The following is a 226,461-nucleotide window of genomic DNA, read 5'->3' on the forward strand; positions in this document are numbered from 1 at the left end:
TGAGCGCGCACCACATCGCCTTCGTGGTGGTGAATATCAACATCAACTACCGCCGTCCGGCGGTATTGGGCGATGTGCTCACGGTGACCAGTAAAGTAGAGCAGCTAAACGGCAAAAGCGGCGTGCTCAGCCAGGTGGTTACGCTGGATCCGGAAGGGCAGGTTGTCGCCGATGCGCTGATTACCTTTGTGTGTATTGACCTGAAAACGCAGAAGGCGCTGGCGCTGGAAGGTGAGCTGCGCCAACACCTGGAAGCAATGGTGGAGTGATACACCGATGCTCGGGGCGGCATAACATGTAGGCCTGATAAGCGAAGCGCCATCAGGCGACACGGTGCAGTTGCCGGATGGCGGCGTTGCCTTATCCGGCCTACAACACAGCCGTTGCTGGAAGTGAAGGGCAATAACATGTAGGCCTGATAAGCGAAGCGCCATCAGGCGGTATGGCGCAGTTGCCGGATGGCGGCGCGGTCTTATCCGGTCGTCGCGTCAGGCTTATTTAAGCCCCGTCTTTTGCTTCATCGTTGCCATAATGCCCGGTTTATCCGCCAGATAATGGTTCAACCCGTTAGCGCGCAGGCTACAGGCCGCGCAGTGGCCACAGCCATCGCCCTTAATGCCGTTGTAGCAGGTCAGCGTTTCGCTGCGAACCAGATCCAGCTTGCCCCAATAGTCCGCCAGCGCCCAGGTCTGCGCTTTATCCAGCCACATCAGCGGCGTTTCAAAACGCATATCTTTCGCCATTCCCAGGCTTACCGCGTGGTTCAGCGCCTTCACAAACTCGTCGCGGCAGTCCGGGTAGCCGGAGAAGTCGGTCTCGCACACGCCGGTGATAACCGCTTCTGCCTTCACCTGGTAGGCGTAAATAGCGGCGAGCGTCAGGAACAGAATATTACGTCCAGGGACGAAGGTGTTTGGGATGCCGTCGGCGTTAGGCTCGTAGTCCGGCACCGGGATGCTGTCGCGGGTCAGGCTGCTGACCGCCAGCTCATTCAAGAGCGTAACGTCGAGCACCTTGTGTGCGCGGGCACCCAATGTTAGCGCCAGTTCGCGAGCCACATCAATCTCGGCGCGGTGGCGCTGGCCATAATCAAACGTGACGCAGTGAACTTCATCATATTGATGCAACGCCTGCACCAGGCATGTGGTGGAGTCTTGTCCACCGCTAAAGACGACAACGGCACGTTTCATGGCTTTTCCTGTCTGTGACTCTAAAAGCCGCTATGGTAACGCCTGTGCGCCGCGGCGACCAGCTTCTTCACCGCGTGGCAGGCGGTAGCCACGCTTCGTTGAAATCAAACCAGCCGCGGGCGTTCAGGCGAATGCCGTTTACCCCCGGCGGCGCGCTGACCTGATACTGATAGTTAAACAATGGCGTCAGTATGGCATCTCCCATCAGCCGAGTGAAAATACGCTTTAGCGCGGCGATGCGTTCGTCATCCTCTGGCTGAGCTTGGGCATCGTCCAGCGCCGACTGAAGATGTGCGGCCTGTGCATCGGTAAACAACGCCGGCCAGAGCGCGTCGCAGCGCAGCCATTGCTCCAGCGCGTACTCCGGCATTTCACCGATCAGCCGGTCGCCCATAAAGAGATCGGCCTGCGGCAAATCAGGGCAGCCGGTCCAGCTTTTGGCATCGTAAAATAGCAACGTCAGCTCACAGCCCAGCCGTCCCAGCGCTATTTTCAGCTCTTCCGCCATGGTATGCAGCTCCACGGGGAGGTGGTAAAGCAGCGTAAGCTGAGCTGGCAGCGGCACGTTGGGATCCTCCTGAGCCAGTGGAATATCCCAACCTGGCAACATCTCCTCGCTCGGCGTGATCAGATTTTCCCCAAGCGGCAGGCTTTGCAACAGGCCGGAGCGGTGAATCAGCGCAATCACCCGCTGCGCCTGTGCCCGGCTGAGCCGAGGGCTTTGCCGCAGCGCCAGGTAGCAAAACCCAAGACTGATGCTGTGGCTCACCAGACGCAGTTCGCCCAGCTCCTCTGGCTTACCGATGGCTATCTGTACCGGGTGTTGACAGCTGGTGCCAAGCCCCTGCTCAAAAAGCTGCGGAGTGATCCAGTATTCGATCGCCTGCAGCAGCGGATGGCCAAGATGATAACGATGATGGCTTTCAATACGCACCAGCTCCGGCTCAAAGATCTTCAGCATAAATGGGCCTGTACCTTGCTCCGGATCTTCCGGATGCGCCAGAACGCTACAGTAGCTCGCCAGCCGATGCGCCAGCAAGTAGTCCGGACGGTGGAGCGTAAAACTCAGACACTGCGGATGGGTCTGCGTAATGGCTTTCACGCTGGCAAACAGTTTTGCCAGCTCAGGCAGCGCAAAGAGCATCAACAGACGACGGCGAAGCTGCTCGGTTTCTACCACATCGCCATTGTGCCAGTGCAGCGTCGAGCGAATGTAGAACTGCCAGCACAGCCCGTCGTCCGACACCGACCAGTGGTGTGCCAGATCTCCCCGTGGCTGCGACGCATCGTGATTGAAGCGGGTCAGGCCGGAGTATATTTGCCCGGCCAGATGCTGTTCGGCGCGCCCGGCGAGAAAACCCGGATGCAACGGCTCCAGCGGGCGATAATAGGGAATACGCAGCGTCGGCGTATTGTTCTGCCACTGGCCGCCGAGAAACGGATGCAGCAACGCCCGCAGCTCGATGGGGGCGATCTGAGCCAGCTCCAGCGCGTTGTGCTGCTGGCCGCGGTTAAGTGCGGTTTCCATCATCTCGTTACGCAGCTGCTCCGGCGTGGTGTGAAAACGCAGTAGCCCGCGCTTGCCGCGCCCGGATTGTGCCTGCCAGCTAAGCCAGCCGGCCTCCTGCGACTGACGCAGCAGCGTGCGCACGTGGCGCTCGCTGCAAAAACAGCGGGCAGCCAGTTCGGCAATCGTGACCTGCTGAACCTCACCCTGCGAAGGCTGCCATAGGCGCTGGAATTGATTTAAACGGTTTAACAGTCGCATAGAAACCCGGAACAATAAAAATGAAGTATTCAGTATTACTTCCGTATATCCCAGCGGATACTGCTTAACAAGAGAGAGCGATCACAAGCGAGAGAAATCATGGCAAGACTGGCGGCGTTTGATATGGATGGCACACTGTTGATGCCGGATCACCGTATGGGGGAAAGAACCGTTGCGGTACTCAAGCGGCTGCGTGAGCGCCAGATAACCCTGACTTTTGCCACCGGCCGTCACGTACTGGAAATGCGCCCGCTGGTGGAAACGCTGTCGTTAAACGCCTTTTTGATCACCGGCAACGGCACGCGTATTCATAACCAGCAGGGCGAGGTGCTGTATCGCAGCGATCTTTCGCCGGACGTCGCTGAGCAGGTGCTGCATTCACACTGGGACACGAAAGCCAGTATGCATGTGTTTAACGACGGCGGCTGGTTTACCGGACAGGAGATTCCTGAGCTTCTTGTGGCGCACGTTTATAGCGGTTTTCGCTACCAGCTGCGCGATCTACGACGGATCCCGGCACATCAGGTCACCAAAATTTGTTTCTGTGGCGATCACGACGATCTTTGTCGTCTGCGAATTCAGTTAACCGACGCGCTGGATAAGCGCGCCGATATCTGTTTCTCGGCGGTGGATTGCCTGGAAGTGCTGCCGCGCGGTAGCAATAAAGGGGCGGCGTTGACGGTGCTGAGCGACCATCTTGGCGTCAGTATGGCAGAGTGCATGGCCTTCGGCGATGCGATGAACGACCGTGAGATGCTGGGGCTGGTGGGCCGTGGCGTCATTATGGGGAACGCGATGGGACAGCTTAAAGCCGCACTGCCTCACCTGCCGGTTATCGGAAACTGCAACAACCAAGCGGTTTCTCACTATTTAACTCATTGGCTGGATACACCAAATCTACCTTATTCCCCCGAATAGAGAGACCTTTCCAGCAAGCCAGGCATCTGATGATGCCTGGCTTTTTTTATTGGCCAAGCAGTTGCTCAATCTCACGGCGCCACGGCGTTGTATCACCAATATTCTTCGCTACCCATTGCGCGTTGTAATAGGTGTCGAGATAGCGCTCGCCGCTGTCGCACAGCAGCGTGACGATTGAACCGCTTTTCCCTTCGGTGCGCATCTGCGCGGCCAGCTGTAATGCGCCCCACATATTGGTGCCGGTTGAAGCTCCGACCTTGCGGCCTAGCTGGGTTTCCAGCCAGTGTGCGGTGGCAACGCTGGCGGCATCCGGCACTCGCAGCATGTTATCGACCACGTCGGGAATAAAGGACGGTTCCACGCGCGGGCGGCCGATCCCCTCAATTTTACTGCCGATGCTGCCGCGCAGGCTGGCGTCCCGGTTTTGCCAGTAGTCGAGGAACACCGAATTTTCCGGATCGACCACCATCAGCTGCGTTTCATAGCCCTGGCAGCGAATATAGCGACCGATGGTGGCGGAAGTCCCGCCGGTACCGGCGCTCATCACCACCCAGGACGGCACCGGGTGAGGTTCATGGGACATCTGGCGGAAGATGCTGTCGGCGATGTTGTTGTTACCGCGCCAGTCGGTTGCGCGTTCGGCGTAGGTAAACTGATCCATATAATGGCCGTTCAGCTCGCGCGCCAGCGTTTCCGACGCGGCGTAGATTTCGCAGGCGCTGTTCACGAAGTGGCAGCGGCCGCCGTAAAACTCAATCTGTTCGATTTTACGTTTCGCGGTGCAGGCGGGCATAACCGCAATAAACGGCAGGCCCAGCAGGCGGGCGAAATAGGCTTCAGAAACCGCCGTTGACCCCGAAGAGGATTCAATGATAGTCGTCCCTTCCTGAATCCAACCGTTGCACAGCCCGTAGAGGAACAGCGAGCGCGCCAGCCGGTGCTTCAGGCTACCCGTTGGGTGGGTGCTTTCGTCTTTCAGGTACAGCTGAATGCCGGGGAACGCGGGCAGCGACAAACGAATCAGGTGCGTATCGGCGCTGCGTTGATAGTCGGCGTTAATTTCGCTTATCGCATTTTTGACCCAGGTGCTGTTCATCATCATTTTTCCGTTTGTCATTTTGTGCCCAGCTTAGCGAAAACGGCAGAAAAAATTGTTGCCATCTGGCCTTTAAAATAGAATGAAGAGAGAAAAACTTTCTCCTGGTGGGCTAAATGTTAGATAAAATTGACCGCAAGCTGCTGTCCCTGCTGCAAAATGACTGCACGCTCTCTTTGCAGGCGTTAGCGGATGCCGTTAATCTGACCACCACGCCGTGCTGGAAACGGCTAAAACGGCTGGAAGATGACGGCGTGCTGCTCGGGCGCGTGGCGCTCCTCGACGCGGAAAAGCTCGGATTAGGGCTGACGGCGTTTGTGCTGATTAAAACCCAGCACCACAGCAGTGACTGGTACAGCCTGTTTGTCAGCGAAGTGACGCAAATGCCTGAAGTGCTTGGCTTCTGGCGCATGGCCGGGGAATATGATTACCTGATGCGCGTGCAGGTTGCGGACATGAAACGCTACGATGATTTTTATAAAAGCCTGGTGAATCGCGTCCCCGGACTGTCGGACGTCACCTCAAGCTTTGCGATGGAACAGATTAAATACACCACAGCGCTTCCCATCGAATAACTCTATCTCTGGAATTTTACTGCGTGCGATTATTTGTTCAACTTAGCTGGTACTTCCGTCGGGAATGGCGTCGCTATCTCGGCGCCGTGGCCCTGCTAATCATTATTGCCATTCTGCAGCTGATCCCGCCGAAAGTGGTGGGCATCGTGGTGGACGGCGTGACGCAACGCCACTTCAGCGCCGGGACGGTGATGATGTGGATAGGCACTATGGTCCTGATTGCCGTGGTGGTTTACCTGCTGCGTTACGTCTGGCGAGTGCTGCTGTTTGGCGCCTCTTACCAGCTGGCCGTTGAGCTGCGTGAAGATTTTTACCGTCAGCTGAGCCGCCAGCATCCGGAGTTTTATCTGCGCCACCGTACCGGCGACCTGATGGCCCGCGCGACGAACGACGTTGACCGCGTGGTCTTCGCCGCCGGGGAAGGGGTGCTGACGCTGGTGGACTCGCTGGTAATGGGCTGCGCGGTGCTGATTGTCATGTCGACCCAATTGAGCTGGCAGCTGACGCTACTGGCGCTGGTGCCGATGCCTATTATGGCGCTGGTTATCCACCGCTATGGCAATCTGCTCCATGAACGCTTCAAAGTGGCGCAGGCAGCGTTTTCCAGCCTGAATGACCGTACCCAGGAGAGCCTGACGAGTATCCGCATGATTAAGGCCTTTGGTCTTGAGGATCGCCAGTCCGCGCAGTTTGCGGCCGACGCGGCAGATACCGGGGTGAAGAATATGCGCGTGGCGCGCATCGACGCCCGCTTTGATCCGACGATTTATATCGCCATCGGCATGGCGAACCTGCTGGCGATTGCCGGCGGTAGCTGGATGGTGATGCAGGGTCAGCTGACCCTTGGTCAGTTGACCAGCTTTATGATGTACCTTGGCCTGATGATTTGGCCAATGCTGGCGCTGGCGTGGATGTTTAACATCGTTGAGCGCGGTAGCGCCGCCTATAGCCGCATCCGTACTCTGCTGGCGGAGGCGCCGGTAGTGAACGATGGGTTTCAGCCGGTGCCTGCGGGGCGCGGGGTGCTTGAGCTGGTAATTCATCGTTTTTACTACCCGCAAACCGACAAACCGGCGCTGGAAGAGGTTAACGTCACGCTGCGGCCGGGCAATATGCTGGGAATATGCGGGCCGACGGGGGCGGGGAAATCGACCCTATTGTCGCTTATTCAGCGCCATTTCGACGTCAGCGAAGGCGACATCTGCTTCCATGATATCCCGCTGCGTCAGCTCCAGCTGGATGCCTGGCGCGGACGGCTGGCGGTCGTTAGCCAGACGCCGTTCCTGTTTTCTGACACGGTTGCCAACAACATTGCGCTAGGGTGCCCCAGCGCAACGCAGGAAGAGATTGAACGTGCGGCGAAGCTTGCCTGCGTGCATGAGGATATCCTGCGTCTGCCGCAGGGCTATGACACGGAAGTGGGTGAGCGCGGCGTGATGCTCTCCGGCGGGCAGAAACAGCGTATTTCCATCGCACGTGCGCTGCTGCTGGATGCGGAAATCCTGATCCTCGACGATTCGCTGTCGGCGGTTGACGGCCGTACCGAGCATCAAATTTTGCATAATCTGCGCCAGTGGGGCGAAGGGCGGACGGTCATTATCAGCGCCCACCGCCTCTCGGCATTGACCGACGCCAGTGAAATTATCGTGATGCAGCACGGGCATATCGCGCAGCGCGGGCAGCATGAGCAACTGGCGGCGCAGGCAGGCTGGTATCGCGACATGTACCGCTATCAACAGCTGGAAGCCGCGCTGAATGACGCGCCGGAAGAAGAAAAGCCGGAGGTGGCAGATGCGTAGTTTCGGACAACTGTGGCCTACGTTAAAGCGGCTGCTGGCCTACGGTTCGCCGTGGCGCAGGCCGCTGTCGATTGCGGTCGTCATGTTATGGATCGCCGCCGCCGCGGAGGTGAGCGGACCGTTGTTGATAAGCTACTTTATCGACAACATGGTGGCGAAGGATATTCTGCCCTTGGGCAAGGTGGCCGGGCTGGCGGCGGCCTACGTCGGCCTTCAGCTGCTGGCGGCCACGCTGCACTATAGCCAGTCGCTGCTGTTCAACCGCGCGGCGGTCGGCGTGGTGCAACAGCTGCGCAGCGACGTCATGGATGCGGCGCTGCGACAGCCCCTGAGCGAGTTTGACACTCAGCCGGTCGGCCAGCTGATTTCGCGGGTCACCAACGACACTGAAGTGATCCGTGACCTGTACGTGACCGTCGTCGCTACGGTGCTGCGCAGCGCGGCGCTGATTGGTGCCATGCTGGTGGCGATGTTTAGCCTTGACTGGCGCATGGCGCTGGTGGCGATCGCTATCTTCCCGGCAGTATTGACGGTGATGGTGATTTACCAGCGTTACAGCACGCCGATCGTGCGCCGCGTGCGCGCCTATCTGGCCGATATTAACGATGGCTTTAATGAAGTGATCAACGGCATGAGCGTGATCCAGCAGTTCCGTCAGCAGGTGCGCTTTGGCGAACGTATCGGCGAGGTTAGCCGCTCGCACTATCTGGCGCGGATGCAAACCCTGCGGCTGGACGGTTTCTTGCTGCGGCCACTGCTCAGTCTGTTTTCCTCCCTGATTCTGTGCGGGCTGCTGATGCTGTTTGGCTTTAGCGCGCAGGGCTCCATCGAGGTGGGCGTTCTGTACGCGTTTATCAGCTACCTTGGGCGGCTCAATGAGCCGTTGATCGAGCTGACGACCCAGCAGTCGATGCTGCAACAGGCGGTGGTTGCCGGCGAGCGCGTCTTTGAATTAATGGATCGCCCGCGCCAGCAGTACGGCGACGATATTGCTCCACTCACCAGCGGCGATATTGATATTGATAACGTGTCGTTCGCCTATCGCGATGACAAAATGGTGCTGCAAAATATCTCTCTGTCGATTCCGGCGCGCAGCTTCGTTGCGCTGGTCGGGCATACCGGCAGCGGGAAGAGCACGCTGGCCAGCCTGCTGATGGGCTACTACCCGCCAAATAGCGGCGAAATTCGCCTTGGCGGTCGTCCGCTGCCCAGCCTCAGTCACCAGGTGCTGCGTCAGGGCATCGCCGTGGTGCAGCAGGATCCTGTCGTGCTGGCGGACTCCTTTTTTGCCAACGTTACGCTGGGGCGCGACATCAGCGAAGCGCAGGTCTGGCAGGTGCTGGAAACGGTGCAGCTGGCCTCGTTGGCGCGTGAAATGAGCGACGGCATCTATACCCATCTGGGCGAGCAGGGCAATAACCTGTCGGTTGGTCAGAAGCAGCTGTTGGCGCTGGCCCGCGTGTTGGTTGATACCCCGCAGGTGCTGATTCTTGATGAGGCCACCGCCAATATTGATTCCGGCACCGAGCGCGCGATTCAGCAGGCGCTGGCCGCAGTGCGCCAGCACACGACGCTGGTGGTGATTGCCCACCGGCTGTCGACCATCGTTGAGGCAGACACCATTATGGTGCTGCACCGTGGTCAGGCGGTAGAACAGGGGACCCATCAGCAACTGCTTGAAGCCAAAGGGCGTTACTGGCAGATGTATCAACTCCAGTTGGCAGGTGAAGAGTTGGCGGCGTCGGGTCAGGATGACGCGCTGACCGCGTGATGCACCAGCGTTAAGCATTTTTCTAACAGAATGCATTTGTGACACGCATCATGCACCCGCATGGTGCGTTTTTCTTTTCAACGCCACCTTATTGCGCCCGTCTCCCCCGATTTTTCCCGCCTGCGCATCATTTTTCATTTCTGGCACGCCCCTTGCTTTATCTCTTCTGTGTTCGCAGCCACTACCGAATTCTGACTGGAGGGGATCTATGAAGCTGGTTACCGTGGTAATCAAACCATTCAAACTCGAAGACGTTCGCGAAGCGCTGTCTTCAATTGGTATTCAGGGCTTAACGGTGACGGAAGTGAAAGGCTTCGGTCGTCAGAAGGGTCATGCAGAGCTTTACCGCGGTGCGGAGTACAGCGTCAACTTCCTGCCCAAAGTAAAGATTGATGTGGCGATCGCCGACGATCAACTTGATGAAGTTGTTGATGTGATCAGCAAAGCCGCTTACACCGGAAAAATTGGCGACGGTAAGATTTTTGTCGCCGAACTGCAGCGCGTGATCCGTATTCGTACCGGCGAAGCCGACGAAGCGGCGCTGTAATTCCCAGCCAGCACAGTGATAGGGATCGAGATGATGAAAAAAACAATGGTAAAAACGGGGTTGAGCGCGCTGGCGCTGTTGCCGGGTCTGGCAATGGCGGCACCGGCGGCGGTAGATAAAGCCGATAACGCCTTTATGATGATTTGTACCGCGCTGGTGCTGTTTATGACCATTCCGGGGATTGCGCTGTTCTACGGCGGCCTGATTCGCGGTAAAAACGTGCTCTCCATGCTGACGCAGGTGGCGGTGACGTTTGCGCTGGTGTGCGTTCTGTGGGTGGTCTATGGCTATTCGCTGGCCTTTGGCACCGGCGGCAGCTTCTTTGGCAGCTTCGACTGGCTGATGCTGAAGAATATCAAAATTACCGATCTGATGGGCTCGTTCTATCAGTACATCCACGTGGCCTTCCAGGGCTCCTTTGCCTGCATTACCGTTGGCCTTATCGTCGGCGCGCTGGCCGAGCGTATTCGCTTCTCAGCGGTGCTGATTTTCGTGGTGATTTGGTTGACGCTTTCTTACATCCCGATTGCCCATATGGTCTGGGGCGGCGGCCTGCTGGCGAGCCACGGCGCGCTCGACTTTGCGGGCGGCACGGTGGTGCACATTAACGCCGCGGTGGCGGGCCTGGTTGGGGCATACCTGATTGGTAAACGCGTGGGCTTCGGCAAAGAAGCGTTTAAACCGCACAACCTGCCGATGGTGTTTATTGGTACGGCGATCCTCTATTTTGGCTGGTTTGGCTTCAACGCGGGCTCCGCGAGCGCAGCCAATGAGATCGCTGGTCTGGCCTTCGTTAACACGGTGGTTGCTACGGCGGCCGCTATCCTCGGCTGGGTCTTCGGCGAATGGGCGCTGCGCGGTAAACCGTCACTGCTGGGTGCCTGCTCCGGTGCCATTGCGGGGCTGGTGGGGATTACCCCAGCTTGCGGCTACATTGGCGTAGGCGGTGCGTTGATTCTGGGTATCATTGCCGGTCTGGCAGGTCTGTGGGGCGTGACCTCGCTGAAACGCTGGCTGCGTGTTGATGACCCGTGTGACGTCTTCGGCGTACATGGTGTGTGCGGCATCGTTGGCTGTATTCTGACCGGTATCTTTGCTTCTACCGCACTGGGCGGTGTGGGCTACGCAGAAGGTGTCACCATGGGCCATCAGGTGCTGGTACAGCTGGAAAGTATCGCCATCACTATCGTCTGGTCGGGTATTGTGGCTTATGTCGGCTATAAAGTGGCGGATCTGACGGTTGGCCTGCGCGTGCCGGAAGATCAGGAACGTGAAGGTCTGGACGTCAACAGCCACGGCGAAAACGCCTACAACGCCTGATCGTGATGACCGCCCGGCCGCGCATGGCAACGCCGGGCGTTGCCGAAACGAAGTTTGCGCCTCGTTCTGGCAGAAAGCGGGTTATCTCCAAAGCCAAAAAAGCCTCCCAATGGGAGGCTTTTTTGTGCCTTGGAATGAGGTCTAGCCGCGGTTACGCATCACGCCTTCCTGCACCGTAGAGGCGACCAGCACGCCGTCCTGGGTGTAGAATTCGCCGCGCACAAAACCACGCGCGCTGGAGGCCGATGTGCTTTCCACGCTGTACAGCAGCCATTCGTTCATATTGAACGGGCGGTGGAACCACATGGAATGATCGATGGTCGCTACCTGCATGCCCGGCTCCAGGAAGCCGACGCCGTGCGGCTGTAGCGCCACCGGCAGGAAATTAAAGTCGGAAGCATAGCCCAACAGGTACTGGTGAATATGCAGCGAGTCTGGCACGGCGCCGTTGGCGCGGATCCAGACCTGGCGGCGCGGTTCGGCGACATGGCCTTTCAGCGGGTTATGGAATTCGACCGGGCGAATTTCTAACGGTTTATCACAGAGAAACTTTTCTTTCGCCTGCGGCGGCAGCAGATGCGCCAGCGAACGGGCGATGTCGGTTTCCGACGGCAGACCTTCCGGCGACGGTGCGGCCGGCATGGTCTTCTGGTGTTCATAGCCCGGCTCAGGTGCCTGGAATGATGCGGTCATGTAGAAGATCGGTTTGCCGTTCTGAATAGCCGCTACGCGGCGCGCGCTAAAGCTGTTGCCGTCGCGCAGCACTTCAACGTCGTAAACAATCGGCTTCTGACTGTCTCCGGGACGCAGGAAGTAGCTGTGGAATGAATGCACCAGACGGTCGCTGGGGACAGTCTCTTTTGCCGCATACAGCGCCTGGCCGACAACCTGTCCGCCAAAGACCTGACGCAGGCCAAGATCTTCGCTCTGTCCGCGGAACAGCCCTTCTTCAATTTTTTCCAGATTTAATAACGTCAGCAGATTCGATAGCGCCTGGCTCATTGATACCCTCTATATTTTACTGTCACAGCGTCAGGTGAATGTTTCCATTATAACGCAGTTTCGCCAGTGGTCCGATGGGTTCAATTGTCTGAATAATGGTTCGTTTGCAGGTATTAATGTGAATTATGTGCCACACTTAAGCGGTAAAATTTGTTAAGGCGTTGTCACTCAAATGAGAAAACAGCCTTAATTTGAGTGAGCGAAAAGGAGAATGCTAATGAAACTCGTGCCGATCTTAAGTGGTTTGGCGGTTGCACTGACCCTCGCGGGCTGTGCCCAGACTCACCAGCAAAGTCAGAATCAGTCACCTGCGCCAGAAGCAGCAGCCCAGGCCGCAGCAATCACGGGGCCGAACGTCTCCGGTACCGTATGGATTCGCCAGAAAGTGGCGCTGCCGCCGGATGCGGTTCTGACGGTCACCTTGTCCGATGCTTCACTGGCTGATGCGCCGTCTCGCGTACTGTCGCAGAAAGTCACGCGTACGGAAGGTAAGCAGGCGCCGTTTAGCTTCGTTCTGCCGTACAACCCGGCCGACATTCAGCCGAACGCGCGCATTCTGTTAAGCGCCGCGGTGACGCAAAACGGCAAGCTGCTGTTTATCACCGATACCATCCAGGAAGTTATCAACCACGGCGGCACTAAAGCCGATGTGACGCTGGTTCCGGTACAGCAAACCGCGGTGCCGGTGCAGGACACCGCCCCGGTTCAGGTCCCGTAACCCTCAATGCCCTCCACGTGAGGGCATTTTTTTGCCCGATGGCTGGCGATTGCCAGCTAGTACCGCCAGCGATATTTCTGCATATCAATCTGCCCACTTCCTGAAACCTGTACGCCTTCAGCCAGTAGCGCCTGACGCTGGCGCTGGAGATCGGGGCCGGTCAGTGAGATTGCACCGTGGCGGTTCACCACCCGATGCCAGGGCAGGGTTGAGCCTTCCGGCAGTCGTCTGAGCACGCCGCCCACCTGACGTGCCGCGCGCGGCGAGCCCGCAAGCCTGGCAACGTCACCGTAGGTGGTCACAGAGCCTTGCGGAATAGAGGCGACGATTTGCCAAACGCGGTGGGGAAAAGTATCAAAAGCGTCCATAGTCGGTTCCTGAGGGCAGAACTTTCAGCATAATCAGCTCGATGGCCGCTGTGAAGGGGCAATTGCGCAAGAATCCAGCAGGCAGAAGCAGATAGCTTGCAATTGCCTGCTTCAGCAGGGATAATGCGCCAGCGCGTTGGGTAACAACGCTCTCAATGGGGGCCCTGTTGGTTCTCCCGCAACGCTACTCTGTTTACCAGGTCAGGTCCGGAAGGAAGCAGCCAAGGCAGATGACGCGTGTGCCGGGATGTAGCTGGCAGGGCCCCCACCCATTTCAGGGTTAGTACTTGATAGTTAACGCTAAAAGTACTGGCACCTTCCCGCCAAAGCTCCAGTGGTACAAAAATTGTGTATCACCTTAGGGCTGCACAATGTCTCTCATGCTCTCCAGACACGGCATTTGGTACTACCGCAAAGTCAATCTCATGCCATGCGGTAAACGCCGTGAGTATCGTCGTTCGTTAGGCACACGGTCTAAAACTGAAGCTTTGAAACGTGTTGAACGTTTTGTAGATCGTCCGTGGACCGTGGTTGAAACTCCCTTGGTTACTTCAGTACCACCAGAAAATGTACAAATCCTTGCTGGACTTGATGAATTAAAATATCAGTCTGAACAGTACGTTACTTTCAAAAGTAAAGAGGTAGGGGAGCGGGAAACGGCATCTATACGGCGTTGCTTAAATAGTTACTTCAAATTTACTAACCAACCTACCAGTAAAACCCAGGCGGCAGCGTTTATTGCTGGGCTTGATCTATCTATTCCGACAAAGAATAAGTACGTTAAGAAAATTGGTGGCTTTTTCAGGTGGTTAAGTAATCGAGTGGATTTCGAGGTAAAGAACCCATTCGATGGTTTAATGCAGAAGGATAAGGAGTCTGCTGCCAGCAAACGCGAAAGTTACAGTGCTAGCCAGATAAAGCGACTAATTTCTTCCCTGGATTCATTGCCTGAGTGGAAACGATGGATCATTCTGCTAGGTCGTTTTACTGGGATGAGAGCTAATGAAATTTGTCAGCTATATCGTTGTGACATAAAGAAAATCGATGAAATCTGGTGTGCCGTGGTTGATGATAGTCAGGAAGGGCAAACAGTCAAAACAGATAGCAGTAAACGAAGTATTCCATTGCACAAAGAACTGATTTATAACGGTTTCCTTGAGTATGTAGAGAAGGCAAAGGCTCGTCTGTTCCCGCAACTGACATTTTATAAAGGTTCATTCAGCCATTACTTCACTCGCTGGTTTAGCAGTTTCCGTAAGAGGATTTCTGTGCCTGAATTTCACTCACTCAGGCATTATGTTGCAACAGCGTTCAAAACGGCTGGCGTTGCAGAACAGTTTGCGGGGGCATTTTTAGGGCATGCAAACAGTTCAATTACGTATAATCGCTATGGGAAATCTGTTGGTTTGTCAGGGCTTTATGCGTTATTGGTGCATCTTTAATTTTTCTTCCGTGGTCGGTACTAGGACTCCTAGTTGACAAAGTGAAGCTCAGGTGTCTTAAGGTTCGATGTAAGGTAGTGTTCAGGGGCTGATGGGGAGTCTGATATGGGGCTCGAGATACTCAGGATGCTGGTCTGGAGCCATTACTGCATTGTGTTCTCGGTTAGCATGAGCCTACTACAGCCATGTTTAAAATTCGTTTACGATGTAGTACTTTTTGTTTCGTGTTCACTGAAAAACTGCCCATGACTAGCCCATTGAGAGTAGATGTTGATGCATGATATCCAAGCCAAGTTATCGTCAAATTTAATAGGTAGGCTGTTGGGTAGAGACTGCATTTTTGTCCAGAATGACGTCCTGATCGCATCAAAGAATGATATTTCGATCGCATCAGATTCCTTTCGTGAATGCAAAGGTTTTGCAACTTTGCAAAATGGTATCTTTGGCCAGGTCTTGGTCCTCAATATTGGCAATAAGTCCGTAAAATATCGATTTCTCCAAAAGAGCGGCTCAGCAGAATTTTTGAAAGTCCTCAATGCATCCATTGCCGAATTCATCAACGACTATCTTTCTAAAACCTTCAATGAATTCGAAGCTTATGTGATTCATGAGTACCCAAGAGACACCCGCATGGGTTGCATTTCTCTGCTTTGCAAGAGTTTGAGTGAGTATTACTACGCACAAGCTGATGTATGGGATATGTGTCTAAAATCAGAGTCCATACAAAAAGTTAAGAAAATTGTCGGCTACCACCCAGTACAGGCGGAGGTTCTACGTGAATATCACGAGAATTACCAGCTTGAAAAACGAAAGTCATTCTTCGACCGGGTTGAGTCAAACCCGTTGACTCACGAACAACGTTTGGGTGTCTTGCGGTCTAATGATATGAACATGGTTTTGGCAGCAGCAGGTACGGGTAAAACATCTGTTATGGTTGCTAAGGCTCTTGATCTCATTGACCGTGGCCTAGCTAACCCTTCAGAAATACTCGTGCTGGCCTATAACCGTGCGGCAGCTGAAGAACTCAGGGGACGCCTTGTTGACAAAGCAGAATCAGGTCAGATCAAGTTAGAATCATTCCCACAAATATCGACTTTTCATGCATTAGGCAGGTGGCTTCTACATAACACTGGTGTACCAACCTACTTGAGTGAATTTACTGAAGACGAAATGAAATTCAAGCAGTGGGTTACTTCGTGGTTAGAAAAATACCTCGAATCAAATAGTGCTAACTTACTGAACTTCATAAGCCTTTTTCCTCAACCTGTAAATCCTTTTGGCTTCAATACTCAAGCTGAATATGAAAGATATGTTCGAGATAATGAGTTCAGAACCTTAAACGGAGACAAAGTTAAAAGTTATCAGGAGCTTCTGATAGCTAATTTTTTGTACATGAATGGGGTTGCTTATACCTACGAAGCTCCTTATGTGAGTAAAAGACGTATCGATATTGGCTTCGACTATCGCCCTGATTTTTATATTCAAGACACAAATATTTACATTGAGCACTTCGGTATAGATCGTCAGGGGAACACTCGGGCAGACATTGATGCAGCAAAATACAATGAAGCTATTCGTAACAAGCGTGTACTTCATGCTGAGTGTGGGACATCGTTGATTGAAACGTTCCATTATGAATGGATTGAAGAGAATCTGACTTCCAGCCTGAAAATTAAACTGGAGAAGCAAGGTATCAAATGTAAGCCCATAAAATCAGAAGATGTGTTGAAAAAACTTCGTGAAGAAGGGCGTATAGCCGATTGGAGTGACCTATTGAAAAAGGCACTTCAAGCAATTCGAGTTGAGCGGCTGACGGAAGAGTTAATAGCGAACAGGCTTGAGAGGGCTGGTATAAGCCAACCTAAAAATGCCGCAACATTATTGGATGCATTACATCAAGGGTACATTCAAGAGCTCAAAAATCAAAATGCCATTGATTTTGACGACATGATTATTCGAGCCATTCAGGTAATTGAAAATGAAGACTACATCCCTAAGTGGCGGTACATCTTGGTCGATGAGTTCCAAGATATATCAGCGGCACGTATGGAGTTCATTAAAGCCATTATAGCGAAAGGACCTGAACCATCCCTGACTGTAGTAGGGGATGACTGGCAGTCAATTTATCGCTTCTCTGGGGGTAAGTTGGAGTTGACAACTAGATTTGGTGAAATGATCGGTAACTACACCGCTACCAAATTACAAAAAACCTTTCGCTACAACAACAGTATCGCAAACACTGCCGGGCAATTCATAATGGAAAACCCTGAGCAGTATAAGAAGCACATAGAAACGCACGCAAAGGTAAATCTGTCACAGATATATTTGCTGGATAGTAAACCTGAGAAACAGCAAGGAGTATATGAGCGAGTTAAGGAAATCGTTCTGAAGATTAGAGAGAATGACGCCAATGGTAGTATCGCAATCATTGCACGATATAACTACCTGATAAATGAAGCTAAAGAATTGTTGAATCATTCTCGGCTACAAAAAAACACTAGCTTTTGGACCTTTCATAAATCAAAGGGGCTAGAGGCGGATTATTGTATTCTTATTGGATTCTTCCAGGGAAGGAAGGGTTTCCCTAATGAAAATAAGGATGAAGCTATTATTGAAGCCTTGCTACCATCTCTGGATTCGTATCCTCATTCTGAAGAAAGACGTCTATTGTACGTTGGTATTACACGTGCAAAGAAAAAATTGTACATAATTGCTGATCCCACAGCTCCGTCTAGTTTCATTACCGAGTTGCTTGCTCCTAAGTACGATCTGAATATTGTGTCGGCAACATTTAAAGAGCAGTTCAGGAAAATTTTCAAGTGCCCTAACTGTGAGGATGGGTACTTAAGGTTGATTAAAGGTGTCTACGGTGAATTCTACACATGTAGTACAGGACTCGGGTGTAGCGTTGGTAAGGCCAGGGTTTGTTCAATGTGCCGGGCACCTTCTGTTGATTCTAGATACACAAGTACCTGTAATAACGTTGCATGTGGTAACTCGATTAAAATATGTGACATATGTGGACGCCCAATGAAACTTCGTCATGGTAAATATGGCGAGTTTTGGGGATGCACAGGTTATGGAATCAAAGACGATCAATGCAAAAATACCATTAAAAAGTAAAAGTCATCTAATTCAATGGGTTATGTTAGAGTGCCGTGTCTGGAGAGCATGAGAGACATTGTGCAGCCCTAAGGTGATACACAATTTTTGTACCACTGGAGCTTTGGCGGGAAGGTGCCAGTACTTTTAGCGTTAACTATCAAGTACTAACCCTGAAATGGGTGGGGGCCCTGCCAACTCATACCAGTACTGAATTGTGTAGAGTTATCATGAGATTACGTTTTGGTGCGACAAAGGTAATGTAGCACTCTGAAGAACGTTGTCCAGTACTGAACCAGTGCTTGAGCAGTACTGGCAGCGTGAGATACATCGTCTTGTTGACGAGGTTGCTAAGGCATCGCGGGGATGGTCTCACAGCATCTGTTTAGCGTCTTAGATTGGAGGCTCGATGTAGGACTGCTGGACGGAAAGAATCATTATCCCAGTTTAATCTAAAAAATCAGTTTAAAACAAAAGGCGAACACTAAGTTCGCCTAATAAAAGTCAAAAACGGAAAGGAACGACGACATCATCATGGTTCGAATCGTCAACATCAAAAGGTGCAAACATTGAAAAGGTATCTGATGTCAACCCTAATCTATCCGCGATCATACGTGATGATATACCGAGGTCATTTTTTAACACATCGATCGCATCTTTAAGTACTTCAGGCTCTGTATCTGAAATTACTTCACCATATGGTTCTTTCTTAGTATATCCTTTATTGTTAAGGTATATATTTAAAGAACGATAGTCGATAGCACTAATTAGTTCGAAAAATCTTGCTCGATAAATAATCATTTTCGCACTAACCTTCCAGTGAAGAGTCAACTCGATTATTTTACGGATATTTGGTTTTGAACCCACCATACACTTTTTAAACTCACGAACAAAAATTGTTCGTGGAAAAAGGAATGCACTAGCAAACATATCTGCTTCTTTTTCCGTCTTTGAATCTCCAGTCTCAATACCTTGATGCAATATCAAATGCCCGCATTCATGGGCCAAGTCAAATCGTAACCGGCAAGCATTATCCTTTGAAGTATTACGTACAACTATAGGGTACTTTCTATTCATTGATAACGCATCAACCTTATCTGAAGGATCATCAATGAAAACAACAATTGCTCCTGCATTTTCAAGAACTCTTGTCATACTATCTATTGGTGCATCGATCCCAAGCCCCCAGTAAAGCCTTGTTTTTTCAGCTATTACCTCTATAGCTCTTGCATCTAACTCGTCAAAATTAATATCATAGTGTTCTAACACATCGAAATTTGGTGAAGGTAAATCAAGCTGTTGATGCAACACTTCGACCAGCTGCTCAAATATAGTACCAAATGCTAATACACGATTTGCAACATTTACAGGTGTTGTTTTTCTTTTGCGAAAATGACATTGCTCCGATTTAACTTCCGTTTCTAAAGGCAAAAAGAAAAACGAAAATTGCACACCAAGAAACTCCGATAATGCTTGAACTACTTCATCACTGGGTTTCCGTGCACCACTTTCAAACTGATGTATATTTTGACGACTAACATAAACAGCATCGCCGACTTCTTGCAGGGTAAATCCTTTAAGAAGCCGGGCCAAACGAAGTCGATCACCTATAAATTGTGAAAACATACTCTACTCGTCATTTACTACGGAGTCGGGTGAATCCGAATCCGGTTTTGCTTTCTTTGCAGAAACTTTAGGTTTCGGCAATGTAACAGCTTCTGGTGTGCCATTATTTTCTGTTGACGGAACCGAAGACAGTAATGGAACAAGGCCATCTAATGGGATTTCATACGAAGACACTTGTAGACCATTCAAATAACCGACAAATGTAACCGATTCAGTATATTTGAATTGATCAACTTCAACGACAAAAAACCAGATAATATCCTTGTGTTGGGGTTCTTCTAGCTCAATAAAACTCATTTGCTTTACAGCTTCAGCACAAGGGATCAGACGTCTTTCCTCTGGGGTTGAAGGTGTCCCTTTGTAGAATCTGACAGGAGTACCGTTGATAGCAAAGGTATAACGTCTGCTTTTACTAATGATGGAAAGGAAAGGCCACTTCTTCTCTACTAGTGCAGCCCTGTTTAGGCGACTACGGCAACATTCATAAGCTCTGAAGCCTAAGGACTGGTTCGTATCACCGATATCTTCATCATGGAGGTCCACTATAGAGTTGCGAACTTCAGAGATAAATTTAGCAGTAGTGATTAAATGCTCTTTTTTTAATGATGGGTTGAGATCCCATGGCTGTAGATTCTTCACTAAAACGCTCCTGTGTAACGATGCCTAACCTTGTCGGGGTTACATACATTATGTTTTTTTATTGTAATTTGTCAACATGAGGGAGGAAAGTAAACATCCCTAAGATATGTCAACGAGGATTCAAAAACCTTCGGTTTTGATACCGTTACTGTCAGTATCAGAATCTGGTATCAAAAAATAGTACTGGACAGTTTTGACACCATTGATATTATGAGCACACATTTTTGATACTTACGGGTAATGAACATGAGCCGGATATTTCTGTACTGCCGAGTTAGTACTTCAGAGCAAACTGTAGACAACCAGCTTTTGGCACTCGCTCAACGTGGTTATACCGTGCCGCCTGCTCGGGCAATCATCGAAACGATTAGTGGTGGTGTATGTGCGATGGAAAGGCCAGGATTCAAAAACCTCGTACAGAATAAGCTGGAAGCAGGCGATTCGTTGGTAGTACTGAAACTTGATCGGCTCGGTCGCGATATGATCGACGTACTTAGTACTGTCGACATGCTTCGAGCTAAAGATATAGTCGTTAAGTCCCTGGACCTAGACGGTGTAGATCTCACCAGTTCTGCTGGTCGTTTTCAGATGAGCGTACTTGCGGCCGTCGCGAACTTTGAAAAGGACCGCATCCGTGAACGGACCCAGGAAGGACTTGCAAAAGCAAAGGCTCAAGGGAAGAAGCTAGGCCGTCCTAACGCTACCAGTACTGATCGTATCCTGGCATGTAAAGAAAATGGGCTGTCCCAGTCCATGACGGCAAAAGAACTTGGTGTCTCCATCGCTACCGTAAAGAGGTACTGGAACTTTGCCCAATAACGAATTTTCTGTACTTCATGAAGGACGAAGCGACTTCTGGCATTTTGTCGAAAAGTACAATCAAGATGAAGACAGCATATTACTGTACGGTGTACTCGTTTGTGAGTTCGATACCGCAGTACTTATGAAAATATCTAGAAGTTTTTTCCCACCAGTTTTTTCATTGAGCCAACACTGATGTCCTGTCAGTTATTGTCGTACATGTTATTTGCAGATATAGGAGGATAACTCTGCATTTTTATTCATATCAAATTATCCCACTAGGATCAGTACTCTCACTAAGTGTAATGGCGTATCAGCACCTTTATAGTGAAATGACTTCAACACTAATGCCTCCACGCTCATATCGTAGTAGAAACTGGTAAACATTATCGCATGTGACTTTTGAGGTAGTTGTGGAGAACCAGTCGGTTTTTGTTTCTATTCTGTCAACCCTCGCACATTCATAGCCCGCACGATGTATTGCTATCTGTAGCAAATCCACGTCTGCTGTTGAGGCATCATCAGCGGCCGAAACAGAGCATGTAGTCAAAGCCACACATAACACTACGATTTTATTCATGAAAAACCACCTTTTTCCTGTATGCCAGCTATCCATGACCGATTAGTTCACCCCTCAATCGATAGATAAAAACGATCAATTACTTATAAATCGATCGATTAAAACGATCAAGTTGATTACTAGTAGTTTCCGATGAAATTCCATCAAATCGACGAGGGAGGGGGCGAATGGTGGTGCTGGCAAGGTTTAGAAGGAAAAAGACTTCAGGCAGGCTTTAGGAAGATGCAGTACTGACATGGGGATATCAGGTGTGATAGTACTGTTATAGCTTTAGTCATTCAGTGAGTAGATGGCAATTGAAGCTACTGCCATCTTCGGGTTTGTAGAGTGGTTGAACGTATAAGTACTGCCAATTTCACCTAGCCATCTAGACACCTGCGGAATTCACTAACATGAAAACACAAGATGTGGAAAAAAACTACCTTAATAGTGTATAGGTAATTATTTCCTCAAAAATCATTAAAAAGAACGAAGTCATGAAAAGAACGACAAAAACGAACGAGCACAGCGAGCGGAGTTTTGTCGTTCGATCATGACTGAAGACCGAACGAGTGAGCAAGGCGAGCGAGTTTGTGTCTCAAATCTATAATAGCGAACTATTATGAATAAAAAAGGAATAGGTGTACCTCGCTTCGCTTGATACACCTAAAACCTATGCGAGGTACTTCTCCGTTAGTTCACTGCGTTCACTACGGAAGAAGTACTGCTGCATCGCTTTGCTAATTGGAAGTGGGCGAGTACTTGCCTAGATATAAGGACATGGGAAGTACTGATGGATAACTGTTGAAGTTAATTACAACTCCGCTCCGCTCCGTCATTCGGGAGTACTGACGCCCTTCCACTCCACTCGCTTCGCTCACTACGTCCGGTTGCCCGCTCGTATTTAACTCGCAAACAGGTACTAGCAGTACTGAAACCACGATCACACCATTCCTGTACTACCCATGTTAGTGAATTCCACATTTACTGAACTCGTAACGATAGTGAATCACCATAACGCAAAAGACCGCAATTAAGCGGCCTTTTCGTTTACTTTATCATCCCTCTCAACATCTCTACCTGCTGTTCTGACAGCTTTCTCTTCGTACACCATTTATCGAACTGTTCAGTACTGACATCGCCGTTATGTCTCGACTTAAACGTACTGAATGCTTTTCTCAGCTTCTTATCATCTGCATTGAATACTTCCGGGCGACCTGGTTTCAACGTTTCAGTACTGTTATCTTCCAGACCCAGATCGATGTGATGGATGTTGGTAGTACCCAGTGACTCAGCCTGTTCTCTGTCGACTACGTAAACCACGATTTCAGACTGAGAACTGTAATCACGCAGATTCGAACGGTTGATGAACTGGTACAGGTTTTCAAACTCCCTGGCCTGCACCAGATCCTGGCCCGTAATGCCGAACTGCTCACGACACATCACCACTTCAACTGGGCTAGGTTTCATACTGGCTAGCCACACCGCTGTTGTGTAGTTCTGGTACGCGTTCATACCACGGCTGTTTGGTGATATGTACTGGCCTGACGTGAGAATCCTGCTCATGTCGCCTTTAGTTGAACTGTTCGACGTGTAGTAGTACTGACCCGTTACGTTCTGCTCTATGCAATGTGCAATGGTAGGCAATGCATTAGGGTTGTCAGTCCTGAAAGTACTGGTAAAGCGTTTCTTATCGAGAAAATAGAACACTTTCAGGCGGTCTTTGACGGGTAATGTACGCTGACGTAATGACACAGTGACTTCTGTAAACAGACCTGGGTTCGAACGGTACAGTAGTGATTCTGTGAATTGGTTCGCCATGAATGTCATATCCAGGCCACCATCCACATACTTCTGTACATCTACCCATGCCATAATTGATAGCTGGTTACAGTCATCGCGGTACACTTCATGTCCGTCCTGAATTTTAGTACTGAAAAAATTGCTGTTCATTCTGAACTCATCATAAAGTTCTATGAACTCGAAACGTTTATGAATATCGGATAGCAGATCATCATTGAAACGGGTGATAGGCACAGCGGTACAGTACTCTTTATCTAGATCGGTAAATCTGGTAAACAGTTGTTTATGTACCTCATGTTTTTTCTCAGTATTGATCACCTTAAAGCAATGAAGACTAACAACATCATCTAGCATGATTTTACGGTTTTTGACCAACGAGAGATCTGAAATACGCAAAAATGCACGTTCACTGATGATTAGTACTCTGTGTGAAGGTTGCTTGAGAAAAATGTTTACTGCCTCTTCAACATTGCTATGGGTTTCTGATGATATTACCGTACAGATATCACCTAACGCTGCGACTGACTGCTTCATCAACTGAAGTTCTGAGTGAACTACTAAATACGGTATATTAGTACGTTTTATCATTTCAATCATTACATATGTTTTGGCCGACCCACAATCGCCTGAAATGTATTTTAGCATTTTTACTTTCCATGTTAGTTGATACCGGACTACCTGACCGGTAGTTGTGTATTACTGCCAGAGGATATGACAGTACTGATATATGCAGAGCCTGAGTACTCCATGTACTTCAGGCTGTTTTTATTTTCAGTACTTAGTTTAAAATCATGCTCTGATTTATTAAGTACTGTATTGCCGCACTAGGACCAGGTTTCAATTCTTTAGTACTGATAAGTCGTGCAAGTTCTTCAACCTGTGAAGTACTCAGCCTGACAGTTACGACAATAGTTTTCTTTTGTTTATTTTCTTTCATATTGGATTACTTTTTTGGGTAAATTCGGCATAAAAAAAGATCACATTGCTGTGATGCTTTTATTGTACCCTTGGATTCATTTTAGCTTCATTTTTTTCACCTTGAACATTATGACAATTGTCTCTTTGCTTTTTTATGAAAATGAAGGGTTGGTGTAAGGCATTGTAATTAAGTTGATTTCTTATGCCAAAGGGAGGGTAATGTACAAAAATATTTGTGCTATAGAGAGAAAAAAATACTGAAATGATTTTTAGTTTCTATGTTGATTTGATTTTGTTTTGTGTATGTTTGCCATTGCATGATCATAGGTTGCCTGATCTGCGAATAGTACAGTCCCAAAAACAGGATGGTTTTTTATGTAAATTGCTCCAGCAGCAATTTCTTGTTCGATGATGCGACTTATTAGTTCAGCGATTGACATCATTAAGTTCCTTTTGGTGTTAATATTATGGATTAGGCATAAGAGAATCATTCGTGATAGTTACAGTTAGAAAAAACTTTCACCTTTCTTCCTACCTAATATTTATTGAAAATTACTTATATAAGGATGTTTAAATTGTACCACTCTTTTTAAAAAATTTTCACGAAAGTGCCATTTTTCTTGCTTTTTGCTCTGATACAAGATTACAAGCAAAACTATGCCAATGGTATAAGGATAAATTTTGAGCTTTGTTTGGCATAGACTGCTGAGAGGATTATCATTTGGAGCATTTCTACAAGGCCCCTAACCGCAGTCACAGTACTTCATCCCTTGCCCCGCGTTGTTCCATTCTGCGTCATGTCCAGTGCCCTTCATGATGCATACTGAACCCTGTTTCATGGCCCTGTAAAGACACCTGAAGTCTACTGTCCCGATTGAACACAGCAATGCCCTCCAGAAGAGACACGATGCCCTTTACGCTGTCAGTACAGATCCAGTACTGGACAACGTTCTTCAGAGTGCTACATTACCTTTGTCGCACCAAAACGTAATCTCATGATAACTCTACACAATTCAGTACTGGTATGAGTTGGCAGGGCCCCCACCCATTTGTGCCTCTCTTCTTTTCGCGATCCCCGCTTTTGTACCCCTTAAATAGTCAGGCCTTTTGTGCTTAACGTTCTGATGTTTAAAATAAACTTCATCTAATTGTAATAAACTTGTCATATATGTGTCATAAATTGCATTTAAATTAATATTGGGTGTTTATATTGCCTTGTGTGTTAAAAATATATTTGTGGAATGTGTTGTTAACTTGATGTATTAGTTATTACAGAAATAATACAAACAAGCCGCTGTGAAGCGCTAACACACATCCGCGTCCTGGATGACGCGTGGCGAGGATAAACATGACCATTGCAGTGCTGAACGTAAAAATTGATGAAAGCGTAAAAGAGAAACTTCGCCACTACGCGGAGGCTAATGGCCTGACGTTAGGCGCGGCGGCGGAAAAGCTGCTGCTGCTGGGTTTTGCGGCGGAAGAAGAGGCGGGCGTATGTGAAGATGACATCGACAGCCAGCATACGGAAGAAGATGTTGCACCATTTACACCTAAAGAAATCAAAGCATTACGTAAAATCCTGAAGAAGAGAAAATGAAACAGCCACCGACCATAGCCTGTAATTACAGTGAAGCCTGCGATTTGTTACGCTCGGGCTACGTAAAGCATGTTCTTCTCAACTGGAACGTGGGTAGCGATGAATTCTTTCGTATTGCCTCCGACTGGTGCGATACCGGGGCGAAGATTAAAAAAGAGGGAGAATCTTTCGTTATTTCGCTAAAAGGTTTTCCGATCCCTCCGCAGCACTAATATATTCTTTGGTTTCATTTTATTTTTATAAAGAATATATCAGCGCCAGGCCCATTCTGTTATTGCGCGCGGCAATGCATCGCGCGCGATTAAATAATTTTCCGCACTTTATTCCCGCTGTGCTGGCCCGCTAATGCGGTCCATACGGGCTGCAAAGTCATAAACGCTTGCCGCAGGGTGTTATCATCCAGCGTGAAGGGAATACGCAGGTTCCGCTCACCGCCACCGGCCAGGCCAAAGCGCGTTCCGACGCCAATATGAATTCCAACCGCCTCCGCGCGGGCGGCAAAACGCGTTGCCATCATGTCTGGTAGCGTTACCCAGAACGATAGCCCTCCCTCCGGCAGCACAAATTTCCACTGCGGAAAGTACTCTTGCATCAGCGTCGCACACATATCACGACGGGCTTTCAGCAGGCGGCGCCTTTCGGGCAGCAGGGTGCGTTCATTTTCCAGCAGCCAGCAGGTGGCCAGCTGTTCCAGCAGCGGAGAACCTAAATCCAGCGTATCGCGAGTCTGAATGAGCGCGGCGATGGTTGTGGTCGACGCGCGAATCCACCCCAGCCGCAGGCCGCCCCAGAAGCTTTTGCCGGTCGAGCCGACGGTAATAATCGGCGCCTCGTGATTGAAGGCCGCCAGCGGTGGCGGTGGCGGGGCGTTGTACCACAAATCGACCATCGTTTCGTCAACCACCAGCGTCGTGCAGGTTCGCGCCGCCAGATCTGCAATGGTTTGACGCGTCGCGCTGTCCATACATTGGCCGGTCGGATTTTGAAAATCGGGCATCAGATAGGCCAGACGCGGCGCGGTTTGGGCGATGATAGCGGCCAGACCATCAGTGTCCCAGCCTTTTTCCGGCAGCGGCAGGGCCACCGGACGGCAGGAGGCGCCTTCGATGGCGGAAATGGCGAGAGGATAGGTCGGGGTCTCTACAACCACGCGATCGCCCGGTCCTGTCAGGTAGCGCAGGATCAGCGCCAGCCCGCTGACCGCGCCGTTAACCAGCATAATTTCGTCGGCGTGTGTTGGCAGGCCGCGCGCGCAGTAGCGCCGGGCGATGGCATCCCGCAGCGTGGGAAGACCGTGCTGATCGTAGCCGGTATTTGCCAGATGTTCCGGTAGTGCCGCCAACGCATGGCTGTACGCATGATGAATTTCAGCGCCCGCTGCCAGCGCAGCGGTAGAAAGATCCAGCGTGGGGGCGGCATTGGTACGCGGTGCCCGCGGATGACTATTTCCCGCCAGGGTTACCGTGGAGCCGCTTCCCTGACGGCTTTGCACATAGCCTTCATCGCGTAGCTGCGCTAGCGCGCTGGCGATAGTGGTACGGCTGACACCCAGCGCGCTGGCAAATTCACGTTCGCCAGGCAGACGGGTCCCCAGCGGCAGCCGGCCATCGAGGATCAACAGCCGCAGTGCATCGGTGAGCTGTCGCCACAGCGGTGTGGATGAGGGGCTCTCCTGCCATTGGCCGAGCAGGCGAACTAACGATTGGGTCGCAGAGCGTCGAATCATAGAGCAGTCCACTTCTTTAAAACTGGTCATTAATCATAATGCCATTTTTATCGATGATGAAAGCCTCACATAACAGGCAGAGGTAGTGATGTTACGCCGACTGATTCAACTTTATATTGGGTTAATACTCTACGGCGTTTCAACTGCCGTATACGTCCGCGCCAACCTGGGTGCCGATCCTTGGAACGTATTTCACCTTGGGGTGGCCGGGCTTGCGTCGCTGGATATTGGCCTGGTGATGATCCTCACCGGCGCGGCGGTGCTGCTGCTGTGGATCCCGCTGCGTCAGCGGCCGGGGTTGGGCACCATCAGCAACGTTATCGTGCTGGGGCTGGCGGCTGATGCGACGCTGTCGATCCTGCCACCGCTGGAATCGCTGTGGCTGCGCAGCGCGCTTTTGCTGCTGGCGGTGGTGCTGAACGCGCTGGCGACCGGGATGTACATCGGCGCAGGGTTCGGCGCTGGCCCCCGCGATGGGCTGATGACCGGCATTCATGCCCGAACCGGCTGGCCGATTCGACGCATTCGTACCACGATTGAAATCTCAGTGCTGCTGATTGGCGTACTGCTGGGCGGCGCGTTTGGTATTGGTACGGTGCTGTACGCGCTGGCAATTGGCCCACTGATTCAAATTTGCCTGCCGTGGTTCCAGCTGCCGCGCGTCGCTCAGCGCAAACCGCTAAAAGCCGAACTGCCGTCCTGATCCCGATGGCATCAGGATAATCCGCTGATGCCGTGCCCCATCATGTAAAGCCCTACCAGAATGATCAGCGCGCCGGAAAACCACGGAGCCCGGCGTGACAGTTCGCCAAAGCCGCGCCAGCGTGTGCTGACGTGTTTAAGGCCAATGGCGGCGATGGCACCGGAAGCGACTAACGTCAGCGCGAGCCCGACGCTAAAGCTCAGCACCAGCGTTGCGCCCAGCGCGACGTGCTTTAGCTGAAGACAGATCAGCAAAATAGTGATGGATGCCGGGCAGGGGATCAGCCCACCGGTCAGGCCAAACATGACGATCTGCCCGGTCGTGACCTTCTGCCCGGTGAAGCGTCGGTTGATCTCTTCGGCATGCGCGCGCTGGTGGGCATCTTGCTCGTCAACGTCCACCAGATGGTCGTGGTGATGGTGATCGTGAGACGGGTGGTCATGTCCATGTGCGTGGCCATGATCATGGTCATGAGAGTGGTGATGATGATGGTGATGCGCACCGTGCGACTCGCGCCAGGTTCGCCACAGCATCCATAGGGCGATAGCAATAATGATGATACCGGACAGCAGTTGAAACCACGGCTCGGCCGTCTGCGCGTTCCAGCCGCGGCCAAACCACATTCCCGCCATGGCGATAATCCAGACTACCGCCGTGTGCGATAGCGTGGCAGCGAGTCCCAGAAACACGGCCTGCTTGAGGGTACCGCGAATGGCGACGATAAACGCGGCCATCATGGTTTTGGAGTGTCCTGGTTCCAGGCCGTGCAGGGCGCCAAGCGCAATCGCACCGGGGATAAAGAACCAGGCATTGCCCTGTTGTAAGAGCGTGGTGAAGTCGGTCATTGCCGTGAAGATCCTTGTCAGAAAGTGCGCACACTATACTCCTACCCAGTATTTATATACTACCCCCTAGTACAAAAATACGCAGAAAAGGCGGTGCATGGTATGCTTGCGCAGGTGTAGAGAAAGGAACCCGCTATGTCACATACCGTTCGTCACAAGAAGATGTTATTGACCCGCCTGAAGAAAATTCAGGGGCAGAGCGCTGCGCTGGAAAAAATGCTGAACCGCGAGCACGAGTGCGCCGAGGTGCTACAGCAGTTGGCGGCTATTCGCGGTGCGGTTAACGGTATGATGATGCAGGTGATTCAGGGCCATCTCACCGATCACGTGGTGAAAGAGCCCGATGAAACGCAGCGTGAAGCCGACCTGGAGGTGGTCATGCAGGTGATGAAGTCTTACCTGAAGTAGCGTGCGTGCGCAGATTGTTTTCCGACCAGATAATAAAGGCCTCTTTGGGTAAGGCTTTGCTGTAGAGCCAGCCTTGCCCGAACTGCACACCATGTTCGTGTAACCACTTGGCCTGACATGGGGTTTCAATCCCTTCCGCCACCACGTTGAGCTGAAGGGTTTTCGCCATCTCAATGATGTACGGCGTGACCTGCGCATATTCCAGTGCGTCAACGAAAGATTTATCCAGCTTTAAGGTATCAACCTCTAAATCCTGTAGGTAGCTCAGGCTCGAGTAGCCGGTGCCGAAATCGTCGATATAGATGGCGTGCCCGGCCTTACGGTAGGCTTTAATTGCCGGTAGCGTGGTTTTTGGGTCGGCGAAGCCGCGTTCGGTTAGCTCAAGCGCCACCTGCTGCGGCCGCACATTCCAGATACGCAGCTGCTGGTGCAGCAGGGTTTGCAGCACGACCGACTGAAAATCAGCCACCGACAGGTTAATTGAGACGTGCACATCCGGATGCAGGCTTAACCATTTGCCAAGATCGTGGAAGACCGTCTTCACCACGCTTTCCGTCAGGTGCGTAATCAGGCCGGTTTGCTCAGCAAGCGGGATAAAAATTTCCGGCGAGAGGTAGCTCCCGTCGGCTTGCTTCCAGCGGGCCAGCGCTTCGCAGCCCATCACTTTCCCGTCGCTGATTGAGACAATGGGTTGATAGTAAACGGAAATATCGGCGTTGTTCAACGCGTCCAGCATCCGCTGGCGCGGGGACTGCAGGTGTTTCAGAACCCGGATAATCAGCCAGCATGCCAGCAGGCTGAGCAGCACGCCCGCAGGGACCCAGATCATGAGCTGGTGGCGCAAACGCGCCGTCAGGGGCAGCGTGGAGGACCAGGTCATGATCGCCACCTGCAGGTCGGGGAACTGGCGGACGGTATAGACAACGTTGTCGCGGGTCAGGGTCTCGAGATGCTCTTGTTGAATACGCTGCCAGGCTTGCTGATCCAGCGAAGCGCTACTGGCCAGGACGCGGTTGTTATGCGTACTGATTAACGCCACCTGAGTGGTGGAATTGGTAAACGGAATCACGTCGATAAACGAGATAGGGTCGATAATCACCATGTGGTGATCGGAAGCGAAGGCCGCCATATAGCGACGAATACCAAGATCGTTTTGATCGGTGTACCAGGCCCGGTAGCCAGCGGGGATAATGCGGTCGGGTTTCGGGAAGGTAAAATGGGTGCTGTTGCTTTCCAGCGATGAACATTTAACGGTTAAACCGTCGAGGAACAGTACTTCCTAGATATAGCGCCAGGAGTAGGAAAGGCGGCGCATGGCCTGCAGATGCTCCGGGCCGCATCCCGATACCTGCATGGCGTCCATTTCACGCAGCGCGCCTTTCGCCTGGTTCATTACCTGCTCGGTGCGAACAAGCACTCGGGAGGCGTAAGTCTCCTGCTCATCAATAAACTGCTTATGCGCTTCACGCTGGGCGAGCCAGATACTGAGCAGTATGGGTAAAAAAATCGCCATGATAAGCACGCCGGTTATCAGGCCGACCAGATGTCGAGTTGTCACTGCCAGTCCTTATCCAGGGCAAACTACGACAAGTATACCTGACAATCCAGGCGCTTATTATGCGAAATCGCTTTGGCCTACCCGAATTGTCAGGAAACTAGCGCCGGTGTGCCAGCGAACGCACCAGCCGGTCACCTCCCATTTGTACACCTTGTACCATCAGCACCAGAATCAACACCGTTCCTACCATAATTTGATCGTTAAATCGCTGATAGCCATAGCGAATCGCTAAATCCCCCAGTCCGCCGCCGCCGATGACGCCGGCCATTGACGAGAAACCGATCAGCATGACGATGGTCAGCGTGGTGGCGGCCAGCAGCGCGGGCAGGGCCTCCGGTAGCAGCGCTTTGCCGATGACGTGCCAGGCGTTACCGCCCATTGACAGCACGGCCTCGATGCGTCCGTACTCCACTTCATCGAGCGCGCTTTCGGTCAGGCGCGCGAAGAAGGGGATGGCGCCGAGCGTAATCGGTACAATCGCCGCGGTGCTGCCGAGCGTGGTCCCCACCAGTAGCCGGGTAAAGGGGATAAGCGCAATCAGTAGTACGATAAACGGTAGCGAACGGCCGGTGTTAATGACCGCCCCCAGCACGGCGTTAAGATGCGGCATCGGCACCAGCCCCTGACGGCGCGAAATAAACAGCAGTACGCCCAGCGGCAGACCAATGAGCACGGTAAACAGGGCCGCCAGTCCGACCATATACACGGTTTCCAGCGTGCCATCGACCAGCAGCGGCCATAATTCTTCCCAGCTCATGCGACTATGCATAGCGGCCTCCCGTCCAGACCATGACGAGCCAGGAAGCGGCGTTCTTCATCGCCGTCACCCAGCAAGATATCCCGCAGACGCGACCAGGGCGAGACCAGCAGATCGGCAATTTTACCGCTCTCCTGCAGTTCTCCGCCTTCCAGCAGCGCCACGTGGTCACACAGATTTTTAACGACCTCCAACTGATGGGTGATCAGCACAATCGTCAGCCCCAGTTGGCGGTTAATGCTTTCCAGCAGCGCCAGTACGCTGGCGGTCGTTTCGGCGTCCAGCGCGCTGGTGGCCTCGTCACACAGCAGCACATCCGGCTCGGCGGCCAGCGCGCGGGCAATGCCCACGCGCTGCTTCTGCCCACCGGACAGCTGAGAAGGAAAGGCGTCCGCTTTGTTGCTCAGCCCCACCAGCGCCAGCAGTTCGGCGACGCGTTTTTGCCGCTGCGCCTTGGGTACGCCGGCAATCTCCAGCGGCACCGCCACGTTGTCGGCGACGCTGCGGGCGTGCAGCAGGTTGAAGTGCTGGAAGATCATGCCGGTGCGCAGGCGATGGGCGCGCAGCTGCGCTTTGTCATAGTGCGCAATATCCTCGCCGTTGAACAAGATGCGGCCCGCGCTGGGCCGCTCCAGTAAGTTCAGGCAGCGAATCAGCGTGCTTTTGCCCGCGCCGCTGCGCCCCAGGATGCCGTAAATCGCCCCCTGCGGAACGCTAAACGACACGTTATTCAGCGCCGGTTGGCCTCCTCCGGCATAGTGCTTACTCAGCCCTTCAATGACGATCATGACTGCGGCGCGCTGACCGGGATGACCGAACCGTTGTAATGCTGGCGAATAAATTCCGCCACCTGAGGTGACGTTAAATCTTTTGCCAGCGCTTTAATCCGTGGGTCATTCGCCAGCTGCGGATTGGTGACCAGGATATTGGCGTACGGGTTATGCTCGGCACTCTCCAGCCCCAGCGCATCTTTGGCTGGCGTAAGTCCGGCTTCCAGGGCGTAGTTGCCGTTGATCACCGCCAGGTCGACGTCATCCAGCGAGCGGGGGATTTGCGGTGATTCCACTTCAAGGATCTTCAGCTTGTGCGGGTTCTCGACAATATCTTTTGGCGTCGCCAGCGTGGTTGCCGGGTCGGTAAACTTGGCCGCCAGCTTGATCAGGCCTTTGCTTTGCAGCAGGAACAGGGCGCGGCTCAGGTTGGTGGTGTTATTCGGCACCGCGACGGTCGCCCCTTCCGGCAGCGATTGCAGATCCTTGTGTTTGTGCGAGTAGATGCCCAGCGGCTCAATATGTACTGTGGCGGCCACGGCGAAGGTTTTACCCAGCGCTTTTTCCTGATCTTTCAGGTACGGCACGTGCTGGAAATAGTTGGCGTCGACATCGCCATTCGCCAGCAGCTCATTGGCATTTACGCCGCTGGTCAACTCGACGATTTTCAGATCGAGCTTTGGATCTTGCTTCTGAATGAACTTCAGAATTTCGGCGTGCGGAACCGGGTCGGCAGCGACGCGCAGCGGCTCGGCGGAAGCGTTCCAGGCCAGAGCGAGAGACAGTGCAACCCCTGCCAGTTTAAAAGCAGCATATTTCATGGTGTGTTTCCTTATTGTTTTAGGTCAGGCAATGAGTTGTTCGCTGCGCGCACGCAGCACGTCACGGTAATAGCGTTCCGCCACGTCTGGATGGGAGCGCAGGCGGCCTTTGAGATAATTCCAACCCACATCCCGCAGCAGCGGATTTTGCGGATCGCTTTGCGGCCCGTTGGCTTCCCGCGCCAGCGCCTCCGGCAGCGAGTACACCGGGACGACGGCATCCAACTGGGCGCCGAGGAAAAAGGCAATCGACAATCGCTGGCTGTTAGCCGGCGGGGTGATCACCCGGTGCACGGTCGCGCGCAGGTAACCGTTGGTCGCCAGCTCAAGCAGTTCGCCGATGTTCACAACAAAGCTGCCTGGCAGCGGCGCGGCGTCGATCCACTGGCCGTCGCTGACCTCGACCTGCAGGCCCTTTTGTTCGTCCTGCAGCAGAAAGCTTAGAAAACCGGAGTCTTTGTGGGCACCGACGCCCTGAGTGCTGTTTTGCGTATCCTGCTGACCCGGATATCGGATCAGCTTGATGTGTTCGTTGGGCTTTTCGCCATACAGGGTGTCAAATGCTTCACGCGGCAGGTGCAGGGCCTCAGCAAAGGCGCGCAGCAGCGTCATGGCCATATCGGTCATCACATGCTGCCATTGCAGCAACACCGGGCGCAGGGTGGGCAGCGCTTCCGGCCACAGATTGGGCCCTTGTAGCTGCAGCCAGCGCGGATCGTGCTCGCGTAAAGTGATGGCCTGGCGCTCAGCGCCGACATCAAACTGTTCCCGCCAGTCAGGCTGCCCGCGCGTCAGCTCGGCGGCGCTGCGGTTATAGCCGCGAAAGTGCGGGGAGTGGATCATCGCAACCTGCTGTTTTTGTTCGTCGGACAGGGCGAAAAAACGGCGGGACTCTGACTGTAGCGCACGCTGTAGGGCATCGTCGATGCCGTGATCGGTCAGATAGAAAAAGCCGACGTCGCGGGCGGCGTGGCGAAGCTGTTGCAGAAATTCAGCGCGCTCAGACGGCCGGTGGTAGTGCGCCAGGCTGAGGACGGGCAGGGTGGTCAGACTCATTGTGTTCTCCGTATTGCCAATTAATGCCGTGATGTTCAGGTGGTGCGAATGCGGGATGACAACAACAGCGCTGCATGGGATATCTCCTTCGGGTTGATGGAGACAGCCTGCCAGAGGGCAATTCATGCGACCAATAACGTTATTGTCTAATTTATATTCGCGGACGGGTCTGAGCTTTTGCGAAAAATCGCTAAGGTGTGCAGCATCGGGCTCGAGCGCCAGGAGAGAGGTGCTCGGCGGGGAAAACGGTTATACCTGCAAACGGTGGGGTTGCATTACGCTTTCTGACGGCGTATTTTAATTGTTATGTTATAACATATCTATTGAGGTCGAGATGAAAGCGAATATCCATCCCCATTACCGTACCGTGGTATTCCACGACACCAGTGCCAATGAGTACTTTAAAGTGGGTTCTACCATTAAAACGGAGCGCGAGATTACGCTGGAAGGCGTGACATATCCGTATGTCACCATTGATGTGTCGTCCAAATCGCATCCGTACTACACCGGCAAGCAGAGAAGCGTGTCGGCGGAAGGCAGCGTTGCCCGCTTTACCCAGCGCTTTGGCCGCTTTGTTGATATAAAAAGAGGTGAATGATGCAGGTACTGAACTCGCTGCGCAGCGCAAAACAGCGCCACCCTGACTGCCAGATTGTTAAACGCAAGGGGCGTCTGTACGTCATCTGCAAGTCAAACCCCCGCTTTAAAGCCGTGCAGGGGCGTAAGAAACGCCGCTAACGTAAAGACGCCAGGGACCGGCGTTGCTTGCCGTCGGTGGTAAAGTTATCGGCGGCAAGCCAGGCGCGGAAGGCGCTATCCAGCGCTGGCCACTCGCCGTCAATGATGGAAAACCAGTCGGTATCACGGTTGTGCCCTTTAATCACCAGCGCTTGACGAAAGCGCCCTTCAAACTGGAAGCCTAAGCGCAGCGCCGCCTGGCGCGACGGTTCATTCAGGCTGTTGCACTTCCACTCATAGCGACGATAGCCGAGCGTATCAAAGGCGTAGCGCATCAGCAGCCACTGCGCTTCGGTGGCCGCCGGTGTGCGGCTAAGCCGTGGCGAAAAGTGCACATGGCCGACTTCCACCACGCCATTTTTGGGGTCTATGCGCATCAATGCCAGCGAGCCAACGGGCTGCTGGCTGTGCGCATCTATTACCGCAAAATGCATCGGATCCTGCAGCGTTTCAACGCTGGCGATCCACTGACGATAAGCTTCCGGCGAATCATCCGGCTCGCGCAGTAGCCACGTCCAACTGCGGGTATCCGCGGCCTGCTGATGCGCGGCGAAGAGCGCCTCAGCGTGCTGTTGTTGCAACGGCTCCAGACGACAAAAACGCCCCTCAAGTACCGTACGCTGTGGGTGTGCGCGCGGCTGCCAGTCCGGCAGCGCATCGCCAATTAATTGACCAAATTGATTGAGCTGACTCATAACCTCTCCTTCGGGAAAAAAGCAATGCCCCGAGCGTAGGCGTTTACTGGTTCCATAAAAAGTGCCACCAGGCTATCTTTTGATGGTGCCACAAGGAGCCGCAATGAATATTCCCGACGATCCCTTTTTTGCCCTGCTGTCTACCGCGCTGAGCGCACGCGGCGAGGAAACGCTGCAACGAAGCCTGTACGCTACGCTCAGAGATGCCATCCTGCAGGGGCAGCTGCGCGCAGAGAGCTGGCTGCCCGGATCGCGTACTGTGGCCCTGCGGCTGGGGATTTCACGCAATACCGTCAATGCCGCGCTAGAGCAGCTGGCGATGGAAGGCTACCTGCGCCGCGATCGCCGCGGCTCGCGCGTGGCGCGATTGCCGCAGACGGCGGCCGATGAAGGGCCGGTTGAGGTACCGATCGCGCTCTCGGCACGTCTTTCCGCCCTGCCACAGGTGCTGCCGCGTGATCATCCGCCGCTGTTATTTACGCCCGGTACTCCGGCGATCAACTATTTTCCTTTGCCGCTCTGGCGGCGTCTGCTCGATCGCGTGCTGCGCGAAGAGGGCAGTAGCCTGCTGGGCTATGGTGACTCGGCAGGCGAGTGGCCGCTGCGAACGGCAATTGCCCGCCATCTGGCGCTGTCGCGCGGGATTGACTGCGACGCGCGACAGATAGTCATCACCGAAGGGGCGCTGGAAGGCGTGAATTTGTGCACCCATCTGCTGAGCGAGCCTGGGCAGTCGGCATGGGTTGAAGAGCCTGGCTATTTCGGTGCCAAAAGCGCATTTCTGACCGCCGGGCTAAAGCTGGAGGGGGTGGCGGTGGATCGAGAGGGCATGAAGATTGACGCCGGGTTAGCGCCACCGAGGCTGATTTTTACGTCACCTTCTCACCAGTATCCCACCGGCAGCGTGCTCAGCGCGGCGCGACGTCTGGCGCTGCTGGAATATGCTCGTCAGCACGGTTGCTGGATCGTGGAGGATGATTACGACAGCGAGTTTCGCTTTAGCGGTGAGCCGATTCCCGCGATGCGCGGTATGGCCCCTAACGCGCCGGTGGTCTATCTTGGCACCTTTAGCAAAACCTTATTTCCGTCGCTGCGCCTCGGATTTATGGTGCTACCCTCGATGCTGGTGGAAAGCGCCCAGCCGGCTATCCGTGCGCTGCTGCGCGGCGGTCATCGTGCAGAGCAGCGCGCGCTGGCCTGTTTTATTGAGGAGGGACATTACGCTCGCCATCTGGCGGCGATGCGGCGTTTGTACCGTAAACGGCAGATACAGCTGTGTGAGGTACTGGAACAAGAACTGATCGTGCCGCACGAGTTGATGGCGGGCGAAGGCGGGCTGCATATGACGGTGGCGATTGACGGCATTGATGATGTGACGCTGGTTCGCCAACTGCGCGCACACCAGATGGCGCCCGGTGCGCTGAGTAGCTTTTACCTTAACCGTCAGCACGCGCGTTCAGGGCTGGTACTGGGCTATGGCAATACGTCCGCATCGCAGTTTGCACCGGCGATACGGACGCTACAGCGGCTTATTGCGCCGCTTCGGCGCGGGCGAGAGTGAAAACGTCGTAGAACGACAGTTCGCCTTTGGTGGTGACCATTTTTTGCAGCTGAGTTTTGTACTGACCGTCGACGCGGCTGGAGTGCAGAATTTTTTCAATCAGCTGCGGTGGGACGAAGCGGGTGTTGTACCACTCGCCGTTGTAGCACACGCGGAAATCCAGGACGTCGATATCTTCGTAGCGGTAGCGCGGGTAGACGTCGAAAAAGAAAAAGCCGTTCAACAGCGCGAACAGCAGCCACAGTAGCCAGACGGAGTCGGCCAGCGTCTCTGAGCGCATCATCACCACCAGGGTGGCGAAGAAGGCAAGGTACATGGCGACAAACAGTCCGGGATGGTTGCGGATAAAGCTGATGCTAAAGCGCGGCCGGTTGTCGCGCTTTTCACGGGCGTTCAGTTCATCAATGGTTTGCGTGAGTAATCGCTGGATCTCTGACATCTTTTGCTCGGCAACGTAGGGCGGAATAGCCTATTGTATGTTGCGTTAATCCATGCAAAAAGTAACAGATCGGTTGCAAAAAACCATAACAGTCTGCCGCTGTTATTTTGATAACATTTTAATGATGCGCGCCGGGTTGCCGCCGACAACGGCGTTAGCCGGGACATCTTTGACGACTACCGCGCCTGAAGCGATGACGGCATTATCACCGATGGTCACACCGGGGTTGACGATCGCTCGTCCGCCGATCCATACGTTGTGGCCGATGGTGACCGGTTTGCCGAACTCCACGCCGCTGTTACGTTCGTCGGCATCCAGCGGATGCGTGGCAGTGTAGATATGCACACCCGGCGCCAGCATACAGTTGTCGCCGATGTGAATCGGGCAGACATCCAACATCACACAGTCAAAGTTGGCGTAGAAGTTAGCGCCAAGGTGAATATTGTAGCCATAATCGCAGCGGAAGGTGGGTTCAATATAGGCGCCATCCCCTTTGCCGAGCAGCGTTTTCAGTAACGCTGTGCGTTCGGCTTTTTCATCCGGTGCCGTATGGTTATAACGGTGGATAAGCTGCCTGGCGCGAATCCGGTCCGTTCTTAGCGTTTCATCTCCCGGACGATAGGGTTCGCCGGCAATCATTTTGCGTTTTTCATCACTCATCGGTGCCTCCTGTTAGCGGAGCCACCACCTTAAAAGGTGATACATGATTTGGGAACGTTCCCAGATCATCGCTGTGACGTTATTCACAGAATCTAATCGTATCCAGAGGAGAGTCGCGCACGAAAAAAGAAATTAGCGAATGTACTTCCACACGGTTGAAGGGATCTTATCGTAGAGTTTATTCATGGTCAGTTCAGCCAGACGATGATCGGCCGCTGAGTAAAATACCGCCAGTTCATTGTCGGACAGCTCATATTTATTTTTTTCAATTACGCGTTCGAGCGTGTCAATAGACTGGCAGCGTCGCAGGCGCATCAAATAATCAGTTTTAGTTAGTGGTTTATCAGACATAATTCACCCATTGATTGTAATAATTTTAACAAGAAAGACTGACGGGGTTGGCGCGGCTCGCATTGACAAAACAACGGAAGAGTTTGTTCCCTGACTTCCGCCATTTTTGCAGGTCGACGCTATTAATGCCGTAGTTACTGAATAACATAAAAGTATCATCCAGATATTCGTCAATCTGTGCAATCAGTTTATTATCTTCGTCGTACTTAATTTTATAATTAAGTGCGAACGTTGCTATATGTTCTATCAGCTCATTAAGCTGCAGGTTAACCGCCGAGGTGGGATCGTTCACCCAGCCATGGTTACTCTCTTCGAGCGTGGCAAGACAATCATGATACAGGGTTTCGCAGAGAAACTTAAGCTGTGCGATATCATGTCTTTTTGGTGAGTATTCGTCCATAACGCATCCCCCTGTTCGTAGTACAGACAACGAGTAACAAATACCGGTGCGGGATGGTACTGCTGGCAAACCTGAAACATGCACGTGTTCCCGATCTGTTGTAACTATAATCCACTGCGCAAAAGATTTCATCGCGCTATTACGAAAAATTACAATTAAATCTCAGAGGGTTAAATTTTTTCTGCTCTCACCCATAAGACTGAACATAAAAGCTAACATCTTGTTTCTGCATAGAAACGGCGGGTGAAAAATGCAGGTTTCATAGCTTTGACCGCGGTGATGTGTGGAAAGTTCTTAGGCTTGACTAGGAATAATCCTAAAATCATTGAGTAAATACTCATTAAGAAAATGATGCAAAATAAATTAAAGAAAAATCTTAATTCTAGTATTGGCGTGGTTAAGGCTATTTTTATTATCAAAGGGGAGTAATGATTTCATTTATTAATAAATGATTAAATAGTAATCAATCGATGGCGGCGGGTGATGGCGATATAAAAAAAAGGGCCGCATGTGCGGCCCTTGAGGTAAGACGTTTTTAGTGATGCTCAACCTTGTGGCTGTGCTCAATGTCTTCGTTCTTACGGCTGAAACGACGACGAACCACGACGAAGAACACCGGGACAAAGAAGATAGCCAGCACGGTCGCTGTTACCATCCCGCCCATTACGCCGGTACCTACGGCGTTCTGCGCACCGGAGCCCGCGCCAGAGCTGATAACCAGCGGCATAACGCCGAGGATAAAGGCCAGCGAGGTCATCAGGATAGGACGCAGACGCATACGTACGGCTTCCAGCGTTGCTTCGATAAGCCCTTTACCTTCTTTATCCATCAGGTCTTTGGCGAACTCGACGATCAAGATGGCGTTTTTCGCCGAGAGACCGATGGTGGTCAACAGGCCTACCTGGAAGTACACGTCGTTGGTCAGACCGCGCAGCGTTGCGGCCAGCAGCGCACCGACAACCCCCAGCGGAACCACCAGCATGACCGAGAACGGAATAGACCAGCTCTCATACAGTGCGGCCAGACACAGGAAGACGACGATCAGCGAAATCGCGTACAGGGCAGGGGCCTGGTTGCCGGAGAGGCGTTCCTGATAGGACATGCCCGTCCAGTCGTAGCCGATACCCGCGGGCAGTTTACCCGCCAGCTCTTCCATCAGGCTCATTGCCTCACCGGTACTCTTACCTTCGGCTGCCTGGCCCAGGATTTCCATGGACGGCAGACCGTTGTAACGTTCCAGACGCGGCGAACCGTATTCCCAGCGCGAGCTGGAGAAGGCCGAGAACGGCACCATCTGACCATCGCTGCCGCGAACGTACCACTTACCAATATCTTCTGGCAGCATACGGTATTTCGCTTCGGACATCAGATACACCTTCTTCACACGACCGCGGTCGATGAAGTCGTTGACGTAGCTACCGCCCCAGGCCGTGCCCAGCGTGGTATTGATGTCACTGATAGAAACACCCAGCGCCTGGGCTTTTTCCTGATCGATGTCGATTTTGAACTGCGGCGTATCTTCCAGACCGTTAGGACGCACGCCGGTCAGCACGTCAGGGTGCTGGGCAATCATGCCGAACAGTTGGTTACGCGCCTGCGTCAGTTTTTCGTGACCCAGACCCGCCTGATCAATCAGCTGGAAGTCAAAGCCGGTTGCCGTACCCAGTTCTACAATCGCCGGCAGGTTAAAGGCGAACACCATCGCATCTTTAATCTGCGAGAAGTAGCCCATTGCACGGCCGGTGATCGCTTCCACTTTGTTCTCGGCGCCCGGACGTTGACTCCAGTCCTTCAGCGAGACGAACGCGATACCGGTGTTCTGGCCGCGACCCGCGAAACCGAAGCCGTTTACGGCGAAGACGGACTCAACGTTGTCTTTCTCTTTGGTGAGATAGTAGTTGGTCATCTCATCCAGCACTTTCTGCGTACGTTCCTGGGTCGCACCGGCAGGCAGCTGCGCCATGCTCAGGAATACGCCCTGGTCTTCGTCCGGCAGGAAGGAGCTTGGCAGACGTACAAACAGAAACGCCATGCCGACGACGATGATCAGATACAGCAGCAAATAACGACCGGTGCTGCGCAGAATATTGCCTACGCTATCGGTGTAGTGGTGCGTGCTCTTCTCAAACATCCGGTTGAACCAGCCGAAGAACCCGGTGGTTGCGCCGTGGCTGCCTTTTTCGATTGGCTTCAGCATGGTGGCGCAGAGCGCCGGCGTCAGGATCAACGCAACCAGTACCGACAGCGCCATCGCGGACACGATAGTGATGGAGAACTGGCGATAGATTGCCCCGGTAGAACCGCCGAAGAAGGCCATCGGGATGAACACCGCGGACAGGACCATCGCGATACCAACCAGCGCCCCCTGAATCTGGCCCATTGATTTACGCGTCGCTTCTTTTGGCGGCAGACCTTCTTCCGCCATGACGCGCTCGACGTTCTCTACGACGACGATGGCGTCATCCACCAACAGGCCGATGGCAAGCACCATCCCGAACATGGTCAGCGTGTTTATCGAGAAGCCGAATGCCGCCAGCACCGCAAAGGTCCCGAGCAGTACCACCGGCACCGCGATCGTTGGGATAAGCGTCGCGCGGAAGTTCTGCAGGAACAGATACATCACCAGGAACACCAGAATGATCGCTTCGACCAGCGTTTTCACCACTTCGTGAATTGAGATCTTAACGAACGGGGTGGTGTCATACGGGTAAACGATTTTCATCCCTGACGGGAAGAACGGCTCCATTTTTGCCAGTTCAGCGCGAATGGCGCTCGCGGTGTCCAGGGCGTTGGCGCCGGTCGCCAGTTTAATCCCCAGGCCGGAAGCCGGCTGGCCGTTAAACTTCGCGATAACGTCGTAGCTCTCGCCGCCGAGCTCAATCTTGGCGACGTCGCGCAGGCGAACCTGCGAGCCGTCCTGGTTCACCTTCAGCAGGATGTTGCCAAACTGCTCGGTGTTGGTCAGACGGGTTTGCGCCACGATAGAGGCGTTCAGCTGCTGGCCTTTCACCGGCGGCGTACCGCCTAACTGACCGGCCGCCACCTGGGCGTTCTGTGCTTTCAGCGCGGCGATCACGTCAACCGGCGTCAGCTGGAAGTTGTTCAGTTTGTTCGGGTCCATCCAGATACGCATCGCGTACTGGGAACCAAACAGCTGAACGTCGCCCACGCCGCTGGTACGGCTAATGGCGTCCTTCATGTTCGCTGCCACGTAGTCCGAGATATCGTCCTGGTTCATGGTGCCGTTGGTGTTGATAACACCGACAACCATCAGGAAGCTGCTGGACGCTTTCTCAACGCTAATACCCTGCTGCTGAACTTCTTGCGGCAGCAGTGGAGTGGCCAGCGCGAGTTTGTTCTGCACCTGAACCTGCGCGATATCCGGATCGGTACCGGATTCGAAGGTCAGGGTAATGGTTGCGGTACCGGTGGAGTCGCCGTTGGAGGACATGTACATCAGGTGATCGATACCGTTCATGTTCTGTTCGATAACCTGAGTTACTGTGTTCTGCACCGTTTCGGCGTCAGCACCGGGGTACATGGCCGTGATCGAAATTGCTGGCGGCGCAATCGTCGGATATTGCGCTACCGGCAACTTGAGGATCGATAGCCCCCCTGCCAGCATGATAATGATGGCGATCACCCACGCAAATATGGGGCGATCGATAAAGAAATTAGGCATGTCTTAACGGCTCCTGTTTAAGTTAAGACTTGGTTTGTTCTGACTGAGCAGCGCCCGCTGCGGCTTGCTGTTTGTCGTCAGAAGTGACTTCCTGCGCTTTGACCTGCACGCCCGGTTTCACTTTTTGCAGACCGGTAATAATGACGCGATCGCCATCCTTCAGGCCTTCGGTGACCAGCCATTTGTCGCCAATGGCCTGTGCGGCAACAATCTGGCGGGTTTCGACTTTATCGTCAGCGCCAACAACCAGCGCGCTCGCATCGCCGCGCGGCGTACGGGTCACGCCCTGTTGCGGAACCAGCAGCGCGTTCGGGTTGGTCCCTTCTTCCAGACGTGCGCGAACGAACATGCCCGGCAGCAGCGTATGGTCTGGGTTCGGGAAAATAGCGCGCAGCGTGATAGAACCGGTGGTCTGATCAACGGTCACATCAGAGAACTCTAAGGTGCCGCTCTGCGGATATTTGATGCCGTCATTGGTCACCAGATCCACTTTCGCTTTGCCGTTTTCCTGTTTCAGCTTGCCGTCCGCCAGCTCCTGCTTAAGGCGCAGGAAGTCGTTGCTGGACTGGGTAACGTCAACATAGATAGGGTCCAACTGCTGAACGGTTGCCAGCGCGGTAGCTTGCCCGTTCTGCACCAGCGCGCCCTCGGTAACCGAAGATTTGCCAATGCGCCCGCTGATCGGGGAGGTCACTTTGGTATAAGCCAGGTTGATACGTGCGGTTTCTACCGCCGCTTTGGCAGCGACTACCGCAGCGTTAGCCTGCTGCGCATCGGCAACAGCCGTATCGTAATCCTGTTTGCTGATGTACTGCGTACCCAACAGTTTGGAGTAACGATTCACGGTCAGCTTTGCGATGTTGGCCGCGGCCTGCGCTTTGGCTAAATCACCTTTGGCGCTTTCGTAAGATGCCTGATACGTTGCTGGATCAATCTGATAAAGCGACTCACCGGCGGTGATTTCACCCCCTTCCGTAAAGTTGCGCTTCAGAATAATACCGCTGACCTGCGGGCGTACTTCTGCAATGCGGAAGGCGCTGGTGCGGCCCGGCAGTTCCGTCGTGATTACAAGAGGTTCAGATTTGAGCGTCACGACGCCAACTTCTGGTGCGTGTTGTGCTCCTTGCTGAGCTGGTTTGTCGTCACATCCTGTTAGCGCTAAGCTGCCTGAGAGCATCAGAACGACCGCCAGAGGCGTTAACCCTCTGTTTTTGTTCATATGTAAACCTCGAGTGTCCGATTTCAAATTGATCAATGAAGCAAGCGTCACAAACCCATTGCTGCGCTTGTATTATCGTCATACTATGGTACATACATTCATAAATGTATGTAAATCTAACCCCTGCAATTTCACCGACCTATGGCACGAAAAACCAAAGAACAAGCGCAAGCTACGCGTCAGCACATACTGGATGTCGCCCTACGGTTGTTTTCGCAGCAGGGGGTATCATCTACCTCACTTGCCGAGATTGCAAAAGCGGCCGGGGTGACGCGTGGCGCAATCTACTGGCATTTCAAGGATAAGTCGGATCTCTTTAACGAAATCTGGGTGTTATCAGAGTCCAGTATTAGCGATCTTGAGATTGAGTATCGGGCAAAATTCCCAGGTGATCCACTCTCAGTTTTGAGGGAAATACTGGTTTACATTCTGGAAGCGACCGTTATCGAAGAACGCCGACGCCTGATGACGGAAATTATTTATCACAAATGTGAGTTTGTCGGCGAAATGGCCGTTGTGCAACAGGCACAGCGGAGTTTATGTTTGGAAAGTTACGATCGCATTGAACAGACGTTAAATGACTGTGTCATCGCCGGGGTATTACCGAGCAATCTGCTCAGCCGTCGGGCGGCCATTTTGACCCGCAGCTATATTTCCGGGCTGATGGAAAACTGGCTATTTGCGCCCGACTCCTTTGACCTGCGCGGCGAAGCGCAGGCTTATGTCGCTATCCTGCTCGAAATGTATCAATTTTGCCCAACGCTGCGCGCCGAAACACAGCCTTAATCACGGGCTTATTACCAGGAATAATCCTGGCGTCTCTGACTGTTCGCCTGTACCCAGAAGTGCTATTCTGCGCGGGCGTTTATCCCCGGTTCTTCACCGGCTTTAACAACCACTCACGTTAACATTATGCTGCATAATATCCGCCCACGGGGCACGATTTCCGCATTTATCATTATTGCTGTCTGCTTTCTGTTTACGATGGCCGCGGCGCAGGCGCGCGCGATTAACGGCAATGATATTCCTGACCGCGCCGATGTCCAGGATCAGCTGACCGCCCTCAATAATAAGAAAGACCTGACGCCGCAAGATAAGCTGGTACAACAGGATCTCACGGAAACCCTGCAACTTCTCGATAAAATCGACGCGGTGAAGGCGGAATCGACAGCACTGCAAAAGCAGATCGATCAGGCGCCGATGAAGCTGCGCCAGGCGACCGATAATCTCAACGCCCTGAGCGACGTCGACAATGACGATGAAACGCGCAAGACGCTGAGCACGCTCTCGCTGCGCCAGCTGGAAGCTCGAGTTTCCCAGTCGGTTGACGATCTGCAAAATGCGCAAAACGATCTCGCGACTTACAACAGCCAACTGGTCTCACTACAAACCCAGCCCGAGCGCGTCCAGAACTCGATGAACGCGGCCTCGCAGCAGCTGCTGCAGGTGCGCAACAGCCTCAACGGCAGCACCGTCGGCGATGCGCTGCGCCCCACGGAGCAGGCCAAACTGCTGGTGCAAAAATCGCTGCTGGATGCCGAAATTGAACTGCAGCGTAAGAGCCTTGCGGGGAACACCGTGCTGCAGGATACGCTGCAAAAGCAGCGCGACTATGTGACCGCCTACAGCAACCGTCTTGAACATCAGCTTCAGCTGTTGCAGGAGGCCGTGAGCAGCAAGCGTCTCACGCTATCGGAAAAAACGGCCGCCGAAACCGCCTCGCCGGAAGAGACCGCCCGTATTCAGGGCAATCCGCTGGTGAAGCAGGAGCTGGAAATTAACCACCAGCTAAGTCAGAAACTGATTACCGCCACTGAAAGCGGCAACCAGCTGGTGCAGCAAAATATTAAGGTGAAAACCTGGCTTGACCGCGCCCTGCAGTCTGAACGTAACGTGAAAGAGCAAATTGCCGTACTGAAGGGGAGCCTGCTGCTGTCGCGTATTCTCTACCAGCAGCAGCAGACGCTACCGTCGGCCGACGAGCTGGAGGATATGACCACCCGCATCGCCGACCTGCGTCTTGAGCAGTTTGAGATCAACCAGCAGCGTGATGCCCTGTTCCAGAGCGACGATTTCGTTGCGAAGCTGGAAGAGGGGCACAGCAGCGAAGTCGACAGCGAAGTGCACGACGCGCTGCTGCAAATTGTTGATGCGCGCCGCGAGATGCTCGACCTGATCAACAAGCAGTTGGGTAGCCAACTGATGATGGCCATCAACCTGCAAATTAACCAACAGCAGTTGATGAGCGTATCGAAAAGCCTGAAATCAATCCTTACCCAGCAAATCTTCTGGGTAAACAGCAACAAACCGATGGACTGGGACTGGATTAAATCGTTCCCGGAAGCGCTGAAAGATCAGTTTAAGTCGATGAAAATCACCGTCAACTGGGAGAAAGCGTGGCCTGCGGTGTTTATCGCCTTCCTCGCGGGGCTGCCGCTGTTGCTGATTGCCGGGCTGATACGCTGGCGGCTACAGTGGCTGCGCAATTACCAGGATAAGCTGGGCGACCAGGTGGGTAATCTGCGTAACGATAGCCAGATGCACACGCCAAAGGCCATCTTCATCGATCTTATTCGCGCGCTGCCTGTGGTGCTGCTGATTCTGGCGGTCGGCCTGATCCTGCTGACCATGCAGCTCAATATCAGCGCACTGCTGTGGGCGTTTTCGAAAAAACTGGCCATGTACTGGCTGGTGTTCGGTCTGTGCTGGAAAGTGCTGGAGAAAAACGGCGTGGCCGTGCGGCACTTTAATATGCCAGAGCAGCTCACCAGCCACTGGCGTCGTCAAATTGTGCGTATCAGCCTGGCGCTGCTGCCGCTGCATTTCTGGTCAGTGGTGTCTGAACTTTCGCCGCTGAACCTGATGGACGATGTGCTGGGGCAGTTTGTTATTCTGCTTAACCTGCTGGTGATTACGGCACTGATGTGGCCAATGTGCCGCGAAAGCTGGCGTGACAAAGAGTCGCATAGCCTGCGTCTGATCACCATGACCGTGCTGGCGCTGGTGCCAGTGGGGCTGATGGTGCTGACCGCCACCGGCTACTTCTATACCACCCTGCGTCTGTCCGGTCGTTGGATTGAAACCGTCTACCTGGTTATTTTCTGGAACCTGCTGTACCAGACGGTCCTGCGCGGATTAAGCGTGGCGGCGCGTCGTATCGCCTATCGCCGCGCGGTCGCCCGTCGTCAGAATCTGGTGAAGGAGGGGGCCGAAGGGGCCGAACCGCAGGAAGAACCCGCGATTGCCCTGGAGCAGATCAACCAGCAGACGCTGCGTATCACCATGCTGGTGATGGTGGCGCTGTTTGGCGTGATGTTCTGGGCCATCTGGTCTGACTTAATCACCGTCTTTAGCTACCTCGACAGCATCACCCTGTGGCACTACAACGGCACCGAGGCCGGGGCCAGCGTGGTGAAAAATGTCACCATGGGCAGTTTGCTGTTTGCCATTATCGCTTCAATGGTCGCCTGGGCGTTGATTCGTAACTTACCGGGTCTGCTGGAAGTGCTGGTGCTCTCACGGCTGAATATGCGTCAGGGGGCGTCGTATGCCATCACCACGATCCTGAACTACGTGATTATCGCCGTGGGCGCAATGACCGTATTCGGCTCGTTGGGGGTATCGTGGGATAAACTGCAATGGCTGGCCGCCGCGCTGTCGGTTGGTTTAGGTTTCGGCCTGCAGGAGATTTTCGGTAACTTTGTGTCCGGCCTGATTATTCTGTTCGAACGCCCGGTACGTATTGGCGATACCGTGACCATTGGCACCTTCTCCGGGACGGTTAGCAAGATCCGTATTCGCGCGACCACCATCACCGACTTTGACCGTAAAGAAGTGATCATCCCGAACAAGGCCTTCGTCACCGAACGGCTGATCAACTGGTCTCTGAGCGATACCATCACCCGCGTGGTGATCCGTCTTGGCGTGGCCTACGGATCGGATCTGACCAAGGTGAAAGAGGTGCTGCTCAAAGCGGCGATGGAACATCCGAAAGTGATGCACGATCCGGAGCCTTCGGTGTTCTTTACCGCCTTCGGCGCCAGCACCCTCGATCACGAACTGCGTCTGTACGTACGTGAACTGCGCGATCGCAGCTACACCGTTGACGAACTGAACCGCACAATCGACCGTCTGTGCCGCGAAAACGACATCAACATTGCCTTTAACCAGCTGGAAGTGCACCTGCACAACGAGAAGGGCGATGAAGTGACGGAAGTGAAGCGCGACAGTAAAAATGACGGCAAAGACTTGATTGCTGATTAATCGGTAGGCCGGATAAGCGCTGCGCCATCAGGCGCGCCGCCGTATATTGCCGCATGGCGGCATCGTCTTATCCGGCCTGCGGATCGGGCTAGCTGTTGTTCCCTTGCTGCCTGGCGTTGGCGCTATGGCGCTTCCTCCGGGCGGCTTTTCAGCTTGTTGATGTAATCTTTGCGCACCATCTCCAGCGCGCTGAGCACAATTTCCGGGGCGATATGGTTGCTCTCCAGCAGTTCGATCAAATCGACCGCTAGCTTGACGTCATCGGGCGCATTTTCCAGCGACATAGCTTCTCCTCTAGCGCGCGATACGCGCCAGTATTCGTTCAATTTCCTCGAGCGCCTGGCGGCAGCGGGTAAGGCGACCGTCAAAGGCAGTGATTTCGCGCGCCAGACGCTGCTGATCCTCAAGCGTTGTAGCCTGCTGATATTGCTGCTGGCGCTGCTGCTTCATCTCCAGCAGGCGACGTTCAAACTCCTGCGTTTCCAGCCTTTTACGCTGCCAGCGGCGCAGGCCGGGTGAGGGGCTATCCCACATGCGCAGTGACCAGGCTTCGCTCTCGCGGCTGATGGCCTCAATTTGCGCCGCCAGGCGTTCGGCGAGCCAGGCGACCTGCGGCAGCTGCTGCCGATCAACGGCGTGCTTAAGCTCCTCAAAATGCGCTTGGGCTTCATCGAGGTAGGCCTGCATTCTGGTGCTGCGCGTCTGGAAAAGCTGGCGGTCAAAGCGCGCGCTCAGCGTGGCGTGCGCAGCAAGGGGCGCAATGCGCGTCTGAAGCCGCGCAAGCTGTTGTTCCAGCGTTTGTAAAAGCAGGGCCGTTTTCACCGGATTCTCCGTTTTCTTGTTATCGGCTATGCTACAGTAGCAGACTCATTTGATAACGATTCGCATTATGCAGCGTACTATTTTAATCATTATTGGCTGGCTGGCGGTAGCCCTCGGCACCATCGGGGTGGTTCTGCCGCTGCTGCCGACGACGCCATTTATTCTGCTGGCTGCCTGGTGCTTTGCGCGCTCGTCGCCGCGCTTCCATCACTGGCTGCTTTATCGCTCCTGGTTTGGCGGCTACCTGCGCCACTGGCAGCGCTATAAGGCGATGCCGCCGGGGGCCAAACCGCGCGCCATCGCGGTGATTTTGCTGACGTTTGGCGTTTCTCTGTGGCTGGTGGAGATGACGTGGGTGCGCGTGCTGCTGCTGATGATCCTCGCCGGGTTGCTGGTTTTTCTTTGGCGAATCCCGGTGGTTGATGCAGAACAACAAAAGTCATGAAGCGCATTAATGGTGTTGCATTTCTGCGAGCTAGCCAGTAAATTCTGGCGTTTTCGAGCACAGGCGCGCCTGGTTAAAAGTTATCCAATTGTTGCTTTTAACCCATTTTGCTCGCCTTGAGTAACACTGTTTCAATCAGGCACAAACCTATGACCGCAACTGCACAGCAGCTTGAATATCTGAAAAACAGCATCCAGAGCATCCAGGATTATCCGAAACCTGGCATTCTTTTCCGCGATGTCACCAGCTTACTGGAAGACCCGAAAGCCTACGCGCTCAGCATTGAATTGCTGGTTGAGAAATACAAAGACGCCGGTATTACCAAAGTGGTAGGTACCGAAGCGCGTGGTTTCCTGTTTGGTGCACCTGTTGCGCTGGCAATGGGCGTAGGTTTTGTCCCGGTGCGCAAACCGCGCAAGCTGCCGCGCGAAACGATCGCCGAAAGCTATGAACTGGAGTACGGCACCGATCAGCTGGAAATCCACGTTGATGCAATCAAACCGGGCGACAAAGTTCTGGTGGTTGACGATCTGCTGGCTACCGGCGGGACTATCGAAGCGACGGTTAAATTGATCCGCCGTCTGGGTGGCGAAGTGCACGATGCGGCCTTCATCATCAACCTGTTCGATCTGGGCGGCGAACAGCGCCTGGAAAAACAGGGTATCACCAGCTACAGTCTGGTGAATTTCCCGGGTCACTAAGCATTTCCCGATACATGGCCTCGCCGATCCGGCGGGGCTGTGGTAGCATTACCCCCTCGTGAATCCACCTTCCAGCGTTTCAGAGCCTGCCAATGAGTTATCAGGTCTTAGCCCGAAAATGGCGCCCACAAACCTTTGCTGACGTCGTCGGCCAGGAACATGTGCTGACCGCACTGGCGAACGGCTTATCGTTAGGGCGCATTCATCACGCATATCTCTTTTCCGGCACCCGTGGCGTCGGGAAAACCTCTATCGCCCGTTTGCTGGCGAAGGGGCTGAACTGCGAAACCGGCATTACCGCCACGCCGTGCGGCGTGTGTGATAACTGCCGCGAAATTGAACAGGGGCGTTTCGTCGACTTAATTGAGATCGATGCCGCCTCGCGAACCAAAGTTGAAGATACCCGCGACCTGCTGGATAACGTCCAGTACGCGCCCGCGCGCGGCCGCTTTAAGGTGTATCTCATCGATGAAGTGCACATGCTCTCCCGCCACAGCTTCAACGCGCTGTTGAAGACGCTGGAGGAGCCGCCTGCGCACGTCAAATTCCTGCTGGCGACGACCGATCCGCAAAAGCTGCCGGTGACTATTCTGTCGCGCTGCCTGCAGTTCCACCTGAAGGCGCTGGACGTTGAGCAGATTCGTCATCAGCTTGAACATATCCTCGATGAAGAGCATATCGCCCACGAGCCTCGCGCCCTGCAGCTGCTGGCGCGTGCGGCGGATGGCAGCCTGCGTGACGCCTTAAGCCTCACCGATCAGGCGATTGCCAGCGGCGAAGGCCAGCTAACGACCGTCTCCGTCAGTGAGATGCTCGGTACCCTGGACGACGACCAGGCGCTGTCACTCATTGAAGCGCTGGTGGCCGCCGACGGCGAGCGGACGATGGCGCTGGTCAACGAGGCCGCGCTGCGAGGCGTTGACTGGGAGGCGCTGCTGGTTGAAATGCAGAGCCTGCTGCACCGTATCGCGATGGTTCAGCTGTCGCCTGCGGCACTGGGTAGCGATATGGCGGCCATTGAACAGCGGATGCGCAACCTGGCGCGCACCGTGCCGCCGACCGACGTGCAGCTGTACTACCAGACGCTACTGATTGGTCGCAAAGAGCTGCCGTACGCGCCGGACAGGCGTATGGGCATTGAAATGACTCTGCTTCGCGCGCTGGCGTTCCATCCGAACGCGCCGCTGCCGGAGCCGGAAAGGCCGCAGCAGTCCTTTGCGCCTGCCGCTACGCCGGTTACGCAACCGTCAGCGCCGATGCCTGCTTCTGCGCCAATGACGCCGCCGCCTGCTGCTCCGCTTCCTGATTCAACGAATCAGGTGCTGGCTGCGCGCCGTCAGCTGCAACAGCAGCAGGGCAATCCGGGAGCAACCACCCCAAAAAAGAGTGAACCGGCAGCCGCTTCCCGCGCGCGGCCGGTGAATAACGCCGCGCTGGAAAGACTGGCTTCGGTGACCGATCGCGTTCAGGCGCGCCCGGCACCGTCCGCGTTGACCCAACCGGCGGCGAAGAAAGAGGCTTACCGCTGGAAAGCCACCACGCCGGTTGCAGAGGTGAAAAAAGAGGAAGTCGCCACGCCGAAGGCGCTGAAGAAAGCGCTGGAGCATGAGAAGACGCCTGAGCTGGCGGCTAAGCTTGCGGCGGAGTCTTTAGAACGCGACCCGTGGGCAGCGGAGGTGAGCCAGATGGCGCTGCCGAAGCTCGTCGAACAGGTGGCGCTCAACGCGTGGAAGGAACACAACGGCAACGCGGTATGCCTGCACCTGCGCCCGACTCAGCGACACCTTAATTCGCCCGGCGCCAGGCAGAAGCTTGCCGAAGCGATGAGCACTTTATACGGTGTGCCTGTTGAATTGACCATCGTGGAAGATGATAATCCGGCGGTGCGTACGCCGCTGGAGTGGCGGCAGGCTATTTATGAAGAGAAACTCGCGCAGGCGCGCGAGTCGATCATCGCGGATAATAATATTCAGACCCTGCGTCGATTCTTCGATGCCGATCTGGATGAAGAGAGTATTCGCCCCATTTGACCGCAAGCGATGCTGACGGTCGTTATTTTTTAACGTGACCTACTGAGAGAGAAGCCTATGTTTGGTAAAGGCGGTCTGGGTAATCTGATGAAACAGGCCCAGCAGATGCAAGACAAAATGCAGAAAATGCAGGAAGAAATCGCCCAGCTGGAAGTCACCGGCGAATCTGGCGCAGGTCTGGTCAAAGTGACCATCAACGGCGCGCATAACTGCCGTCGCGTTGAAATCGACCCAAGCCTGCTGGAAGACGACAAAGAGATGCTGGAAGATCTCGTCGCTGCGGCGTTCAATGATGCGGCACGCCGTATTGATGAAACCCAGAAAGAGAAAATGGCCTCTGTATCCTCCGGAATGCAGCTGCCGCCAGGCTTCAAGATGCCGTTCTGATGCAAACCAGTCCGCTGTTAACTCAGCTGATGGAAGCGCTGCGCTGCCTGCCGGGCGTTGGCCCGAAGTCAGCGCAGCGCATGGCGTTTACCCTGCTGCAGCGCGATCGCAGCGGGGGAATGCGCCTGGCGCAGTCCTTAACGCGTGCGATGTCGGAAATCGGCCACTGCGCTGATTGCCGCACCTTCACCGAACAGGACGTGTGCAATATCTGTGCGAACCCGCGTCGCCAGGAAAACGGCCAAATCTGCGTGGTGGAGAGTCCGGCAGACATTTACGCCATTGAGCAGACCGGGCAGTTCTCCGGCCGCTACTTCGTGCTGATGGGCCACCTGTCGCCGCTCGACGGCATCGGCCCGGACGATATCGGCCTCGATCGTCTGGAGCAACGTCTGGAAACGGAGCAGCTCACGGAAATCATTCTCGCCACCAACCCCACGGTGGAAGGGGAAGCCACGGCCAACTATATTGCCGAGCTGTGCGCGCAGTATGGCGTTGATGCTAGCCGTATCGCCCACGGCGTGCCGGTTGGCGGCGAGCTGGAGATGGTTGACGGCACCACACTGTCGCACTCGCTGGCCGGGCGCCATAAGATTCGTTTTTAATCAAACGAGAGCAGGATTTTCTGCTCTCGCTTGAAATTCTCGCTACCCATCCCCATTTTCCTCTCATCGCTTTTTTTACCTTGTAATCACCATTGAGGTATTTTGCAATGAAAGGACAAGAAACACGTGGCTTTCAGTCAGAAGTAAAACAGCTTCTGCACCTGATGATCCATTCTCTGTATTCCAATAAAGAAATTTTCCTGCGTGAGCTTATCTCTAACGCTTCAGATGCTGCCGACAAGCTGCGCTTCCGCGCGCTGTCCAACCCGGATCTGTATGAGGGCGACGGCGAACTGCGCGTGCGCGTCTCCTTCGATAAAGATAAGCGTACGTTGACCATCGCCGATAACGGCGTGGGCATGAACCGCGACGAAGTGATTGACCACCTGGGGACTATCGCAAAATCCGGCACCAAAGCCTTCCTCGAGTCCATGGGCTCCGACCAGGCGAAAGACAGCCAGCTTATCGGCCAGTTCGGCGTCGGCTTCTACTCGGCGTTTATCGTCGCGGATAAAGTCACCGTGCGCACCCGTGCGGCGGGCGATAAGCCGGAAAACGGCGTGTTCTGGGAATCTGCCGGTGAAGGTGAATACACCGTCGCGGACATCACCAAAGAAGACCGCGGCACCGAAATTACTCTGCACCTGCGTGAAGACGAAAGCGAGTTCCTCGACGACTGGCGCGTGCGTTCAATTATCAGCAAATATTCCGACCATATCGCGCTGCCGGTAGAAATTGAAAAATCTGAAGAGAAAGACGGTGAAACCGTTGTCTCCTGGGAGAAAATCAACAAAGCGCAGGCGCTGTGGACGCGTAATAAAGCTGAGCTTAACGACGACGAATACAAAGAGTTCTACAAGCATATCGCCCACGACTTTACCGATCCGCTGACCTGGAGCCACAACCGTGTGGAAGGGAAGCAGGAGTACACCAGCCTGCTGTATATCCCGTCGCAGGCGCCGTGGGATATGTGGAACCGCGATCATAAACACGGCCTGAAGCTGTACGTGCAGCGCGTCTTTATCATGGACGATGCCGAACAGTTTATGCCGAACTACCTGCGCTTCGTGCGCGGCCTGATAGACTCCAACGATCTGCCGCTGAACGTTTCACGTGAGATCCTGCAAGACAGCACCGTCACCCGAAATCTGCGCAACGCGCTGACCAAACGCGTGCTGCAAATGCTGGAAAAACTGGCGAAAGACGATGCCGAGAAATACCTGACCTTCTGGAAACAGTTTGGCCTGGTACTGAAAGAAGGCCCGGCGGAAGATCACGGTAATCAGGAAGCGATTGCCAAACTGCTGCGCTTTGCTTCTACCCATACCGACTCTTCCGAGCAGAGCGTGTCGCTGGCCGACTACGTCTCGCGTATGAAAGAAGGGCAGGAGAAAATCTACTACATCACCGCCGACAGCTACGCCGCGGCGAAAAGCAGCCCGCACCTGGAGCTGCTGCGTAAGAAAGGCATCGAAGTGCTGCTGCTTTCTGACCGCATCGATGAGTGGATGATGAACTACCTGACCGAGTTCGACGGCAAACCGTTCCAGTCAGTGGCGAAAGCCGACGAGTCTATCGACAAACTGGCGGATGAAGTCGACGAAAGCGCGAAGGAAGCGGAAAAAGCGCTGACGCCGTTCGTTGAACGCGTGAAAACCCTGCTGGGTGATCGCGTGAAAGAAGTGCGTTTGACCCATCGTCTGACCGACACGCCGGCGATTGTCACTACCGATGCTGACGAAATGAGCACCCAGATGGCGAAACTGTTCGCCGCGGCGGGCCAGGCTGCGCCGGAAGTGAAATACATCTTTGAACTGAACCCGGATCACGTACTGGTGAAACGCACTGCCGATACCCAGGACGACGAGCAGTTTAAAGAGTGGGTTGAGCTGCTGCTTGACCAGGCGCTGTTCGCCGAGCGCGGTACGCTGGAAGATCCTAACCAGTTTATCCGCCGTATGAACCAGCTGCTGGTGTCCTGATAGCCATAATGTAATGCCGGATGGCGCTAACGCTTATCCGGCCTACAGCTTCTCATCGATCGTAGGCCGGATAAGGTGTTTACACCGCCATCCGGCATTTTCTCTCCTTATTATCAATTTTCCCACCGTTAACCGTTTCAGCGTAGCCCGCTTCCTTGAGCCAATGCCGCGTTGGTGGTATCTTTTAGCGCTTTTTAAAAAATATTGACAACCTTTGAGGGGATTTTCGCAATGCGTATCATTCTGCTTGGCGCACCTGGCGCGGGTAAAGGAACTCAGGCACAGTTCATCATGGAGAAATATGGCATTCCGCAAATCTCCACCGGTGATATGCTGCGCGCGGCCGTTAAATCCGGCAGCGAGCTGGGCAAACAGGCTAAAGACATCATGGATGCCGGTAAGCTGGTGACCGATGAGCTGGTTATCGCGCTGGTGAAAGAGCGCATCGCCCAGGAAGACTGCCGCAACGGTTTCCTGCTGGACGGCTTCCCGCGCACTATTCCGCAGGCTGACGCCATGAAAGAAGCGGGCATCAACGTTGACTACGTGCTGGAATTCGACGTACCGGACGAACTGATCGTTGACCGCATCGTAGGCCGTCGCGTACACGCTGCTTCTGGCCGCGTTTACCACATCAAATTCAACCCGCCTAAGGTTGAAGGTAAAGACGACGTGACCGGCGAAGAGCTGACCACGCGTAAAGACGATCAGGAAGAGACCGTGCGTAAGCGCCTGGTGGAATACCATCAGATGACCGCGCCGCTGATCGGCTACTACTCTAAAGAAGCGCAGGCGGGTAACACCCAGTACGCCAAAGTTGACGGTACTCAGGCCGTGGCTGACGTTCGCGCAGAGCTGGAAAAAATCCTCGGCTAATACCGAGGCGTGCCGGATGGCGGCATAAATGCCTTATCCGGCCTACGATTATTTTGTAGGCCTGATAAGCGCAGCGCCATCAGGCAAAAATTCTCGCCTTACCTCTCACAGCAATTAGTTTTTCTTCCCTGCTTTTCCGCTACAATTATCAACAATTTGAATCGATAAGAGGCGGTAATGCATCATAAAAAACCCGGTATTCTGCTGGTTAACCTCGGGACGCCCGATGCCCCCACGTCTGAAGCCATTAAACGCTATCTGAAACAGTTTTTAAGCGATAAGCGCGTTGTTGATACGCCGCGTTTGCTGTGGTGGCCTTTGCTGCGCGGCGTGATTCTGCCTATTCGCGCGCCCAGGGTAGCAAAGCTGTATCAGTCCGTGTGGATGGAAGACGGCTCGCCGCTAATGGTTTATAGCCGTCGCCAGCAGCGCGCGCTGGCCGCACGCCTGCCGGATGTGCCGGTGGCGCTGGGCATGAGCTACGGCACGCCGTCGCTACAAAGCGCCGTGGATGAACTGCTGGCACAGGGCGTCGATCAGCTTGTCGTGCTGCCGCTTTACCCGCAGTATTCCTGTTCGACCGTGGCCGCCGTATGGGATGAACTCGCCCGTATACTGGCCAGCAAACGCGCCATTCCGAGCGTGTCGTTCATTCGCGACTATGCTACCGATCGCGGCTATATTGAGGCGCTGGCCGCTAGCGCACGCGCATCGTTCGCGCGCCACGGCGAGCCGGATCTGCTGCTGCTTTCCTATCACGGCATTCCGCAGCGCTACGCGCATGAAGGCGACGATTATCCGCAACGCTGTCGCGACACGACCCGCGAGCTGGTTTCCGCGCTGGGTATTTCACCGGACAAGGTGATGATGACCTACCAGTCGCGCTTTGGCCGTGAACCGTGGCTGACGCCGTATACCGATGAGACGCTGAAAATGCTCGGAGAAAAGGGCGTGAAGCATATTCAGGTGATGTGCCCGGGCTTCTCTGCTGATTGCCTGGAAACGCTGGAAGAAATAGCGGTTCAGAACCGTGAAGTGTTCCTGGAGGCGGGTGGGCAACAGTATGAGTATATTCCCGCGCTTAATGATGATGATGCGCATATTGAGATGATGGTGAATCTGACCGCGTCGTATCGCTAATCGCCTGCGGGTAGGGGAATATGCTACTATTCCCCGCCTGTTAACTGCCAGCCAAAAATCACCATGAAATTTCCCGGTAAACGCAAATCTAAACATTACTTCCCGGTGGACGCTCGCGATCCGCTGCTCAAGCAAATTCAGCCCGAAAGTGAAACCAGCGCCGCGTGGGTCGTCGGTATCGACCAGACGCTGGTGGATATTGAGGCGAAAGTCGACGATGCGTTTATTCAGCGCTACGGCTTGAGTGCCGGGCATTCGCTGGTGATTGAAGACGATGTAGCGGAAGCGCTGTATCAGGAACTGGTGCGCGAAAACCTGATTACCCATCAGTTTGCCGGTGGCACTATCGGTAACACCATGCATAACTACTCGGTGCTGGCGGATGACCGCTCGGTGCTGCTCGGCGTGATGTGCAGCAATATCGAAATTGGCGGCTATGCCTACCGCTACCTGTGTAATACCTCCAGCCGCACCGATCTTAACCATTTGCAGGGCGTTGACGGGCCGATTGGCCGCTGCTTTACGCTGATTAGCGACAGCGGCGAGCGGACCTTTGCCATTAGCCCTGGGCACATGAACAAGCTGCGCCCGGAGAGTATTCCTGAGTCGGTTATCGCCGGCGCATCTGCGCTGGTGCTCACCTCCTACCTGGTGCGCTGCAAGCCGGGCGAGCCGATGCCGGATGCCACCATGCAGGCCATCGCCTATGCCAAAAAGCATGATGTACCGGTGGTGCTGACGCTGGGCACGAAGTTTGTTATCGCCGATAGCCCGGAATGGTGGCAGCGTTTTATCAAAGAGCACGTGTCGATTCTGGCGATGAATGAAGAAGAAGCGGAAGCGTTAACCGGCCTCAGCGACCCGCTGCAGGCATCGGATAAAGCGCTGGACTGGGTGGATCTGGTGCTGTGCACCGCCGGGCCGACCGGGCTGTATATGGCAGGCTTTACCGAAAATGAGGCCAAGCGTAAAACCCAGCATCCGCTGCTGCCGGGTGCCATTGCCGAGTTTAACCAGTATGAGTTCAGCCGCGCGGTGCGTTTTAAAGATTGCCGTGAGCCACTGCGTATCTACTCGCACATTGCGCCATTTATGGGCGGGCCAGAAAAAATCATGAACACCAATGGCGCGGGTGACGGTGCGCTGGCGGCGCTGCTGCATGATATTACCGCCAACGCCTATCACCGTAGCAACGTGCCGAACTCCAGCAAGCATCAGCACGCCTGGCTGACCTATTCGTCACTCGCGCAGGTGTGCAAGTATGCTAACCGGGTAAGCTATCAGGTGTTGAACCAGCATTCGCCGCGTCTGACGCGCGGCCTGCCGGAGAAAGAAGATAGCCTCGAAGAGGCGTACTGGGAACGTTAATTCGTTCGAGGCCTACAACGATGACGTGCCGTTGTAGGCCTGATAAACGCAGCGCCATCAGGAAGATGGCGCAGATTTCCGGATGGCATCTTCGCTTTATCCGGCCGACGAAAGTTACCCGCTTACCGCCTCACTCAACGGCGGCGAGCTCAGCAGCCCCAGCATGGTTTTGGCAATCTCCCGCTCGCCCATCACCACTTCATTGGCTCCGCGTTCGCTAATGTACGCCACTTCGTCGTCATAATGCGCACGGGCAATGATCTCGAGGTGCGGACACTTCTCGCGAGCGCTGGCAACAATCTCCCCGGCCTCGTAGCCGTTGGGGATGGTCAAAAGCAGCCAGCGGGCGCAGTCGAGGTGCGCCAGATTCATGATCTCTTCGTTAGCGGCGTTGCCCAGTACCGCGCGAATACCGCGTTCACGTAGCTCATCCACGCGGGTTCGCGACGTTTCAATGACCACCAGTGGAATGCCCTGCGCCATCAGCTTCTCACCGAGCAGGCTGCCGACGCGGCCGTAGCCGACCAGCAACGCATGATTGCAAATATCCACCGGGATCTGCGTTTCATCTTCCAGCGCCTCTTCCAGCGTCTGTTCCTCAAGCGTTTCCGTTTTCTCGAGGTATTTCTCCAGCAGGGAGAACAGCACCGGGTTAAGCATAATGGAGAGAATCGCGCCCGCCAGCACCAGGTTTTGCCCGGCCTGCGGCAGTAGCCCCAGCGCCATCCCCAGACCGGCCAGAATAAAGGCAAATTCGCCAATCTGCGCCAGGCTGGTGGCGATGGTCAGTGCGGTACGCTGGGAGTGACCGAACAGGCGCACCAGGCCAAACGCCGCCAGCGATTTACCGAAGATGATAATGGCCAGCGTTGCCAGCACCGCCAGCGGTTGCTCAATCAGAATCAACGGATCGAACAGCATGCCGACGGAGACGAAGAACAGTACCGCAAACGCGTCGCGCAGCGGCAGCGTATCGTGCGCCGCGCGGTGGCTCAGCTCGGATTCGTTCAGCACCATTCCGGCGAAGAATGCGCCCAGCGCGAAGGAGACGTCGAACAATTCGACCGCACCGAAGGCAATGCCCAGCGCCAGCGCCAGTACCGAGAGCGTGAACAGTTCGCGAGACCCGGTGGCGGCGCTGCGTGAGAGGATCCACGGCACCAGACGACGGCCAACCAGCATCATGATGGCGATAAACGCCACAACTTTGCCGATGGTGATGGCCATATCGATAGCCAATGAGGCAAAACCGATATTTTCTTTTTCCATCATTCCGGCGACGGCGGGGAGCAGAACCAGCGTTAATACCATCACCAGGTCTTCAACAATCAGCCAGCCGATGGCAATTTGCCCCCGCTGGCTATCAATAAGCTGCCGTTCCTCCAGCGCGCGTAGCAGCACCACGGTACTGGCGGTAGAAAGACACAGACCAAACACGATACCGGTCATCATTGACCAGCCTAAGAAAGTGGAGAGCAGCATCCCCAGCAGCGTGGCGACGGCTATTTGCGCGATGGCGCCGGGGATGGCGATAGACTTTACCGCCATCAAATCTTTGAGCGAAAAATGGAGACCGACGCCGAACATCAGCAGAATAACGCCGAGTTCTGCAAGCTCAGGCGCCAGTTTGGTATCAGCGACAAATCCTGGAGTAAACGGTCCGGCCAGCACGCCCGCTAATAAATAACCTACCAGTGGTGAAATTCTTAACTTATTGGCAATCATGCCAAGGAAAAAAGCGAGCACAAGGCCACCAACAATGGTGGTGATTAGCGGTGTGGCGTGATGCATTCCGTCTCCTTTCGTCGTGATGCGTGGTCCCATTTTTGGCGCAGAGTGCCGCAACAGCCTGAAAACCAAAAAACCTCGTAATAGTTTATGACAATTTCCGTGATTGTGTTTGTGAATAATTCTTGAATTTAGCTAAAAAATTGAATTTTTGAGAGTAAATGGCACAAAAATGAAAATTGGCTGAGCAAAGCCAGATAAGACGCGCGCTTGCGGGGAGGGGCGCGGCAGCCAAAACAAAGGTTTGGCTGCCGTAAATTCAGTGTTTTTGGCGGTTATCAGGTAAGAATATGGTCAACATCCCAATAAGTGGTAGGAAAGCACATATTTTATAAACCAACTCGATACTGGTATGGTCGGCAATCAGCCCCAGTACCGCAGCCCCAAGGCCACCCATGCCAAAAGCGAAGCCGAAGAATAGCCCGGAAACCATCCCGATACGGCCCGGCAATAGCTCCTGCGCATACACCAGAATGGCAGAAAACGCCGATGCGAGGATAAATCCAATGATCACCGTTAAAATCCCCGTCCACCACAGGCTGGCGTAGGGTAAAAGGAGAGTAAACGGTGCAACGCCGAGGATAGAGCCCCAAATAACATATTTACGGCCAATCTTGTCACCTACAGGCCCGCCAATGACGGTGCCCGCAGCCACTGCAAACAGGAAGGCAAATAAGTGAATCTGCGCGTTTTGTACCGATAATCCGAATTTTTGCATCAGATAAAAGGTGTAGTAGCTGCTGATACTCGCCATATAGAAATATTTCGAGAAAATCAGCATCAGCAGGATGCTCACGGCCAGAATAACCTTGTTTCTCGGCAGCGGATTGATAATCACCGCTTTAGGTTTACCCTTCGCCAGACGATGCTGCGCGGCGTACCAGCGGCTGACCTGCGCCAGCACGACAATCGCCAGCAGCGCGGCCAGGACGAACCAGGCAACGTTACCCTTACCGTACGGCGCGATAATCACCGCCGCCAGCAGCGGCCCAAGCGAGCTGCCGAAGTTACCGCCGACCTGGAAAATAGACTGCGCCAGCCCGTGGCGACCACCGGAAGCCATGCGCGCCACGCGGGAGGATTCCGGATGGAACACGGATGAGCCGGTACCGACCAGCGCAGCGGCCAGCAGCACCGTCCCGAAGCTACCTGCCAGCGCCAGCAGCACCAGGCCGCTTAGGGTAAAGCACATGCCGACGGGGAGTGACCACGGCATCGAACGCTTATCGGTGATGTAACCGATCACCGGCTGGAACAGCGATGAGGTCAGCTGGAAGGTAAGGGTGATCATCCCTATCTGCACAAAGGTCAGAGAAAACTCGGACTGCAGCAGCGGGTAGATGGCCAGAATCAGCGACTGAATCATGTCGTTGAGCAGGTGGGAGAGGCTTATTGCTCCCAGGATACCGAATGAGGTGCGGCCCTTTTGCGAAGACGCAGTCGGGCCAGGCCGCGTAGGGCTGGTTTCAGAGATTGCCATAGATTCCACTTATATTTGGTAGTGCGATATTGGGGATAAACGCTTTAATAATTATTATCAGACTAAGATACCTGTCTAAGACGTTTGAAGGAAGTCTCAATTCTGAAAACAAATTAGACTAATATTTCATAGCGTTGTAATTTCTGCGGTTGTTATTCACTCAGGGAGAGAATCATGCATTTCGTCAAACGAGGCGTGGCGCTGGCGATGCTGGCTGCACTATCTTTAGTCAGCCTGCCCTCACAGGCTTATCAGCAAGATAAAACGTATAAGATAACCATTCTGCATACCAACGACCACCACGGGCACTTCTGGCGCAGTGAATACGGCGAGTATGGCCTGGCGGCGCAAAAAACGCTGGTTGACGGCATTCGTAAAGAAGTGGCAGCAGAAGGCGGCAGCGTGCTGCTGCTCTCGGGCGGCGATATTAACACCGGGGTTCCGGAGTCGGATCTGCAGGATGCCGAGCCGGACTTCCGCGGCATGAATCTGGTGGGCTACGACGCGATGGCCGTCGGCAACCATGAGTTTGATAATCCGCTGAGCGTTCTGCGCCAGCAGGAAAAGTGGGCTAAATTCCCGTTCCTCTCCGCCAATATTTACCAGAAAAGCACCGGCGAGCGCCTGTTTAAACCGTGGGCGATTTTTAAACGTCAGGATCTGAAAATTGCCGTCATTGGTTTAACCACCGACGACACCGCCAAAATCGGTAATCCGGAATACTTTACCGATATTGAATTCCGCAAACCGGCGGAAGAGGCGAAGCTGGTGATTCAGGAGCTACAGCAGAAAGAGAAGCCTGACCTGATTCTGGCGACGACCCATATGGGGCACTACGATAACGGCGAACACGGCTCCAATGCGCCGGGTGATGTTGAAATGGCGCGCAGCCTGCCGGCCGGCGCGCTGGCGATGATTGTAGGCGGTCACTCGCAGGACCCGGTTTGCATGGCGTCGGAAAATAAAAAGCAGGTTGATTACGTACCGGGTACGCCCTGCGCGCCGGACAAACAGAACGGTATCTGGATAGTTCAGGCCCACGAGTGGGGGAAATATGTCGGCCGCGCGGACTTCGAATTCCGCAACGGTGAGCTTAAGCTGGTGCACTACCAGCTGATCCCGGTCAACCTGAAGAAGAAAGTCACTTACGATAACGGGCAGAGCGAGCGCGTGCTTTACACGCCGCAGATCCCGGAAAACCCGCAGATGCTCTCGCTGCTGACGCCGTTCCAGAGTAAAGGCAAAGCGCAGTTAGAGGTAAAAGTTGGCAGCGTGAACGGGCATCTGGAAGGCGATCGCAGCAAGGTTCGCTTCGTGCAGACCAACATGGGGCACCTGATTCTGGCGGCGCAGATGGCGCGCACCGGCGCCGATTTTGGCGTCATGAGCGGCGGCGGCATTCGCGACTCCATCGAGGCGGGTAATATCACCTATAAGAGCGTGCTGAAGGTGCAGCCGTTTGGCAACGTGGTGGTGTATGCCGATATGAGCGGGAAAGAGGTGATTGAGTATCTGACCGCTGTAGCGCAGATGAAGCCGGACTCAGGGGCCTATCCGCAGTTTGCCAACGTCAGCTTTGTGGCGAAGGGCGGGCAGCTTCAGGATCTGAAAATCAAAGGTGAACCGGTCGATCCGGCGAAAACCTATCGTCTGGCGACGCTGAGCTTTAACGCTACCGGCGGCGACGGCTATCCGAAGATTGATAACAAACCGGGCTATGTGAATACCGGCTTTATCGATGCCGAGGTGCTTAAACAGTATATTGAGCAGAACTCGCCGCTGGATGTGAATGCTTACGAGCCGAAAGGGGAAGTGAGCTGGCAGTAAGCTCGGCGCAGCGCCATCAGGCAGTTGGGTGCACATTGCCGGATGGCGGCGTAAACGCCTTATCCGGCCTACCCTTCCGTAGGCCTGATAAGCGCAGCGCCATCAGGCGGTTCAGCGCACATTGCCGGATGGCGGCGTACGAGGCTATCAGAGGGGTAACCGAAAATCGCGTTATTAATCCCGGCGCGCAATGTCCGCAAACGTCGCGCCAAGAATTTTCGCTAAATCCACCGCCGCCAGCTCAATATCCAGCCCGCGCTTGCCGCCGGAAACATAGATAGAGGCAAACTCCTGCGACGGCGCGTCAATCACCGTTGGCAGGCGCTTCTTCTGCCCCAGCGGGCTGATGCCGCCGACCAGATAACCGGTGACGCGCTGTGCCACCATCGGATCGGCCATATCGACCTTTTTCGCACCCAACGCCTTGGCGACTTTTTTCAAATCCAGCTGCCCGGCGACCGGCGTGACCGCCACTGCCAGCTGTTTCATATCGCCATTCATCGCGACCAGCAGCGTTTTGTAAACCTGATCGGCGTTTAGCCCTAATTTGCGCACGACCTCATCGCCAAAGTTCGTTTCGTTCGGATCGTGATCGTAGGTATGAATGCTAAATGGGATCTTGTTCTTTTCGAGTAACTTAACTGCGGGAGTCATAACGTTCCTTCTTACTACAGACAGGGTATACCGTCAGCATACGCCCTAAAACGGACTAAAAAATAGTATAATCTTGCGCAATAGGTATTGGCAGTTGTAGCAACTTTGAGCGACAATCGGAGGATCCGGAGTGAAAACTTCGGGATAATAATAATGATGAAATTCCTCTTTGACGGGCCAATAGCGATATTGGCCATTTTTTTATTTCAGCATCTGTGGCAGGTTGCCCTCTCCGTACAAATGCAGCGCGCCTACCGCGACCACATAGCGTCCCGGCGGTAGCGCCAGCAGCGCATCTCGCCAGGCAATATTGCGTTTCACCATCAGCACATCATAGAGCGACTGGCTAAACGTATTGGGCAGCGATGTTCCACCGCGGGTCGGGGGCTGATCCAACCACCAGCCGATCATGACCTGCAGCAGCCGTGCGTTGGTATGCCAGTGCGTCAGGGTATCATCAAGTAGCGCCATGCCGCCGTCGGGCAGATGGCATAACAGGTCAATCTGGCTATCTGCCCCTTCCAGCTCCTGCACCGGCAGCGCGGCATCGTGTGCGGCCGCGAGCAGCTGATAATCAATACCGTAGTCCGGACGCAGACCTAAACGTTGAGCCTGAGTGGCCTGTAGCACCATCGCGATTTGCCACAGCGGCTGGTTATCCACGCGGGCGAGCGACATTCCCTGCTCATCAAGCCGTTTTTGTAACGCGCTAAGCTGCTCTGCGCTCAGCCGTTCGGCTAACGGCGGGTATTCGGGAAGATCGCTGAACGGGGTTTCGCTGCCGGAAATATCGGCTTCAACAATCAGCGCATCGGCCTGGCGTAGCTTCTTTAGCAGCTTTGGCGGCAGGGGGGACATATCGCGTGTGCCCATATGAATGCTGCCGACCAGGTGCAGATGGCGACCGCCGGGAAGGGTGACATCCAGCGCCGGCCAGCTGTACGGCGAGCCGCGCAGGGTCCGCCACAGGCGTTGTAGTTGATGTAACAGGCTCATCCGCGCTCCCTGGAAGGAAAATGTCATGTTAGCGCGCCGGAAGGAAAGGTGCAAACGCGCCCCGTCCGAAAACGGGCGGGGCGCGAGGATCAGGCTTTAGGTTTAAATCGCAGCAACCGGTTAGCGTTGCTGACCACCGTAATGGATGAGAGCGCCATCGCCGCCCCGGCGACCACCGGGTTAAGCAGCGTGCCGGTCAGCGGCCAAAGGATCCCTGCGGCAATCGGAATACCGAGCGAGTTATAGACAAAGGCGCCAAGCAGGTTCTGCTTCATGTTGCGTAGGGTGGCGCGGGAAATGGCCAGCGCATCGGCAACGCCCACCAGGCTGTGGCGCATCAGCGTGATAGCCGCCGTTTCAATCGCCACGTCGCTGCCGCCGCCCATCGCGATGCCCACATCGGCCTGCGCCAGCGCCGGGGCATCGTTGATGCCGTCGCCGACCATCGCCACTTTTTGCCCTTGCGCCTGCAGATCTTTAATGGCCTGAGCTTTACCGTCCGGCAGCACGCCGGCAATCACCTCATCGATACCGGCTTCTCTGGCGATAGCGTTCGCAGTCACCGGATTATCGCCCGTTAACATCACCAGACGATAGCCTTCCTGATGCAGACGCTGTAGAGCGGCGACGCTGTCGCTGCGCAGCGGATCGCGAATGGCAAACAACGCGGCGGCTTTACCGTCAATGGCCAGCAGTACCGGCGTTGCGCCCTGAGCCGCCTGGCGGGCCAGTTCGTCGTCCAGTTCACGGGTATCGATCTGCTGTTCATGCATCAGCGCCTGGTTGCCGAGCAGCAGGCGATGCCCTTCGGCTTCACCGCTAACCCCCAGGCCGCGCAGCGTGCGGAAGGCGTTAACCTGCGGGAGCATGTTGTTGGCGGCTTTCTCCAGAATAGCGCGTGCCAGCGGGTGATTTGAACCTTGCTCCAGCGCAGCGGCCAGGCGCAGCGCGACGGCCTCATCAATATCACGTTGCGTGACGATCGCGACAACCTGCGGTTTGCCTTCGGTCAGCGTGCCGGTTTTATCAAATACCAGCGTGGTCAGTTCGCTGGCACGCTGTAAGGCATCGGCATCGCGAACCAGCACGCCGTATTCGGCAGCGCGGCCTACGCCCGCAATAATCGACATCGGCGTCGCGAGGCCGAGGGCGCACGGACAGGCGATGATAAGCACCGTGGTCGCGATCACCAGCGTATAAACAATCTGCGGCGCCGGTCCGAAGACGTACCAGATGGCCGCGCTGAATAGCGCAATCGCCACCACGACCGGTACAAACACCGCCGAAATTTTATCCGCGAGCTGGCCAATTTCCGGTTTACTGCTTTGTGCCTGGCGGACCATTTTAATAATGCGTGACAGCGTGGTATGGCTGCCGACGGCGCTGGCGCGGAATAAGACAGAACCATCCTGCACTACCGTACCGGCGTGAATGCTGTCGCCATCGCCTTTCTGCTGCGGAATGGGCTCGCCGGTAAGCATGGCTTCGTCAAACCAGGCTTCGCCCTGGCTGATTTCCCCATCGACCGGTACCCGGTCACCGGTGGTCAGGCGCAGGATCATGCCCGGCTGCACGTCGGCCAGCGGCACGGTTTTTTCACCGTCCTCGGTGACTACCCGCGCGGTGGGCGGCGTCAGGTCGAGGAGTTTTTCCAGCGCGCGCGACGAACGTTGACGCGCTCGTGCTTCCAGCATATGGCCGAGGTTAATCAGACCAATAATCATGGCGCTGGCTTCATAATAAAGGTGGCGTGCTTCCATCGGGAACCACTGCGGCCACAGGTTAACGCTCATCGAATACAGCCAAGCTACGCTGGTCCCCAGCGCCACGAGCGTATCCATTGTGGCGGTACGATTCTTCAGGCTTTTCCATGCGCTGCTATAGAAATGGCCGCCCGCAAATACCATGACCGCCAGGGTGACAAGGCCAATAGCCAGCCACAGCGAGCGGTTATCGTCGGTGACCATCATGTTGTCGCCAATCATCCCCCAGACCATCACCGGCACGCCGACCAGCAGGGCGACAATGGCCTGCCAGCGAAAACGTTTCATGGTGGCCAGCGCGGTTTGCTGCTGACGTTCGCGACGTTTAAGGTCGTCTTCAATGGCCTCCGCACCGTAGCCCGCTTTCTCTACGGCATGGACTAAATCACCGGCGGAGGCGCTGCCCATGACCAGGGCCGTGCGCTCCGCCAGATTTACCCGTGCCTGTACCACGCCCGGCACCGCCTGGAGGGCGTTTTGTACTCGGGAAACGCAGCTGGCGCAGCTCATACCGTTGATCAGCAGCTGTTGGCTGTCATCCAGTTCCTGTGCTGCCGGAAGCTCAGGGGCGGCCGCTGTCAGTGCTTCCGACGGGAGTGATGACTCTGCCAGCGGTTTAGCCTTTGGGTGGCTGAGCTCCGCGCCGTAACCGGCTTGTTTAATGGTTTCAATCAGCGCATCGGCGCTGGCGCTGCCGGTGACGTGCGCCGCTTCGATGGTGACTTCCGCATGATCAACGTCCGGGCGCTGTTCCAGGCTCTCTTTAACGCGTTTGACGCAGTGGCCGCAGGACAAACCGTCCAGCGCCAGATCGATGGTATGAGACATATTCCTCTCCTCAATTGATGGGTGACCAAATTCACCTTTTGGTCTACAGTGAGAAAGGTTAAACCTTCCAGCAAGGGGAAGGTCAAGGGGGAAATGTGAATATCAGTGATGTGGCCAAAAAAACCGGCCTGACCAGCAAAGCCATTCGCTTTTATGAAGAGAAGGGGCTGGTAACGCCGCCGCTGCGTAGCGAGAACGGCTACCGCAGCTATACGCAAAAACACCTGGATGAGTTTACGCTGCTGCGCCAGGCGCGGCAGGTGGGATTTAATCTTGAAGAGTGTGGCGAGCTGGTCAATCTGTTTAACGATCCGCAGCGCCACAGCGCCGATGTGAAGGCCTACACGCTACAGAAGGTGGCGGACATTGAGCGCCACATCAGCGATTTACAGGCGATGCGCGATCAGCTGCTGTCGCTTGCCGCCTCCTGCCCGGGGGATGACAGCGCCGATTGTCCGATTATTGATAACCTTTCCGGCTGCTGCCATCGTAAGACCCTGGCGTGAGGGTTAGCGAGGCGGGGTAAGCCTGATACGCAGGACGATCCCTTCCACCGCAATGACTTCAACTTTGCTGCCGGCCGGCAGGTCATCATCGGCCAGCACGGGCCAGGAACTGTCGCCAACGCGCATATGGCCGCGGCCGTTGACCAACGCGTTATCCAGGGTAAAACGCTGGCCCAAAAGCTGCTGACCGCGCTGGTTGAGCTGACCTTGCGCCGGGCGCTGTCTGTCACCCCGACGCGAGAGCCATTTCCACCACAGCCAGGCCGCCAGCAGGGTCAGCGCCGCGAACAGCGCACCTTGCCACGCCCACGACAGCGGCAGCGCCCAGGTTATCAGCCCCGTTGCCGCTGCTGCCACACCGCTCCACAACAAATAGCCGCTGCCGCCGAGCATTTCTGCCGCCAGCAGCAGGCCGCCGAGGCTCAGCCAGAAAAAATGCGGGTGCGCCAGCACCAGGGCAATCATGACGGTTTCCGATCGCGGCTGCTGTCTTTAATCAGCTCAGCAACCCCGGCAATAGAACCCATCAGGCTGCTGGCATCCAGCGGCATCATCACCACTTTGCTGTTATTGGCCGCGCCAATTTGTTGCAGCGCGTCAGTGTATTTCTGGGCGACAAAGTAGTTAATGGCCTGAATATCACCGGCGGCGATCGCTTCCGACACCATTTTAGTGGCGCGGGCTTCCGCCTCTGCCGAACGTTCACGCGCTTCTGCCTGGAGGAACGCCGACTGACGTTCGCCCTCGGCGGTAAGAATTTGCGCCTGCTTTTCACCTTCGGCTTTCACGATCTGCGCCTGGCGGATCCCTTCAGCCTCCAGAATGTAGGCACGCTTGGTTCGTTCCGCTTTCATCTGAGCATTCATCGCGTCGATAAGTTCTGCCGGTGGGCGCACATCGCGAATTTCGATACGGGTGATTTTAATCCCCCACGGGTTGGTGGCTTCGTCGACAATATGCAGCAGTCGGGTATTGATGTTATCGCGCTGAGAGAGCATCTCATCAAGCTCCATCGACCCGAGTACGGTACGAATGTTGGTCATCGTCAGGTTGATAATGGCCAGCTCGAGGTTGCTGACTTCATATGCCGCTTTTGGCGCATCAATGACCTGAATGAAACAGACGGCGTCGATGGCGACGTTGGCGTTGTCTTTTGAGATCACTTCCTGAGAGGGAATGTCGAGAACCTGCTCCATCATATTGATTTTGCGCCCGATCCGGTCCATGAACGGCACAACGAGACTTAGCCCTGGATGCAGCGTTTTGGTGTAGCGGCCGAAGCGCTCTACCGTCCACTGATAGCCCTGCGGCACAATTTTGACCCCGGCGGCAACCACCACCAGCGCGACAAAGATAAGAATGGGGATAAATACCAGCATAAAACCTCCTGTTTTACTCTCCGTAACCTCAACAAGTATATCGGCTCTGCACGGGAAATTCGCCCCCTGAAATTAATTGGCGTTACACTTAGAGGGGCAAAACGAAAAAACAGGATAAAGAAAGGCAATGACGGAAAATAGCGCGATTTTACAGCTTAAGCAGGTGAGCTTTCATATTGGCGAGAAGACGATCCTTGAGAATATAAACCTGAACGTGGCCCCCGGCGAATTCAAGCTGATTACCGGCCCGTCCGGCTGTGGAAAAAGCACCTTATTAAAAATTATCGCTTCGCTGCTCTCACCGAGCGCAGGACAGATATTGTTTGGCGGCCAGGATATTAACACCCTAACGCCGGAAGCCTATCGCCAGCAGGTGTCCTACTGCGCGCAGACTCCGGCGCTGTTTGGTGACACGGTGTACGACAACTTTATTTTCCCCTGGCAAATTCGCGGCCAACAGCCGGACCCGGATCGTTTCCTGGGGCAGCTAACGCGCTTTGGTCTGGCCGAAGATACCCTGTCTAAATCAATCAACGAGCTGTCGGGAGGCGAAAAACAGCGGGTATCGTTAATTCGCAATTTGCAATTTTTACCCAAGGTGCTGCTACTCGATGAAATAACCAGCGCGCTGGATGAGCAGAATAAAGGGAACGTGAATGAAATTATTCATCAGTACGTACGCGATGAGCAGGTTGCCGTGCTGTGGGTGACCCACGACAAAGATGAAATTAGCCATGCCGATGAGGTGATTATGCTGCCTTCGCACCCACAGAGCGTCAGGGAGTCAGATCATGAATAACGAACACATCATCACTAACGAGTCGCTGGCGCTGTCGATGGTGCTGGTATTGATTGCCATTGTGGTGAGTTACCGGGAAAAGCTGGCGCTGGAAAAAGACATTATCTGGAGCATTTGCCGCGCGGTGGTGCAGCTGGTTATCGTTGGCTATGTACTGAAGTATATTTTCAACGTCAACCATGCGGTGCTGACGCTACTGATGGTTCTGTTTATCTGCTTCAACGCCGCCTATAACGCGCAAAAGCGCAGTAAATATATCGACAAAGCGTTCGTGTCATCGTTTATCGCCATTACCGCCGGAGCCGGTCTAACGCTTGCGGTACTGGTCTTTTCCGGTTCGATCGCTTTTGTGCCGATGCAGGTCATTCCTATTTCCGGGATGATTGCCGGTAACGCGATGATTGCGGTTGGGCTGTGCTACAACAACCTGGGCCAGCGCTTTAGCGCTGAACAGCAGCAGATTCAGGAGAAGCTGAGCCTGGGGGCAACGCCGAAAATGGCCTCCGCCCGTCTTATTCGCGAAAGCATTCGCGCGTCGTTGATTCCGACCGTCGACTCGGCGAAAACCGTGGGGCTGGTGAGTTTACCGGGGATGATGTCAGGGCTGATTTTTGCCGGTATTGACCCGGTGAAGGCAATTAAATATCAGATAATGGTGACCTTTATGCTGCTTTCTACCGCCAGCCTGTCAACCATTATTGCTTGCTATCTGACCTATCGGAAGTTTTACAACGCGCGCCACCAGCTGGTGGTGACGCAACTGAAAAAACGCGATTGACGCTGCCGCATGTCGCAGAAGGCCTGATAAGCGCAGCGCCATCAGGCACGTTCGTTGCACATTGCCGGATGGCGGCGTAAACGCCTTATCCGGCCTACCTGTCTGGCTACCGCTTCGGGCAGTAGGCCTGATAAGCGTTGTGCCAATCAGTACAGCAATGAATACAGCTGGCGGCGGTATTTCGATGCCAGCGCATCGCCGGTGCCGAGCGCTGCCAGGATTTCCTGCAACATTTTGCGCGCCTGGCCGTCAGCCGCGCCCAGGTCTTTGCGCAGGTGGTTGAACAACAGCTCCAGCGCTTCTTCATTACGCCCGACCTGATGCAGCTGAAGTGCCAGCTTTGAGGCCAGCGCCGCGTCGTCCGGGTTTTGCTCAACCTGCTGCTGCAGCTGCTGGATTTCCGGCGTATCTGCCGCCTGCTTAAGCAGCTCAATCTGTGCCACCAGCCCCTGGTAGCGGGTATCCTGATCCTGCAACGGGATGGTTTGCAACACCGCTTCCGCCTCTTCAGAACGCCCGAGCGCAATGTAGGTTTCTGCCAGCAGCAGGCCAATCTGGCTGTCCTGCCCGGAGAGCTGCCAGGCATCTTTCAGCAGCGGCAGGGCCTCGGCGTGCTTACCTTCCTGAATCAGCGCCAGCGCCTCTTGCGCCTTCAGCTCTTCTTCACGCGGTAGAACTTTATCCAGCAGCGCGCGAATAGCCTCTTCCGGCTGCGGGCCCTGGAAACCGTCGACCGGCTGACCATTCTGGAACAGATAAACGGTTGGAATAGCGCGCAGGCCAAACTGAGAGGCCACCATCTGTTCGGCATCGCAGTCGACCTTCGCCAGAATAAACTGGCCGTTATACTGCGCAGCCAGGTTTTCCAGCACCGGCGTCAGCTCCAGGCAGTGCTGGCTACGCTCGGACCAGAAGTAGAACAGCACCGGCGTGGCGACGGATTGCTCCAGCGTCTGGTGTAGGTTCGCTTCAGTAATGTTTACAATATTCTGTACGGACATGAGTCATTCTCTGTAGTCGGTTTGTATTCGAGATGGGGGCAAAAGCGTGCGCTTCAACTTAGCCCTGCAGAATTTTGTCCATCGCACGCCCCGGCAGTAGCCGCTTCAGCCAGCTGACGGCATAGGTCACCAGCGTCACCGGGTAGCGTAATTTGGGCTTATCGCTGATAAACGCATGACGCACCTTCTCGACCACCGCGTCCGGGCCGAGGGTGAAGCGCGCGGCGATACCTGGGTTTTCTACCGGCTTATCGCTGGTCTGGTTGACGTTGTCGGTAAAGCGCGTGCGGATCGGGCCAGGTTCAATCAGGCTCACCTTCACGCCGGAATGACGCAGCTCCATACGCAGCGCGTCGGACCACGCTTCCAGCGCGTACTTGCTGGCAGCATAGGCGCCGCGGCCCGGGGTAGAGATAAGCCCCATGACCGATGATGTCATCACAATTCGCCCTTCGCCGTGCGGTACCATGGCCGGCAGCAGGCGCATCGTCAGCTGATGGGCACCAAAAAAGTTGGCGGAAAACTGCTGCTCCATCTGCTCACGGCTGATGCTGGTCAGCGGGCCGTAGACGCCATAACCCGCGTTATTGAACAGGCCAAACAGGCGATTGCCGGTAAGGGCGATGACTTCTTCGGCGGCACGGTCGATGCTTTCCGGGCTGTCGAGATCGAGCAGAATGCCGGTGAACCCCATACCGTCCATGCGTTTCACATCATCGGGTTTACGGCAGGCGGCAAGTACGCGAAACCCCTGGCGTTTCAGCTCAAGCGCGCTTTCCAGACCAATTCCGCTGGAACATCCTGTAATTAAGACCGATTTTTGCATAACTTTACCTGAAGACGCCGCTTTACTTTGCGACGTCGTGATTAACTAATGGGGCCAGACGTGTCGCCATCCAGTCGGCAATATACGGCTGGGCGTCACGGTTGGGATGAATGCCATCATCCTGCATCCACTGCGGCTTAAGGTAGACCTCTTCCATAAAGAAGGGCAGCAGTGGAACATTGAATTCGCTGGCGAGCTTCGGATAGACCGCGCTAAACGCCTCATTATAGCGGCGTCCGTAGTTTGCGGGCAGGCGAATTTGCATTAACAGCGGCTGAACGTTCGCGTCTTTCACCTGTTGCAGTACGGCGCGCAGCGTTTGCTCGATTTGTGGGGGTGCAAAACCGCGCAGGCCGTCGTTGCCGCCCAGTTCAACCAGTACCCAGCGTGGCTGGTGCTGTTTAAGCAGCGCGGGCAGGCGTGCCAGCCCTTGCTGCGCGGTATCGCCGCTAATACTGCCGTTGATAACCGTGATTTTCGGCTGCCACTTATCGTTCAGCAAGGCAGGCCAGGCGGCGGTGCCCGCCATGCGATAGCCCGCGCTCAGGCTGTCGCCCAGCACTAACAGTGTGTCCGCCGCCGCGGCGCGCAGGCTTAACAGCAACAACAACAGGAAAGGCAAATGCCAGCGGAAAACGTACTTGAAGTGCATCATCTGAAGAAATCCGTCGGTCAGGGTGAGCATGAGCTTTCCATCCTTACCGGAGTTAACCTGATTGTCAAACCGGCGCAAACCCTTGCTTTAATTGGTGAGTCGGGTTCCGGCAAGTCGACGCTGTTGGCGATTCTCGCCGGGCTTGACGACGGCAGCAGCGGTGAAGTGAAGCTGCTCGGCCATCCGCTGGACAAGCTGGACGAAGAAGCGCGCGCGCGGCTGCGCGCTCAGCACATTGGCTTCGTGTTTCAATCCTTTATGTTGATTCCTACCCTTAATGCGTTAGAAAACGTCGAACTGCCGGCGCTGCTGCGCGGCGAAAGCGACGCCCAGAGCCGTCAGGGCGCGAAAGCGCTGCTGGAACAGCTGGGGCTTGGGAAGCGTCTGCATCATCTTCCGGCGCAGCTTTCCGGGGGGGAACAGCAGCGCGTGGCGCTGGCCCGCGCGTTTAACGGCCGTCCTGATTTGCTGTTTGCCGATGAACCGACCGGTAACCTCGATCGTCAGACCGGCGATAAAATTGCCGATCTGCTGTTCTCCCTTAACCGCGAGCACGGCACTACGCTGATTCTGGTGACCCACGACGCGCAGCTGGCGGCTCGCTGCGATCGCCGTCTGCGGCTGGTGGACGGGCAGCTACGGGAGGAAGCATGATTTTACGCTGGTTCTGGCGCGAGTGGCGTTCGCCTTCGTTGCTGATTGTCTGGCTGGCGTTAAGCCTGGCGGTGGCCTGCGTGCTGGCGCTGGGCAGCATCAGCGACCGCATGGACAAAGGGCTCAATCAGCAAAGCCGTGAATATATGGCCGGCGACCGGGTGCTGCGCAGCTCGCGGGAGGTGCCGCTCGCGTGGCTGGAGAAAGCTCGTGCGCTCGGCCTGACGGTGGGTGAACAGATCCATTTCTCCACCATGACCTGGGCGGGGGATACGCCACAGCTGGCCGATGTGAAGGCGGTTGACGATCGCTATCCGCTGTACGGCGCGCTGGAAACGGCCCCTGCGGGCCTGAAACCTGCGGCTGGCACGGTGCTGCTGGCACCGCGTTTGCTGGCGCTGCTGAATCTGAAAATGGGTGACAGCCTCGATGTGGGCGATGCCACGCTGCGCATTGCCGGAGAAGTCGTGCAGGAGCCGGATAGCGGCTTTAATCCGTTCCAGATGGCGCCGCGCCTGATGATGAATCTGGCCGACGTCGCGAAAACCGGCGCAGTGCAGCCCGGTAGTCGGGTGAGCTGGCGCTACATGTTTGCCGGCACCGCCGAGCAGTTAGGGAGCTATGAAAGCTGGCTGCTGCCGCAGCTGAAGCCCGAGCACCGATGGCTGGGGCCAAATCAGGACGACGGCGCGCTGGGTAAGTCACTCCAGCGGTCCCAGCAGTTTTTGCTGCTGTCGGCGCTGCTAACGCTGCTGCTGGCGGTAGCCGCCGTGGCGGTGGCGATGGGGCACTACTGCCGCAGCCGCTACGATCTGGTGGCCATCCTTAAAACGCTGGGGGCCGGGCGCGCACAGCTACGCCGGTTGATTATCGGTCAGTGGCTGCTGCTGCTGATGCTCTCCGCGCTGGCCGGAGGGGCAATGGGGCTGCTATTTGAGTCCATACTGCTCACGCTACTCAAACCGGTGCTGCCGGCGGCGCTGCCCGCTGCCAGCGCCTGGCCATGGCTGTGGGCGGTGGGGTCAATGACGGTCATTTCGCTGCTGGTCGGGCTGCGACCATACCGGCTGCTGCTGGCGACCCAGCCGCTGCGCGTATTACGCCAGGATATTGTCGCCAACGTCTGGCCGCTGAAGATTTATCTGCCGTTGGTCACCGCGGTGACCGTGCTGCTGCTGGCCTGGCTGATGGGCGGAAGCCCACTCCTGTGGTCGGTGCTGGCCGGTGCGGTGGTGCTGGCGGCGCTGTGCGGCGTGGTGGGCTGGCTGCTGCTGAAGGTGCTTAAGCGCCTGACGCTACGCGCGCTGCCGCTGCGCCTGGCGGTCAACCGTCTGCTGCGCCAGCCGTGGTCTACGCTGAGTCAACTGGCGGCGTTCTCGCTGTCGTTCATGCTGCTGGCGCTACTGCTGGTGCTGCGCGGCGATCTGCTCGATCGCTGGCAGCAGCAGCTACCGCCGGAAAGCCCGAACTATTTTCTGATCAATATCGCGCCTGAGCAGGTGAGTGAGGTGAAAACCTTCCTTGCCGAACATCAGGTGATTCCGGCGGCCTTCTACCCGATTGTTCGCGCGCGGCTCACGCAGATCAACGGCCAAAGCACCGAGGGCAACAAGGAGGAGTCGCTCAACCGCGAGCTGAACCTGACCTGGCAAAACCAGCGCCCGGCGCACAACCCGCTGGTCGCAGGAAGCTGGCCGCCAAAAGCGGGGGAAGTGTCAATTGAAGAAGGGCTGGCGCAGCGATTGAATATCCGCCTCGGCGATACCGTAACCTTTACCGGTGATACTCAGGACTTTACCGCGAAGGTGAGCAGTATCCGCAAGGTTGATTGGGAGAGTCTGCGACCGAACTTCTTCTTTATCTTCCCCGACGGCGCCCTCGATGGTCAGCCGCAGAGCTGGCTAACCAGCTTCCGCTGGGATCACGGTAACACGCTGCTAACGCAGCTCAACCGCGAGTTCCCGACGGTTACGTTGCTGGATATCGGCGCAATCCTGAAACAGGTCGGCCAGGTGCTGGCGCAGGTGAGTCGGGCGCTGGAAGTGATGGTGGTGCTGGTCACCGCCTGCGGTGTGCTGCTGCTGCTGGCTCAGGTGCAGGTGGGAATGCGCCAGCGCCATCAGGAGCTGGTCGTTTATCGCACCCTCGGTGCCGGGAAACCGTTGCTGCGGCTAACGCTGTGGGCTGAATTTGCGCTGCTGGGCGCGATTTCCGGGCTGGTGGCGGCCATCGGGGCCGAAACGGCACTGGCGATGCTGCAAACGAAAGTGTTCGACTTCCCGTGGTCGCCGGACTGGCGTCTGTGGCTGGCCCTGCCGCTGTGCGGCGCGCTGCTGTTGTCATTATGCGGCGGTGGCTTAGGGCTGCGGCTGTTGAAAGGGCGGGCGCTGTTCCGCCAGTTCTCCGGCTAGTTTAACGGCGTTGCTCTTGCGTAGCGCCGGACGGCGCTACGCTGCACGTTGTTGGATGGCGGCATAAACGCCGTACCCTGCCTATGCGTAGCGATCGCTGCTCGTCAAAATTATTCATCCTTTCATCATCTTGCCTGTTTTATGGCACCATTCGGTAAAACTGGAAACCTAAATCGCACATTTTAATAAAAATCAGCCAGGTGGATTTTATTAATAGACGATAATATTTATCAGCCAGATAGTTGGCTATAAATCTATCAAGGAAAAATAATGACTATAAAAATGAAAGCACTGGCGTTGTCGATCGGTGCAGCAGTGGCGTTAACGTCTTTCGCATCCCAGGCTGAAATTACCCTGCTCAAGCAGGATCCGCAGGCCGGGAACCCGCTTAGCCGTCTTAATTTCACCGTGGGCGGGAGTATTCGTCCGCAGTTCAACATGATGACCGGTGATGGTGATAAAGGCTCATACAAGCGTAACGGCTTCGATGGCGGCACCCGTTTCCGCTTCGCAGCAGATTACTACCTGTTCGATGACATTAGCTGGGTCAGCTACTACGAACTGGGCGTGAACATTCCGGCGCTGTTTGACTGGGATAACCACTACGCTGACGGCGCGAACAACACCACCCGTCGTATGCTGTACACCGGTCTGAAAAGCAACACCTGGGGTACGCTGACCTTCGGTCAACAGAACAGCGTTTATTACGATGTGGTCGGCGTGAAAACCGATATCTGGGACTATGACATGATTGGTCAGGCGCCAGGTAACGGTATCAACGGCGATTACGATGGTTCTTACCGTACCCGTAAATCACTGAAATACAAAAAAACCGTGGGTGATGTCGATCTTTATGCATCCTACCTGTTCAGCGACGACTACAACCCGAACAACGGCCTGCTTTACAAACGTAAAGGCGGCGGTTCACTGGGTGTGGATTACCACATCACCGACGACCTGACCTGGGGTACGGCGTGGAACTACACCCGCGCGGATATGCACAACCCGCAGAATACCGACGGTAAAACCTACGATCAGAACATCGTGGGCACTGCACTGAGCTGGACCCCGGATAACTGGACATTTGCTCTGGGCGGCGGCTGGTATCAGAACTTCATGACCACCAAGAAAGTGAACGTTCACGACTACTTCGCGGGCGACGCGTGGGGTATTGAATACTTCGCGGGCTACAAAATCCCGGTGGGTCAATACGCGGTTAAATCTATTCAACCGTACTTTATGGGTGACCGTATTGAATACGTGAATGGTCGCAACTACCAGCGCACGGATAATGGCGTAGGTATTAGCTTCCAGCTGGATTACGGTTTCCGCGTGGACTACGAACACGTGTTTACTTCCAGCACCGACGATCTGGGCGATATGAACCTGGTGCGTCTGCGCTACGATTTCTAATCGTTAACAAGGGCGGCTCTGCCGCCCTTGGTTTACCCTTCAGTTTTCCCCAAGCCATTCGGTCACTTCTTGACTTGTCCCGCGAAACACAATCTTGTCGGTCTTTCTTTCCAGTTGATAGCGGTACATCGGATCGTAGTACTCTTCAAGCAGGGGAATCAGCCAGGCGAAGTGTGCCTCGGTGGAGCCGCTTTGTTGCTGCGCGGCGAGCGCACCGTCGAGCGTCGCGGTCAATTCGGCAAAGCGCTGTAACCCCAGGCGGCGACGAATCGCGTACAGACCGTGATGCAGATATTCGCTGTATTCCTGCCAGCCTTTTTCCTCGCCATAGGTGGCGATAAAGTCACGGTGCATGCGGGTGAAATACTCTTCGCGCAGACGTGTAAGACGGATCTCAAACGGGTCCTCGACCACGGCGATAGGCGACTGCGCCATGCGCTCGCGCAGGCATTCCGGCAGATGATTTGCGCCAATCATTCGGCCTTCATCTTCCAGCACCCAGCGTACGCGATCCCGCTGATGTGCGCCCTTCAGCAGCGCCGTCGCCAGATGGTTCTCAAAGGTAGCCTGGGAAAACTGGGCGCTGAGGGTCCGGCCGAATGAAGAACCGCGATGGTGTGCTAACCCTTCCAGGTCGATGCCCTGAGGCTGCTGGCGAACCAGCGGCGTTTTGCCATTACCGGTACAGCCGCCGATCAGCACGATCGGATGACGAACCAGTGCTTCCGTCGCCTGCATTGCCGCCTGGCGCAGCGCCTTGTAGCCGCCGACGATCAGCGGGTAATCAATGCCTTGGTCTTTAAGCCAGCTTTGCACAATATGCGAACGCTGCCCGCCGCGCGCGCAGCACAGATAGCCCTGCGGCGCCTGTCGACAGGCCGCCAGCCATGCGTCGATGCGGCGCTGGCGCGTCTCACCGGCAACCAGTTTGTGGCCGAGCGCGAGGGCGGCTTCCGCGCCTTGACGTTTATAGCAGGTGCCGACGGCTGCGCGTTCATCATCGGTCATCAACGGTAGGTTCACGGCTGCAGGCACCGCGCCGTGGGCAAACTCAACCGGGGCGCGAACGTCAATGATGGGCGTTTCCGCGCGCAGAATGGCGCAGTAATCCGTCCCATTTTCCATGGGGCAATCCTTCTCTGGCAAAGTGGGGTATGGCGTTTAGGGCAGGATTTTACGCTTCAAGGAGGGGGCCGGGGAAGCGTTAGATTCTTTCCCCGGCACTAAAGGCTTACTTCAGGCGTGCTTGCGCCCAGGCAATGCCGCTGGCGTATTCGCCTGGCAGCAGCGGAACCAGCGCTTCCAGCGTTGCGCTGAGGCGGCCGGTGTCGCTGTCGCTGAGGTTAAGGTGGCCCACTTTACGACCCGGGCGAACCTCTTTGTCGTACCAGTGCAGATGCACCAGCGGCAGCTTCAGCCAGTCATAGTTGAGATCGGTACCAATCAGGTTAACCATCACCGACGGGCTGTTGACCACCGGCGGCGGCAGCGGCAGATCGGTAATGGCGCGCAGGTGCAGTTCGAACTGGCTAATCGACGCGCCGTTCTGCGTCCAGTGGCCGCTGTTGTGCACGCGCGGCGCCAGTTCGTTAATCAGCAGCCCGCCCGGCGTGATAAAACACTCCATGGCCATTACGCCGACGTAGTTCAGCGCTTGCATAATGGCGCTGAGCATGGCTTCTGCCTGCGCCTGCTGTTGGGCATTGGCCTGCGGGAAGGCAACGCTCATGCGCAGAATACCGTCCTGATGCAGGTTGTGGGTCAACGGATAAAATACGGTGCTGCCGTCGCGCGCGCGGGCGCCCACCAGCGACACTTCGCCGGAGAAATTAATCCCCTGCTCGACGATGCATTCGCCATAGCACTCTTCCGGCAGCTGCGCGGTATCGTCTTTGCGCAGGCGCCACTGGCCGCGGCCGTCGTAGCCGCCGGTGCGGCGCTTGACGATCGCCAGCTCGCCCAGACGGTCAAATACGGCCGGCCACTCTTGCTCGCTGGCCAGCAGTTGCCACGGGGCGGTGGCCAGGCCGAGCTTATCGAAGAGCTGCTTTTGCGTCAGACGGTCGGCGATAATCGGGAAGACGTCGCGGTTTACAAAAGCGGTATGCTCGGCCAGCTCGCGGGTCAGGGCGGTTTCCGGCCAGCGTTCAATTTCAGCGGTAATCACGCTCTGCTGGAACGGCACGGCGGCCGGGTCAGCTTCTAGTCCTACCGGCCAGACGGCAATGCCCAGCGGTTCACCGGCCTGACGCAGCATACGGCCAAGCTGGCCGTTGCCCAGTACGCAGACCTGCTTCATGCGGCACCTCGCGGGTCCGGGTTTTCCAGAACGTCATCGGTTTGTGCTTGGCGCCACTCGGCCAGACGCTGATGCAATTGCGCATCGTGCTGAGCCAGAATCTGTGCGGCCAGCAGCGCGGCGTTGGCGGCGCCGGCTTTACCAATCGCCAGCGTCCCTACCGGGATCCCGCGCGGCATCTGTACGATAGAGTAGAGACTATCGACGCCGCTTAATGCCGCGCTCTGTACCGGCACGCCCAGCACCGGTACCAGCGTTTTGGCGGCAATCATTCCGGGTAAGTGCGCTGCACCGCCGGCTCCGGCAATAATCACCTGGTAGCCGTTCTCTTCCGCCGTTTCGGCAAAACTGAACAGCTTATCGGGCGTGCGGTGGGCGGAAACCACTTCAACATGGTGAGGAACATTCAGAATATCGAGGATTTCTGCGGCGAACTGCATGGTAGCCCAGTCGCTTTTGGACCCCATCACGATGGCGATACGTGCCGGATTATTGCGGGAAGACATGCGTCTGAAAACTCCTGTGGGTGTGCTGCACACGACTTAGAGGCCACAGAGAATACCACGGAAAATGGGCAAGGAAAACGGTTGCGTCGCCGTGAAATGGCGTATTCAGACGGAAATTTAAAACGCGAAAGGAATCAGCTCAACGTCGTCCTGGGTCACTTTGACCATCGAGCCGTTGCTGTGCCATGCTCCGAGCACCACGCGGTGCGCCAGCGCGCCGTTGGCGTTGAGCTCATGGATAGCCGGACGATGCGTATGACCGTGAATCAGCCACTGCACCTGATGTTTTTCCATCACCGCGACGACGGCATTCTGGTTTACATCCATGATGTCCATCGACTTGTGGCTATTGGCGGCTTTGCTGTCGTGACGCATTTTCTGCGCAATACGGCGGCGAATAAACAGCGGCAGGGCGAGGAACAGCCTTTGAATCCAAGGAGTATGTACTTTTGCGCGGAAGGCCAGATAGCCGGGATCGTCGGTACAAAGCGTGTCGCCGTGCATAATCAGCAGCCGGCGGCCATAGAGATCGAGCACCTGTTCTTCGGGCAGCAGCAGCATACCGCTCTCGCGGGCAAAGCGTTTGCCTATCAGGAAGTCACGATTGCCGTGAATAAAGAAACAGGGTACGCCAGCGTCAACCAGCGATTTAATGGCCGCAGCCATTTCACGGTGCAGCGGATTCGGATCGTCATCGCCAATCCACGCCTCGAACAGGTCGCCTAAGATATACAGTGCGTCGGCCTGGCGAGCTTCACCGCGTAAAAAACGCAGAAAACCGGCGGTAATCGCCGGTTCTTCTGTTTGCAGGTGCAAATCTGCGATAAAAAGTGTCGCCACTAATTACTCGCTGACGGTCACGCTGGTGATCACAACGTCTTCTTTCGGAACGTCCTGATGCATACCGCTGCGGCCGGTGGAAACGCCTTTGATCTTGTCAACAACGTCCATACCTTCAACCACTTCAGCAAACACGCAGTAGCCCCAACCCTGCAGGCTTTCGCCGGAGAAGTTCAGGAAGTCGTTGTCGGCAACGTTAATGAAGAACTGGGCGGTGGCGGAGTGCGGAGCCTGAGTACGCGCCATGGCCAGCGTACCACGGGTGTTTTTCAGACCGTTGTTCGCTTCGTTCTTGATCGCTTCTTTGGTGGTTTTCTGCTTCATGCCCGGCTCGAAGCCGCCGCCCTGAATCATGAATCCGTTGATAACACGGTGGAAGATGGTGTTGTCGTAGAAACCTTCGCGGCAGTAATCCAGGAAGTTTTTAACTGTTTCCGGCGCTTTGTCGTCGAAAGTTTTGATAACGATGTCGCCGTGATTAGTGTGGAAAGTAACCATTTCTGCATCCTGTTCCGTTTATTGTGGTGCTTTCGCCCGACGGTGGGCGGCATATAGGCGTCTGTTATAGCATAAGCCGGGACATCGATCACCTTGCATTGTGTGCTGCTTCCGGGTTGAATTACGGGTAGAATATACCGTTTCAGGCGTATGCCCGGTTCACACACGTAAACATGGAATTCTCGATGCTAAAAATCTTCAATACAATGACCCGCCAAAAAGAGGAATTTAAGCCTATTCACGCCGGTGAAGTCGGCATGTACGTGTGTGGTATCACCGTTTACGATCTCTGTCATATCGGCCATGGCCGCACCTTCGTCTCCTTCGACGTCGTCGCGCGTTACCTGCGTTTCCTCGGTTATAAGCTGAAGTATGTGCGTAACATCACCGATATTGACGACAAAATTATCAAACGTGCCAATGAAAACGGCGAAAGCTTTGTTGCGCTGGTGGATCGCATGATTGCCGAAATGCACAAAGACTTCGACGCGCTGAACATTCTGCGTCCGGATCAGGAGCCACGTGCGACCCACCACATTCACGAGATTATTGAAATCACCGAACAGCTGATCGCCAAAGGCCACGCCTACGTGGCGGATAACGGCGATGTGATGTTCTCGGTGCCCACCGATCCCAACTACGGCAAGCTGTCGCGTCAGGATCTGGACCAGCTTCAGGCGGGCGCGCGCGTTGACGTGGTTGACGTGAAGCGCAACCCGATGGACTTCGTGCTGTGGAAAATGTCTAAAGAGGGTGAGCCGAGCTGGCCATCGCCGTGGGGCGCTGGGCGTCCGGGCTGGCACATTGAATGTTCGGCCATGAACTGCAAGCAGTTGGGCAACCATTTCGATATTCACGGCGGCGGCTCTGATCTGATGTTCCCGCACCATGAAAACGAAATTGCCCAGTCTACCTGTGCGCACGACGGCGAGTACGTCAACTACTGGATGCACTCCGGTATGGTGATGGTTGATCGTGAGAAAATGTCCAAATCGCTGGGCAACTTCTTTACCGTGCGCGACGTGCTGAAGTACTACGATGCGGAGACGATTCGCTACTTCCTGATGTCCGGTCACTACCGTAGTCAGCTGAACTACAGCGAAGAGAACCTGAAGCAGGCGCGTTCGGCGCTGGAACGTCTGTACACCGCTCTGCGCGGCACCGATAAATCCGTCGCAGCGGCGGGCGGCGAGGCGTTTGAAGCACGCTTTATTGAAGCCATGGACGACGATTTCAACACGCCGGAAGCCTATTCCGTCCTGTTTGATATGGCGCGTGAAGTAAACCGCCTGAAAACGGAAGATGCGCATGCGGCCAACGCGCTGGCGTCGCATATGCGTAAGCTCGCCTCTGTGCTGGGGCTGCTGGAGCAGGAACCGGAAGCCTTCCTGCAAAGCGGTGCGCAGGCTGACGACGGTGAAGTTGCGGAAATTGAAGCGTTAATTCAGCAGCGTCTGGATGCGCGTAAGGCGAAGGACTGGGCGGCGGCCGATGCCGCGCGTGACCGTCTCAACGAGATGGGCATCGTGCTGGAAGATGGCCCGCAGGGCACCACCTGGCGCCGTAAGTAATCTGGTCGGCCCCGCCGCGCGAATAGCGTGCGGTGGGGCCGTGCTTCATGCTCCCCCCTCCACGACTCCACCATATTCCTCTGATATCACCATCCACTCCCCGTAAGGCGTGCGAACGCGCAAAGGGCGGCTATTTCATCGATAACGTGCAGGGGAGTACCGCTGCGCGAAGCAGGGGAGAGTCTGAATGGGGGGAGAGAAATAAACCCGGCGTTGCAGCGCTCGGCCGGGAGACTGGCGGGATTATGCGGTAACGGTGATGCTCTGGCCTTCAAAACTCACCGTTTGACCGGCGATAATTTTGCAGCGTTTGCGGGTTTCGACCGCTCCGTCCACTTTGACCAGACCGTCGGCGATGGCGATTTTCGCCTGTGCGCCGCTTTCGCTCCAGCCTTCCAGCTTCAGTAAGTCACAGAGTTCCACATGCGGATGCTTACCCAAAGAAAATGTTGCCATCTTATGCCTTCTCCACGTCGTGATACTCTTCACAAGCTTGTAAGGTGTTTTCAATCAGGGTGGCAACGGTCATTGGACCGACGCCGCCCGGTACCGGGGTGATGTAGGATGCGCGCGCGGCGGCATCTTCAAACACCACGTCGCCGACAACTTTACCGCTTTCGAGACGATTAATCCCGACATCAATGACGATTGCGCCTTCTTTAATCCATTCACCCGGAATAAAGCCCGGCTTGCCGACCGCGACGATCAGCAGATCGGCGTGCTCGACGTGATGGCGCAGGTTTTTGGTGAAGCGGTGGGTGACGGTCGTGGTGCAGCCAGCCAGCAGCAGCTCCATGCTCATCGGGCGACCGACGATATTGGACGCGCCGATCACGACCGCGTTGAGGCCGTAGGTGTCGATGTTATAGCGCTCCAGCAGCGTCACGATACCGCGCGGGGTGCACGGGCGCAGGCGCGGCGCGCGCTGGCACAGGCGGCCAACGTTGTACGGATGGAAGCCATCGACGTCTTTGTCCGGCGCAATGCGCTCGAGGACTTTCACGTTATCAATGCCCGCAGGCAGCGGAAGCTGCACCAGGATGCCATCGATAGTGGCGTCGGCGTTCAGGGTATCAATCAGCGCCAGCAGCTCAGCTTCGGACGTGGTTTCCGGCAGATCGTAAGAGCGGGAGACGAACCCCACCTCTTCGCAGGCTTTGCGCTTGCTGCCGACATAAATTTGCGAAGCCGGGTTGCTGCCAACCAGCACAACGGCGAGCCCAGGGGCGCGTTTTCCTGCGGCAACGCGCGCCTTCACTTTTTCCGCAACCTCAGAGCGCACCTGCTGCGCAATCGTTTTACCGTCAATAATCTTTGCTGCCATCAGGGAAACTTTTCCATCTGTCATATACGAAGGGGGGATGCACATATTTTGTCAGATGCGAGGCTTGCTGTCAGGTATCGTTTGCGAGTTTTCATCGGAAAGTCGTTTTGTTGAAGACTTGAGCGATAGTTGGTCGTACTTTGTCCATCGTCGCTGGCGGCGCAGGTTTCGTTAGAAAATGGATTGACTCATCGGACTGTGACCGTATAATTCCACGCGTTTCACCCCCTCGAAGTGTCCACTTCTCAGTGCGCCCTTAGCTCAGTTGGATAGAGCAACGACCTTCTAAGTCGTGGGTCGCAGGTTCGAATCCTGCAGGGCGCGCCATTTATCCTTTTTTGCTTCCCTCCTATGCGTATTGGCAAGAGTGCGAATTTGCTCACATATTGTTCGCTGTGTGATTGTCTGTATCCGAAAACAGTGATTATACTGTATGTAATTACAGTGTCTTAACGGAGGCGGTATGGAATACGAAGTGAAGCAGGCTGCAGCACGTAAAATTGCCGGTTTTCATATGGTTGGCCCCTGGGAGCAGACGGTTAAACAAGGCTTTGAGCAACTGATGATGTGGGTCGAAGGTAAACAGATCCCCGCACAAGAGTGGCTGGCGGTTTACTACGATAATCCCGACGACGTCCCGCCGGAGAAGTTGCGCTGTGATACCGCCGTCACGGTACCTGAGGGTTTTGTTATTCCGCCAAACAGCGAAGGCGTGATGATGACCGAGGTTGAAGGCGGCCTGTATGCGGTGGCGCGCGCTCGCGTTATCGATCACGACTTCTCTACGCCCTGGTATCAGTTCTTTAATAGCCTGGCGCAAGATGAGGCGCATACCATGGCGCCAAAACCGTGCTTTGAGCTTTACCTGAACAACGGTGCGCAAGACGGTTACTGGGATATTGAAATGTATGTCGCGGTAGTGCCGAAGGCGTAATAAAAAACGCCAGAGCGCATGAGCGACTCTGGCGTTTAGTGCGCTGGCGGACATACGCCGTTGTCGGGATCTTAACGGAGCGCGTGGGCGATCGCGCTGAACATCAGCGAAGCCTCAAGCGGCTGAGCGCTGAAGGACGGTTCTGCCTGCGGCCACGTTGACCACTGAACGATCACCAGATTCTCCGCGCGGTTTACCATAATCATTTGCCCATAAATTCCCAGCGCCCACATAGAGCCTTTGAGAGACGTTTTTGCCGCGGGAACAACGTCGCGAGCATTAGCGGGAACTTCATTGTTCCACCATTGGTAGCCATAGATTCCCTGCGGATGTGCGGCGGAAACGGAGCCTTTTGCGGTCGTCCAGGCGGCGGAGTCCGAGACCCAGTTTTCCGGCAGTATCTGTTTGCCGTCAGGCAGACGGCCGTTGTGTAACACGAATTCACCAAAGCGTCCCCAGTCTTCCAGCGTAGCGTTAAAGCCATGCGCGCCAACGTTGTGCTGACCTTTGGCATAAGCGTGCCATACGCCATCATTTGCCATACCGTACGGTTGCCAGATGCTTTTCTCAAGGTAGGCCGCGAGCGTCATACCGGTAGCACGTTCCAGCACGTCGCCCAGGAGCCAGGCACCGCCGGATGAGTACGACCAGACTGCACCCGCCGGATGCGCGCGCTTCAACCCGGAGACCAGCCTGCGTACGCAATCATAGGTGCCTGGATGCGTCTCGCACTGCGTCAACTGAGCGAAATCAGACTGTGGATTGGTGTAATCCTCATTCCATGCGACCCCGGAGGTATGCTGAATCAGCTGCTTCAGAGTGACACCCTCCCAGGCGGTCCCCTTTAAGTCAGGCTCATACCGTGTGACCAGATCGTTCAACGAATGAATTTTGCCTTCCTTCAGCGCAACCCCAACCAGCGTTGAAACCACCGATTTGCCCACTGAACGCGAAGTCCACAGGGTGCTATCCGTATTGCCTTCGCCTAAATATTTCCAGGCTATCTTGCCGTCTTTCAGGACCAGCATGCCGCTCACATTCTGTCGTTTAATGTAATCCTGCAAATTCCATGTTTGCCCCTTCAACTGGTAAGTGGCTTGGGTGAGCGGTTGGTTTGCCATTTGCAGGGGGGTTGCATGACCGTGGTGGAAAACATCGCCCGCGTAGTTGCGATAATCGTTACGAAAGCCGATGACGCGCTCGGCCTGATCCCAGGTGAGCATCTTTTGCGTATCCGGCAGTTGAGCGTCAAACGGTGCCGGGCAGCGGGTTAATTCCGTCCCTTCGCAGGCGGCCATGGCCGGGGCGCAAAAGAAGGCTCCGGCAACCAGACCGGCCAGCAGACAATATTGTGCAGGTGAAGATTTTTGTTTTTGATTCATAGCGTTCTCGATTTTCGTTATACCCATAGACAGGTCACCGCGCAGAGAGGTGATACGGATGCAGTATAAAAATCGGCGGACTATAATAAAAAACGCAATATGGGGGGAAAACCCCACCATAAGAGCTTAAGGAGAGAGGTGTGCCGTCATTGTCGTATTCACTTGCCCAGCTTGAAGCCTTCACCGCCGTTGCCGAATATGGCAGCCTCGTCAAGGCGGCTATCAGGCTCGGAAAAGACCGCACGACGCTGCGCGATTTGATCGATCTTCTTGAGGATGGTCTGGGCTATGAACTGTTTGTTCGTCAGGGACGGTCGCTGCAGCTTACGCCTGAAGGCGAGCTGCTTCATCGTCAGGCCCATCTGCTGATTCGCCAGGCGCGGGCATTTGAGCAGTTTGCGCATCAGGTACCGGCCACCGATGTTCAGTCGCTTGAGGTCATGTACGATCCCTTCACCCCGCGCGCCTTTCTGCGGGCACTGATTGCGCAGATGGCCAAACGCAACGTGCGCTTGAGTCTGACCTGTACGACGCGTGAGCAAGGGGAGAGCGCGTTAGCAGCTGGGCAGGCCGATTTGGGTTTTTTTCAGGCCCATAATCGCAGCCTTGGTAATGAAATGGAGTGGCGCGCGCTCGGCAGCGTTGAGATGAATTTCTACGCCTCGCAGAGGCGTTTTGCCGATGTAGTACTGCCCTGTTCACTGCTTGACCTGTCGCTTATTCCGCAGATCGTGATGCACCCGGCGAGCGACATACCGGTGTCCCGTCGGCTGCAAATTGCGGGAAGCGTGATTTTTAGCAATGAGCGGGAAATGGTACGCAGTCTGATAGAGGCGGGATGCGGATGGGGATTTTTACCCACGCATTTTCATGCATCGCAATGGGCCGGAGTCTCCGTCGTGCCTACGGTGGTGGGTAACGAGGGTATCAGCCAGACGATGGTGGTCATCTGGCGTCCCGGCAGCGATAAACGCCCTATCATCGAAGAGGCGCTTGCTCATCTGCCCACGCTATGGCGTGAAGCCTCTGCCTCGTCGGTCGGCGGCAATCACTAGCCCGATCCCGGACAGGGTCAGTGCGATAGCCACCAGCATCCGCGTATCGAGCGTTTCGCCCATCAAGATAAGGCCTCCCAGCGCCGCGAGGCAGGGAACGCTCAACTGGAGCGTGCTGGCAGTGGTTGGGCTCAGTCGCGGTAGGATGGAATACCATAGCAGGTAGGCACCGCCAGACATCAGCGCCCCCGACGTGATGGCCAGCAGCAGCCCCGCCGCATCGGCGTGGATGGGCACGCCGCTCAGCACGAGCGCGACCAGCGCCATCGGTACGGCCAGCGTAAAATTGCCTGCCGTGGCCGCTGCCGCGTTCTGGACCTTTTTGCCGGTAATACAGTAGGCCGCCCAGGCCGCGCCGGAGATCATCATCAGCAACGCCGCCCCGCCGGAAGGATGACCCGCGCCCGGCAAGAGCAGCAACGCCAGCCCGGCCATTGCCCCCAGCATGCCCACGCTTTTGAGCCACGTCAGCCGTTCTCCACGCATCAGCCCCCAGCCGGTCATCACGCACTGCACCGTGCCGAAGAGTAACAACGCGCCGGCGGCGGTCGTTAATGACAGATAGGCCAGTGAAAAGGCGAAAACGTAAAGGGCCAGTAGCGCCGCGTTCAGGCCATTGAACTCTGGTTTTTTGGGGATGCCGGGCAGTCGTAGAAAAAGCAGCAGCGCGACCGCGCCGCTGATCAGGCGGAGGGCGCTGAAAGAGACGGCGTCCATATGCATACCTTTTAGCGCCAGCCGACAGAGCAGGGAGTTGGCGGCAAAGGCGGCCATGGTGAGCAGAATCTTGGGGAGCACGGAGAATTCCTCATCAAACGGTACGCTGATTATGCACGAAGCCGTCGCACGTCGCGCCATCGTTATTAGATGACATCCTGTTTTGAGTCACGTCTATTGACACTTGATTACGTAAAGATAATGAGTATAGTTCTCGTTCTCTTTTTTATTCACCGGTATGGTGCGGCAAACCCGGCAATCGATGAGGGTAGCTTACGGGGGCGCTGAAGCATGAGATCACGCTAAACCTGCTGTCGCCATCGGTGATTTTTGATTCCGGGAATGCTTCTATGAAAACCAAACTCTCCGCGCTGGCTCTGGCGATAAGCGCCGTCATGCCCGCCGCACAGGCTGATGATGCGGCAACGGCCAAAAAACAGCCTGAAACGATGATTGTTCAGGGCGTCGATGGCGGCGACTTTAAGGCCGGTGGTGAACAACTGGTGCCCGCCTACCTTGATGGGCAGGTGGCTCATGGTGGGCGCGTGGGGATGCTGGGCGAGCAGAAAGCGATGGACGTCCCGTTCAACGTTATCGGCTATACCTCGAAGCTGGTGCAGGATCAGCAGGCGAAAACCATCGCTGATGTGGTGAAAAACGACGCTGGCGTACAGGCAGTACAAGGCTACGGCAACTTTGCTGAAACCTATCGCATCCGCGGCTTTAAGCTCGACGGCGACGACATGACCATGGGCGGTCTCCCTGGCGTAGTGCCACGTCAGGTAGTGGATACTCAAATGCTGGAGCGTATTGAGGTCTTCAAAGGGGCGAATGCGCTGGTGAACGGCGCGGCAAGTTCCGGCGTGGGCGGCATGATTAACCTTGAACCGAAACGCGCTGAAGATATCCCAACGACGCGTATTGGCGTGGATTACACCAGCGATTCTCAGGTGGGTGGTTCGCTGGATGTTGGCCGTCGCTTCGGTGATGACAATCAGTTCGGCGTGCGCGTCAACGTGCTGCACCGTGAAGGGGAAGGCCGTATCGATAACGATAATCGCCGCACTACGCTGGCCTCGTTGGGTCTGGATTACCGTGGCGATCGCTTCCGTTCATCCTTCGATTTTGGCTACCAGAAAAAGACCTTCCACGGCGGTGAGATGGGCATAGGCTTCGCGGCGATTAGCGAAGTGCCGAAAGTCCCGGACAACGGCAAAAATACCGGACAGAAGTGGGGCTACAGCGATATCGAAAATGAATTCGGTATGGCCAAAGCGGAATACGATCTGAACGACAGCTGGACTACCTACGCGGGGTTAGGCGCGCAGCATGCGCACGAGCAGGGGATCTATGGCGCACCGAAACTGACCAACATCAACGGCGATGCTACCATCGGGCGTCTGGATACTAACCGTATTATCGATAGCTTCAGTGGTATGGGGGGCATTCGCGGTCGCTTTAACACTGGCGTGGTGTCACACAATGTTAACGTTGGCTATTCCGCGCAGATCCGCAGCGATGCCACCGCCTGGCGTATGTCGAACAGTAAAGCCAACCCGGTCGTTAATATTTACAACAACCATGATGTGAGCATGCCAGCGTACGCATCGGTGGGCGGTAACTATCACGATCCGCTGGTGACTGCGCGTAACCGTACTCAGGGCTGGCTGTTCAGCGATACCGTCGGATTCTTTGACGATACGCTGCTATTTACCGCCGCGGCGCGCAATCAGAAGGTGGTGATTCGTAACTACAGCAACGAGACGGGCCTGGAGACCACCACCTCCAGCTTTACCGAAAGTCGCTGGATGCCCACTTTTGGCCTGGTCTACAAGCCGTGGCAAACGGTGTCGCTGTATGCCAACCACACGGAAGCCCTTCAGCCGGCGGACAATGCGCCGAAAACGGCAAAAAACTATGGTCAGAGCATTGGGATCGCGCACTCCAAACAGGATGAAGTGGGCGTTAAGATTGACTACGCCCGCGTCGGCGGGTCGCTGTCGCTGTTCCAGATTACCAAACCGTCCGGGGTTCTGGATAACGACGGCTACTACCGCATGGATGGTGAACAGCGCAACCGGGGCCTTGAGCTGAACGTCTTCGGCGAGCCGGTACTCGGCCTGCGCCTGAACGGCAGTACGCTGTGGATCGATCCTGAAATGACCAAAACCAAAGGCGGCCTGAACGATGGCAACGATGCGATCGGCGTGTCCCGCTTCTATGCGGTGCTGGGTGCAGAGTATGACATTAAACCGGTTGACGGTCTGACGGCCACCGCGCGCGTCAACTATACCGGTTCTCAGTATGCTGATAGTGCCAACACCAAAAAACTCGACAGCTACACTACGCTGGATTTAGGGATGCGCTATCGCATGCACCTCAACCAGGAACAAAACGATTTGGTGTGGCGCGTGGGTGTGACCAACGTGACCAATGAAAAATACTGGTCCGGGGTCGACGATACCGGTGTTTACCTCTATCAGGGGGAGCCGCGTACGCTGAAAGTCGCAGTCAGCTACGACTTCTAAGTCATTGCAAAAATAAGGTTATTGCCCCGGAACGCTCGTCCTTCCGGGGCTTTTTGTTTCCGTCGTCCGGGTACTGATTGCCTTGCGGCAAGCCGCGCTAAGTGTTAAAAGGTGCCCCTTCCTATAAAAGCTACAGGGGTTAGACGTGAAAAACGCGTCCTCAGCATCCAGCCAGAATCAACCGGATGCTTCGTCGGAGCAGGGGCCGACGCTTCACCGCGGGTTACAAAACCGCCATATCCAGCTTATCGCCCTCGGGGGCGCCATCGGTACCGGCCTGTTCCTTGGCATCGGCCCAGCCATTCAGATGGCAGGCCCGGCGGTGGTACTGGGTTACGCCATTGCCGGTATTATCGCTTTTCTGATCATGCGCCAGCTCGGCGAAATGGTGGTGGAAGAGCCGGTATCCGGCTCGTTTGCGCATTTTGCCTATAAATACTGGGGGCCGTTCGCTGGTTTTGTTTCCGGCTGGAACTACTGGGTGATGTTCGTGCTGGTAGGCATGGCCGAGCTGACCGCCGCCGGGATCTATATGCAATACTGGCTGCCGGACGTGCCGACCTGGATCTGGGCGGCGGGGTTCTTCATCCTGATTAATGCCGTCAATCTGGTCAACGTGCGCCTGTACGGCGAAACCGAATTCTGGTTTGCGCTGATTAAAGTGCTGGCGATTATTGGCATGATCGGCTTTGGGATCTGGATGCTGGCCACCGGACGCGGCGGCGATCATGCCAGCATTGACAACCTCTGGCGCGACGGCGGTTTCCTCGCCACCGGCTGGAAGGGGCTGATTCTGTCGCTGGCGGTCATTATGTTCTCTTTCGGCGGTCTGGAGCTTATTGGTATCACGGCGGCGGAAGCGCGCAGCCCGGAAACCACTATTCCAAAAGCGGTCAACCAGGTGGTGTACCGTATCCTGCTGTTTTATATCGGCTCGCTGATTGTACTGCTGGCGCTGTATCCGTGGCAGGGCATCAAGTCAGATAGCAGCCCGTTCGTAATGATTTTTCACAATCTTGACAGTAACGTGGTGGCTTCTGCGCTGAATTTCGTCATTCTGGTGGCCTCGCTGTCGGTGTACAACAGCGGCGTTTACTCAAACAGCCGCATGCTGTTCGGCCTTTCCGTGCAGGGCAACGCGCCGCGTTTCCTGACCCGGGTCAGCCGCCGCGGCGTGCCGGTTAACTCGCTGCTGCTGTCGGGCGCGATCACCTCGCTGGTGGTGCTGGTTAACTATCTGCTGCCGCAGAAAGCCTTTGGCCTGCTGATGGCGCTGGTGGTCGCAACGCTGCTGCTGAACTGGATAATGATCTGCATGGCGCACCTCAAGTTCCGCTCGGCGATGCGCCGTAAAGGACGCGAGCCGAAGTTCAAAGCGCTGCTGGCTCCGGCCAGTAACTACGTTTGCATTGCGTTCCTGCTGATGATTCTGGTGCTGATGTGCACGATGGACGGTATGCGCTTGTCGGCGATTCTGCTGCCGGTGTGGGTGCTGTTCCTGTTTGTCGCGTTTAAAACGCTGCGCCGTAAGGCGTGATCGCTTAATCAGAAGGCGGCGCACTGAGCCGCCTTCTGCCGCACTCTGCGCGTCTTTTGCGCATTCTGTTTAAATTTCCCGCTGCTCGTTTATCGTGACCGCTCTCGCAAAACCGAACTGACACGCGCGATCTTATTTTTGTAATCGATTACTTTTCACGTGAGCTGTATTTGTAATCGATTACTTTTGAGGGTGAGAATATGGTGTCTACAACGGAAAGTCGTGAACGTAGCGGCGTACAGCACCGGCTGTTAGTGCCGCGCCTGTCGCTTATGATGTTTATGCAGTTTTTTATCTGGGGAAGCTGGTCGGTCACGCTCGGGCTGGTCATGACCCAGTACAACATGTCGCTGTTGATTGGTGATGCTTTTTCTGCGGGGCCGATTGCCTCGATTCTATCGCCGTTCGTTCTGGGGATGCTGGTTGATCGCTTTTTTGCTTCGCAGAAGGTCATGGCGGTCATGCACCTGCTGGGTGCGGCGATTCTGTGGTTCGTACCGCAGGCGCTGGTGGCGCAAAATGGAGCGATGCTGATAGCGCTGCTGTTTGGCTACACGCTTTGCTATATGCCGACGCTGGCGCTGACGAACAATATTGCGTTCCACAGTCTGAGCAATATCGACAAAACGTTCCCGGTGGTGCGCGTATTCGGCACCATTGGCTGGATTATCGCCGGTATTTTTATTGGCGTGACCGGTATTTCGGATACCACCGGCATCTTTACGCTGGCGGCGCTGTGTTCGGTCGTACTGGCGGTGTATAGCCTGACGCTGCCGCACACGCCAGCCCCGGCAAAAGGGCAGCCGCTCAAGCTGCGCGATCTGTTCTGTGCCGACGCTTTTGCGCTGCTGAAAACCCGTCACTTCCTGGTATTTGCGGTCTGCGCCACGCTGATCTCGGTACCGCTAGGCACCTACTACGCCTATACCGCCTCGTTCCTGGCCGATGCGGGCGTCGCGGATGTCAGTACCGCGATGTCCTTCGGCCAGATGTCAGAAATTATTTTCATGCTGATTATCCCGCTGTTGTTCCGACGTCTTGGCGTGAAGTACATGCTGCTGATTGGCATGCTGGCGTGGTTCGTGCGCTACATGTTTTTTGCGCTGGGCATCAATGAAGAAACGCGCTTCCTGCTGTATCTCGGCATTCTGCTGCACGGTGTGTGCTACGACTTCTTCTTCGTGGTGGGCTTTATCTATACCGACCGCGTGGCGGGCGAAAAGGTCAAAGGGCAGGCGCAAAGCATGGTGGTGATGTTTACCTACGGTATCGGCATGTTGCTCGGATCGCAGATTTCCGGCGCGCTGTATAACCATCTGGTGGCCGGGCAAACCGTTCCGACGGCCTGGGTGAGTTTCTGGTGGATTCCCGCCGTCGCAGCGGTGGTTATCGCATTGATTTTCCTTGTCTCGTTTAAATACAACGAGCAAGAGCAGGCGTGAATTTTTAAGGAGGGGGTATGAAAACTATCAAGGGACCGGGCATTTTTCTGGCGCAGTTTATCAGCGGTCAGCCGCCGTTTAATACGCTGGACGGGCTGGCGGAGTGGGCGGCGGGGCTGGGCTTTAAAGCGCTACAGCTACCGTGCAACCACCCGACGATATTCGACCTGACGCAGGCGGCGGCGAGCCAAACCTATTGTGATGATATCGCCGGGCGGTTAGCGGAACGCGGGCTGGCTATCAGCGAACTGTCAACGCATCTGGAAGGGCAGCTTGTCGCCGTTAACCCAGCCTACGACAGCGCTTTTGATGCTTTTGCTCCGGCGGCGCTGCGCGGCGATCCGACGGCGCGGCAGCAGTGGGCGGTCGCCAGCGTTAAAATGGCGGCGCAGGCTTCGGCGCGCCTGGGTCTGAAGGCGCATGCGACTTTCTCCGGTGCGCTGGCCTGGCCCTATTTTTATCCGTGGCCGCCGCACAATGCGGCGCTGCTGGATGAGGCGTTTAAGGCGCTGGCAAGCCGCTGGCGGCCAATTCTCGACTGCTTTGATGAGCACGGCGTCGATCTGTGTTACGAGATCCACCCCGGTGAGGATCTGCATGACGGCGTGACCTTCGAGCGTTTTTTGCAGCAGGTGGGGAATCACCCACGCTGCCATATGCTGTATGACCCTAGCCATCTGCATTTGCAGCATATTGATTATCTTAGCTATATCGATATTTACCATTCGCGCATTCGCGCTTTTCACGTTAAAGACGCCGAGTTTCAGCGCAACGGGCGTAGCGGCGTTTACGGTGGCTATCAGAACTGGGCGCAGCGCGCCGGGCGTTTTCGCTCGTTGGGCGACGGCGATATTGATTTCAAGAAGATATTCAGCAAATTAACCCAGTACGACTTTGACGGCTGGGCGGTGATGGAGTGGGAGTGCTGCCTCAAGGATGCGCAAACCGGCGCACGCGAAGGCAGTGAATTTATTCAGCGACATATCATCCCCGTCTCCGCGCGGGCGTTTGATGACTTTGCCGCCGGTAGCGAGGTTCGTGGATGATTCAGGTTGGTATAGTGGGTTCAGGTTTTATTGGCCCGGCGCATATTGAAGCGCTGAGGCGACTGGGGGATGTTGAGGTGGTGGCGCTGTGCGATGCTTCGCTGGAGCAGGCGCAGGCAAAGGCGCGGCAGCTCAATATTCCATCCGCCTACGGTGATGTCGAGGCGCTGCTGGCGCATCCTGGGCTACAGGTGGTGCATAACTGTACGCCTAATTTTCTGCACGCCTCGGTCAACCGGCAGATTTTACGTGCGGGGAAACACGTCTTCTCTGAGAAACCGCTGTGCATGACGCCGGAGGAGGCGCGCGAGCTGGAACAAATGGCGCAGGATGCGGGCGTGGTCCACGGCGTCAGCTTCGTCTATCGCCAGTTTGCGATGGTACAGCAGGCGGCCAGTATGATGCGTGCAGGCCAGACCGGCCGTCTGTTTTCAGCCTACGGCGGCTATCATCAGGACTGGATGCTGCTAGAACACGACTTTAACTGGCGAGTCGATGCGGAGCAGGGAGGCGTATCGCGCGCGGTGGCCGACATCGGATCGCACTGGTGTGACACGGTGCAGTTTGTTACCGGACGGCGAATTGTGGAAGTGATGGCCGATCTGGCTATCGTCTGGCCGACGCGCAAGGCCAGCCTTGACGCTCAGGCAACGTTTAGCGAACGCGGCGAAGCGCTGGCGTATCGCGATGTCCCGGTCACGACGGAGGATGCCGGCTCGGTTTTGTTCCGCTTCGATGACGGCAGCAAAGGCTGTTTTAGCGTCTCGCAGGTCAGCGCCGGGCGTAAAAATCGTCTGTATTTTGATATTAACGCCAGCGCCTGTTCGCTTGCCTGGGATCAGGAAACGCCGCAACAGCTGTGGATTGGTCAGCGTAGCCAGCCCAACCAACTGCTGAGCGATGACCCCGGGCTGCTGAACGGCGACGTGGCCGGGCAGGCACACTTCCCCGGCGGTCATAGTGAAGGCTGGCCTGACGCGTTTAAAAATATGATGGGGTATTTCTACCGTGCCGTGCAGAGTGGGAAAATGCCAGCCGCCGCTGAACGCCGTTTTGCCTCGTTCAGTGAAGGGGCGAATGTGATGTATATTGTTGATGCTATTGTGAAAAGCCATCAGCAGAGACGCTGGATACACGTTGAACAATAACCCTGTGCCCGGTACGCCGGGCACGTTTTTTGTGGTAGCCTGCACGCAAAGCGTTAACTGCAGGGAATGGCGTTGTATGTCAATTCAGAAAATCGCTCAGCTGGCGGGCGTTTCGGTAGCGACCGTGTCGCGCGTGCTGAACAACAGCGAAACGGTGAAGGCGAAAAACCGCGAGCGTGTTCTTCAGGCCATTAAAGAGAGCAACTACCAGCCTAACCTGCTGGCACGACAGCTACGCACGGCGCGTAGCTCAATGATTCTGGTGATGGTATCGAACATCGCCAACCCGTTCTGCGCCGAGGTGGTGAAGGGCATCGAAGAAGCGGCGGAAAAGAACGGTTACCGTATTCTGCTGTGCAACTCCGGTTCGGATATTGAGCGTTCGAAATCCGGCCTGCGTCTGCTGACCGGCAAAATGGTCGACGGTATTATCACTATGGATGCGTTTACCCGCCTGCCGGAGCTGACGACCGTGATTGGCGACGCGCCGTGGGTTCAGTGCGCCGAGTACGCTGATGCGGGCGACGTTTCCTGCGTGGGGATCGACGACGTCAAGGCTGCCGAACATGCGGTGGGCTATCTGGCGGCGCTCGGGCGTCGGCACATTGCGCTTATCAACCATGACCTCAACTACAAATATGCGCGCCTGCGTGAACAGGGCTATAAGAACGTGCTGGCGCGGGAAAGCCTGGCGTACCAACCGGTAGAATACGCCAGCGACCTTAGCGCCGCTGCGGGCAAGGCGGCGATGAAAAAGCTGCTGGCGATGAACCCGCGTCCTGATGCCGTGTTTGCGGTATCCGACGCGCTGGCGGCGGGAGCCCTGCGCGCCGTGGAGCAGGCGGGGCTGCGCGTGCCGCAGGATATTGCGGTGGTGGGTTTTGACGGTACGGAGCTGGCCGAAATGGTGTCACCGCAGCTGACGACCGTGGAGCAGCCGTCGCGTGAGATTGGCGCCCACGCCGTCGCGCTGCTGCTCAACAAAATCGAAAACCCCGACGCCCGTCCAGAACGAACCATGCTGGACTGGCGCTTTATTTCACGCGCCAGCGCCTGATTATTGCTGCCCCATCGCGCCTGCCAGGGCGCGAATATCGTTACCGGTCGGCGACTGATGAATCCGTAAGCCAAACTCTTCGACCACGGCGAAAATATGGTCAAAAATATCGGCCTGGATGCTTTCATATTCCGCCCACACTACGGTATTGGTGAAGGCGTATATCTCAATCGGTAAACCGTTATTATCCGGTGCCAGCTGGCGAACCATTAGCGTCATATCTTTGCGAATGCGCGGATGGTTACGCAGATATTCATTGAGGTAGGCACGGAAGGTACCAATATTGGTCATCTTGCGCAGGTTCAGCACAGAGCCATCGCCGCCGTGCTCCTGATTCCACAGGCTAATTTCCTCATGACGCGAGTCCATATACGGTTTTAGCAGGCGTGCCTGAATTAACCGCTGTTGCTCTTGCTCGTCAAGAAAATGCACGCTAGTGGTATCAACATTAATGCTGCGCTTAATGCGACGGCCGCCCGAAGCCGACATGCCGCTCCAGTTTTTGAATGAGTCAGAGACCAGCGACCAGGTGGGGATGGTGGTAATGGTATTATCCCAGTTCCGCACTTTGACGGTAGTTAAACCAATATCGGTTACCGCGCCGTCGGCCCCGTATTTCGGCATCTCCAGCCAGTCGCCGAGCTTCAGCATGTCGTTTGCAGAAAGCTGAATTCCCGCCACCAGACCGAGAATCGGATCCTTAAATACCAGCATTAATACCGCCGCCATTGCCCCGAGGCCGCTGATTAAAATAGCCGGCGATTGCCCCAGCAGTAGCGAAATCATCAGAATGCCAATCAGGATCGCGCTGACCAGCTTAACGCCCTGGAATATCCCCTTCAGCGGTAGCTGCGAAGAGAATGACAGCTTCTGTGACAGGTTAAAAATAACGTCCAGCAGCGAGAAGAACGACAGCAGCGCATAAAGCATCACCCACAGCTGGGCGGCGGTGGTTAATATTTGCGCCGCATCGCTGCCTTTTTGCAGCCACAGTACGGCCTGCACGTTGACGATAATCCCCTGCAGGGTAAACGCCAGCCGGTGGAAAAGTTTATTCTGCGTAATAATTTGCAGCCATAAATGGCTGCTGGCCTGCGCGCGTTTTTCAAAGGTGCGTAGCACCACCCGATGGAGTATCAGATGGACAATGATGGCAGTGAGAAAAATAATACCAAAAATGATGATCAATGAATTGGTATGGTTTATTTCAATGCCCATCTCTTCTATCTGTGTAATCAGTTCCTGCATAACATCTCCTGTATAGCCAGCTAATTATAATGGCTGCGATGGCTATATTATGCAAACGGCTATACAGGAACTTAAGGTTACGACGTTGCCAGCGCCGGACGGTGGTTTAAATGATGGCGCAGACAGATAGCGATGACCGCAAGCGCCAGCATCATCACCGCTTCTACGCCGAGAAAGCCGATCATCGCATCGGTATAGCTGCCGCGGTGGCTATGCATGAGCGCCAGCAGCAATGAACCAAACACCGCGGGACCGAGGCCCAGCGTGGCCTGCTGTAGCGTGCTTAGCAACGCACTGCCGGCGCCCGCGTCGTTGGCGGTGATGTCGCGCATTCCTACCCGATAGAAGCAGTTCACGATCAGCGCCTGACCGTAGCCAATCAGCGCCGTCGACGGCGCCAGCGCCAGAGCGGTTGTCGCATGCGCAAAATGATGGAAGGTTGCCATCAGCAGCAGCAGACCGCTTATCTGTATGGCCAGACCCGCAAGCAGAATCCGCCCCATGCTGTGGCGAGTAATCAGCTTAGGCGCATACAGCGCCGAGACGAAATAGGCTACGCCCAGCGCCACAAAGCTGTTACCCGATTGCCATGGCGCCATGCCCAGACCAGACTGCATGGTGAGCGCCATGCAGAACATAAAGCCGGACCAGGCGCTGAAAAACAGCAGGGCGATCGCCATACCAAAGCGGACGCTGGCGAGCTGGAGCAGACGCGGGGGCAGCAGAGGATGCTCGCCGCGTCGCTGTTGACGTAGCGCGCTGGCACGCATCCACCACAGCAGCGGAATAATCGCCAGTAGCATCAGGCGCAGCGGCCACGGCCAGCGGAGTTCCGGCCCCAGCGCCATCGGGAACAGCAGACAGCACAAAATCAGTCCAAGGCTAAAAGTGCCCTGCCAGTCGATTCGGGTATGCTCATCGCGGCGGGTTTCCGGCACGTAGCGGCGGCTATAGGCCAGCACCAGCAGGCCTATCGGCACGTTGATAAAAAAAGCATTACGCCAGCCGAGCCCGGCAATATCCGCGGAAACCAGCCAGCCGCCGCACATCTGCCCGACGATAAACGAAATGCCGCCAATGCCGCCGTACAGGCTGATGGCGCGAGCGTGGGCGCTCCCTTTCAGCGTCACGTGCAGCGTGGCGAGAATTTGCGGCACGATGAGCGCTGCCCCTGCGCCCTGTAAGGTGCGGGCGGCCAGCAGGGCGGTGATTGAGTTCGCGAGCCCGCACAGTAAGGACGCGAAGCTAAAGATTGCCACGCCCCACATAAACAGACGGCGGCGGCCATAGTTGTCGCCAAGTTTACTGCCCATCGCCAGGCAGACGGCGAACGCCACGCCGTACAGTGCGACGATCAGCTCCAGTTGGGTGGGGCTGGCGTGCAGTGATGCGGTGATGGAGTCGAGGGCGACGTTGGTGATCGAGGTGTCGATCTGGGGCAACATCAGGCCGGTTAACAACAGGAAAAGCCCCGCGCGACCGGGGGAAACAGCAGACGTTTTCATGGTAGCTCCATTGCGTCGTTCAGCGAATGGACGTAGCATCGCTGATTCAATAAACGGGTACCAGTTCCTGGTTATACGGGTATTGGCACTACCATGCTGGAGAGATGATGAGCCTTATTACCCCGGGTGAAGCCGCCGCACCGACCGCGCGGCAGGACGATAGCCGCAAGCAGTTGGGCGCTTTTCTTCGCGCGCGGCGGGAAAGCCTCGATCCGCAGCGCCTGGGGCTACCGCGCAGCGGGCGGCGGCGCACACCCGGCCTGCGCCGTGAAGAAGTGGCGATGCTGGCAGACGTTGGCGTGACCTGGTATACCTGGCTGGAACAAGGGCGCGAGGTTAACCCCTCGGTGGCGGTGATGCAGGCGATTGCCGAGGCGCTGCAGTGCAGCGAGCTGGAGACGCGCCATCTGTTCGTGCTGGCTGGGCTGAAACCGCTGGAGTCTGCCTACGTGCCGCTTTGCGAAGGTATCAGTCCAGGCGCGCGCCGCATGCTCGACAGTTTGCTGCCGCAGCCGGCCAGTATTCAGCGTGCGAATTTCGACATTGTGGCGTGGAACGACGCGTTTTGTCGGCTGATGGGCGTCGATTTTTCGACCATTCCTGAAGACGATCGAAACTGTATTTATCTGTATCTGACGCATCCCGGCTGGCGCAGCCGCCTGGCGAATCGCGACGTGCTTGCGACATTTGTGTCTTACTTCCGTGCCGCCATGGCTGAACATCGCGGTGACGCGGCGTGGGAGAACAAGCTGGCGCGCTTCTTTGCCGCTTCAAGCGAGTTTGAGGCGCTATGGCATCAGCGCTATGACGTGCGCGGCGTTGAGAATCAGATCAAAGATTTTCACCATCCTGAGTTCGGCGATTTTCAGCTGCAGCAGATGTACTGGTACTCTGCGCCGCGTAATGGCTCACGTTTGCTGGTGTACTTACCGGTGGATGATATTGGGGAAGCGGTGCTGGCGAAGCTCTAGTCCGAAAGCGGTTCCGGCGCCGCCGCGCGTGTCCGGGCTACGCAATAAGAGTAGCCCGGCTACGCACAGCGCCGCCGGGGCTAAATCAGATCTCAGTAATCACCGTTTCTTCCGGCAGGCGAGATTTCGGCAGCGTCTTGTTGAAATCTTCTACGCTGTGGTAGCCCACCGGCACGACAACCAGGCTGGTATAGCCTTTTTCTTTCAGGCCAAATTCTGCGTCGAGAACATCGGCGTCGAAGCCTTCGATGGGTACTGCGTCCAGGCCCATTGCGCCCACGCCCAGCAGGAAGTTGCCGACGTTCAGGTAAACCTGACGCGCGGCCCACTGGTCATCGTCGTGACGATCTTTACGGTGCAGGTCGGCAAAGAAAGTGCGGCCTTTGTGGTTCGCGGCTTTCGCTTCCGGCGTCGCAAAACGGCCGTCGGCATCTTCCTGGTCGACGACTTTTTCCAGCCAGGCATCGTCGATGGCGGTTTTGGCGCAGAATACCACCACATGAGAAGCATCCAGCATTTTACGTTCGTTAAACACGTAGCCGCCCGCAGCGGATTTCGCCACGCGCGCTTTGCCTTCGTCGGTACTGGCGACGATAAAGTGCCACGGCTGAGAGTTCGTGCTCGACGGGCTATAACGCAGCAGGGTATTGAGATGAGCTGCCTGCTCGGCGGTTAACTTTTTGCTGGCATCAAAGGCCTTGGTGGAATAGCGCGCTTTTGCAACGGAAACGATATCCATAAAAACTCCTGAATGATGATAGACACCGCGTATCGGTGCGTTGAATCAAAGCAGGGTACCGCGCGCTGTGACAAATGAGAAGGGTGTTAAATGCGATAACACTTATCGCATTTAACGCAAAATCAAACCGGGCGCACCCGCGCCTGGACGCGTTTGGGCAGCTTATCGACGACCCGGTTCCACGAATCTTCAATCAGGCTTTCCAGCAATTCCGGCACGATCTCGTCGCCAGGATAGACCGAAATCCAGTGCTTTTTGTTCATGTGATAGCCCGGCTTAATATGCGGGTAGATAGCCTGATGCAGTAGGGACTGTTCGGGATCGACCTTCAGGTTGACGATCGCTTCACCGCGCAGAAAGGTTTTGATCATAAAGATCTTCCCCTCGACGGTAAACACGTCATATTCCGGCCCGAAAGGCCAGTAGACGTCAGAAAAGGGCAGGGTCAGGGCAAAGTCGTGCGCCCGCTGGTGCAGCGTTTTTCCGTCCATTAGTCGTCCTCGGCCAGCGCCAGCCACATGGCTTCAAAACCCAGCGCCTTCAGCGTATCGGCCCGCAGCGGTTCGCGGCTGGCAAACTCAATGGTGGTTTCCGCCAGCGACAGGAACAGGGCGTCGCCAAAAGCGCGAAATTCGTCGGACATAAACACCGGACGCACCGAGCGTTGGCAAAGCTTTTGCAGCTCCGGGAACATGGCTCTGACCTGCTGCACCGTCTCTTCGGTAATCTTTTCGCTCACCGCCATGCGGCGAATGGCCTGGTGGCCGGTAGGGTTGCGTACGCCCCAGTCGATATAACTGTTCCAGATGCCGTGGGTAAAGGCCTTGGGGGAGTCGGTATCGACAAGCCCGGCGAGCATCGCCTGGCAGAGGTCGCTTTTCAGATGCAGGTAAAGTGCGTTCAGCAGGTCGTCTTTGGTGGCGAAATAGCGAAACAGCGTGCCCTCAGCCACGCCCGCACTGCGCGCAATCATCGCAGTCGAAGCGGCAATGCCGGACTGGGCAATGGCGCTGGTGGCGGCTTCCAGTAACGCTTGTTTTTTATCTTCACTCTTTGGACGAGCCACTACACTTTACCTCTCTGACTGTAAAAAAATGTGATTGAAACATGCCAACCCCAGGGACTTCAACGTCGATTGTCAAAATTTGAAAATTGCTTGACGATTTTTTCTGCCTCTTTCTATAATGAGTGCCTACTCACTCATAATCAATCTTTTTAGTGTGGCTTCCTGGATGAGGCCGGTTTTGGGTCTGGATATGAAACCTTTCATCATCAGTGTGGTTGCCATCATGCTTATTGCCAGTGCAGCAAGCCTGTCCTTTGTTCTGAATCCCGGCTTCGGTCAGGTGCCGCAAGGGGCAGAGAAGAGTCAGATTGAGCGTTCGCCGAACTACCGCGACGGGGCGTTTCACAACAGCCTGCCGACGCCGGGGTTCACCAGCGATAAAAATATGCTGATGGCGTGGTGGGAATTTCTCACCGCAAAGCGTGAAAACGCGCGCCCCTCGCGCCCGCTGCCGCTGGTAGCGACCGATCTTGCCAGCCTGCCGCGTGACCAGGATACGTTAATCTGGCTGGGCCACTCGTCGTGGTATCTCCAGCTGGCGGGCCAGCGGATCCTGATTGATCCGGTGTTCAGCAGCTATGCCGCGCCGTTTTCGTTTCTGAATAAAGCCTTCGACGGCGACTATCCGTGGCGCGCAGAGACGATGCCGGAGATCGATCTGCTGATTATCTCCCATGACCACTACGATCACCTCGACTACGCCACCATCAAAGGGCTGTTGCCGAAGGTTAAGCGCGCCGTCGTGCCGCTGGGCGTCGGGTCGCATCTGCGCTATTGGGGCATGGCAAACGACATCATTACCGAGGCCGATTGGCAGCAGAGCGTGACGCTTAGCGATGCGTTGAGCGTGCACGTACTGCCGGCGCGGCATTTTTCCGGCCGCGGCCTGAAGCGTAACCAAACGCTGTGGGCGAGCTTTATGTTCGTGACGCCGCAGCAGAAGGTGTATTACAGCGGCGATAGCGGCTACGGCCCGCACTTCAAGGATATTGGCGAGCGGTTTGGCAAGGTTGACGTGGCGATACTGGAGGACGGTCAGTATGACCAGGACTGGCGCTACATCCACATGATGCCGGAGCAAACCGCACAGGCGGCAGTGGATCTGCGTGCGGACCGAGTGGTGCCGGGTCACGCTGGGCGCTTCGTACTGGCCAAACATACCTGGGACGATCCGTACAAGCGGCTGGCGCAGGCCAGCAAAGATAAAGCATATCGGCTGCTGACGCCGATGCAGGGCGAGCCGGTTCGCCTGGCGGACGCTATGCAAACATTTCGAGCCTGGTGGGAATAGCCACCGGCTGTCGTTAAGCGAGGGGAAGGGCGTATGACCGAATTAGCCACTCAGGTAATCGACACTCTGGTCGAATGGATTGACAATAACCTGCATCAGCCATTGCGTATTGATGAAATCGCCCGCCGGGCGGGCTATTCAAAATGGCACCTGCAGCGTCTGTTTTTACAGCACAAAGGGGAGAGCCTTGGCCGCTACATCCGTCAGCGCAAGCTGAATCTGGCGGCGGATGAACTGTGTACGACCGATCAAAAGGTCTACGACATCTGTCTGAAGTACGGGTTTGATTCCCAGCAAACTTTTACCCGCATTTTTACCCGCACGTTTAATCAGTCGCCGGGTGCCTATCGTAAAGTGAATCATCGCCCGCGGGCGCATTGATTCTGCCCTGATTGTAGGCCGGACAAGGCGCTAGCCGCCATCCGGCAACGTGCATCGGTGTGCCTGATGGCGCGTTGCTTATCAGGACTACGCCGCCAGCGAGAACCAACGTCGCCAGACGTAGCGAATCACCAGATACTCAATCGCCCCCAGGGCCAGAAACCACGCGCAGAACAGCACGGTATAAAACTGGTTGAGATCCATAAAATGGAAGGTCTCAACCAGCTTTTGCGCCAGCGTCAGTCCCAGCGAAGGCGCTGGAAGCAGCAGGCAGGAAAGGAACGCCATCAATAAAATACCGGCGGCGGTCATCAGTGATTCAAGAGGATGCTTCATGCGTTGTTAATCTTTGGTTAAAGATATTATTGTCCGGTAATTTTTATTTGAACGCAATGTTTATAATTTAATATACCTCCGGCTGAATATTTAAAACAAATGCTCAAGCCTACGAAAATAATCGTATGGCAAAAGAGTAAATAATGTTTTGAATTAAATTAAATAATGCTTTCGTAAATAAACGTCATGCTCAGGATAATAGTTTTACAAAAGTATAAGTACTGTATCCAACCAGCGTCGCAATCACGATAGCCAGCGCGATGTACAGCGCCAGGCGGCGTCCTCTGTAGATTCCAAACATAATGACCTCGTTTAGATGGGGTTTAGGAACATTCTGTAATATTAATATTAGTAAATCAACTGAATGTCGTTTTGAAATTTAAAAAGCGGAAATGTTGTGAACTAACGAATATTTCTTCGCTTAATTAAAAATATCCAACGATGTCGCCTTGGCCAGAAATGAATTCAGGCTTTCCGTTTGCAGGAATTTAAAAGGAAAATTTATCGTGTCGAAAATGATGAATGCCAAAAACGTGCCGCACGGGGACTACGACCCGCAGGTGCACGCGTACCAGCAGCCGACCGAGCGGGTGCTATCGCAGGTCAACAGTCAGCCCGAGGGGCTGGCGGCGGCCGAGGCGGCGGAGCGCCTGAATACCTACGGCCCTAACGCACTGCCAGAAAAGAAAGGTAAGCCAGCGTGGCTGCGTTTCCTCGCCCACTTTAACGATGTGCTGATCTACGTCCTGCTGGCCGCAGCGGCGCTGACTGCCGTAATGGGACACTGGGTCGATACCTTCGTCATTCTTGGCGTTACGGTGATTAACGCCCTGATTGGTCATATTCAGGAAAGCAATGCGGAAAAATCGCTGAAAAGCATCCGCAATATGCTCTCCAGCGATGCGCAGGTTATCCGTGATGGTAACCATCAAACCGTCGCCACCACCGAGCTGGTGCCGGGCGATATCGTGGTGCTGCGCGCGGGCGACCGTATTCCGGCCGACATGCGCCTGATTGAAGCGCACAACCTGCGCGTGGAAGAAGCGATTCTGACCGGCGAGTCGACCGTTGTGGATAAACACACCGACGTCCTGCACGGTGAACTGCCGCTGGGCGACCGCACCAATATGGTGTTCTCTGGCACCACCGTGAGCGCAGGCGGCGGCATCGGGGTGGTTGTGGCTACCGGTCAGGAGACCGAGCTCGGCCACATCAACCAGATGATGGCGGGTATTGAAAAGCACCGCACGCCGCTGCTGGTGCAGATGGACAAGCTGGGCAAAGCGATTTTCGCCATTATCCTGGCGATGATGGCCGCGCTGTTCGTGTTCAGCATGCTGCTGCGCGACATTCCGCTGGGCGAGCTGCTGCTGTCGCTGATTAGCCTCGCGGTGGCCGCTGTACCGGAAGGTCTGCCGGCGATTATCTCGATTATTCTGTCTCTGGGCGTACAGGCCATGGCGCGCAAGCGGGCGATTATCCGCAAGCTGCCGACCGTGGAAACCTTAGGGGCAATGACCGTGGTCTGCTCGGATAAAACCGGCACGCTGACCATGAATGAAATGACCGTGAAGGCGATTATCACCGCCGATAGCTGCTACCGCGTAGACGGCGATAGCTATGAGCCGCACGGCAACATCTACCTGGAAGGCAGCAACGAGCCGGTAAAAGTACAGCCGTACACCGTGCTCGAGAAATACCTGCGCACCATCGATCTGTGTAACGACAGCCAACTGGTAAAAGACCCGCAGGGCCACTGGGGGATTACCGGCGGCCCAACCGAGGGCGCGCTGAAGGTGCTGGCCGCGAAAGCGAGCCTTGAGCCGCTGCGTACCCAGCTGGTAGCGAAGATCCCGTTTGACTCACAGTACAAGTACATGGCAACGCATTTCCAGCTGGCCGACGAAGAGATTGTGATGGTGACCGGCGCGCCGGACGTCCTCTTCGCGCTGTGTCAGCAGCAGCAGACCGCACGTGGCGTGGTGCCGTTTGAGCGCGGCTACTGGGAAGCCGAAATGGCGCGCTTTGCCAGCCAGGGGCTGCGCATGGTCGCGGCGGCCACCAAGCCTGCTAACGCTGGGCAGAACACCCTCGATCACAGCGACCTGCAGGACGGTCTGGTATTCCTCGGCATTGCCGGGATGATGGACCCGCCGCGTCCGGAAGCCGTTGATGCGATCCACACCTGTCAGAATGCCGGGATCCGCGTCAAGATGATCACCGGCGATCACCCGCAGACGGCGATGAGCATTGGCCAGATGCTGGGGATCCGCAACAGCAGTGAAGCGATGACCGGCTACCAGCTGGAGCACATGGATGACGCCGAGCTGGCAAAAGCGGCGGTCGAGTACGATATCTTCGCCCGTACCAGCCCGGAGCATAAGCTGCGCCTGGTGAAAGCGCTGCAGGAAAGCGGCGAGATTGTTGGCATGACCGGCGACGGCGTTAACGACGCCCCGGCGCTGCGCCAGGCCGACGTGGGTATCGCGATGGGCATCAAAGGCACCGAGGTGACCAAAGAGGCCGCGGACATGGTGCTGACCGATGACAACTTTGCCACCATCGCCAGCTCGGTAAAAGAAGGGCGTCGCGTATACGACAACCTGAAGAAGACGATTCTGTTCATCATGCCAACTAACCTGGCGCAGGGGCTGTTGATTATTATCGCGCTGCTGGCGGGTAATATTATCCCGCTGACGCCGGTACTGATTCTGTGGATGAACATGGCGACCTCCGCCACGCTCTCCTTTGGCCTCGCATTTGAAGCCGCTGAGCGTAACGTGATGAACCGTCCGCCGCGTAAAACCGGCCAGCACGTGATGGATGCATTTGCCGTCTGGCGCGTCGCCTTTGTCGGTTCGATGATTGCCGTTGCCGCCTTCATCCTTGAAGCCTGGCTTGCGCCGCGCGGCCACAGCGCCGAGTTTATCCGCACCGTGTTGTTGCAGATGCTGGTGACCGCGCAGTGGGTTTACATGATTAACTGCCGCAGCAGCGACCGCTTCTCCCTGAATAGCGGCCTGCTGAAGAACAAAGGTATCTGGCTGGTGACCGGCGTGCTGCTTCTGCTGCAGCTGGCGATTATCTACCTGCCGCTGATGCAGACGCTGTTCGGCACCGAAGCGCTGCCGCTGCGCTACTGGGGCATCACCCTGGCCATTGGCGCCGCGATGTTCCTGGTCGTTGAAGTTGAAAAGCGTCTGACCCGCCGTTTCCGCAAGACAACCTAGTGATGACCAGCCCCTCTCCTGGCGGAGAGGGGCACTTGCCACGCAAGGATCCCCTCATGAAGAAAACTTTCCGCCTCGCCCTGTTGGCCTGCGGCCTGGCAGGCTGCACGCTGGCTTACGCCTCGGTACCGGTACGTGTCGCGACCGTTGAGCGCGCGCCGCACGCGGTGGAGCGTCAGCTACCGGGCCGCGTGGAGGCTATCCACGCCGTTGAAATCCGCGCACGCACCGAAGGCACCATCGTGCAGCGCCACTTCCAGGACGGCCAGAACGTCAGTCAAGGCGATCTCCTTTTTACGCTTGATGATGCCCAGCCGCGGGCGGCGCTGGCGCTGGCACAGGCCGAACTGAAAAGCGCTCAGGCGTCGCTACGCCAGGCACAGCAGCTGCTGACGCGCTACCAGAGTCTGAAAACTAACCACTCCATCAGCCGTAACGACGTTGATACGGCTCAGATGCAGCGCGACGTTGCCGCCGCCGCCGTTGAGCAGGCGAAAGCGCGGGTAACGGCGCAGCAGATAACGCTCGACTACACCCGTATTACCTCACCGGTAAGCGGCCGCGTGGGCCACAGTGCCTTTCACGTCGGCACGTTGGTCAATGCCGCCAGCGGCGTGCTGGTGGATATCGCCCAGCTTGACCCCATTCGCGTGAGCTTCGCGCTGGATGAGGCCGCGTTCTACAGCAAAGCGGGACAGCATGCGGATATCCGCGCGCTGAAGGCGGCCTGGCTGGCGCAAATTACCCTCGATGGTCAACGTGAAGACGGGGTGCTGACCTCGGTCGATAACCGTATTGATGCCCGTACAGCCAGCGTGGCGGTACGCGCAGAGTTTGCCAATCCGCAGCATCGGTTGCTGCCAGGCGGTAACGTTACGGTGACGCTGCGTCCGCAGCAAATGACCGAGAGCGTGATGATTCCGGCGGCAGCCGTGCAGCAGGATGCCAAAGGCTATTTCAGCTGGGTGCTGACGGCGGAGAATACCGCCGGGCAGCGTCGGCTTGAGCTGGGCGGCCAGCAGGGACAGACCTTTGTGGTGGCGAAAGGGCTTAACGCGGGCGAGCGCGTGATCACCGACGGCGCGCAGCGCCTGACGGACGGCGCCGCCGTGCAGCTATTGAATTAAGGAGCACAGGATGCTGACGTTTTTTATCCGCCGTCCGCGTTTCGCGATGGTGATTGCGCTGCTGATGGTCTTTGTGGGCGCCGTCGCGCTGAAGCTCATTCCGGTGGAGCAGTACCCGCAAATCACGCCGCCGGTGGTGAACGTCAGCGCCAGCTGGCCGGGTGCCAGCGCGCAGGATGTGGCCGAAGCCATCGCCGCGCCGCTGGAGACGCAGCTTAATGGCGTTGATCATATGCTCTATATGGAGTCGACCAGTTCCGATGACGGCGCTTACAGCCTTAGCCTGACCTTTGCCGCCGGAACTGACCCGGATATGGCGGCCATTGACGTCCAGAATCGCGTGGCGCAGGCGGTGGCGCAGCTGCCGACCGAGGCGCAGCAGAACGGCGTACAGGTGCGCAAACGCGCCAGCAATCTGTTGATGGGCGTCAGCCTTTATTCGCCTGACGGCACGATCTCGCCGCTACAAATCAGCAACTACGCCAGCACTCAGATTCGCGAAGCGCTGTCGCGCCTGCCGGGCGTCGGCCAGGTACAGATGTTTGGCGCACGCGATTACAGCATGCGCATCTGGCTGCGTCCGGACCGCATGAACGCGCTGAATATCACCAGTGAAGATATTGCCCAGGCGCTGAATGAACAGCACGTACAGGGTGCCGCCGGTCAGGTGGGGACGCCGCCGGTGTTTAACGGTCAGCAGCAAACCCTGACCATTAATGGGTTAGGGCGGTTGAGCGAGGCCGAGGAGTTCAGCCGTATTGTGGTGCGCAGCGGCGAACAAGGGCAGCTGGTACGCCTTGCCGATGTCGCCAATATTGAACTGGGCGCGCGCAGCTACAGCTCCAGCGCGCAGCTCAACGGCGTCGATTCGGCCTATATGGGGATTTACCCGACGCCTACCGCGAACGCCTTACAGGTCGCAAACGTTGTGCGCGCGGAACTGACGCGTCTGCAAGACCGATTCCCGGCGGATCTGGCCTGGGAGGTGAAGTTTGATACCACCCGCTTTGTTGCCGCCACGATCAAAGAGATTGGGACCTCGCTGGCGCTGACGCTGCTGGCAGTTGTGGCCGTGGTTTCTTTATTCCTGCAAAGCCTGCGAGCGACGCTTATTGTGGCGCTGGCGATTCCCGTTTCGCTGGTAGGGACGTTTGCGGTGCTTTACGTCCTGGGCTACAGCGCCAATACCCTGAGCCTGTTTGCCATCATTCTTGCGCTGACGATGGTGGTGGATGATGCCATTGTGGTGGTGGAAAGCGTAGAAGGACACATGGCCGAAGGGATGGGCCGACAGGAGGCCACCGCGCTGGCGCTGAAACAGATCGCCGGACCGGTGATCGCCACCACGCTGGTGCTGTTGGCGGTATTTGTACCGGTCGCGATGCTGCCAGGGATCGTCGGCGAGCTGTACCGTCAGTTTGCCGTCACGCTCTCTACCGCGGTCACGCTGTCGAGCATCGTGGCGCTGACGCTGACGCCGGCGCTGTGTGCGCTGCTGCTGCGACCGCGTCCGGCACAACCTGCCAGGCTGTTCCAGTTGTTTAACCTTGGGCTGAACACCACCCGCGACGGCTATGGTCGCCTGGTGGCGTGGATGAACCGCCGCCCGCTGGTGGCCGTTGGCGCAACCCTAAGCGCCGCGCTGTTGGTGGCATTGAGTTTCTCCATGATGCCGAAGGGATTCCTGCCGCAGGAAGATCAGGGCTACGTGTTCGCCAACGTCCAGCTGCCGGAATCGGCCTCTCTTGAGCGTACGGAAGCGGTGATGGCGAAAGCGCGCGACCTGCTGGGCGCACATCCGGCCGTTGAGGATGTGATTCAGGTGTCTGGCTTCAGTATTCTTAGCGGCACCAGCGCCTCTAACGGCGGGTTTATTTCGCTGATGCTGAAAGACTGGTCGCAGCGTGCGTCGCTGGAGACGGTCATGGCCGAACTGCAGCGTCAGCTACACGCGCTGCCGGAAGCCAATATCATGCTGTTCGCACCGCCGACGCTGCCGGGACTGGGCAGCGCCGCAGGCTTCGATTTGCGCATTCTGGCGCAGGCCGGGCAAACGCCTGCCGAGCTGGAGCAGGTGACGCGGCAGATTCTGCAGCAGGCGAATCAGCATCCTCAGCTGAGCCGGGTATTTACCACCTGGAGCAGCAACGTGCCGCAGCTGACGTTGAACGTGGATCGCGATCAGGCCGCGCGGCTGGATGTCCCGGTTTCGCGCATTTTTAACAGCCTGCAAACTGCCTTTGGCGGCACGCGTGCCGGTGATTTCAGCATTAACAACCGCGTGTATCACGTGGTGCTGCAAAATGAGATGCAGTGGCGCGAGCGCGCTGAGCAGATCGGCGAGCTGTTTGTCCGCAGCAATCACGGCGAGCGGGTGCGGCTGAGCAACCTGGTGACCATTACGCCGACCGTGGGGGCGCCGTTTATTCAGCAGTTTAACCAGTTCCCGTCGGTGTCGGTGAGCGGCTCCGCGGCGGAAGGGGTGAGCAGCCGTACGGCGATGAGCGAGATGGAAAAACTGCTTGCCGCGCACCTGCCCGCGGGCTACGACTACGCGTGGAGCGGGCTGTCGTGGCAGGAGCAGCAAACCGGCAACCAGGCTATCTGGATCGTGCTGGCGGCGGTGGCCATGGCGTGGCTGTTCCTCGTGGCGCAGTATGAAAGCTGGACGCTGCCGGCAAGCGTCATGCTGTCGGTGCTGTTCGCTATCGGCGGCGCGCTGCTGTGGCTGTGGGCGGCGGGCTATGCGAACGATGTTTATGTACAGATAGGTCTGGTGTTGTTAATCGCCCTCGCAGCGAAGAACGCTATCCTGATCGTGGAATTCGCCCGCGAGCGCCGCCAGTCGGGGTTGTCGATCGTGGAGGCCGCACGCGAGGGGGCAACCCGTCGTTTCCGCGCGGTTATGATGACGGCAGTGTCGTTTATTATCGGCATTATGCCGATGATGTTCTCGACCGGAGCCGGGGCGCAGAGCCGACGGATTATCGGCACCACGGTGTTCAGCGGCATGCTGGTGGCGACGGCGATCGGCATCCTGTTTATTCCGTCGCTGTACGTCTTGTTCCAGCGGCTGCGCGAGTGGGCGCACCGGCGGCTCGGTTAACCCATCTGCGCCAGCTGGGCACGCAGCACCTCGACCCCCGGCGCGATGGCGTCGGGGGTAATGGCGTGAAAGCCCATGCGGAAGAAATTATCCGGCGGGGTGGCATCCAGAAAATGACGTGCGCCGGGCTCTATCAACACGCCGGTGTGGGCGGCACGCCAGGTGAGCTGCTGGGTGCTGATGTGCGTCGGCGTGCGAAGCCAGAAGGCGTTGGCGTGTTCGCTGCCGGGCAGCGGCTGGCATTCTGGCATTTGCGTCATTAGCGCCTTGTGCAGCATGTCCCAGCGGCGCGCGGAGTCATCGCGATAGCGGCGCAGATGCGTTTCGTAGTGGCCCTGGGCAAGGAAATGCGCCATCTGATACTGAATGTTGCTTGGCGGATGGCGGTACACCAGACGGCGCAGCGCCCGGGCTTCATCAATCAAGTCCGGATCGGCGACCATAAACCCCAGACGCAGACCCGGCGACAGCGCCTTCGACAGGCTGCTGACGTACACCACCCGCCCGCTGCGATCGCTGGCCTTTAGCGCGGGCAGCGGGTTAGCCTGAAAGTTACTCTCCGAATCATAATCATCCTCAATAATCACCGCGTCGTGCTGGGCGGCGTGCGCCAGCAGCTGGCTGCGCCGCGCCTTACTCATGGTCACTCCGGTGGGGACCTGATGACCCGGCGTGACGTAGTAGTAATCGCAGGGCAGGTTATTTAACACGATGCCTTGTTCATCGACCGGGTGCGGGACAATCTGGCAGTCGCTGAGCATAAAGGTGTTAATCGCCTCGCGAAAACCGGGGTTCTCTACGCCAACCCGGGTCTGACGCGACAACAACAGGCGAGTGAGCAGGTACAGCGCATTCTGCGATCCGAGTGTAATCAGAATTTCGTCCGGCGCGGCAACGATACCGCGTTTGGGCAGTACGCGAGTGCGAATTTGCTCAATAAGCATCGGTACGTCCTGATCGATATGGTCTACCACCCAAGCCGGATCGCGCGTGCCGCCGTGCAGCCAGTTAGCGGCGGCCCGCCAGTTGGTCAGCGGGAAACAGCGGGTATCGGGTTGACCGTAAATAAACGGGTAGCGGTAGTGCATCCAGCCCGCGGGCTTCAGGATTGACTCCTGCTGACTGGGGGTGATGTTCAGCCGTTTGCCCCATGATGGTGCACGGCCGGCGTCGTCGGGTGCAGGCGCTGGCGTCGCCAGACGCGGCGCATGATAATCCGGATGCAGGTAATAACCGCTGCGCGGGCGGCTGACCAGATAACCTTCGTTGACCAGACTTTCAAACACCAGCGCAGTGGTATTGCGTGAAACCTGCAGCTGCTGGGCCAGCTGGCGGCACGACGGCAGCGGCGTGTCGGCGGCAAAAATCCCGCCGAGAATGGCGTTAACCAGCGATTCGCGGACCTGCTCTTGTAAACCGCGCTGCGCGTCGAAATCCACATGCAATAAGTGCCGAATCATTCGCTGCTCCCCTGATTATTCGCGTTATCAACATGCAGCAATTTTTGTACCAGCCTGAAACCGTCTGCCACAAGCGCGTGCGAAAACTGGCTCTATTCAGAATGCAAAAAGTCTCCCTACAGTAAAAACGTCGCCAGTCAGCCTCCCCAATGCGTCTGTCGGCACATATCTTGCAAAGTCTCCAGCGCGTCTGGAATAAACGTATCGGACATATTTGAGTAGGGGTCAAACGATGAAAAAAACGCTCGGTTCATATTATCTTGCCGCCATCATGGCGATGACCTTTTCTTTGCAGGCGGTCGCTGCCGATTTACCGGAAATTGAAAAAAACGGCACCTTAAAAGTGGCGACGGAAGATGATTACGCGCCGTTTAACTTTATGAATAACGGCAACGCTGACGGTTTTAATAAAGACATGCTGGCGGCGCTGCGCGAGTACGCCAAATTTAATGTGACGCAAAGTATTCTGCCGTGGACGGGGTTATTAGCCGCGGTCTCAACCGGGCAATACGATATGGCACTGACCGGCGCGGTGGTGACCGATGAACGCCTGAATGTGTTTAATTTTACCCCGCCGTGGGCCTCGGCTCAGCATTATTTCGTTAAGCGTGCGGGCGATAATTCGCTGAATACCATTGCAGACCTCAGCGGTAAAAAAGTGGGCCTCCAGGCGGGCAGCGCGCTGCTGGCGCGTTTACCGGAGCTGAAGGCGATGATTGAGAAAACCGGCGGCAAGCTGGGGCCGGTGGTGGAATACCCGTCCTATCCTGAAGCCTACGCGGACCTGGCCAACAAGCGCCTCGACTACGTGATCAACGTGGTGATTTCCGTTAATGACCTGGTGAAAGCCAAGCCGAAGGTCTTCGCCAAAGGCCTGGCGGTATCCGGGCCGGGCTATATGGCCTGGCCTATTCCGAAGAACTCACCGGAGCTTCTGGCGTATATGACCAAATTTATCAATCACATGCGTGAAACCGGTAAGCTCGCCGAGCTGCAGAAAAAATGGTTTGGCGAAACCTACGATGACCTGCCAACGGAGCCTATCACCAGCGCCGCGCAGTTCCACAAGCTGGCTGGGCAGTAAGCAACGCGGCGGGAAACCGCCGCCCGTATGACCTCAGGAGGGCAACATGGACTCAATAGCATGGCAGTTACTGATTGAAGGCGCATGGACGACCCTCTGGATTTCGGCCATCGCCATCGCGTTTGGCGTGGTGATTGGGCTGATTATTGCCTTTGTGCGCATGATGAAGATTCCGGTGATAGAGCAGCTTCTGGTTATCTATATCAGCCTGGCGCGGGCGACGCCGCTGGTGACGCTGGTGCTGTTCCTGTTTTTATCGCTGCCGACGGTGGGCATTAACCTTGATAAAACGGTTGCCGCCATTGTGGCATTGACGCTGAACACCTCGGCGTTTAATGCCGAAATCTGGCGTAATGCGTTTCGCACCTTTCCGCGCGAGCAGCGCGAAGCGGCAGAATCGGTGGGAATGCGCCGCTGGCCCTACTTTCGCTACATTATGCTGCCGCAGATGTGGCTGGAAAGCCTGCCCGCGCTGGTCAATGAAATGTCTTTTTTAATCAAAGGAAGCCCGGCGATTGCGGTAATTGGCGTGGTGGATCTGACCCGTGTTACCAACCGTATTGCCTCGGTGACCTATGAACCGCTTTCCCCCATTCTGGCGGCCGGGCTGCTGTATGTGGTGATAATCGGCCTGCTGCTCAAGCTCCAGAGCCTGGCGGAACGTAAAGCAAAACGACTGGCGCGCTAAGCCCGGGAGGACTGATGAATCAATGGGCAATTATCTGGGCCGAGCACGACAACTTTATTGCCGGGCTGCTGGCGACGCTTGAACTGTTTATTATTGCTGCTGTTGTTGGGTTATTTATCGGCACCCTGCTGTGCTATATCACTGAATATCAAAAACGGGTGTTAAATAACCTGATTATGGGGTTGGTAAACCTGATGCGGGCTATCCCTTTCCTGATTCTGGCGTACCTGTTGTATTACGGTTTGCCGGAATTAGGCATCAGTATGGAAGCCTGGACGGCAGGGCTGCTGGCATTAATTATTTATCATGGCGCTTATTTCTTTGAAATCCTTCGTAGCCAGCGACGCGTCTTTTCCAACGGCTATATCGAGGCCGCTGTGGTGCAGGGATTTTCTCGCTACACTATTTTTCGCCGTATTGTTCTGCCTAATATTTTTTCCTCCGCGCTGCCGCTTTTGGGCAATCAGCTGATTATTTGCCTGAAGGACACCGCGTTTCTCAGCATTATTACCGTACAAGAAATCACCGCCGCCGCCAACAGCGTGCAGGCCACCTACTTTATTCCGTTTAATGCCTTTATTGTCGCGATTGCGCTGTATTGGGCCATCAGCATTGTGCTGGAACTGCTGGTGAAACGGCTAACTGTTTATAGCGCGAAACGAGGAATGAGCCATGTCTGAGACTACAGCGGTAAGCGTAAAAAACGTCTCCAAACAGTTTGATAATGTTGAAGTGCTGCGCGACATCAACCTGACGGTAGAGAAGGGGACGGTGGTCAGTATCCTCGGCTCGTCCGGGTCGGGAAAATCAACGCTGCTGCGCTGTATGAACTGGCTGGAGCAGCCGGATCGCGGGGAAATTCGTATCGGTGGTCAGCGCATTGGGGTCAATGAGCAGAACGGAAAAGCCATGTCGCACCGCGATCTGTCGAAAATTCGTGAGCGGGTCGGCATGGTTTTCCAGAGCTTCAATCTGTGGCCGCATTTGACCGTGCTGCAAAACGTGATGGAAGCGCTGCTGCACGTGAAGGGGATGCCGCGCGATGAGGCGCGCGCCGTTGCCGAGCAGCAGCTGAAAAAGGTGGGGATGGACCATAAGGCTGATGCCTATCCGATCACGCTCTCCGGCGGGCAAAAGCAGCGGGTGGCGATTGCGCGATCGCTGGCAATGTCGCCGGAGGTGCTGTTATTTGATGAACCGACGTCGGCGCTGGATCCGGAACGCGTTAACGAAGTGCTGAGCGTGATGAAGTCGCTGGCGGCAGAGGGGTACACCATGGTGGTGGTGACGCATGAGATGGAGTTTGCCCGTCAGGTTTCCAACGAAGTGGTGTTTCTTGAAAAAGGGATTTTGATAGAGAAAGCACCGCCGGATATCTTCTTTAGCCAGCCGAAGTCTGAGCGCGTTAAACAGTTCTTACAAAGCAGCCGCTGAACCCTCACCCCGGCTCTCTCCCTGGAAGGGAGAGGGTTAGGGTGAGGGGGGAAGTACACCGCGCTAATCCCGGTCAATGGCAAACGGCTGCCACGCCTGACGTACCGGCATCACCTCCACGCGGTTAATATTCATATGGTCCGGCAGCGTCGCAATGTAGAACATCTGCTCGGCAATATCCTGCGCCGACAGTGGCGTGGTGCCCCGGTACAGCGCATCGGACGCCGCCTGGTCGCCTTTGGTGCGCACCAGCGTGAACTCCGTCTCTGCAATGCCCGGTGCCAGATCGGTCACCCGCACGCCGGTACCTAACAGATCGCAGCGCAGGTTATAGCTGAACTGCTTAACGAACGCTTTACTCGCTCCGTAAACGTGGCTGCCCGGGTATGGCCACTGTCCGGCGATGGAACCAATGTTAATAATACTGGCCCCCGCGCCGTGACGAATCAGGGTCGGCAGCAGGGCGTGGGTGACGTTGACCAGCCCGGTGACGTTGGTATCAATCATCGTCTGCCAGTCGGTCAGTTCCACCTTCTGCGCCGGCTGCGGCGCCAGCGCCAGCCCGGCGTTATTGATAAGCGCGGTGATATCGGCAAACGCCGCGGGCAGGTCGGCAACGGCTGCGGCCACCGCGACGCTGTCGCGCACGTCAAGTTCTATGATGTGGACCGGTGCCAGCGGCGCCAGCTCGGCCTGTAACGCCTGTAGACGCGCCAGCCGACGGCCGCTCAGTACCAGCGCCCAGCCGGCGCGCGCAAACACGTGCGCCGCCGCTTCCCCAAAGCCGGAGGTCGCTCCGGTAATAAACACCACGTTTTGTTTTTGCATTGTGCTCTCCAGTGCAGGTTGTTCCGAACACTATAAAAACCGTGGCGTCACCTGCCGAGGGACAGTCTGCGTAAGGCGTTGTGACACCGTTGTCACAGCCGTCGGTCTACACTGGCTCTATCACTTTTTTTTCCGCCGACGACATGATGAGCCATAGCCAACCGTATGTGAGGAACGACGATGACAGAGTTGAACAATCAGGCCATTCGCCAACTGGACAGAGAGTTTGTTTTTCATTCCTGGTCGATGCAGGGTAACCTCAGCCCGCTGGTGATTGCCGGGGCGAAAGGGTGTGAGTTGTGGGATTATGATGGCAAAACCTATCTGGACTTCAGCAGCCAACTGGTCAACGTGAACCTCGGCTACCAGCATCCCCGGGTGCTGGCGGCAATGAAAGCGCAGCTGGAATCTTTGGTGACCATCGCCCCCGCTACCGCCAACCTGGCGCGCGGTGAAGCGGCGAAGCGCATTATTGGCCTCGCGCCGGAAGGGTTTAGCAAGGTGTTCTTCACCAACGCCGGGGCCGATGCCAACGAGAACGCGATTCGCATGGCGCGCCTGTACACCGGGCGCGATAAAGTGCTGTCAGCGTATCGCTCGTATCACGGTAACACCGGTAGCGCGATTGCGGCGACCGGTGACTGGCGACGCGTACCGAACGAATATTCTCGCGGCCACGTCCACTTCTTTAACCCATACCTGTATCGCAGCGAATTTAATGCGACCACCGAGCAAGAAGAATGCCGCCGTGCGCTGGCGCATTTACGCCGGATGATTGAATGTGAAGGTCCCTCGTCAATTGCGGCTATTTTGCTGGAGTCGATTCCGGGGACTGCCGGGATTCTGGTGCCACCGGAAGGATACATGAAAGGCGTGCGGGCGCTGGCGGATGAGTTCGGCATTATTCTGATTCTCGATGAAGTGATGGCCGGTTTCGGCCGCACCGGCAGCTGGTTCGCGTTTGAACAGGACGGGATCGTACCGGATCTGATCACTTTCGCCAAAGGTGTCAACGCCGGTTACGTACCGGCCGGCGGGGTGATCATTAGCGAGAAGATTGCCCGCTATTTTGACGATCATTTCTTTGCCGGCGGGCTGACCTACTCAGGGCATCCGCTGGCGATGGCGGCGATCGTCGCTACGCTGGATACCATGAAAGAAGAAGGCATCGTTGAAAACGCGGCGCTGATAGGTAACGGCGTGCTGCGTCAGGGGCTGGATGCGCTGGCGGAGGCTTCGCCGCTGGTGGGCCACGTTCGCGGCCGTGGCGTCTTCCAGGCGCTGGAGTTGGTGAGCGACCGTGAGAAGAAAACGCCGCTGGCAGCAGGGGATATGGCGGAGATTAAGGGCGCGTTAACCGAAGCGGGGCTGCTGAGTTTCGTGGTGGAAAACCGCATTCACGTGGTGCCGCCGTGTACTATCAGCGCCGAACAGGTGAAAAAAGGGTTGGGTATTTTGCACAACGTATTAGGCCATTTTGCCCATTTAGCCGTGTAGTGTTGTGCCGGGGTTCCCGGCCTCGTCCGGGTGTAAGGTGACAGTTATGTAGTGAACATTGGAACGAATCCGGGAACAAGTGAAAGAAAGCGGGAACAGATGGGAGAAAGTCAGGCAGATTAAGGCTTAGCGACAAAATGTAAGTTAGCAGGCAGCGACGATTCGTTAGTCGTTAAAATTAGAACACCGCCGAGTATCTGCATACTTCTGACACATAAAAATGTAACGTTAATGCGCGTTGTTTAATGGCTTCATAAAACGTTTAAATATCTTTTAAACGTGTAACTTGCTTTGTGGCACTTTGAAGCTTTTTGTAATCATTTGGTACTGCTTTGATCAAGTTAAAACGCAGCTTGATTAGGGTCAGTTCTCAATACCTTACTGGCCGGTTAAGTTGTTCTTAAAGACACTTTAACCGGCCTTTTTGCTTTCACTAAAAGGGCCTGGCGAAGCTACATCCTCACCAAGTGCAGATGTCTCTTTTTTGCCGCCTGCCTCAAGCAAAATCAGTAGGCGATCCTTCTCATAATCAGGGCATTGAATAAGTTTCAGGTTTCTCTCGTCTTGCAGCTGCAGAACAGTATCAACGCCTTTTCTGGCGATTAACTCAAAAAGAGATTTCTTTTCTTCTTCACTCAGGATGCTGAAAATCGAGAACAGCCCCGTATCGTAATTTACGACACGCTCATTCATGGTATGGCTTGGTGCTCTGGTGTCATACTCTGACGCAGGTTCAAGGATTGTGGATGAAGCCGCATAGTCCGAGTCTAAAATGTCAGTTTCCCGACCAACCAACCACTCAATAGATACATGTTCATGCTTTGATATTTTTTCCAGCACCTCGAATCGCGGGAGCGATCCCTGCCGAGAAAAGTAGTTTTTGAATGTACTTTGATTGATACCCCAATCCTTAGCCGCTTGGTATTTGCTTCTCCCTCTCAACAGTTGCTCTAGACGTTCAGCAAAACGTTCTTTTTCGCCGGTCTCAAAAGAACCATAGGTTTCTTTCTCTGGATGCTTGCCTGAAGTTTTGTTATTCATATAAAAACCAATGAGTTATGAGTGATTTTAAATTGCTGCGCTAATAGGTCTCAAAAAAACCCTGATTAGGGCTTTTTAAGGACCTATTCTTTATCTGGACAGATACCCGCGCAGTTATCCGCGCAGATAACTTTTTAGGATAGATGAATCATGACTCGAAATGAAGATCTGACTGATTGGCACCCTGAGACGATTAAGGCGGAAATCCACAAACGTGGTTTATCTTTCCGTTCTTTATCGGTTCAGGCGGGCTATAAAAAAGACTCTTTAAAGAGTGTATTGCGCACTCCATGCCGTCCGTATCAGCAGATTGTCGCTGATGCCCTTGGTGTTCCCCCTGAAACCATCTGGCCGAGCCGATACAGCGTTCACAGCTACATGAATAAGGCGGTTTAATTATGTTTGTCGTTGCTAAGGAATTGGTCGGTGCACCTGGTTTACCTAAAACCGTAAAAGGGATTCGTGAAGCGCTATCGCGTTATTCAGCTGGCGCTGAAGATAAAGTCCGTAAACGCGCTGGCGGTAAAGCTTTTGAATACCACATTTCTGTATTGCCACCAGAAGTTCGCGCCGAACTACTATCGGCAAAAGGCATGGTGGAGACATCCTCTGGTGTTATCTCCCTGCCTGATCGCACTAAGGGCAATGCTGACTCTGCAAACAACTTTGAGCGCCAGCAGCTCTGGAAGCACTGGGAAGGTGCAACCAACGAACAGCGCCAGCGCGCTGAGCAGCGTACAACTGCGGTTTCACTTGTTGCGGAACTGGTCGATTCTGGCCTGTCTTTGCGCCTGGCTCTGAGAACGGCGGCAATGAAACTGCATATGAGCGAAGGTTCTTTGCGTAACCTGTATTACCGCGTACAGAACCGCAGTCGTGACGTCTGGGCGCCCGTTTTGCTGGACCGTCGTCTGCGTGAGAAGTGTAAAACCAATCGTGAAGCACCAATCAGCGAAGATGCCTGGCAGTTCTTCCTCGGCGATTATCTGCGCCCGGAAGAGCCATGCTTCACAAAGTCGTATGAACTTCTTCAGGTCGCTGCCCGTGAGTATGGCTGGGAAATCCCATCAGAGCGCACTCTGCGTCGCCGTGTTGAGCGTGAGATAGATCCACGTGTCATTGTGGCTACTCGCAAGGGCGATAATGCGCTGGCGCGTATGTTCCCGAGCCAACAGCGCACCGTCGCGCAGCTGCATGCAATGGAATGGATAAACGGTGATGGTTACCAGCATAACGTCTTCGTGCGCTGGTATAACGGCGAAGTCATTCGTCCTAAAACGTGGGTCTGGCAGGACGTCCACAGCCGCAAAATTATTGGCTGGCGTACTGACGTCTCTGAAAACAGCGACAGCATTCGCCTGTCTCTGATGGATGCTATTTCAGAATTCGGCAAGCCTGAGCATGTCACCATCGATAATACCCGCGCAGCGGCCAACAAATGGCTGTCAGGCGGTGTACCCAACCGTTATCGCTTCAAAGTTAAGCCGGATGATCCGATGGGTATTCTGCCGATGCTCGGTATTCAGGTTCACTGGACTAGCGTGATAGGCGGTAAAGGCTGGGGCCAGGCAAAACCGATTGAACGTGCCTTTGGTATTGGTGGTCTGGGTGATTACATCGATAAACATCCTTCTCTGGCCGGGGCATACACTGGCCCGAACACCCAGAATAAACCTGACAATTACGGTGACCGGGTCGTTGATGTTGAGACGTTTCTTTCTGCAGTCAATGAGGGGATCGCCATGTATAACGCACGTCTTGGTCGTGAAACCGAAATGTGCCAGGGCGAGCTGTCATTTGACCAGGCATTTGAGCGTAGTTTCAGTAACGCCATTGTCACCCGTCTCAGCGATGAACAAATCCGCCAGCTCATGCTTCCAGCTGAAGCGGTTACGGTGAAAACCACCGGTGAGTTCTTCCTGCAGTGTGGTGGTTCTCTTTATGGCCGCAAAAACAGCTACTGGAATCCGCTTTTGGCCAACATCCGCCAGCGCAAAATTACAGTGCGTTTCGACCCTCGCAATCTGCATAGCGAAGTTGCGTGTTATGACCTTGATGGCCGCTTCCTCTGCATGGCGGAATGTCGCTCTGCTGTCGCGTTCGGCGACACTGAAACCGGTCGCGAACACAGCCGTCAGCGTAAGCAGATGATGACCCATACCAAACGCGCCGCCAAAGCTCAGCGCCGCATGACGGCAATTGAGGTTAACGATCTGCTGCCAAAAGTCGCACCGCCAGAACCACCGCAGCGGCATGTTGTTGAACGTGTCTTTGCCCAGGGTAATGCACTGAAAAAAGTTCAGGAAGTCCAGGAGCATCAGAACGAGAACGATGTGATTTTCCAGACGCTGATGAAAAGTGTCAGCAAATCGAAGAAATAAAAAAAGCGACGTTTGAGCCGCCGCTTTTGAGAAGTGTTTAAAACCGTACTAACAATAGAAAAATACAGGATTAAAAACGATGACGCAAATTAACCATGATGTAATCCGTAATACCGTAAAAGGTCTGATTGATGACAAAACCATTTCTGGTGCTGCACTGTCGCGTGAAACCGGGGTGTCTTCGTCTGCTCTTTCTCAGTTTATTAACGGTAAATATAAGGGCGACAATGATGCCGTGGCGGCATCGATCAGCACGTGGCTTGAGTCCCGTAAAACGGCCCAGAGTGCGCTGCCGGAAATCCCTGACTATGTCGTGACGCCGACCTCTGAAAAAATCACGGCCGCGCTGACCTACGCCCAGTTGACTCACACTATCGCGCTCGTTTACGGGAATCCAGGCGTGGGCAAGTCGGAAGCACTGAAGCAATACACTCGTACAGGCAACAACGTCTGGCGGCTTACCGCGAGCAAGTCTCGCACGAACGAGCTGGAAACCATGTATGAGCTGGCTCTGGAGATGGGTATTTCTGATGCGCCTTATCAGCGCGGCGCGTTATCCCGTCTGCTGCGTCGCCGGCTGCGCGACACCAATGCCTTAGTCATCATTGATGAAGCGGACTGGCTGAACTATGACGCCATCGAAGAGCTGCGCATCCTCCAGGAGGAATGCGGCATCGGGCTGGCGTTTATCGGCAACCATAAAGTCTATGACCGCCTGACTGGTGGTAGTCGCACCGTCGATTTTGCTCGTTTGTTCTCTCGCGTGGCAAAGAAAATAGTTATCAACAACGTGCTGGCCGCTGATGTTGATGCTTTCTGCGACGCATGGAAGATTGACGGTCGCGATGAACGCAAGCTGTTACGCGCGATCGCAAAGCGCCCTGGTGCTCTTCGCTCTCTCTCCCACATTCTGCCGCTGGCCCACATCTACGCCAGTGGTAAAAGCGAGCCGGTTAACTCTGGCCATATTCATTCAGCAATGCTTGAGCTGGGGCATGCTGAAATCGTAGAGGAGTAACTTTATGTTTCCTGAGCTGATTTCGACCCATGTGCAGCAGGCGAAGGCCACAGAGGCCATGCTCAATCAGAAAGGTTGCTGGGTGACTGTATTTCGCCAGTCTCGCACCCGCCCGGTTCTGGAGGTGTCATGTCCTCCGGCTGAGCTGCTCAACAGTGCCGTACGTATTGTCGAGCGTAATAACAGCGGCTCCCGCTCTGTATGGGTAGCCAGTTTCAATGGTTGCCGGATTATCTGGAGATAATTTATGGATAAAAGCGATCGTATAACTCGTTATCTCAACTGGGTTCTGTATCTGGAGAAGCAGTCAGTCCCATTGGCGACATACAAATGCCCATGTTGTGCGCACGAAGTAAAAACTATGACGAATGAAGATGGGGAAAAGTGGGATTCATTCACGTCCTGCCCATTTTGTGGCGGCGTTTATTTCAAAATCGTAATGGGTAATAACGTTACTACTCAGATTATTTATCAGGAGAAAGATAATGGCATCAAAACCGAAACGCATTAAAGCCGCTGCGGCGAATTACGTATCTCAGTCTCGGGATGCGGTAATCACTGATATCCGTAAAATTGGAGACCTGCAGCGCGAAGCTACCCGGCTTGAATCGGCGATGAATGATGAAATCGCTGTTATTACCGAGAAATACGCAGGTCTTATCAAGCCGCTTAAAGCTGATGTTGAAATGCTTTCAAAGGGTGTTCAGGGCTGGTGTGAAGCCAATCGTGATGACCTGACCAGCAATGGTAAAGTCAAAACCGCCAATCTGGTTACTGGTGATATCCAGTGGCGTATCCGCCCACCGTCCGTCTCCGTTCGTGGGCCTGATGCAGTGATGGAGACGTTGACCCGACTGGGATTGTCGCGTTTTATCCGAACGAAGCAGGAGATCAACAAAGAGGCCATCCTCAACGAGCCACTGGCAGTGGCCGGTGTGGCTGGTATTACAGTTAAATCGGGAATAGAGGATTTTTCCATTATTCCGTTTGAGCAGACTGCTGATATTTAAAGCACATATTTAATTAACTCTGTTTTATTTCGGCGCTTGCGTCAGGGATTCGTTCGCGCCGAATTCAACAAAAGGAATATCTCATGAGCAAAGCAACAACTATAAACAAATTATCCATGTCTTATCGGAATCAGCGATATGCGCTCACTATGCGCTCACGTTCCATATATAAAGACAATGACCGTTGGCTGGAGGTTGTCGCCGCGCAAAACAGACGTGTATGGCGAAAATGGCGTCGCTCGGTTGGTAAGTCAAACAAATTGGGGTTTAGAGCAACTGCATCAGGGCGTGTCGCGGCTATGTGTGAGGCAGATATGTGGGCAGCAATCATTCGTAATAACCGCCGCAACATCAATATCAACATCGTGGGAGTTGTGTCTGATGAATAAAAATCATGTTTATGACGCTGCTCTGGCGCTTTGGGGTTATGACCGTCAGGTTCTGACCACAGCAGAAGAGTGTAACGAACTGGCCGCTGCGTGTACTCGTTTTGTTACTCATAAAGCGAACGGCAACCGCATTGCCGAAGAAGCGGCCGACGTTGAAATTATGATTGAGCAGCTTCGCCACAATGGAATGAGTGAAATGATTGACCAGCATAAAATTCAAAAAATGGATCGTCTGGCTCGACGCGTGGAGGTCGCGCTGGATTCGGTATTACCTGCCAGCCCATCAGTATCTGCCATGCTTGAAGAAGCGGTTGAGCAGCTTGAAATGGCTCAGGCTCTTTACATTGACAGGCAATCCAGTAACCGTCTGGCCGCAGCAAGAACCCGCCGTTGCATTGCCCTCCTGATGCAAGCTGCACAGAATATGATGCGCGAGCAGCAGTTGGCTGAACAAAGTATGGGGATGCGCCTATGAGTCGTGCATCTTTAATTACCCTTATCCATGTGGCCAAAAATAAACTGCAGCTGGATGATGACACTTATCGTTCGGTGCTCCAGAACGCTACCGGTGAAATCAGTTGCCGTAAACTAACGGTCAGCCAGTTAGAAAAGGTTTTAAAGACACTGGAAGAAAAAGGATTTAACCGACAAAAAAGAAGTAAACGTCGCCAGAATACGGCTCTGCCAGAAAGCGACAAAATCCGCATGATATGGCGAAATATGGCAGAGCATGGTTTTCTGGTTGATGCCAGCGAAGCGGCCCTTGACCATTTCGCCGAGCGCATCACCAGACTCAAAAACGGGGGCGAAGGTGTTGCAACATTATCATGGTTACGTGGTGAAAAACTTCTGAGCGTTCTGGAAAGTCTTAAGCAATGGCATATCCGTGAGATGAAATCTTCTCTCGCGGCTCATGGCGTCATAATGCCAGTGAACCCACGAACCGGGGCCGAGAGTCGGGATTATGGCACCATTCTTTCGGCGTATAACGACGCAGCAAAAAGGTGGGCGAAATGAGTAATGACCTGTTTGGTGATGTTCGCGACGATAGTATTCTTGACCATATTGACGATGAGGTGGAAAGTTCTCGTTTCCCGTCTCTGCTTGCAGAGCTGAATGCACTTTTGCGTGTTGAGCTTGGCCGCCTTGGATATGATCCGAAACATTCGATTGAGCTGGTTGCCGCTATCAGCGGGAAAATTGGCGGTATGCAGGTCTATTTTCCTCGCGGGCAGGTGCTTGAGCAGCTCGTTCGCGACATGCGGATCTGGCGTGACTTCACTGGCGATAATGTCCAGGAACTGGTTGAACGCTACCATGTGACCTACAAAACAGTGTATAAAGCTATCAAACGGATGCGTAGGTTAGAATTAAGCAAAAGACAATATTCTCTGGATATGGAGTAATGGCTATGGCTGGTGGTGTGTTGATTGATATTGTTGTCATTATCTGTGTGTTTTGGGTGTTCTTTGATGCTGATGTAGCCCCCTGAAACACCGGACAGTAGCTGTATCTCCAGATAAGAGATAGGCTTGAATATATGTCTAACACTAACGCCAATTTTGAGATGACCGGGATCCTGTTAGGGCAAGAAGTCCGTAAACGTAAAACTCCTCAGGAGAAGATCGCCATTATCCAGCAGACGATGGAGCCGGGTATGAATGTCTCCCATGTCGCCCGCCTGCATGGTATCCAGCCCAGCCTGCTGTTTAAGTGGAAGAAGCAATATCAGGAAGGCAGCCTCACCGCCGTTGCGGCTGGAGAGGAAGTCGTTCCTGCTTCTGAGCTTACTGCTGCTCTGAAGCAGGTCCGGGAGCTTCAGCGCCTTCTGGGCAAGAAAACGATGGAAGTTGAGATCCTGAAAGAAGCCGTGGAGTACGGTCAGTCGCGAAAATGGATAGCGCACGCGCCCTTGTTGCCAAAGGACGGGGAATAGCCATGGTCAGCCGGACCATGGGCGTGTCGCGTGCGCAACTGTCACTGCGGATTAACCGTTCTGCCGACTGGCAGGACAGGCGCTGTAACCGGCGTAATGAAGAAGCAGACGCAGAAATACTGTCGGCTATCCTCAACATTATCAGCGATATGCCGAGTTATGGTTATCGACGCGTGTGGGGCATCCTGCGCAAGCAACGTCGCACAGAGGGACAGCCACCTGTGAATGCCAAACGGCTTTACAGGATAATGAGCGAGCATAACCTGTTGTTGTTGCATCACAAACCAGAGCGACCGAAGCGTGAACATAAGGGCAAGATAGCGGTGGCAGAAAGCGATATGCGCTGGTGTTCAGATGGCTTCGAGTTCGGCTGCGACAACGGCGAAAAACTGCGGGTAACGTTCGCGCTGGACTGCTGCGACCGTGAGGCCATAGACTGGGCAGCAAGCACGGGAGGCTATGACAGTTCGACCGTGCAGGATGTGATGCTGAGGTCGGTGGAAAAGCGCTTCGGCGACAGGTTGCCCGACACAGCGGTGCAGTGGCTGACGGATAACGGTTCAGCGTATACCGCGTATGAAACGCGGAGGTTCGCGAGAGAGCTGAATCTGGAGCCCTGCACAACAGCGGTGAGCAGCCCGCAGAGTAATGGCATGGCCGAACGGTTCGTGAAAACGATGAAAGAAGACTATATCGCGTTCATGCCAAAACCGGATGTGAGAACAGCACTGCGAAACCTTGCAGTAGCGTTCACGCATTACAATGAAAACCACCCGCACAGCGCGCTGGGATATCACTCCCCGAGGGAATACCGGCGGCAGCGGACATCGTTAACTTAAGATACAAAAGCTGTTCGGAGATGGAGGGTCAAGATCAGATGCAGCTAAATAGCTGCGCGGAATAGTAGATCACTGAAAGGGAACTCAGCCCGGATTGTGCGATCTGATCAATCGCCAAACCAACCAAAATCACCAACCGGACTGAGCGATGCCGATCATAGTACCAATACCCCGTGGCGAACGACGCCTGATGCAGAAAGCTATTCATAAAACGCGTGATAAAAATCATGCCCGCAGACTCACGGCCATGCTGATGCTTCATCGGGGTGAACGGGTCAGCGATGTTGCCAGAACTCTCTGTTGTGCCCGTTCATCCGTTGGTCGCTGGATTAACTGGTTTACGCACTCAGGTATTGAAGGCCTGAAATCCTTACCCGCAGGGCGCTCCCGACGCTGGCCTTTTGAACATATCTGCACCCTGTTACGTGAGCTGATAAAGCATTCTCCCGGCGATTTTGGTTATCAACGTTCACGCTGGAGCACCGAATTACTGGCAATAAAAATCAATGAGATAACCGGTTGCCAGTTACATGCAGGAACCGTTCGCCGCTGGTTGCCATCTGCGGGGCTTGTATGGCGCAGGGCCGCGCCAACTCTGCGTATCCGTGACCCACATAAAGATGAAAAGATGGCGGTAATCCACAAAGCGCTGGATGAATGCAGCGCAGAGCATCCGGTATTTTATGAAGATGAAGTGGATATCCACCTTAATCCTAAAATCGGTGCGGACTGGCAGTTGCGCGGACAGCAGAAACGGGTAGTGACGCCGGGGCAGAACGAAAAATACTATCTGGCCGGCGCACTGCACAGTGGCACGGGTAAAGTCAGCTACGTGGGCGGCAACAGCAAAAGTTCAGCGCTGTTTATCGCTCTGCTGAAGCACCTGAAAGCCACTTACCGGCGGGCGAAAACAATCACGCTGATCGTTGATAACTACATTATCCATAAAAGCCGCGAAACACAGCGCTGGTTGAAAGCAAATCCCAAGTTCAGGGTAATTTACCAGCCGGTTTACTCGCCGTGGGTGAATCATGTGGAACGGCTATGGCAGGCACTTCATGACACGATAACCCGTAATCATCAGTGCCGCTCAATGTGGCAGTTACTGAAAAAGGTCCGCCATTTTATGGAAACCGCCAGCCCATTCCCCGGAGGAAAACATGGTCAGGCAAAAGTGTAGCGGTATTAGGCGCAGCTATTTAGTCACAATATAGGGAGTTATGTGGTAGCGGATGGTATTCAAAAGGGATATAGAAAGGGCCTGCATCCAGTTGCGTGGGCTATCTTGAGTTTTCTTATTCTTCCTTTTTTCTTCTATCTGCTGAAAAGGAAGTCCTTGCTGGAAACCGCAAAAGAAAACCCCGCCGTTACTGATAAAAGCATAAGTTTTATTATTCTACTGCTACTGGCATCAGCTTGGATTCTATATAGCTATAGGGAAATATTATTTTACTAATTCAGTAAATATCCAATGAAGCCGGTAAATCCGGCTTTTTTTATGCCCGCGACAAAATGGGGAAAGTATCACTTTCTTCCCTATTACAGGAGCCGGCATGACCAGTTCAACACTCTCTCCCGCATTTGCTCACGCACTCTCTTTTGTCCTCGCTCGTGAAGGGGACTATGTCAATGACCCCAACGATAAAGGCGGAGAAACCAACTTTGGTATTTCTGATAAACGCGATGGGGTTGCTGATGGCCTCACCGATGTAAATGGTGACGGCAAGCCAGAGACCCGAATTAAAGACCTAAACAAAGAACAGGCTGGGCAGATTTATTATCGCGATTACTGGTATCCGGTATATTGCGAAAAATGGCCAGATGGCATTTCCCTTTTCATGTTTGATGCCGCTGTTCAGCATGGCGTTAAAAAGGCGATCCAGTTACTGCAGGAAGCTGTTGGTGTTTCTGCCGATAGCATCGTCGGCCCTAAAACTATCAATGCAGTCACCAGCGCTGATGCTGAATGGCTGCTCAATCGTTGCTTTCTCCGTCGTTCCCGCTATTACGCCAGCATCATCAAATCCAATGCCTCCCAGGGCAAATACCTCAACGGCTGGTTTAACCGACTCGATGAGCTGGCGAACGCCTGCCAGGAGGTTATCGGCGGTCAGATCTCGGTAGCCCGGAGCTAATCATGGGCAAAGGCTGGGATGCGTCAATGCGTCAGGGGCGGCGTGATCGTATCCGGCAGGAAGTGCTCCATCGTGTTGGGAGCGGACCGCCTCCCGTTCCCGTCGATTATTCAGGTTGTGATGGCACCCATGCGAGCTATTACCGCAAAGGGTGGGACTCCGTAGATATCAGAGACATCATCTGGCAATGCCAGCGCTATAAGGAAAAACACCGTGTTTAAATCTTTTGACTTCACCTGGTTCAAACAGGCTTTACTCCGCGTTTCTCAATCAGGCTGGTTTGTGCTGGCACTGGTCGTTCTGTCGCTCGTGTTCTGCAATATTTATGGACGCCAGGCTTTTATTGTGTGGTGGTGTGCATTCTCTGGGGTTGGGCTTATCGGCTTCAGTATCTTCCTCGGTAATCTGCCTTATCGGCTCCTTAAACCTGATACTCGCCTCAGTCGTTTTGCCCATTTCTGGGCGTGGCTGGTCTGGTCTGTGGGGGCTCTTTTGATTGTACTTTCGCCGATTTTCGCAGAGCCACTAAAGCTTATCTGGCTGACCCCCGTCGGCGCGGCCGCTGCGCTGCTGTGCTGCTGTGCTGCCACTGGGTATCACGTAAGGGGTTGCTCGCATGGATCCAGTAACGCTCACCACAATCGCCTCGGTTCTTCTGAAGGCCGGGCCAACCCTCGTTCGTACCGTCGGTAACTGGTTTGGTGGCGATGCAGCGAAAACGGCGGACTCTGTCGCCGGCATTGTTGAAACCGTTAATGGTGCGATTAACCCGACAGACCAGCAGCGGGTGCTTGAGCAGAAGCTGGCACAGCTCCCGCCTGAACAGTTCGTCCAGCTCGAATCACTGAAAGTCCAGCTGGAGTCGTATCAGCTTGAGCGGGATAAAGCTCTGTTGGCAGACCAGCAAGCCGCCCACCATGAACAGCAGGAAACCATCCGTAACGGTGACAACGCCACAGATGAATATGTTCGCCAGACCCGCCCGCGAATGGCCAGGCTGTCGCTCTACAGCAGCATCGCCTATGTGATGCTGATGTCCATTGGGCAGCAGGCCGGCGCAATATCTGGGGCGTTTGGCCATGCGTTTTCGATGCCGGAGCCCGACTGGGATATTGCCCTGATGCTCGCCACGCCTGCGCTTGGGTATCTGGGTTTCAGAACGCTAGACGGTTTCGCGCGGTACAGTAAATCCAGCAAACACAAGGTGGCACTCCCCCGATGACAGATGCCTTCGATCGCGCCAGTAATCTTGAAACCACGGACCGGGAACGCGCCTTAAACAACCATTTAAGCCGCATAAAAGAGCGAGCTGAACATCCAGGATTCTGCAACGACTGCGGCAATGACATCCCGGAAAGACGCTTAGCTGCCAATCCGGATGCAGTGACCTGCTTGACCTGTCAGGACATCAGAGAAAAAAGGGGGAAGCGTGGGCTGGGAAGTCGTTAAAGGTAACTGGACCATTATCTGGGCGCTGTTTATGTCAGCAGTGAGCGTTATTCAGCTTTTGCTGGCAAAGACCTACGTCAAGCGCGAAGAGCTGGACCTGATGCGCCAGCGCGTTCAGGGGCTGGAAAACACGATCGCAGTGTTACCCAGCCAGAAAGACCTCCACCAACTGCAACTGGAGATGAGCAATCTGCGGGGCGAGCTGCGCGAGCTGGCTCCGTCAATTCGTCAGGTTTCGCGCATCAGCGACTTACTTCTGGAAAACGAACTGAAGGATAAATAGAGGATATGTCTATGCGTGATGTACTTGACCAGGACCAGCGCCTGGTCCTTTTGCGCTCTCTGCTCGATTGTGGTGACAGCGCTAACGAATCCATTCTGCAGACCTGCCTGCAGACCTATGGCCATAAGGTTTCTCGTGACTCAGTCAGGACGCAGCTCGCCTGGCTCAAAGAACAGGGGCTGGTCTCTCTGAGTGATGTTTCCGGCTGTTATGTGGCGGAAATCACCGGCCGGGGTGATGAAGTCGCCAGCGGTCTTATCACCGTTCCCGGTGTCAAAAAACCACGTCCACGGGGGGAATGATGGCGAATAAGCTGAAACCACTGACAAAGGGTGAACGTAACATCATTAATCTGATGGCGGGCGTGCTGGTGTGCCTTGAGCTGGAGGTCCGGGCGGTGGCCCCGCAAGTGGAGAAGTCAACGGGTAAGAAATACGACCATAATGCCCCTGACTCCTACCTGAATACGTTTCTGAATAACAACCCGGAATACAAGCGAGCCTGGAAGCTTCTGCTGAAAGATAAGGCCAGCCATGAGCGCGGGTTCCTGACGAAAATCAGGGGGGAGCATGGCGAGTGAACAACGTCCAACCCGTGGCCGGCCCTCAAAGATTGATCTCCTCCCAGATATGGTTCGCGATCATCTGCACCAGTTGCTGCGCAATAAACGGCATACCCAGGAGGAAATCCGCGAAGCCATTAACGAGCTGATTGATGAGCATAACCTTCCGGAAGACATGAAGCTCAGCCGTACCGGTCTGAACCGCTATGCCAGCCGCATGGAAGAGTTCGGCGCAAAAATCCGTGCTTCCCGCGAGATGGCTGAAATCTGGGCCGCAAAGCTCGGTTCTGCGCCGTCCTCTGATGTCGGGAAATTACTGCTGGAGTTCGTGAAGACGCTGGCGTTTGAGACGTCAATGGAACTGGCCGACAGCAATAAGACCGTGGAGCCTAAAGCGCTGGGACAGCTTGCGCTGGTTGCCCAGCGACTTGAGGCGGCTGCGATGGCCAGCCATAAGCGAGAGAAGGAAATTCGCCAGGCCTTTGCTGAAGAAGCGGCTGTACAAGCGGAGAAAATCACCAAACAGGCGGGGCTTTCCGCTGAGACAGCCGCTGATATTCGCCGTCAGATTCTGGGGATCGCCTAATGGTCGATATGATCACAGACAACGCTCTGACCAGCGCATCCGCTGCGGCGATTCTGGCAGGTGAATTTGCCCCAGATCAGTTGCTATTGCCCTATCAGAAGCGCTGGATTGCCGACGACGCGCAGATAAAGATTGCAGAAAAGTCTCGTCGGACCGGGCTGACATGGGCGGAGGCGGCTGACGCTGCGCTGAATGGGTCAATGTCTCGTGAAGCGGGTGGATGTGACACGTTCTATGTTGGCACTACGAAAGACATGGCGCGTGAGTTTATTGATGCCTGCGCCATGTGGGCCAAGGCTTATGACCGGGCTGCATCAGAAATAGGCGAAGAAGTACTGGAAGATGAGGATAAAGATATCCTCGTTTACGTCATCCAGTTCGCCAGCGGTTTTAAAATCAAGGCACTGTCTTCCAATCCGTCAAACCTGCGTGGTATGCAGGGTAACGTTATTATCGATGAAGCAGCCTTTCAGGGCGATCTAGCAGCGTTACTGAAAGCTGCGCTGGCTCTCACTATGTGGGGGGCGAAGGTGCGCATTATTTCAACACATAATGGCATTGAGCACCTCTTCAATACTCTGATTACGGAATGTCGTGCTGGTAAGCGTCGTTATTCCGTACATCGCGTTGATATTGAAACTGCTATCCGTGAGGGGCTCTATAAACGAATCTGCCAGGTCACTAGGCAAATATGGTCGCTTGCAGCCGAGGCCGAATGGCTGGAAAACCTGCTGAGCGATACCGCGACTGAAGAAGATGCCCGCGAGGAATACTACTGCGAGCCGAAGAACGGCGGCGGGACTTATCTGGCCCGTTCCATTCGTGAGCGAGCGGCCCGAGGTTCCGGCCCCGTTCTGCGCTTCACCGGTTCGACAGAGTTCAATGCTACACCTGAAGGTGTCAGGGCGCTGGATATGCAGGACTGGCTTGAACGGATCGTACTTCCCGAACTGAATAAGCTGCCGCAAAACCTCCGCCACTGTCTGGGGGAGGACTTCGCTCGTTCTGGCCACCTCACTGTCTTTGCCCCGATGACGGTCAACGATGACACCACGCGCACGGTTCCCTTTCTGGTCGAGTTCGCGAACGTTCCTTACAAACAGCAGGAGCAGGCGCTGTTCTTTATCTGCGATCGCCTTCCCCGCAGGGATGGCATCAAGCTCGATGGCCGTGGGAACGGTAACTATCTGGCCGAACAGGCGGCAGAGCGTTATGGCGATGAAGTCGAAGTGGTCATGCCTTCAGTTGGCCACTATCGGGAGAATATGCCCCGCTTTAAATCAGCCTTTGAGGATGACGAGCTGGTGCTGCCTAAGCATGAAGACGTTATCAGTGACCTCGGGCAGATTGTCATCCTGCGCGGTACTCCCGGAATTGATGACCGGGAGAACACCGGCAGCGATGGCCACAAGCGGCACGGCGACAGCGCCTATGCCATCTTCCTGGCGTTTCTGGCCAGCAAAGAGGATTGCCGGCGATACGAGCTGCACCGCCTCAATAATCCAACGCAGCAGCGTAACCGCGACAGCGCGCGCCAGTTGCGCACAACCCGTGGTCTTAAAAATCAGCGAGGACTGCTTTGATGAAGAAAAAACGCAAAGGTGCTACCCGTAGCCTGCTCAATCCGGCAACAAATAATCCGGTTACCGTTAATGAAGAGAGTATGGCCCAGCCGGAAGCGCGGGCCAGACGCGCCAGCGTCCGGACTCCATCACCCGGCATCAGCGTTGCCAGTACGTTGTCCCCGGCGCGATTAGCCGGGGTATTACGTAATGTGACCGACGGAAACGCTCGGGATTACTTCATCCTTGCTGAAGAAATGGAGGAGCGCGATCTACATTATGCGAGTGTGCTCCGTACTCGTAAGCTTACCGTGGCCAGTCTTATTCCGAGCGTCGTTGCCGGCAGCGATGACGAACATGATGTGATGCTGGCAGATGCGGTGCGCAACCTGATGGAACAGCCGCAAATCCCCGAGTTACTGTTCGATCTGCTGGATGGTCTCGGTAAGGGCGTCGGGGTATGTGAAATCCTCTGGAGCACGCGTGATGTCTGGATTCCCTATGATTACGAATGGGTGGACCCGCGCTTCCTGAAGCCAGACAGCGACACGCTGCGCGAGTTCAGGTTGCTGACCGATGAGCAGCCAGTTGACGGTATTCCGCTGACGCCGGGTAAGTATGTGATGCACTATCCCCGACTGAAATCGGGTTTACCGCTGCGTAATGGTCTGGCTCGTCTGGTCGCGGTGATGTACATGCTGAAGTCTTTCACCGTCCGGGACTGGTGGGCGTTTGCTGAAAAATTCGGTATTCCGATTGTTGTCGGGAAATATGGTGCGAACGCCTCCCCGGAACAGATTCAGACGCTGATTGATGCCATTGCGTCTATTGCGTCAGATGCTGGCTGTGCTATTCCCCAGTCTATGCAGCTCGATATGCAGGAGACCGCCAGTCGCAATGGCGGAGGGGTACTGTTTAAAGAAATGGCTGACTGGTGTGATGCGCAGACCAGTAAAGCCGTTCTCGGCCAGACAATGACAACGGACAACGGCAGTTCGCGTTCTCAGGCTGATGTTCATGATCGGGTGCGAATGGACATCGCCCGATGGGATGCCCGCCAACTGGAGAACACTATCAATGAGTTTCTGGTCCGCCCCTTCATCCAGTTCAACTACGGTCCGCAGGAGCGATACCCGCGTGTTAAGCTGCCCATCAGTGAGCCGGAAGACCTCAAGGCATTTGTTGATTCTCTGATTCCATTAATCGATCGCGGGCTTCGTGTACAGGAGTCTGAGGTACGCGATAAGTTTGGCCTGGCAGAGCCAGAACAAGGCGCAACGGTACTCGCCCCATCGAACAGTTTTACAGCCTACAGCATGGCACCCACACTGAACCGCGAACAGATGGCGCTCAACCGTGCTCAGAGTGATGAGATTGATGGGATGGTCAATGACGCGCTACAAGACTGGGAACAAACCGGCGATGCGTTTACCGGCCCTGTGCTACAGCTGGCGAACGACGTGGACAGTTTCGACGAATTCCTGGCTCGCCTTCCTGCGCTGCAGAAGTCGCTTAAACCTGATGACTTCGTCCAGCAGCTGGCGTTGCTGAGTTTTAAAGCGCGTGCGCTGGGAGATGCCAGCGATGCCTGAATCAACCATTATCCCCAAAGAAGCGCTGGCCTGGCTGAAGTCTAAAAAGCTGAAGCCCGGTTTTGATCACCGTGATGTCTGGCGTGAAGAACATAGCCTCGGTTTCACCGTGGCCAAAATGACGCAACTTGATCTGCTGCAGGACGTGAAGACCATTCTGGAGGAAGCGCTGGCCAGCGGGCAGACCTTCGCCCAGTTCAGGGAAACCCTGAAACCGATGCTGGTAAAACGTGGTTGGTGGGGTGTTCAGATGATGGACGACCCGCTGACGCAGGAATCCAGGGTGGTGCAGCTCGGAAGCGACAGGCGCTTACGTACCATTTACGACACCAACATGCGAACCGCACGCAGCGCGGGCCAGTGGGAGCGCATTGAACGGACCAAACGCGCTATGCCCTACCTGCTGTATACGCTGGGACCATCCCGCGAGCATCGACAAGAACACCAGCAGTGGGCGGACCTTTGTTTGCCGGTGGATGATCCGTTCTGGCAGACGCACATCGGTCCCAACGGCTGGGGCTGTAAATGCGGGGTGCGGCAGGTCAGCAAGCATGAGTACCAGCAGCTCCAGCAGAACGGCGTCACCCGTAACGTGCAACAGCTCGATGACAGCGGTAATCCAACGGGCCATGTCATCCGGCAGTCCGTGCCGGTCCGCACTGAAGCGCCAGCCATCGAAAGGGTTAAGTGGATCAATAAGCGTACCGGCGAAGAGGAAATGGTCCCACAGGGTATTGATCCAGGGTGGGACTATAATCCGGGTACAGGGCGCAGAGCTGAGCTGGAACGTCAGCTACAGCTGAAACAGCAGGCATTTGACGCTGGGATGTAACGGCAACAATAACCTGCCAGAATCGCGCGTAGTGACGTTATCGCGCTTTGTGATACGATGACGCTCTGAAATTTTCTTAAACGCTTCCAGGCGTTTTTAAACGTGGTTTAAACGGGGTTAGCCGCTTCGTTTAGAGTGAAGCCGGTAAATCCGGCTTTTTTTTTGCCTTCCTCATACTGTCCGTACCCGCAAACACAAACGGACAGCATCATGAATACCACCCAGCCGGAACTTCTGGCTCTCTGCTTTGAACTGCCTGATTTATCTGACGTCAGCAAGCCGTTACCTGAATGGCTGCCAATGATACCTGCGGGAACGTTTACTGGTCGTGATGGCCGTTCGTGGATTAACGACAATCCAGCGTCTGTGGTTTCCGCGTCGTTTCGTTACCCAAAACTGCCATTTGATATGGAGCACGCTACCGAACTCAAAGGTCCGAAAGGCGAAGAAGCCCCGGCTTATGCCTGGATTGACGCCCTTCGAGTCAATGACAACGGTAGCATTGATGCGCATATCGAGTGGACTGCAGACGGTGAAGCTATCGTTCGCGGTAAAAAATACCGTTACTACAGCCCTGCATTCTTCAATACCGCCAACGCACAGGTGACACGCCTGTCCAGCGCTGGCCTGACCAACAAACCCAACCTGTATTTACCCGCTCTTAACTCGGAGAACACCATGACCTTACCTGTGCAGATTGCTACGGTGCTGGGTCTTGCTGCATCCGCGTCCGTTGAAGACGCTGTGTCGGCAATCCAGACCATTAAGACCAGTGAAAAAGTCGCTTTAAACCGCGCTCAAAACCCGGACCTGTCGAAGTTTATTCCGGTAGAGACCCATCAACTGGCGCTTAACCGGGCCGAAACGGCGGAGAGTCGCCTGAAAGCGCTGGATGATAAAACCGCAACCAACCTGGTGGATGACGCAGTAACAGCCGGGAAAGTCGCGCCGGCAAATCGCGAAATGTATCTGGCGCTTTGCCGTACCGAAGAAGGCCGTCAGCAATTTACTACCTTCATGAAAACTGCGCCGGTACTGGTCAACGCAGACCCGACTAAAGGGAAAGAGAACAAAGACCCGACCCAATTGACCGAAACCGAACTGTCGATGTGCCGCAGCATGGGCCTCACCAAAGAAGAGTTTCTCGCCGCTAAACCGAAACAGGAGCAATAAGAATGCCGCAACCATCAGCAGAAATTCTGCACGCACTCTCAACGTCACTTAGCGCAGCGTTCACAAAAGGTCTGGCGGGAATTAAACCGCAGTATCTGCGTATCGCAACCGAAGTGCCGAGCAGCGCAGCATCCAACACTTATGGCTGGTTATCAGACTTGCCAGAAATTAAAGAATGGGTGGGCGCACGTCAGCTGGTACAGCTTTCTCAGCAGGGCTACACCATCCCGAACAAGACGTGGGAGAACTCGATTCGCGTCAAGCGTGAAAGCATTGAAGACGATCAGATCGGTCAGTACAGCATCAATGCTCAGGCATTTGGCCGGCAGGTCTCTGAGTTTCCGGACAAATTGAGCTTCCCGCTTCTGGTGGCTGGGTTCAACACATTATGTTTTGACGGCCAGAACTTCTTCGATACAGACCACCCGATGGCGGGTAGTACCTACAGCAATATTGTTGGTGATGTCGAGACGGATGCCGGTGAGCCTTGGTTCCTGATTGATGAAACTCAGGTACTCAAGCCTATCCTGTATCAAATCCGCCGTCCCTTTGATTTCCACGCACTGGATGACCTCAACAGTGAGCATACCTTCCTGCAGAACGAATTCCTGTTTGGCGTCGACGGCCGTTGCAACGTTGGCTTTGGTTTCTGGCAGACCGCTTGCGCCTCACGTGCGCCACTAACCCCTGCGAACTATGAAGCAGCAGTGAAAGTACTGCAGGGAATGAAACGTGATTCTGGTGAGCCACTGGGTATACGCCCGACGACGCTGGTTGTGGGACCGAACAACCGTGCAGCAGCGAAGAAAATCATCGATGCCATGCTGGTCGATGGCGGCGATTCCAACATCTATTACAAAGATGTGGACATTGTTGATTCTCCCTTCATCACCACGCCTGCCGCCCCGGCTCCTTAATCGACAGTTTTCGTTAATCCGTTACAGCAGGTTTAAACCCTGCTGTAACCCACCTTTAAGAGGATGGAACAGTGAGTGGAACGAAAGAGAAAACAACGGGTAAGCAAAACGCTAAAGGTCGCGCTGGCAAGGTTTCAGCGCAGAAAGTGGCACAGGCTGATGCACTTAACGCGGCGGGAGCTGAATTGCCAGCGACATTACCAGGGTACTACGGTGCGGTGGGTTCGCGGGCTATCGCTGTAAATACCGCCCCATTGCTGGTCAGTGCAGAACATGATGGCGGCACTGTTTCTGACGTCGCCAGTGCTTCACCTGGCATGGGTATTGTTCCAGCAACTGATGATGTTGAAGTGCTATTGGTTCGTTCAATCCCGGACCGTGGCTTCTGGCGCTGTGGCATTTTCTGGCCACGTGAATCACGTCATGTATTTGCCACTGATGACCCCGATGGGGACGCAGAAATTAATGCGCTGGATGGTGAAGTTGTTGTTGATTGCTTCGTCAGCCATGAAACCGCTGCGCGATTAAAAGCTGAGCCTAACCTCCTGGTGAAGGTTCTCGTCAGGAAATCGGAGGTTTAAATGGGCATTTACGTTACCCGTGACGATCTGCTGGCGACGGATGGTGCGCTGGTCTGGAACATGGCCATCGACAAGTCTACTGAGCAGCTCGACGAGGCGAAGATTGAAACCGCGATTGAAGATGCAGATGCCGAAATCAATTCGTTTCTGTCACGTCGCTATCAGCTGCCGCTGAATATCTCCGTCGTCCCGCGCCCGCTGCATCGGGTAGCAACGTCCATTGCCCTTTACTGGTTATCTGAACGAGACAACCAGATAACAGACCTTATTCAGAAGCGTTATGACAGCGCCATTCTGACGCTGAAAGAGATGGCCAGCGGTACGCGTGATCTCGGTCTGCCGACGGATACCACGCCACCTGAAACGGACAACGGCAAAATCATTATCACTTCTGATAACCAGCGGCTGTTCACGCGTAATAAGCTGCGTGGGGTGCTGTGATGTCGATATCTGTCGAGGTCATGGGCGCTGAGAAGCTGGCGCAGATCAGGCTGGCCATCGAGAAACTGGCCGACAGTTCGCTGCAGGAAGAGCTGCTGGAAAGTATCGGGGCCGTTGTTGAATCTCAGACTCGCCGCCGCATCAGTGATGAAAAAACCAGTCCTGCCGGGGAGAAGTGGCAGGGCTGGTCGGATGCATACAGTAAGACCCGCCACGGCAATCAGAGCCTGCTGCAGGGGGACGGCGGTCTGATGGATAGCATCCAGCATATCGTAGAACGGGGGCGCGTTCGTGTCGGTTCGCCACTCGCTTACGCGGCTGTCCATCAGGATGGTTTTGCCGGCAATGTGTCCGTTAGTTCCCACAAGCGGCTCATTACCCAGGCTTTTGGTCGCGCTCTGAAGCATGGGGTCTGGCAGACCGTCGGTGCTCATCAGCGCCTGATGAATATGCCACAGCGTGAATACCTCGGACTGTCATCTGAAAACTCAGAAGAGCTGATGCATGTCATTGGCGACTTCTGGCAGGGAGTTCTTCCATGAGTCAAAGACCCACACTACTGACCACCGGCAGCACGATTGCTGCTGCTGAAAATATTGTTGCCTGGCTTAAGCAATCCCCGTCTCCGGATGAACCCGGTAAGGGGCTTATGGGGAGTAACCCGGACCAGGTGAAAGTCATTGAACGTCATATCGGGCAGTTCAACACGCCTGCAGAGGTCAAAACCTATTTGTCCGATCGGGATGGCTGTATCCGCATTGCCGCACTGCGCATCCGTAATATCCGCCAGCTAGCGGGCGGAATGGTTGGTGATGTTACTTGGGCTGCTTATGTCATGGCGACGGATTCCTGGGCATACACACGGGACATCCGCTGCGAAGTCCTGGTGGGCAAACTGGCTCGCCGCATCGCTGCACGTGGTGCTGCTGCCGGCATGAAGGCTGAGCGTGCCGCCGACGCTATCAGTGCTGACAACATCTACTCGGGTGGTCTCAATGAACTCGGACTGACGATGTGGGCCGTGACGTGGGAACAGGCATTCCGGCTGGACGAAGAGATCGACATTGCCGCATTGCCTGATTTCCTGCGACTGGGGGCGACGCTCGCCGTAAATGGCGGTGAAACCGAGCTTAAAGGCGTGATTAACGTAAGAGAATAGAACCCATGATAAAGCTGATTAAACCGTCCCGTGAGGGACTGATGGTCCGGAAACCCGATGGTACCCATCTGAAACCAGAAGGTGAACGACTGCCGATGAAAGCCTGGTGGTATCGCCGGCAGGCGGAGGGCGATGTGACGATCTCCGATGTACCCAAAGAGCCGGTAACGGCTGAAGACCAGAAACATAAAGCCGGGGAGAAATAACGATGGCACTTGGTTCAATTCCAGATGATATCCGCGTTCCGCTGGTATACATCGAGATCGACAATTCACAGGCGCTAAGCAGTGCGCCGGCACAGTCCCGCAAGGTGATTGTTATTGGCCACCAGATGGACGCCGGTACAGCGGCGGCGCTTACCCAGAATCGCATCACCAGTGACGGCATGGCCGAACAGCTTTATGGCAAAGGCTCGATGTTGGCTGAGATGCTCAAAATTTATCGCAAAGCCAATAAATACACAGAAACCTGGGCAATGGGCCTTGCTGACCTTACCAGCGGTGGAGCGGCGAAAGCAACGCTGACAGTGACGGGAACAGCTACCGCAGCAGGTACGCTCGCATTGATGCTCAACGGCGTTTCCGTACAGGTTGGCGTCGGCAGTAGCGATACCAAAGATACGGTGGCCACCGCAATTATTGAGGCTGTTAACAGTCTGCCGTCAACGATGGTCACTGCAGTTCTCGCAGCCGATAAAACGGATACCGTCGAACTGGTGGCGAACTGGAAAGGCGTCAGTGGTAATGCGATGGACATGCGCCTGAACTATTACACCGGTGAGCAGCTGCCACCCGGTATCAGTGTCACCACTACCGCATTTTCGGGAGGCACGGGTACGCCTGATATTACCGCTGTCGTCGCGGCCCTGGGCGATGACTGGTACACCGATATCATCTTTGCGTTTAACGATACCCAGAGCCTCAATACCATTCGCGATGAACTGGTTGAACGCTGGGGACCGCTGAAAATGATTGAAGCCCAGCTCTGGTCCGGCTATCGCGGCACTCACGCTGAAACCGGCACGTATGGTGACGCCCGCAATGACTGGCTGATTTCGAACATGTCCACCAATATTGCGCCGCAGCCGCACTGGATTTGGGCAGCTTCTTACGGCGGCATTGCCTCTTATTATCTGGCTATTGACCCGGCCCGCCCGCTGCAGACGCTGGTTATGCCAGGCATTCTTGCGCCGTCTAAAGAGGTTCGCTGGGATATGCCGGAGCGCAATCTGCTGCTGCATGATGGCATGGCCACGCATTTTGTGGATGCCGGCGGTAACGTCTGTATCGAGCGCGAAATCACGATGTACCGCGTGAACCAGTATGGTGATCCGGACACGTCTTATCTCGATGTTCAGTCACCGGCCACGCTGGGGCGCATCCGCTACATCATCAAAAATCGTTTTTCCACCCGCTACCCTCGCCACAAGCTGGCTGGCGATGACGTTCTTGACCTGCTTGACCCTGGCCAGCCAGTCATGACACCAAAAATTGCCCGAGCCGAGCTGCTGGATATCGCACTGACCGAGCTGGTGCCGGCAGGTCTGGTGGAAGACTTCGACGACTATAAAGAGACGCTCGATGTTGATATCGACAGCAACGATCCAAACCGCCTGAACTTCATCGCACACCCGAATCTGGTGAATCAGCTGCGCGTGCTGGCCGGTCTCATTCAGTTCAAACAATAAGGGGGAAATATGATTCTGGGTATGGCATCGATTCGCGTTAATGGCCGCGAAATCAAAACCGAAGGTAAATCCACGCTGAATCCTGGTGGATTTGCCCGCACGCAGCATATGGGCGGCGGTAAAGTCTGGGGCCTTTCGCGCAAGATGGCCGGTCCTTCCATTCAGATGACAATAGCTGCTGCGGAAGATATGGACGTCATCGAAATCAGCAACTGGGAGAACGCCACAGTGATGTTTGAAGGCGACAACGGGCAGAGCTATATGATGACCGGCTCCGCAACGGATAACCCCGCGACACTGGATGAAGATGCCGGCACCATCAGCGCGAACTTCATCGGCGAAAAACTGGTGAAGGTGTAAATCATGGCGCAGATGGATATCACATTGAAGCATGGCTTTGTTAGTGGAAAAGGTACTGAGGACGAGGCCTGTCACACCAGCGTCACCCTCCGTGAACTGACATCTGAAGATGTGATTAAGTCTCAGTTGGCGGCTGAACGCGTGGTTATCGGCGAGAACGGAAAAGCAGTAGCCTACTGCTCTGAAGTGCTGATGGGGCTGGAGATGCTTCGCCGGCAGATCCTGCGTGTGGGTAGCATCCCCGGTCCGCTATCTGTCAAGCAGCTGTATTCCTTCCATCCGGAAGACCTTGAGTTGTTGACGGAAAAAGCGGGAGCGATGGATGACCTGCTAGCGGAGACCAGTAATCGGGGGCGAACTGATGCCGCTGGCGACGGCGCTCAGTAATCTCATCGTCAACCTGTCTCAGCGTTTTGATATTAACTACCTCCAGCAGTTGCCCTTGCGGCAGCTGCTGCGTCTGACAGACCAACTGAGGAAGCAACATGGCAAGCCGCCTCACAACTGAAATCCTGATTAACCTTGCTGGCAACCTGACCGCCAAGGCTCGCCAGTACGGGGCGAACATGTCCGAGTTCGCCCGCCGTAACGAGCGGGTAATGTCTGTCGTGAAGGCCACCACGGCAGCTGCTGGACGTGGGCTTGATGCTTTGGGAAACCGGTATACCGGAATGATTGCCGGATTTGCCACAGGAGTAACTGTGCGTGGCATTGCTGACTTTGATGCTCAGATGCGCCGTATGGGAACCGACGCGCAGCTGACTCAGGAACAAGTCAGTGCTCTGCATGAACAAATCCGGGAGGTCTCGAATCAGAAAGATATTCGTATCGACGCCTCTGCACTTGGCCAGGGTGTGGGGGAGTTACTGGGAAAGACTGGTGACTATGAATTTGCTGAAAAGAATCTGCGTAACATGGGCGTTCTTATGCAGGCGTTTGGGGTAGATGGTCAGACCGCTGCTGGTTTACTGGCACAGTTCTGGGAAAAAGGGGTACGTGGAGCTGATGATGTCAGCCAGATGCTGGATAAATTGTATGCTCAGTTTGCTGTTGGCTCTGTAAGTGTTGCTGATATTGCTAAAGTTGCGCCTAAGCTTTTCTCAATTATTCAGGATCAGGGGCCAACGGCCATTGCGCAGATGGGCGCATTTGCTCAGGTTTTTGCAAAGAATAAAGGTAGTGCTGAAGAAACTGTAACCAGTATTCAGGCGATGTATGCAGCATTGTCGAATAAAAAGAATATAGAATTCCTGAAATTAAACGGTATTGATGTTTTTAAAAAAGGTACGAAAGAATTAAAACTCCCCTTTGAATTAATGAAGGAAATACTTAAGCGAGCTAAAAACGATCCAATTAAGCTTCAGGACGTGTTTGACCAGACAGGGATGCAGGGTATTAACTCTCTATTAAAACCTGAAAATATCAAGCTAATGGAAGAGCTGATTTATGGCACGGTCGAAATTGGGTCAACCCAGAAAGCCGCTCAGACAAACGCTGAAGGTTTCAACTCAGCCATGCAGTCATTAAATAACGAATGGCAGAGATTCGCGGAGTCTGAGCTTGCAAAGCCCATCCAGGAGCTGGCTGATGCACTGAACTCAGTGGACCACAAGACTGTTGATAATTGGCTGCAGATTGGTAAGAACCTAATGATTACAGTTGGTGGAGTAATTGCAGCCCGTAAAGCGTTTAAGCTGGGTAAAGGAGCGATGGATATCCTTGGCGTTGGCACAGGGAAAGGTATACCTAAAGGTGTCGCTGATGTTTTTGGCTCCGGTGTGATGCCTGTTTATGTAGTAAATATGGGTAAAGGGGGGATGGGTAATGACAGCGGCCCCGATTTACCAGATGGTCCAGATAAAAAACCGACGTCGATTCATTCAGGATTGATAACTACAGCGCTTTCAACCGCCAGTGAACTCACCTCAATTATGCCATTTCCGGAGACTGAGGAGCAGAAGAGCGATTTACTTCAGAAGGTTAAAGAAAATAATAACCGTAGTACCATGTGGAGCGATATTAAAGATTGGTTCATCAGTACTGCAAATGAACCTCAAGTCGCAAACCCGCAACCGTGGGCCAGCCTTCAGCCGCAGGCATCCTCTTATCCTTCCGTTCCTCCATCCCTGAAGGGGGAGATTCGTGTGGTCGTTGAGGGTGATGCTCGTGTCAAAAGTGTTAAGATGGACCAGCCCGGCATTACTCTCAGCGCTCAGTCTGGCGTGTCTAATGTGGAGCAGAACTGATGGCAACTGGCGAATGGGAAACGCTGCATGATGCATCATTCCGGAATGTGCCTTTCTATTTAGTTGATAACGACGGTACGAGCGGGCGTCGTGCAATTCCGCGAGCATACCCTAAAAAAGAAGTCGGCTGGACTGAAGATAATGGTGCTGTTCTGACCCAGCAGCAAATCAACGGTAAGCTGATTGGGAAGGACTATCAAAAGCAGTTAGAAACCCTTTTAACTGCCCTTAATACTGCAGGTCCAGGCGAACTGGTGCACCCGTGGTTTGGTATCCAGAAGGTTCAGGTGGGCAAGGTTTCCCACAAACTGAGCACCGAAGAAGGCGGCGTCGCTTATGTCAATTTTGAAGTATTTGAGGCCGGTGAGCGTCTTTTCCCCGCTCCGAAAGAGGATACCAGCCAGACTGCATTAAGTGCTGCTGATTCCGTCACTGAGGCGCTGGCCAATGGTGATTATTTTGCCGCGCTTGATGGTCTTGGCGACATGACCGACACGCTGCTGGATGACCTGCAGGGGCTGGTGATGAATCTGCCCACGATCCCTTCGGCCCTGACTGACTGGGTGGACCGCGCTGGCCGCTTTAAAGACCTTGCCGGCATTATCATTGCAAAACCCGGTGAGCTGGTACGGCAGTTCTCCAGTCTTACCAGCAGCGTTCGCGATATCGTCAGTGAGCCGCCCTGGTCTCTTCGCGTCTATGACCAGCTCCGCAGTCAATGGGCTGGCGAACGCGCGGCCAGTTCAGCGACAAAGAGCCTGCCCGCGAATATGCCTGTCACCGTCAGTTCGCCAGCGAATGGTGTGATGGGGAGTGCCGGCAGCGTACCAACAACAACGATCACCCCATCGACAGCCATGCAGACCAACATCAGCGACTTTCGCCAGATGGTCATTATTACCTCCGTCGTTGCCCAGGCTGAAGCTGTGGCCACAATGGAGTTTTCAACCTCTGATGAGGCCACTCAGACGGGTGATAAGCTCGCGCAGCAGCTTGCTGAGCTCGCGGTCACCGCTGTTGAAAATGGTCAGCGTGAGCTGTGGCGAACATTACGTGATTTGCGCTTTGCCGTGGTGAACGACGTTCGAGTTCGTGGAGCTCAGTTGCCCGACATCCGAACACTCAACACCACAGTGACAACGACGGCGGCGCTACTGGCATGGCGTGAAACAGGTGATACAGAAAACCGGGAAGCCATTATTTCGCGCAACAGATTGCGCGATCCGTCTTTTATTCTGCCATCCACCACGATTGAGGTTATTGAGTAATGGATAATCAGCACACCCCGGAAACTGTGGTGTTAGCCGTACAGGGGCAGCAGTGGGATGGCTGGACGGAAATGTCCATCACCCGGTCACTGGATGCTATTGCCGGTGAATTTGATCTCACGATCACCACACAGTGGTCAGAGGCAGCTCCGCGCACTATCAAAGAAGGTCTGGCTTGTACGGTTGCCATTGGCAGCGATACCGTCCTGACGGGGTATATTGATGACTTTATCCCCAGCTATGATGCTGAGAACGTCTCAATCCGGGTCATGGGGCGTGACAAGACTGGAGACCTGGTTGATAGCTCCGTCGTCCATAAATCGGGGCAATGGAAAGGTGTTCGTCTTGAGCAACTGGCGCGGGAGATTGCTCAGCCTTACGGCATCAGCGTCATCAACGAAACCGACACCGGTGATTCGTTTCCTAGCGTGGTACTTGAGCAGGGTGAGACGGGCTTTGATCTGCTCGACAGACTGGCAAAACAGCGAGGTGTGTTGCTTACATCGAATGCCAGCGGAAACCTCGTTATTACCCGAGCCTCAAAGCGTCGCGCCTCTGTTGCCTTGGTCCTGGGTGAAAACATTCTCGCAGCTCGCGGCCGCTTCAGCTGGCGCGAACGTGCCAGCCAGTACATCGTCAAAGGTAGCTCCAGCGCTGGGGGCAGTACATGGGATGACCAGCCAGCAAAGGTCATCGGTGGTCGTCAGATCAGTATTGATGATTCGGAGATCAACCGCTACCGCCCGAAAATTCTGGTCAATGAAGATAGCCTGACAGTCGGCGGTGCCAGTACGCGCGGCGACTGGTACAAGGCCCGAATGATGGGGGAAGCGAACACCACAGAGATTACCGTGGCGGGCTGGCGTGAGAATGGCGATACCGGCCCGCTATGGCAGACGAATGTCCTCACTGATATTCGCGATCCGGTTCAGAACCTCGATACCACCTGGTTAATTAAGACAGTGACCCTCTCTGAAGGTGATGGTGGCCGTATTTCAGTACTGGCATTGGTGCCTCCTGAATCTCTCGATCTCCCGGAGACGAAGGCTAAAGGCAAAGGTAAAAAAGGCAGTAAAGCAAAGGTGACTGCAACATGGGATTAAATCCGGCAAATTTTGGCCGCACGGTGAATCAGCTTGCCCGCCGCCTTCGTCTTATTGTTGACCGCGCTGTTGTCCGGATTGTGACTGACAGCCTGGGGCGTCAGAATCTGCAGGTTCAGTCATTGGCAGATGCTACCAACGATGATGTTGAACGTTTTCAGCAGTACGGATTTACCTCTGTCCCTCCTGCCGGCAGTGAGGCCATTATTCTGGCCGTTGGTGGGCGGCGTGAAAGTCTGGTCGCTATCGCGGTTGAAGATAAACGCTGTCGCCCGAAAGGACTGGAGGAAGGTGATGTATGCCTTTATCATCAGGACGGCCAGTCGATGATTATTCTGAAAGCTGGCGGAATCATAGACGTAAGAGGGAAAAGGGTAAATTATACCGCCGACGAATTATTTGAGATTAATAGTGCTCAACTTAAATTCGTCGGTCCTGCTGAATTCACCGAGGATATTACTATTAATGGTAAATCCTTCCTCAAACATATTCATAAGGATAGCGACAATGCTGATACAACTGCACCCTTATGACGATTGGACTGAACTGGCAAAACCTCTTATCTCGCGGTGATATCACCGTTCAGCATGACGGCCTGTCGCTTGACGACGGGCTTGTTACTTTAGTCCTTATCTGCTTATTCACCGATGCTCGCGCTGATGCCGATGATGAAATACCTGACGGCTCAGGTGACCCTCGCGGCTGGCCTGGCGATACATTCAGCGATACCCCGTGGGGTTCAAAACTCTGGCTTCTGGAACGTGAGAAGTTAACAGAGCCTGTTCGGCTTCGGGTTGAAGATTATGCCCGTTTATCTATGCAACCGTTACTGCGTTCAGGATATGCCCGGACCGCGAGTGTTACAGCAACCATCGCGGCATCTGACCGTATCAATTTTATTGTGATCTTAACCCGGCCTGATAAATCAGTGCTCAATATCCAATTAAGCCGACGCTGGGAGGCAACCGCAAATGCCATTTAACGTACCGGCATTACGCAAAATTATTGCTGACGGGAAAAAAGATATTGAGATTGAACTCAATATTCCCTCATTACCTCCTGTTGGTGTTGAGAATGCCATTAATATTTCGGTCAGTAGTCAGGTACGTGACCTTTATGATCATCAGAGCTGGATTGCTGACCAGATAATTCCGTCCCCAAAGTCAGATGACCAGACCATCATCGATACAGCGTCGTCAGAAGGTGTGATCCGCAAACAAGCGACATTTGCCACCGGCCCTGCTGCGTTTACCAGCTCTGCCGCTCTTCCTGCTGATACTGAAATGCAGGCGTCAAATGGCATTGTTTATCGTGTGCTCAGCTCCTCAGAGCCTACTGATGGGAGCGTCTCCGTACTCATCCAGTCTGACCAGGTTGGTGTTAGTGGAAACTTGCCGGCGGGTGAAGTTCTTACTCTGCTGTCACCGATTGCTGGCACTGACAGTAATGGCCTTGTTTCTAACGCCGGCATTACAGGCGGTGCTGATATTGAACCGATTAGTGAACTACTTGATCGCCTTCTTTATCGCAAACGGAATCCGCCCGTTGGTGGTGCAGTACATGACTATGTTCTTTGGGCACGAGAGCTGGCAGGTGTTAGCCGCGCCTGGTGTTTTGATGCGTGGCATGGGCCGTCAACCGTTGGTCTTGCATGGGTTTATGATGGCCGCGCAGTTATAACGCCAACCGAAACCGATCGCGAAAATATGGAAGCCTACATATTCCGTCATTCTGATCCCGCCACGGGTAACTATGTTGGTAAGCCTGGCGGGATTGAAGTCTGGCCCGTTGTTCTGGGGTTAAAGCCGGTGCCGATGTCCATCAAACTTACACCGGACAATGATGTAACACGCGCCACCGTTCAGGCCAGCCTCACAGCTCTGCAAAAAACACTTTCACCGGGCCAAAAGCTTCAGCTCTCGTCTGTCCGAACGGCGATTGGATCTGCCGCTGGGGTAACCGATTATGTGCTTTCGCTGACTGCTGATATTACAGCCACAACAGAAGAACTCATTACCATCGGGGAGATTACATGGCTCACAGCATAGATGACTGGCTCTATGCCCTGCAGCAGGTAATGCCGAGAGGAAAGGCGTGGCCGCGTGATCAGAATGCCGATTTAACCCGTGTTCTACGGGCGTTAGCACGTCGTTTAAGTCGTGCAGAAGCCAATGGCGATATGTTGCTTGCTGAGATGAGACCCGAAACGACATTCCAGTTGCTTGAAGAATGGGAGCAATACCTTGAGCTTCCAGAGTGCGGGCTTGCTAGCGGGACCATTGAGGAACGGCGGGCGGCAGTTGTTGAGAAGTACCACCGTAATGGTGGGTTAGCCCCCTGGCAAATTGAAGCTGTTGCTGCGGCTCTGGGCTTTACCGTGTCTGTGCGCGTTATTCTCCCTCACCATTGCTTGCGTAGCTGTTTGTATCCGCTTTATCCAGCTCGTTATCGCTGGTTACTGCAAATTGATGTCCAGGAGATTAAAGGTGGGCGATTTACCTGCATAGATAATGTTATGACCCCACTGTTATCCGAGAGAGCTAGTGCTCTTGAATGCGTTCTTTCTAAATATCGGCTCGGCGGTACGGGCTATGAATATATTTATTCGTAAGGAGTTCAACGATGTATTTTGTTGATAATAATTCAGCCGTTCCGGTTATGCCGGCCGTGAAGCCGGTTGTTAGTTCCACACCAACGTTTTTCACTGAGGGTGGAAATGGTGTTCCGCCAACATGGCCAGGACCTGACTGGTTCAATATCGTCCAGACTGAGCTTCTAAATGTGCTTAATGAAGCAGGCATAGACCCCAACAAAGCGAATCATGGCCAACTCGTTGTCGCAATGAAAAAGTTGTTCCTGACCCGCAGCAACCCATTTGCAGATATTAAAGCTGATGGTGCCGCTGCTGTTGCTCTCGCTCTATCAAACCTTCGTTTGGGAGCTGGAGCACCCGCAATCGGAATTCCGTTCTTCTGGCCGTCTGCTGCAATGCCGAACACCGTCATGGATGAATGGTCTGATATGGTGTTTTTGAAGTGGAACGGGGCGACGTTTTCAGCGACTGAATATCCTAAATTGGCTTTGGTCATTCCAGGCCTTAAATTGCAGGAAACGCGCGGTGAGTTTATTCGTGTTTGGGATGACGGGCGTGGTGTAGACATTGGACGTACATTACTGAGCGCACAGCAAAGCAGCAAGCTTCACGAGCACGTCGGGCAGAATGGCACAACGCCAAGCGTTGGCCTGCTCTCAGTTACAAACTCAGATTCTAAAGAGTGGGACACTGGCTGGTCTGTGGGTTCAATCCCTGGGTTTTCATCGTCATCATCTGGTTCAGACTTACAGAGTTTTCGCCCGCGCAACATCTCGTTTAACTTCCTCGTGAGGGCTAAATAATGAAACCAGTTTTTGATGAAAACGGCCTGGCGTCCGCCGCTGGTGATATTCGCTGCTTTTATTACGACGCAATCACTGGAGAGTATAAAGGCTGGTCTGATGAACATATTAATATAGGCGTGAGCTTGCCTGGAAATTCGACAGATATTGATCCGGGGAGCGAGAGAGCGGGACTTGTGTCCGTATTCAACGGCACGGCATGGATACCACAACCAGACCATCGCGGAGAAACCGTCTACTCAACGGCTGACGGCCGCGCCACAGTAGTTGGCTACATCGGGGACATCAAAGAGGGATTCACAGAGATAGCACCGGCGACACAATATGACGTATGGAACGGCGTGGACTGGGTGACTGATACTGACGCGAAACATGCTGCCGATGTTACCGCGGCTGACGCTGAAAAACAGGCCAGAATTGACCGGGCCAATTCATATATCAACAGCAAGCAGTGGCCCGGCAAAGCGGCTATGGGGCGCCTGAAAGAGTCAGAGAAAGAGCAATATAATTTGTGGCTGGATTATCTCGATGCGCTGGAAGCGGTGGACACATCCAGCGCTCCCGCCATTACCTGGCCCGTCAAACCGGTAGAGTAGGCCATTCGATATTGAGGCTTTTGATGTATCAACGCGCATCAAAAGCCCCCGGTATTTTTTCCATTCAACAAGCGCTACGGCTTCATCTTCAGTTGAAATCTCTGCATCAACAGCATCCTGACGCCAGGTTATTTCGGCATCGGCTTTGGCTCAGATGGGGAGATTAATCGCGGCTGGTGAAACTAGACAGCGTGTTGCGATTATTTTTGACGTCAGTATCTCGACGCTCTACAAGAAATTTCCAGCAGGTATCACAAATTGACATTTAAAGTTGGATCGCGCAAAGCGATCCAAAGTTGTGTGACAAAGTTTCGCAATTTATGCGCCGCGCTACACCGGGCGACGATCGGTTCCCTCTCCCCATCGGGGAGAGGGGGCTGCGTTGAACCGGATGCTTAACTCGGGCTCCAGGTATACGGCGCAGCGATACCCAGCGGCAGTCCCAGACCCCACCACACCAGCAGCAGGATGCTCCATGCCACGAAGAAGGCGATGGAGTAAGGCATCATCATCGACACCAGCGTACCGACACCCGCGCCTTTCACGTAGCGCTGGCAGTAGATAACGATCAGCGGGAAGAAGACCATCAGCGGCGTAATGATGTTGGTGCAGGAGTCGCCGATGCGGAATGCCGCCTGGGTCAGCTCCGGCGAAATGCCTACCGCCATCAGCATGGGGACCATAATCGGCGACAGCAGCGCCCATTTTGCCGAGGCGGAGCCAATCAGCAGGTTAACGACGGCGGTCAGCACAATCATGCCGATGATCGTTGCCTGGCCCGGCAGCTCCAGCGCTTTCAGGCCGTCCGCGCCCATCAGCGCGACCAGCGTACCGATGTTGGAATCGCTGAACGCTTTGATGAACATGGCGCAGAAGAAGGCCATCACCATGTATGAGCCCATTTTGCTCATCGAGTCATTCATCGCGCCAATCACGTCTTTGCCGGTTTTAAAGGTGTGGGAAGCAAAACCGTACACAATGCCCGGCAGAATGAAGATCAGGAAAATCAGCGGCACGATAGACTTCATGATTGGCGCGCTGTATGAGGTCAGCGAGCCGTCGCTGCCGCGCAGCATCGAACCTTCCGGCCAGGCCGCTGCCGCCAGCGCAACAAGACCCAGCAGCATCACCAGCGATGCGCGGTTGAAGGCGCGGCTTTCCTGCGGCGTGACGTTAGACATATCTTCGTCATGCTTAAAGTCGCCGTCGATGGTCATTTTGCTGACGCGCGGTTCCACGATGCGCTCGGTAACCCACCAGCCCACCAGGGTAATGACGATAGACGAGGCGATACCGAAGATCAGGTTACACAGGGTATTGACGGTGTAGCTGCTGTCGAGCAGCTGGGCTGCCGCCTGGGTGAAGCCTTGTAGCAATGCGTCATTGCCGGTTGGCACCATGTTGGCGGCAAAACCGCCGGAAACGCCGGAGAACGCGGCGGCAATCCCGACCAGCGGGTGACGGCCGGCGGACATAAAGATAATTGCGCCTAATGGAATAACCAGCACGTAGCCCGCATCGGCGGCAACGTGGCTGAACATCGCGACGAAAATCAGCATTGGCGTCAGCAGTTTCTTCGGCGTCACGCGCAGCATTTTTTTCAGCGCCACGTTGATAAAGCCGGAGCTTTCCGCCACGCCCACGCCCAGCATCGCGACCAGTACGATCCCCAGCGGCGCGAAGCCGGTGAAGGTCGTGACCATATTGGCCAGCGTATTGGTTAGCGCTTCGGCCGAAAGCAGGTTGTTAACCTTAACGGCTTCCTGGGTCATTGGGTTGATAACGTCAAACGTCATCATCGACAGCACGGCCGATAAGCCCATGACCGCCAGTAAAAAGTAGAAAAAGATCAGCGCCGGTTCCGGCAGACGGTTGCCCGCTTTTTCGATGGCGTTAAGAAAGCCTGTCATCAGCCGACTTTCACCCGCCTCATTCTGAGTCCGTGTTTGCGTATTCATTCGATTTCCTTATTCCGCACAATTGTTTCATTGTTTGTGTGAATGTTTCCAGAAAATGATAGGGGTAATTGCGCGAGGAAACTATGTTTTTATAGCGTGAAAAACTGACTTGTTACGCATTTATTGAATTTATATCTAATTATTGCGGATATATCTGGTTGTTCGTTCGTTATTTACGATTGCTGGTCATATTTATTTCTGAGAGAAACACGTGATGATGTGCTGAGGGGAAACGGCGTACCAGCGCAGTGAGGCACTCTGCGCAAGGGCGGGAAGCGAGAGGGTGATAGTGCTGGCGCTCAGGCCTTTGACGACGGCATCGTGAAAATGCAGCAGCGTCGGGTGACGAGCCGAAAGCGCTTTGTAGAGGCTCTCTTTTGCCGAGAACGCCAGCGTCAGCGCCAGCGGGAAGGGGAGTTCGCCGCCGCGCAGCACGGCAAGTTCATCTTCACGGGCAATGTCGTTTGCCAGCGCATCGGCAAGAGCGGGTGAAAATAGGGTTTCAATATCAATGCCGACCGGCGCACGCGCGACGATCGCCACCGCCGTATGACCGCAGTGGCTGATGCTGCCATGCAGCCCAGCGGGCCACACCGGCTGGCGCTGATGACCTATGCCCGGCACCGATTTCTCTGCGAACGCGCGCAGCGCATGAACGGCGGCAATGCGTCCGGCAAGGTGTTCGGTCTGGCGTTTTTTACCGCTGTTGGCAAGCTGAGCGTGGTGCGGCAGCCACAGCAAATCGGCGGCAGTAAAGCTGTCGGGTTCAAAGTCGATACGGTGTATGGCGTGGAAAGTACTGTGGCGGGTAAGCATGAGGCTCCTGAAGACCCCTCTCCCGAGCGGGAGAGGGGTGAGACCGATTAGAAGCGGGTGTTAATGCCCATGAACCAGGTGCGGCCGGATTCGTTATAGGTTTCCGCACCGGCACCGTACATGTAGCCCGTGGTGCCGCCGGTGGTCTGGGCGTTACCGGCACGCCAGTGACGCTTGTCGAAGACGTTATCCACGCCGCCGGTCAGGCTGACGTTTTTATTCACATCCCAGGTCGCGCTCAGGCCAACGATGCTGTACGGGCTAACTTCATTGGTTTCGCTGCCGGTCACCGCCTGACCTTTGTAGTTATACTTCTTCGGCTGCTGCTTACCGTACCAGGTGAAGGTCGACTGGACGGAAAGATCCTGCTGAATTTGCCAGCTCAGCGTTGAGTTCAGCGTGTACTCCGGAATGATCGACAGGCGATCGCCGGTGGTTTTATTTTTACTTTGCAGCATATAGGTGATGTTGTTGGTCCAGTTCACCGTCTCGCTAACAGGAACGTTTAACGTACCTTCCAGACCCTCTACCACCGCTTTAGGCACGTTTTCCCATTTGTAGAGATCGGTGCCTTTCCCGTTGGTATAAACCGGAGAATAACCGGCTTCAATCTTGTTGCGGTAGTCGTTACGGAACCAGGTTGCACCGGCTAACCAACCGTTGCGTTTGAACTCCAGTCCGATCTCTTTGTTGATGCTGGTCTCGGCCTTCAGGTCGTCATTACCCTGCAGGTAACAGCCGGATTTACTGGCGTAGCAGCCCTGACCTTTACTGTACAGAATGTAGTTCGGGTTGGTCTGATACAGGCTTGGTGCTTTGTAGGCGCGGGCGATACCCATTTTCAGCGTGAAATCATCCCACAGGCCCTGAGACAGGTTTAATGATGGGCTCCAGTTGTCGCCAACGATGCTGTGATGGTCGAAACGCAGCGCCGGGGTCAGCATGGTGGTGTCGGTCAGCTCCATGTTGTTTTCGGCAAACAGGGAGAAAATTTCTGCCTGGGAGTACGGGCTGCGATCGGTGCTGCTGTAGCCCGGGATATCCCCGCCCAGGAAGGTCTGGGTGTTGGAGGCCTTATCCTTCATCCGCTGCTGGTTCCATTCGCTACCCAGCGTCAGGTTCTGATTTACCAGGAAATCAAACGGAATGTTGATTTCACTGTGCAGCATGACGTCCGACAGATCGATATCGGAGAACTGGTTACTGCTGAAGATCCCTTCCGTACCGCCGGCCAGGCCTTCGCCCTTGCGGGAGTTACGGGTATGTTCGTACTGCGCCCAGTTGCTGGTGGTAATGCCGTTGTCCCAGCCGCCGTTCCAGGTAATCGCGTAGGTGTTACGGTACAGGCGGTTAGTCTCTTTACCGTAGTTCTCTTTCACCAGGTCGTTGGTGTTGGTGTTCTGGGTATCGCCCGCGTAGAGGTTGCCCTGACGGCTGTAGCCGGCTTCAAACTCCAGCGACTGCATCGGGGCAAAGTCCCAGCGCACAACGCCGTTAATATTTTTGTTTTCAACGCCTTCACGTCCGGCTGGCAGGGTATCCTGATAAATGCCGGTACGCTCGGACTGGTGGCCCTGGTTAATATCCCAGGCATCGGCCTGCGTTTTATCGAGGTTGCCGTACAGACGGAAGCTGAACGCGTCGCCCAGTGGGCCGGTCAGACTAAAGTCGGTGCGCTTGGTCGCGCCTTCGTCTTTGTGCTCCGGGGCGTTCATGTAGGCGTTCCACGTGCCGTGCCATTCATTTTCCGGTTTTTTGGTGATGATATTGACGACGCCGCCCGCCGCACCGTTACCGTAACGCGCGGCCGCAGGGCCACGAATCACATCGATACGTTCGATCATTTCCGGCGGCACCCAGCTGGTATCGCCACGGGTATCACGTTCGCCGCGCCAGCCCAGACGGACTGAGTTGCGGCTGGTGACCGGTTTGCCATCAACCAGGATCAGGGTGTTTTCCGGGCCCATGCCGCGAATGTCGATCTGACGGTTGTTGCCGCGCTGGCCGCTGGTGGAGTTACCGGTCAGGTTAACGCCCGGCATGGTACGGATGATTTCGGAGACGTCGCGTGCTGGCGGACGTTTGCGAATCTCATCGGCGGTGATGGTCGACACGCCCGGCGCCTGTAGATTCTGCTCGGCGGCGGTAACGACCATGGTTTCGCCGTCGGCGTCGGTTTTGCTGGTGCTGTCCGTCGAGGCAGCGAAGGCCGGAGCGGCCATACCGTAGATCCCCAAATTGACCAGGAAGGCCAGGGATTTGATTTTATTATTCATTTTTAATCCTGCTTTTCGTCGCCGATGTCTCGTACTGATCCATCCCAAAGGGGGAGACGCGGCATGGTTGTATGCGTAAAGCACGTGAAAGTTGCGCGCCAATACGCTATTGCAAATGCAAATAGTTATCAATAATATTATCAATAAATTTTCATATGTAACAATAAATTCCACAATAAACATGGGGTTAACGCGGTGGAGAAGTTAGCGACAGGAAGTGACGCCTGGTGGGCGACGATAAAAGGCCCGCAATATGAACGCGTTAATGACAATTATCAGGTCACCTTCTGGTGGCGTGACCCCGCGGGAAGTGAAGCCTCCTCGCCGATTCGGCGGGTGTGGATTTACATTACCGGCGTCACCGATCACCACCACAACTCGGCCCCGCAAACCCTGCGACGTATTGCTCATACCGATGCGTGGTGCTGGACGACGACGCTGCCGCCGACCTGGCGCGGTAGCTACTGCTTCGCACCGTCCGCGCGCGAGGATGACTTTTCCCCGGATATATTCACCGCCGCTGAGCCAGACCGCCTGCAGCTGCGTGAGGGCTGGCGTAAGCTGCTGCCGCGGGCGATCGCCGATCCGCTGAATCCGCAGAGCTGGAAGGGCGGGCGCGGCCATGCGGTGTCAGCGCTGGAGATGCCACAGGCTCCGGAACAGCCCGGCTGGTCTGCCCCTGCCGCGCGCTGGAATGCGCCACAATGCCTGACCTGGCACAGCGAACGGCTGGGCAATCAGCGCCGGGTATGGGTCTTCACCACCGGCGATGCGCAGGACGGCGAACGCCCGCTGGCGGTGCTGCTCGACGGTCAGTTCTGGGCCGAAAGCATGCCGGTATGGCCTGCGCTGACAGCGCTCACTCGCGAAGGCAAACTGCCTGCGGCGGTGTATGTGCTGATTGACGTGATTGATAACGCCCACCGCAGCGTCGAACTGCCGTGCAATCCCGACTTCTGGCTGGCGGTACAGCATGAGCTGCTTGCCCAGGTACGGACGATCGCACCGTTCAGCGATCGTGCCGATCGCACCGTTGTTGCCGGGCAAAGTTTTGGCGGACTCTCCGCGCTGTACGCCGGGCTGCACTGGCCTGCGCGTTTTGGCTGCGTGTTGAGTCAGTCCGGTTCCTACTGGTGGCCACACCGCGGCGGGCGGCAAACCGGTATCCTCCTCGAACAGCTTCAGCGCGGTGAACTCCAGCCCAGAGGGCTGCGCATCGTGCTCGAGGCAGGCCTGCGCGAACCGATTATTTTTCGCGCCAATCAGGCGCTTTTAGCACAACTACAGCTCACACAGCAGCCGATTTTCTGGCGTCAGGTTGACGGCGGACATGATGCGCTTTGCTGGCGCGGCGGATTAACCTCCGGGCTAATGACCCTCTGGGGCAGCGAGACGACAAAGCGCGATTAACGACAGGAGTTTGGTATGCAAATCAGTAACCCCTTCGACGTGGCGCAAGGGCAGTTTTACCTTCTGCAAAACCCGCAGCGGCAGTTCAGCCTTTGGCCCCAGCAGTGCACGCTGCCTGCGGGCTGGACGGTTGTTTGCGAGCCGCAGCCCCTTGATGCGTGCAACGCGTGGTTGAACGCCAACTGGACGACGCTACTTCCCGATAATTTCGCCGCCGGGGGCCGCTTATGAACACACGTTTACCGCTGATTGCCGCTCAGCCCGGCATCTGGATGGCGGAAGCCCTTTCTACGTTGCCGAACGCCTGGAGCGTGGCGCACTACGTCGAGCTCCAGGGAGAGGTCGACGGCGAGCTGCTGGCGCGGGCGATTGCTGAGGGAATGATGCAGGCCGATACCCTGCGGATGCGTTTTTCTGAAGAGAACGGTGAAGTCTGGCAGTGGGTGGATGAGAGCATTCGCATTGAGGCTACGCCGATTGATGATCTACGTCAGGCCAGCGATCCGCAGCAGGAGGCGCTGGCGCGGATGAACGCCGATTTGGCGCAGAACAGCCGCGTTGACAGCGGCAATTCACTGTTCTGTCACCGGCTGTACCGGATCGGCGATAATCGCTGGTTCTGGTATCAGCGCTATCATCATCTGCTGGTCGATGGTTTCAGCTTCCCGGCGATTACCCGCCAGATCAGCCTGATTTATCAAGCCTGGCAGCGTGGAGAGGCCACGCCAGCCTCCGTTTTCACGCCGTTTGCGGACGTGGTTGAGGAGTATCAGCGCTATCGTCACAGCGACGCCTGGGCGCGCGATAAAGCGTTCTGGGCTGAACAACGAAAAACGCTGCCGTCACCGGCATCGCTGTCACCTGCGCCGCTGCCGGGACGGGCCCAGAGCAGCCATATCTGGCGGCTGAAGCTGGCTGCCGACCGCCGAACATTCGCCCGTTTGACTGCCTCTGCGCCGCAGTGCCAGCCGGCCGATCTGGCGCTGGCGTTGGTGACGCTATGGTTAGGACGCCTGTGCGGGCGCAGCGAATACGCCGCGGGATTTATCTTTATGCGCCGTATGGGGTCCGCCGCGCTGACGGCGACCGGCCCGGTGCTGAACGTTCTGCCGCTAGCCGTGACGCTGAACGGCCAGGAGACGCTGGCGCAGCTGGCGACGCGTCTGGCCGCACAGCTGAAAAAGATGCGCCGCCATCAGCGCTACGATGCTGAGCAAATTGTTCGTGACGCCGGGAAAGCCGCCGGTGACGAGGCGCTGTTTGGCCCGGTATTTAACGTCAAGATGTTTGATTATCGATTAGCTTTCGACGACGTTAATGCGATAACGCATACCCTCGCGACCGGCCCGGTCAACGATCTGGAGCTGGCGTTATTCCCCGATGAAGACGGCGGCCTGTCGCTGGAAATCCTGGCTAACCAGCAGCGCTATGATAAAGCGGTGCTTCAGCAGCATATTGGCCGCTTAACATCGCTGTTGCAGCAGTTTGCGGATAATCCGGCGCTCAGCTGCGCCGATGCTGAACTGCTTACCGGCGATGAATATCATCGCCTGGCGACGATTAACGCGACCGGAAAATCCTTACCGCCCGCGACGCTAAGTTCGCTGGTGGCCGCCCAGGCGGCAAAAACGCCGGATGCCGTGGCGCTAAGAGACGCCGACTATTGCTTCACCTACCGTGAGATGCGCCAGCAGGTTGTGGCGCTGGCAAACGTATTGCGCCAGCGCGGCGTGGCTCCCGGCGATAGCGTTGCCGTTGCCCTGCCGCGTTCGGTATTCCTGACGCTGGCGCTGCACGCTATCGTTGAGGCTGGCGCGGCCTGGCTGCCGCTGGATACCGGTTATCCTGACGATCGTTTACAGATGATGCTGGAAGACGCACGCCCCTCGCTGCTGATTACCGCAGACGATCAGCTGCACCGTTTCCCTGATGTCGCCAGTCTGTGCCTGAACGCACCGCTGACGCCGGGCGATGACCGCCCGCTGATGCTCGCACAGCCGCAGCAGACGGCCTATATCATCTTTACCTCAGGTTCGACCGGCCGCCCGAAAGGGGTCATGGTGGGCCATGAGGCGATCGTTAACCGCCTGCTGTGGATGCAGGATCAGTATCCGCTTACCGCCGATGACGTGGTGGCGCAGAAAACGCCGTGCAGCTTTGACGTGTCGGTCTGGGAATTCTGGTGGCCGTTTATCACCGGCGCGAGCCTGGTGATGGCGGAGCCCGAGGCACATCGCGATCCGCTGGCAATGCAGCGTTTCTTTGCGCAATACGGCGTCACCACCACCCACTTTGTACCGTCAATGCTGGCCGCGTTCGTTGCCTCGCTCACCCCGGACAATGTGGCCAGCTGCTGTTCGTTGCGACGCGTATTTTGCAGTGGCGAAGCGCTGCCCACTGCCCTGTGTCGCGAATGGGAAGTACTGACCCACGTACCGCTGCATAACCTTTATGGACCCACGGAAGCGGCGGTTGATGTCAGCGGGTATCCGGCCTACGGCGAGGCGCTGGCGGCGGTTACCGGCAACAGCGTGCCGATTGGTTTTCCGGTGTGGAATACCGGGCTGCGTATCCTTGATGCCATGATGCGCCCGGTGCCATTTGGCGTTGCGGGCGATCTGTATCTGACCGGCATTCAGCTGGCCCAGGGCTATCTCGGCCGTCCGGATTTAACCGCGAGTCGCTTTATTGCCGACCCTTTTGCCCCCGGCGAGCGGATGTACCGCACCGGCGACGTTGCGCGTTGGTTGGATAACGGCGCGGTGGAGTATTTAGGCCGCAGCGACGATCAGCTAAAAATTCGCGGTCAGCGTATTGAGCTGGGCGAGATTGACCGGGTGATGCAGACGCTGCCAGACGTTGAACAAGCGGTCAGCCATGCCTGCGTCATTAACCAGGCGGCGGCCACCGGTGGCGATGCGCGTCAGTTGGTGGGCTACGTGGTGTCCTCTTCCGGTTTGCCGCTGGATAGCGCTGCGCTGCTGGCACAGCTGCGCGATCGTTTGCCGCCGCATATGGTGCCGGTGGTGCTATTACAGCTCAGCGCGCTGCCGCTGAGCGCCAACGGCAAGCTCGACCGCAAGGCGCTGCCGCTGCCGTCGCTGACGCAGAAAACCGCCGGACGCGCGCCGCAGTCGCCAACTGAGATGCAGGTCGCTGAGGCCTTCAGTCAGCTGCTGGGCTGCGAAATTCGGGATATTGATGCCGACTTCTTCGCCCTCGGGGGACACTCGCTGCTGGCGATGCGCCTGGCGGCGATGCTTAGCCAGCGTATCGGGCGACAGGTCACGCCGGGTCAGGTCATGGTCTCTTCGACGGTGGGCAAGCTGAGCGCGCTGCTCGATAACAGCGATGAGGAACAGGCGCAGCGTCTGGGCTATGAGCCGCTGCTGCCGCTGCGAACCGGCGACGGCCCGACGCTGTATTGTTTCCATCCCGCGTCGGGCTTTGCCTGGCAGTTCAGCGTACTGTCGCGCTACCTGTCGCCGCGCTGGTCGATTACCGGCATTCAGTCGCCGCGCCCGCAGGGGCCGATGCAAACGGCGCAGACGCTGGACGAGGTGTGCGAGCACCATCTGGCAACGCTGCTCGCTCAGCAGCCGCATGGGCCGTATTATCTGCTCGGTTATTCGCTTGGCGGCACGCTGGCGCAGGGCATTGCCGCCCGTTTACGTCAGCGCGGCGAAAGGGTGGCGTTCCTGGGGCTGCTCGATACCTGGCCGCCGGAAACGCAAAACTGGGCAGAAAAAGAGGCTAACGGTCTTGATCCTGCGGTATTGGCGGAGATTGAGCGCGAACGTGAAGCGTTTCTCGCCGCCCAGCAGGGGCAAGGCTCCAGCGAATTGTTCAGCGCAATTGAATGCAACTACGCCGACGCCGTGCGCCTGCTGAGCACCGCGCACAGCGCGACGTTTGACGGTAAAGCGACGCTGTTTGTCGCCGAGAAAACCCGTCAGGCGGATCCGCAGAAGGCCTGGGGGCCGTGGGTGGGCGAGCTGGAGGTTTATAGTCAGGATTGTGCGCACGTCGACATCATTACGCCAGCGGCGTTTGAGGCGATTGGGCCGGTGATTCGGGAGATATTGGGGTAGGAGAACAGCGGTTGATTATCCTGTAGGCCGGATAAGCAAAGCGCCATCCGGCAGACCGGCTCACGGTGCCGGATGGCGCTTTGCTTATCCGGCCTACACGGTGGTCGCCTGGGGGAGATTCACCGCCGTCCGAGCGGCACCACCAGCGGCGTATTCGCCACCGGGTCGTCAATAATCACGCAGCGCAGGCCGTAAATCGCCTCAATCAGCGCCGGAGTGACAATCTCTTTCGGCGCGCCTTCCGCCACAATCTTCCCATCACGGAGTGCAATCAGGTGCGTCGCGTAGCGACACGCCTGGTTTAAATCGTGCAGCACGGCGGCCAGCGTATAGCCGCGCTCGCGGTTCAGCTCGCTTAATAATTCCAGCAGATCGATCTGGTGGCTGATATCCAGCCAGGTTGTTGGCTCGTCGAGCAGCATGATGGCCGTATCCTGCGCTAATACCATTGCAATCCATGCGCGCTGGCGCTGCCCACCGGAGAGCGTATCGACGCTTTGGTTGGCGAGATTGACGATACCGGTCGCCTGCATGGCGCGCTGCACCGCATCTTCATCTTCCTGTCGCCAGCGGGTAAACAGCGGCTGGTGCGGGTAACGCCCGCGCGCGACCAGCTCCTGCACCGAAATATCGCCCGGCGTGGTGGCGTTTTGCGCCAGCAGGCCGATGCGTCGAGCCACCTCTTTACTGGCGTAGCGCTGGATCTCTTCACCGTCGAGATAGACATGACCGCGCGTCGGCGCCATCAGGCGACTGAGCGTGCGCAGCAGCGTCGATTTGCCGCAGCCGTTAGGGCCGATAATCGCGGTGAAATGGCCGTCCGGGATGGTCACGTTCAGCGACTCGGCGATGGTCTTTTTCCCGTAGGCGAGGGTTAACGCCTCGCCGCGCAGGCGGGCGGCGGTGTCGGTCATTTTTTGCGAGACTCCTGAATAAGCAACACGATGAGGTAGATACCGCCAAGGCTGACGGTGACGACGCCCACCTGGAGCTGGTAAGGCAAGAACAATTGCTGTGCACAAAAATCGGCGGCGGTCAGCAGCAGGGCGCCGCACAGCGCCGCCTGGGTTAGGCCCCAGCGCGCGGTGCCGCTCAGGCGACGGGCAATGTGCGGTGCGACCAGCGCGATAAAGGAAATCGGCCCTGCCAGCGCCGTGGCGGCAGCGGTGAGCACCACCGCGACCAGCATCAGCAGCAGACGCGATAATTCGACGCGAACGCCCAACGCGCAGGCGCTATCGTCGCCCATCTCCAGCAAACGCAGGCGGCGTACCAGCAGTGCCGAACAAACCAGCGCGGCGATCATCAGCGGGGCGGCGGGCCAGATTTTGACCCACGTGATGCCGTTGAGCGAACCGGCAAACCACAGCCCGGCGGAAACGGCGGTTTCCAGCGATGCGCGCAGCAGCAGCCAGGTGTTGAAGGCCATCAGCATGGCACGAATGCCGATGCCGATAATGATCAGCCGGAAGGTTTCGATACCCTCACGCCATGCTAACGCCCACACCAGCAGCGAGGTGGCGATCCCGCCCGCCATGGCGGCGAGGGTAATGGTGGTCAGATTCTGGCCGAAAAATACCAGCGCCACCAGCACGCCGCTCCACGCCCCGGTGTTAAAGCCCATGACGTCGGGGCTGCCCAGCGGGTTACGCATCAGCGATTGAAAAATCGCGCCGGAGACGCCAAGCGCGGCGCCAATTAACAGCGCCATCAGCACGCGCGGCAGGCGCCACTCGGTCACCACCATGGTAATGGCGCGCGGCGCGTCGCCGAATAGCGCCGCGAAAACCTGGGAAAATGTCAGCGTAACCGCACCGTTGCGCAGGCTGAAGAGGGTTAACAGCAGACAGACCGCGATCAACAACAGGCTACTGAACAGCAGACGACGGGATGGGGCGTTCATCGACCACCTCCCGTCGATTTACGGCGAACGAGGAAAATCAGCACCGGTGCGCCGATAAATGCGCTGACCACCGATACGCGCAGTTCGCCCGGTACCAGCAGGCGGCCAATAATATCGGCAAACAGCAGCAGCGACGGGGTGGCAAGCAGGGTGACCGGCAGCGACCAGCGGTGATCTGAACCCACCAGCCAGCGGGCAATATGCGGCATCATCAGGCCGATAAACGCGATGGGCCCCACCACAGAGGTGGCGCTGGCGCACAAAATGGTGATGACCAACAGCCCGAGAATTTGCGTGCGCGCGACTTTGCTACCAAGCGCGGTGGCGGTATCGGTACCCAGGCTCAGGCTGTTCAGCGAGCGGCTCATCATCAGCGCGATGGCGCCCGCGATAAGTACCGGAATCAGGACCGTTTTCAGCGTTTGCAGGGTGCGAATATCCAGCGACCCGGCCTGCCAGAAGCGCAGCTGGTCGTAGACATCCTGGTTGAGCAGGGCGATACCGCTGGAGAAGCCTTCCAGCACGGCGGCGAGCGCGACGCCCGCCAGCGTTAAGCGTACCGGGCTCAGCTGGCCGCCGCCCTGACTGCCGGTAAAGGCCACGATCAGCGAGGCGATCAGCGCGCCGCAGAAGGCCATCATCAGTTGATCCTGCGGCGAGGTCATGCCGAACAGCGCGGCGCCCAGCACGATAGCAAAGCTGGCGCCGGCGTTGACGCCGAGAATGCCGGGGTCGGCCAGCGGGTTGCGGGTCAGCGTTTGCATCAACGCGCCGGCGACACCCAGCGCGCCGCCAGCCAGCAGGCCGGCGAGGGTTCGCGGCAGGCGGGCATCCAGCACGATAGTGCAGTCGGCGCTCTGGCAGGTACCGCTGAGGGCATCGATGACGACGGTCATCGGCAGCGGCGTCGCGCCGATTAATAAACTCAGCGTGGCGGCGACAAGCAGCAGCAATAACAGTCCGGGCAGCGCAACGGCGCGCAGCGCGGCGGTGGAAAACGACATAGCAACATCCCTGATTTGATAATGATAGTGATTATCGTTATCTATCTTATTCGTTTATGTTAGCATGAGCGCCCTCGGAAAGGGTATGAAAAAAGTCACAAGGTCTTGTAATGAACCGACAATCCTGGCTGCTGAATCTGAGCCTGCTAAAAACGCACCCGGCCTTCCGCGCCGTGTTTATCGCCCGCTTTATCTCCATTCTGTCGCTTGGCCTGCTGGGGGTTGCTGTCCCCGTTCAAATCCAGATGATGACCCACTCCACCTGGCAGGTGGGGCTGTCGGTGACGCTAACCGGCGGGGCGATGTTCGTCGGGCTGATGGTGGGCGGCGTGCTGGCCGATCGCTATGAGCGCCGCAGGCTGATTCTGCTGGCTCGCGGTACCTGTGGGGTGGGGTTTATCGGCCTGTGGCTGAATGCGCTGCTGCCGGAACCGTCGCTGCTGGCCATTTATCTGCTGGGCCTGTGGGACGGTTTCTTTGCCTCGCTCGGCGTCACGGCGCTGCTGGCGGCGACGCCTGCGCTCGTGGGGCGGGAAAATCTGATGCAGGCCGGGGCCATCACCATGCTGACGGTCCGTCTGGGATCGGTGATTTCGCCGATGGTCGGCGGCCTGCTGCTGGCTTCCGGCGGCGTGTCCTGGAACTACCTGCTGGCGGCGTTGGGCACCTTTATTACCACGTTAACGCTACTGCGTTTACCGCAACTGCCGCCGCCGCCGCAGCCGCGCGAACATCCGTTCACTTCATTGGTGGCCGGGTTCCGCTTTCTGCTCGGTAGCCCGCTGATTGGCGGCATTGCGCTGCTGGGCGGGCTGGTCACCATGGCCAGCGCGGTGCGCGTGCTTTATCCGGCGTTGGCGCAGGGCTGGCAGATGTCGGCGGCGTCGATTGGCCTGCTGTATGCGGCGATTCCATTGGGGGCTGCTTTCGGTGCGCTCACCAGTGGACAACTGGCGCATAACGAGCGTCCGGGCTGGGTCATGCTGTTGGCGACCGTTGGTGCGTTTGTGGCGATTGGGCTGTTTGCGCTGATGCCGCACTGGGCGCTGGGAATGGTCTGTCTGGCGCTGTTCGGCTGGCTGAGCGCGATAAGCTCGCTGTTGCAATACACCTTGATTCAGACCCAAACGCCTGAGGCGATGCTGGGGCGGATTAACGGGCTGTGGACGGCGCAGAACGTGACCGGCGACGCCATCGGCGCGGCGCTGCTCGGCGGGCTGGGGGCGATATTAACGCCGGTCGCGTCGGCAAGCGCCAGCGGCTGGGGGCTGGCGATTGTTGGCGGGATTTTGCTGCTGGCGCTGGGCGAGCTGCGGCGGTTTCGGCGCGAGGTGCCGGAGTCGGCGTAACGGTGCGTTCGGGTGCCGGATGGCGCTAGCCAAACAATGCCGACAGCCTCGTCAGCACCTGCGTTGCGCTGTAGTAGTCGAGACGGAACGTCTCGGTGCCCAGCGCGTAAACGTGCTTGTTTTTCACCGCTGGAAGATGCGCCAGCAGCGGGTTGGCGTAAATCGCGTCAGCGTCTTTCTGGTCACCGGCGAACAGGAACAGGCTGTTGCCGTTCAGACCGGTTGCCAGACTTTCACCGCCAAGCTGGATGATGTCATGACGTTTGCCCTGGCTTTGGCTAGCGTGCAGGCCTTCCGGCAGCGTGGCGAGCGTAAAGCCGAGCTGGGAGAGGAACTGTCCCTGGGCGGACTCGCTGGTCCACAGGTTGGCGCTATGCGCGGCGGCGGTATAGACCAGCGCGCTCACCGGTTGCGGTGGCAGCTTCATCTGCTGTTTTACCGTTGCCAGCTGCTTATCAAACTCGGCAATACGTGCGGTAGCCTGTTTTTCCTGTCCGGTAATGCCGCCGAGCTGCGTCAGCAGCGCCTGCCAGCTTTTATCGTCGTAGTTGATGATAAGCGTGGGGGCGATGGCGGAGAGCTGGTCATACAGTGCCAGCGCCGAATCACCGCCGGTGGCGCTAATCAGGATCAGATCCGGCATTTGTGCAGCGACCGCTTCCGCGCTGGGTTCGCCGATATAAAGGCGAGTGACGTTGCGCGCTTTCGCCACATCTCCCCACTGGCGCAGGAACCCCTGGGCGTCGGCCACGCGGTTGTTCGGCGTGGTGGCGCCGCTGGCGATCACCGGCGCATCAATGGCCAGCAGCGAACCGGTTAGGGTTACGCTGGTCGAGACAATGCGCGTCGGTTTGTGTTCCAGCGTGTGTACGCCGCGGCTGTCGGTAATCTGGCGCGGCCAGTCGGCGGCCTGGGCTGAGGATAATCCTAAAACGCTGAGGCCAGCGATCAGCGCAGCGGCACGCCACAAAGCGGAAAAATTCACAGATAAGCATCCTGATGTTGGTTGGTTAATGCTTCTCATTTTCAACTATTGTCCGGTGAAGATGCAAGCGCGACCTCTGCAAGCGCAGGTGACCGTGGCCAGGAGGGGCGATATCTATTCAGCACAAGTTGCTGGTTTGCCCTGTTGACATACGAAGTGTTTACTCTTAGGTTACCGAACCGAAATATAAATGATAATTATTCGTAATGTCTTTATCGTTTTTGGAGAATGATATGGAAACGTCACTGGCTGTGGATGAACAGGAACAGCAGCATCAGGCTACGATCGCGGCCGATAGCTTTTTCTTTATGTCGCCGTTTCGCAGTTTTACAACCTCGGGCTGTTTTCAGCGTTTCACCTGCCCGGCAGAAGGGGGCGACGCGCCTGATAGCGCTTTCCAGCAAGAGCTCGCTGCGGCATTTGCTGCGGCAAAAGCTGCGGGTATTGCCAACCCGGTGATGGTGGGGGCGATCCCGTTTGATACCCGCCAGCCTTCTGCGCTGTTTATCCCTGAACGCAGTGAGACGTTCTCACGTACGGCAAAGCAGCGTACCTCGCGGTATCACGTTTCCCGCGAACCGACGGGCGTCGCTTCACGTCAGGCGATACCGGAACATCCTGTTTTTCTCGATATGGTCGCCCGTGCCGCGGCGCTAACGGCGACGCCTCAGGTTGATAAAGTGGTGCTCTCCCGCCTGATTGATATTGAAGCCGAACAGCCGCTGGACAGCGGCGTGCTGCTGGAGCGTCTGGTGGCGCAGAATCCGGCGAGCTTCAACTTCCACGTGCCGCTGCCGGACGGCGGCGTGCTGCTGGGCGCAAGCCCGGAACTGTTGCTGCGTAAAGACGGCGACCTGTTTAGCTCGCTGCCGCTGGCGGGCTCGGCGCGTCGTCAGCCGGACGACCTGCTGGATCGCGAGGCGGGTAACCGGCTGCTGGCTTCAGAAAAAGATCGCCACGAGCATGAGCTGGTCACCCAGTCGATGCAAAAAACGCTGGCACCGCGCAGCCTCCAGCTGACCTTGCCGCAGACGCCGCAGCTGATTACCACGCCAACGCTATGGCATCTGGCCACGCCGATTGAAGGGCAGGCAAAAGCGGCGGAAAACGCGCTGACGCTGGCCTGTCTGCTGCACCCAACGCCGGCGCTGAGCGGCTTCCCGCACGAGGCGGCCAAACAGGTGATCGCCGAGCTGGAACCCTTCGACCGCGACCTCTTCGGCGGCATTGTTGGCTGGTGCGATGCTGAAGGCAACGGCGAGTGGGTGGTCACCATCCGCTGCGCACGAGTGAAGGCTAACCGCGTGCGTCTGTTTGCCGGGGCGGGCATTGTGCCCGCGTCGTCGCCGGAATCCGAATGGCGTGAAACCGGCGTCAAACTTTCCACCATGCTGAATGTTTTCGGCCTGCATTAAGGAACCAGAATGACCGTAGAATTTACCCGCTGGCCGGACGCGCTTGCGGCGCGTTATCGCGAAAAGGGCTACTGGCAGGATCTGCTGTTAACCGAGATGGTGACGCGCCATGCGCAGAGCGACGCCATTGCGGTGATCGACGGCGAACGCCAGATTAGCTACCGCGAGCTGAACCAGTCTATTGATAATCTGGCCGCCATGCTGCAAAGCAAAGGGCTTAAGCGCGGTGAGACGGCGCTGGTGCAGTTGGGGAATATCGCCGAATTCTATATCACGCTGTTTGCGCTGCTGAAGATTGGCGTGGCGCCGGTGAATGCGCTATTCAGCCATCAGCGTAGCGAGCTGAACGCCTATGCCGAGCAGATTGCGCCCGCCGTGCTGATTGCCGATCGGGGCCACGCGCTGTTCGGCGACGATACCTTCCTGAATACCTTTTGCGAACAGCACCGTTCGCTGCGCGTGGTGCTGCTGCGCGGCGGCGAAGGCGAACATGCGCTGGAGGCGGCGCTGTCCCGTCCGGCGGTCGATTTTACGCCGACGCCGACGGCTGCCGACGAAGTGGCCTTCTTCCAGCTTTCGGGCGGCAGTACCGGCACGCCGAAGCTGATCCCGCGTACCCACAACGATTATTACTACAGCATTCGCCGCAGTAATGAAATTTGCCATTTTAATCCGCAGACGCGCTACCTCTGCGCCATTCCGTCGGCGCACAACTACGCAATGAGCTCGCCGGGCGCGCTGGGCGTGTTTCTTGCGCAGGGCACCGTGGTGCTGGCAGCAGATCCGAGCGCCACGCAGTGCTTCCCGCTGATTGAGCAACATCAGGTCAACGTCGCCGCGCTGGTGCCGCCGGCGGTAAGCCTGTGGCTGCAGGCGATTGCCGAAGGGAGCGGCAACGCTCAGCTGCGATCGCTGACGCTACTGCAGGTGGGCGGTGCGCGTCTCTCTGCGACGTTGGCGGCGCGGATTCCGGCGGAGATAGGCTGCCAGCTTCAGCAGGTGTTTGGCATGGCGGAAGGGCTGGTGAACTACACCCGTCTGGACGATACGCCGGAAAAAATTCTCAATACTCAGGGCTACCCGATGTGCCCGGACGATGAGGTGTGGGTGGCCGATGAAGAGGGCAACCCGCTGCCGCGCGGTGAAGTCGGGCGGTTGATGACCCGCGGGCCGTATACCTTCCGTGGCTACTACAAAAGCCCGCAGCATAACGCCAGCGCCTTTGACGCCGAGGGTTTTTACTGTTCCGGCGATCTGATTTCTATCGACGAAGATGGCTACATCACCGTGCAGGGTCGCGAGAAAGATCAGATCAACCGCGGCGGCGAGAAGATTGCTGCCGAAGAGATTGAAAATCTGCTGTTGCGTCACGAGGCCGTGGTGCACGCGGCGCTGGTGAGCATGGAAGATAGCCTGCTCGGCGAGAAAAGCTGCGCCTACCTGGTGGTCAATGCGCCGCTACGCGCGGTGCAGGTGCGTCGCTTCCTGCGGGAACAGGGCGTTGCCGAATTCAAACTGCCGGACCGCGTGGAGTGTGTTGAGCAACTGCCGCTGACCCACGTCGGCAAAGTCGATAAAAAACAATTACGTCAGTGGCTGGCTAGCCGCTCGCTGGCCTGAAGGAGAGAACATCATGGCAATTCCAAAACTGCAGGGCTACGCGCTGCCGACCGCAATGGACATTCCGGAAAACAAGGTGAACTGGGCGTTTGAACCGGCGCGCGCGGCACTGCTGATTCATGATATGCAGGAATATTTCCTCAACTTTTGGGGCGAAGACAGTGAGATGATGGACACGGTAGTGGCCAACATCGCCGCGCTGCGTGATTTCTGCAAGAAAAACGGGATTCCGGTTTACTACACCGCGCAGCCTAAAGCGCAGAGTGATGAAGACCGTGCTCTGCTGAATGACATGTGGGGGCCGGGCCTGACCCGTTCGCCGGAGCAGCAGCGGGTGATTGCCGCACTGGCACCGGACGATGAGGATACCGTGCTGGTGAAATGGCGCTACAGCGCTTTCCACCGCTCGCCGCTGGAGCAGATGCTCAAAGAGACCGGTCGTAACCAGCTGATTATCACCGGCGTATACGCGCATATCGGCTGCATGACCACCGCCACGGATGCTTTTATGCGCGACATTAAGCCGTTCTTCGTTGCCGACGCGCTGGCGGATTTCAGCCGTGATGAGCATTTAATGTCGCTGAAATACGTTGCCGGCCGCAGCGGTCGCGTGGTGATGACTGACGAACTGCTGCCGTCTGTTCCTGCCAGCAAAGAAGCGCTGCGCGCGTTGGTGCTGCCGCTGCTGGATGAATCTGACGAACCGTTCGATGATGACAACCTGATTGATTACGGCCTGGATTCCGTGCGCATGATGGCGCTGGCGGCACGCTGGCGTAAAGTGCACGGTGATATTGATTTCGTCATGCTGGCGAAAAATCCGAGCATTGATGCCTGGTGGGCTTTGTTGTCCCGTGAGGTGAGATCATGAGTGATTTCGATTTTCGCGGACAAACCGTGTGGGTGACCGGCGCAGGGAAAGGGATCGGCTATGCGACGGCGCTGGCGTTTGCTGAGGCGGGGGCGCAGGTGACGGGCTTTGATTTGGCCTTTGACGGCGGCGACTACCCGTTTTCGACAGAAATTCTTGACGTTGCCGATGCGCAGCAGGTTGCGCAGGTGTGTGAACGACTGCTGGCGACAACCGAGCGCCTGGACGTGCTGGTGAACGCGGCGGGCATTTTACGCATGGGCACGACCGATGCGCTGAGCCTGGCCGACTGGCAGCAAACCTTTGCCGTTAACGTCGGCGGCGCGTTTAACCTGTTTCAGCAGACGATGGCGCAGTTCCGTCGCCAGCAGGGCGGAGCGATTGTGACCGTGGCGTCGGACGCCGGCCACACGCCGCGTATCGGCATGAGCGCCTATGGGGCATCTAAGGCGGCGTTGAAAAGCCTGGCGCTGAGCGTCGGGCTGGAGCTGGCCAGCGCTGGAGTCCGTTGCAATCTTGTCTCGCCGGGGTCGACCGACACCGATATGCAGCGCGCAATGTGGGTCAGCGACGATGCCGAGCAGCAGCGTATTCGCGGTTTTGCCGAGCAGTTCAAGTTGGGGATCCCGCTGGGCAAAATTGCCCGGCCGCAGGAGATTGCCGCGACGATTCTGTTCCTGGCTTCCCGCAGCGCTAGCCATATCACGCTGCAGGACATTGTGGTCGACGGCGGCTCAACGCTGGGGGCGTAACATGATCTGGAAACGGCATTTAACGCTCGATGAACTGAATGCGACCAGTGAGAATACCATGGTGGCGCATTTAGGCATTGTCTATACCCATATTGGCGACGATAGCCTGGAAGCGGTGATGCAGGTAGACGGCCGCACGCATCAGCCGTTCGGGCTGCTTCACGGCGGCGCCTCTGCCGCGCTGGCGGAGACGCTGGGCTCAATGGCCGGATATCTGATGACCCGCGAGGGACAGTGTGTGGTGGGAACCGAGCTGAATGCGTCGCACCACCGACCGGTGTCGCAAGGGCAGGTGCGAGCGGTCTGTCAGCCGCTGCATCTGGGGCGTCAGAGCCAGAGCTGGGAAATTGTCGTTTTTGACGAGCAGGGGCGGCGCTGCTGTACCTGCCGGTTAGGGACGGCGGTGCTCGGTTAGGTTTCGGTAGCCGAATAAGGCGTAGGCCGGATAAGTGCAGCGCCCTCCGGCATGGTGCGGTACATTGCCGGAGGGCGCTGCGCTTATCCGGCCTGTATACCTGCGTTCATCTCACTTTCACTCCCCGTTTCTCATCCGTTTTTCTGACTTAAGTGATCCCGTTAACAATGTGATGTAAATGTCAGGTTCCCTTTCTGGTCATATCAGTTTCAAGGATGTTAAATCAAAGGTGTTGCTATGGACACAAAATGTAACATCCTCTGCTACTGATACGGAAAATAACGATGAACAATTCAGGGAAATACCTTATATGGGCATTGCTCTCCATTGTTGGAGCCTTTGCTCTGGGCTATATCGCCCTCAACCGTGGTGAACAGATAAACGCGCTGTGGATAGTGGTTGCCGCAGTCTGTGTTTACCTGATTGCCTACCGCTTTTATGGCCTGTATATCGCGAAAAACGTCCTGCAGGTTGACCCAACCCGCATGACGCCTGCCGTGCGTCACAACGACGGCCTTGACTATGTGCCGACCGATAAGAAAGTCCTGTTCGGTCACCACTTTGCGGCGATTGCCGGTGCGGGCCCGCTGGTTGGGCCGGTGCTGGCAGCGCAGATGGGCTATCTGCCGGGGATGATCTGGCTGTTGGCTGGGGTCGTGCTGGCCGGGGCGGTACAGGACTTTATGGTACTGTTCGTCTCGACGCGCCGTGACGGCCGTTCGCTGGGCGAACTGGTGAAAGAAGAAATGGGGCCGACTGCGGGCGTGATTGCGCTGATTGCCACGTTTATGATCATGGTGATCATTCTGGCGGTACTGGCGATGATCGTGGTGAAAGCATTGACCCACAGCCCATGGGGTACTTACACCGTGGCGTTTACCATTCCGCTGGCCCTGTTTATGGGGATTTATATTCGCTATCTGCGCCCAGGGCGTATTGGCGAGGTGTCGGTTATTGGTCTGGTGCTGCTGGTGTTTGCGATTGTCTCCGGCGGCTGGGTTGCCGCCAGCGAAACGTGGGCGCCGTGGTTTGACTATACCGGCGTGCAGTTGACCTGGATGCTGGTGGGCTATGGCTTTGTGGCCTCGGTGCTGCCGGTATGGCTGCTGCTGGCGCCGCGTGACTACCTTTCTACCTTCTTAAAAATTGGTACCATCGTCGGGCTGGCGATCGGCATCCTCATTATGCGTCCAACGCTGACCATGCCAGCGCTGACCAAATTTATCGACGGCACCGGCCCGGTGTGGACCGGCGACCTGTTCCCGTTCCTGTTTATCACCATTGCCTGTGGCGCGGTGTCGGGTTTCCACGCGCTGATTGCTTCCGGCACAACGCCGAAAATGCTGGCGAACGAAGGCCAGGCCTGCTTTATCGGCTATGGCGGCATGTTGATGGAATCTTTTGTCGCCATTATGGCGCTGGTGGCCGCCTGTATTATTGACCCGGGCGTATACTTTGCAATGAACAGCCCAATGGCCATGCTGGCGCCCGCCGGAACCGCCGACGTGGTGGCTTCGGCCGCGCAGGTTGTCAGTTCGTGGGGCTTCTCGGTGACGCCGGATCTGCTGCACCAGATTGCCAACGAAGTGGGCGAGCAGTCGATTATCTCCCGTGCGGGCGGCGCGCCGACTCTGGCGGTGGGGATGGCCTACATCCTCCATGGCGCGCTGGGCGGGCTGATGGATGTGGCGTTCTGGTATCACTTCGCGATTCTGTTCGAAGCGCTGTTTATCCTGACGGCGGTCGACGCCGGGACCCGTGCGGCACGCTTTATGCTGCAGGATCTGCTGGGGGTCATTAACCCGGGGCTCAAACGCACCGATTCGCTGCCGGCGAACCTGCTGGCAACGGCGCTGTGCGTGCTGGCCTGGGGCTACTTCCTCCACCAGGGCGTGGTCGATCCGCTGGGTGGTATTAACACTCTGTGGCCGCTGTTTGGTATTGCCAACCAGATGCTGGCAGGGATGGCGCTGATGCTCTGTGCGGTGGTACTGTTCAAGATGAAACGTCAGCGCTATGCGTGGGTTGCCCTGGTGCCGACGTCCTGGCTGCTGGTGTGTACGCTGGTGGCCGGCTGGCAGAAATCGTTCAGCGACGATAACCGCGTGGGCTTCCTGGCGATTGCCAATAAGTTCCAGGCGATGATCGACAGCGGTAACATCCCGCCGCAGTACACCGAGTCGCAGCTGGCGCAGCTGGTGTTTAACAACCGTCTGGATGCTGGCCTGACCATGTTCTTTATGGTGGTGGTGGTCGTGCTGGCGCTGTTCTCTATCAAAACCGCGCTGGCGGCGTTGAAAGAGGATAAACCGACGGCAAAAGAGACGCCGTATGAGCCGATGCCGGCGGATGCGGAGAACCTGATCGCGCAGGCGAAACGCGCGCATTAATCTGAAATCTTGCCCGGCCGAGCGCAGCGACGCCGGGCAAACGTAACAGGAGCACAGCGATGTTTGATACGCTCTCAAAAGCCGGAAAATACCTTGGCCAGGCCGCAAAAATGATGATTGGCGTGCCGGACTATGACAACTATGTTGAGCATATGCGCATTAACCACCCGGACCAGACGCCGATGACCTATGAAGCGTTTTTCCGCGACCGTCAGGATGCCCGCTATGGCGGCAAGGGCGGGGCCAAGTGCTGTTGATTGTTTTAGACATCTAAACGTCTTGATTGCTAAGTCTGCTCGCCATGTTATAGTGATTTAACATTGGCGCTACGCGTGGCAGATAACAAATGAAGACAACGCAACTCATCCCCCAAAGTAAGCTTCCCAATCTCGGCACCACCATTTTCACTCAGATGAGCGCTCTGGCGCAGCAGCATCAGGCGATTAATCTATCCCAGGGATTTCCCGATTTTGACGGCCCATCCTATCTTCAGCAGCGGCTGGCGCACCATGTCGCGAGCGGCGCGAATCAGTATGCGCCGATGACCGGTGCGCAGGTCCTGCGCGAGGCGATTGCCGAGAAAACGGCGGCGCTGTATGGGTATTTACCGGACGTTAACGGCGAGATTACGGTGACCGCCGGCGCCACCGAAGCGCTGTACGCCGCCATTACCGCGCTGGTGCGCGAGGGGGATGAGGTTATCTGCTTTGACCCCAGCTACGACAGCTATGCCCCTGCGGTGGCGCTGTCCGGTGGCGTGGTGAAGCGCATTGCCCTGCAGCCGCCGCACTTTCGCGTTGACTGGCAGGCGTTCACCGCATTGCTCAGCGATAAAACGCGGCTGGTTATCCTCAATACGCCGCATAATCCTTCTGCTACCGTCTGGCAGAGCGCTGATTTTATCGCGTTGTGGCAGGCGATTGCCGAACGGGAAATTTACGTACTGAGCGACGAAGTGTATGAACATATCTGCTTTGCTGAGGCGGGGCACGCCAGCGTATTGGCGCATCCACAGCTTCGCGAGCGGGCGGTGGCCGTGTCGTCGTTTGGTAAAACCTATCACATGACCGGCTGGAAGGTCGGTTACTGCATCGCGCCTGCGGCCATCAGCGCCGAGCTGCGCAAGGTGCACCAGTATCTGACGTTTGCGGTGAATACCCCGGCACAGCTCGCGCTGGCGGATATGCTGCGCGCGGAGCCGGAGCACTATCGTGAACTGCCGACGTTCTACCGGGCGCGGCGTGACCGATTTGTTGAGGCGCTTGGGCAGAGCCGTTTGACGCTGCTGCCCTGTGAGGGGACCTATTTTCTGCTGGCGGACTACAGTGCGATTTCAGATATGGACGATGTGAGTTTCTGCCGCTGGCTGACGAGCGAAGTCGGCGTGGCGGCGATTCCGCTGTCGGTGTTCTGCGATGCGCCGTTTCCGCATAAGCTGATTCGTCTGTGCTTTGCTAAGCAGGAAGCGACTTTACTGGCCGCGGCTGAGCGCCTTTGCCGTCTGTAATTATTTCACCGTCCAGGCCTGTGAGAACTGGCGATTACCGAACATTTCACACAGGCCATTAATCTGCTTAAGGCGCAGAATTTCGTCGGCATCCATACCCAGCTCCTGGCCCATTTTTTCATCGCTCCAGCCAAGATGGCTCAGTTCGCGCACGATATCTGACATCGCGCTAATCTGGTGACGACCGCGTGCGCGGTTGTGGCGCACGGTAGCGGCCATGCGTGAAGGGAGCGAGTCGTCGCGTTTATCCAACTGGGTTATTGGCAGGTAGCCGTGGAAGCGTTTTTTCAGTGCCGCTCTGGACTGCGACAGCATATGGCGATGGAAGCCGTCGACGATTTCGTAACGGTGGGCCTGTTTCTCAATGACCACAATCGGCTGGGTAAAACCGTCTGCCTCCAGCGACTTGGTTAACAGACGTTTTTCCTGCGGCGCCATATTGTTTGGGTTGTAATCATTTGGCGTGACCTGCGCTTCCTTTACCCACAGTACGCAGTCAATCGGCTGATCTTTGAATGGGCTTTCATCGTGCAATGCCTGACGAAATTGGTTAATGGCCTCAATTTTTTCATCCGACGTAAGGTGCTGCAGATACTCATGCAGCTGGTCGATTAGTTTTTGTCGCATAAGATTCCCCATTGCTGACGCTTTTGTTCCATGCGCGCGCGATAGCGCTGATAGTGATTGGCTTTGGTGGGGCTGAATGACAGCATGCGGCACCAGTAATCATTGTTTAACAACACCTTACAAATCCGTCGCCACGACGGGATATCTTTTGAACCGAGATCTTTTTCCTGCTCGTCTGGAATGTCTTCCCAGCCCTGTTTTTGGTACCAGTGCAGGTAGACGGCGATTTTGTTGCGATAATGGTCGGCGGTGGATTCCGGCATGCTGCTCAGCAGGAAATGGGCGTAGCTACGCCAGCTGTGGTTTCCCGGTTTTTCGAGCTTACGATGACCGTAAAACTGATTGTCCTGCCCGGCATACATGCCGCCGCTGTGTACACCGCTGACCCGCTGACACATATCCGCCCAGCGATCCGGTTCCAGTACGTGATACAGCCATAGCCCTTGACGCTGCTCCGGGCCAAACGGTTCGCAGATGCGCATATAGCGTAGCGGGACGCCCGCTTGATACATCAGGTCGTAGAGCGGGTTGTAGGGCTGTTGGGTGCGGGCGAACCATGTCCAGATATCGGCGGTTTTCCAGTCGTATATCGGGTAGACGTACCAGGCGTGGTTGCCGGGTGCGATGGTGGTCCAGGGTTTGTCATCGGCAAAACGGCGTTTGCGCTGCGAGGCAATAGTCAAAAAGCGGTTATAGGATTCGTCTGCGCGGATCCCGACCAGCACCGCCGCCGGGCGCTGTCGGGAAAACCACTCGGCAAATTTCTGGACGAACCGTTCAAAGGTCATGCCCGTCTCGTAAAAAGAAAAGAAGGCGGGGTCGGTAATGGCATCCTGCGGCGGCTGCCGGACCCATTTGATGCCCGGCTCCCAGCATTGCCATTCAGGGGTAAATTGGGTGAGTGAATTTTGCGTGGTGAGCGGTAAGGCAACCCAGTAAAAACAATCGATAACATCCTGGTATTGTTCGCGTAATTTTTCGCAGTGGCTGATGGTATAGGAAAATTGTGCTTCCCAGTCTATAAACAGAATACTGATTTTCTTCCCTATTGCTCGCGCAGCCTGCGCGGTTAAATGCAGCATCACCGTTGAATCTTTACCGCCAGAAAATGAGACGCAAACGCGGGAAAAATTATTTAATGTCCAGACGATGCGTTCCTGAGCCGCATCCAGTACCGATTGCGTTAACGGGAGTTTGACCATGGGCATACTCTGGCCATCCTTGATCGAGAGTTCAACTAAACATGGATGATATAATACAATAGAGTTAAGTCAGCTTGTTAAATAAAATGCTACCAACTTCTGTTTTGTCAGTATTAATTTTACTTTGTGCTTATTTATATTTTTATTATGCCTAATTTAAATCGCATTTATTATTTTGGTGAATAATTCACTGTGCAATACCGCGCGGTTGTAAACTTTATAAATCGTGATTTTAGGCAGTTCGACCGGAAGCGTAATGCGCTTAAGCGCTAAGGTATCTTTAAAGACATTAAACATAGTCAGAGGCAACAGGCCGATCAGATCCGTGTGATGAATGGTGCTGATAATGGCCGTGAGCGATGACGAGCGAAAAGCGCACCGACGTTCCATGAGAAAGTTTTCGCTAGCATACTGGTACTGTTTAATTCCGCTATCCTGAGTGTCATAAAAGGTGAAACTTTCATTGAGCACTTCGTCAATCGAAGCAAAATCGCCAAGTCGGGGGTGATCGTTACGGCTGACCAGTACCGTCGGAATCTCAATAAAGGGCTCGCATACCAACGCCCGGTTGCTGAGCGGGGAGGTGGTAAACACGATATCGGCTTTGCGATAGGTTAATAAATTTTCGACATTGTCATTAGCTCCCGAAAAATCATGGTATTCGACGTTCAGATTGGGTTCACGTAATAACTGACCGATCATCACGGTAAATTTTTCGGAGAAATAGACCTGCGGGCCATAAATAATAAATCGCTTATCCAGCGTGGAATTTTCCATCATGTTAATCGTTTGCTCTATCTGATTCAGGTTCTCAGACAGATGATGATGCAGATTCACCGCGACGGTTGTGGGGGTGATCCCTTTGCCGGCACGGACAAAGAGCGGATCGTTTAGCTGCGTTCGCAGGCGTTGCAGAGACTGACTGACGGCGGAGGGCGTAATAAAGAGCGTTTCGGCGGCTTTACTGATGCTGAGGTGCTGGTATATACACTCAAAAATAACCAGTAAATTGAGGTCAAATCGTTTTAAATCATAAAGATTAGCCATAGTTTATCCTTTTATATTGGGAGGTATATTCATTTACCTCTGAAACCACAATCCATGTGTTCGTAAAACTTAAAAATGCCTAAATCCATGCTTAATATATATCAGACTCTCTATATTATCTACTGCAAAACAAGAAAGGTAAAAAATGAATGGACGTTATGGGTAAATGATTATTCATAAAACGAATATTAAATTAATATAGAAGAGTGAATATGAATAATTTGTCGGTCCTTTCATCTCGTGATGGGGGCCAGGGACGCTCCTTGAGATACGGTGCCGGTAAAGTTCGGTTTAGCATGTAAAACCTCTGTAAAATCAGTGTGTCGTTGAGTTGCAACGAGATAACCTATCACAACCATAGATAAGACCGACGTTGCGCAGATTGCCCCGAATGAAAGGGGATGATGTAATCAGGAGGCTGTTACAGCCTTTGTTAAGGTTATGTAGAGCGCAACACGCAAGCCAGCATCGCTGGCGCTGAGCTCACCCGCGGGTGACTCAGGTAATCGGGCCGCCTCTGTTGCGGCCTTTTTACGTCTGGGGATGGGCGATTTGTGCGTATCCTCGATACTGGTTCACAAAGCTGTCTTGTTCCGGTTGTTAGATAACGCTTATTGATTTGATAATGTAAACGCATTGGTCGAATCAGGAAAAGTTCGTTAACTTAGACCTCAACGAAAACACGGAGGAAGTACTCGATGTCATTAATTAATACTAAAATCAAACCTTTCAAAAACCAGGCGTTCAAAAACGGTGAATTCGTAGAAGTGACCGAGAAAGATACCGAAGGCCGCTGGAGCGTGTTCTTCTTCTATCCGGCTGACTTCACTTTCGTTTGCCCGACCGAACTGGGCGACGTTGCTGACCATTACGAAGAACTGCAGAAGCTGGGCGTAGACGTGTACTCCGTTTCTACCGATACCCACTTCACCCATAAAGCATGGCACAGCAGCTCTGAGACTATCGCCAAAATCAAATATGCGATGATCGGCGACCCGACTGGCGCCCTGACCCGTAACTTCGACAACATGCGTGAAGATGAAGGCCTGGCCGACCGTGCGACCTTCGTTGTTGACCCACAGGGTATCATTCAGGCTATCGAAGTTACCGCTGAAGGTATCGGCCGTGACGCATCTGACCTGCTGCGTAAAATCAAAGCCGCTCAGTATGTTGCTTCCCACCCAGGTGAAGTGTGCCCGGCTAAATGGAAAGAAGGTGAAGCCACTCTGGCGCCATCTTTAGACCTGGTAGGCAAAATCTAAGTCGTCTGCCCGGCGGCACGGCACCGGCCTACAGCCTGTAGGCCGGATAAACGCAGCACCGTCCGGCATCCCACAGGCGCACCTCTGCGCCTGTTTTATTCCAGCATCATGATGCAAGTTGCTTACAGAGGCAGCTCGTATGTGGCCGCTTGCATGATGATGTTTTAAGCCCAGGAGATAAAAATGCTCGACACCAACATGAAAACCCAGCTCAAGGCTTACCTTGAGAAGCTGACCAAACCTGTTGAGCTGATTGCCACGCTGGACGACAGCGCTAAATCGGCAGAGATCAAGGAACTGTTGGCTGAAATCGCTGAACTGTCAGATAAGGTCACCTTCAAACAAGATAACGACCTGGCGGTGCGTAAGCCGTCGTTCCTGATTACAAATCCCGGCTCTCACCAGGGCCCGCGTTTTGCCGGCTCTCCGCTGGGTCACGAGTTCACTTCTCTGGTTCTGGCGCTGCTGTGGACCGGCGGTCATCCGTCGAAAGAGGCGCAGTCTCTGCTGGAGCAGATTCGCGACATCGACGGTGATTTTGAATTTGAAACCTACTATTCACTGTCGTGCCATAACTGTCCGGACGTTGTGCAGGCGCTGAACCTGATGTCGGTGCTGAACCCGCGCATCAAGCATACGGCAATCGACGGCGGTACTTTCCAGAATGAAATCACCGAACGTAACGTGATGGGCGTCCCGGCGGTCTACGTGAATGGCCAGGAATTTGGTCAGGGCCGTATGACGCTGGCGGAAATCGTCGCGAAAGTTGACACCGGCGCGGAAAAACGCGCGGCGGAAGAGCTGAATAAGCGCGATGCGTATGATGTGCTGATTGTTGGCTCCGGCCCGTCTGGCTCGGCGGCGGCGGTTTACTCTGCGCGTAAAGGGATTCGCACCGGCCTGATGGGCGAGCGTTTTGGCGGCCAGGTGCTGGATACCGTCGATATCGAAAACTACATTTCCGTGCCGAAAACCGAAGGTCAGAAGCTGGCAGGCGCGCTGAAGGCGCACGTTAGTGAATACAACGTCGATGTGATTGATTCCCAGAGCGCGTCTAAGCTGGTGCCTGCTGCGGTTGAAGGTGGCCTGCATCAGATTGAAACGGCCTCCGGCGCGGTGCTGAAAGCACGCAGCATCATTATTGCTACCGGTGCAAAATGGCGCAACATGAACGTACCGGGCGAAGATCAGTACCGTACCAAAGGCGTAACCTATTGCCCGCACTGCGACGGCCCGCTGTTTAAAGGCAAGCGCGTGGCGGTCATTGGCGGCGGCAACTCGGGCGTGGAAGCGGCCATCGACCTGGCGGGCGTGGTTGAACACGTTACGTTGCTGGAATTTGCGCCGGAAATGAAGGCCGATCAGGTCCTGCAAGATAAAGTGCGTAGCCTGAAAAACGTCGACATTATTCTCAATGCCCAGACCACCGAAGTGAAAGGTGACGGCACCAAAGTGACCGGTCTGCAGTATCGCGACCGCGTAAGCGGCGACGAACATCACGTCGCGCTGGCGGGGATCTTTGTCCAGATTGGTCTGTTGCCGAACACAACCTGGCTGGAAGGGGCGGTTGAGCGTAACCGTATGGGTGAGATTATCATCGATGCGAAATGCGAAACGAACGTTAAGGGCGTATTTGCCGCTGGCGACTGTACTACCGTGCCGTACAAACAAATTATTATCGCCGCCGGCGAAGGTGCAAAAGCGTCACTGAGCGCGTTCGATTATCTGATTCGCACCAAAACAGCATAAAAAAGAAGACAATACCTGCAATGTCAAAGGCCACCGAAAGGTGGCCTTTTTTTATACCGCGCAGTTAACGTTAGCGCACAACCAGCACGGGAATGTTAGCGTGGCGAATCACGCTGGAGGCGTTAGATCCCAGCAGGTGGGTACTGATAGACGGATTACGAGAACCAATTACCACCATATCGGCGTTGAGCTCTTCCGCCAGTTCGTTCACCGCATCGCGCACGTTGCCCACCCGGACATGCAGCTTAATGCGGGAAGGGTCGATCGTGAAATGACTCACCATGGTGGTCAGCCGGGTTTCCGCCTCCTGCTGTAAATGCTCTTCAAAGCGGCGCAGATCGGCGGCAAAGCGGCTCATGGTGTAGCTTGCCGAACCGGGCAGAACGTGTAGTAGGTGGATAATGCCATCCTGCTGGGCTAAAAACTCCGCGTGACGAATCGCTTTGTCGCTTAACTCCATCTCAAAAACATCAACGGGCATAATGATTGTTTTGTACATAGGCTCCTCCTTGTCTTTATAGAACTATCAAAACACATAATGCATTTTGAATATGTCATTTAGTTCGCAAAATAGTTTATCTCGCGGAGGGGCGTTGTAAAGTTTGGTCAGGCGGGGACAGAAAGAGGATGCATGGCATCCCCTTTAATCATTTCGGCACAGAATTAGCGGTGAAATTCGCCGGCGGCTTCCGGCTGATAAAGCAGTTCAAGCACTTCCAGATGTGTTGATGCACCGCCCGGTAACTCCCAGTGAATGGTGCTACCTGCACGCAGGCCGAGCAGGGCTGCGCCAACCGGAGCCATCACCGAAAGCTGGCTGCTGCTGTCGGTCATCTGCGCCGGGAAGACCAGCGTGCGTACGCGCTCTTCGCCGGTGGTGAGATCGCGGAATCTGACCTGGCTATTCATACTCACTACGTCGTGCGGCATGTCCTCTGGGGCACACATCTGGGCACGATCCAGCTCGTCGTTTAGCGCGCTCGCCACCGGGGAATTTGCGTAAGCAGATTGCTCAAGCAGGCGGTCGATACGCTCGGCATCGAACTCATTAATAATGATGGCAGGTCGGGTCATTATTTACTCCATGTCTATCGATTATCCAAAAGAAAACCCTCACCGCCAGCGGCAAGGGTTCATCTGCTTCCATCATACTGATCCTGGCGTCAGGTTTGAAGTGATGCAGCGCACATTCGCAGATGGCAATAATTTTCGTTGTGTGAAATTTATGCGAAATACATCGCAACCTATAAATCTGGATTATTCTTTTTAGGCTGCGCCTGGCAGCGTCCTCAAAGTACAGGAGATCGTATGAGCGGTTTCGATAAACTGACCCTGAAAGATGGTAGTTATCTCTGGTTTAAAGATTGGGGGAGCGGACAGCCAATCGTATTTAGCCACGGCTGGCCGTTGACGTCTGATGCGTTTGAGGATCAGATGCTGTATCTGGGGTCAAAAGGGTATCGTGTGATTGCCCACGATAGACGAGGCCACGGACGTTCTGCGCAGCCATGGGACGGGCATAATATGGATCAGTATGCCGATGATTTGGCCGAGTTAACGGCGCACCTTAACCTGAAAGATGCGGTGCATGTCGGGCACTCTACCGGCGGCGGCGAAGTCGCACGCTACATCGGTCGCCATGGAACCAGCCGGGTAGCGAAAGCGGTGCTGATTGGTGCCGTTACGCCGATTATGGTGAAAACCGATTTTAACCCGAACGGCGTGCCAGCGGAGGTCTTTGACGGCATTCGTAACGGGGTGGTGGAAGATCGCGGTGGGTTCTTTTATGAGCTGACGGCGGCATTTTATGGCTATAACCGCCCAGGAGCCAAAGAGTCGAAAGCGGTGCGTGAAGGGTTTGTTGAGCAGGGCCTTCAGGGCTCGATTAAAGCGCTCTACGATTGTATTAAAGCTTTTTCAGAAACCGATCTGCGTGAGGACCTGCGTAAGATGACTATCCCGACGCTGGTGATTCACGGTGATGACGATCAGATTGTGCCGTTTGAAACCTGCGGGAAGGTGGCAGCGCAGCTGCTGCCGGACGCTGAACTGAAGGTATATAAAGGCGGTTCGCACGGGATCTGCACCACCCATAAGCACCAGATCAATGACGATCTGCTGGCCTTTATTCAGAAGTAGGGGCGTTTAACCCCCGCAGGCGCGGGGGCGGAAATTAATAACCGTTTTTATCCACCACGAACTGTTTGCCGCAGTTGCCGGGATGCGGCTGTGGCAAAAGCGAGGCCGAGGTCAGCGGATCGTTGATGCTGGCTGATTTGATAGCAATCTGCATTTCCGTCAAATAGGCCGGGTTGCCGTTACAGGTTAGCTTAACGGCTTTGACGTTCTCTTGACCGAAAGCGGTGGCCACCGCGGCATCGAAGCTGGCGCGGGTTACGGTTTTACCGTAGTTGGCGGCCAGGAACTGGCCGAGCGCGCTCTGCTTCACTTCGCCGTTCAGCCGAACCATAGTGCTGAAGTAGGCATCCGGATCGAAGCCAAAACAAACGCCGTGCTTAGCAAATTCATAACGCTCGAGGCAGCTTTTTCCACCGCTGCCGGGCATCACCTGGTTAAGTTTATTGGCCACTTCCAGCGACAGGCCGGTTTCTTCAGCGGCGCATTTACGGCTGGCTTTCGCTTCCGGCATATTTGGAATGGGACGGGTGGCGCAGCCGAAGCGCATCCAGCGGTTGTTATCGACCCCGCGTGAGGCTATTGAGGCAGGCAGGCCCGGCCATAAACCGTGGACCGTTAAATAGTCAGCCTTATTATTGAGTTCTTTAGGCTGTTGGCATTCCAGTGGTTCTTTACGGTTGCGGTCATACTGACTCTGACAAAAGCCCGTTTGCCAGGAGAGCGCCAGTACGTAACGATCGAAGTCACCATATTGCGTCGGGACGAGCGGCTCGGCGTGAAGGCTTCCGGCGCAGAGTAACAGCGCACATCCTGACACAATATTCTTCCTTAGCATTTTCCTGGCTCCACGTTTTTAATCATTTAGTGACGTTATTACATAATAAAATAAGGCGCCTTCAGGCGCCTTATTTATTTGAGCTATCAATGATTATGCGGACGCGCCGGGAACCAGAATTTCGGTAGCGATAATCACCACAATCAAACCCACAATGACCGGTACTGAAGTCCGCTTCACCACTTCGAACGGTGAAATTTTTGCCATCCCGGCAACCGCGACAACGACGCCGGAAACCGGGGAGATGGTACGGCCCAGGTTGGAGGCCTGGAGCATCGGGATGGACAGGTAGGCCGGGTTAATACCGGAGGAGTGCGCCAGCTTTGGAATCATCTCCACGAAAGCATAGAACGGGGCGTTACCGGAACCGGTCGTCATTGCTGCCAGCATGGTCAGCACGACCAGCACCAGCATCAGGATGATGCTGGCGGAGCCGAACGAGGTGGCGATAGAGATCAGGCTATTAATAAAGCCGATGGTGCTCAGACCCTGGGCGAAGACGCCGGCTGCAACCAGCAGCATAACCACGCCGGCGAAGGCGTCCGCCATGCCGCGATAGGCCACTTCCAGACCCGCAAACACGTTCTGGGTGTTAAAGCCGCGGAAGAACTCCAGCACCGCGGCCAGCAGCATACAAATAACCAGAATCGCGATGATATGCAGCTCCGGGCCCCATTTACCGTCAAAAATCAATACGCCGATAATGGGCGTGAACGGTAAAATGGCATAGAAGGACGGCGCGGTAGTGGTAATTTCGCTGACATCCAGCATCTCGTGAGAGATATTTTCTTTTTTGTCCAGGTAGCGCTGCCAGAAGAAATGGGCAATAGCCATCGCGATAATCGCGGCGATAGAGATTGGCAGTGTGGTTTTAAAGGCAAAATCAATTAACGGCATTTCGGCGGCCTTGGCAGCCAGCACGACGTCACCGGACGTCGGAGAGAGAATAATGGCTGCCGGGGAGGCACAAATAGCCGCTGCGGCGCCGCGGCTAATGCCGACGTTAACCATGACCGGGAAGAGAGTCGCCATCAGCAGCACGCCCAGACCGGTAGCGGAGGAGACAGCCAGCGACATCAGGCACGCCACAAAATAGGCCGCAATCATCAGTAAATACGGTGAGTTAATATATTGCAGCGGTTTGGAAGCCAGCTTAACAACCATATCGTTAGCGCCAATGTGGGTCATATAAGCGGCAAAACCACAGAGCATCATAATCATCATGCCGAGATCGCCGCCGCGGCTCATCAGCAGAATTTTAATATATTCAATGATGTCAGTAGCAGAGTAACCCGTGCTGGTTTCACTACTCGGTAAAATCTTATGCCCCATCAATGCACTGGCAATCAGTAGCAGCAGACCGCCGACAAAGAGGACCCCTGTCGCGGAATATCCTTTGATGATGTAGCGGGCTACGCCCACGATAACCACAACACCAATCAGGAGTTCAAAGAACGTTAACATTATTAACACCTATCGCCCAGTTGTAAAATTGATGCAGTGCAGCATCAAAAAGTAAGGATGAAATGTGCCGAAAAAACCGGCGAACTTAGCTGATGAAAATCAAAAAAGAGACTAATTAAAGATGATGACTTTGCAAATTACACGATGTACTCACAAAGCGGAACATTGCCCTCACACTAAGTATAGCGGGCTGCGTGAATAATAAACAGAAAGGTGAATGAAATGTATTATTTCAGTTAGATAACATCGTGAATGGCCGGCGCTGCGGCGGTGTGGTATCGCTTATGCTGTGGGGGAGAGTGTTTGCTTTATTTTATTGTGTCATATTTATTGATTAATGTTATAAATGAAGTGGCTTAGAAATAAATAAGGTTAAACTTTGGTTTTAATATAATTCCAAGCGGTGGGTGGTTATTTATTTTTATAATGAAATGATGTGAGTAAATAATGAAAGTTTTGACTGCATATAATTGACGCTTTGAGTTGATATTTATGCACTTGAGCTGAGGGTCGGGTTGAACAATCATCTAAGAATATTCTAATTTGTAACCAGGCGGTATGAAAAAAACTATGGATTGATGTCGTTGAGACTCAATTGAGTTTATTCTTGTTAGACTATTCTTAATGGATACTTTACTGGCAAGTCTATCGTGTTAAATCTCAATAAAAATTTTGCACTGTCGCTCGTGTTCGCGGGGCTGTCGGCTACAGCACTTCCTGCGGCGGCGTCGTTTAGCGAAACCATAAAAGAGGGTTACAACACCCTTAGCAGCAACATTGCTCAGACGTGGAATGAGCCGCAGCATTACGATCTGTATGTGCCAGCAATTACCTGGCACGCGCGTTTTGCCTACGATAAAGAAAAAACCGACGCGTACAATGAACGTCCCTGGGGAGCGGGGTTTGGCGTGTCCCGCTGGGATGAAAAAGGCAACTGGAACGGCATTTATCTTATGGCTTTTAAGGACTCCTTTAATAAATGGGAGCCTATCGGAGGCTACGGCTGGGAAAAAACCTGGCGACCGCTGGCTGATGATAACTTCCATGTTGGCCTCGGTTACACCATCGGGGTGACCGCACGCGATAACTGGAAATACATCCCGATTCCGGTGGCGCTCCCTCTGGCCTCCATCGGCTACGGCCCCGCAACATTCCAGATGACCTACATCCCGGGTACCTATAACAACGGTAATGTGTACTTTGCCTGGATGCGTTTCCAGTTCTGAAAACCGCTTCTGGAACCAATGCTGAGATAAAGTCAACCTGCAAATAAAAGTTAGCGACATTTATCACTTTTTAACGAAGTTGGGCTGGACAAAACCGACGACAATTGTTGTACTGTTAACTGACACAGATTAGTGTCGTTTTTTCATATAAAGGTAATTTTGATGTCTAAGATTAAAGGTAACGTTAAGTGGTTTAATGAGTCCAAAGGATTCGGTTTCATTACTCCGGAAGATGGCAGCAAAGACGTATTCGTACACTTCTCTGCAATCCAGACCAACGGTTTCAAAACTCTGGCTGAAGGTCAGCGCGTAGAGTTCGAAATCACTAACGGTGCCAAAGGCCCTTCTGCTGCTAACGTCATCGCTCTGTAAGCGACAAATAGCAGTCAGAATTCAAAACCCGCTTAACTGCGGGTTTTTTTTATTCTTTTTATCCCTGACTGGTGGCGCTGAACAGCCAGAACGCCAGCGCCGTCATGGCAAATGATCCGAAAAGGTTAACCGCCACGTTTAACAGCGCCCAGCTGAATTTCCCCGCCTGCAATAGAAAGACCACTTCTGCCGAAAACGTCGAGAAGGTCGTCAGGCCGCCGCAAAAACCGGTGGTGAGCAGCACTTTCCACACCGGATCAATGTGCGGGAGCCGATTAAACCAGGCAAGACCGGCGCCGATAATGAACGCCCCCAGCAGGTTGGCCGTAAGCGTACCCAGCGGAAGCGCATGGTGCATAGGGTTAAAGCGAAAGCTAAGCAGCCAGCGGGCTACGCTGCCGGTACCGCCGCCGATAAAAACGGCTAACAAAAGTTGCATCATGCGAATTTCCTGCCATCTTCGAGTGTGGCCAGAGTTTACCCTTGAAGGGACGATCTGGCTATATACTGATCGATATTCATCATCTTGATATATTAGCAAAACTTAAGGAGTTACGATGCGAGTAGCGGCGGGACAGTTTGTCGTGACACCGGAGTGGCAGGTTAACGCGCAAACCTGCGTGACGCTGATGCAGTCGGCGGCAGCGCTGGGCGCTGAGCTGCTGGTGTTGCCAGAAGCGCTGCTGGCGCGTAGCGATAGCGATCCGGATATGTCGGTGAAATCGGCGCAGCCGCTGAACGGTGGCTTTATGCAGCTCCTCAAGGCGCAGAGCCGTCTTGACGATTTGACGACGATACTCACCATTCACACTCCCTCTTCGGCGGAACGGGCCAGAAATACGCTGGTCGCGCTACGCGGTGGGGAGGTGATTGCTCACTACCATAAGCTGCATCTCTATGACGCTTTTGCTATCCAGGAGTCGAAGCGGGTCGATGCCGGGGGAGCGCTGCCGCCGTTAATTGAGGTGGCGGGATTTAAGGTCGGCCTGATGACCTGCTATGACCTGCGCTTTCCGGACATGGCGCTGGCACTGGCGTTACAGGGGGCTGAGATTCTGGTGCTGCCTGCCGCCTGGGTACGCGGGCCGCTGAAGGAACATCATTGGTCGACGCTGCTGGCTGCGCGAGCGCTGGACACGACCTGTTACCTCGTCGCCAGCGGCGAGTGCGGCACGCGAAACATTGGTCAGAGCCGAATCGTGGATCCGCTTGGCGTGACCCTGGCAGGAGCTTCAACGGCACCGCAGCTGATTGTGTCTGAGGTGAGTCGTGACGATCTTTCACGCATTCGTCAGCAGCTTCCGGTGCTGAAAAACAGGCGTTTTGCGCTACCGCAATTAACATGACGTTTTTTTAAACAATGCTTGATTCACCTTGTTACAGATTGCTATTGTGTGCACGCGCTAAATGACCGTTAATAAACTATGGTGATGTGGCGCATTTTGCAGCCTGTTTTTGAGAAGAAGGTATCTATGGGTGAGATTAGTATTACCAAACTGCTGGTAGTGGCAGCACTGATTATTCTGGTGTTTGGTACCAAGAAATTACGGACTCTGGGTGGAGATCTGGGTTCAGCGATCAAAGGCTTTAAAAAAGCCATGAATGACGATGAAACCGCCGCGCAGAAGAGCGCAGACGAGACTCCGGCAGAAAAGCTCTCTCATAAAGAGTAAGCAGGGCAGCGTTTCAGATGACATGCGGGTGAATGCGTGTCATCCCTGGGTGTAACAACCCGCAGAAAAGGCTTCAGCATGACGATGCTGAAGCCTTTTTTGATACTATTTGATTTCCAAATGCATTTCATTGAAACAATTTATTTCTTCAATGAGCAATAAAAAAGCCGCTGTCGACAGAGAGCGGCTTTTTCGTATTGGCAACTATCCCTACTTCACTTCAATGCCTTTGGCCTGAAGATCGGCATGGTAGGACGAACGGACAAACGGGCCGCAGGCGGCGTGGGTGAAGCCCATCGCCAGCGCTTCGGCTTTCATCTCTTCAAACTCATCCGGGCTAACGTAGCGCTGTACCGGCAGGTGATGACGGCTCGGCTGCAGGTACTGGCCCAGCGTCAGCATGGTCACTCCGTGGCGGCGCAGATCGCGCATAACGTCGATAATTTCGGCGTTGGTTTCACCCAGGCCAACCATAAGGCCGGATTTCGTTGGGATTTCCGGGTGCGCTTCTTTGAAGCGCTCAAGCAGCTTCAGCGACCAGTTATAGTCGGCGCCCGGGCGAACCTGACGATACAGACGCGGCACGTTTTCCAGGTTGTGGTTAAACACGTCCGGCGGGGTTTCCGTCAGAATCGCTAAGGCGCGATCCATACGGCCGCGGAAGTCCGGTACCAGCGTTTCAATGCGGATGCTCGGGCTTTTCTCGCGAATTGCAGCAATACAGTCGGCGAAGTGCTGGGCGCCGCCGTCGCGCAGATCGTCACGATCGACGGAGGTGATAACTACATAGCGCAGCGCCATGTCAGCGATAGTTTGCGCCAGCTTTTGCGGTTCGTTGGCATCCGGGGTCACCGGGCGACCGTGGGCCACGTCGCAGAACGGGCAGCGACGGGTGCAGATTGCGCCAAGGATCATAAAGGTCGCGGTGCCGTGGTTGAAGCATTCTGCCAGGTTCGGGCAGGAGGCTTCTTCACACACGGAGTGCAGACCATTTTTACGCATGGCCGCTTTGATGCCCTGGATACGGGAAGAGTCCGCCGGAAGTTTAATTTTCATCCACTCCGGTTTTCGCAGCAGCGCTTCGCGCTCTGTTGCCACGTTTTTTACCGGGATAAGGGCCATCTTATCGGCATCGCGGTACTTTACACCGCGTTCCATCACAATGGGTTTACTCATAGCGTACGTGTTCCAGTTCCGAGTATCGAGGGAAAGCGTTTCAATTCAAGGGAATGTTGTATTTATCAACTATTTTTGAATTAATGGCAGGCAGTATACCATTGAAACGGGGTATAAAGCAGCCTGCCAGGCCGGCAAATTGTAAAATAGTTGTTGAATAATGCTTTTTTGCCGGCAGAGGATAGCGGGTGGCGGGTGAACTAGAATGCCTGATGGATGACGTTGATAATGTTTTGCATTACCGGGTCCCGCAGGCTGAGTTTATTGTAATGCAATGAAAAATCGACTCGTTCCTGCTGTAATGGCGCGAAATCCAGCGTGCACAGCGGCCAACACTGCTTAAAGATATGGTAGAAGCGCAGCGGCATGATGCCTATCAGGTTGCTCGAGGCGATCAGTGACGCAATGGTAAACAGGTTGTAACTGCTCACGCTGACCTGACGGTCGGGGAGCATGTCGCGAATGCGTTTGTAGAGGTCGTTCTGCCCGGCGCCGTCCATTGTCAGCAGCGTATGCTCGTATTGCATCAACGTTTCGGCCGACGGCTCTTCGTTAAGCGCAGGATGGTCGTTACGACAAACGAGCACCAGATTATCGCTGAAGAGGGCATGGCGGCCCAGCGTTCGCGGATTGTTATGCTCATGGTTGTCGATCACTAAATCGGTCTGGAACTGGCTAAGCTGGGCGTTGGCGTCGGTTACCGCCACGTTGCGTAGCAGCACCTGTGGGTAGGTCTGCTTCACCGCCTGATAGATAACCGGCATGACAATGGCCCCCACAGACGCCGCCGTCCCGATGGTGATCACCCGCTGTTTGTCATAGCTGCCGTCCAGGTCCAGTGCGCCGAGAATCGATTCCAGCCCCTGGCTAATGTACTCGTGCAGATGCGAGGCATAGGCAGTTGGCGTGACGCCCTGTCCTTTACGAATGAACAGCGGGTCAGGGAACAGCAGGCGGAGTTTCTGGATGGATTGACTAATGGCGGACGGCGTAAGGTTCAGGACTTTTGCCGCATTGACGATGCCTTTATGAACATAAACCGCTTCAAATATCGTCAACAGGTTCAGGTCTATATTGCGCAGGGTGCGAAAGATTTGTGGTGTGTCATTATCGACATTAAGGTTTATTTTATTTTCTGGCTTATTGTTATAATCCACACTGCTTACTCCATATTCATTCACACCATGAATGATAGTTGATAGTTACATTATTATTATTATTCCTGAGTCCATGTTACTGCAAGGTAAAAAATAGCAATTTTGCGTTATCCCTCAATGCATTAATGAATCTAATGCATTCATTAAATGTATATCAACACTCTCAGTTTTGCACAGAAATGAGATCTGCTTTGCACTTTTTTGCTAAATGTGCAGCAGGAAGATACGAAAAACGAGATATTGTTCAGCGGGCGAGTGACGAAGCGTTAATGGCCCAAAAAATATTGGGCCGAAATATATAATATATTAAGCAGAGATATATTCATGCGGCGGATTGTTTAGCCGCGCTAAAAATTTGTCCACAAGAATTGGGGATATATTTTCCGGTTTGGCTTCGCTCACCCACTGTGAGACCTGCGCCATCTCCATGCCCGCATAGCCGCAGGGGTTAATGCGCAGGAAAGGGGAAAGGTCCATCGCCACATTCAGCGCCAGCCCGTGGAAAGAGCAGCCCTTACGGATACGCAGCCCCAGCGAGCAAATCTTTTTCTCGCCAACGTAAACGCCCGGCGCGTCGGCGCGCGGATGGGCTTCAATCCCGAGTTCTGCCAGCGTATCGACCACGGCTTGCTCCAGCAGGGTCACCAGTTCACGTACGCCGAGCTTGCGGCGCTTCAGGTTTAACAGCACGTACATAACCTGCTGACCCGGGCCATGATAGGTTACCTGGCCGCCGCGATCGCTCTGAATGACCGGAATATCGCCCGGTACCAGCACATGTTCTGCTTTCCCCGCCTGACCCTGCGTAAAAACCGGCTGATGCTCAACCAGCCAGATCTCATCAAGCGTGGATTCATCACGGTTATCGGTAAAGTCGTGCATCGCCTGGGAAATAGGTTCGTAAGGCTGTAGGCCCAGTTGACGGATGAGGAGGGTATTGAAGTCCAAAACAGCGTCTCCGCAGAGGGGAAATAATGGACGCAGAGTATATCACAGACAGGTGGAGAGAAGCGTTACCCGGGCGTGCCGGGTAACGGTGATGCGATTACAGCACCATACGGACAATTTCAATATTGCCCAACTCTTCGTACAGCGTCTCGACCTGCTCAATGTGGGTTGCATTGATGGTAATGGACACCGAGTGGTAGTTGCCTTTGCTGCTCGGTTTTATCTGCGGAGAGTAATCACCTGGCGCATGGCGCTGTACCACTTCAACCACCAGGTCAACCAGCTCAGGTTTCGCCAGACCCATTACTTTGTAAGTAAACGGAGTAGGGAATTCAAGCAGTTCGTTCAGTTTGGTTTTCATGTCAGCTCCAGTGTTAAAAAAGAATAACTCCCGCATGGTTAGCGGGAGTTATTTTAGCTATGCATAGTATATGGGGATGGAAATCACACTTTCAAGTGGGTGATTTTTAACCAAACCAGTGATGGAACATTAATTTAATGTAATCAATGATTTTGCCGAAGAAGTTACCTTCCGGTATTTCTTGCAGCACCACCAGAGGGCGCTGGTCGATGGTTTTACCGTCCAGCTGGAAGTTAATGGTACCGACCACCTGGTTTTTCTGCAGCGGTGCGTGCAGCTCGCTGTTGTTCAGCACGTAGCTGGCTTTCAGGTCCTTCATGCGGCCGCGCGGGATGGTCAGGTAAACGTCTTTATCGACGCCCAGGGACGCACGATCGGTATCACCAAACCAGGCGGGTTCAGAGGCGAACTCTTTACCGGCTTTGATTGGGTTAACGGTTTCAAAGAAGCGGAAGCCCCAGGTCAGCAGCTTTTTGCTCTCAGTTTCACGCCCTTTGTAGGTGCGGCCGCCCATGACGGCAGAAACAAGGCGCATCTGGCCTTCGGTCGCGGAGGCCACCAGGTTGTAACCGGCTTTGTCGGTGTGGCCGGTTTTAATGCCGTCAACGTTCAGGCTATTGTCCCACAGCAGGCCGTTACGGTTTAGCTGACGAATGCCGTTAAAGGTGAACTCTTTTTCTTTGTAGATGGTGTATTCGTTCGGCACGTCGCGAATCAGCGCCTGGCCAATCATCGCCATATCACGTGCGGAACTGTACTGGCCGTCTGCATCCAGGCCGTGAACGGTCTGGAAGTGGGTGTTTTTCAGCCCCAGCGCGTTGACGTAGCTGTTCATCAGGCCCACGAAGGCATCCTGGCTGCCAGCGACGTAGTCGGCCATGGCAACACAGGCATCGTTACCCGATTGCAGGTTAATCCCGCGAATCAGCTGTGATACCGGTACCTGCATACCCGGCTTAAGGAACATCAGGGAAGAGCCTTTGAACACCGGGTTGCCGGTGGCCCAGGCATCGTTACCGATGGTGACCAAATCGGATTCTTTAAACTTGCCCGCTTTCATTGCCTGACCGATGACGTAGCTGGTCATCATTTTTGTCAGGCTGGCCGGATCGCGGCGGGCGTCAGCGTTTTGCTCAGCCAGCACCTTGCCGGAGTTGTAATCAATAAGAATGTAGGACTCGGCGTCAATCTGCGGAACGCCTGGAATCATGGTTTTGATGTTCAGGTCATCGGCGTGGGCGACGGAGCTCAGTGCTGCGACGGAGAGCGCCGGAATGAGTAAGCAAGCGAGAAAAGAGGTCTTCATGGTCAAAACAACGACATCCGTGATGGAGTTAAAAAGTGCCTTACTATAGCAAATGCCCTTTAGACAGGCATCCGACATCGTATATGACTTTGTTAATGACGTTTACATATACGAAGCATCGGATGCCGCGAGCGCTTTAGTTGGCGTGCGTAATAAACGATTGCAGCTGTGCTTCGCTCTGCAAACGTTGCTGTATGGTACCGGCTTCCGCTTTGCTGGCGAATGGACCGAGCTGAATACGCCAGACCGCGCCGTTTTGCGTTACGCGGCCCGGGACGGAGAACTGCTGGCTCAGACGCTGCTGATACTGCTGTGCGCGGGTCTGGTCGCTGACTGCGCCAACCTGAACTACGTAGTTTCCGGCTGCTGCTGCTGCAGGTGCGGCGACGGCAGCCGTCGCGGCTGGCGCGGCGCTTGCGGGGGCACTTACCGGCGCGGTAACCGGTGCCGCAGCCTGCGGCACCGGTGCCGGTGTGGACTCTTCGAGTACGCCGCTATTTAATGGTGTCGGAGCACCAAGGAAGCCACCGCTTTTCACCGGCGCGCCTTCGCCGCTGTCGGCTGAGGCGAGGGTATCGTTACTGATCGCGCGTACGTCACCCTGAGGCGCGCTGGCCTGCGGGGTGGAAGAGGCGCTGCCCATGCCGCCGCTCAGGTCAGGGCGGTCCGGGAGCGCGTAGGTTTGCTTCGCGACGGTGGTACAGGCCATGCCGGGGCCGGAAAGCGAACCATCCTGGGCGACGATAATCGGGTCGATACGGACTTTGGTATTGTTTGATGTGTTCAGACGATCCGCCGCCGCGCGGGAGAGCGAAATCACGCGATCGTTGCCATAAGGGCCGCGATCGTTAATACGCACTACGATCATCCGGCCGTTAGCCAGATTGGTAATACGCGCGTAGCTCGGCACCGGCAGGGTAGGGTGCGCGGCGGTAAGCTGCGTCGGATCGAACGCTTCGCCGATCGCCGTCAGATTGCTGCCCGGTTCGGCATCATAGATGGCGGCAAGCCCGGCCTGGCTGAAGTTGGACGGGTCCTGGACAATTCTATATTTCTTACCGTCGCGTTCGTAATCCTGATTCGCCGTCGCGTTCAGTGGCTCAAAGCGTGGATCGGCCCCGCTGATTTCCACCGTCGGGCCATTACATACCGCAGGTTTTGGTGCGGAGACGGTCTGCTGCTGAACATCATCACTCGAACAAGCCGCCAGCAGCCCTGCCGCTATGCAGATCCCAAGCCATTGCTTACGCATTGAGCACCCCTTAGACGCTTTTTGACAACATTTTCCTGTGGGTGTGTATCGACATGACGATACCGAACCCGGCCATCAGTACGATCAGGGCTGACCCCCCGTAGCTGACCAGCGGCAGCGGAACGCCCACCACCGGCAAGATGCCACTTACCATACCAATATTAACAAATACATAAACGAATAAAATCAGCATCAAACCACCGGCCATGACGCGGCCAAACGTGGTTTGCGCCTGGGCGGCGATCCACAGGCCGCGCATAATCAGTAGCACGTACAACGCCAGCAGAATCAGAATACCAATAAGCCCCAGCTCCTCGGCCAGTACCGCAAAGATAAAGTCGGTATGGCGTTCCGGCAAGAATTCGAGCTGCGATTGCGTGCCGTGCAACCAGCCTTTGCCACGCAGGCCGCCAGATCCGATGGCGATTTTGGACTGAATAATGTGGTAGCCCGCGCCCAGCGGATCGGATTCCGGGTCCATCAGCATCATCACGCGCTGGCGCTGATAGTCGTGCATCAGGAAGAACCAGAGTATCGGGATAAAGCAGGCGACCAGCACCACGGCGACCAGAATTAACCGCCAGCTCAGGCCTGCCAGGAACAGCACGAACAGGCCGGACAGGGCGACCAGGATGGATGTACCAAGGTCCGGCTGGGCGGCGACCAACAGCGTCGGCATGAAAATCAGCACCAGCGCGATGGCGGTATTTTTCAGCGTGGGCGGGCAAACGTCGCGGTTAATAAAACGCGCCACCATTAGCGGGACGGCGATTTTGGCTATCTCAGACGGCTGGAAGCGCACCACGCCGAGGTCCAGCCAGCGCTGGGCACCTTTGGAGATGGCGCCAAAGGCATCGACCGCCACCAGCAGGATAATACAGAAGATATACAGCCAGGGCGCCCAGCCTTCGTAGACTCGCGGCGGGATCTGTGCCATGACGACCATGATAACGAGCCCCATGGCGATCTGGCCAATTTTACGTTCCGTCATCCCCATGTCCTGGCCGCTGGCGCTCCAGATAACCAGCGCGCTATAGGTCAGCAGCGCCAGCAGAATCAGCAGCATGGCTGGGTCGAGGTGAATTTTATCCCAGAACGATTTTTTGTTCGGATTATCCGTCATGATTATTGGTCCTCCGACGCGGCTGCAGCAGGGTTCTCAGCCGGTAAATCGGTGTTGTTGTCGCCCAGCATGATGTGGTCAAGGATCTGACGCATGATGGTACCGACAGCCGGGCCAGCGCCGCCGTTCTCCAGGATAATCGCTACGGCGACCTGGGGATCGTTATACGGCGCAAAGGCGGTCATTAGTTTGTGGTCACGCAGACGCTCGGCAATACGATGCGCATTATAGGTTTCGTTAGCCTTCAGGCCAAAGACCTGCGCGGTACCGGATTTCGCCGCAATTTTATACGGTGCGCCGGCGAAGTATTTATGCGCGGTGCCGTTCGGGCGATTGGCTACGCCGTACATGCCGTCTTTGGCAATTTCCCAGTAGCCGGAATGAATGTCGCCAATCGGCGGCTCTTCAGGCTGAGTCCACGGCACTTTTTTACCGTCTTCGACCCGGCTTGCCAGCAGGTGAGGGATTTTCACCACGCCGTCGTTAATCAGGGTCATCAGCGCTTTGCTCATCTGAATCGGGGTCGCGGTCCAGTAGCCCTGGCCGATGCCGACAGGAATGGTATCGCCCTGATACCACGGTTTCTTAAAGCGCTTCAGCTTCCATTCGCGCGTCGGCATGTTACCGGAACGTTCTTCTGCCAGGTCGATGCCGGTGTAGTCGCCGTAGCCAAACTTACTCATCCACTCAGACAGGCGGTCGATCCCCATGTCATAGGCGACCTGGTAGAAGAAGGTATCCGCCGATTCTTCCAGCGCTTTGGTGACGTTAAGGTGCCCGTGGCCCCATTTTTTCCAGTCACGGTAGCGTTTTTCTGAGCCGGGAAGCTGCCACCAGCCCGGGTCAAACAGGCTGGTATTGCGGTTGATCACGCCTGCGCTCATTGCGGAAACCGCCACATACGGTTTCACCGTCGATGCCGGTGGGTAAACCCCCTGCGTCGCGCGGTTAACCAGCGGGGTATTCGGGTCGTTTAGCAGACCGCTGTAGTCTTTGCTGGAAATACCGTCAACGAACAGGTTGGGATCGTAGCTTGGCGTGGAAACCAGCGCCAGAATGCTGCCGGTGCGCGGGTCGGTGACCACCACGGCGGCACGGCTGCCCGCCAGCAGCGTTTCAATGTATTGCTGGAGCTTGAGATCGAGCGTCAGGTAAATATCGTGCCCGGCCTGCGGCGGCACTTCTTTAAGCTGACGAATGACGCGGCCGCGGTTGTTGACTTCAACCTCTTCGTAGCCGGTCTGCCCGTGGAGCATATCTTCGTAATAACGCTCAATACCCAGCTTCCCGATATCGTGGGTTGCCGCGTAGTTGGCCAGTTTGCCGTCTTTGTCCAACCGGTCGACGTCTTTATCGTTAATTTTTGATACGTAGCCGATAACGTGGGTCAGGGCAGAACCGTAGGGATAGAAACGGCGTTTATAGCCTTTGACTTCTACGCCAGGAAAGCGGTACTGATTGACGGCAAAGCGGGCCACCTGCACTTCGGTGAGGTTGGTTTTAAGCGGAATAGAGGTAAAGCGATGCGAACGGGCGCGCTCTTTTTTAAAGGCGGCGATATCGTCATCGCTGAGATCGACGACGTCGCGCAGGCCGTCGATGGTCTGCTGCACGCTGTCGACTTTTTCCGGCATGATTTCCAGCTGGTAGATGGTGCGGTTAAGCGCCAGCGGCGTACCGTTACGATCGTAGATTATGCCGCGGCTCGGTGCGATCGGCACCAGCTTGATGCGGTTTTCGTTAGAGCGCGTCTGATAGTCGGTGAAACGGACGATCTGTAAATTGTAGAGGTTGGCAATCAGCACGCCGGTAAGCAGCAAAATTCCCAAAAAAGCGACCACTGCCCGGCGCACAAAAAGCGCGGACTCTGCCGTATAGTCGCGAAAAGAATTCTGTAGTTTCATTCGCTGCTTAATCTACCCTGGTCATCATTACTCGCGGTGGTAAGGGTGGTTGGTGGTAATGCTCCACGCCCGATAAAGGCTTTCGGCGACCAGCACGCGCACCAGCGGGTGAGGGAGCGTCAGGGTGGAGAGCGACCAACTTTGTTCTGCTGCGGCCTTGCATGCCGGGGAAAGGCCTTCCGGACCGCCGATTAACAGGCTGACATCACGACCGTCACCCTTCCAGCGTTCCAGTTCGCGCGCAAGCTGCGGCGTATCCCAGGGTTTCCCGGGGATATCCAGCGTGACGATGCGGTTTTTTCCTGCGGCGGCGAGCATCATCTCGCCTTCTTTATCCAGAATACGTTTGATATCGGCGTTTTTACCGCGCTTGCCGGCGGGAATTTCCACCAGTTCGAACGGCATATCTTTCGGAAAACGACGAAGGTATTCGGTAAAACCGGTTTGTACCCAATCCGGCATTTTGGTGCCGACGGCGACCAACTGCAGCTTCACAACTTAACCCCAGAGTTTTTCCAGCTCATACAGGCGACGGCTCTCTTCCTGCATGACGTGGACAATGACATCGCCTAAATCAACGACAATCCAGTCGGCAACGCTTTCGCCTTCAACGCCTAATGGCAGCAGACCGGCTGCGCGGGATTCCTGAACCACATGATCGGCAATGGACATAACGTGGCGGCTGGAGGTGCCGGTGCAGATAACCATGCAATCAGTGATGCTGGATTTACCCTGAACATCAATTTTGATGATGTCCTGACCTTTTAAATCATCAATTTTGTCGACAACAAAATCCTGGAGTGCTTTACCCTGCAAGTGTTCCCCCTGGGGTGTGAAGATGAACGATATAAAACAGCCTGACAGTATACCCGAACTGAAAATATTGTCGGGACAAAAAATCACCAAACGGCCTTTCAGGCGGGGTATCATCCCATTCCTTCATGCCGATTGCATCGCCATTTTTGTAAAACAATTTCTGTCCACAAATGCTGGAGGGGGATGATTCAGGCTGCGGAGAATAACAGTCTATGGTTTGGTGTCAATGGGCTGGCGTCTCTGCGGCGCAGAAATCGGTTTTATCCCTCTTCCGGTAGCCAAATGGCCCGGCTGTTCAGCACCCGCAGCGTGGTAAATTCTGGCGTGAAATCAATGACGCTCCACGCGCCGTGATCGATGCGAAAATGCCACATGCTGGCGGTTGGCATTCCCAGTAAACAGGCGGTTAACAGGCTCAATACGCCCTGATGGCTGACGATAAGGAGATTCTGGTATGTATAGCCCGGTAATTCGGCGGCAAAGGCGGCGACGCGGCGGGAAAAGTCGGGGAAACCTTCACCGTTGGTGGGAGCCGCATGCTGCCAGTCGGCGCACCAGGCGGCATAGTTATCTTTGTCTTCTTTCTGCAGGTCGCGGTGGTGGCGCATTTCCCAGTCGCCGAAATACATTTCGTTGAGCAGCGGGTGGGGGGTAAAGGGAATGTCGCGCTCGCCGAGCAGCAGTCGTGCGGTGTGCTGGGTTCGCTCCAGTTCACTGCACAATACGCCATCGAAGGGAACCTGTCGTAGCATCTCGCCGAGGCGTATGGCCTGCTGCTGGCCACGGGCAGTCAGCGGCGTGGGGGCGTGGCCGCTATACAGCCCGGCTACGTTGGCTTCGGTTTCGCCGTGGCGAACTAACCAGAGTTTCATGCTGTCTTCCCCGTTTACAGGCCTAAGCGCCGTGGTGGTACAACCCCTGCTGCATAATATAGTTGAGCACCGGTTCTGGCATCATTTCGTCGCAAGACTCACCGCGCTCCAGGCGCTCGCGAATCAACGTCGCGGAGACGTCGAACCAGGGCGTTTCGGCGAGGAAAATTTTACCCGCGGGCTGATTGTGCAGGTCTTCAATATTGCTGGTAAGGTGACGATCCAGCCAGTCCTGATGCTCTTCCTGCTGCATAGTCAGCGGGTAGCCCGGGCGACGCGTCACCAGCAGGTGTACGTGCTCGAGAATCGTTTCATAGCGGTGCCAGCTAGGGAAGGTGAGCAGCGAGTCCTGTCCGATAATAAAGGCCAACGGCTTATCCGCGCCCTGTTCCGCGCGCCACTCCTGTAGGGTGTCGGCGGTAAACGACGGCGTGTCGCGACGCAGCTCGCGTTCGTCGAGTACGAATAGCGGCTTATCGGCAATCGCCAGCTCAACCATTAATTTACGCTGTTCGCTGGTGGCTTCCGGCTGTGGGCGATGCGGCGGCACGTTGTTGGGCATAATGATCACCCGCGAAAGACCAATCTGGTTAGCCAGAATCTCAACCGGCTTCAGGTGGCCGTAGTGGATGGGATCGAAGGTCCCGCCGAAAAGCGCCTGTAGTTTTGCCATATCATCCATCGATAAATACGTCGGCTAGCGCTTTGTGACAAAGCAGCAGCGACAAACTTTCCAGCTCAGCCCAAATGGACTGACCGTAATCTTGTTTCAGCGTCAGCTCGGCACGGCTGAGCAGGGTGACCGCCTGGCGCAGCTGCGGGCCGCTCAGACGGTTGAGCGCTTCGCCGACCATCCCCCGACGGTTTTGCCAGACGCGGTGTTTATCAAACAGCGAACGCAGTGGCGTATGCGCGCTCTGGCGCTTCAGCGTGACCAGCAGCAGCAGTTCACGCTGGACGGTGCGCAGCAGGATCACCGGCTCGCTGCCTTCGAGACGCAGCTGTTGCAGAATATGCAGCGCGCGTTTGCTCTTGCCGGCCAGCAGGGCGTCGACCCAGTGGAACGGCGTAAAGTGCGCGGCATCGTTGACCGCCTGTTCGACGCGCGGCAGCGTCAGCTTGCCGTCAGGCCACAGCAGTGACAGACGTTCCAGCGCCTGGGCCAGCGCCAGCAGGTTGCCCTCGTAGCAGTAGCAAAGTAGCTGACTGGCGGGTTCATCAAGCTGGAGGTTGCTCTGCTTTGCACGGTTAGCCAGCCAGCGCGGTAGCTGGGCCGGTTCCGGCGTCTGGCAGCTGATCTGCACGGCGCGGCTGGCCAGCGCCTGGATCCAGGCGGCATTTTCCTGTGATTTGGTCAGTTTATTGCCGCGCACGATCAGCAGCAGATCGTCATGCAGCAGGCTGACCAGCGTTGACAGCTGTTCGTTGATGGCCGCATTCGGGCCGTTTTCTGGCAGCAGCAGCAGCAGCGTCTGGCGACTGGCAAACAGGCTCATTGCCTGGCATAGCGAGAAGATCTCGTTCCAGTCGGTGCTGGCGTCCAGCGTGAATGTATGATGTTCGGTAAAGCCTTCGTTCACGCAGGCGTGGCGTATCGCATCCTGGCTTTCCTGAAGAAAAAGGGGGTCGTTACCGAGCAGGAGATACGCCGCGCGCAGCCCTTCAGAGAGCTGCGCGCGGAGTTGTTCTGGGTACAGCCGAATCATCAGTTACCCAGAGTAGTTGAAACACGAGAGCCGTTCGACGGCGTGACGGCCGCCTCGTCTTTACTCTCTTTCACATCGGCGATGTGAACGCTTGGCAGCTTACGAATCAGCTGCTCGGCGGCCTTCTGATACATCTCCTGAACGATCAGGCTTTGCTCGTTGTCTTTTGCCAACGCTTGCTGCGGGTTGTCAAAGAACGAACGGTACACTTTGGTGGTGATCGGGAAGATATCCTGGCCCGGGATCAGCACCGAAGCGTTGACCGTCATGACCATTTGATATTCTGCCGTCTGGCCGTTCTGGAATACCGATGCCGTGTCCTGAGCAAGGCTAATATTGCCCAGACGCAAAGACGGTACGTCCTGACGAAGCGTGCTCTGATCAAGCACCGTAATACCGCTGCTTCTCAGCTGTTCGCGCACCGCGCGGCTCAGCGGGCCGTTCGGATCGCCGGACTGCAGGATCAATGTTTTCATTTCATCCGGCACCTGCGTGGTACTACGCAGATGCCAGCCGCACCCGGCGGTGACCAGCACCGCCAAAGATAACAACAATGTTGTCAGATATCGCACGCTTCCTCCCGCGCTTAGCCTACGACCAGGTTAAGCAGTTTACCCGGTACGTAGATGACTTTACGTACGGTAACGCCTTCAAGGTATTTCGCCACCAGGGGTTCCTGGCCTGCGCGTTCACGCACCTGCTCTTCGGTCGCATCGACCGCGACGGTGATTTTACCGCGCACTTTACCGTTGACCTGTACGACGACCAGCGTGGTGTTTTCAACCATCGCGTTCTCGTCGGCAACCGGCCACGGCGCGTTATCGATATCGCCTTCGCCGCCCAGTTCCTGCCACAGCGTGAAGCTCACGTGCGGAGTGAACGGGTTGAGCATGCGCACGACAGCCAGCAGCGCTTCCTGCATCAGTGCTCTGTCCTGCGCGTCTTCCATCGGCGCTTTCGCCAGTTTGTTCATCAGCTCCATGATTGCCGCAATCGCGGTGTTGAAGGTCTGACGACGGCCGATATCATCGGTGACTTTGGCGATGGTTTTATGGACATCACGACGCAGCGCCTGCTGATCTTCGTTCAGCGCATCAACGTTGATGGCTGCCACTGGGCCACGAGCGGTGTGCTCGTAAACCAGTTTCCAGACACGTTTCAGGAAGCGGTTCGCCCCTTCAACGCCGGATTCCTGCCATTCCAGGGTCATGTCAGCCGGAGAGGCAAACATCATGAACAGACGTACGGTGTCGGCGCCGTAGCGTTCAACCATAACCTGCGGGTCGATGCCGTTGTTTTTGGACTTGGACATCTTGCTCATGCCGGTATACACCAGCTCATGGCCCGCCGCGTCTTTCGCCTTCACGATACGGCCTTTTTCGTCGCGCTCAACGATGGCGTCAACCGGGGAAACCCAGTTACGTTCGCCGTTTGCGCCCACGTAGTAGAAGGCATCTGCCAGCACCATGCCCTGACACAGCAGCTGTTTAGCCGGCTCGTCAGAGTTGACCAGGCCTGCATCGCGCATCAGTTTGTGGAAGAAGCGGAAGTAGAGCAGGTGCATGATGGCGTGTTCGATACCGCCAATGTAGATATCAACCGGCAGCCAGTAGTTAGCGGCTTTGGAATCCAGCATGCCTTCCTGATACTGCGGGCAGGTGTAGCGCGCGTAGTACCATGATGATTCCATAAAGGTATCGAAGGTGTCGGTTTCACGCAGCGCAGGCATACCGTTAACGGTGGTTTTCGCCCACTCCGGATCGGCTTTGATCGGGCTGGTGATACCGTCCATGACCACGTCTTCCGGCAGAATCACCGGCAGCTGATCTTCTGGCGTTGGCAGCACGGTGCCGTCTTCCAGCGTCACCATCGGGATCGGTGCGCCCCAGTAACGCTGGCGGGAAACGCCCCAGTCGCGCAGACGGTAGTTAACTTTGCGCTCGCCCACGCCTTTTGCTGCCAGTTTGTCGGCAATGGCGTTAAAGGCATCTTCAAAGGCCAGACCGTCGAATTCACCAGAGTTAAACAGCACGCCTTTTTCGGTCAGCGCCTGTTCAGACAGATCCGGCTCGCTGCCGTCAGCGGCCAGGATAACCGGCTTGATGGTCAGGCCGTATTTGGTGGCAAATTCGTAGTCGCGCTGGTCGTGACCCGGAACGGCCATCACCGCGCCGGTGCCATACTCCATCAGCACGAAGTTGGCAGCCCATACCGGAATCTCTTCGCCGGTCAGCGGGTGAACGGCTTTAAAGCCGGTGTCGACGCCTTTTTTCTCCATGGTCGCCATATCGGCTTCGGCCACTTTGGTGTTGCGGCATTCGTCGATAAAAGCAGCCAGCGCGGGGTTAGTCGCAGCGGCTTTCTGCGCCAGCGGGTGACCTGCAGCTACTGCCAGGTAGGTTGCGCCCATGAAGGTGTCTGGACGGGTGGTGTAAACGGTCAGCGTATTGTCGTAACCGGTCACGTCGAAGGTGATTTCTACGCCTTCAGAACGCCCGATCCAGTTGCGCTGCATCGTTTTCACGGTGTCAGGCCAGTGATCAAGGTTATCCAGGTCGCGCAGCAGTTCGTCAGCGTAAGCGGTGATTTTGATAAACCACTGTGGGATCTCTTTACGCTCAACTTTGGTATCGCAACGCCAGCAGCAGCCGTCGATAACCTGTTCGTTGGCCAGGACGGTCTGGTCGTTCGGACACCAGTTCACCGCAGACGTTTTCTTGTACACCAGGCCTTTTTTATACAGCTCGGTGAAGAATTTCTGTTCCCAGCGGTAGTATTCCGGGGTACAGGTTGCCAACTCGCGACTCCAGTCGTAACCAAAGCCCAGCATTTTGAGCTGGTTTTTCATGTACGCGATGTTGTCGTAGGTCCACGGCGCCGGGGCGGTGTTGTTTTTGACCGCGGCACCTTCAGCCGGCAGGCCGAACGCATCCCAGCCGATAGGCTGCAGGACGTTTTTGCCCAGCATGCGCTGATAGCGAGCGATAACGTCGCCGATGGTGTAGTTACGGACGTGGCCCATGTGTAGTCGACCAGAAGGATAGGGAAGCATCGACAGGCAGTAATACTTCTCTTTGCTCTCGTCTTCAGTAACTTCAAATGTGCGCTTCTCATCCCAGTGAAGCTGGACTTTCGATTCTATCTCTTCCGGGCGGTATTGCTCTTGCATGGCAGCCAGTAATCCTGTTTTCAATGCAGCTACAAATGTAGCCAGTAGATGTGGTATTTCAGATCCGCATAGCATAGCCCAAACGTGCACGTCAAAACAGCCTTTAGCACGTTAAGCCGATGAAAAGCTCAAGGCATAATTTACGCACTCTGTGGCAAAGCTGACAAAGCGAAAGAGAAATAACGGCTACTATTAGAATAGGTTAACTGGCTGGGAGAGGAAACAATGAACAAGGTTGCTCAAATTTACCGTGAACTGGTCGCTACGCTGAGTGAACGTTTACGTAACGGCGAACGTGATATCGATGCGCTGGTGGATCAGGCGCGGGCGAAAATCGCGCAAACCAGCGAGTTAACGCGCGGCGAAATCGACGAGCTGCTGCGCGCCGTCCGTCGGGATCTGGAAGAGTTTGCGATGAGCTACGGCGAAAGCCAGGAAGACGAGTCCGACAGCGTCTTTCTGCGGGTAATTAAAGAGAGTATCTGGCAGGAGCTGGCGGATATTACCGATAAAACGCAGCTGGAGTGGCGCGAGGTGTTTCAGGATTTAAGCCATCACGGTGTCTACCACAGCGGTGAGGTGGTGGGGCTGGGCAATCTGGTGTGCGAGAAGTGCCACTTCCACCTGGCGGTGTATACGCCGGACGTGTTGCCGCGCTGCCCGAAGTGTGGGCACGACCAGTTCCAGCGCAGGCCGTTTGAGCCGTAGTTAACGGTGCCGGATGGCGACGCGATGCGTCTTATCTGGCCTACACGTTTGTGTTATATGCAGGCCGGATAAGCGTTAGCGCCATCCGGCATCACTCAGGCGTAAAATTTTAGTCGTTCTGCCAGCAGGTCAACAAACGCCTGCCGGTCAACGTCTACCATCACCGCGGCATTTGGCTTATTCCCCGTCAGGAAGTAATAATCCACCACCGTCATCCCTTGGGTATATTTCCCCTGCGTTTCCACGCCAACCCAACGTTCTACGGTAGTGAATATTTCCGGCTTCAGCAGCCAGGCGATGGTGCAGGGGTCATGCAGCGGCGCGCCGACAAAGCCCCATTTCTCATCTTTGTGGTACTCAAGGAAGAAATCCAGCAGCTCCGCGACAATTGTCGCTACCGGGTTGCCAATGGCGCGAAAACGCTCGGTGTCTTCAGCGTGGATCTGCGCTTTATGCGTCACATCCAGGCCCGCCATCACGACCGGAATACCGGACTGGAAGACGATTTCTGCCGCTTCCGGATCAACGTAAATATTGAACTCGGCGGCGGGCGTCCAGTTGCCCAGGCTCATTGCGCCGCCCATGATCACAATACGGGTGATTTTCGCCCGCAGCTCCGGGTGCGAGTTCAGCAACAGCGCGACGTTGGTCTGCGGCCCGGTGGAGACAATGGTCACCGGTTCCGGGCTCTCGCGCAGGGTTTTCGCCATCAGTTCTACGGCAGTGCAGCTTTGTGGGGCAAATGCCGGCTCCGGCAGCGCCGGGCCATCAAGGCCGCTTTCACCGTGGACGTTATCGGCAATAATGAGTTCGCGCATCAGCGGCTTCACCGCGCCGCCCGCCACCGGGATATCCGGGCGTTTCAGTAATGTCAGCATGCGCAGAACGTTACGCAGGGTTTTCTCCGGCGTCTGGTTACCGGCGGAAGAGGTGATGGCTTTCACCTCCAGCTCGGGGGAGGCGAGGGCGAGCACGATAGCGATCGCGTCATCATGACCTGGGTCGCAGTCCAGAATAATTGGCAGTGCCATAGCGGCTCCTTGTTCGCGTTATTTTGTGACAAGGGTAAGGCCTGCTAATGGAATGAACGAGAGGGTAAGCGTTAAAGCGTGATGCAGCGCGCACTCTGCCGAGTGCGCGCGGGAAGGTTAGTGCAGAATTTTCGCAAGGAAGTCTTTGGCGCGGTCCGATTTCGGGTTGGCGAAGAAGGCCTCTTTTTCGGCATCTTCAACGATCTTACCTTCGTCCATAAAGATCACCCTGTTGGCCACTTTGCGCGCAAAGCCCATTTCGTGGGTCACCACCATCATGGTCATGCCTTCATGCGCCAGCTCAACCATAACATCCAGCACTTCGTTGATCATTTCAGGATCGAGCGCGGAGGTGGGTTCGTCAAACAGCATGGCGACCGGATCCATACATAGCGCGCGGGCGATCGCCACGCGCTGCTGCTGACCGCCGGAAAGCTGCGCTGGAAACTTGTTGGCATGCGCGGAAAGGCCGACGCGCTCAAGCAGCTTTAAGCCCTTTTCGCGGGCGGCCGCTTTATCTCGCTTCAGCACCTTAACCTGCGCCAGAGTGAGGTTCTCAATAATCGACAGGTGCGGGAACAGCTCGAAGTGCTGGAATACCATGCCGACGTGAGAGCGCAGCTTTGCCAGATTGGTTTTCTTGTCGTTCACCTTGGTGCCGTTGACAAGAATTTCCCCTTGTTGCACGGGTTCCAGACCGTTGACGGTTTTGATCAGCGTGGATTTGCCGGAGCCGGACGGCCCGCACACCACCACCACTTCGCCTTTTTTTACTTCCGTGGAGCAGTCGGTCAACACCTGAAAGTGACCATACCATTTAGAGACGTTTTTCAGGGTAATCATTATACGGTCCTTTTCTTCAAGTAGCTGACCAGCAGCGAGGCGCTAAGACTAATCACAAAATAAACAAAACCAGCAAACAGAATCATTTCTACCTGGGTACCGTCACGTTCGCCGATAGTTGAGGCGGTACGGAAGAAGTCTGCGAGGCTTAACACGTATACCAGCGAGGTATCCTGGAACAGCACGATCCCCTGAGTCAGCAGCAGCGGCACCATGGCACGGAAGGCCTGCGGCAGAATGATAAGCTTCATCGACTGCCAGTGGGTCATCCCCAGCGCCAGCGCAGCGCTGGACTGGCCGCGTGAAATACTCTGGATACCGGCGCGGATAATCTCGGAGTAATAGGCGGCTTCGAACATCGAGAACGCCACCATTGCCGAGATCAGGCGAATATCGCTTTTCGGTGACAGCCCCAGTACGTTTTGCAGGAAACCGGGCACAATCAGGTAGAACCACAGCAGCACCATCACCAGCGGGACGGAGCGGAACACGTTGACGTAGGCTTTGGCAAACCAGGCAATCGGCTTGAAGGATGACAGGCGCATGACCGCCAGCAGCGTCCCCCAGACGATACCGATAACAATTGCCGTAACGGTAATTTTGAGCGTGACGACCAGACCTGCAATCAGGTAGGGCATCGACGGAACGATAGAACTCCAGTCAAATTCGTACATTATTTACCCCCCAGGTTGCCGGGCAGGCGGATTTTCCGTTCTACCACAGCCATCACTAACATAATGACCGCGTTAATCAGCACGTATGCCAGGGTAATCGCCGTAAAGGATTCCCAGGCGTGCGCGGAATAGTCCAGCAGCTTGCCGGCCTGTGCCGCCATATCGACCAGACCGATGGTGGAGGCGATGGCTGAGTTCTTCACCAGGTTCATCATCTCTGAGGTCATCGGTGGCACGATCACGCGATAGGCGTTCGGCAGCAGCACGTAGCGATAGGTTTGCGGCAGCGTAAGCCCCATCGCCAGCCCGGCGTTTTTTTGCCCGCGCGGCAGCGACTGAATTGCCGCACGCACCTGCTCACAAACGCGCGCGGCGGTGAACAGACCCAGGCAAATCATGGAGGAGAGGAAGAACTGAATGTTTGGATCCAGCTCGGATTTAAACCACATGCCGAGGTTTTCCGGCAGCAGCTCCGGCACCACAAGGTACCAGGTAAAGAACTGCACGATCAGCGGCACGTTGCGGAACAATTCGACGTAGCAGGTGCCGATACCCGATAAGAACCGGTTAGGCACGGTACGCAAAATGCCGAACAGCGAGCCGACGAGAAACGCGATAATCCAGGCGGTGATAGAGAGCGCGACGGTGACCTGGAAACCGCTCCAGAGCCAGCCGAGATAGGTGGTGTTGCCGAAAGGGGCCTGTTGTAAAAAGATGCCCCAGTTCCAGTCTATTGACATAATAAACTCCAGAAAAAAAAGGGTAGCAGTACGACCTGCTACCCTCGAAGATTGTTGAACAGCGTTTTGCGGTATTCAGGCCAGGTGGGGAACGACCACCTGACGTATAGTCTGTCCGTGCTGAACCACAATCGAGAGGGCAGATTGTTCCGCCCCATATTTTTTATTAGTTAAGCGCTTTATCGTTTGGCGTTTTGAACAGCGTTTTCATCTCTTCCGAGAGCTCAAAGTTCATGTTCAGATTTTTAGGCGGAATCGGGTTCTTGAACCACTTATCAAACCACTTGGTGGCTTCGCCGGAGGTCTGCGCCTGGGCGATAGTATCGTCCATCAGCTTTTTAAACTCAGGGTCATCTTTGCGCAGCATACAGCCATAGGCTTCCTGGGACTGCGGTTTGCCGACAATTTCCCAGTTGTCCGGTTTTTTGGCTTTCGCACGTTCGCCGGCCAGCAGCGCGTCATCCATCATAAAGGCTACCGCACGGCCGCTTTCCAGGGTGCGGAAAGAGTCGCCGTGGTCTTTGGCGCTAATGATGCGCATATTCATTTTCTGCTCGTCGTTCAGCTTATGCAGCAGAACTTCGGAGGTGGTACCGGAGGTCACCACTACCGCTTTGTCTTTCAGATCCGGGAAGTCTTTAATCGGACCGCCTTTTTTCACCAGCAGGCGGGTGCCGACGACGAAGATGGTGTCAGAGAAGGCGGCCTGCTTCTGGCGCTCGAGGTTGTTGGTGGTTGAGCCACACTCGAAGTCAAACGTGCCGTTTTGCAGCAGCGGAATACGGTTTTGAGAGGTAATTGGAATCAGCTTCACGTCCAGCTTCGGGTTGTTCAGCTTTTTCTTTACCGCTTCAACGATGGCGTTGGAATAGTCCTGAGAGTAACCGACCACTTTCTGCTGGTTATCGTAATAGGAGAACGGCACGGATGATTCGCGGTGACCCACGACGATAACGCCGTTTTTCGCGATTTTTTCCAGAGTCGATTGCTGCTGTGCGGCATCGGCGGCTGGCTTTGCGTCTTCAGCATGTGCCAGACCGGCGGTAACACCCATGACCAGCATGGCAGCGGCCAGTTTACGTAATTGCATATCCAACTCCTTTATCCTCTGCATCGGTAAGGATGCATTGATACCCATTGTGAATGTTGTGTTGTTATCACTGCGTCTTTAGCGTGCAGCGTTATCTGTGTTTGTTAGCATTTAGTTTGGCTTAATGTAAAGATTTTGCTGCGTTATTGTTTATTTTTGCGAAGCACACCGCACCGCTTTGAGGCAATAATCGCCGTTTGCACAAAAATGGTGCTACCGGCGGCGTGTCGTGGTGCAACCCAGTTGCCCCTGGCGGTGATATGCAGCTTCTTGATTATATAAAGCAATTGGCGTGCCAGAATGGGGCTTGGAAGAGGAAGTGCTGGTGGGGAAAATCGCGTAGGCCTGATAAGCGTAGCGCCATCAGGCCCGATGCAGCGCGACTGCCGGATGGCGGCGTACCGCCTTATCCGGCCTACATTCGATAGTGCAATACTTTATTTGCGACGTTGACGCAGGCTCATCACCAGGGCGCCAAAACCGAACAGCGCGGTAATCAGCCATAGCGTCCAATCACCGGTGCGCGCATACGGCGTCAGGCCGGTGGTTGGCGTCACCTTGGTGGTCAGTACCTGACGGGTGAACTGCGGGATCATATCCTGAATTTCACCGCGCGGGCCAATCACTGCCGTAATGCCGTTGTTGGTGCTGCGCAGCAGCGGGCGCGCCAGCTCCAGCGCGCGCATCCGCGCCATCTGGAAGTGCTGCCACGGGCCGATGGACTTACCGAACCACGCGTCGTTGGAGATAGTCAGCAGGAAGTTGGTGTCCGGGCGGAAGTTGTCGCGTACCTGCTGGCCGAGAATGATCTCGTAGCAGATCGCCGCAGTCAGCTTCAGATTATGCGCCTGCAGCTGCGGTTGAATGTACGGCCCGCGGCTGAAGGAGGACATCGGCAGGTCAAAGAACGGCGCCAGCGGGCGCAGAATCGATTCCAGCGGCACAAACTCACCAAACGGCACCAGATGGTTTTTGTTATAGCGGTTGCTGGATTCATAGCTGTACGGGCTGTCTTTGCCCAGCGTGATGATGGTGTTATAGGTGTCGTAGCGATTCTGCTTATTAAGGCGTGAGTCGACGATACCGGTAATCAGCGTGCTGTCTTTGGCGCGCAGTAAATCGTCCATCATGCTGAGGAAGCGCTGCTGGTTGATTTCCAGATCCGGAATTGCCGACTCCGGCCAGATAATCAGCTGCGATTTGCCCATCACCTGCTCGGTGGCGTCGAGGTAGACTTTCAGGGTATTCAGCAGCTGGTTTTCGTCCCACTTCAGCGCCTGAGGGATGTCGCCCTGTACCAGCGAAACCTGGGTCGTTTTGTCGGTTTGCAGGGTATACCACTGGATATAGCGCAGCGGGAAGGGCAGAGCGAACAGAATGACGCCAGCCGCCAGCGGACGCCAGTTGCGGGTAACCAGCGCCAGCGCCAGCAGGCCGCTCACCGCCATCAGCAGGAAGTTAATCGCGCCGACGCCCATCACCGGCGCCAGTCCTTTCAATGGGCCGTCAATCTGGCTGTAGCCAAACTGTAGCCATGGGAAGCCGGTGAGCACCCAGCCGCGCAGGAACTCGGTAAGCTGCCAGACCACCGGGGCGGCGATTGCCATGCGCACCCAGTTTGTCTTCGGCCATAAGCGCGACAAAATACCGGCAAAAAGCCCGGTATAGAGCGAGAGATAGGCGGCCAGCAGCACCACAAGAAAGACGTTAACCGGGCCGGGCATACCGCCGAACTGCGCAATACTCACGTAAACCCAGTTGATACCGGAGCCAAACAGGCCGAAGCCCCAGGCATAACCGATAGCGGCCGCCTGCACCGGGCGACGGTTGAGCGTCAGCCCTTGCAGGCCCATCAGCGATATTATCGCCGCTGGCCAGATGTCATAAGGAGAAAAAGCCAGCGTACCGCTGGCTCCGAAAAGTAGCGCCAGCAGCAGGCGAATGCGCTGGCGTTCAAGCAATGAGGCAAATGCCATGGAGATTATTCGTCCAGTTTCGGTTGGGGGGAATCGTCCGGAATCTTAACATGAACCTGAATAATACGACGGCTGTCGGCCATCGCCACCTTAAACTGGTAACCATCGATGTCGATAGTTTCCCCGCGCGCCGGCAGATGACCGAAAGCCTGCATGACCAGACCGCCGATGGTATCGACCTCTTCATCGCTGAAGTGAGTGCTGAAGGCATCGTTAAAGTCTTCGATCGACGCCAGCGCACGCACCGTCCAGGTGTGGCGGCTCAGCTGACGGAAGTCGATATCGTCTTCTTCGTCATACTCGTCTTCAATCTCGCCGACGATAAGCTCCAGAATATCTTCGATAGTCACCAGGCCCGAAACGCCGCCAAATTCATCGATAACGATAGCCATATGGTAGCGCTGGGAGCGGAACTCCTTGAGCATCCGGTCAACCCGTTTGCTTTCCGGTACGACAACCGCGGTGCGTAACACTTTATCCATGCTGAAGGCTTCGGCATCGCTGCGCATAAACGGCAGCAGATCTTTCGCCATCAGAATCCCTTCAATGTGATCTTTGTCCTCGCTGATGACCGGGAAGCGCGAGTGGGCGGACTCGATGATCACATCGAGACATTCGTCCAGCGTTTGGTTGCGTTTCAGGGTGATCATTTGGGAGCGAGGGATCATGATGTCGCGGACGCGCTGGTCGGCGATATCCATTACCCCTTCGAGCATGTCGCGCGTATCTTCATCGATAAGCTCGTTTTGCCCGGAATCACGGATCAGCGCCAGAAGATCGTCACGGTTTTTCGGTTCACCGTGGAAAAGCTGGCTGAGTAAGAGGGAGAAAAATCCCTTTTTGCTGTGTACTGTGTCACTACTGTGTGAATTGTCGTCGCTCATGGCGTCGTTTGGGTTCTCATGTTGATTTAACTGTCGCTCGCCGCGCGTAAACTCAGCGCCGGACGGCATGTATATTCGCTCTGTAGGCCGGATAAGCGCGGCGCCATCCGGCACAATGCCGGATGGCGGCCAGGCCTTATCAGGCCTACAGTTTATCGAACTGTTTATTCTTTCTCGGAAATGTACGGATCCTCATAGCCCAGAGCAAGCATTATCTCTGTCTCAAGGCTTTCCATCTCTTCCGCTTCGTCATCTTCAATATGGTCATAGCCCAGCAAATGCAGACTGCCGTGGACAACCATATGCGCCCAGTGGGCATCCAGCGGTTTTTCCTGCTCTGCGGCTTCCTGCTCAACCACCTGACGGCAGATGATCAGATCGCCCAGCAGCGGCATCTCCATTCCCGGCGGTGCTTCAAATGGGAATGACAGCACGTTGGTTGGCTTATCCTTGCCGCGATAGGTGAGGTTCAGCTCGTGGCTTTCGGCTTCATCCACCAGGCGAATCGTGACTTCCGATTCTTCCTGAAACTGCGGGATAACCGCATCCAGCCATGTCTGAAACTGACTTTCTTCTGGCAGACCGGTGTTGTTTTCACAGGCCAACTGGAGATCGAGGATCACCTGACTCATTTCTGCTCCTGCGCCTGAGCTTCGCGTTTACGTTCTGCGGCCTGCTCGGCTTTACGTTTTTGATCGGCTTCTTCCCACGCTTCATAGGCGTTCACAATGCGGGCAACCACCGGGTGGCGCACCACGTCTTCGCTGTGGAAGAAGTTAAAGCTGATTTCATCGACTTCGGCCAGCACTTCGATAGCGTGGCGCAGGCCGGATTTGGTGCTGCGCGGCAGGTCAATCTGGGTGACGTCGCCGGTAATGACCGCTTTGGAGTTAAAGCCGATACGGGTCAGGAACATCTTCATCTGTTCGATGGTGGTGTTCTGGCTCTCATCGAGAATGATAAAGGCATCGTTCAGCGTACGCCCACGCATGTAGGCCAGCGGAGCCACTTCAATCACGTTGCGCTCCATCAGTTTCTCAACCTTCTCGAAGCCGAGCATTTCGAACAGCGCGTCATACAGCGGGCGCAGATACGGGTCGACTTTCTGGCTCAGATCGCCCGGCAGGAAGCCCAGTTTCTCACCGGCCTCAACCGCCGGACGGGTCAGCAGAATGCGGCGAATCTCCTGACGCTCCAGCGCATCAACGGCAGCGGCGACGGCAAGGTAGGTTTTACCGGTACCCGCAGGGCCAACGCCGAAGGTGATGTCGTGATCAAGAATATGGGCGATGTACTGCGCCTGGTTTGGCGTACGTGGTTTAATCACGCCACGTTTGGTTTTGATATTGATAGCTTTGCCGTACTCCGGCACGCTCTCCGCGCTTTGTTCCAGCACGCGGGCTTCTTTTATCGCCAGGTGAATCTGTTCCGGCTCAATGTCCTGAATCTGGCCGCGCATCGGCGCGGTGTCCACATACAGGCTGCGCAGAATGTCGGCAGCGGCGGTCACGCAAATGGCGCGCCCCGTCAGTTTGAAATGGTTATCGCGGCGGTTGATCTCGATGCCCAGTCGTCGCTCCAGCTGTTTGATGTTGTCGTCAAACGGGCCGCACAGGCTCAGCAGACGGGCATTGTCTGCGGGCTTCAGGGTAATTTCGCGAGTGTCTATGTTCAAACTGTTCCTCTTATGTCTGTATAGCCGCAGGACAAGCGTCTTTGGCTCGTAAAGGAATTATTCACGCCGCAGCGGAAAGGCGCAAGCATTGCGATAAATATGGGGATAGCAGGAGGAAATACAAGGCCCGCCAGAACGGACGGGCCATGAAGATTACGGCTGGTAGATTCCAACGCCCAGGTCGCTCTCTTTGCGGGTGCGGGCAATGACCGACTCCGGAGATTCCACCACGCGCAGGCCCATCTCATCTTCGGTCCGTACCAGCTTACCGCGTAGCGAGTTGGTGTAAACGTCGATAATTTCGACGTCCACGAACTTGCCGACCATATCCGGGGTGCCTTCAAAGTTCACCACGCGGTTGTTTTCGGTGCGGCCGGTCAGCTCCATGATGCTCTTACGCGACGTGCCTTCCACCAGAATGCGCTGAACGGTGCCGAGCATGCGGCGGCTCCAGGCCATCGCCTGCTGATTGATGCGTTCTTGCAGGATGTACAGACGCTGCTTTTTCTCTTCCTCCGGCACGTCGTCAACCATATCGGCCGCCGGTGTTCCCGGACGGGCGGAGAACACAAAGCTGAAGCTCACGTCGAAGTTGACGTCGGCAATCAGCTTCATGGTCTGTTCGAAGTCTTGCGTGGTTTCGCCCGGGAAGCCGACGATGAAGTCGGAGCTAATCTGAATATCCGGGCGTGCGGCGCGCAGCTTACGAATAATCGACTTATATTCCAGCGCGGTATGCGGGCGGCCCATCATCGTCAGCACGCGGTCGGAACCGCTCTGAATCGGCAGATGCAGGAAGCTGACCAGCTCTGGCGTATCGCGATAGACGTCAATAATGTCGTCGGTAAACTCGATCGGGTGGCTGGTGGTGAAACGCACGCGGTCAATCCCGTCAATGGCGGCGACGAGGCGCAGCAGCTCGGCAAACGAGCCGGTGGTGCCGTCGTAGTTCTCACCGCGCCAGGCATTCACGTTCTGGCCAAGCAGGTTGACTTCGCGCACGCCCTGCGCCGCCAGTTGGGCTATCTCAAACAGGATATCGTCGCACGGACGGCTGACTTCTTCGCCGCGGGTGTACGGCACCACGCAGTAGGTACAGTATTTGTTGCAGCCTTCCATGATGGAGACGAATGCGGTTGGGCCTTCGGCGCGCGGTTCAGGCAGACGGTCGAATTTTTCGATTTCCGGGAAGCTGACATCAATAACCGGTCGGCGGTTATTGCGAACGGCATCGATCATTTCCGGCAGGCGATGCAGGGTTTGTGGCCCAAAAATAATGTCGACGTAGTGTGCGCGTTGGCGAATGAGCTTGCCTTCCTGAGACGCGACGCAGCCGCCAACGCCAATGATCACCTTTGGATTTTTTGCTTTGATTAATTTCCAGCGGCCCAGTTGGTGGAAGACTTTCTCCTGCGCTTTCTCACGAATTGAGCAGGTGTTAAGCAGTAATACATCGGCTTCTGCTGCGTTTTCAGTCAGTTGATACCCATGTGTGGCATCCAGCAGATCGGCCATCTTTGATGAATCGTACTCGTTCATCTGACAGCCCCAGGTCTTAATATGGAGTTTTTTTGTCATCGACTTGCTCTTGCTCAATTATGAATAGCCAACATTGCAGGGCGCGTATTGTAATGCTTTGGCGCGGTTGTGACCAGCCTGGCGGATATTCGCCGCAAAAGGCAAAAGTCCGGTAAACTGAAGGGATTCGGCTTTAAGGATAATAAATGATGACAATTCTACACGCTGACGTTGCCATTATTGGCGGCGGGATGGTCGGAGGGGCGCTGGCGCTGGCGCTGGCACAGAATGGTTTTTCGGTGACGGTACTCGACAAAGCCCCGCCGGTGGCCTTTGAGCCCACCGCGCAGCCAGACGTGCGCATTTCGGCCATTAGTGCGGCTTCGGTACAGCTTTTACGCAGCCTTGGCGTCTGGGATGCGGTGCTGGCAATGCGCGCGCATCCGTGGCGACGCCTGGAAACCTGGGAGTGGGAGACCGCGCATGTGGTCTTCGATGCTGCCGAGCTTAAGCTGCCGAATCTTGGCTATATGGTTGAAAACAATGTCCTGCAGCTGGCGCTGTGGCAGGCGCTGGAGGCGCACCCGCAGGTGACGCTGCTGCACGGCAGCGCATTACGCGCCATGCAGGCTCAGGACGCCGTTCATCGACTCCATCTGCAGGACGGCACAAATATTGAGGCCCGGCTGGTGGTGGGGGCCGACGGCGCGCTTTCGCAGGTGCGGCAGATGGCGGGCATTGGCGTGCAGGGGTGGCAGTATCCGCAGTCCTGTATGCTGATTACCGTGCAGTCCGAAAACGAACCTGGCGACAGCACATGGCAGCAGTTTACGCCTACCGGGCCGCGCGCTTTTTTACCGCTCTACGATAGCTGGGCCTCGCTGGTGTGGTACGACACGCCCGCCCGTATTCGTCAACTGCAGGCGATGTCGATGGGGCAGCTTCAGCGGGAAATCAGCGCACATTTTCCTCCGCGTTTAGGCAAGGTGACGCCGGTAGCGGCAGGGGCATTTCCGCTTACCCGACGCCATGCGCTGCAGTATGTGCAGCCGGGACTGGTGCTGGTGGGGGATGCGGCGCATACCATCCATCCGCTGGCCGGGCAGGGCGTTAACCTCGGCTATCGCGATGTCGACGCGCTGCTGGACGTACTGGCGAACGCGCGCAGCGTGGGCGAAGATTGGGCCAGCCTGCCGGTGCTAAGGCGCTATCAGTCGCGTCGTAAGATCGATAACCTGCTGATGCAGAGTGGGATGGATCTATTCTACGCCGGCTTTAGCAACGATCTTGGTCCGCTGCGCATTTTGCGCAATGTGGGGCTCATGGCGGCCCAACGTGCGGGGGTTTTGAAACGTCAGGCGCTGAAGTATGCGTTAGGGTTGTAGGCCGGATAAAGCAGAGCCGTCATCCGGCATCTTGCACCGCAGTGTCTGATGACGCTTTGCTTATCAGGCCTGCGGCACGCTGGATTCGGGATGGGACAAAAACAAAAAAAGCTCGCCGAAGCGAGCTTTTGAATTTGGCTGGGGTACGAGGATTCGAACCTCGGAATGCCGGAATCAGAATCCGGTGCCTTACCGCTTGGCGATACCCCAACAAATTGTTTTCGGATAATCGGGTAAACCCAATGCTCCTGAATATGGTGGCTACGACGGGATTCGAACCTGTGACCCCATCATTATGAGTGATGTGCTCTAACCAACTGAGCTACGTAGCCAAATTTTCTTTTCTTCGATGGCTGGGGTACCTGGATTCGAACCAGGGAATGCCGGTATCAAAAACCGGTGCCTTACCGCTTGGCGATACCCCAATACCGTCGCGGCGATCCGCAAATATCGAAGAAATATGGCTGGGGTACCTGGATTCGAACCAGGGAATGCCGGTATCAAAAACCGGTGCCTTACCGCTTGGCGATACCCCATCCGTGCAACGCTTATTGGTGAATGGTGCGGGAGGCGAGACTTGAACTCGCACACCTTGCGGCGCCAGAACCTAAATCTGGTGCGTCTACCAATTTCGCCACTCCCGCAAAAAAGATGGTGGCTACGACGGGATTCGAACCTGTGACCCCATCATTATGAGTGATGTGCTCTAACCAACTGAGCTACGTAGCCATCTTTTTTTCGCGTTACCTTATCGGCGTTGCGGGGCGCATTATGCGTATTGAGTTCTGGACCGTCAACATCTTTTTCAATGAAATTCACCGGAATGTGACTGTTTGGTTAGGTTGCGAACAGCATGACGCATTATTCGGCAATTATTGGCTATTTACCGTTATACCCGACCTTCACATTGCCCCGGCTGCGCGCGGGATTATCGAGTTAACACGCTCACAATCGAAACCACAGGACCACCGACTGTACGCTTTAATGCGCCAAAAGCCAGCGTTTTAAGCAGATGTCCGGCGCCGACGCGCAGGCTGTTCTCGATATAGCTTTTATCTTTCTGGCTGCTTAGCCACTGGGCTTGTTCCAGTTCACTCAGGAGTGCGCTCGCGGAGATACGTGAGGGATCGAAACTGACCGCCACTGAACCGGCGTACAAACGATGAACGACATCAAGGATCCCATCACGGGCGCGCAGCGAGTCCACCAGGCGCGTGACGTCCTGGGGATGGCGCTGGATCCAGCTGGAACGGATACGAATGCGATTGGGGGTCTGGTGCAGGTAAGGAGTCATAGCCGCCGCCTGTTTATTTTTAAAGTGGTAATGAGAGTAATTTATATTTGCATTAACACCCTGTCCAGCACTCCCCGCACGTCTTGCCAAAATGAAAGCCGAATAGCCTTTTGATACACCGCAAAAGAAGGGCGATTAGCGCTGTCTGGCGCGCGGCATCTGTGATTTGATTCATATCACCTATAAATATCAGGGTATTAAATGATATGCCTGTCGAATCCTTTAGCGACTTACTTACGCTGCGCCGCTTTGTCGAAGTGGCACACCATATACCCGGGCGTTTACGCCTGCGATTTTCCAATAAGCTCATCGCCAGCCTTAGCCAGGGCAAGCTCAAACAGCTGGATGCTTATTGCCATCCTGAAGGGTACCTCCGGCGATATCAGATCAATAGCGAAACCGGCTCGATCGTCCTTGAGTACGATGCCGCCGCCATTCGCCCACAAATTCTTAATCAACTCTTCGGCAGCGACGGTGAGCAGGCACAGCAGGCGCTGGCTCAGCTCGCATCCATCCTTGAACCTTCTCACTAAATGATAAAGGACAGCCATCATGAGCTCGAATGACAACAATACGCAGCAAGTTCCACCGGTAGGTTACTATCCTCCGTACGGCTACCCTTGGTATCCGTATCCACCGATGCCGCAGGGGATGGCCTGGCCGCAGAACGGTCAGATGCCAGCGCAACCGCCGGTTCCCCCACAACCGCAAATGCAGATGCCGCCGCAAATGGCGATGGGCTTTCCGCCGATGGGCTTCCCTCCGACTCCGCAGGGCGTGCCGCCGCAGTTTGCTCACCCACATCACCACCATCACCATCATGCAGCGCAGCAGGGCGTTGACTGGAGCCAGTACGCGCAGAGCGTTGTTGACGGCGCGATGGGCGAACAGGCGGGCCTGCTGAAAAATATTATCAGCACCGTCGGTATGGACGACAAAGAGTTCTGGAAAGGGGCAATGGTAGGCGCCGCCGTGACGCTGCTGCTGACCAACGATTCCGTGCGGGGCATGCTGATGCAGACGCTGGCCGGTGCAGGCGACATGCTGAAGGCCGGTACCAGTAAAGTGAAAGATGGCGTGAAAAACGGATCGGAAACGATTAAAGAAACCGCCACCTCCAGTGCGGCTATTTTCCGCGACACCATGAAAGCGGGAAAAGACGGTTTTCAGGAATCCGTAGAGCGCCATCGCCAGCCGACCGCTATGCCGTTTGAAGATGAGGATGCCGCGGATGAGCAACAATCCTGATCGCGATAAACGGGTCAGCCGCGCCGTTGTTGCCGGTGCGCTGGTCGGTGGAAGCGCCGCCTGCCTGCGGGAATGGCAGCGCTACCAGCAGAACGAGCAGACGTTAAACGAAGCGGCTTGCGCAGTGATGAAAGAGACGGCGAAAGCCAGCCTTATTAGCGGCACGGTCATGGCGATTGCTGACAGCAATAAGGCGCGTCCCCTGCAGTCTGTACTGACCATTATTGGCGTCGGCGCAGCGTCACTTTACCTGATGGATGCGATAGCCAAGCGAGGAAACAATGAATCAGCCTGAATACCTTTACAACCCTTACACCGGCATGTGGGAGCCGAATCCTGCCGCAGCGCCTGTACGCACATCGGCCGCCAATAATGGCCGTAACCATTTGATTACCGGACTGGTTGCCGGTGCGGCGATTACGTGGCTACTGACTAATCGTAATGTGCAGCAAGGCATTACCAATACGGCAACCAAGGCCTGGGGCACCGTGCGCGGTGAGATGGAAGAACTGAAAGAACGCGTTGCCGATCTGCAGGCCGAGCTGGATTACTATCGTAGCCAGAATAAGGATGATATCGCGTGAGTGCATCAGGCGAACGCGTGACGATCGTTCACCAGTTGCCCGGGCGTCTGCGCCTGCGGGTCTTTGCGCTGACCGATTATCCGCAGGCCGCTGGCTGGCTTAAGCAGCAAATCCTCGGATTGCCGGGCGTCAGCGGGGTGCGCATCCGCCCTTCGGCGCGCAGTGCGGTGATCCACTGGGATGGCGAGCGCACGACGGCGGCGGCGATTGTGGCGGCGGTGACCGCGCTGGACTGGCAGTCGGCAGACGACAGCGAGCTGGAGGCAGAATACTGCGGTGGCGATAACCTGCTCAATCTGGCTGGACTGGCATTGACGCAGGCGCTGCCGCCCCGCTGGGCTCGTGTGCCTGCGGCGCTGCTGACGGCGCCGACAATTCTGGAAGGCGCGCAGACGCTGAGCCAGGGTCAGTTGAAGGTTGAAGTGCTTGATGCGCTTGCGCTCAGCCTCTCAATGCTACGGGGAGACAGTCGAACCGCGATGTTGACGCAGTCGCTGCTGACGCTAGGCGAATACATGGAGCAGGAAACCAGCCGTCATTCTGACGCGCTGTTAGCCGATCTGATGCAGCCTCGTGAGCACCCGGTCTGGGTTGAGCGCGACGGCGAGAGCGTAGAGATCAACAGCAGCGAGCTGGTCGCGGGTGATGTGATGCTGCTGGGGCCGGGCGACAGCATTCCGGCTGACGGTACGGTAGTGCGCGGCGTGGCGCAGGTGAACCAGGCATCGATGACCGGTGAAAGCGTACCGGTACGTCGTGAGCACGGTTCCTGGGTCTATGCGGGCACGCAGATTCAGGAAGGTAACGTGGCTATTACGGCGGAGCAGGTGGGGGAATCTTCCTCAACGGCGCATATCCGGCGTTTTATTCGCGATTCCCTGACTCAGCGTAGCGAAACTCAGCGGGTCACTCAGCAGATGGCGGATCGCCGCGTGGCGATTACCCTCGGGGTGGGGGCTGCCGTCTTCGCGATGACGCGCAGCTGGCAGCGACTGGCCTCGGTTTTCCTGGTCGACTACTCCTGCGCGCTGAAGCTCAGTACGCCGATTGCGTTTAAATCGATCATGTATCGTGCCGCCCAGAGCGGTCTGCTGCTGAAAGGCGGACGCGCCATTGAGAAGCTCGCGGAAGTTGATACGGTGGTGTTCGATAAAACCGGCACGTTGACCCATGACCAAATGCAGGTCACGGATGTGATCAGCTTTGACGATCGGCTGGTACAGGCAAAACGGCTGTTGGCGATTGCCGCCTCGGTGGAAGAACACAGCAATCATCCGCTGGCTCATGCCGTGGTGGCGGCGGCTGAGCACCATGAGCTGCCGCATATTCCGCACGGAGAAGTGGAGTATGTGATTGCTCACGGCCTGCTGTGTTCGCTGGAAGAACACCAGATGGTGATCGGCAGCCGTCACTTCCTGGAAAGCCACTATGCGATTGATTTCTCACCTTATGAAGGAGAAATTAATGCGCTGGCGAATCAGGGGAGGCATCTGCTGTTTATCGGCTTCGATAACCAACTGGTGGGGATGATCGGTTTACAGGATCATCTACGTGAAGAAGCGGCTGATGTCATCGCGCAACTGAAGGCAACCGGTATCCGTCAGGTTGTGCTGCTGACCGGCGACCGGGCTGAGAAGGCTTACCAACTGGCGGATCGCGTTGGTATTGAGCACTACGTCGCTGAAGCCACGCCGGAGAGCAAGGTTGAGGTGGTGAAGGCGCTGCAGGGCAGAGGACATAAAGTTCTGTTCGTGGGCGACGGCATCAACGATGCGCCGGTGCTGACGCAGGCCGATGTTGGCCTGGCGATGAACCAGAGCACCGAGCTCGCGCAGCAGGCGGCGGATGCCGTGCTGTTGCAGGACACCCTGCACGGCGTCGTCGCAGCGCGTCAGCTGTCACTCGAGGCGATGAAGCTGGTTAACAGCAATATTAAGCTTACCGAGTGGATCAACAGCGCGATTATGCTGGCGGCGGCGCTGGGCTGGCTGTCACCGGGCGCGAGCGCGATGCTGCATAACGGCACGACGCTGGGTGTACTGCTCAGATCGCTGGCGGCGAAGAAGGGGCGTGGGGAGTAGTTTCCCCTCACCCTAACCCTCTCCCATTGGGAGAGGGAACCGTTCGGCGCTTGAGGTTTCTCGCCCCTCACACTGCACCAAAATAAAAGCCCCCCGATGTCGCCATCGGGGGGCTTTTTTACTTAAGCGGCAATCTTATTTATAAGCCGACTGGTGCACGCCTACCGCACGGCCTGACGGATCGTCCATGGTTTTGAACGCTTCGTCCCACTCGATGGCTTTTGCGGAAGAGCAGGCAACGGATGGGCCGCCCGGTACGCACTCCGCAGCGCTCGGCACCGGGAACAGCTCTTCAAAGATTTCACGGTACAGGTAGCCTTCTTTAGAGGTCGGCGTGTTGTACGGGAAGCGGAAGTGCGCGGTTTGCAACTGCTGGTCAGTCACCTGCTTAGCCGCCACTTCTTTGAGCGTATCAATCCAGCTGTAGCCTACGCCATCAGAGAACTGCTCTTTCTGGCGCCACGCCACGCTTGCCGGCAGATAGGACTCGAAGCATTCACGCAGCACGTGTTTTTCCATTTTGCCGTTGCCGCACATTTTGTCCTGCGGGTTGATACGCATGGCCACGTCGAGGAATTTTTTATCCAGGAACGGTACGCGCGCTTCCACGCCCCAGGCGGACATCGCTTTGTTGGCACGGGCGCAGTCGTACATATGCAGCGCCTGCAGCTTACGCACGGTTTCTTCGTGCAGCTCTTTGGCGTTTGGCGCTTTGTGGAAGTACAGGTAGCCGCCGAACACTTCGTCAGAACCTTCGCCAGACAGCACCATCTTGATGCCCATCGCTTTGATTTTACGCGACATCAGGTACATCGGCGTTGAGGCGCGAATGGTGGTCACATCGTAGGTTTCAATGTGATAGATAACATCGCGAATCGCATCCAGGCCTTCCTGCACGGTGAAGTGAATTTCATGGTGCACGGTGCCAAGGTGGTTAGCTACTTCCTGTGCGGCTTTCAGGTCCGGAGAACCTTCCAGACCGACGGCGAAGGAGTGCAGCTGCGGCCACCAGGCTTCAGAGCGTTCCTGATCTTCTACGCGACGGGCGGCGAATTTTTTGGTGATCGCGGAGATAACCGAAGAATCCAGACCACCGGACAGCAGTACGCCGTAAGGAACGTCGGACATCAGGTGACTTTTCACCGATTCTTCCAGCGCCTGACGCAGTTCATTTTTATCGGTCACGTTGTCTTTGACGGCATCGTAGTCGAACCAGTCACGCTGATAGTACTGACGAATCTCACCGTCTTTGCTCCACAGGTAGCTACCTGCCGGGAACTCTTGAATAGTACGGCATACCGGGGTCAGCGCTTTCATTTCAGAAGCAACGTAGAAGTTCCCGAATTCGTCATGGCCCATGTACAGTGGGATGATACCGATATGATCGCGGCCAATCAGATAGGCGTCTTTTTCGCTGTCGTACAGCGCGAAGGCGAACATACCCTGCAGGTCGTCGAGGAACTCAGGGCCTTTTTCCTGGTACAGCGCGAGGATCACTTCGCAGTCTGAGCCGGTCTGGAACTGGTAACGGTCAGCGTATTCCGCACGTAGCGCCTGATGGTTGTAAATTTCGCCGTTGACCGCCAGAGCGTGCGTTTTCTTTTCGTTATACAGCGGCTGCGCGCCGGCGTTGACGTCAACAATCGACAGGCGTTCATGGGCCAGAATCGCTTTGTCGCAGGCATAAATACCGGACCAGTCCGGGCCACGGTGACGCATCAGGCGGGAGAGCTCAAGCGCCTTTTTACGCAGCTCGCCCGCGTCAGTTTTAATATCCAGTACACCGAAAATAGAACACATAGACTTCTCCGTTAACCCTGTGGTGTTGTGCTGCAAAAGT

Annotated in this window: 219 protein-coding genes, 7 tRNA genes, 1 other RNA gene, 3 pseudogenes and 1 other annotated feature (1 of these 231 running past the window's edge); of the genes and pseudogenes, 128 read left to right on the forward strand and 102 right to left on the reverse strand. The window is 55.4% G+C overall.

What is annotated here, in order from left to right; genetic code table 11:
• On the forward strand, positions 1–269 hold the 3' portion of the coding sequence (locus H7R58_RS05745; protein ID WP_106927968.1) for a YbgC/FadM family acyl-CoA thioesterase. It extends 130 nt beyond the left edge of the window; the window shows 269 of its 399 coding nt (coding positions 131–399); its start codon lies off the left edge, out of view; it ends in the stop codon at positions 267–269.
• Positions 270–494: 225 nt separating this feature from the next.
• Here the strand turns inward: H7R58_RS05745 and queC are convergent, their stop codons facing one another.
• Together queC and H7R58_RS05755 are read right to left on the reverse strand one after the other, a co-directional pair.
• On the reverse strand, positions 495–1,190 hold the full coding sequence (queC, locus tag H7R58_RS05750; protein WP_182934671.1) for a 7-cyano-7-deazaguanine synthase QueC: 696 nt from the start codon (positions 1,188–1,190) through the stop codon (positions 495–497).
• 67 nt (positions 1,191–1,257) lie between these two features.
• Positions 1,258–2,958: an SgrR family transcriptional regulator gene (locus H7R58_RS05755; RefSeq protein ID WP_182934672.1), complete on the reverse strand. Its 1,701-nt coding sequence runs from the start codon at positions 2,956–2,958 to the stop codon at positions 1,258–1,260.
• A gap of 99 nt (positions 2,959–3,057) precedes the next feature.
• Here H7R58_RS05755 and cof point away from each other — a divergent pair, with 99 nt between their 5' ends.
• The gene (cof, locus tag H7R58_RS05760) at positions 3,058–3,876 is read left to right on the forward strand and encodes an HMP-PP phosphatase (protein ID WP_182929383.1); all 819 of its coding nucleotides are present in this window, start codon (positions 3,058–3,060) and stop codon (positions 3,874–3,876) included.
• A gap of 46 nt (positions 3,877–3,922) precedes the next feature.
• On the opposite strand, the gene H7R58_RS05765 is transcribed toward cof, so the two are convergent.
• Entirely contained in the window at positions 3,923–4,972 is a 1,050-nt protein-coding gene (locus H7R58_RS05765; RefSeq protein ID WP_182930664.1) for a PLP-dependent cysteine synthase family protein, read from the reverse strand.
• A gap of 116 nt (positions 4,973–5,088) precedes the next feature.
• On the opposite strand from H7R58_RS05765, the gene H7R58_RS05770 reads away from it, so the two are divergent.
• The 5 genes from H7R58_RS05770 to amtB all read left to right on the forward strand — a co-directional run bounded on the left by H7R58_RS05770 (position 5,089) and on the right by amtB (position 10,984).
• The gene (locus H7R58_RS05770) at positions 5,089–5,547 is read left to right on the forward strand and encodes an Lrp/AsnC family transcriptional regulator (RefSeq protein WP_106927961.1); all 459 of its coding nucleotides are present in this window, start codon (positions 5,089–5,091) and stop codon (positions 5,545–5,547) included.
• 23 nt (positions 5,548–5,570) lie between these two features.
• Complete coding sequence (locus tag H7R58_RS05775; protein ID WP_182929382.1) at positions 5,571–7,346, forward strand: SmdA family multidrug ABC transporter permease/ATP-binding protein; 1,776 nt, start codon at positions 5,571–5,573, stop codon at positions 7,344–7,346.
• On the forward strand, positions 7,339–9,117 hold the full coding sequence (locus H7R58_RS05780) for a SmdB family multidrug efflux ABC transporter permease/ATP-binding protein (RefSeq protein ID WP_182929381.1): 1,779 nt from the start codon (positions 7,339–7,341) through the stop codon (positions 9,115–9,117). Before H7R58_RS05775 ends, H7R58_RS05780 begins: the two co-directional genes overlap by 8 nt.
• Positions 9,118–9,325: 208 nt before the next feature.
• A complete protein-coding gene (glnK, locus tag H7R58_RS05785; protein ID WP_004858743.1) occupies positions 9,326–9,664 on the forward strand; it encodes a P-II family nitrogen regulator in 339 nt (112 codons plus the stop codon).
• 33 nt (positions 9,665–9,697) lie between these two features.
• Positions 9,698–10,984: an ammonium transporter AmtB gene (gene amtB / locus H7R58_RS05790; RefSeq protein WP_106928191.1), complete on the forward strand. Its 1,287-nt coding sequence runs from the start codon at positions 9,698–9,700 to the stop codon at positions 10,982–10,984.
• Positions 10,985–11,125: 141 nt separating this feature from the next.
• Here amtB and tesB read toward each other — a convergent pair whose 3' ends face one another.
• The gene (tesB, locus tag H7R58_RS05795) at positions 11,126–11,986 is read right to left on the reverse strand and encodes an acyl-CoA thioesterase II (RefSeq protein WP_106927955.1); all 861 of its coding nucleotides are present in this window, start codon (positions 11,984–11,986) and stop codon (positions 11,126–11,128) included.
• A 217-nt stretch (positions 11,987–12,203) separates the two neighbouring features.
• Between tesB and H7R58_RS05800 the strand changes: the two genes are divergently transcribed.
• On the forward strand, positions 12,204–12,704 hold the full coding sequence (locus H7R58_RS05800; RefSeq protein WP_106927953.1) for a YbaY family lipoprotein: 501 nt from the start codon (positions 12,204–12,206) through the stop codon (positions 12,702–12,704).
• A gap of 56 nt (positions 12,705–12,760) precedes the next feature.
• On the opposite strand, the gene H7R58_RS05805 is transcribed toward H7R58_RS05800, so the two are convergent.
• A complete protein-coding gene (locus tag H7R58_RS05805; protein WP_106927951.1) occupies positions 12,761–13,072 on the reverse strand; it encodes an MGMT family protein in 312 nt (103 codons plus the stop codon).
• A 165-nt stretch (positions 13,073–13,237) separates the two neighbouring features.
• Here H7R58_RS05805 and ffs point away from each other — a divergent pair.
• The 3 genes from ffs to H7R58_RS05820 all read left to right on the forward strand — a co-directional run bounded on the left by ffs (position 13,238) and on the right by H7R58_RS05820 (position 17,637).
• Positions 13,238–13,334: signal recognition particle sRNA small type (gene ffs / locus H7R58_RS05810), an RNA gene on the forward strand.
• Between the two features lie 109 nt (positions 13,335–13,443).
• A complete protein-coding gene (locus H7R58_RS05815) occupies positions 13,444–14,514 on the forward strand; it encodes a site-specific integrase (protein WP_069196852.1) in 1,071 nt (356 codons plus the stop codon).
• 273 nt (positions 14,515–14,787) lie between these two features.
• On the forward strand, positions 14,788–17,637 hold the full coding sequence (locus H7R58_RS05820) for a UvrD-helicase domain-containing protein (RefSeq protein ID WP_069196855.1): 2,850 nt from the start codon (positions 14,788–14,790) through the stop codon (positions 17,635–17,637).
• Positions 17,638–18,120: 483 nt separating this feature from the next.
• On the opposite strand, the gene H7R58_RS05825 is transcribed toward H7R58_RS05820, so the two are convergent.
• Together H7R58_RS05825 and H7R58_RS05830 are read right to left on the reverse strand one after the other, a co-directional pair.
• Positions 18,121–19,242 carry a helix-turn-helix domain-containing protein gene (locus H7R58_RS05825; protein WP_069196853.1) on the reverse strand — a complete coding sequence of 374 codons (1,122 nt, stop codon included), beginning with the start codon at positions 19,240–19,242 and terminating at the stop codon, positions 18,121–18,123.
• Positions 19,243–19,245: 3 nt separating this feature from the next.
• Positions 19,246–19,881, reverse strand: coding sequence for a peroxidase (locus H7R58_RS05830; RefSeq protein WP_139118285.1), 636 nt, complete (start codon positions 19,879–19,881; stop codon positions 19,246–19,248).
• A 246-nt stretch (positions 19,882–20,127) separates the two neighbouring features.
• Here H7R58_RS05830 and H7R58_RS05835 point away from each other — a divergent pair, with 246 nt between their 5' ends.
• The gene (locus tag H7R58_RS05835; RefSeq protein ID WP_182934673.1) at positions 20,128–20,700 is read left to right on the forward strand and encodes a recombinase family protein; all 573 of its coding nucleotides are present in this window, start codon (positions 20,128–20,130) and stop codon (positions 20,698–20,700) included.
• A 1,591-nt stretch (positions 20,701–22,291) separates the two neighbouring features.
• Here the strand turns inward: H7R58_RS05835 and H7R58_RS05840 are convergent.
• Together H7R58_RS05840 and H7R58_RS05845 are read right to left on the reverse strand one after the other, a co-directional pair.
• Positions 22,292–23,689: a hypothetical protein gene (locus H7R58_RS05840; RefSeq protein ID WP_069196854.1), complete on the reverse strand. Its 1,398-nt coding sequence runs from the start codon at positions 23,687–23,689 to the stop codon at positions 22,292–22,294.
• Between the two features lie 542 nt (positions 23,690–24,231).
• Positions 24,232–24,405, reverse strand: coding sequence for a hypothetical protein (locus H7R58_RS05845; protein ID WP_175415488.1), 174 nt, complete (start codon positions 24,403–24,405; stop codon positions 24,232–24,234).
• Positions 24,406–25,310: 905 nt separating this feature from the next.
• Between H7R58_RS05845 and H7R58_RS05850 the strand changes: the two genes are divergently transcribed.
• A complete protein-coding gene (locus H7R58_RS05850; RefSeq protein WP_106927950.1) occupies positions 25,311–25,559 on the forward strand; it encodes a hypothetical protein in 249 nt (82 codons plus the stop codon).
• A complete protein-coding gene (locus tag H7R58_RS05855) occupies positions 25,556–25,771 on the forward strand; it encodes a hypothetical protein (RefSeq protein WP_106927948.1) in 216 nt (71 codons plus the stop codon). The genes H7R58_RS05850 and H7R58_RS05855 overlap by 4 nt, the downstream gene beginning before the upstream one ends.
• A gap of 89 nt (positions 25,772–25,860) precedes the next feature.
• On the opposite strand, the gene H7R58_RS05860 is transcribed toward H7R58_RS05855, so the two are convergent.
• Positions 25,861–27,285, reverse strand: coding sequence for a MocR-like transcription factor YczR (locus H7R58_RS05860; RefSeq protein WP_182929380.1), 1,425 nt, complete (start codon positions 27,283–27,285; stop codon positions 25,861–25,863).
• 88 nt (positions 27,286–27,373) lie between these two features.
• On the opposite strand from H7R58_RS05860, the gene H7R58_RS05865 reads away from it, so the two are divergent.
• A complete protein-coding gene (locus tag H7R58_RS05865; RefSeq protein ID WP_106927946.1) occupies positions 27,374–27,988 on the forward strand; it encodes a membrane protein YczE in 615 nt (204 codons plus the stop codon).
• Between the two features lie 11 nt (positions 27,989–27,999).
• Here H7R58_RS05865 and H7R58_RS05870 read toward each other — a convergent pair whose 3' ends face one another.
• A complete protein-coding gene (locus tag H7R58_RS05870) occupies positions 28,000–28,833 on the reverse strand; it encodes a nickel/cobalt efflux protein RcnA (RefSeq protein WP_182929379.1) in 834 nt (277 codons plus the stop codon).
• Between the two features lie 135 nt (positions 28,834–28,968).
• Here H7R58_RS05870 and H7R58_RS05875 point away from each other — a divergent pair, with 135 nt between their 5' ends.
• Positions 28,969–29,241, forward strand: a complete 273-nt coding sequence (locus H7R58_RS05875) for a metal/formaldehyde-sensitive transcriptional repressor (protein WP_106927942.1) — start codon at positions 28,969–28,971, stop codon at positions 29,239–29,241.
• Here the strand turns inward: H7R58_RS05875 and H7R58_RS05880 are convergent.
• The 5 genes and pseudogenes from H7R58_RS05880 to H7R58_RS05900 all read right to left on the reverse strand — a co-directional run bounded on the left by H7R58_RS05880 (position 29,210) and on the right by H7R58_RS05900 (position 34,203).
• A pseudogene (locus H7R58_RS05880) lies at positions 29,210–30,799 on the reverse strand (EAL domain-containing protein). The gene H7R58_RS05875 and the pseudogene H7R58_RS05880 overlap by 32 nt on opposite strands.
• A 97-nt stretch (positions 30,800–30,896) precedes the next feature.
• On the reverse strand, positions 30,897–31,556 hold the full coding sequence (locus tag H7R58_RS05885; RefSeq protein ID WP_181358018.1) for a methionine ABC transporter permease: 660 nt from the start codon (positions 31,554–31,556) through the stop codon (positions 30,897–30,899).
• Positions 31,553–32,344, reverse strand: coding sequence for a methionine ABC transporter ATP-binding protein (locus H7R58_RS05890; RefSeq protein WP_182929377.1), 792 nt, complete (start codon positions 32,342–32,344; stop codon positions 31,553–31,555). The genes H7R58_RS05885 and H7R58_RS05890 overlap by 4 nt, the downstream gene beginning before the upstream one ends.
• Entirely contained in the window at positions 32,341–33,147 is an 807-nt protein-coding gene (locus H7R58_RS05895; protein ID WP_106927936.1) for a MetQ/NlpA family ABC transporter substrate-binding protein, read from the reverse strand. The genes H7R58_RS05890 and H7R58_RS05895 overlap by 4 nt, the downstream gene beginning before the upstream one ends.
• 24 nt (positions 33,148–33,171) lie before the next feature.
• Positions 33,172–34,203, reverse strand: a complete 1,032-nt coding sequence (locus tag H7R58_RS05900; protein ID WP_182929376.1) for an isopenicillin N synthase family dioxygenase — start codon at positions 34,201–34,203, stop codon at positions 33,172–33,174.
• Positions 34,204–34,537: 334 nt separating this feature from the next.
• On the opposite strand from H7R58_RS05900, the gene H7R58_RS05905 reads away from it, so the two are divergent.
• Together H7R58_RS05905 and ykgO are read left to right on the forward strand one after the other, a co-directional pair.
• Positions 34,538–34,801: a type B 50S ribosomal protein L31 gene (locus tag H7R58_RS05905; RefSeq protein WP_106927932.1), complete on the forward strand. Its 264-nt coding sequence runs from the start codon at positions 34,538–34,540 to the stop codon at positions 34,799–34,801.
• Entirely contained in the window at positions 34,801–34,941 is a 141-nt protein-coding gene (gene ykgO, locus H7R58_RS05910) for a type B 50S ribosomal protein L36 (protein WP_003859006.1), read from the forward strand. The genes H7R58_RS05905 and ykgO overlap by 1 nt, the downstream gene beginning before the upstream one ends.
• Here the strand turns inward: ykgO and H7R58_RS05915 are convergent.
• Positions 34,938–35,636, reverse strand: a complete 699-nt coding sequence (locus H7R58_RS05915) for a GNAT family N-acetyltransferase (protein ID WP_106927930.1) — start codon at positions 35,634–35,636, stop codon at positions 34,938–34,940. The two genes, ykgO and H7R58_RS05915, sit on opposite strands and share 4 nt — an antisense overlap.
• A 103-nt stretch (positions 35,637–35,739) precedes the next feature.
• Between H7R58_RS05915 and H7R58_RS05920 the strand changes: the two genes are divergently transcribed.
• A complete protein-coding gene (locus tag H7R58_RS05920; protein WP_106927928.1) occupies positions 35,740–37,197 on the forward strand; it encodes a MocR-like pyridoxine biosynthesis transcription factor PdxR in 1,458 nt (485 codons plus the stop codon).
• Here H7R58_RS05920 and H7R58_RS05925 read toward each other — a convergent pair.
• The 6 genes from H7R58_RS05925 to acrA form a co-directional block, all read right to left on the reverse strand.
• Complete coding sequence (locus H7R58_RS05925; protein WP_106927926.1) at positions 37,166–37,636, reverse strand: YlaC family protein; 471 nt, start codon at positions 37,634–37,636, stop codon at positions 37,166–37,168. The two genes, H7R58_RS05920 and H7R58_RS05925, sit on opposite strands and share 32 nt — an antisense overlap.
• Positions 37,637–37,738: 102 nt before the next feature.
• Entirely contained in the window at positions 37,739–38,296 is a 558-nt protein-coding gene (gene maa / locus H7R58_RS05930) for a maltose O-acetyltransferase (protein WP_106927924.1), read from the reverse strand.
• A 132-nt stretch (positions 38,297–38,428) separates the two neighbouring features.
• Positions 38,429–38,647, reverse strand: coding sequence for an HHA domain-containing protein (locus tag H7R58_RS05935; protein WP_064547995.1), 219 nt, complete (start codon positions 38,645–38,647; stop codon positions 38,429–38,431).
• A gap of 25 nt (positions 38,648–38,672) precedes the next feature.
• Positions 38,673–39,047 carry an Hha toxicity modulator TomB gene (tomB, locus tag H7R58_RS05940; protein WP_106927922.1) on the reverse strand — a complete coding sequence of 125 codons (375 nt, stop codon included), beginning with the start codon at positions 39,045–39,047 and terminating at the stop codon, positions 38,673–38,675.
• A gap of 535 nt (positions 39,048–39,582) precedes the next feature.
• Positions 39,583–42,729, reverse strand: coding sequence for a multidrug efflux RND transporter permease subunit AcrB (acrB, locus tag H7R58_RS05945; protein ID WP_182929375.1), 3,147 nt, complete (start codon positions 42,727–42,729; stop codon positions 39,583–39,585).
• Positions 42,730–42,751: 22 nt separating this feature from the next.
• Positions 42,752–43,948 carry a multidrug efflux RND transporter periplasmic adaptor subunit AcrA gene (gene acrA, locus H7R58_RS05950; RefSeq protein WP_106930570.1) on the reverse strand — a complete coding sequence of 399 codons (1,197 nt, stop codon included), beginning with the start codon at positions 43,946–43,948 and terminating at the stop codon, positions 42,752–42,754.
• Between the two features lie 141 nt (positions 43,949–44,089).
• Between acrA and acrR the strand changes: the two genes are divergently transcribed.
• Positions 44,090–44,734, forward strand: coding sequence for a multidrug efflux transporter transcriptional repressor AcrR (gene acrR, locus H7R58_RS05955; RefSeq protein WP_182934674.1), 645 nt, complete (start codon positions 44,090–44,092; stop codon positions 44,732–44,734).
• A gap of 126 nt (positions 44,735–44,860) precedes the next feature.
• Entirely contained in the window at positions 44,861–48,211 is a 3,351-nt protein-coding gene (gene mscK, locus H7R58_RS05960; protein WP_106930566.1) for a mechanosensitive channel MscK, read from the forward strand.
• A 122-nt stretch (positions 48,212–48,333) separates the two neighbouring features.
• Here mscK and rsmS read toward each other — a convergent pair whose 3' ends face one another.
• Both rsmS and priC read right to left on the reverse strand, forming a co-directional pair.
• Complete coding sequence (gene rsmS, locus H7R58_RS05965; RefSeq protein WP_182929373.1) at positions 48,334–48,495, reverse strand: pleiotropic regulatory protein RsmS; 162 nt, start codon at positions 48,493–48,495, stop codon at positions 48,334–48,336.
• Between the two features lie 10 nt (positions 48,496–48,505).
• A complete protein-coding gene (gene priC / locus H7R58_RS05970) occupies positions 48,506–49,033 on the reverse strand; it encodes a primosomal replication protein N'' (protein ID WP_106930562.1) in 528 nt (175 codons plus the stop codon).
• Between the two features lie 67 nt (positions 49,034–49,100).
• Here priC and H7R58_RS05975 point away from each other — a divergent pair, with 67 nt between their 5' ends.
• The 9 genes from H7R58_RS05975 (at position 49,101) to H7R58_RS06015 (ending at position 58,567) form a co-directional block, all read left to right on the forward strand.
• Positions 49,101–49,478, forward strand: coding sequence for a DUF454 family protein (locus H7R58_RS05975; RefSeq protein ID WP_106930560.1), 378 nt, complete (start codon positions 49,101–49,103; stop codon positions 49,476–49,478).
• Between the two features lie 149 nt (positions 49,479–49,627).
• Complete coding sequence (apt, locus tag H7R58_RS05980; RefSeq protein WP_052283817.1) at positions 49,628–50,179, forward strand: adenine phosphoribosyltransferase; 552 nt, start codon at positions 49,628–49,630, stop codon at positions 50,177–50,179.
• Positions 50,180–50,271: 92 nt separating this feature from the next.
• Positions 50,272–52,209, forward strand: coding sequence for a DNA polymerase III subunit gamma/tau (gene dnaX / locus H7R58_RS05985; protein ID WP_182929372.1), 1,938 nt, complete (start codon positions 50,272–50,274; stop codon positions 52,207–52,209).
• Positions 51,539–51,603: a sequence feature (DnaX frameshifting element), on the forward strand. Its footprint overlaps the gene before it by 65 nt.
• A 57-nt stretch (positions 52,210–52,266) precedes the next feature.
• On the forward strand, positions 52,267–52,596 hold the full coding sequence (locus tag H7R58_RS05990) for a YbaB/EbfC family nucleoid-associated protein (protein WP_064548013.1): 330 nt from the start codon (positions 52,267–52,269) through the stop codon (positions 52,594–52,596).
• Positions 52,596–53,201 carry a recombination mediator RecR gene (gene recR / locus H7R58_RS05995; protein ID WP_106930556.1) on the forward strand — a complete coding sequence of 202 codons (606 nt, stop codon included), beginning with the start codon at positions 52,596–52,598 and terminating at the stop codon, positions 53,199–53,201. The genes H7R58_RS05990 and recR overlap by 1 nt, the downstream gene beginning before the upstream one ends.
• A 107-nt stretch (positions 53,202–53,308) precedes the next feature.
• Positions 53,309–55,183, forward strand: coding sequence for a molecular chaperone HtpG (gene htpG, locus H7R58_RS06000; RefSeq protein ID WP_182929371.1), 1,875 nt, complete (start codon positions 53,309–53,311; stop codon positions 55,181–55,183).
• Positions 55,184–55,414: 231 nt separating this feature from the next.
• Positions 55,415–56,059 carry an adenylate kinase gene (adk, locus tag H7R58_RS06005; protein WP_106930550.1) on the forward strand — a complete coding sequence of 215 codons (645 nt, stop codon included), beginning with the start codon at positions 55,415–55,417 and terminating at the stop codon, positions 56,057–56,059.
• Between the two features lie 177 nt (positions 56,060–56,236).
• Positions 56,237–57,199, forward strand: coding sequence for a ferrochelatase (gene hemH / locus H7R58_RS06010; protein WP_182929370.1), 963 nt, complete (start codon positions 56,237–56,239; stop codon positions 57,197–57,199).
• Positions 57,200–57,262: 63 nt separating this feature from the next.
• Positions 57,263–58,567: an inosine/guanosine kinase gene (locus H7R58_RS06015; RefSeq protein ID WP_106930546.1), complete on the forward strand. Its 1,305-nt coding sequence runs from the start codon at positions 57,263–57,265 to the stop codon at positions 58,565–58,567.
• A gap of 114 nt (positions 58,568–58,681) precedes the next feature.
• Here H7R58_RS06015 and ybaL read toward each other — a convergent pair whose 3' ends face one another.
• On the reverse strand, positions 58,682–60,358 hold the full coding sequence (gene ybaL, locus H7R58_RS06020) for a YbaL family putative K(+) efflux transporter (protein ID WP_106930544.1): 1,677 nt from the start codon (positions 60,356–60,358) through the stop codon (positions 58,682–58,684).
• Between the two features lie 256 nt (positions 60,359–60,614).
• Positions 60,615–61,835 carry an MFS transporter gene (locus H7R58_RS06025; RefSeq protein ID WP_182929369.1) on the reverse strand — a complete coding sequence of 407 codons (1,221 nt, stop codon included), beginning with the start codon at positions 61,833–61,835 and terminating at the stop codon, positions 60,615–60,617.
• Between the two features lie 174 nt (positions 61,836–62,009).
• Here H7R58_RS06025 and ushA point away from each other — a divergent pair, with 174 nt between their 5' ends.
• The gene (ushA, locus tag H7R58_RS06030) at positions 62,010–63,662 is read left to right on the forward strand and encodes a bifunctional UDP-sugar hydrolase/5'-nucleotidase UshA (protein WP_106930541.1); all 1,653 of its coding nucleotides are present in this window, start codon (positions 62,010–62,012) and stop codon (positions 63,660–63,662) included.
• Between the two features lie 174 nt (positions 63,663–63,836).
• Here the strand turns inward: ushA and ybaK are convergent, their stop codons facing one another.
• The 3 genes from ybaK to copA form a co-directional block, all read right to left on the reverse strand.
• Positions 63,837–64,316, reverse strand: coding sequence for a Cys-tRNA(Pro)/Cys-tRNA(Cys) deacylase YbaK (gene ybaK / locus H7R58_RS06035; protein WP_106930539.1), 480 nt, complete (start codon positions 64,314–64,316; stop codon positions 63,837–63,839).
• Positions 64,317–64,517: 201 nt separating this feature from the next.
• A complete protein-coding gene (locus H7R58_RS06040) occupies positions 64,518–65,312 on the reverse strand; it encodes a TraB/GumN family protein (protein WP_182929368.1) in 795 nt (264 codons plus the stop codon).
• Between the two features lie 89 nt (positions 65,313–65,401).
• Entirely contained in the window at positions 65,402–67,903 is a 2,502-nt protein-coding gene (gene copA / locus H7R58_RS06045; RefSeq protein ID WP_182929367.1) for a copper-exporting P-type ATPase CopA, read from the reverse strand.
• A gap of 95 nt (positions 67,904–67,998) precedes the next feature.
• Here copA and cueR point away from each other — a divergent pair, with 95 nt between their 5' ends.
• Entirely contained in the window at positions 67,999–68,409 is a 411-nt protein-coding gene (gene cueR, locus H7R58_RS06050; protein WP_106930531.1) for a Cu(I)-responsive transcriptional regulator, read from the forward strand.
• A 3-nt stretch (positions 68,410–68,412) separates the two neighbouring features.
• Here the strand turns inward: cueR and H7R58_RS06055 are convergent, their stop codons facing one another.
• Both H7R58_RS06055 and H7R58_RS06060 read right to left on the reverse strand, forming a co-directional pair.
• A complete protein-coding gene (locus H7R58_RS06055) occupies positions 68,413–68,874 on the reverse strand; it encodes an NfeD family protein (protein WP_106930529.1) in 462 nt (153 codons plus the stop codon).
• Positions 68,871–69,788, reverse strand: a complete 918-nt coding sequence (locus H7R58_RS06060) for an SPFH domain-containing protein (protein WP_106930527.1) — start codon at positions 69,786–69,788, stop codon at positions 68,871–68,873. The genes H7R58_RS06055 and H7R58_RS06060 overlap by 4 nt, the downstream gene beginning before the upstream one ends.
• A gap of 127 nt (positions 69,789–69,915) precedes the next feature.
• Here H7R58_RS06060 and fetA point away from each other — a divergent pair, with 127 nt between their 5' ends.
• Positions 69,916–70,587, forward strand: a complete 672-nt coding sequence (gene fetA / locus H7R58_RS06065) for an iron efflux ABC transporter ATP-binding subunit FetA (RefSeq protein WP_106930525.1) — start codon at positions 69,916–69,918, stop codon at positions 70,585–70,587.
• Positions 70,580–71,365: an iron efflux ABC transporter permease subunit FetB gene (gene fetB / locus H7R58_RS06070; RefSeq protein ID WP_106930523.1), complete on the forward strand. Its 786-nt coding sequence runs from the start codon at positions 70,580–70,582 to the stop codon at positions 71,363–71,365. Before fetA ends, fetB begins: the two co-directional genes overlap by 8 nt.
• Positions 71,366–71,511: 146 nt before the next feature.
• Here fetB and H7R58_RS06075 read toward each other — a convergent pair whose 3' ends face one another.
• From H7R58_RS06075 to tesA, 3 genes are read right to left on the reverse strand one after another with little or no spacing between them, the layout of a single operon-like run.
• Positions 71,512–72,366: a co-chaperone YbbN gene (locus H7R58_RS06075; RefSeq protein ID WP_182929366.1), complete on the reverse strand. Its 855-nt coding sequence runs from the start codon at positions 72,364–72,366 to the stop codon at positions 71,512–71,514.
• A 58-nt stretch (positions 72,367–72,424) separates the two neighbouring features.
• Positions 72,425–73,192, reverse strand: coding sequence for an SDR family oxidoreductase (locus H7R58_RS06080; protein WP_182929365.1), 768 nt, complete (start codon positions 73,190–73,192; stop codon positions 72,425–72,427).
• A gap of 22 nt (positions 73,193–73,214) precedes the next feature.
• Positions 73,215–73,847 (reverse strand): multifunctional acyl-CoA thioesterase I/protease I/lysophospholipase L1, encoded by a 633-nt coding sequence (gene tesA / locus H7R58_RS06085; protein WP_146145742.1) that lies wholly within the window; start codon positions 73,845–73,847, stop codon positions 73,215–73,217.
• On the opposite strand from tesA, the gene ybbA reads away from it, so the two are divergent.
• The 3 genes from ybbA to H7R58_RS06100 all read left to right on the forward strand — a co-directional run bounded on the left by ybbA (position 73,815) and on the right by H7R58_RS06100 (position 78,325).
• On the forward strand, positions 73,815–74,501 hold the full coding sequence (ybbA, locus tag H7R58_RS06090) for a putative ABC transporter ATP-binding protein YbbA (protein WP_106930517.1): 687 nt from the start codon (positions 73,815–73,817) through the stop codon (positions 74,499–74,501). The genes tesA and ybbA overlap by 33 nt on opposite strands.
• Entirely contained in the window at positions 74,498–76,912 is a 2,415-nt protein-coding gene (gene ybbP, locus H7R58_RS06095) for a putative ABC transporter permease subunit YbbP (protein WP_182929364.1), read from the forward strand. Before ybbA ends, ybbP begins: the two co-directional genes overlap by 4 nt.
• Before the next feature lie 270 nt (positions 76,913–77,182).
• The gene (locus H7R58_RS06100; protein WP_106930513.1) at positions 77,183–78,325 is read left to right on the forward strand and encodes a porin; all 1,143 of its coding nucleotides are present in this window, start codon (positions 77,183–77,185) and stop codon (positions 78,323–78,325) included.
• Positions 78,326–78,364: 39 nt separating this feature from the next.
• Here the strand turns inward: H7R58_RS06100 and mnmH are convergent, their stop codons facing one another.
• From mnmH to ppiB, 5 genes are all read right to left on the reverse strand, one after another.
• Positions 78,365–79,450 carry a tRNA 2-selenouridine(34) synthase MnmH gene (mnmH, locus tag H7R58_RS06105; RefSeq protein ID WP_182929363.1) on the reverse strand — a complete coding sequence of 362 codons (1,086 nt, stop codon included), beginning with the start codon at positions 79,448–79,450 and terminating at the stop codon, positions 78,365–78,367.
• A gap of 106 nt (positions 79,451–79,556) precedes the next feature.
• A complete protein-coding gene (gene purK, locus H7R58_RS06110) occupies positions 79,557–80,624 on the reverse strand; it encodes a 5-(carboxyamino)imidazole ribonucleotide synthase (protein WP_182929362.1) in 1,068 nt (355 codons plus the stop codon).
• Positions 80,621–81,130 (reverse strand): 5-(carboxyamino)imidazole ribonucleotide mutase, encoded by a 510-nt coding sequence (purE, locus tag H7R58_RS06115; protein WP_106930507.1) that lies wholly within the window; start codon positions 81,128–81,130, stop codon positions 80,621–80,623. The genes purK and purE overlap by 4 nt, the downstream gene beginning before the upstream one ends.
• 117 nt (positions 81,131–81,247) lie before the next feature.
• Positions 81,248–81,970, reverse strand: coding sequence for a UDP-2,3-diacylglucosamine diphosphatase (gene lpxH / locus H7R58_RS06120; protein ID WP_106930505.1), 723 nt, complete (start codon positions 81,968–81,970; stop codon positions 81,248–81,250).
• Positions 81,971–81,973: 3 nt separating this feature from the next.
• Positions 81,974–82,468, reverse strand: coding sequence for a peptidylprolyl isomerase B (gene ppiB / locus H7R58_RS06125; protein WP_106930503.1), 495 nt, complete (start codon positions 82,466–82,468; stop codon positions 81,974–81,976).
• A gap of 185 nt (positions 82,469–82,653) precedes the next feature.
• Here ppiB and cysS point away from each other — a divergent pair, with 185 nt between their 5' ends.
• Entirely contained in the window at positions 82,654–84,039 is a 1,386-nt protein-coding gene (gene cysS / locus H7R58_RS06130) for a cysteine--tRNA ligase (RefSeq protein WP_106930501.1), read from the forward strand.
• A 243-nt stretch (positions 84,040–84,282) separates the two neighbouring features.
• Here cysS and ybcJ read toward each other — a convergent pair whose 3' ends face one another.
• Positions 84,283–84,495 carry a ribosome-associated protein YbcJ gene (gene ybcJ, locus H7R58_RS06135; protein WP_106930499.1) on the reverse strand — a complete coding sequence of 71 codons (213 nt, stop codon included), beginning with the start codon at positions 84,493–84,495 and terminating at the stop codon, positions 84,283–84,285.
• A gap of 1 nt (position 84,496) precedes the next feature.
• The gene (folD, locus tag H7R58_RS06140) at positions 84,497–85,363 is read right to left on the reverse strand and encodes a bifunctional methylenetetrahydrofolate dehydrogenase/methenyltetrahydrofolate cyclohydrolase FolD (RefSeq protein WP_182929361.1); all 867 of its coding nucleotides are present in this window, start codon (positions 85,361–85,363) and stop codon (positions 84,497–84,499) included.
• Positions 85,364–85,613: 250 nt separating this feature from the next.
• Between folD and H7R58_RS06145 the strand changes: the two genes are divergently transcribed.
• A tRNA-Arg gene (locus tag H7R58_RS06145) sits at positions 85,614–85,690 on the forward strand.
• A gap of 136 nt (positions 85,691–85,826) precedes the next feature.
• Positions 85,827–86,297 (forward strand): DNA gyrase inhibitor SbmC, encoded by a 471-nt coding sequence (gene sbmC / locus H7R58_RS06150; RefSeq protein WP_182929360.1) that lies wholly within the window; start codon positions 85,827–85,829, stop codon positions 86,295–86,297.
• Positions 86,298–86,368: 71 nt separating this feature from the next.
• Here sbmC and H7R58_RS06155 read toward each other — a convergent pair whose 3' ends face one another.
• Positions 86,369–87,679: a serine hydrolase domain-containing protein gene (locus H7R58_RS06155; RefSeq protein ID WP_182929359.1), complete on the reverse strand. Its 1,311-nt coding sequence runs from the start codon at positions 87,677–87,679 to the stop codon at positions 86,369–86,371.
• 140 nt (positions 87,680–87,819) lie between these two features.
• Here H7R58_RS06155 and H7R58_RS06160 point away from each other — a divergent pair, with 140 nt between their 5' ends.
• Positions 87,820–88,734 carry a LysR family transcriptional regulator gene (locus H7R58_RS06160; RefSeq protein WP_106924761.1) on the forward strand — a complete coding sequence of 305 codons (915 nt, stop codon included), beginning with the start codon at positions 87,820–87,822 and terminating at the stop codon, positions 88,732–88,734.
• Here H7R58_RS06160 and H7R58_RS06165 read toward each other — a convergent pair.
• Entirely contained in the window at positions 88,690–89,532 is an 843-nt protein-coding gene (locus H7R58_RS06165) for a DMT family transporter (protein WP_182929358.1), read from the reverse strand. The genes H7R58_RS06160 and H7R58_RS06165 overlap by 45 nt on opposite strands.
• A 245-nt stretch (positions 89,533–89,777) precedes the next feature.
• Between H7R58_RS06165 and H7R58_RS06170 the strand changes: the two genes are divergently transcribed.
• The 6 genes from H7R58_RS06170 to H7R58_RS06195 all read left to right on the forward strand — a co-directional run bounded on the left by H7R58_RS06170 (position 89,778) and on the right by H7R58_RS06195 (position 98,209).
• Positions 89,778–91,979, forward strand: a complete 2,202-nt coding sequence (locus H7R58_RS06170; protein ID WP_413774318.1) for a TonB-dependent receptor — start codon at positions 89,778–89,780, stop codon at positions 91,977–91,979.
• A gap of 145 nt (positions 91,980–92,124) precedes the next feature.
• Complete coding sequence (gene pheP / locus H7R58_RS06175; protein ID WP_106924760.1) at positions 92,125–93,516, forward strand: phenylalanine transporter; 1,392 nt, start codon at positions 92,125–92,127, stop codon at positions 93,514–93,516.
• Between the two features lie 200 nt (positions 93,517–93,716).
• Positions 93,717–94,958: an MFS transporter gene (locus H7R58_RS06180; protein WP_106924759.1), complete on the forward strand. Its 1,242-nt coding sequence runs from the start codon at positions 93,717–93,719 to the stop codon at positions 94,956–94,958.
• 17 nt (positions 94,959–94,975) lie between these two features.
• Positions 94,976–96,004 carry a sugar phosphate isomerase/epimerase family protein gene (locus tag H7R58_RS06185; protein ID WP_182929356.1) on the forward strand — a complete coding sequence of 343 codons (1,029 nt, stop codon included), beginning with the start codon at positions 94,976–94,978 and terminating at the stop codon, positions 96,002–96,004.
• Entirely contained in the window at positions 96,001–97,152 is a 1,152-nt protein-coding gene (locus H7R58_RS06190) for a Gfo/Idh/MocA family protein (RefSeq protein ID WP_182929355.1), read from the forward strand. The genes H7R58_RS06185 and H7R58_RS06190 overlap by 4 nt, the downstream gene beginning before the upstream one ends.
• 76 nt (positions 97,153–97,228) lie before the next feature.
• On the forward strand, positions 97,229–98,209 hold the full coding sequence (locus H7R58_RS06195) for a LacI family DNA-binding transcriptional regulator (protein WP_106924756.1): 981 nt from the start codon (positions 97,229–97,231) through the stop codon (positions 98,207–98,209).
• On the opposite strand, the gene H7R58_RS06200 is transcribed toward H7R58_RS06195, so the two are convergent.
• Both H7R58_RS06200 and H7R58_RS06205 read right to left on the reverse strand, forming a co-directional pair.
• Entirely contained in the window at positions 98,210–99,457 is a 1,248-nt protein-coding gene (locus tag H7R58_RS06200; protein WP_182934676.1) for a mechanosensitive ion channel family protein, read from the reverse strand.
• A 77-nt stretch (positions 99,458–99,534) separates the two neighbouring features.
• Positions 99,535–100,962: an MFS transporter gene (locus H7R58_RS06205; protein WP_106924754.1), complete on the reverse strand. Its 1,428-nt coding sequence runs from the start codon at positions 100,960–100,962 to the stop codon at positions 99,535–99,537.
• A gap of 107 nt (positions 100,963–101,069) precedes the next feature.
• On the opposite strand from H7R58_RS06205, the gene H7R58_RS06210 reads away from it, so the two are divergent.
• The gene (locus H7R58_RS06210) at positions 101,070–101,933 is read left to right on the forward strand and encodes a helix-turn-helix transcriptional regulator (protein WP_182929353.1); all 864 of its coding nucleotides are present in this window, start codon (positions 101,070–101,072) and stop codon (positions 101,931–101,933) included.
• An 85-nt stretch (positions 101,934–102,018) separates the two neighbouring features.
• On the opposite strand, the gene nfsB is transcribed toward H7R58_RS06210, so the two are convergent.
• From nfsB to H7R58_RS06225, 3 genes are all read right to left on the reverse strand, one after another.
• Entirely contained in the window at positions 102,019–102,672 is a 654-nt protein-coding gene (gene nfsB, locus H7R58_RS06215; RefSeq protein WP_106924752.1) for an oxygen-insensitive NAD(P)H nitroreductase, read from the reverse strand.
• A gap of 122 nt (positions 102,673–102,794) precedes the next feature.
• A complete protein-coding gene (locus H7R58_RS06220) occupies positions 102,795–103,163 on the reverse strand; it encodes an MmcQ/YjbR family DNA-binding protein (protein ID WP_106924751.1) in 369 nt (122 codons plus the stop codon).
• Positions 103,163–103,738: a TetR/AcrR family transcriptional regulator gene (locus H7R58_RS06225; RefSeq protein WP_106924750.1), complete on the reverse strand. Its 576-nt coding sequence runs from the start codon at positions 103,736–103,738 to the stop codon at positions 103,163–103,165. Before H7R58_RS06225 ends, H7R58_RS06220 begins: the two co-directional genes overlap by 1 nt.
• 190 nt (positions 103,739–103,928) lie before the next feature.
• Between H7R58_RS06225 and H7R58_RS06230 the strand changes: the two genes are divergently transcribed.
• Both H7R58_RS06230 and H7R58_RS06235 read left to right on the forward strand, forming a co-directional pair.
• Entirely contained in the window at positions 103,929–105,029 is a 1,101-nt protein-coding gene (locus H7R58_RS06230; protein ID WP_106924810.1) for an MBL fold metallo-hydrolase, read from the forward strand.
• Positions 105,030–105,062: 33 nt separating this feature from the next.
• The gene (locus tag H7R58_RS06235; RefSeq protein WP_106924749.1) at positions 105,063–105,410 is read left to right on the forward strand and encodes a RamA family antibiotic efflux transcriptional regulator; all 348 of its coding nucleotides are present in this window, start codon (positions 105,063–105,065) and stop codon (positions 105,408–105,410) included.
• Positions 105,411–105,497: 87 nt separating this feature from the next.
• On the opposite strand, the gene H7R58_RS06240 is transcribed toward H7R58_RS06235, so the two are convergent.
• Positions 105,498–105,746 carry a DUF1158 domain-containing protein gene (locus H7R58_RS06240; RefSeq protein ID WP_106924748.1) on the reverse strand — a complete coding sequence of 83 codons (249 nt, stop codon included), beginning with the start codon at positions 105,744–105,746 and terminating at the stop codon, positions 105,498–105,500.
• Between the two features lie 506 nt (positions 105,747–106,252).
• Between H7R58_RS06240 and H7R58_RS06245 the strand changes: the two genes are divergently transcribed.
• The 3 genes from H7R58_RS06245 to H7R58_RS06255 are packed head-to-tail and all read left to right on the forward strand — an operon-like array spanning position 106,253 to position 113,209.
• Positions 106,253–108,976 carry a cation-transporting P-type ATPase gene (locus H7R58_RS06245; protein WP_182929352.1) on the forward strand — a complete coding sequence of 908 codons (2,724 nt, stop codon included), beginning with the start codon at positions 106,253–106,255 and terminating at the stop codon, positions 108,974–108,976.
• A gap of 56 nt (positions 108,977–109,032) precedes the next feature.
• On the forward strand, positions 109,033–110,103 hold the full coding sequence (locus tag H7R58_RS06250) for an efflux RND transporter periplasmic adaptor subunit (protein ID WP_182929351.1): 1,071 nt from the start codon (positions 109,033–109,035) through the stop codon (positions 110,101–110,103).
• A 10-nt stretch (positions 110,104–110,113) separates the two neighbouring features.
• Positions 110,114–113,209, forward strand: a complete 3,096-nt coding sequence (locus H7R58_RS06255) for an efflux RND transporter permease subunit (RefSeq protein WP_182929350.1) — start codon at positions 110,114–110,116, stop codon at positions 113,207–113,209.
• Here H7R58_RS06255 and H7R58_RS06260 read toward each other — a convergent pair.
• On the reverse strand, positions 113,206–114,669 hold the full coding sequence (locus H7R58_RS06260) for a MocR-like pyridoxine biosynthesis transcription factor PdxR (RefSeq protein WP_106924744.1): 1,464 nt from the start codon (positions 114,667–114,669) through the stop codon (positions 113,206–113,208). The two genes, H7R58_RS06255 and H7R58_RS06260, sit on opposite strands and share 4 nt — an antisense overlap.
• Positions 114,670–114,901: 232 nt before the next feature.
• Between H7R58_RS06260 and H7R58_RS06265 the strand changes: the two genes are divergently transcribed.
• Genes H7R58_RS06265 through H7R58_RS06280 form a run of 4 tightly spaced genes read left to right on the forward strand, consistent with a single transcriptional unit; the run spans position 114,902 to position 117,875 of the window.
• Positions 114,902–115,753, forward strand: a complete 852-nt coding sequence (locus tag H7R58_RS06265; protein ID WP_106924743.1) for a transporter substrate-binding domain-containing protein — start codon at positions 114,902–114,904, stop codon at positions 115,751–115,753.
• 46 nt (positions 115,754–115,799) lie between these two features.
• Entirely contained in the window at positions 115,800–116,441 is a 642-nt protein-coding gene (locus tag H7R58_RS06270) for an amino acid ABC transporter permease (RefSeq protein WP_182929349.1), read from the forward strand.
• 14 nt (positions 116,442–116,455) lie between these two features.
• Positions 116,456–117,121: an amino acid ABC transporter permease gene (locus H7R58_RS06275; RefSeq protein WP_106924741.1), complete on the forward strand. Its 666-nt coding sequence runs from the start codon at positions 116,456–116,458 to the stop codon at positions 117,119–117,121.
• Positions 117,114–117,875, forward strand: a complete 762-nt coding sequence (locus tag H7R58_RS06280) for an amino acid ABC transporter ATP-binding protein (protein WP_182929348.1) — start codon at positions 117,114–117,116, stop codon at positions 117,873–117,875. Before H7R58_RS06275 ends, H7R58_RS06280 begins: the two co-directional genes overlap by 8 nt.
• A gap of 63 nt (positions 117,876–117,938) precedes the next feature.
• On the opposite strand, the gene H7R58_RS06285 is transcribed toward H7R58_RS06280, so the two are convergent.
• Positions 117,939–118,703 carry an SDR family NAD(P)-dependent oxidoreductase gene (locus H7R58_RS06285; protein WP_182929347.1) on the reverse strand — a complete coding sequence of 255 codons (765 nt, stop codon included), beginning with the start codon at positions 118,701–118,703 and terminating at the stop codon, positions 117,939–117,941.
• A 180-nt stretch (positions 118,704–118,883) separates the two neighbouring features.
• On the opposite strand from H7R58_RS06285, the gene H7R58_RS06290 reads away from it, so the two are divergent.
• On the forward strand, positions 118,884–120,200 hold the full coding sequence (locus tag H7R58_RS06290) for an aspartate aminotransferase family protein (protein WP_106924738.1): 1,317 nt from the start codon (positions 118,884–118,886) through the stop codon (positions 120,198–120,200).
• Positions 120,201–120,611: 411 nt separating this feature from the next.
• Here the strand turns inward: H7R58_RS06290 and H7R58_RS06295 are convergent, their stop codons facing one another.
• Positions 120,612–121,241 carry a helix-turn-helix domain-containing protein gene (locus H7R58_RS06295; protein WP_182929346.1) on the reverse strand — a complete coding sequence of 210 codons (630 nt, stop codon included), beginning with the start codon at positions 121,239–121,241 and terminating at the stop codon, positions 120,612–120,614.
• 150 nt (positions 121,242–121,391) lie between these two features.
• Here H7R58_RS06295 and H7R58_RS06300 point away from each other — a divergent pair, with 150 nt between their 5' ends.
• The 43 genes from H7R58_RS06300 (at position 121,392) to H7R58_RS06510 (ending at position 152,742) form a co-directional block, all read left to right on the forward strand.
• Positions 121,392–121,637: a helix-turn-helix domain-containing protein gene (locus tag H7R58_RS06300; protein ID WP_182929345.1), complete on the forward strand. Its 246-nt coding sequence runs from the start codon at positions 121,392–121,394 to the stop codon at positions 121,635–121,637.
• A gap of 2 nt (positions 121,638–121,639) precedes the next feature.
• Complete coding sequence (locus H7R58_RS06305) at positions 121,640–123,622, forward strand: transposase domain-containing protein (RefSeq protein ID WP_182934677.1); 1,983 nt, start codon at positions 121,640–121,642, stop codon at positions 123,620–123,622.
• A 79-nt stretch (positions 123,623–123,701) separates the two neighbouring features.
• A complete protein-coding gene (locus H7R58_RS06310) occupies positions 123,702–124,640 on the forward strand; it encodes an AAA family ATPase (RefSeq protein WP_182929343.1) in 939 nt (312 codons plus the stop codon).
• A gap of 4 nt (positions 124,641–124,644) precedes the next feature.
• Positions 124,645–124,884: a hypothetical protein gene (locus tag H7R58_RS06315; protein WP_163446221.1), complete on the forward strand. Its 240-nt coding sequence runs from the start codon at positions 124,645–124,647 to the stop codon at positions 124,882–124,884.
• Positions 124,885–124,887: 3 nt separating this feature from the next.
• A complete protein-coding gene (locus tag H7R58_RS06320) occupies positions 124,888–125,151 on the forward strand; it encodes a hypothetical protein (protein WP_182929342.1) in 264 nt (87 codons plus the stop codon).
• Positions 125,126–125,650, forward strand: a complete 525-nt coding sequence (locus H7R58_RS06325) for a host-nuclease inhibitor Gam family protein (protein WP_182929341.1) — start codon at positions 125,126–125,128, stop codon at positions 125,648–125,650. Before H7R58_RS06320 ends, H7R58_RS06325 begins: the two co-directional genes overlap by 26 nt.
• Positions 125,651–125,733: 83 nt before the next feature.
• Positions 125,734–126,039: a hypothetical protein gene (locus H7R58_RS06330; RefSeq protein WP_182929340.1), complete on the forward strand. Its 306-nt coding sequence runs from the start codon at positions 125,734–125,736 to the stop codon at positions 126,037–126,039.
• Positions 126,032–126,514: a nucleoside triphosphate pyrophosphohydrolase family protein gene (locus tag H7R58_RS06335; protein WP_182929339.1), complete on the forward strand. Its 483-nt coding sequence runs from the start codon at positions 126,032–126,034 to the stop codon at positions 126,512–126,514. Before H7R58_RS06330 ends, H7R58_RS06335 begins: the two co-directional genes overlap by 8 nt.
• Positions 126,511–127,056, forward strand: coding sequence for a gp16 family protein (locus H7R58_RS06340; protein ID WP_182929338.1), 546 nt, complete (start codon positions 126,511–126,513; stop codon positions 127,054–127,056). The genes H7R58_RS06335 and H7R58_RS06340 overlap by 4 nt, the downstream gene beginning before the upstream one ends.
• The gene (locus tag H7R58_RS06345; RefSeq protein WP_182929337.1) at positions 127,053–127,445 is read left to right on the forward strand and encodes a Mor transcription activator family protein; all 393 of its coding nucleotides are present in this window, start codon (positions 127,053–127,055) and stop codon (positions 127,443–127,445) included. Before H7R58_RS06340 ends, H7R58_RS06345 begins: the two co-directional genes overlap by 4 nt.
• Positions 127,446–127,606: 161 nt before the next feature.
• A protein-coding gene (locus H7R58_RS06350; protein WP_089617520.1) for an IS3 family transposase occupies positions 127,607–128,814 on the forward strand; the annotation gives its coding sequence in 2 pieces (ribosomal slippage) (positions 127,607–127,928 and positions 127,928–128,814; 1,209 coding nt in all).
• A gap of 148 nt (positions 128,815–128,962) precedes the next feature.
• A complete protein-coding gene (locus H7R58_RS06355) occupies positions 128,963–129,994 on the forward strand; it encodes an IS630-like element ISEc33 family transposase (protein WP_001395480.1) in 1,032 nt (343 codons plus the stop codon).
• Between the two features lie 373 nt (positions 129,995–130,367).
• Complete coding sequence (locus H7R58_RS06360; protein WP_182929336.1) at positions 130,368–130,949, forward strand: glycoside hydrolase family 108 protein; 582 nt, start codon at positions 130,368–130,370, stop codon at positions 130,947–130,949.
• A gap of 2 nt (positions 130,950–130,951) precedes the next feature.
• Positions 130,952–131,170 carry a hypothetical protein gene (locus H7R58_RS06365; RefSeq protein ID WP_182929335.1) on the forward strand — a complete coding sequence of 73 codons (219 nt, stop codon included), beginning with the start codon at positions 130,952–130,954 and terminating at the stop codon, positions 131,168–131,170.
• Positions 131,163–131,642: a hypothetical protein gene (locus H7R58_RS06370; RefSeq protein WP_227674958.1), complete on the forward strand. Its 480-nt coding sequence runs from the start codon at positions 131,163–131,165 to the stop codon at positions 131,640–131,642. Before H7R58_RS06365 ends, H7R58_RS06370 begins: the two co-directional genes overlap by 8 nt.
• On the forward strand, positions 131,566–132,171 hold the full coding sequence (locus tag H7R58_RS06375) for a hypothetical protein (protein WP_182929333.1): 606 nt from the start codon (positions 131,566–131,568) through the stop codon (positions 132,169–132,171). Before H7R58_RS06370 ends, H7R58_RS06375 begins: the two co-directional genes overlap by 77 nt.
• Positions 132,168–132,398 (forward strand): TraR/DksA family transcriptional regulator, encoded by a 231-nt coding sequence (locus H7R58_RS06380; RefSeq protein ID WP_182929332.1) that lies wholly within the window; start codon positions 132,168–132,170, stop codon positions 132,396–132,398. The genes H7R58_RS06375 and H7R58_RS06380 overlap by 4 nt, the downstream gene beginning before the upstream one ends.
• The gene (locus H7R58_RS06385) at positions 132,379–132,681 is read left to right on the forward strand and encodes a DUF2730 family protein (RefSeq protein ID WP_163446208.1); all 303 of its coding nucleotides are present in this window, start codon (positions 132,379–132,381) and stop codon (positions 132,679–132,681) included. The genes H7R58_RS06380 and H7R58_RS06385 overlap by 20 nt, the downstream gene beginning before the upstream one ends.
• A gap of 11 nt (positions 132,682–132,692) precedes the next feature.
• Positions 132,693–132,983, forward strand: coding sequence for a VpaChn25_0724 family phage protein (locus H7R58_RS06390; RefSeq protein WP_182929331.1), 291 nt, complete (start codon positions 132,693–132,695; stop codon positions 132,981–132,983).
• Positions 132,980–133,261 carry a hypothetical protein gene (locus tag H7R58_RS06395; protein WP_227674321.1) on the forward strand — a complete coding sequence of 94 codons (282 nt, stop codon included), beginning with the start codon at positions 132,980–132,982 and terminating at the stop codon, positions 133,259–133,261. Before H7R58_RS06390 ends, H7R58_RS06395 begins: the two co-directional genes overlap by 4 nt.
• Positions 133,251–133,829, forward strand: coding sequence for a DUF3486 family protein (locus tag H7R58_RS06400; RefSeq protein WP_182929329.1), 579 nt, complete (start codon positions 133,251–133,253; stop codon positions 133,827–133,829). The genes H7R58_RS06395 and H7R58_RS06400 overlap by 11 nt, the downstream gene beginning before the upstream one ends.
• Entirely contained in the window at positions 133,829–135,412 is a 1,584-nt protein-coding gene (locus H7R58_RS06405) for a terminase large subunit domain-containing protein (protein WP_182929328.1), read from the forward strand. The genes H7R58_RS06400 and H7R58_RS06405 overlap by 1 nt, the downstream gene beginning before the upstream one ends.
• On the forward strand, positions 135,412–136,983 hold the full coding sequence (locus tag H7R58_RS06410; protein ID WP_182929327.1) for a DUF935 domain-containing protein: 1,572 nt from the start codon (positions 135,412–135,414) through the stop codon (positions 136,981–136,983). The genes H7R58_RS06405 and H7R58_RS06410 overlap by 1 nt, the downstream gene beginning before the upstream one ends.
• Entirely contained in the window at positions 136,976–137,815 is an 840-nt protein-coding gene (locus tag H7R58_RS06415; RefSeq protein WP_413774306.1) for a phage minor head protein, read from the forward strand. The genes H7R58_RS06410 and H7R58_RS06415 overlap by 8 nt, the downstream gene beginning before the upstream one ends.
• 210 nt (positions 137,816–138,025) lie before the next feature.
• Positions 138,026–138,988 carry a phage protease gene (locus H7R58_RS06420; protein ID WP_182929325.1) on the forward strand — a complete coding sequence of 321 codons (963 nt, stop codon included), beginning with the start codon at positions 138,026–138,028 and terminating at the stop codon, positions 138,986–138,988.
• 2 nt (positions 138,989–138,990) lie between these two features.
• Positions 138,991–139,905, forward strand: coding sequence for a Mu-like prophage major head subunit gpT family protein (locus H7R58_RS06425; protein WP_182929324.1), 915 nt, complete (start codon positions 138,991–138,993; stop codon positions 139,903–139,905).
• 71 nt (positions 139,906–139,976) lie between these two features.
• Positions 139,977–140,486, forward strand: a complete 510-nt coding sequence (locus tag H7R58_RS06430; RefSeq protein WP_163446200.1) for a hypothetical protein — start codon at positions 139,977–139,979, stop codon at positions 140,484–140,486.
• Positions 140,487–140,927: a gp436 family protein gene (locus H7R58_RS06435; protein WP_182929323.1), complete on the forward strand. Its 441-nt coding sequence runs from the start codon at positions 140,487–140,489 to the stop codon at positions 140,925–140,927. It abuts the gene before it with no gap.
• On the forward strand, positions 140,927–141,469 hold the full coding sequence (locus H7R58_RS06440) for a phage virion morphogenesis protein (RefSeq protein ID WP_182929322.1): 543 nt from the start codon (positions 140,927–140,929) through the stop codon (positions 141,467–141,469). Before H7R58_RS06435 ends, H7R58_RS06440 begins: the two co-directional genes overlap by 1 nt.
• Positions 141,466–142,086, forward strand: coding sequence for a hypothetical protein (locus H7R58_RS06445; protein ID WP_182929321.1), 621 nt, complete (start codon positions 141,466–141,468; stop codon positions 142,084–142,086). The genes H7R58_RS06440 and H7R58_RS06445 overlap by 4 nt, the downstream gene beginning before the upstream one ends.
• A 5-nt stretch (positions 142,087–142,091) precedes the next feature.
• On the forward strand, positions 142,092–142,292 hold the full coding sequence (locus H7R58_RS06450) for a DUF2635 domain-containing protein (protein WP_182929320.1): 201 nt from the start codon (positions 142,092–142,094) through the stop codon (positions 142,290–142,292).
• A gap of 2 nt (positions 142,293–142,294) precedes the next feature.
• Positions 142,295–143,773: a phage tail sheath subtilisin-like domain-containing protein gene (locus tag H7R58_RS06455; protein WP_182929319.1), complete on the forward strand. Its 1,479-nt coding sequence runs from the start codon at positions 142,295–142,297 to the stop codon at positions 143,771–143,773.
• A 9-nt stretch (positions 143,774–143,782) separates the two neighbouring features.
• On the forward strand, positions 143,783–144,133 hold the full coding sequence (locus H7R58_RS06460) for a phage tail tube protein (protein WP_182929318.1): 351 nt from the start codon (positions 143,783–143,785) through the stop codon (positions 144,131–144,133).
• A gap of 3 nt (positions 144,134–144,136) precedes the next feature.
• Positions 144,137–144,520, forward strand: coding sequence for a phage tail assembly protein (locus H7R58_RS06465; protein ID WP_182929317.1), 384 nt, complete (start codon positions 144,137–144,139; stop codon positions 144,518–144,520).
• Positions 144,521–144,618: 98 nt separating this feature from the next.
• Positions 144,619–146,379: a phage tail tape measure protein gene (locus H7R58_RS06470; protein WP_182929316.1), complete on the forward strand. Its 1,761-nt coding sequence runs from the start codon at positions 144,619–144,621 to the stop codon at positions 146,377–146,379.
• Positions 146,379–147,647 carry a DNA circularization protein gene (locus tag H7R58_RS06475; RefSeq protein WP_182929315.1) on the forward strand — a complete coding sequence of 423 codons (1,269 nt, stop codon included), beginning with the start codon at positions 146,379–146,381 and terminating at the stop codon, positions 147,645–147,647. Before H7R58_RS06470 ends, H7R58_RS06475 begins: the two co-directional genes overlap by 1 nt.
• A complete protein-coding gene (locus tag H7R58_RS06480) occupies positions 147,647–148,750 on the forward strand; it encodes a phage baseplate assembly protein (RefSeq protein WP_182929314.1) in 1,104 nt (367 codons plus the stop codon). Before H7R58_RS06475 ends, H7R58_RS06480 begins: the two co-directional genes overlap by 1 nt.
• The gene (locus H7R58_RS06485) at positions 148,741–149,283 is read left to right on the forward strand and encodes a phage baseplate assembly protein V (RefSeq protein WP_182929313.1); all 543 of its coding nucleotides are present in this window, start codon (positions 148,741–148,743) and stop codon (positions 149,281–149,283) included. Before H7R58_RS06480 ends, H7R58_RS06485 begins: the two co-directional genes overlap by 10 nt.
• Positions 149,280–149,732 (forward strand): phage GP46 family protein, encoded by a 453-nt coding sequence (locus H7R58_RS06490; RefSeq protein WP_182929312.1) that lies wholly within the window; start codon positions 149,280–149,282, stop codon positions 149,730–149,732. The genes H7R58_RS06485 and H7R58_RS06490 overlap by 4 nt, the downstream gene beginning before the upstream one ends.
• Positions 149,722–150,798 (forward strand): baseplate J/gp47 family protein, encoded by a 1,077-nt coding sequence (locus H7R58_RS06495; RefSeq protein ID WP_182929311.1) that lies wholly within the window; start codon positions 149,722–149,724, stop codon positions 150,796–150,798. Before H7R58_RS06490 ends, H7R58_RS06495 begins: the two co-directional genes overlap by 11 nt.
• Positions 150,783–151,361, forward strand: coding sequence for a YmfQ family protein (locus H7R58_RS06500; RefSeq protein WP_182929310.1), 579 nt, complete (start codon positions 150,783–150,785; stop codon positions 151,359–151,361). The genes H7R58_RS06495 and H7R58_RS06500 overlap by 16 nt, the downstream gene beginning before the upstream one ends.
• A gap of 11 nt (positions 151,362–151,372) precedes the next feature.
• Positions 151,373–152,146 (forward strand): integrase, encoded by a 774-nt coding sequence (locus H7R58_RS06505; protein ID WP_227674113.1) that lies wholly within the window; start codon positions 151,373–151,375, stop codon positions 152,144–152,146.
• On the forward strand, positions 152,146–152,742 hold the full coding sequence (locus H7R58_RS06510; RefSeq protein WP_182929309.1) for a tail fiber assembly protein: 597 nt from the start codon (positions 152,146–152,148) through the stop codon (positions 152,740–152,742). The genes H7R58_RS06505 and H7R58_RS06510 overlap by 1 nt, the downstream gene beginning before the upstream one ends.
• Here the strand turns inward: H7R58_RS06510 and H7R58_RS06515 are convergent.
• A pseudogene (locus H7R58_RS06515) lies at positions 152,726–152,889 on the reverse strand (tail fiber assembly protein); the annotation flags it as partial. The gene H7R58_RS06510 and the pseudogene H7R58_RS06515 overlap by 17 nt on opposite strands.
• A gap of 1 nt (position 152,890) precedes the next feature.
• On the opposite strand from H7R58_RS06515, the pseudogene H7R58_RS06520 reads away from it, so the two are divergent.
• Positions 152,891–153,004, forward strand: a pseudogene (locus H7R58_RS06520) (helix-turn-helix domain-containing protein); the annotation flags it as partial.
• A gap of 133 nt (positions 153,005–153,137) precedes the next feature.
• On the opposite strand, the gene H7R58_RS06525 reads toward H7R58_RS06520, so the two are convergent.
• The 3 genes from H7R58_RS06525 to H7R58_RS06535 all read right to left on the reverse strand — a co-directional run bounded on the left by H7R58_RS06525 (position 153,138) and on the right by H7R58_RS06535 (position 157,792).
• On the reverse strand, positions 153,138–154,700 hold the full coding sequence (locus tag H7R58_RS06525; protein ID WP_182929308.1) for an AbgT family transporter: 1,563 nt from the start codon (positions 154,698–154,700) through the stop codon (positions 153,138–153,140).
• 192 nt (positions 154,701–154,892) lie between these two features.
• Positions 154,893–155,516, reverse strand: a complete 624-nt coding sequence (entD, locus tag H7R58_RS06530) for an enterobactin synthase subunit EntD (protein ID WP_106924736.1) — start codon at positions 155,514–155,516, stop codon at positions 154,893–154,895.
• Between the two features lie 47 nt (positions 155,517–155,563).
• Entirely contained in the window at positions 155,564–157,792 is a 2,229-nt protein-coding gene (locus H7R58_RS06535; protein ID WP_106924735.1) for a TonB-dependent siderophore receptor, read from the reverse strand.
• Between the two features lie 195 nt (positions 157,793–157,987).
• Here H7R58_RS06535 and fes point away from each other — a divergent pair, with 195 nt between their 5' ends.
• From fes to entF, 3 genes are read left to right on the forward strand one after another with little or no spacing between them, the layout of a single operon-like run.
• Positions 157,988–159,202, forward strand: coding sequence for an enterochelin esterase (fes, locus tag H7R58_RS06540; RefSeq protein WP_182929307.1), 1,215 nt, complete (start codon positions 157,988–157,990; stop codon positions 159,200–159,202).
• A gap of 15 nt (positions 159,203–159,217) precedes the next feature.
• Positions 159,218–159,433 carry an MbtH family protein gene (locus H7R58_RS06545; protein ID WP_106924733.1) on the forward strand — a complete coding sequence of 72 codons (216 nt, stop codon included), beginning with the start codon at positions 159,218–159,220 and terminating at the stop codon, positions 159,431–159,433.
• Positions 159,430–163,293 carry an enterobactin non-ribosomal peptide synthetase EntF gene (gene entF / locus H7R58_RS06550; protein ID WP_182929306.1) on the forward strand — a complete coding sequence of 1,288 codons (3,864 nt, stop codon included), beginning with the start codon at positions 159,430–159,432 and terminating at the stop codon, positions 163,291–163,293. Before H7R58_RS06545 ends, entF begins: the two co-directional genes overlap by 4 nt.
• A 119-nt stretch (positions 163,294–163,412) precedes the next feature.
• On the opposite strand, the gene fepC is transcribed toward entF, so the two are convergent.
• Genes fepC through fepD form a run of 3 tightly spaced genes read right to left on the reverse strand, consistent with a single transcriptional unit; the run spans position 163,413 to position 166,200 of the window.
• Entirely contained in the window at positions 163,413–164,207 is a 795-nt protein-coding gene (gene fepC, locus H7R58_RS06555) for an iron-enterobactin ABC transporter ATP-binding protein (protein ID WP_182929305.1), read from the reverse strand.
• Positions 164,204–165,196 (reverse strand): iron-enterobactin ABC transporter permease, encoded by a 993-nt coding sequence (fepG, locus tag H7R58_RS06560; RefSeq protein ID WP_182929304.1) that lies wholly within the window; start codon positions 165,194–165,196, stop codon positions 164,204–164,206. Before fepG ends, fepC begins: the two co-directional genes overlap by 4 nt.
• Positions 165,193–166,200: a Fe(3+)-siderophore ABC transporter permease gene (fepD, locus tag H7R58_RS06565; RefSeq protein WP_106924729.1), complete on the reverse strand. Its 1,008-nt coding sequence runs from the start codon at positions 166,198–166,200 to the stop codon at positions 165,193–165,195. The genes fepG and fepD overlap by 4 nt, the downstream gene beginning before the upstream one ends.
• A 110-nt stretch (positions 166,201–166,310) precedes the next feature.
• On the opposite strand from fepD, the gene entS reads away from it, so the two are divergent.
• A complete protein-coding gene (entS, locus tag H7R58_RS06570; protein WP_182929303.1) occupies positions 166,311–167,549 on the forward strand; it encodes an enterobactin transporter EntS in 1,239 nt (412 codons plus the stop codon).
• Between the two features lie 25 nt (positions 167,550–167,574).
• Here entS and fepB read toward each other — a convergent pair whose 3' ends face one another.
• Positions 167,575–168,534, reverse strand: a complete 960-nt coding sequence (fepB, locus tag H7R58_RS06575) for a Fe2+-enterobactin ABC transporter substrate-binding protein (RefSeq protein ID WP_227674112.1) — start codon at positions 168,532–168,534, stop codon at positions 167,575–167,577.
• 233 nt (positions 168,535–168,767) lie between these two features.
• On the opposite strand from fepB, the gene entC reads away from it, so the two are divergent.
• From entC to H7R58_RS06615, 8 genes are all read left to right on the forward strand, one after another.
• Positions 168,768–169,949 carry an isochorismate synthase EntC gene (entC, locus tag H7R58_RS06580; RefSeq protein ID WP_106924726.1) on the forward strand — a complete coding sequence of 394 codons (1,182 nt, stop codon included), beginning with the start codon at positions 168,768–168,770 and terminating at the stop codon, positions 169,947–169,949.
• A gap of 9 nt (positions 169,950–169,958) precedes the next feature.
• Positions 169,959–171,569, forward strand: a complete 1,611-nt coding sequence (entE, locus tag H7R58_RS06585; RefSeq protein WP_182928316.1) for a (2,3-dihydroxybenzoyl)adenylate synthase EntE — start codon at positions 169,959–169,961, stop codon at positions 171,567–171,569.
• 13 nt (positions 171,570–171,582) lie between these two features.
• Positions 171,583–172,440 carry an isochorismatase gene (locus tag H7R58_RS06590; RefSeq protein WP_106924724.1) on the forward strand — a complete coding sequence of 286 codons (858 nt, stop codon included), beginning with the start codon at positions 171,583–171,585 and terminating at the stop codon, positions 172,438–172,440.
• Positions 172,437–173,192 (forward strand): 2,3-dihydro-2,3-dihydroxybenzoate dehydrogenase EntA, encoded by a 756-nt coding sequence (gene entA, locus H7R58_RS06595; protein ID WP_182929301.1) that lies wholly within the window; start codon positions 172,437–172,439, stop codon positions 173,190–173,192. Before H7R58_RS06590 ends, entA begins: the two co-directional genes overlap by 4 nt.
• Before the next feature lies 1 nt (position 173,193).
• The gene (gene entH / locus H7R58_RS06600; RefSeq protein ID WP_182934678.1) at positions 173,194–173,607 is read left to right on the forward strand and encodes a proofreading thioesterase EntH; all 414 of its coding nucleotides are present in this window, start codon (positions 173,194–173,196) and stop codon (positions 173,605–173,607) included.
• Between the two features lie 284 nt (positions 173,608–173,891).
• Positions 173,892–175,997 carry a pyruvate/proton symporter CstA gene (gene cstA, locus H7R58_RS06605; protein WP_106924721.1) on the forward strand — a complete coding sequence of 702 codons (2,106 nt, stop codon included), beginning with the start codon at positions 173,892–173,894 and terminating at the stop codon, positions 175,995–175,997.
• Between the two features lie 59 nt (positions 175,998–176,056).
• Complete coding sequence (locus H7R58_RS06610; protein WP_052284779.1) at positions 176,057–176,254, forward strand: YbdD/YjiX family protein; 198 nt, start codon at positions 176,057–176,059, stop codon at positions 176,252–176,254.
• Between the two features lie 89 nt (positions 176,255–176,343).
• Positions 176,344–177,504, forward strand: a complete 1,161-nt coding sequence (locus H7R58_RS06615) for a pyridoxal phosphate-dependent aminotransferase (protein ID WP_182929300.1) — start codon at positions 176,344–176,346, stop codon at positions 177,502–177,504.
• Here H7R58_RS06615 and H7R58_RS06620 read toward each other — a convergent pair whose 3' ends face one another.
• The 3 genes from H7R58_RS06620 to citR form a co-directional block, all read right to left on the reverse strand.
• Positions 177,505–178,131 (reverse strand): IbrB-like domain-containing protein, encoded by a 627-nt coding sequence (locus H7R58_RS06620; RefSeq protein ID WP_106924719.1) that lies wholly within the window; start codon positions 178,129–178,131, stop codon positions 177,505–177,507.
• Positions 178,116–179,339 (reverse strand): phosphoadenosine phosphosulfate reductase, encoded by a 1,224-nt coding sequence (locus H7R58_RS06625; RefSeq protein ID WP_182929299.1) that lies wholly within the window; start codon positions 179,337–179,339, stop codon positions 178,116–178,118. The genes H7R58_RS06620 and H7R58_RS06625 overlap by 16 nt, the downstream gene beginning before the upstream one ends.
• Positions 179,340–179,489: 150 nt before the next feature.
• A complete protein-coding gene (citR, locus tag H7R58_RS06630; protein WP_182929298.1) occupies positions 179,490–180,380 on the reverse strand; it encodes a DNA-binding transcriptional repressor CitR in 891 nt (296 codons plus the stop codon).
• 698 nt (positions 180,381–181,078) lie between these two features.
• Here citR and ahpC point away from each other — a divergent pair.
• Together ahpC and ahpF are read left to right on the forward strand one after the other, a co-directional pair.
• Complete coding sequence (gene ahpC / locus H7R58_RS06635; RefSeq protein WP_106924716.1) at positions 181,079–181,642, forward strand: alkyl hydroperoxide reductase subunit C; 564 nt, start codon at positions 181,079–181,081, stop codon at positions 181,640–181,642.
• 183 nt (positions 181,643–181,825) lie between these two features.
• Positions 181,826–183,391, forward strand: coding sequence for an alkyl hydroperoxide reductase subunit F (gene ahpF / locus H7R58_RS06640; RefSeq protein WP_182929297.1), 1,566 nt, complete (start codon positions 181,826–181,828; stop codon positions 183,389–183,391).
• Between the two features lie 70 nt (positions 183,392–183,461).
• On the opposite strand, the gene uspG is transcribed toward ahpF, so the two are convergent.
• Together uspG and rnk are read right to left on the reverse strand one after the other, a co-directional pair.
• Positions 183,462–183,890, reverse strand: a complete 429-nt coding sequence (uspG, locus tag H7R58_RS06645) for a universal stress protein UspG (RefSeq protein ID WP_106924714.1) — start codon at positions 183,888–183,890, stop codon at positions 183,462–183,464.
• 164 nt (positions 183,891–184,054) lie between these two features.
• Positions 184,055–184,465 (reverse strand): nucleoside diphosphate kinase regulator, encoded by a 411-nt coding sequence (gene rnk / locus H7R58_RS06650; RefSeq protein WP_106924713.1) that lies wholly within the window; start codon positions 184,463–184,465, stop codon positions 184,055–184,057.
• Positions 184,466–184,699: 234 nt separating this feature from the next.
• Here rnk and H7R58_RS06655 point away from each other — a divergent pair, with 234 nt between their 5' ends.
• Positions 184,700–185,530 (forward strand): alpha/beta fold hydrolase, encoded by an 831-nt coding sequence (locus H7R58_RS06655; protein ID WP_182929296.1) that lies wholly within the window; start codon positions 184,700–184,702, stop codon positions 185,528–185,530.
• A 34-nt stretch (positions 185,531–185,564) separates the two neighbouring features.
• Here H7R58_RS06655 and rna read toward each other — a convergent pair whose 3' ends face one another.
• Positions 185,565–186,365: a ribonuclease I gene (rna, locus tag H7R58_RS06660; protein WP_182929295.1), complete on the reverse strand. Its 801-nt coding sequence runs from the start codon at positions 186,363–186,365 to the stop codon at positions 185,565–185,567.
• 93 nt (positions 186,366–186,458) lie between these two features.
• A complete protein-coding gene (dcuC, locus tag H7R58_RS06665; protein WP_106924711.1) occupies positions 186,459–187,829 on the reverse strand; it encodes an anaerobic C4-dicarboxylate transporter DcuC in 1,371 nt (456 codons plus the stop codon).
• 677 nt (positions 187,830–188,506) lie between these two features.
• Here dcuC and pagP point away from each other — a divergent pair.
• The gene (pagP, locus tag H7R58_RS06670; RefSeq protein ID WP_353654621.1) at positions 188,507–189,055 is read left to right on the forward strand and encodes a lipid IV(A) palmitoyltransferase PagP; all 549 of its coding nucleotides are present in this window, start codon (positions 188,507–188,509) and stop codon (positions 189,053–189,055) included.
• Positions 189,056–189,217: 162 nt separating this feature from the next.
• Complete coding sequence (gene cspE / locus H7R58_RS06675; RefSeq protein WP_000034825.1) at positions 189,218–189,427, forward strand: transcription antiterminator/RNA stability regulator CspE; 210 nt, start codon at positions 189,218–189,220, stop codon at positions 189,425–189,427.
• A gap of 58 nt (positions 189,428–189,485) precedes the next feature.
• Here the strand turns inward: cspE and crcB are convergent, their stop codons facing one another.
• Positions 189,486–189,869 (reverse strand): fluoride efflux transporter CrcB, encoded by a 384-nt coding sequence (gene crcB, locus H7R58_RS06680; protein WP_106924709.1) that lies wholly within the window; start codon positions 189,867–189,869, stop codon positions 189,486–189,488.
• A 115-nt stretch (positions 189,870–189,984) separates the two neighbouring features.
• On the opposite strand from crcB, the gene H7R58_RS06685 reads away from it, so the two are divergent.
• Both H7R58_RS06685 and tatE read left to right on the forward strand, forming a co-directional pair.
• Positions 189,985–190,773, forward strand: a complete 789-nt coding sequence (locus H7R58_RS06685; protein ID WP_182929294.1) for a deaminated glutathione amidase — start codon at positions 189,985–189,987, stop codon at positions 190,771–190,773.
• A 126-nt stretch (positions 190,774–190,899) separates the two neighbouring features.
• The gene (gene tatE, locus H7R58_RS06690) at positions 190,900–191,100 is read left to right on the forward strand and encodes a twin-arginine translocase subunit TatE (RefSeq protein WP_106924707.1); all 201 of its coding nucleotides are present in this window, start codon (positions 190,900–190,902) and stop codon (positions 191,098–191,100) included.
• A gap of 210 nt (positions 191,101–191,310) precedes the next feature.
• Here tatE and lipA read toward each other — a convergent pair whose 3' ends face one another.
• The 15 genes from lipA to leuS form a co-directional block, all read right to left on the reverse strand.
• Positions 191,311–192,276 carry a lipoyl synthase gene (lipA, locus tag H7R58_RS06695; RefSeq protein ID WP_182929293.1) on the reverse strand — a complete coding sequence of 322 codons (966 nt, stop codon included), beginning with the start codon at positions 192,274–192,276 and terminating at the stop codon, positions 191,311–191,313.
• Positions 192,277–192,476: 200 nt separating this feature from the next.
• Positions 192,477–193,433 carry a YbeF family transcriptional regulator gene (locus H7R58_RS06700; protein WP_182928315.1) on the reverse strand — a complete coding sequence of 319 codons (957 nt, stop codon included), beginning with the start codon at positions 193,431–193,433 and terminating at the stop codon, positions 192,477–192,479.
• Positions 193,434–193,739: 306 nt separating this feature from the next.
• Positions 193,740–194,381, reverse strand: coding sequence for a lipoyl(octanoyl) transferase LipB (gene lipB, locus H7R58_RS06705; protein ID WP_182934679.1), 642 nt, complete (start codon positions 194,379–194,381; stop codon positions 193,740–193,742).
• 97 nt (positions 194,382–194,478) lie between these two features.
• Complete coding sequence (gene ybeD, locus H7R58_RS06710) at positions 194,479–194,742, reverse strand: DUF493 family protein YbeD (protein WP_035894333.1); 264 nt, start codon at positions 194,740–194,742, stop codon at positions 194,479–194,481.
• A 106-nt stretch (positions 194,743–194,848) separates the two neighbouring features.
• Entirely contained in the window at positions 194,849–196,048 is a 1,200-nt protein-coding gene (gene dacA, locus H7R58_RS06715) for a D-alanyl-D-alanine carboxypeptidase DacA (RefSeq protein ID WP_106924703.1), read from the reverse strand.
• A 136-nt stretch (positions 196,049–196,184) separates the two neighbouring features.
• A complete protein-coding gene (gene rlpA / locus H7R58_RS06720) occupies positions 196,185–197,300 on the reverse strand; it encodes an endolytic peptidoglycan transglycosylase RlpA (protein WP_182929291.1) in 1,116 nt (371 codons plus the stop codon).
• Between the two features lie 10 nt (positions 197,301–197,310).
• Positions 197,311–198,423, reverse strand: a complete 1,113-nt coding sequence (gene mrdB, locus H7R58_RS06725) for a peptidoglycan glycosyltransferase MrdB (protein WP_106924701.1) — start codon at positions 198,421–198,423, stop codon at positions 197,311–197,313.
• A 2-nt stretch (positions 198,424–198,425) separates the two neighbouring features.
• The gene (mrdA, locus tag H7R58_RS06730; RefSeq protein WP_106924700.1) at positions 198,426–200,327 is read right to left on the reverse strand and encodes a peptidoglycan DD-transpeptidase MrdA; all 1,902 of its coding nucleotides are present in this window, start codon (positions 200,325–200,327) and stop codon (positions 198,426–198,428) included.
• A 27-nt stretch (positions 200,328–200,354) separates the two neighbouring features.
• Positions 200,355–200,822 carry a 23S rRNA (pseudouridine(1915)-N(3))-methyltransferase RlmH gene (gene rlmH, locus H7R58_RS06735; protein ID WP_064548242.1) on the reverse strand — a complete coding sequence of 156 codons (468 nt, stop codon included), beginning with the start codon at positions 200,820–200,822 and terminating at the stop codon, positions 200,355–200,357.
• 3 nt (positions 200,823–200,825) lie between these two features.
• Positions 200,826–201,143, reverse strand: coding sequence for a ribosome silencing factor (gene rsfS, locus H7R58_RS06740; protein ID WP_106924699.1), 318 nt, complete (start codon positions 201,141–201,143; stop codon positions 200,826–200,828).
• A 260-nt stretch (positions 201,144–201,403) separates the two neighbouring features.
• Positions 201,404–202,015, reverse strand: coding sequence for an adenosylcobalamin/alpha-ribazole phosphatase (locus H7R58_RS06745; protein WP_106924698.1), 612 nt, complete (start codon positions 202,013–202,015; stop codon positions 201,404–201,406).
• A 22-nt stretch (positions 202,016–202,037) separates the two neighbouring features.
• The gene (gene nadD, locus H7R58_RS06750) at positions 202,038–202,697 is read right to left on the reverse strand and encodes a nicotinate-nucleotide adenylyltransferase (RefSeq protein ID WP_146145691.1); all 660 of its coding nucleotides are present in this window, start codon (positions 202,695–202,697) and stop codon (positions 202,038–202,040) included.
• Entirely contained in the window at positions 202,690–203,721 is a 1,032-nt protein-coding gene (gene holA, locus H7R58_RS06755) for a DNA polymerase III subunit delta (protein ID WP_182929290.1), read from the reverse strand. Before holA ends, nadD begins: the two co-directional genes overlap by 8 nt.
• On the reverse strand, positions 203,721–204,293 hold the full coding sequence (lptE, locus tag H7R58_RS06760; protein ID WP_182929289.1) for an LPS assembly lipoprotein LptE: 573 nt from the start codon (positions 204,291–204,293) through the stop codon (positions 203,721–203,723). The genes holA and lptE overlap by 1 nt, the downstream gene beginning before the upstream one ends.
• A 14-nt stretch (positions 204,294–204,307) precedes the next feature.
• Positions 204,308–206,890, reverse strand: a complete 2,583-nt coding sequence (gene leuS, locus H7R58_RS06765; RefSeq protein ID WP_106924694.1) for a leucine--tRNA ligase — start codon at positions 206,888–206,890, stop codon at positions 204,308–204,310.
• A 225-nt stretch (positions 206,891–207,115) separates the two neighbouring features.
• On the opposite strand from leuS, the gene H7R58_RS06770 reads away from it, so the two are divergent.
• On the forward strand, positions 207,116–207,598 hold the full coding sequence (locus H7R58_RS06770) for a zinc ribbon-containing protein (RefSeq protein WP_182928314.1): 483 nt from the start codon (positions 207,116–207,118) through the stop codon (positions 207,596–207,598).
• Positions 207,599–207,693: 95 nt separating this feature from the next.
• Here H7R58_RS06770 and rihA read toward each other — a convergent pair whose 3' ends face one another.
• The 10 genes from rihA to miaB form a co-directional block, all read right to left on the reverse strand.
• A complete protein-coding gene (gene rihA / locus H7R58_RS06775) occupies positions 207,694–208,629 on the reverse strand; it encodes a pyrimidine-specific ribonucleoside hydrolase RihA (RefSeq protein ID WP_182929288.1) in 936 nt (311 codons plus the stop codon).
• A 117-nt stretch (positions 208,630–208,746) separates the two neighbouring features.
• Positions 208,747–209,472, reverse strand: a complete 726-nt coding sequence (locus H7R58_RS06780) for an amino acid ABC transporter ATP-binding protein (RefSeq protein WP_106924691.1) — start codon at positions 209,470–209,472, stop codon at positions 208,747–208,749.
• Positions 209,472–210,146 carry a glutamate/aspartate ABC transporter permease GltK gene (gene gltK / locus H7R58_RS06785; RefSeq protein WP_106924690.1) on the reverse strand — a complete coding sequence of 225 codons (675 nt, stop codon included), beginning with the start codon at positions 210,144–210,146 and terminating at the stop codon, positions 209,472–209,474. The genes H7R58_RS06780 and gltK overlap by 1 nt, the downstream gene beginning before the upstream one ends.
• Positions 210,146–210,886, reverse strand: coding sequence for an amino acid ABC transporter permease (locus H7R58_RS06790; RefSeq protein WP_106924689.1), 741 nt, complete (start codon positions 210,884–210,886; stop codon positions 210,146–210,148). Before H7R58_RS06790 ends, gltK begins: the two co-directional genes overlap by 1 nt.
• A gap of 166 nt (positions 210,887–211,052) precedes the next feature.
• Complete coding sequence (locus H7R58_RS06795) at positions 211,053–211,976, reverse strand: amino acid ABC transporter substrate-binding protein (protein WP_106924688.1); 924 nt, start codon at positions 211,974–211,976, stop codon at positions 211,053–211,055.
• A 437-nt stretch (positions 211,977–212,413) separates the two neighbouring features.
• Positions 212,414–213,952, reverse strand: coding sequence for an apolipoprotein N-acyltransferase (gene lnt / locus H7R58_RS06800; RefSeq protein WP_182929287.1), 1,539 nt, complete (start codon positions 213,950–213,952; stop codon positions 212,414–212,416).
• A 5-nt stretch (positions 213,953–213,957) separates the two neighbouring features.
• The gene (gene corC / locus H7R58_RS06805; protein WP_106924808.1) at positions 213,958–214,836 is read right to left on the reverse strand and encodes a CNNM family magnesium/cobalt transport protein CorC; all 879 of its coding nucleotides are present in this window, start codon (positions 214,834–214,836) and stop codon (positions 213,958–213,960) included.
• A gap of 164 nt (positions 214,837–215,000) precedes the next feature.
• Positions 215,001–215,468 (reverse strand): rRNA maturation RNase YbeY, encoded by a 468-nt coding sequence (gene ybeY / locus H7R58_RS06810; protein WP_106924686.1) that lies wholly within the window; start codon positions 215,466–215,468, stop codon positions 215,001–215,003.
• Positions 215,465–216,511, reverse strand: coding sequence for a PhoH family protein (locus tag H7R58_RS06815; protein WP_182929286.1), 1,047 nt, complete (start codon positions 216,509–216,511; stop codon positions 215,465–215,467). Before H7R58_RS06815 ends, ybeY begins: the two co-directional genes overlap by 4 nt.
• Positions 216,512–216,664: 153 nt before the next feature.
• Positions 216,665–218,089 (reverse strand): tRNA (N6-isopentenyl adenosine(37)-C2)-methylthiotransferase MiaB, encoded by a 1,425-nt coding sequence (gene miaB, locus H7R58_RS06820; RefSeq protein ID WP_106924684.1) that lies wholly within the window; start codon positions 218,087–218,089, stop codon positions 216,665–216,667.
• Between the two features lie 149 nt (positions 218,090–218,238).
• On the opposite strand from miaB, the gene ubiF reads away from it, so the two are divergent.
• On the forward strand, positions 218,239–219,414 hold the full coding sequence (ubiF, locus tag H7R58_RS06825; protein WP_106924807.1) for a 3-demethoxyubiquinol 3-hydroxylase: 1,176 nt from the start codon (positions 218,239–218,241) through the stop codon (positions 219,412–219,414).
• A 135-nt stretch (positions 219,415–219,549) separates the two neighbouring features.
• On the opposite strand, the gene H7R58_RS06830 is transcribed toward ubiF, so the two are convergent.
• The 7 genes from H7R58_RS06830 to H7R58_RS06860 all read right to left on the reverse strand — a co-directional run bounded on the left by H7R58_RS06830 (position 219,550) and on the right by H7R58_RS06860 (position 220,708).
• Positions 219,550–219,624 (reverse strand) — tRNA-Gln (locus H7R58_RS06830).
• Positions 219,625–219,669: 45 nt separating this feature from the next.
• Positions 219,670–219,746 (reverse strand) — tRNA-Met (locus H7R58_RS06835).
• A gap of 18 nt (positions 219,747–219,764) precedes the next feature.
• Positions 219,765–219,839: transfer RNA gene (locus H7R58_RS06840), tRNA-Gln, on the reverse strand.
• A 36-nt stretch (positions 219,840–219,875) separates the two neighbouring features.
• Positions 219,876–219,950, reverse strand: a tRNA-Gln gene (locus H7R58_RS06845).
• 23 nt (positions 219,951–219,973) lie between these two features.
• Positions 219,974–220,058 (reverse strand) — tRNA-Leu (locus H7R58_RS06850).
• 8 nt (positions 220,059–220,066) lie between these two features.
• Positions 220,067–220,143 (reverse strand) — tRNA-Met (locus tag H7R58_RS06855).
• Positions 220,144–220,342: 199 nt separating this feature from the next.
• Entirely contained in the window at positions 220,343–220,708 is a 366-nt protein-coding gene (locus tag H7R58_RS06860) for a hypothetical protein (RefSeq protein WP_106924683.1), read from the reverse strand.
• Positions 220,709–220,914: 206 nt separating this feature from the next.
• On the opposite strand from H7R58_RS06860, the gene H7R58_RS06865 reads away from it, so the two are divergent.
• The 5 genes from H7R58_RS06865 to H7R58_RS06885 are packed head-to-tail and all read left to right on the forward strand — an operon-like array spanning position 220,915 to position 224,621.
• Complete coding sequence (locus H7R58_RS06865; RefSeq protein WP_106924682.1) at positions 220,915–221,241, forward strand: HMA2 domain-containing protein; 327 nt, start codon at positions 220,915–220,917, stop codon at positions 221,239–221,241.
• A gap of 19 nt (positions 221,242–221,260) precedes the next feature.
• A complete protein-coding gene (locus H7R58_RS06870) occupies positions 221,261–221,956 on the forward strand; it encodes a YtxH domain-containing protein (RefSeq protein ID WP_106924681.1) in 696 nt (231 codons plus the stop codon).
• The gene (locus H7R58_RS06875; protein ID WP_106924680.1) at positions 221,940–222,251 is read left to right on the forward strand and encodes a hypothetical protein; all 312 of its coding nucleotides are present in this window, start codon (positions 221,940–221,942) and stop codon (positions 222,249–222,251) included. Before H7R58_RS06870 ends, H7R58_RS06875 begins: the two co-directional genes overlap by 17 nt.
• On the forward strand, positions 222,238–222,540 hold the full coding sequence (locus H7R58_RS06880) for a YtxH domain-containing protein (RefSeq protein ID WP_223878902.1): 303 nt from the start codon (positions 222,238–222,240) through the stop codon (positions 222,538–222,540). Before H7R58_RS06875 ends, H7R58_RS06880 begins: the two co-directional genes overlap by 14 nt.
• Positions 222,537–224,621 carry a heavy metal translocating P-type ATPase gene (locus tag H7R58_RS06885; RefSeq protein WP_106924679.1) on the forward strand — a complete coding sequence of 695 codons (2,085 nt, stop codon included), beginning with the start codon at positions 222,537–222,539 and terminating at the stop codon, positions 224,619–224,621. Before H7R58_RS06880 ends, H7R58_RS06885 begins: the two co-directional genes overlap by 4 nt.
• A gap of 135 nt (positions 224,622–224,756) precedes the next feature.
• Here the strand turns inward: H7R58_RS06885 and asnB are convergent, their stop codons facing one another.
• Complete coding sequence (asnB, locus tag H7R58_RS06890) at positions 224,757–226,421, reverse strand: asparagine synthase B (RefSeq protein WP_106924678.1); 1,665 nt, start codon at positions 226,419–226,421, stop codon at positions 224,757–224,759.
• Positions 226,422–226,461: the final 40 nt, after the last annotated feature.

The organism is Klebsiella sp. WP4-W18-ESBL-05 (genome assembly GCF_014169075.1).
GTDB classification, from domain to species: Bacteria; Pseudomonadota; Gammaproteobacteria; order Enterobacterales; family Enterobacteriaceae; genus Kluyvera; species Kluyvera ascorbata_B.

Excerpts from the sequence above, each read along its gene's own strand:
- queC (WP_182934671.1), bottom strand. The coding sequence starts at position 1,190 with ATGAAACGTGCCGTTGTCGTCTTTAGCGGTGGACAAGACTCCACCACA.
- H7R58_RS05755 (WP_182934672.1), bottom strand. The coding sequence starts at position 2,958 with ATGCGACTGTTAAACCGTTTAAATCAATTCCAGCGCCTATGGCAGCCT.
- cof (WP_182929383.1), top strand. The coding sequence starts at position 3,058 with ATGGCAAGACTGGCGGCGTTTGATATGGATGGCACACTGTTGATGCCG.
- H7R58_RS05765 (WP_182930664.1), bottom strand. The coding sequence starts at position 4,972 with ATGAACAGCACCTGGGTCAAAAATGCGATAAGCGAAATTAACGCCGAC.
- H7R58_RS05770 (WP_106927961.1), top strand. The coding sequence starts at position 5,089 with ATGTTAGATAAAATTGACCGCAAGCTGCTGTCCCTGCTGCAAAATGAC.
- H7R58_RS05780 (WP_182929381.1), top strand. The coding sequence starts at position 7,339 with ATGCGTAGTTTCGGACAACTGTGGCCTACGTTAAAGCGGCTGCTGGCC.
- glnK (WP_004858743.1), top strand. The coding sequence starts at position 9,326 with ATGAAGCTGGTTACCGTGGTAATCAAACCATTCAAACTCGAAGACGTT.
- amtB (WP_106928191.1), top strand. The coding sequence starts at position 9,698 with ATGAAAAAAACAATGGTAAAAACGGGGTTGAGCGCGCTGGCGCTGTTG.
- tesB (WP_106927955.1), bottom strand. The coding sequence starts at position 11,986 with ATGAGCCAGGCGCTATCGAATCTGCTGACGTTATTAAATCTGGAAAAA.
- H7R58_RS05800 (WP_106927953.1), top strand. The coding sequence starts at position 12,204 with ATGAAACTCGTGCCGATCTTAAGTGGTTTGGCGGTTGCACTGACCCTC.
- H7R58_RS05805 (WP_106927951.1), bottom strand. The coding sequence starts at position 13,072 with ATGGACGCTTTTGATACTTTTCCCCACCGCGTTTGGCAAATCGTCGCC.
- H7R58_RS05815 (WP_069196852.1), top strand. The coding sequence starts at position 13,444 with ATGTCTCTCATGCTCTCCAGACACGGCATTTGGTACTACCGCAAAGTC.
- H7R58_RS05820 (WP_069196855.1), top strand. The coding sequence starts at position 14,788 with ATGCATGATATCCAAGCCAAGTTATCGTCAAATTTAATAGGTAGGCTG.
- H7R58_RS05825 (WP_069196853.1), bottom strand. The coding sequence starts at position 19,242 with ATGTTTTCACAATTTATAGGTGATCGACTTCGTTTGGCCCGGCTTCTT.
- H7R58_RS05835 (WP_182934673.1), top strand. The coding sequence starts at position 20,128 with ATGAGCCGGATATTTCTGTACTGCCGAGTTAGTACTTCAGAGCAAACT.
- H7R58_RS05840 (WP_069196854.1), bottom strand. The coding sequence starts at position 23,689 with ATGCTAAAATACATTTCAGGCGATTGTGGGTCGGCCAAAACATATGTA.
- H7R58_RS05845 (WP_175415488.1), bottom strand. The coding sequence starts at position 24,405 with ATGATGTCAATCGCTGAACTAATAAGTCGCATCATCGAACAAGAAATT.
- H7R58_RS05850 (WP_106927950.1), top strand. The coding sequence starts at position 25,311 with ATGACCATTGCAGTGCTGAACGTAAAAATTGATGAAAGCGTAAAAGAG.
- H7R58_RS05855 (WP_106927948.1), top strand. The coding sequence starts at position 25,556 with ATGAAACAGCCACCGACCATAGCCTGTAATTACAGTGAAGCCTGCGAT.
- H7R58_RS05860 (WP_182929380.1), bottom strand. The coding sequence starts at position 27,285 with ATGATTCGACGCTCTGCGACCCAATCGTTAGTTCGCCTGCTCGGCCAA.
- H7R58_RS05865 (WP_106927946.1), top strand. The coding sequence starts at position 27,374 with ATGTTACGCCGACTGATTCAACTTTATATTGGGTTAATACTCTACGGC.
- H7R58_RS05870 (WP_182929379.1), bottom strand. The coding sequence starts at position 28,833 with ATGACCGACTTCACCACGCTCTTACAACAGGGCAATGCCTGGTTCTTT.
- H7R58_RS05875 (WP_106927942.1), top strand. The coding sequence starts at position 28,969 with ATGTCACATACCGTTCGTCACAAGAAGATGTTATTGACCCGCCTGAAG.
- H7R58_RS05885 (WP_181358018.1), bottom strand. The coding sequence starts at position 31,556 with ATGAGCTGGGAAGAATTATGGCCGCTGCTGGTCGATGGCACGCTGGAA.
- H7R58_RS05890 (WP_182929377.1), bottom strand. The coding sequence starts at position 32,344 with ATGATCGTCATTGAAGGGCTGAGTAAGCACTATGCCGGAGGAGGCCAA.
- H7R58_RS05895 (WP_106927936.1), bottom strand. The coding sequence starts at position 33,147 with ATGAAATATGCTGCTTTTAAACTGGCAGGGGTTGCACTGTCTCTCGCT.
- H7R58_RS05900 (WP_182929376.1), bottom strand. The coding sequence starts at position 34,203 with ATGAGTCTGACCACCCTGCCCGTCCTCAGCCTGGCGCACTACCACCGG.
- H7R58_RS05905 (WP_106927932.1), top strand. The coding sequence starts at position 34,538 with ATGAAAGCGAATATCCATCCCCATTACCGTACCGTGGTATTCCACGAC.
- ykgO (WP_003859006.1), top strand. The coding sequence starts at position 34,801 with ATGCAGGTACTGAACTCGCTGCGCAGCGCAAAACAGCGCCACCCTGAC.
- H7R58_RS05915 (WP_106927930.1), bottom strand. The coding sequence starts at position 35,636 with ATGAGTCAGCTCAATCAATTTGGTCAATTAATTGGCGATGCGCTGCCG.
- H7R58_RS05920 (WP_106927928.1), top strand. The coding sequence starts at position 35,740 with ATGAATATTCCCGACGATCCCTTTTTTGCCCTGCTGTCTACCGCGCTG.
- H7R58_RS05925 (WP_106927926.1), bottom strand. The coding sequence starts at position 37,636 with ATGTCAGAGATCCAGCGATTACTCACGCAAACCATTGATGAACTGAAC.
- maa (WP_106927924.1), bottom strand. The coding sequence starts at position 38,296 with ATGAGTGATGAAAAACGCAAAATGATTGCCGGCGAACCCTATCGTCCG.
- H7R58_RS05935 (WP_064547995.1), bottom strand. The coding sequence starts at position 38,647 with ATGTCTGATAAACCACTAACTAAAACTGATTATTTGATGCGCCTGCGA.
- tomB (WP_106927922.1), bottom strand. The coding sequence starts at position 39,047 with ATGGACGAATACTCACCAAAAAGACATGATATCGCACAGCTTAAGTTT.
- acrB (WP_182929375.1), bottom strand. The coding sequence starts at position 42,729 with ATGCCTAATTTCTTTATCGATCGCCCCATATTTGCGTGGGTGATCGCC.
- acrA (WP_106930570.1), bottom strand. The coding sequence starts at position 43,948 with ATGAACAAAAACAGAGGGTTAACGCCTCTGGCGGTCGTTCTGATGCTC.
- acrR (WP_182934674.1), top strand. The coding sequence starts at position 44,090 with ATGGCACGAAAAACCAAAGAACAAGCGCAAGCTACGCGTCAGCACATA.
- mscK (WP_106930566.1), top strand. The coding sequence starts at position 44,861 with ATGCTGCATAATATCCGCCCACGGGGCACGATTTCCGCATTTATCATT.
- rsmS (WP_182929373.1), bottom strand. The coding sequence starts at position 48,495 with ATGTCGCTGGAAAATGCGCCCGATGACGTCAAGCTAGCGGTCGATTTG.
- H7R58_RS05975 (WP_106930560.1), top strand. The coding sequence starts at position 49,101 with ATGCAGCGTACTATTTTAATCATTATTGGCTGGCTGGCGGTAGCCCTC.
- apt (WP_052283817.1), top strand. The coding sequence starts at position 49,628 with ATGACCGCAACTGCACAGCAGCTTGAATATCTGAAAAACAGCATCCAG.
- dnaX (WP_182929372.1), top strand. The coding sequence starts at position 50,272 with ATGAGTTATCAGGTCTTAGCCCGAAAATGGCGCCCACAAACCTTTGCT.
- H7R58_RS05990 (WP_064548013.1), top strand. The coding sequence starts at position 52,267 with ATGTTTGGTAAAGGCGGTCTGGGTAATCTGATGAAACAGGCCCAGCAG.
- recR (WP_106930556.1), top strand. The coding sequence starts at position 52,596 with ATGCAAACCAGTCCGCTGTTAACTCAGCTGATGGAAGCGCTGCGCTGC.
- htpG (WP_182929371.1), top strand. The coding sequence starts at position 53,309 with ATGAAAGGACAAGAAACACGTGGCTTTCAGTCAGAAGTAAAACAGCTT.
- adk (WP_106930550.1), top strand. The coding sequence starts at position 55,415 with ATGCGTATCATTCTGCTTGGCGCACCTGGCGCGGGTAAAGGAACTCAG.
- hemH (WP_182929370.1), top strand. The coding sequence starts at position 56,237 with ATGCATCATAAAAAACCCGGTATTCTGCTGGTTAACCTCGGGACGCCC.
- H7R58_RS06015 (WP_106930546.1), top strand. The coding sequence starts at position 57,263 with ATGAAATTTCCCGGTAAACGCAAATCTAAACATTACTTCCCGGTGGAC.
- ybaL (WP_106930544.1), bottom strand. The coding sequence starts at position 60,358 with ATGCATCACGCCACACCGCTAATCACCACCATTGTTGGTGGCCTTGTG.
- H7R58_RS06025 (WP_182929369.1), bottom strand. The coding sequence starts at position 61,835 with ATGGCAATCTCTGAAACCAGCCCTACGCGGCCTGGCCCGACTGCGTCT.
- ushA (WP_106930541.1), top strand. The coding sequence starts at position 62,010 with ATGCATTTCGTCAAACGAGGCGTGGCGCTGGCGATGCTGGCTGCACTA.
- ybaK (WP_106930539.1), bottom strand. The coding sequence starts at position 64,316 with ATGACTCCCGCAGTTAAGTTACTCGAAAAGAACAAGATCCCATTTAGC.
- H7R58_RS06040 (WP_182929368.1), bottom strand. The coding sequence starts at position 65,312 with ATGAGCCTGTTACATCAACTACAACGCCTGTGGCGGACCCTGCGCGGC.
- copA (WP_182929367.1), bottom strand. The coding sequence starts at position 67,903 with ATGTCTCATACCATCGATCTGGCGCTGGACGGTTTGTCCTGCGGCCAC.
- H7R58_RS06055 (WP_106930529.1), bottom strand. The coding sequence starts at position 68,874 with ATGATTGCCCTGGTGCTGGCGCACCCGCATTTTTTCTGGCTGAGCCTC.
- H7R58_RS06060 (WP_106930527.1), bottom strand. The coding sequence starts at position 69,788 with ATGCTGGTATTTATCCCCATTCTTATCTTTGTCGCGCTGGTGGTGGTT.
- fetA (WP_106930525.1), top strand. The coding sequence starts at position 69,916 with ATGACGGAAAATAGCGCGATTTTACAGCTTAAGCAGGTGAGCTTTCAT.
- fetB (WP_106930523.1), top strand. The coding sequence starts at position 70,580 with ATGAATAACGAACACATCATCACTAACGAGTCGCTGGCGCTGTCGATG.
- H7R58_RS06075 (WP_182929366.1), bottom strand. The coding sequence starts at position 72,366 with ATGTCCGTACAGAATATTGTAAACATTACTGAAGCGAACCTACACCAG.
- H7R58_RS06080 (WP_182929365.1), bottom strand. The coding sequence starts at position 73,192 with ATGCAAAAATCGGTCTTAATTACAGGATGTTCCAGCGGAATTGGTCTG.
- ybbA (WP_106930517.1), top strand. The coding sequence starts at position 73,815 with ATGCCAGCGGAAAACGTACTTGAAGTGCATCATCTGAAGAAATCCGTC.
- tesA (WP_146145742.1), bottom strand. The coding sequence starts at position 73,847 with ATGATGCACTTCAAGTACGTTTTCCGCTGGCATTTGCCTTTCCTGTTG.
- ybbP (WP_182929364.1), top strand. The coding sequence starts at position 74,498 with ATGATTTTACGCTGGTTCTGGCGCGAGTGGCGTTCGCCTTCGTTGCTG.
- H7R58_RS06100 (WP_106930513.1), top strand. The coding sequence starts at position 77,183 with ATGACTATAAAAATGAAAGCACTGGCGTTGTCGATCGGTGCAGCAGTG.
- mnmH (WP_182929363.1), bottom strand. The coding sequence starts at position 79,450 with ATGGAAAATGGGACGGATTACTGCGCCATTCTGCGCGCGGAAACGCCC.
- purK (WP_182929362.1), bottom strand. The coding sequence starts at position 80,624 with ATGAAGCAGGTCTGCGTACTGGGCAACGGCCAGCTTGGCCGTATGCTG.
- purE (WP_106930507.1), bottom strand. The coding sequence starts at position 81,130 with ATGTCTTCCCGCAATAATCCGGCACGTATCGCCATCGTGATGGGGTCC.
- ppiB (WP_106930503.1), bottom strand. The coding sequence starts at position 82,468 with ATGGTTACTTTCCACACTAATCACGGCGACATCGTTATCAAAACTTTC.
- cysS (WP_106930501.1), top strand. The coding sequence starts at position 82,654 with ATGCTAAAAATCTTCAATACAATGACCCGCCAAAAAGAGGAATTTAAG.
- ybcJ (WP_106930499.1), bottom strand. The coding sequence starts at position 84,495 with ATGGCAACATTTTCTTTGGGTAAGCATCCGCATGTGGAACTCTGTGAC.
- folD (WP_182929361.1), bottom strand. The coding sequence starts at position 85,363 with ATGGCAGCAAAGATTATTGACGGTAAAACGATTGCGCAGCAGGTGCGC.
- sbmC (WP_182929360.1), top strand. The coding sequence starts at position 85,827 with ATGGAATACGAAGTGAAGCAGGCTGCAGCACGTAAAATTGCCGGTTTT.
- H7R58_RS06155 (WP_182929359.1), bottom strand. The coding sequence starts at position 87,679 with ATGAATCAAAAACAAAAATCTTCACCTGCACAATATTGTCTGCTGGCC.
- H7R58_RS06180 (WP_106924759.1), top strand. The coding sequence starts at position 93,717 with ATGGTGTCTACAACGGAAAGTCGTGAACGTAGCGGCGTACAGCACCGG.
- H7R58_RS06185 (WP_182929356.1), top strand. The coding sequence starts at position 94,976 with ATGAAAACTATCAAGGGACCGGGCATTTTTCTGGCGCAGTTTATCAGC.
- H7R58_RS06190 (WP_182929355.1), top strand. The coding sequence starts at position 96,001 with ATGATTCAGGTTGGTATAGTGGGTTCAGGTTTTATTGGCCCGGCGCAT.
- H7R58_RS06195 (WP_106924756.1), top strand. The coding sequence starts at position 97,229 with ATGTCAATTCAGAAAATCGCTCAGCTGGCGGGCGTTTCGGTAGCGACC.
- H7R58_RS06200 (WP_182934676.1), bottom strand. The coding sequence starts at position 99,457 with ATGCAGGAACTGATTACACAGATAGAAGAGATGGGCATTGAAATAAAC.
- H7R58_RS06205 (WP_106924754.1), bottom strand. The coding sequence starts at position 100,962 with ATGAAAACGTCTGCTGTTTCCCCCGGTCGCGCGGGGCTTTTCCTGTTG.
- H7R58_RS06210 (WP_182929353.1), top strand. The coding sequence starts at position 101,070 with ATGAGCCTTATTACCCCGGGTGAAGCCGCCGCACCGACCGCGCGGCAG.
- nfsB (WP_106924752.1), bottom strand. The coding sequence starts at position 102,672 with ATGGATATCGTTTCCGTTGCAAAAGCGCGCTATTCCACCAAGGCCTTT.
- H7R58_RS06220 (WP_106924751.1), bottom strand. The coding sequence starts at position 103,163 with ATGGACGGAAAAACGCTGCACCAGCGGGCGCACGACTTTGCCCTGACC.
- H7R58_RS06230 (WP_106924810.1), top strand. The coding sequence starts at position 103,929 with ATGAAACCTTTCATCATCAGTGTGGTTGCCATCATGCTTATTGCCAGT.
- H7R58_RS06235 (WP_106924749.1), top strand. The coding sequence starts at position 105,063 with ATGACCGAATTAGCCACTCAGGTAATCGACACTCTGGTCGAATGGATT.
- H7R58_RS06240 (WP_106924748.1), bottom strand. The coding sequence starts at position 105,746 with ATGAAGCATCCTCTTGAATCACTGATGACCGCCGCCGGTATTTTATTG.
- H7R58_RS06250 (WP_182929351.1), top strand. The coding sequence starts at position 109,033 with ATGAAGAAAACTTTCCGCCTCGCCCTGTTGGCCTGCGGCCTGGCAGGC.
- H7R58_RS06255 (WP_182929350.1), top strand. The coding sequence starts at position 110,114 with ATGCTGACGTTTTTTATCCGCCGTCCGCGTTTCGCGATGGTGATTGCG.
- H7R58_RS06260 (WP_106924744.1), bottom strand. The coding sequence starts at position 114,669 with ATGATTCGGCACTTATTGCATGTGGATTTCGACGCGCAGCGCGGTTTA.
- H7R58_RS06265 (WP_106924743.1), top strand. The coding sequence starts at position 114,902 with ATGAAAAAAACGCTCGGTTCATATTATCTTGCCGCCATCATGGCGATG.
- H7R58_RS06270 (WP_182929349.1), top strand. The coding sequence starts at position 115,800 with ATGGACTCAATAGCATGGCAGTTACTGATTGAAGGCGCATGGACGACC.
- H7R58_RS06275 (WP_106924741.1), top strand. The coding sequence starts at position 116,456 with ATGAATCAATGGGCAATTATCTGGGCCGAGCACGACAACTTTATTGCC.
- H7R58_RS06280 (WP_182929348.1), top strand. The coding sequence starts at position 117,114 with ATGTCTGAGACTACAGCGGTAAGCGTAAAAAACGTCTCCAAACAGTTT.
- H7R58_RS06285 (WP_182929347.1), bottom strand. The coding sequence starts at position 118,703 with ATGCAAAAACAAAACGTGGTGTTTATTACCGGAGCGACCTCCGGCTTT.
- H7R58_RS06290 (WP_106924738.1), top strand. The coding sequence starts at position 118,884 with ATGACAGAGTTGAACAATCAGGCCATTCGCCAACTGGACAGAGAGTTT.
- H7R58_RS06295 (WP_182929346.1), bottom strand. The coding sequence starts at position 121,241 with ATGAATAACAAAACTTCAGGCAAGCATCCAGAGAAAGAAACCTATGGT.
- H7R58_RS06300 (WP_182929345.1), top strand. The coding sequence starts at position 121,392 with ATGACTCGAAATGAAGATCTGACTGATTGGCACCCTGAGACGATTAAG.
- H7R58_RS06305 (WP_182934677.1), top strand. The coding sequence starts at position 121,640 with ATGTTTGTCGTTGCTAAGGAATTGGTCGGTGCACCTGGTTTACCTAAA.
- H7R58_RS06310 (WP_182929343.1), top strand. The coding sequence starts at position 123,702 with ATGACGCAAATTAACCATGATGTAATCCGTAATACCGTAAAAGGTCTG.
- H7R58_RS06315 (WP_163446221.1), top strand. The coding sequence starts at position 124,645 with ATGTTTCCTGAGCTGATTTCGACCCATGTGCAGCAGGCGAAGGCCACA.
- H7R58_RS06320 (WP_182929342.1), top strand. The coding sequence starts at position 124,888 with ATGGATAAAAGCGATCGTATAACTCGTTATCTCAACTGGGTTCTGTAT.
- H7R58_RS06325 (WP_182929341.1), top strand. The coding sequence starts at position 125,126 with ATGGCATCAAAACCGAAACGCATTAAAGCCGCTGCGGCGAATTACGTA.
- H7R58_RS06330 (WP_182929340.1), top strand. The coding sequence starts at position 125,734 with ATGAGCAAAGCAACAACTATAAACAAATTATCCATGTCTTATCGGAAT.
- H7R58_RS06335 (WP_182929339.1), top strand. The coding sequence starts at position 126,032 with ATGAATAAAAATCATGTTTATGACGCTGCTCTGGCGCTTTGGGGTTAT.
- H7R58_RS06340 (WP_182929338.1), top strand. The coding sequence starts at position 126,511 with ATGAGTCGTGCATCTTTAATTACCCTTATCCATGTGGCCAAAAATAAA.
- H7R58_RS06345 (WP_182929337.1), top strand. The coding sequence starts at position 127,053 with ATGAGTAATGACCTGTTTGGTGATGTTCGCGACGATAGTATTCTTGAC.
- H7R58_RS06355 (WP_001395480.1), top strand. The coding sequence starts at position 128,963 with ATGCCGATCATAGTACCAATACCCCGTGGCGAACGACGCCTGATGCAG.
- H7R58_RS06360 (WP_182929336.1), top strand. The coding sequence starts at position 130,368 with ATGACCAGTTCAACACTCTCTCCCGCATTTGCTCACGCACTCTCTTTT.
- H7R58_RS06365 (WP_182929335.1), top strand. The coding sequence starts at position 130,952 with ATGGGCAAAGGCTGGGATGCGTCAATGCGTCAGGGGCGGCGTGATCGT.
- H7R58_RS06375 (WP_182929333.1), top strand. The coding sequence starts at position 131,566 with ATGGATCCAGTAACGCTCACCACAATCGCCTCGGTTCTTCTGAAGGCC.
- H7R58_RS06380 (WP_182929332.1), top strand. The coding sequence starts at position 132,168 with ATGACAGATGCCTTCGATCGCGCCAGTAATCTTGAAACCACGGACCGG.
- H7R58_RS06390 (WP_182929331.1), top strand. The coding sequence starts at position 132,693 with ATGCGTGATGTACTTGACCAGGACCAGCGCCTGGTCCTTTTGCGCTCT.
- H7R58_RS06395 (WP_227674321.1), top strand. The coding sequence starts at position 132,980 with ATGATGGCGAATAAGCTGAAACCACTGACAAAGGGTGAACGTAACATC.
- H7R58_RS06400 (WP_182929329.1), top strand. The coding sequence starts at position 133,251 with ATGGCGAGTGAACAACGTCCAACCCGTGGCCGGCCCTCAAAGATTGAT.
- H7R58_RS06405 (WP_182929328.1), top strand. The coding sequence starts at position 133,829 with ATGGTCGATATGATCACAGACAACGCTCTGACCAGCGCATCCGCTGCG.
- H7R58_RS06410 (WP_182929327.1), top strand. The coding sequence starts at position 135,412 with ATGAAGAAAAAACGCAAAGGTGCTACCCGTAGCCTGCTCAATCCGGCA.
- H7R58_RS06415 (WP_413774306.1), top strand. The coding sequence starts at position 136,976 with ATGCCTGAATCAACCATTATCCCCAAAGAAGCGCTGGCCTGGCTGAAG.
- H7R58_RS06420 (WP_182929325.1), top strand. The coding sequence starts at position 138,026 with ATGAATACCACCCAGCCGGAACTTCTGGCTCTCTGCTTTGAACTGCCT.
- H7R58_RS06425 (WP_182929324.1), top strand. The coding sequence starts at position 138,991 with ATGCCGCAACCATCAGCAGAAATTCTGCACGCACTCTCAACGTCACTT.
- H7R58_RS06435 (WP_182929323.1), top strand. The coding sequence starts at position 140,487 with ATGGGCATTTACGTTACCCGTGACGATCTGCTGGCGACGGATGGTGCG.
- H7R58_RS06440 (WP_182929322.1), top strand. The coding sequence starts at position 140,927 with ATGTCGATATCTGTCGAGGTCATGGGCGCTGAGAAGCTGGCGCAGATC.
- H7R58_RS06445 (WP_182929321.1), top strand. The coding sequence starts at position 141,466 with ATGAGTCAAAGACCCACACTACTGACCACCGGCAGCACGATTGCTGCT.
- H7R58_RS06450 (WP_182929320.1), top strand. The coding sequence starts at position 142,092 with ATGATAAAGCTGATTAAACCGTCCCGTGAGGGACTGATGGTCCGGAAA.
- H7R58_RS06455 (WP_182929319.1), top strand. The coding sequence starts at position 142,295 with ATGGCACTTGGTTCAATTCCAGATGATATCCGCGTTCCGCTGGTATAC.
- H7R58_RS06460 (WP_182929318.1), top strand. The coding sequence starts at position 143,783 with ATGATTCTGGGTATGGCATCGATTCGCGTTAATGGCCGCGAAATCAAA.
- H7R58_RS06465 (WP_182929317.1), top strand. The coding sequence starts at position 144,137 with ATGGCGCAGATGGATATCACATTGAAGCATGGCTTTGTTAGTGGAAAA.
- H7R58_RS06470 (WP_182929316.1), top strand. The coding sequence starts at position 144,619 with ATGGCAAGCCGCCTCACAACTGAAATCCTGATTAACCTTGCTGGCAAC.
- H7R58_RS06475 (WP_182929315.1), top strand. The coding sequence starts at position 146,379 with ATGGCAACTGGCGAATGGGAAACGCTGCATGATGCATCATTCCGGAAT.
- H7R58_RS06480 (WP_182929314.1), top strand. The coding sequence starts at position 147,647 with ATGGATAATCAGCACACCCCGGAAACTGTGGTGTTAGCCGTACAGGGG.
- H7R58_RS06485 (WP_182929313.1), top strand. The coding sequence starts at position 148,741 with ATGGGATTAAATCCGGCAAATTTTGGCCGCACGGTGAATCAGCTTGCC.
- H7R58_RS06490 (WP_182929312.1), top strand. The coding sequence starts at position 149,280 with ATGACGATTGGACTGAACTGGCAAAACCTCTTATCTCGCGGTGATATC.
- H7R58_RS06495 (WP_182929311.1), top strand. The coding sequence starts at position 149,722 with ATGCCATTTAACGTACCGGCATTACGCAAAATTATTGCTGACGGGAAA.
- H7R58_RS06500 (WP_182929310.1), top strand. The coding sequence starts at position 150,783 with ATGGCTCACAGCATAGATGACTGGCTCTATGCCCTGCAGCAGGTAATG.
- H7R58_RS06505 (WP_227674113.1), top strand. The coding sequence starts at position 151,373 with ATGTATTTTGTTGATAATAATTCAGCCGTTCCGGTTATGCCGGCCGTG.
- H7R58_RS06510 (WP_182929309.1), top strand. The coding sequence starts at position 152,146 with ATGAAACCAGTTTTTGATGAAAACGGCCTGGCGTCCGCCGCTGGTGAT.
- H7R58_RS06525 (WP_182929308.1), bottom strand. The coding sequence starts at position 154,700 with ATGAATACGCAAACACGGACTCAGAATGAGGCGGGTGAAAGTCGGCTG.
- entD (WP_106924736.1), bottom strand. The coding sequence starts at position 155,516 with ATGCTTACCCGCCACAGTACTTTCCACGCCATACACCGTATCGACTTT.
- H7R58_RS06535 (WP_106924735.1), bottom strand. The coding sequence starts at position 157,792 with ATGAATAATAAAATCAAATCCCTGGCCTTCCTGGTCAATTTGGGGATC.
- H7R58_RS06545 (WP_106924733.1), top strand. The coding sequence starts at position 159,218 with ATGCAAATCAGTAACCCCTTCGACGTGGCGCAAGGGCAGTTTTACCTT.
- entF (WP_182929306.1), top strand. The coding sequence starts at position 159,430 with ATGAACACACGTTTACCGCTGATTGCCGCTCAGCCCGGCATCTGGATG.
- fepC (WP_182929305.1), bottom strand. The coding sequence starts at position 164,207 with ATGACCGACACCGCCGCCCGCCTGCGCGGCGAGGCGTTAACCCTCGCC.
- fepG (WP_182929304.1), bottom strand. The coding sequence starts at position 165,196 with ATGAACGCCCCATCCCGTCGTCTGCTGTTCAGTAGCCTGTTGTTGATC.
- fepD (WP_106924729.1), bottom strand. The coding sequence starts at position 166,200 with ATGTCGTTTTCCACCGCCGCGCTGCGCGCCGTTGCGCTGCCCGGACTG.
- entS (WP_182929303.1), top strand. The coding sequence starts at position 166,311 with ATGAACCGACAATCCTGGCTGCTGAATCTGAGCCTGCTAAAAACGCAC.
- entC (WP_106924726.1), top strand. The coding sequence starts at position 168,768 with ATGGAAACGTCACTGGCTGTGGATGAACAGGAACAGCAGCATCAGGCT.
- entE (WP_182928316.1), top strand. The coding sequence starts at position 169,959 with ATGACCGTAGAATTTACCCGCTGGCCGGACGCGCTTGCGGCGCGTTAT.
- H7R58_RS06590 (WP_106924724.1), top strand. The coding sequence starts at position 171,583 with ATGGCAATTCCAAAACTGCAGGGCTACGCGCTGCCGACCGCAATGGAC.
- entA (WP_182929301.1), top strand. The coding sequence starts at position 172,437 with ATGAGTGATTTCGATTTTCGCGGACAAACCGTGTGGGTGACCGGCGCA.
- entH (WP_182934678.1), top strand. The coding sequence starts at position 173,194 with ATGATCTGGAAACGGCATTTAACGCTCGATGAACTGAATGCGACCAGT.
- cstA (WP_106924721.1), top strand. The coding sequence starts at position 173,892 with ATGAACAATTCAGGGAAATACCTTATATGGGCATTGCTCTCCATTGTT.
- H7R58_RS06610 (WP_052284779.1), top strand. The coding sequence starts at position 176,057 with ATGTTTGATACGCTCTCAAAAGCCGGAAAATACCTTGGCCAGGCCGCA.
- H7R58_RS06615 (WP_182929300.1), top strand. The coding sequence starts at position 176,344 with ATGAAGACAACGCAACTCATCCCCCAAAGTAAGCTTCCCAATCTCGGC.
- H7R58_RS06620 (WP_106924719.1), bottom strand. The coding sequence starts at position 178,131 with ATGCGACAAAAACTAATCGACCAGCTGCATGAGTATCTGCAGCACCTT.
- H7R58_RS06625 (WP_182929299.1), bottom strand. The coding sequence starts at position 179,339 with ATGCCCATGGTCAAACTCCCGTTAACGCAATCGGTACTGGATGCGGCT.
- citR (WP_182929298.1), bottom strand. The coding sequence starts at position 180,380 with ATGGCTAATCTTTATGATTTAAAACGATTTGACCTCAATTTACTGGTT.
- ahpC (WP_106924716.1), top strand. The coding sequence starts at position 181,079 with ATGTCATTAATTAATACTAAAATCAAACCTTTCAAAAACCAGGCGTTC.
- ahpF (WP_182929297.1), top strand. The coding sequence starts at position 181,826 with ATGCTCGACACCAACATGAAAACCCAGCTCAAGGCTTACCTTGAGAAG.
- uspG (WP_106924714.1), bottom strand. The coding sequence starts at position 183,890 with ATGTACAAAACAATCATTATGCCCGTTGATGTTTTTGAGATGGAGTTA.
- rnk (WP_106924713.1), bottom strand. The coding sequence starts at position 184,465 with ATGACCCGACCTGCCATCATTATTAATGAGTTCGATGCCGAGCGTATC.
- H7R58_RS06655 (WP_182929296.1), top strand. The coding sequence starts at position 184,700 with ATGAGCGGTTTCGATAAACTGACCCTGAAAGATGGTAGTTATCTCTGG.
- rna (WP_182929295.1), bottom strand. The coding sequence starts at position 186,365 with ATGCTAAGGAAGAATATTGTGTCAGGATGTGCGCTGTTACTCTGCGCC.
- dcuC (WP_106924711.1), bottom strand. The coding sequence starts at position 187,829 with ATGTTAACGTTCTTTGAACTCCTGATTGGTGTTGTGGTTATCGTGGGC.
- cspE (WP_000034825.1), top strand. The coding sequence starts at position 189,218 with ATGTCTAAGATTAAAGGTAACGTTAAGTGGTTTAATGAGTCCAAAGGA.
- crcB (WP_106924709.1), bottom strand. The coding sequence starts at position 189,869 with ATGATGCAACTTTTGTTAGCCGTTTTTATCGGCGGCGGTACCGGCAGC.
- H7R58_RS06685 (WP_182929294.1), top strand. The coding sequence starts at position 189,985 with ATGCGAGTAGCGGCGGGACAGTTTGTCGTGACACCGGAGTGGCAGGTT.
- tatE (WP_106924707.1), top strand. The coding sequence starts at position 190,900 with ATGGGTGAGATTAGTATTACCAAACTGCTGGTAGTGGCAGCACTGATT.
- lipA (WP_182929293.1), bottom strand. The coding sequence starts at position 192,276 with ATGAGTAAACCCATTGTGATGGAACGCGGTGTAAAGTACCGCGATGCC.
- ybeD (WP_035894333.1), bottom strand. The coding sequence starts at position 194,742 with ATGAAAACCAAACTGAACGAACTGCTTGAATTCCCTACTCCGTTTACT.
- dacA (WP_106924703.1), bottom strand. The coding sequence starts at position 196,048 with ATGAAGACCTCTTTTCTCGCTTGCTTACTCATTCCGGCGCTCTCCGTC.
- rlpA (WP_182929291.1), bottom strand. The coding sequence starts at position 197,300 with ATGCGTAAGCAATGGCTTGGGATCTGCATAGCGGCAGGGCTGCTGGCG.
- mrdB (WP_106924701.1), bottom strand. The coding sequence starts at position 198,423 with ATGACGGATAATCCGAACAAAAAATCGTTCTGGGATAAAATTCACCTC.
- mrdA (WP_106924700.1), bottom strand. The coding sequence starts at position 200,327 with ATGAAACTACAGAATTCTTTTCGCGACTATACGGCAGAGTCCGCGCTT.
- H7R58_RS06745 (WP_106924698.1), bottom strand. The coding sequence starts at position 202,015 with ATGAAACTCTGGTTAGTTCGCCACGGCGAAACCGAAGCCAACGTAGCC.
- nadD (WP_146145691.1), bottom strand. The coding sequence starts at position 202,697 with ATGGATGATATGGCAAAACTACAGGCGCTTTTCGGCGGGACCTTCGAT.
- holA (WP_182929290.1), bottom strand. The coding sequence starts at position 203,721 with ATGATTCGGCTGTACCCAGAACAACTCCGCGCGCAGCTCTCTGAAGGG.
- leuS (WP_106924694.1), bottom strand. The coding sequence starts at position 206,890 with ATGCAAGAGCAATACCGCCCGGAAGAGATAGAATCGAAAGTCCAGCTT.
- H7R58_RS06770 (WP_182928314.1), top strand. The coding sequence starts at position 207,116 with ATGAACAAGGTTGCTCAAATTTACCGTGAACTGGTCGCTACGCTGAGT.
- rihA (WP_182929288.1), bottom strand. The coding sequence starts at position 208,629 with ATGGCACTGCCAATTATTCTGGACTGCGACCCAGGTCATGATGACGCG.
- H7R58_RS06780 (WP_106924691.1), bottom strand. The coding sequence starts at position 209,472 with ATGATTACCCTGAAAAACGTCTCTAAATGGTATGGTCACTTTCAGGTG.
- gltK (WP_106924690.1), bottom strand. The coding sequence starts at position 210,146 with ATGTACGAATTTGACTGGAGTTCTATCGTTCCGTCGATGCCCTACCTG.
- H7R58_RS06790 (WP_106924689.1), bottom strand. The coding sequence starts at position 210,886 with ATGTCAATAGACTGGAACTGGGGCATCTTTTTACAACAGGCCCCTTTC.
- H7R58_RS06795 (WP_106924688.1), bottom strand. The coding sequence starts at position 211,976 with ATGCAATTACGTAAACTGGCCGCTGCCATGCTGGTCATGGGTGTTACC.
- lnt (WP_182929287.1), bottom strand. The coding sequence starts at position 213,952 with ATGGCATTTGCCTCATTGCTTGAACGCCAGCGCATTCGCCTGCTGCTG.
- corC (WP_106924808.1), bottom strand. The coding sequence starts at position 214,836 with ATGAGCGACGACAATTCACACAGTAGTGACACAGTACACAGCAAAAAG.
- ybeY (WP_106924686.1), bottom strand. The coding sequence starts at position 215,468 with ATGAGTCAGGTGATCCTCGATCTCCAGTTGGCCTGTGAAAACAACACC.
- miaB (WP_106924684.1), bottom strand. The coding sequence starts at position 218,089 with ATGACAAAAAAACTCCATATTAAGACCTGGGGCTGTCAGATGAACGAG.
- ubiF (WP_106924807.1), top strand. The coding sequence starts at position 218,239 with ATGACAATTCTACACGCTGACGTTGCCATTATTGGCGGCGGGATGGTC.
- H7R58_RS06860 (WP_106924683.1), bottom strand. The coding sequence starts at position 220,708 with ATGACTCCTTACCTGCACCAGACCCCCAATCGCATTCGTATCCGTTCC.
- H7R58_RS06865 (WP_106924682.1), top strand. The coding sequence starts at position 220,915 with ATGCCTGTCGAATCCTTTAGCGACTTACTTACGCTGCGCCGCTTTGTC.
- H7R58_RS06870 (WP_106924681.1), top strand. The coding sequence starts at position 221,261 with ATGAGCTCGAATGACAACAATACGCAGCAAGTTCCACCGGTAGGTTAC.
- H7R58_RS06875 (WP_106924680.1), top strand. The coding sequence starts at position 221,940 with ATGAGCAACAATCCTGATCGCGATAAACGGGTCAGCCGCGCCGTTGTT.
- H7R58_RS06880 (WP_223878902.1), top strand. The coding sequence starts at position 222,238 with ATGAATCAGCCTGAATACCTTTACAACCCTTACACCGGCATGTGGGAG.
- asnB (WP_106924678.1), bottom strand. The coding sequence starts at position 226,421 with ATGTGTTCTATTTTCGGTGTACTGGATATTAAAACTGACGCGGGCGAG.